This window comes from Prosthecomicrobium sp. N25 (genome assembly GCF_037203705.1).
GTDB lineage: Bacteria > Pseudomonadota > Alphaproteobacteria > Rhizobiales > Ancalomicrobiaceae > Prosthecodimorpha.
In genome coordinates, this window is sequence record NZ_JBBCAT010000001.1 from 1013469 (window position 1) to 1243279 (window position 229811).

General features: G+C 70.5%; 188 protein-coding genes, 1 tRNA gene and 1 pseudogene (2 of these 190 cut by a window edge). 86 read left to right on the forward strand and 104 right to left on the reverse strand.

What is annotated here, in order from left to right:
* The 3 genes from WBG79_RS04650 to WBG79_RS04660 all read right to left on the reverse strand — a co-directional run.
* Nucleotides 1–1384: the 5' portion of a sugar ABC transporter ATP-binding protein gene (locus WBG79_RS04650; RefSeq protein WP_337355938.1), read on the reverse strand. Its footprint begins 137 nt before the window's first position; 1384 of the gene's 1521 nt are visible here — the first part of the coding sequence; it begins with the start codon at nt 1382–1384; its stop codon lies beyond the left edge, outside the window.
* Between the two features lie 113 nt (nt 1385–1497).
* Nucleotides 1498–2520: a rhamnose ABC transporter substrate-binding protein gene (gene rhaS / locus WBG79_RS04655; RefSeq protein ID WP_443147405.1), complete on the reverse strand. Its 1023-nt coding sequence runs from the start codon at nt 2518–2520 to the stop codon at nt 1498–1500.
* A gap of 73 nt (nt 2521–2593) precedes the next feature.
* Nucleotides 2594–3400 carry a DeoR/GlpR family DNA-binding transcription regulator gene (locus tag WBG79_RS04660; RefSeq protein WP_337355939.1) on the reverse strand — a complete coding sequence of 269 codons (807 nt, stop codon included), beginning with the start codon at nt 3398–3400 and terminating at the stop codon, nt 2594–2596.
* A gap of 205 nt (nt 3401–3605) precedes the next feature.
* Here WBG79_RS04660 and WBG79_RS04665 point away from each other — a divergent pair, with 205 nt between their 5' ends.
* Complete coding sequence (locus WBG79_RS04665; protein WP_337355940.1) at nt 3606–5684, forward strand: bifunctional rhamnulose-1-phosphate aldolase/short-chain dehydrogenase; 2079 nt, start codon at nt 3606–3608, stop codon at nt 5682–5684.
* A gap of 34 nt (nt 5685–5718) precedes the next feature.
* Nucleotides 5719–7014: an L-rhamnose catabolism isomerase gene (rhaI, locus tag WBG79_RS04670; protein WP_337355941.1), complete on the forward strand. Its 1296-nt coding sequence runs from the start codon at nt 5719–5721 to the stop codon at nt 7012–7014.
* A gap of 40 nt (nt 7015–7054) precedes the next feature.
* Here the strand turns inward: rhaI and WBG79_RS04675 are convergent, their stop codons facing one another.
* The gene (locus tag WBG79_RS04675; RefSeq protein ID WP_337355942.1) at nt 7055–8365 is read right to left on the reverse strand and encodes a carbohydrate binding domain-containing protein; all 1311 of its coding nucleotides are present in this window, start codon (nt 8363–8365) and stop codon (nt 7055–7057) included.
* Between the two features lie 520 nt (nt 8366–8885).
* Between WBG79_RS04675 and WBG79_RS04680 the strand changes: the two genes are divergently transcribed.
* Entirely contained in the window at nt 8886–10082 is a 1197-nt protein-coding gene (locus WBG79_RS04680; protein WP_337355943.1) for an acyltransferase family protein, read from the forward strand.
* Between the two features lie 176 nt (nt 10083–10258).
* On the opposite strand, the gene WBG79_RS04685 is transcribed toward WBG79_RS04680, so the two are convergent.
* From WBG79_RS04685 to WBG79_RS04710, 6 genes are all read right to left on the reverse strand, one after another.
* Nucleotides 10259–11071 (reverse strand): FkbM family methyltransferase, encoded by an 813-nt coding sequence (locus tag WBG79_RS04685; RefSeq protein ID WP_337355944.1) that lies wholly within the window; start codon nt 11069–11071, stop codon nt 10259–10261.
* Nucleotides 11072–11432: 361 nt separating this feature from the next.
* Complete coding sequence (locus WBG79_RS04690; RefSeq protein WP_337355945.1) at nt 11433–12674, reverse strand: Gfo/Idh/MocA family protein; 1242 nt, start codon at nt 12672–12674, stop codon at nt 11433–11435.
* Nucleotides 12675–12688: 14 nt separating this feature from the next.
* The gene (locus WBG79_RS04695) at nt 12689–13519 is read right to left on the reverse strand and encodes a sugar phosphate isomerase/epimerase family protein (RefSeq protein WP_337355946.1); all 831 of its coding nucleotides are present in this window, start codon (nt 13517–13519) and stop codon (nt 12689–12691) included.
* A 3-nt stretch (nt 13520–13522) separates the two neighbouring features.
* Entirely contained in the window at nt 13523–14692 is a 1170-nt protein-coding gene (locus tag WBG79_RS04700; RefSeq protein ID WP_337355947.1) for a dihydrodipicolinate synthase family protein, read from the reverse strand.
* 2 nt (nt 14693–14694) lie between these two features.
* Nucleotides 14695–15846, reverse strand: coding sequence for a Gfo/Idh/MocA family protein (locus tag WBG79_RS04705; RefSeq protein WP_337355948.1), 1152 nt, complete (start codon nt 15844–15846; stop codon nt 14695–14697).
* A gap of 173 nt (nt 15847–16019) precedes the next feature.
* Nucleotides 16020–16688, reverse strand: coding sequence for a TetR/AcrR family transcriptional regulator (locus tag WBG79_RS04710; protein ID WP_337355949.1), 669 nt, complete (start codon nt 16686–16688; stop codon nt 16020–16022).
* 149 nt (nt 16689–16837) lie between these two features.
* On the opposite strand from WBG79_RS04710, the gene WBG79_RS04715 reads away from it, so the two are divergent.
* Genes WBG79_RS04715 through WBG79_RS04740 form a run of 6 tightly spaced genes read left to right on the forward strand, consistent with a single transcriptional unit; the run spans nt 16838 to nt 23167 of the window.
* The gene (locus tag WBG79_RS04715) at nt 16838–18127 is read left to right on the forward strand and encodes an ABC transporter substrate-binding protein (protein WP_337355950.1); all 1290 of its coding nucleotides are present in this window, start codon (nt 16838–16840) and stop codon (nt 18125–18127) included.
* Nucleotides 18128–18132: 5 nt separating this feature from the next.
* Nucleotides 18133–19068 carry a carbohydrate ABC transporter permease gene (locus WBG79_RS04720; RefSeq protein WP_337355951.1) on the forward strand — a complete coding sequence of 312 codons (936 nt, stop codon included), beginning with the start codon at nt 18133–18135 and terminating at the stop codon, nt 19066–19068.
* Nucleotides 19061–19957 (forward strand): carbohydrate ABC transporter permease, encoded by an 897-nt coding sequence (locus WBG79_RS04725; RefSeq protein ID WP_337355952.1) that lies wholly within the window; start codon nt 19061–19063, stop codon nt 19955–19957. Before WBG79_RS04720 ends, WBG79_RS04725 begins: the two co-directional genes overlap by 8 nt.
* Before the next feature lie 20 nt (nt 19958–19977).
* On the forward strand, nt 19978–20988 hold the full coding sequence (locus tag WBG79_RS04730) for a Gfo/Idh/MocA family protein (protein ID WP_337355953.1): 1011 nt from the start codon (nt 19978–19980) through the stop codon (nt 20986–20988).
* A 1-nt stretch (nt 20989) separates the two neighbouring features.
* The gene (locus WBG79_RS04735) at nt 20990–22060 is read left to right on the forward strand and encodes a Gfo/Idh/MocA family protein (RefSeq protein WP_337355954.1); all 1071 of its coding nucleotides are present in this window, start codon (nt 20990–20992) and stop codon (nt 22058–22060) included.
* Nucleotides 22061–22087: 27 nt separating this feature from the next.
* Complete coding sequence (locus WBG79_RS04740) at nt 22088–23167, forward strand: ABC transporter ATP-binding protein (RefSeq protein WP_337355955.1); 1080 nt, start codon at nt 22088–22090, stop codon at nt 23165–23167.
* A 33-nt stretch (nt 23168–23200) separates the two neighbouring features.
* Here WBG79_RS04740 and WBG79_RS04745 read toward each other — a convergent pair whose 3' ends face one another.
* On the reverse strand, nt 23201–23389 hold the full coding sequence (locus tag WBG79_RS04745) for a DUF2256 domain-containing protein (protein ID WP_443147406.1): 189 nt from the start codon (nt 23387–23389) through the stop codon (nt 23201–23203).
* Nucleotides 23390–23540: 151 nt separating this feature from the next.
* On the opposite strand from WBG79_RS04745, the gene WBG79_RS04750 reads away from it, so the two are divergent.
* A complete protein-coding gene (locus WBG79_RS04750) occupies nt 23541–25115 on the forward strand; it encodes a cryptochrome/photolyase family protein (protein ID WP_337355957.1) in 1575 nt (524 codons plus the stop codon).
* Nucleotides 25116–25178: 63 nt separating this feature from the next.
* On the opposite strand, the gene WBG79_RS04755 is transcribed toward WBG79_RS04750, so the two are convergent.
* Complete coding sequence (locus WBG79_RS04755; RefSeq protein WP_337355958.1) at nt 25179–25409, reverse strand: hypothetical protein; 231 nt, start codon at nt 25407–25409, stop codon at nt 25179–25181.
* Between the two features lie 381 nt (nt 25410–25790).
* Between WBG79_RS04755 and WBG79_RS04760 the strand changes: the two genes are divergently transcribed.
* The 3 genes from WBG79_RS04760 (at nt 25791) to WBG79_RS04770 (ending at nt 34394) form a co-directional block, all read left to right on the forward strand.
* The gene (locus WBG79_RS04760) at nt 25791–30113 is read left to right on the forward strand and encodes a beta strand repeat-containing protein (RefSeq protein WP_337355959.1); all 4323 of its coding nucleotides are present in this window, start codon (nt 25791–25793) and stop codon (nt 30111–30113) included.
* Nucleotides 30114–30337: 224 nt separating this feature from the next.
* Nucleotides 30338–33682 carry a caspase family protein gene (locus WBG79_RS04765; RefSeq protein WP_337355960.1) on the forward strand — a complete coding sequence of 1115 codons (3345 nt, stop codon included), beginning with the start codon at nt 30338–30340 and terminating at the stop codon, nt 33680–33682.
* 88 nt (nt 33683–33770) lie between these two features.
* A complete protein-coding gene (locus WBG79_RS04770) occupies nt 33771–34394 on the forward strand; it encodes an invasion associated locus B family protein (RefSeq protein ID WP_337355961.1) in 624 nt (207 codons plus the stop codon).
* A 31-nt stretch (nt 34395–34425) separates the two neighbouring features.
* Here the strand turns inward: WBG79_RS04770 and tssH are convergent, their stop codons facing one another.
* The 10 genes from tssH to WBG79_RS04820 form a co-directional block, all read right to left on the reverse strand.
* Complete coding sequence (gene tssH / locus WBG79_RS04775) at nt 34426–37068, reverse strand: type VI secretion system ATPase TssH (protein ID WP_337355962.1); 2643 nt, start codon at nt 37066–37068, stop codon at nt 34426–34428.
* Between the two features lie 100 nt (nt 37069–37168).
* Nucleotides 37169–38203 carry a type VI secretion system baseplate subunit TssG gene (gene tssG, locus WBG79_RS04780; RefSeq protein WP_337355963.1) on the reverse strand — a complete coding sequence of 345 codons (1035 nt, stop codon included), beginning with the start codon at nt 38201–38203 and terminating at the stop codon, nt 37169–37171.
* A 70-nt stretch (nt 38204–38273) separates the two neighbouring features.
* Nucleotides 38274–40235, reverse strand: coding sequence for a type VI secretion system baseplate subunit TssF (gene tssF / locus WBG79_RS04785; RefSeq protein WP_337355964.1), 1962 nt, complete (start codon nt 40233–40235; stop codon nt 38274–38276).
* 6 nt (nt 40236–40241) lie between these two features.
* The gene (tssE, locus tag WBG79_RS04790; protein WP_337355965.1) at nt 40242–40748 is read right to left on the reverse strand and encodes a type VI secretion system baseplate subunit TssE; all 507 of its coding nucleotides are present in this window, start codon (nt 40746–40748) and stop codon (nt 40242–40244) included.
* Between the two features lie 284 nt (nt 40749–41032).
* Nucleotides 41033–41530, reverse strand: a complete 498-nt coding sequence (locus tag WBG79_RS04795) for an Hcp family type VI secretion system effector (RefSeq protein WP_337355966.1) — start codon at nt 41528–41530, stop codon at nt 41033–41035.
* A gap of 125 nt (nt 41531–41655) precedes the next feature.
* Nucleotides 41656–43149 carry a type VI secretion system contractile sheath large subunit gene (gene tssC / locus WBG79_RS04800; RefSeq protein ID WP_337355967.1) on the reverse strand — a complete coding sequence of 498 codons (1494 nt, stop codon included), beginning with the start codon at nt 43147–43149 and terminating at the stop codon, nt 41656–41658.
* Nucleotides 43146–43691, reverse strand: a complete 546-nt coding sequence (tssB, locus tag WBG79_RS04805) for a type VI secretion system contractile sheath small subunit (RefSeq protein WP_337355968.1) — start codon at nt 43689–43691, stop codon at nt 43146–43148. Before tssB ends, tssC begins: the two co-directional genes overlap by 4 nt.
* Nucleotides 43692–43934: 243 nt before the next feature.
* A complete protein-coding gene (locus tag WBG79_RS04810) occupies nt 43935–46430 on the reverse strand; it encodes a trypsin-like serine protease (RefSeq protein WP_337355969.1) in 2496 nt (831 codons plus the stop codon).
* Between the two features lie 12 nt (nt 46431–46442).
* Entirely contained in the window at nt 46443–47261 is an 819-nt protein-coding gene (locus WBG79_RS04815; RefSeq protein ID WP_337355970.1) for a hypothetical protein, read from the reverse strand.
* A gap of 169 nt (nt 47262–47430) precedes the next feature.
* The gene (locus tag WBG79_RS04820) at nt 47431–48789 is read right to left on the reverse strand and encodes a type VI secretion system protein TssA (RefSeq protein WP_337355971.1); all 1359 of its coding nucleotides are present in this window, start codon (nt 48787–48789) and stop codon (nt 47431–47433) included.
* A gap of 243 nt (nt 48790–49032) precedes the next feature.
* Here WBG79_RS04820 and WBG79_RS04825 point away from each other — a divergent pair, with 243 nt between their 5' ends.
* The 11 genes from WBG79_RS04825 (at nt 49033) to WBG79_RS04875 (ending at nt 66310) form a co-directional block, all read left to right on the forward strand.
* Nucleotides 49033–50952: a type VI secretion system Vgr family protein gene (locus WBG79_RS04825; RefSeq protein WP_337355972.1), complete on the forward strand. Its 1920-nt coding sequence runs from the start codon at nt 49033–49035 to the stop codon at nt 50950–50952.
* 7 nt (nt 50953–50959) lie between these two features.
* Nucleotides 50960–51544 carry a DUF6931 family protein gene (locus WBG79_RS04830; protein ID WP_337355973.1) on the forward strand — a complete coding sequence of 195 codons (585 nt, stop codon included), beginning with the start codon at nt 50960–50962 and terminating at the stop codon, nt 51542–51544.
* 63 nt (nt 51545–51607) lie between these two features.
* Nucleotides 51608–53107 carry a type VI secretion system-associated FHA domain protein TagH gene (gene tagH, locus WBG79_RS04835; protein ID WP_337355974.1) on the forward strand — a complete coding sequence of 500 codons (1500 nt, stop codon included), beginning with the start codon at nt 51608–51610 and terminating at the stop codon, nt 53105–53107.
* Between the two features lie 61 nt (nt 53108–53168).
* Nucleotides 53169–54506, forward strand: a complete 1338-nt coding sequence (gene tssK / locus WBG79_RS04840; RefSeq protein ID WP_337355975.1) for a type VI secretion system baseplate subunit TssK — start codon at nt 53169–53171, stop codon at nt 54504–54506.
* The gene (tssL, locus tag WBG79_RS04845) at nt 54503–55927 is read left to right on the forward strand and encodes a type VI secretion system protein TssL, long form (RefSeq protein WP_337355976.1); all 1425 of its coding nucleotides are present in this window, start codon (nt 54503–54505) and stop codon (nt 55925–55927) included. The genes tssK and tssL overlap by 4 nt, the downstream gene beginning before the upstream one ends.
* A gap of 48 nt (nt 55928–55975) precedes the next feature.
* Complete coding sequence (tssM, locus tag WBG79_RS04850) at nt 55976–59599, forward strand: type VI secretion system membrane subunit TssM (RefSeq protein WP_337355977.1); 3624 nt, start codon at nt 55976–55978, stop codon at nt 59597–59599.
* A 9-nt stretch (nt 59600–59608) separates the two neighbouring features.
* On the forward strand, nt 59609–60295 hold the full coding sequence (gene tagF, locus WBG79_RS04855; protein ID WP_337355978.1) for a type VI secretion system-associated protein TagF: 687 nt from the start codon (nt 59609–59611) through the stop codon (nt 60293–60295).
* A gap of 128 nt (nt 60296–60423) precedes the next feature.
* Nucleotides 60424–61209, forward strand: a complete 786-nt coding sequence (locus WBG79_RS04860) for a PP2C family protein-serine/threonine phosphatase (protein WP_337355979.1) — start codon at nt 60424–60426, stop codon at nt 61207–61209.
* On the forward strand, nt 61206–63524 hold the full coding sequence (locus WBG79_RS04865; protein ID WP_337355980.1) for a serine/threonine-protein kinase: 2319 nt from the start codon (nt 61206–61208) through the stop codon (nt 63522–63524). The genes WBG79_RS04860 and WBG79_RS04865 overlap by 4 nt, the downstream gene beginning before the upstream one ends.
* Before the next feature lie 141 nt (nt 63525–63665).
* Entirely contained in the window at nt 63666–64682 is a 1017-nt protein-coding gene (locus tag WBG79_RS04870; RefSeq protein ID WP_337355981.1) for a DUF4424 family protein, read from the forward strand.
* Nucleotides 64683–64696: 14 nt separating this feature from the next.
* Entirely contained in the window at nt 64697–66310 is a 1614-nt protein-coding gene (locus WBG79_RS04875; protein WP_337355982.1) for a hypothetical protein, read from the forward strand.
* Between the two features lie 7 nt (nt 66311–66317).
* Here WBG79_RS04875 and WBG79_RS04880 read toward each other — a convergent pair whose 3' ends face one another.
* Nucleotides 66318–67052 (reverse strand): SapC family protein, encoded by a 735-nt coding sequence (locus WBG79_RS04880; protein ID WP_337355983.1) that lies wholly within the window; start codon nt 67050–67052, stop codon nt 66318–66320.
* Between the two features lie 252 nt (nt 67053–67304).
* On the opposite strand from WBG79_RS04880, the gene pobA reads away from it, so the two are divergent.
* Both pobA and WBG79_RS04890 read left to right on the forward strand, forming a co-directional pair.
* Nucleotides 67305–68477 (forward strand): 4-hydroxybenzoate 3-monooxygenase, encoded by a 1173-nt coding sequence (gene pobA / locus WBG79_RS04885; protein ID WP_337355984.1) that lies wholly within the window; start codon nt 67305–67307, stop codon nt 68475–68477.
* A gap of 86 nt (nt 68478–68563) precedes the next feature.
* A complete protein-coding gene (locus tag WBG79_RS04890) occupies nt 68564–69016 on the forward strand; it encodes an RbsD/FucU family protein (protein WP_337355985.1) in 453 nt (150 codons plus the stop codon).
* A 27-nt stretch (nt 69017–69043) separates the two neighbouring features.
* Here the strand turns inward: WBG79_RS04890 and WBG79_RS04895 are convergent, their stop codons facing one another.
* Both WBG79_RS04895 and WBG79_RS04900 read right to left on the reverse strand, forming a co-directional pair.
* A complete protein-coding gene (locus WBG79_RS04895; protein ID WP_337355986.1) occupies nt 69044–69727 on the reverse strand; it encodes a Crp/Fnr family transcriptional regulator in 684 nt (227 codons plus the stop codon).
* Between the two features lie 330 nt (nt 69728–70057).
* Nucleotides 70058–71686: a sensor histidine kinase gene (locus WBG79_RS04900; protein WP_337355987.1), complete on the reverse strand. Its 1629-nt coding sequence runs from the start codon at nt 71684–71686 to the stop codon at nt 70058–70060.
* A gap of 266 nt (nt 71687–71952) precedes the next feature.
* Between WBG79_RS04900 and WBG79_RS04905 the strand changes: the two genes are divergently transcribed.
* Nucleotides 71953–72252, forward strand: coding sequence for a hypothetical protein (locus WBG79_RS04905; protein ID WP_337355988.1), 300 nt, complete (start codon nt 71953–71955; stop codon nt 72250–72252).
* A gap of 60 nt (nt 72253–72312) precedes the next feature.
* Here the strand turns inward: WBG79_RS04905 and WBG79_RS04910 are convergent, their stop codons facing one another.
* The 7 genes from WBG79_RS04910 to WBG79_RS04940 form a co-directional block, all read right to left on the reverse strand.
* Nucleotides 72313–73317, reverse strand: coding sequence for an inorganic phosphate transporter (locus WBG79_RS04910; RefSeq protein ID WP_337355989.1), 1005 nt, complete (start codon nt 73315–73317; stop codon nt 72313–72315).
* Nucleotides 73318–73321: 4 nt separating this feature from the next.
* Complete coding sequence (locus tag WBG79_RS04915) at nt 73322–73966, reverse strand: DUF47 domain-containing protein (protein WP_337355990.1); 645 nt, start codon at nt 73964–73966, stop codon at nt 73322–73324.
* 156 nt (nt 73967–74122) lie between these two features.
* On the reverse strand, nt 74123–74419 hold the full coding sequence (locus tag WBG79_RS04920; RefSeq protein WP_337355991.1) for a hypothetical protein: 297 nt from the start codon (nt 74417–74419) through the stop codon (nt 74123–74125).
* A gap of 78 nt (nt 74420–74497) precedes the next feature.
* A complete protein-coding gene (locus WBG79_RS04925; RefSeq protein WP_337355992.1) occupies nt 74498–76123 on the reverse strand; it encodes an NAD(P)-binding protein in 1626 nt (541 codons plus the stop codon).
* Between the two features lie 11 nt (nt 76124–76134).
* Complete coding sequence (locus WBG79_RS04930; RefSeq protein ID WP_337355993.1) at nt 76135–77175, reverse strand: thiamine pyrophosphate-dependent enzyme; 1041 nt, start codon at nt 77173–77175, stop codon at nt 76135–76137.
* 11 nt (nt 77176–77186) lie between these two features.
* Nucleotides 77187–78449, reverse strand: a complete 1263-nt coding sequence (locus WBG79_RS04935; RefSeq protein ID WP_337355994.1) for a transketolase C-terminal domain-containing protein — start codon at nt 78447–78449, stop codon at nt 77187–77189.
* A gap of 10 nt (nt 78450–78459) precedes the next feature.
* Nucleotides 78460–79041: a 2-oxoacid:acceptor oxidoreductase family protein gene (locus WBG79_RS04940; protein ID WP_337355995.1), complete on the reverse strand. Its 582-nt coding sequence runs from the start codon at nt 79039–79041 to the stop codon at nt 78460–78462.
* 335 nt (nt 79042–79376) lie between these two features.
* On the opposite strand from WBG79_RS04940, the gene osmF reads away from it, so the two are divergent.
* The 4 genes from osmF to WBG79_RS04960 all read left to right on the forward strand — a co-directional run bounded on the left by osmF (nt 79377) and on the right by WBG79_RS04960 (nt 83213).
* Nucleotides 79377–80285: a glycine betaine ABC transporter substrate-binding protein OsmF gene (gene osmF, locus WBG79_RS04945; protein WP_337355996.1), complete on the forward strand. Its 909-nt coding sequence runs from the start codon at nt 79377–79379 to the stop codon at nt 80283–80285.
* A gap of 92 nt (nt 80286–80377) precedes the next feature.
* On the forward strand, nt 80378–81526 hold the full coding sequence (locus WBG79_RS04950) for an ABC transporter permease (protein WP_337355997.1): 1149 nt from the start codon (nt 80378–80380) through the stop codon (nt 81524–81526).
* Nucleotides 81523–82461 (forward strand): ABC transporter ATP-binding protein, encoded by a 939-nt coding sequence (locus WBG79_RS04955; RefSeq protein WP_337355998.1) that lies wholly within the window; start codon nt 81523–81525, stop codon nt 82459–82461. The genes WBG79_RS04950 and WBG79_RS04955 overlap by 4 nt, the downstream gene beginning before the upstream one ends.
* Entirely contained in the window at nt 82458–83213 is a 756-nt protein-coding gene (locus tag WBG79_RS04960) for an ABC transporter permease (protein ID WP_337355999.1), read from the forward strand. Before WBG79_RS04955 ends, WBG79_RS04960 begins: the two co-directional genes overlap by 4 nt.
* Before the next feature lie 12 nt (nt 83214–83225).
* Here the strand turns inward: WBG79_RS04960 and WBG79_RS04965 are convergent, their stop codons facing one another.
* Nucleotides 83226–84344 (reverse strand): glycosyltransferase family 4 protein, encoded by a 1119-nt coding sequence (locus tag WBG79_RS04965; protein ID WP_337356000.1) that lies wholly within the window; start codon nt 84342–84344, stop codon nt 83226–83228.
* Nucleotides 84345–84420: 76 nt separating this feature from the next.
* On the opposite strand from WBG79_RS04965, the gene WBG79_RS04970 reads away from it, so the two are divergent.
* The 9 genes from WBG79_RS04970 to WBG79_RS05010 all read left to right on the forward strand — a co-directional run bounded on the left by WBG79_RS04970 (nt 84421) and on the right by WBG79_RS05010 (nt 96753).
* Complete coding sequence (locus WBG79_RS04970) at nt 84421–85566, forward strand: DUF3095 domain-containing protein (protein WP_337356001.1); 1146 nt, start codon at nt 84421–84423, stop codon at nt 85564–85566.
* Between the two features lie 122 nt (nt 85567–85688).
* Entirely contained in the window at nt 85689–87008 is a 1320-nt protein-coding gene (locus WBG79_RS04975) for an adenylate/guanylate cyclase domain-containing protein (RefSeq protein ID WP_337356002.1), read from the forward strand.
* Nucleotides 87009–87123: 115 nt separating this feature from the next.
* Nucleotides 87124–89010: an ABC transporter ATP-binding protein gene (locus WBG79_RS04980; RefSeq protein ID WP_337356003.1), complete on the forward strand. Its 1887-nt coding sequence runs from the start codon at nt 87124–87126 to the stop codon at nt 89008–89010.
* Nucleotides 89004–90905, forward strand: a complete 1902-nt coding sequence (locus WBG79_RS04985) for an ABC transporter substrate-binding protein (protein ID WP_337356004.1) — start codon at nt 89004–89006, stop codon at nt 90903–90905. The genes WBG79_RS04980 and WBG79_RS04985 overlap by 7 nt, the downstream gene beginning before the upstream one ends.
* A 2-nt stretch (nt 90906–90907) precedes the next feature.
* Complete coding sequence (locus WBG79_RS04990) at nt 90908–91906, forward strand: ABC transporter permease (RefSeq protein WP_337356005.1); 999 nt, start codon at nt 90908–90910, stop codon at nt 91904–91906.
* Nucleotides 91903–93078, forward strand: coding sequence for an ABC transporter permease (locus WBG79_RS04995; RefSeq protein ID WP_337356006.1), 1176 nt, complete (start codon nt 91903–91905; stop codon nt 93076–93078). The genes WBG79_RS04990 and WBG79_RS04995 overlap by 4 nt, the downstream gene beginning before the upstream one ends.
* Nucleotides 93079–93143: 65 nt before the next feature.
* A complete protein-coding gene (locus WBG79_RS05000) occupies nt 93144–94346 on the forward strand; it encodes a glycosyltransferase family protein (RefSeq protein WP_337356007.1) in 1203 nt (400 codons plus the stop codon).
* Entirely contained in the window at nt 94343–95596 is a 1254-nt protein-coding gene (locus tag WBG79_RS05005) for a glycosyltransferase (protein WP_337356008.1), read from the forward strand. The genes WBG79_RS05000 and WBG79_RS05005 overlap by 4 nt, the downstream gene beginning before the upstream one ends.
* Nucleotides 95593–96753: a glycosyltransferase family protein gene (locus WBG79_RS05010; RefSeq protein ID WP_337356009.1), complete on the forward strand. Its 1161-nt coding sequence runs from the start codon at nt 95593–95595 to the stop codon at nt 96751–96753. Before WBG79_RS05005 ends, WBG79_RS05010 begins: the two co-directional genes overlap by 4 nt.
* Here WBG79_RS05010 and WBG79_RS05015 read toward each other — a convergent pair.
* On the reverse strand, nt 96731–97378 hold the full coding sequence (locus WBG79_RS05015) for a class I SAM-dependent methyltransferase (RefSeq protein ID WP_337356010.1): 648 nt from the start codon (nt 97376–97378) through the stop codon (nt 96731–96733). The genes WBG79_RS05010 and WBG79_RS05015 overlap by 23 nt on opposite strands.
* Before the next feature lie 215 nt (nt 97379–97593).
* Here WBG79_RS05015 and WBG79_RS05020 point away from each other — a divergent pair, with 215 nt between their 5' ends.
* Together WBG79_RS05020 and WBG79_RS05025 are read left to right on the forward strand one after the other, a co-directional pair.
* Nucleotides 97594–100305: an ABC transporter transmembrane domain-containing protein gene (locus WBG79_RS05020; protein ID WP_337356011.1), complete on the forward strand. Its 2712-nt coding sequence runs from the start codon at nt 97594–97596 to the stop codon at nt 100303–100305.
* A gap of 31 nt (nt 100306–100336) precedes the next feature.
* Nucleotides 100337–100792, forward strand: a complete 456-nt coding sequence (locus WBG79_RS05025; protein ID WP_337357888.1) for a cyclic nucleotide-binding domain-containing protein — start codon at nt 100337–100339, stop codon at nt 100790–100792.
* Nucleotides 100793–100817: 25 nt separating this feature from the next.
* Here WBG79_RS05025 and WBG79_RS05030 read toward each other — a convergent pair whose 3' ends face one another.
* The 6 genes from WBG79_RS05030 to WBG79_RS05055 all read right to left on the reverse strand — a co-directional run bounded on the left by WBG79_RS05030 (nt 100818) and on the right by WBG79_RS05055 (nt 107374).
* Nucleotides 100818–101729 carry an adenylate/guanylate cyclase domain-containing protein gene (locus WBG79_RS05030; RefSeq protein WP_337356012.1) on the reverse strand — a complete coding sequence of 304 codons (912 nt, stop codon included), beginning with the start codon at nt 101727–101729 and terminating at the stop codon, nt 100818–100820.
* A gap of 355 nt (nt 101730–102084) precedes the next feature.
* Nucleotides 102085–103623: an amidohydrolase family protein gene (locus WBG79_RS05035; protein ID WP_337356013.1), complete on the reverse strand. Its 1539-nt coding sequence runs from the start codon at nt 103621–103623 to the stop codon at nt 102085–102087.
* Nucleotides 103611–104495: a carbon-nitrogen hydrolase family protein gene (locus WBG79_RS05040; protein ID WP_337356014.1), complete on the reverse strand. Its 885-nt coding sequence runs from the start codon at nt 104493–104495 to the stop codon at nt 103611–103613. Before WBG79_RS05040 ends, WBG79_RS05035 begins: the two co-directional genes overlap by 13 nt.
* 16 nt (nt 104496–104511) lie before the next feature.
* On the reverse strand, nt 104512–105315 hold the full coding sequence (locus WBG79_RS05045; RefSeq protein ID WP_337356015.1) for an ABC transporter ATP-binding protein: 804 nt from the start codon (nt 105313–105315) through the stop codon (nt 104512–104514).
* Entirely contained in the window at nt 105312–106232 is a 921-nt protein-coding gene (locus WBG79_RS05050; protein WP_337356016.1) for an ABC transporter permease, read from the reverse strand. Before WBG79_RS05050 ends, WBG79_RS05045 begins: the two co-directional genes overlap by 4 nt.
* 89 nt (nt 106233–106321) lie before the next feature.
* The gene (locus tag WBG79_RS05055) at nt 106322–107374 is read right to left on the reverse strand and encodes an ABC transporter substrate-binding protein (RefSeq protein ID WP_337356017.1); all 1053 of its coding nucleotides are present in this window, start codon (nt 107372–107374) and stop codon (nt 106322–106324) included.
* A gap of 469 nt (nt 107375–107843) precedes the next feature.
* Between WBG79_RS05055 and WBG79_RS05060 the strand changes: the two genes are divergently transcribed.
* Complete coding sequence (locus WBG79_RS05060; protein ID WP_337356018.1) at nt 107844–109352, forward strand: amidohydrolase family protein; 1509 nt, start codon at nt 107844–107846, stop codon at nt 109350–109352.
* Between the two features lie 137 nt (nt 109353–109489).
* The gene (locus WBG79_RS05065) at nt 109490–109714 is read left to right on the forward strand and encodes a DUF1858 domain-containing protein (RefSeq protein WP_337356019.1); all 225 of its coding nucleotides are present in this window, start codon (nt 109490–109492) and stop codon (nt 109712–109714) included.
* 103 nt (nt 109715–109817) lie between these two features.
* On the opposite strand, the gene WBG79_RS05070 is transcribed toward WBG79_RS05065, so the two are convergent.
* A complete protein-coding gene (locus WBG79_RS05070; RefSeq protein WP_337356020.1) occupies nt 109818–110522 on the reverse strand; it encodes a Crp/Fnr family transcriptional regulator in 705 nt (234 codons plus the stop codon).
* Between the two features lie 190 nt (nt 110523–110712).
* On the opposite strand from WBG79_RS05070, the gene WBG79_RS05075 reads away from it, so the two are divergent.
* Both WBG79_RS05075 and mog read left to right on the forward strand, forming a co-directional pair.
* Complete coding sequence (locus WBG79_RS05075; RefSeq protein WP_337356021.1) at nt 110713–111027, forward strand: DUF2249 domain-containing protein; 315 nt, start codon at nt 110713–110715, stop codon at nt 111025–111027.
* 30 nt (nt 111028–111057) lie between these two features.
* Nucleotides 111058–111585 (forward strand): molybdopterin adenylyltransferase, encoded by a 528-nt coding sequence (gene mog / locus WBG79_RS05080; protein ID WP_337356022.1) that lies wholly within the window; start codon nt 111058–111060, stop codon nt 111583–111585.
* 18 nt (nt 111586–111603) lie between these two features.
* On the opposite strand, the gene WBG79_RS05085 is transcribed toward mog, so the two are convergent.
* The 10 genes from WBG79_RS05085 to WBG79_RS05130 all read right to left on the reverse strand — a co-directional run bounded on the left by WBG79_RS05085 (nt 111604) and on the right by WBG79_RS05130 (nt 121034).
* Nucleotides 111604–112008, reverse strand: a complete 405-nt coding sequence (locus WBG79_RS05085; RefSeq protein WP_337356023.1) for a hypothetical protein — start codon at nt 112006–112008, stop codon at nt 111604–111606.
* A gap of 65 nt (nt 112009–112073) precedes the next feature.
* A complete protein-coding gene (locus WBG79_RS05090) occupies nt 112074–113648 on the reverse strand; it encodes a cytochrome D1 domain-containing protein (protein ID WP_337356024.1) in 1575 nt (524 codons plus the stop codon).
* On the reverse strand, nt 113626–114834 hold the full coding sequence (gene nirJ / locus WBG79_RS05095) for a heme d1 biosynthesis radical SAM protein NirJ (RefSeq protein WP_337356025.1): 1209 nt from the start codon (nt 114832–114834) through the stop codon (nt 113626–113628). The genes WBG79_RS05090 and nirJ overlap by 23 nt, the downstream gene beginning before the upstream one ends.
* Before the next feature lie 66 nt (nt 114835–114900).
* Nucleotides 114901–115416, reverse strand: coding sequence for a siroheme decarboxylase subunit beta (gene ahbB / locus WBG79_RS05100; protein WP_337356026.1), 516 nt, complete (start codon nt 115414–115416; stop codon nt 114901–114903).
* Nucleotides 115413–115859, reverse strand: coding sequence for an Lrp/AsnC family transcriptional regulator (locus WBG79_RS05105; RefSeq protein ID WP_337356027.1), 447 nt, complete (start codon nt 115857–115859; stop codon nt 115413–115415). Before WBG79_RS05105 ends, ahbB (WBG79_RS05100) begins: the two co-directional genes overlap by 4 nt.
* 11 nt (nt 115860–115870) lie before the next feature.
* Nucleotides 115871–116851, reverse strand: a complete 981-nt coding sequence (ahbB, locus tag WBG79_RS05110; protein ID WP_337356028.1) for a siroheme decarboxylase subunit beta — start codon at nt 116849–116851, stop codon at nt 115871–115873.
* A gap of 1 nt (nt 116852) precedes the next feature.
* Entirely contained in the window at nt 116853–118067 is a 1215-nt protein-coding gene (locus tag WBG79_RS05115; RefSeq protein ID WP_337356029.1) for a cytochrome D1 domain-containing protein, read from the reverse strand.
* Nucleotides 118064–118435: a c-type cytochrome gene (locus tag WBG79_RS05120; protein ID WP_337356030.1), complete on the reverse strand. Its 372-nt coding sequence runs from the start codon at nt 118433–118435 to the stop codon at nt 118064–118066. The genes WBG79_RS05115 and WBG79_RS05120 overlap by 4 nt, the downstream gene beginning before the upstream one ends.
* Complete coding sequence (gene cobA, locus WBG79_RS05125) at nt 118401–119180, reverse strand: uroporphyrinogen-III C-methyltransferase (RefSeq protein ID WP_337356031.1); 780 nt, start codon at nt 119178–119180, stop codon at nt 118401–118403. The genes WBG79_RS05120 and cobA overlap by 35 nt, the downstream gene beginning before the upstream one ends.
* Nucleotides 119181–119264: 84 nt before the next feature.
* On the reverse strand, nt 119265–121034 hold the full coding sequence (locus WBG79_RS05130; protein WP_337356032.1) for a cytochrome D1 domain-containing protein: 1770 nt from the start codon (nt 121032–121034) through the stop codon (nt 119265–119267).
* Between the two features lie 174 nt (nt 121035–121208).
* On the opposite strand from WBG79_RS05130, the gene WBG79_RS05135 reads away from it, so the two are divergent.
* The 3 genes from WBG79_RS05135 (at nt 121209) to WBG79_RS05145 (ending at nt 126908) form a co-directional block, all read left to right on the forward strand.
* Entirely contained in the window at nt 121209–123260 is a 2052-nt protein-coding gene (locus WBG79_RS05135; protein WP_337356033.1) for a 4Fe-4S binding protein, read from the forward strand.
* The gene (locus WBG79_RS05140; protein WP_337356034.1) at nt 123253–124206 is read left to right on the forward strand and encodes an FAD:protein FMN transferase; all 954 of its coding nucleotides are present in this window, start codon (nt 123253–123255) and stop codon (nt 124204–124206) included. Before WBG79_RS05135 ends, WBG79_RS05140 begins: the two co-directional genes overlap by 8 nt.
* A 296-nt stretch (nt 124207–124502) precedes the next feature.
* Nucleotides 124503–126908, forward strand: coding sequence for a tetratricopeptide repeat protein (locus WBG79_RS05145; RefSeq protein WP_337356035.1), 2406 nt, complete (start codon nt 124503–124505; stop codon nt 126906–126908).
* Between the two features lie 55 nt (nt 126909–126963).
* On the opposite strand, the gene WBG79_RS05150 is transcribed toward WBG79_RS05145, so the two are convergent.
* Together WBG79_RS05150 and WBG79_RS05155 are read right to left on the reverse strand one after the other, a co-directional pair.
* The gene (locus WBG79_RS05150) at nt 126964–127968 is read right to left on the reverse strand and encodes an HAD family hydrolase (RefSeq protein WP_443147407.1); all 1005 of its coding nucleotides are present in this window, start codon (nt 127966–127968) and stop codon (nt 126964–126966) included.
* Nucleotides 127969–128035: 67 nt separating this feature from the next.
* On the reverse strand, nt 128036–129676 hold the full coding sequence (locus tag WBG79_RS05155) for an arylsulfatase (RefSeq protein WP_337356036.1): 1641 nt from the start codon (nt 129674–129676) through the stop codon (nt 128036–128038).
* Nucleotides 129677–130141: 465 nt separating this feature from the next.
* Between WBG79_RS05155 and WBG79_RS05160 the strand changes: the two genes are divergently transcribed.
* Nucleotides 130142–133420: a PAS domain S-box protein gene (locus WBG79_RS05160; protein WP_337357890.1), complete on the forward strand. Its 3279-nt coding sequence runs from the start codon at nt 130142–130144 to the stop codon at nt 133418–133420.
* Between the two features lie 94 nt (nt 133421–133514).
* Here the strand turns inward: WBG79_RS05160 and WBG79_RS05165 are convergent.
* From WBG79_RS05165 to WBG79_RS05180, 4 genes are all read right to left on the reverse strand, one after another.
* A tRNA-Arg gene (locus tag WBG79_RS05165) sits at nt 133515–133591 on the reverse strand.
* 102 nt (nt 133592–133693) lie between these two features.
* Nucleotides 133694–135373, reverse strand: a complete 1680-nt coding sequence (locus WBG79_RS05170; RefSeq protein WP_337356037.1) for a thiamine pyrophosphate-binding protein — start codon at nt 135371–135373, stop codon at nt 133694–133696.
* A 125-nt stretch (nt 135374–135498) separates the two neighbouring features.
* Nucleotides 135499–135966: an Hsp20/alpha crystallin family protein gene (locus WBG79_RS05175; protein ID WP_337356038.1), complete on the reverse strand. Its 468-nt coding sequence runs from the start codon at nt 135964–135966 to the stop codon at nt 135499–135501.
* A 123-nt stretch (nt 135967–136089) separates the two neighbouring features.
* Nucleotides 136090–136467 (reverse strand): hypothetical protein, encoded by a 378-nt coding sequence (locus tag WBG79_RS05180; protein WP_337356039.1) that lies wholly within the window; start codon nt 136465–136467, stop codon nt 136090–136092.
* 129 nt (nt 136468–136596) lie between these two features.
* On the opposite strand from WBG79_RS05180, the gene WBG79_RS05185 reads away from it, so the two are divergent.
* Nucleotides 136597–138219, forward strand: a complete 1623-nt coding sequence (locus tag WBG79_RS05185) for a bifunctional aminoglycoside phosphotransferase/ATP-binding protein (RefSeq protein WP_337356040.1) — start codon at nt 136597–136599, stop codon at nt 138217–138219.
* Here WBG79_RS05185 and WBG79_RS05190 read toward each other — a convergent pair.
* From WBG79_RS05190 to WBG79_RS05205, 4 genes are all read right to left on the reverse strand, one after another.
* Nucleotides 138205–138510, reverse strand: a complete 306-nt coding sequence (locus WBG79_RS05190; RefSeq protein ID WP_337356041.1) for an AzlD family protein — start codon at nt 138508–138510, stop codon at nt 138205–138207. The two genes, WBG79_RS05185 and WBG79_RS05190, sit on opposite strands and share 15 nt — an antisense overlap.
* Entirely contained in the window at nt 138503–139222 is a 720-nt protein-coding gene (locus tag WBG79_RS05195; RefSeq protein WP_337356042.1) for an AzlC family ABC transporter permease, read from the reverse strand. Before WBG79_RS05195 ends, WBG79_RS05190 begins: the two co-directional genes overlap by 8 nt.
* A gap of 100 nt (nt 139223–139322) precedes the next feature.
* On the reverse strand, nt 139323–140630 hold the full coding sequence (locus WBG79_RS05200; protein ID WP_443147408.1) for a glycerate kinase type-2 family protein: 1308 nt from the start codon (nt 140628–140630) through the stop codon (nt 139323–139325).
* A 207-nt stretch (nt 140631–140837) separates the two neighbouring features.
* On the reverse strand, nt 140838–142577 hold the full coding sequence (locus tag WBG79_RS05205) for a glucan ABC transporter ATP-binding protein/ permease (RefSeq protein WP_337356044.1): 1740 nt from the start codon (nt 142575–142577) through the stop codon (nt 140838–140840).
* A gap of 203 nt (nt 142578–142780) precedes the next feature.
* Here WBG79_RS05205 and WBG79_RS05210 point away from each other — a divergent pair, with 203 nt between their 5' ends.
* The 3 genes from WBG79_RS05210 (at nt 142781) to WBG79_RS05220 (ending at nt 147063) form a co-directional block, all read left to right on the forward strand.
* Complete coding sequence (locus tag WBG79_RS05210) at nt 142781–143224, forward strand: host attachment protein (protein ID WP_337356045.1); 444 nt, start codon at nt 142781–142783, stop codon at nt 143222–143224.
* A 122-nt stretch (nt 143225–143346) separates the two neighbouring features.
* Nucleotides 143347–144180 carry a universal stress protein gene (locus WBG79_RS05215; protein ID WP_337356046.1) on the forward strand — a complete coding sequence of 278 codons (834 nt, stop codon included), beginning with the start codon at nt 143347–143349 and terminating at the stop codon, nt 144178–144180.
* A gap of 162 nt (nt 144181–144342) precedes the next feature.
* Nucleotides 144343–147063, forward strand: a complete 2721-nt coding sequence (locus tag WBG79_RS05220) for a bifunctional acetate--CoA ligase family protein/GNAT family N-acetyltransferase (RefSeq protein WP_337356047.1) — start codon at nt 144343–144345, stop codon at nt 147061–147063.
* Nucleotides 147064–147081: 18 nt separating this feature from the next.
* Here WBG79_RS05220 and WBG79_RS05225 read toward each other — a convergent pair whose 3' ends face one another.
* Nucleotides 147082–148425 carry an Nramp family divalent metal transporter gene (locus WBG79_RS05225; RefSeq protein ID WP_337356048.1) on the reverse strand — a complete coding sequence of 448 codons (1344 nt, stop codon included), beginning with the start codon at nt 148423–148425 and terminating at the stop codon, nt 147082–147084.
* A gap of 195 nt (nt 148426–148620) precedes the next feature.
* On the reverse strand, nt 148621–148923 hold the full coding sequence (locus tag WBG79_RS05230; protein ID WP_337356049.1) for a hypothetical protein: 303 nt from the start codon (nt 148921–148923) through the stop codon (nt 148621–148623).
* Nucleotides 148924–149177: 254 nt separating this feature from the next.
* Between WBG79_RS05230 and WBG79_RS05235 the strand changes: the two genes are divergently transcribed.
* On the forward strand, nt 149178–149795 hold the full coding sequence (locus tag WBG79_RS05235) for a LysE family translocator (protein ID WP_337356050.1): 618 nt from the start codon (nt 149178–149180) through the stop codon (nt 149793–149795).
* Nucleotides 149796–149798: 3 nt separating this feature from the next.
* Here WBG79_RS05235 and WBG79_RS05240 read toward each other — a convergent pair whose 3' ends face one another.
* From WBG79_RS05240 to WBG79_RS05250, 3 genes are all read right to left on the reverse strand, one after another.
* Nucleotides 149799–150578, reverse strand: coding sequence for an SDR family oxidoreductase (locus tag WBG79_RS05240; protein ID WP_337356051.1), 780 nt, complete (start codon nt 150576–150578; stop codon nt 149799–149801).
* An 86-nt stretch (nt 150579–150664) separates the two neighbouring features.
* Nucleotides 150665–151822 carry an acyl-CoA dehydrogenase family protein gene (locus WBG79_RS05245; RefSeq protein WP_337356052.1) on the reverse strand — a complete coding sequence of 386 codons (1158 nt, stop codon included), beginning with the start codon at nt 151820–151822 and terminating at the stop codon, nt 150665–150667.
* 87 nt (nt 151823–151909) lie between these two features.
* Complete coding sequence (locus tag WBG79_RS05250; RefSeq protein ID WP_337356053.1) at nt 151910–153721, reverse strand: ABC-F family ATP-binding cassette domain-containing protein; 1812 nt, start codon at nt 153719–153721, stop codon at nt 151910–151912.
* Between the two features lie 190 nt (nt 153722–153911).
* On the opposite strand from WBG79_RS05250, the gene WBG79_RS05255 reads away from it, so the two are divergent.
* Complete coding sequence (locus tag WBG79_RS05255) at nt 153912–154805, forward strand: EamA family transporter (protein ID WP_337356054.1); 894 nt, start codon at nt 153912–153914, stop codon at nt 154803–154805.
* Between the two features lie 124 nt (nt 154806–154929).
* Here WBG79_RS05255 and WBG79_RS05260 read toward each other — a convergent pair whose 3' ends face one another.
* The 9 genes from WBG79_RS05260 to WBG79_RS05300 all read right to left on the reverse strand — a co-directional run bounded on the left by WBG79_RS05260 (nt 154930) and on the right by WBG79_RS05300 (nt 166164).
* Nucleotides 154930–156366 (reverse strand): hypothetical protein, encoded by a 1437-nt coding sequence (locus tag WBG79_RS05260; RefSeq protein WP_337356055.1) that lies wholly within the window; start codon nt 156364–156366, stop codon nt 154930–154932.
* A 4-nt stretch (nt 156367–156370) separates the two neighbouring features.
* A complete protein-coding gene (locus WBG79_RS05265) occupies nt 156371–157333 on the reverse strand; it encodes a DUF6384 family protein (protein WP_337356056.1) in 963 nt (320 codons plus the stop codon).
* A complete protein-coding gene (locus tag WBG79_RS05270; RefSeq protein WP_337357891.1) occupies nt 157326–158471 on the reverse strand; it encodes a cell surface protein in 1146 nt (381 codons plus the stop codon). The genes WBG79_RS05265 and WBG79_RS05270 overlap by 8 nt, the downstream gene beginning before the upstream one ends.
* Before the next feature lie 164 nt (nt 158472–158635).
* Nucleotides 158636–159178, reverse strand: a complete 543-nt coding sequence (locus tag WBG79_RS05275) for a GNAT family N-acetyltransferase (RefSeq protein ID WP_337356057.1) — start codon at nt 159176–159178, stop codon at nt 158636–158638.
* Complete coding sequence (locus tag WBG79_RS05280) at nt 159175–159975, reverse strand: DUF2189 domain-containing protein (RefSeq protein WP_337356058.1); 801 nt, start codon at nt 159973–159975, stop codon at nt 159175–159177. Before WBG79_RS05280 ends, WBG79_RS05275 begins: the two co-directional genes overlap by 4 nt.
* A gap of 200 nt (nt 159976–160175) precedes the next feature.
* Nucleotides 160176–161786: a malate synthase A gene (gene aceB, locus WBG79_RS05285; RefSeq protein ID WP_337356059.1), complete on the reverse strand. Its 1611-nt coding sequence runs from the start codon at nt 161784–161786 to the stop codon at nt 160176–160178.
* Between the two features lie 292 nt (nt 161787–162078).
* Nucleotides 162079–163419 carry a glycolate oxidase subunit GlcF gene (glcF, locus tag WBG79_RS05290; protein WP_337356060.1) on the reverse strand — a complete coding sequence of 447 codons (1341 nt, stop codon included), beginning with the start codon at nt 163417–163419 and terminating at the stop codon, nt 162079–162081.
* A gap of 13 nt (nt 163420–163432) precedes the next feature.
* Nucleotides 163433–164659, reverse strand: coding sequence for an FAD-binding protein (locus WBG79_RS05295; RefSeq protein WP_337356061.1), 1227 nt, complete (start codon nt 164657–164659; stop codon nt 163433–163435).
* 8 nt (nt 164660–164667) lie between these two features.
* A complete protein-coding gene (locus tag WBG79_RS05300; RefSeq protein ID WP_337356062.1) occupies nt 164668–166164 on the reverse strand; it encodes an FAD-linked oxidase C-terminal domain-containing protein in 1497 nt (498 codons plus the stop codon).
* Between the two features lie 235 nt (nt 166165–166399).
* Between WBG79_RS05300 and WBG79_RS05305 the strand changes: the two genes are divergently transcribed.
* Together WBG79_RS05305 and WBG79_RS05310 are read left to right on the forward strand one after the other, a co-directional pair.
* Entirely contained in the window at nt 166400–167359 is a 960-nt protein-coding gene (locus WBG79_RS05305; RefSeq protein WP_337356063.1) for a LysR family transcriptional regulator, read from the forward strand.
* A gap of 147 nt (nt 167360–167506) precedes the next feature.
* The gene (locus WBG79_RS05310) at nt 167507–167902 is read left to right on the forward strand and encodes a c-type cytochrome (protein ID WP_337356064.1); all 396 of its coding nucleotides are present in this window, start codon (nt 167507–167509) and stop codon (nt 167900–167902) included.
* A 69-nt stretch (nt 167903–167971) separates the two neighbouring features.
* Here WBG79_RS05310 and WBG79_RS05315 read toward each other — a convergent pair whose 3' ends face one another.
* Nucleotides 167972–169297, reverse strand: coding sequence for a DUF3422 family protein (locus tag WBG79_RS05315; RefSeq protein WP_337356065.1), 1326 nt, complete (start codon nt 169295–169297; stop codon nt 167972–167974).
* 173 nt (nt 169298–169470) lie between these two features.
* On the opposite strand from WBG79_RS05315, the gene WBG79_RS05320 reads away from it, so the two are divergent.
* The 8 genes from WBG79_RS05320 (at nt 169471) to WBG79_RS05355 (ending at nt 176213) form a co-directional block, all read left to right on the forward strand.
* Entirely contained in the window at nt 169471–170283 is an 813-nt protein-coding gene (locus tag WBG79_RS05320) for a FadR/GntR family transcriptional regulator (RefSeq protein WP_337356066.1), read from the forward strand.
* Nucleotides 170284–170314: 31 nt separating this feature from the next.
* Nucleotides 170315–171091, forward strand: coding sequence for a (Fe-S)-binding protein (locus tag WBG79_RS05325; RefSeq protein WP_337356067.1), 777 nt, complete (start codon nt 170315–170317; stop codon nt 171089–171091).
* A gap of 65 nt (nt 171092–171156) precedes the next feature.
* Nucleotides 171157–172212 (forward strand): ParA family protein, encoded by a 1056-nt coding sequence (locus tag WBG79_RS05330; protein ID WP_337356068.1) that lies wholly within the window; start codon nt 171157–171159, stop codon nt 172210–172212.
* An 11-nt stretch (nt 172213–172223) separates the two neighbouring features.
* Nucleotides 172224–173642 carry a LutB/LldF family L-lactate oxidation iron-sulfur protein gene (locus WBG79_RS05335; protein WP_337356069.1) on the forward strand — a complete coding sequence of 473 codons (1419 nt, stop codon included), beginning with the start codon at nt 172224–172226 and terminating at the stop codon, nt 173640–173642.
* A gap of 46 nt (nt 173643–173688) precedes the next feature.
* On the forward strand, nt 173689–174366 hold the full coding sequence (locus WBG79_RS05340) for a LutC/YkgG family protein (RefSeq protein ID WP_337356070.1): 678 nt from the start codon (nt 173689–173691) through the stop codon (nt 174364–174366).
* Between the two features lie 322 nt (nt 174367–174688).
* Entirely contained in the window at nt 174689–174946 is a 258-nt protein-coding gene (locus tag WBG79_RS05345; RefSeq protein WP_337356071.1) for a hypothetical protein, read from the forward strand.
* A gap of 52 nt (nt 174947–174998) precedes the next feature.
* Nucleotides 174999–175667: a hypothetical protein gene (locus WBG79_RS05350; RefSeq protein ID WP_337356072.1), complete on the forward strand. Its 669-nt coding sequence runs from the start codon at nt 174999–175001 to the stop codon at nt 175665–175667.
* 111 nt (nt 175668–175778) lie between these two features.
* On the forward strand, nt 175779–176213 hold the full coding sequence (locus WBG79_RS05355; protein WP_337356073.1) for a PaaI family thioesterase: 435 nt from the start codon (nt 175779–175781) through the stop codon (nt 176211–176213).
* Here the strand turns inward: WBG79_RS05355 and WBG79_RS05360 are convergent.
* Complete coding sequence (locus tag WBG79_RS05360; protein WP_337356074.1) at nt 176182–176925, reverse strand: ArsR/SmtB family transcription factor; 744 nt, start codon at nt 176923–176925, stop codon at nt 176182–176184. The two genes, WBG79_RS05355 and WBG79_RS05360, sit on opposite strands and share 32 nt — an antisense overlap.
* 179 nt (nt 176926–177104) lie before the next feature.
* Nucleotides 177105–177989, reverse strand: coding sequence for a LysR substrate-binding domain-containing protein (locus tag WBG79_RS05365; protein ID WP_337356075.1), 885 nt, complete (start codon nt 177987–177989; stop codon nt 177105–177107).
* 186 nt (nt 177990–178175) lie between these two features.
* Here WBG79_RS05365 and WBG79_RS05370 point away from each other — a divergent pair, with 186 nt between their 5' ends.
* Both WBG79_RS05370 and WBG79_RS05375 read left to right on the forward strand, forming a co-directional pair.
* Nucleotides 178176–178520: a DUF1127 domain-containing protein gene (locus tag WBG79_RS05370; RefSeq protein WP_337356076.1), complete on the forward strand. Its 345-nt coding sequence runs from the start codon at nt 178176–178178 to the stop codon at nt 178518–178520.
* 184 nt (nt 178521–178704) lie between these two features.
* Nucleotides 178705–179871, forward strand: a complete 1167-nt coding sequence (locus WBG79_RS05375) for an acetyl-CoA acetyltransferase (RefSeq protein ID WP_337356077.1) — start codon at nt 178705–178707, stop codon at nt 179869–179871.
* Nucleotides 179872–179908: 37 nt separating this feature from the next.
* Here WBG79_RS05375 and WBG79_RS05380 read toward each other — a convergent pair whose 3' ends face one another.
* Nucleotides 179909–181297: a glutamate--cysteine ligase gene (locus WBG79_RS05380; protein WP_337356078.1), complete on the reverse strand. Its 1389-nt coding sequence runs from the start codon at nt 181295–181297 to the stop codon at nt 179909–179911.
* 295 nt (nt 181298–181592) lie between these two features.
* On the opposite strand from WBG79_RS05380, the gene WBG79_RS05385 reads away from it, so the two are divergent.
* Together WBG79_RS05385 and WBG79_RS05390 are read left to right on the forward strand one after the other, a co-directional pair.
* Nucleotides 181593–183293 carry an Hsp70 family protein gene (locus WBG79_RS05385; RefSeq protein WP_337356079.1) on the forward strand — a complete coding sequence of 567 codons (1701 nt, stop codon included), beginning with the start codon at nt 181593–181595 and terminating at the stop codon, nt 183291–183293.
* A gap of 11 nt (nt 183294–183304) precedes the next feature.
* Entirely contained in the window at nt 183305–185116 is a 1812-nt protein-coding gene (locus WBG79_RS05390; RefSeq protein WP_337356080.1) for a hypothetical protein, read from the forward strand.
* A gap of 18 nt (nt 185117–185134) precedes the next feature.
* On the opposite strand, the gene WBG79_RS05395 is transcribed toward WBG79_RS05390, so the two are convergent.
* Nucleotides 185135–185830, reverse strand: a complete 696-nt coding sequence (locus WBG79_RS05395) for an aspartate/glutamate racemase family protein (RefSeq protein WP_337356081.1) — start codon at nt 185828–185830, stop codon at nt 185135–185137.
* 1 nt (nt 185831) lies between these two features.
* A complete protein-coding gene (locus WBG79_RS05400; protein WP_337356082.1) occupies nt 185832–186578 on the reverse strand; it encodes a 16S rRNA (uracil(1498)-N(3))-methyltransferase in 747 nt (248 codons plus the stop codon).
* Between the two features lie 119 nt (nt 186579–186697).
* Here WBG79_RS05400 and xseA point away from each other — a divergent pair, with 119 nt between their 5' ends.
* Nucleotides 186698–188269: an exodeoxyribonuclease VII large subunit gene (gene xseA, locus WBG79_RS05405; protein ID WP_337356083.1), complete on the forward strand. Its 1572-nt coding sequence runs from the start codon at nt 186698–186700 to the stop codon at nt 188267–188269.
* A 79-nt stretch (nt 188270–188348) separates the two neighbouring features.
* Nucleotides 188349–189212, forward strand: a complete 864-nt coding sequence (locus WBG79_RS05410) for a DUF937 domain-containing protein (protein ID WP_337356084.1) — start codon at nt 188349–188351, stop codon at nt 189210–189212.
* Between the two features lie 4 nt (nt 189213–189216).
* Here WBG79_RS05410 and WBG79_RS05415 read toward each other — a convergent pair whose 3' ends face one another.
* The 3 genes from WBG79_RS05415 to WBG79_RS05425 all read right to left on the reverse strand — a co-directional run bounded on the left by WBG79_RS05415 (nt 189217) and on the right by WBG79_RS05425 (nt 192158).
* The gene (locus WBG79_RS05415; RefSeq protein WP_337356085.1) at nt 189217–190407 is read right to left on the reverse strand and encodes an MFS transporter; all 1191 of its coding nucleotides are present in this window, start codon (nt 190405–190407) and stop codon (nt 189217–189219) included.
* 124 nt (nt 190408–190531) lie between these two features.
* Nucleotides 190532–191848, reverse strand: coding sequence for a cation:proton antiporter (locus tag WBG79_RS05420; protein WP_337356086.1), 1317 nt, complete (start codon nt 191846–191848; stop codon nt 190532–190534).
* A 130-nt stretch (nt 191849–191978) separates the two neighbouring features.
* Nucleotides 191979–192158 (reverse strand): hypothetical protein, encoded by a 180-nt coding sequence (locus tag WBG79_RS05425; RefSeq protein ID WP_337356087.1) that lies wholly within the window; start codon nt 192156–192158, stop codon nt 191979–191981.
* Nucleotides 192159–192300: 142 nt separating this feature from the next.
* On the opposite strand from WBG79_RS05425, the gene WBG79_RS05430 reads away from it, so the two are divergent.
* Entirely contained in the window at nt 192301–192924 is a 624-nt protein-coding gene (locus WBG79_RS05430) for a LysE family translocator (protein WP_337356088.1), read from the forward strand.
* A 24-nt stretch (nt 192925–192948) separates the two neighbouring features.
* Here WBG79_RS05430 and WBG79_RS05435 read toward each other — a convergent pair whose 3' ends face one another.
* The 3 genes from WBG79_RS05435 to WBG79_RS05445 form a co-directional block, all read right to left on the reverse strand.
* Nucleotides 192949–193875, reverse strand: coding sequence for a T6SS effector amidase Tae4 family protein (locus tag WBG79_RS05435; RefSeq protein WP_337356089.1), 927 nt, complete (start codon nt 193873–193875; stop codon nt 192949–192951).
* Between the two features lie 132 nt (nt 193876–194007).
* Nucleotides 194008–194766, reverse strand: a complete 759-nt coding sequence (locus WBG79_RS05440; protein WP_337356090.1) for a L,D-transpeptidase — start codon at nt 194764–194766, stop codon at nt 194008–194010.
* A 245-nt stretch (nt 194767–195011) separates the two neighbouring features.
* A complete protein-coding gene (locus WBG79_RS05445; RefSeq protein ID WP_337356091.1) occupies nt 195012–195806 on the reverse strand; it encodes a DUF2927 domain-containing protein in 795 nt (264 codons plus the stop codon).
* 169 nt (nt 195807–195975) lie between these two features.
* Between WBG79_RS05445 and WBG79_RS05450 the strand changes: the two genes are divergently transcribed.
* Nucleotides 195976–196671, forward strand: coding sequence for a protein phosphatase CheZ (locus tag WBG79_RS05450; protein WP_337356092.1), 696 nt, complete (start codon nt 195976–195978; stop codon nt 196669–196671).
* A gap of 91 nt (nt 196672–196762) precedes the next feature.
* Nucleotides 196763–197413 carry a DNA-3-methyladenine glycosylase I gene (locus tag WBG79_RS05455; RefSeq protein WP_337356093.1) on the forward strand — a complete coding sequence of 217 codons (651 nt, stop codon included), beginning with the start codon at nt 196763–196765 and terminating at the stop codon, nt 197411–197413.
* Between the two features lie 695 nt (nt 197414–198108).
* Here the strand turns inward: WBG79_RS05455 and hisG are convergent.
* The 4 genes from hisG to WBG79_RS05475 all read right to left on the reverse strand — a co-directional run bounded on the left by hisG (nt 198109) and on the right by WBG79_RS05475 (nt 202371).
* Entirely contained in the window at nt 198109–199098 is a 990-nt protein-coding gene (gene hisG / locus WBG79_RS05460) for an ATP phosphoribosyltransferase (RefSeq protein ID WP_337356094.1), read from the reverse strand.
* A complete protein-coding gene (locus tag WBG79_RS05465) occupies nt 199095–200327 on the reverse strand; it encodes an ATP phosphoribosyltransferase regulatory subunit (protein ID WP_337356095.1) in 1233 nt (410 codons plus the stop codon). Before WBG79_RS05465 ends, hisG begins: the two co-directional genes overlap by 4 nt.
* A gap of 11 nt (nt 200328–200338) precedes the next feature.
* Nucleotides 200339–201835 carry a histidine--tRNA ligase gene (hisS, locus tag WBG79_RS05470; protein ID WP_337356096.1) on the reverse strand — a complete coding sequence of 499 codons (1497 nt, stop codon included), beginning with the start codon at nt 201833–201835 and terminating at the stop codon, nt 200339–200341.
* Nucleotides 201836–201987: 152 nt separating this feature from the next.
* Nucleotides 201988–202371: a DUF427 domain-containing protein gene (locus WBG79_RS05475; RefSeq protein ID WP_337356097.1), complete on the reverse strand. Its 384-nt coding sequence runs from the start codon at nt 202369–202371 to the stop codon at nt 201988–201990.
* Between the two features lie 484 nt (nt 202372–202855).
* Between WBG79_RS05475 and WBG79_RS05480 the strand changes: the two genes are divergently transcribed.
* The gene (locus tag WBG79_RS05480) at nt 202856–203977 is read left to right on the forward strand and encodes a glycosyltransferase family 2 protein (RefSeq protein WP_337356098.1); all 1122 of its coding nucleotides are present in this window, start codon (nt 202856–202858) and stop codon (nt 203975–203977) included.
* Between the two features lie 26 nt (nt 203978–204003).
* Here WBG79_RS05480 and WBG79_RS05485 read toward each other — a convergent pair whose 3' ends face one another.
* The 3 genes from WBG79_RS05485 to groES all read right to left on the reverse strand — a co-directional run bounded on the left by WBG79_RS05485 (nt 204004) and on the right by groES (nt 208474).
* Nucleotides 204004–206019, reverse strand: coding sequence for a methyl-accepting chemotaxis protein (locus WBG79_RS05485; protein WP_337356099.1), 2016 nt, complete (start codon nt 206017–206019; stop codon nt 204004–204006).
* 423 nt (nt 206020–206442) lie between these two features.
* Entirely contained in the window at nt 206443–208077 is a 1635-nt protein-coding gene (gene groL / locus WBG79_RS05490) for a chaperonin GroEL (RefSeq protein WP_337356100.1), read from the reverse strand.
* Nucleotides 208078–208177: 100 nt separating this feature from the next.
* On the reverse strand, nt 208178–208474 hold the full coding sequence (gene groES, locus WBG79_RS05495) for a co-chaperone GroES (RefSeq protein WP_337356101.1): 297 nt from the start codon (nt 208472–208474) through the stop codon (nt 208178–208180).
* A gap of 338 nt (nt 208475–208812) precedes the next feature.
* On the opposite strand from groES, the gene WBG79_RS05500 reads away from it, so the two are divergent.
* Nucleotides 208813–209166, forward strand: coding sequence for a hypothetical protein (locus WBG79_RS05500; RefSeq protein ID WP_337356102.1), 354 nt, complete (start codon nt 208813–208815; stop codon nt 209164–209166).
* A 20-nt stretch (nt 209167–209186) separates the two neighbouring features.
* On the opposite strand, the gene WBG79_RS05505 is transcribed toward WBG79_RS05500, so the two are convergent.
* On the reverse strand, nt 209187–209507 hold the full coding sequence (locus WBG79_RS05505) for a PAS domain-containing protein (protein WP_337356103.1): 321 nt from the start codon (nt 209505–209507) through the stop codon (nt 209187–209189).
* A 146-nt stretch (nt 209508–209653) separates the two neighbouring features.
* Nucleotides 209654–210523: a TIGR01459 family HAD-type hydrolase gene (locus WBG79_RS05510; protein ID WP_337356104.1), complete on the reverse strand. Its 870-nt coding sequence runs from the start codon at nt 210521–210523 to the stop codon at nt 209654–209656.
* 124 nt (nt 210524–210647) lie between these two features.
* On the opposite strand from WBG79_RS05510, the gene mutL reads away from it, so the two are divergent.
* The 4 genes and pseudogenes from mutL to aqpZ all read left to right on the forward strand — a co-directional run bounded on the left by mutL (nt 210648) and on the right by aqpZ (nt 216210).
* Nucleotides 210648–212600: a DNA mismatch repair endonuclease MutL gene (mutL, locus tag WBG79_RS05515; protein WP_337356105.1), complete on the forward strand. Its 1953-nt coding sequence runs from the start codon at nt 210648–210650 to the stop codon at nt 212598–212600.
* Nucleotides 212601–212878: 278 nt separating this feature from the next.
* On the forward strand, nt 212879–214567 hold the full coding sequence (locus WBG79_RS05520) for a methyl-accepting chemotaxis protein (protein WP_337356106.1): 1689 nt from the start codon (nt 212879–212881) through the stop codon (nt 214565–214567).
* A gap of 249 nt (nt 214568–214816) precedes the next feature.
* Nucleotides 214817–215383: pseudogene (locus tag WBG79_RS05525) on the forward strand (DNA mismatch repair endonuclease MutL); the annotation flags it as partial.
* Nucleotides 215384–215475: 92 nt separating this feature from the next.
* Nucleotides 215476–216210 carry an aquaporin Z gene (aqpZ, locus tag WBG79_RS05530; RefSeq protein ID WP_337356107.1) on the forward strand — a complete coding sequence of 245 codons (735 nt, stop codon included), beginning with the start codon at nt 215476–215478 and terminating at the stop codon, nt 216208–216210.
* A gap of 66 nt (nt 216211–216276) precedes the next feature.
* Here aqpZ and rsmD read toward each other — a convergent pair whose 3' ends face one another.
* Nucleotides 216277–216831 carry a 16S rRNA (guanine(966)-N(2))-methyltransferase RsmD gene (gene rsmD, locus WBG79_RS05535; protein ID WP_337356108.1) on the reverse strand — a complete coding sequence of 185 codons (555 nt, stop codon included), beginning with the start codon at nt 216829–216831 and terminating at the stop codon, nt 216277–216279.
* Nucleotides 216832–216837: 6 nt separating this feature from the next.
* Nucleotides 216838–218841: a pseudouridine synthase gene (locus tag WBG79_RS05540; RefSeq protein WP_337356109.1), complete on the reverse strand. Its 2004-nt coding sequence runs from the start codon at nt 218839–218841 to the stop codon at nt 216838–216840.
* A gap of 49 nt (nt 218842–218890) precedes the next feature.
* On the opposite strand from WBG79_RS05540, the gene WBG79_RS05545 reads away from it, so the two are divergent.
* Nucleotides 218891–219367, forward strand: a complete 477-nt coding sequence (locus WBG79_RS05545) for a nucleoside deaminase (RefSeq protein ID WP_337356110.1) — start codon at nt 218891–218893, stop codon at nt 219365–219367.
* 19 nt (nt 219368–219386) lie between these two features.
* On the opposite strand, the gene WBG79_RS05550 is transcribed toward WBG79_RS05545, so the two are convergent.
* From WBG79_RS05550 to WBG79_RS05560, 3 genes are all read right to left on the reverse strand, one after another.
* Complete coding sequence (locus WBG79_RS05550; RefSeq protein ID WP_337356111.1) at nt 219387–220310, reverse strand: patatin-like phospholipase family protein; 924 nt, start codon at nt 220308–220310, stop codon at nt 219387–219389.
* Between the two features lie 88 nt (nt 220311–220398).
* Nucleotides 220399–221325, reverse strand: coding sequence for an alpha/beta fold hydrolase (locus tag WBG79_RS05555; protein ID WP_337356112.1), 927 nt, complete (start codon nt 221323–221325; stop codon nt 220399–220401).
* A gap of 115 nt (nt 221326–221440) precedes the next feature.
* Entirely contained in the window at nt 221441–222361 is a 921-nt protein-coding gene (locus tag WBG79_RS05560; protein WP_337356113.1) for an alpha/beta fold hydrolase, read from the reverse strand.
* A gap of 275 nt (nt 222362–222636) precedes the next feature.
* Here WBG79_RS05560 and WBG79_RS05565 point away from each other — a divergent pair, with 275 nt between their 5' ends.
* Nucleotides 222637–223407 carry a LysR family transcriptional regulator gene (locus WBG79_RS05565; protein ID WP_337356114.1) on the forward strand — a complete coding sequence of 257 codons (771 nt, stop codon included), beginning with the start codon at nt 222637–222639 and terminating at the stop codon, nt 223405–223407.
* Nucleotides 223408–223646: 239 nt separating this feature from the next.
* Here the strand turns inward: WBG79_RS05565 and purD are convergent, their stop codons facing one another.
* Entirely contained in the window at nt 223647–224915 is a 1269-nt protein-coding gene (gene purD, locus WBG79_RS05570) for a phosphoribosylamine--glycine ligase (protein ID WP_337357892.1), read from the reverse strand.
* A 99-nt stretch (nt 224916–225014) separates the two neighbouring features.
* Entirely contained in the window at nt 225015–226142 is a 1128-nt protein-coding gene (locus WBG79_RS05575) for a helix-turn-helix transcriptional regulator (RefSeq protein WP_337356115.1), read from the reverse strand.
* Between the two features lie 193 nt (nt 226143–226335).
* Here WBG79_RS05575 and ubiA point away from each other — a divergent pair, with 193 nt between their 5' ends.
* Nucleotides 226336–227277 (forward strand): 4-hydroxybenzoate octaprenyltransferase, encoded by a 942-nt coding sequence (gene ubiA / locus WBG79_RS05580; RefSeq protein WP_337356116.1) that lies wholly within the window; start codon nt 226336–226338, stop codon nt 227275–227277.
* A 225-nt stretch (nt 227278–227502) separates the two neighbouring features.
* Here ubiA and WBG79_RS05585 read toward each other — a convergent pair whose 3' ends face one another.
* Nucleotides 227503–228108, reverse strand: a complete 606-nt coding sequence (locus WBG79_RS05585; RefSeq protein ID WP_337356117.1) for a DUF6101 family protein — start codon at nt 228106–228108, stop codon at nt 227503–227505.
* Between the two features lie 253 nt (nt 228109–228361).
* Between WBG79_RS05585 and WBG79_RS05590 the strand changes: the two genes are divergently transcribed.
* Nucleotides 228362–229705: a TldD/PmbA family protein gene (locus WBG79_RS05590; RefSeq protein WP_337356118.1), complete on the forward strand. Its 1344-nt coding sequence runs from the start codon at nt 228362–228364 to the stop codon at nt 229703–229705.
* On the forward strand, nt 229692–229811 hold the start of the coding sequence (locus WBG79_RS05595; RefSeq protein ID WP_337356119.1) for a 3'(2'),5'-bisphosphate nucleotidase CysQ. The gene runs 708 nt beyond the window's last position; only the first 120 of its 828 coding nucleotides appear in the window; the start codon lies at nt 229692–229694; its stop codon lies off the right edge, out of view. The genes WBG79_RS05590 and WBG79_RS05595 overlap by 14 nt, the downstream gene beginning before the upstream one ends.

The window sequence follows — 229811 nt, forward strand, 5'->3', positions numbered from 1 at the left end:
CCTCCGGCAGCTCCGACGAGATCAGGATGATGGCGAGCCCCTCCGCGGCGAGCTCGACCATGAAGTCGTGCACGGCCGCCTTCGAGCCGATGTCGATGCCCTTGGTCGGCTCGTCGAGAATCAGGATGGACGGCTCGGCCGCCAGCCACTTGGCGATCACCACCTTCTGCTGGTTGCCGCCCGACAGCTCCAGGAGCCGCTGGTCCCAGTGCGCCGCCTTGACGGACAGCCGGCCGCCGAGCCGGCGGGTTATGGCCAGCTCCTGCGCCCCGTCCATCAGCCCGCCCCGCGAGAGGCGCCCGAGCGAGGCGAGGACGATGTTCTCCCGCACGCCCAGTGCCGTGACCGCCCCCTGGCCCTGCCGGTCCTCCGGCACATAGGCGAGCCCCGCCGCGATCGCCTCGGCCGGGTCGCGGATCGTCACGGGCCGGCCCCCGATTGCCACCGTGCCGCGCGTCGGCCGCGAGATGCCGAAGAGCGCCTGCATGGCCTCCGACCGCCCGGCGCCGACGAGGCCGTAGAAGCCCAGGATCTCGCCGCGCCTCAGCGAGAAGGAGAGGTCGGCGAACTCGGTCGCGTTCGAGAGCCCCTCGACGGCCAGCACGGTCTCGCCGATCGGCACGGCGCGCTTCGGGAACACCTGGTCGATCGACCGGCCCACCATCAGCCGGACGAGCTCCGCCTCGGTCACGTCGGCGATGCGCCCCGCCCCGACCTCCTCGCCGTCGCGCAGGCAGGCCCAGCGGTCCGCGACGCGGAAGACCTCGTCGAACTTGTGGGAGATGAACAGGATCGCGCGGCCCTCGGCCTTGAGCTGCGCCACGATCCGGAACAGGTCGTCGATCTCGCGCGCCGACAGGGCCGCGGTCGGCTCGTCCATGATGACGATGCGCGCATCGTGGCTGAGCGCCCGGGCGATCTCGACGAGATGCTTCTGCGCGATGCCGAGCCGCTTCAGCGGCACGTCGACCGCGAAGTCGGCCTCGACCCTGTCGAGCAGGGCCCGCGCCCGCGCCCGCATGGCGCGCCAGTCGACGAGGCCCCGGGCCGTCGCCGGCATGTGGCCCATGAAGATGTTCTCGGCGACCGTCAGCTCGTCGAACATGACGGTCTCCTGATGGATCGCCGCGATGCCCGCGCCCCAGGCCTCGCGCGGATCCGCGAAGGCGACCGGGCGGCCGGCGATCTCGATCGTCCCGGCATCCGGCCGGTAGATCCCGGTCAGGATCTTGACGAGGGTCGACTTCCCCGCCCCGTTCTCGCCCAGAAGGGCCGTCACCGACCCGCCCTCGAGCGTCAGCCCGACCTCGTGCAGCGCCCGCACGCCGACGAAGCGCTTGGAGACGCCGGCGAGCCGGAGGAGGGGAGGGGCGGCTTCGGTCATGCGCGCTGGTCCGGGGACAGGGGGACGGCCTCGCCCCGGCCGAAGTCCCGGGCGGGGCGAAGCGGAAACCGGGAACGGGCCGGGGCCGCCGGGCGGCCTCGACCCGGCCGCGCTCAGAAGATCTTGGCGAACTGCTCGATGTTCGACTTGTCGAACGTGAACGGGTCCGCCATCGCGGCGTCGCCGCCCGCGCCGATCTTGATGTCTCCCATGCGTCCGGCCTTGACCGAGGTCTCGGGCTTGCCGTCCGCCTTGCCGGCGACCAGCGCCGCGGCGATCATTGTCGCCGAATAGCCGAGGTCGATCGGGTTCCAGATCGCGAAGGTGTCCGTGGCGCCGGCCAGCACCGCGCCCTTCATCTCGGACGGCAGGCCGAGGCCCGAGACGTAGACCTTGCCGACGAGCCCGGCGTCGACCACCGCCTTGGCGGCCGCCACGATGCCGACCGAGGTCGGCGCGATGATGCCCTTGAGGTTCGGATAGGCCTTCAGCAACCCTTGAGTCTCGCGATAGCTCTTGTCCGCCAGGTCGTCGCCGTAGACCGTGGTGACGAGCTTCATCTTGGCGTAGTCGGGCTTCGCCCACTCCTTCTTCATCTCCTCGATCCAGATGTTCTGGTTGGTCGCCTGCGCGGTGGCCGAAAGGATCGCGACCTCGCCCTCGTTCTTGAGGGTCTTGGCCATCATCTGCACGCACTTGGCGCCGATCAGCTGGTTGTTCGAGGGGTTGAGGTGCATGATCCGGCCCTCCGGCGCGACGCCGGAATCGAACGAGATCACCTTGATGCCGCGCTGCAGGGCCTTCTTGCAGACCGGCACCAGCGCGTTCGGGTCGTTGGCCGAGATCGCGATGGCGTCCACCCGCTGGGCGATCAGGCCGTCGATGACCTGGATCTGCGCCTCGGCGGTGGTGGTCGTCGGGCCCGTATAGATGAGCTCGACGTTGCCGAGCTCCTTGGCGGCCTCGAGCCCGCCGTCCCGGCAGGCGTCGAAGAAGCCGATGCCGAGCGCCTTCACCACCATGGCGATGCGCTTCTTGTCCTGCGCGAGGGCGGGCGCGGCGAGGCCGGCCGGCAGCGCGCCGGCCGCGGCCCCGGCGCCGAGGACTTTCAGGATCTCGCGACGTGTCATTCCCATGAGCTATTCCTCCCGTTGAAGACGAAACCTGCAGTCGCCGGATTGCCTCCGGTTCTGGTGCTTGCGCGCGGCGTCAGGCCGCCGAATGCTCCCGGGCGGCCCCGGCCTTGACGGGCACGACCTGGACCTCGATCCCGGCGTTGCGCAGCATGGCGATGGACGCCTTCGGGGCGCCGTCGTCGGTGACGACCGTCGAGACGCGGGACAAGGGTGCGACCGCGAGCGCGCCGCGCGCCTCGAATTTCGAGGAGTCGGCGAGCACGATCAGCCGGTCCGCCCGCCTGAGCAGCTTCGCCTCGGCGCGCGCGATCAGGGGATCGGCCTCGATCACCCCCATCGGACCGATCGCGTAGCAACTCATGAACATCTTCGAGGCCGTGTAGTGCTGGATGGCGTCGTCGTCGAAGGGCGAGATGACGATCCCCTGCTTGCGGTAGACCTCGCCCCCCGGCAGCACGATCCGGTTCTCGGTGGTGGCGAGCAGCGTCTGCGCCATCGGGAAGGAATTGGTCAGGATGTGCAGACGCCGCCCGATCAGCGCCTCCGCCATGGCATAGGTGGTCGAGCCGGCGTTGATGATGATGGATTCGCCGTCCTCCGCCATCGCCACGGCCGCCGCCGCGATGGCGCGCTTGCGCTCCGCGTTGAGCCGCCGGGCGACCTCGAAGTCGCTGCCGGCGAGCGCCTTCGGGGTGATCTTGTCGACCGACTCCACCCCGCCGTGCACGCGCCGCACCAGCCCCGCCTCGGTCAGCGCCTGCAGGTCGCGGCGGACCGTCGCCGCCGAGGCGCCCGTGAGCGCCTGCAGGTCGCGCACGGTCACGACGGCGCGCTCGCGCAGCAGTGTGAGGATGAACTGGCTTCTCTCGCGTTCGTGCATGGGCGGATCCCGTTCGCTCAAAAGCAAGCACAAACGATCGCCGCGCGAAAGCGCTAAATCGATTGTGCGTCACAGCATAACGTTCTGCGACGCAATATGAGCGATCTTGATTGACCGTGATCGATTGTCGGCCTAGGTTGGCGACCGACCGGGCCTGCCGCGCCTGCGCGCCGCCCTCCCACGCCCCGAGCCAGACGGAGCCGCCATGACCCTCGCCAACCTCTGGGACGACGCCCACGCCGCGACCCTCGACGAGCCCGGCCGCCTGCTCTACCGCTCGAACCTGCTCGGCTCGGACCTGAGGATCACCAACTTCGGGGGCGGCAACACCTCCGCCAAGGTCGACGCCATCGACCCGCTCACCCGGGAGAGCGTGAAGGTCCTGTGGGTGAAGGGCTCCGGCGGCGACCTCGGCTCCATGAAGCGCGACGGCTTCGCGACACTCTACATGGCGAAGCTGAAGGCCCTGAAGGGGCTCTACCGCGGCCTCGCCCACGAGGACGAGATGGTCGACTACCTGCCGCACTGCACCTTCGACCTCAATCCGCGGGCCGCTTCCATCGACACGCCCCTGCACGCCTTCGTGCCCCACGCCCATGTCGACCACGTCCACCCCGACGCCGTCATCGCCATCGCGGCCTCGAAGAATGCCGAGCGCCTGACCCGCGAGGTCTTCGGCGACGAGATGGGCTTCCTGCCCTGGCAGCGCCCCGGCTTCGACCTCGGCCTGAAGCTCGGCGCCATGGCGGAGGCGAACCCGCACCTCGTCGGCGTCGTGCTCGGCGGCCACGGCGTCTTCACCTGGGGCGACACCGCCAAGGCCTGCTACGAGACCACGCTGCGCATCCTGCAGAAGGCCGCCGACTGGCTGGAGCGCCGCGAGACCCGCCCGAGCTTCGGCGGCCCGCGCGTCGCCGCGCTCGACCCCGCGGCCCGGACCGCGATCGCCACCCGCCTCATGCCCGAGATCCGCGGCCGCATCTCGAGGGACGAGCGCAAGCTCGGCCATTTCGACGACAGCCCGGCCGTGCTCGCGTTCGTCAATTCGGCCCGCCTCGCCGAACTCGCCCCTCTGGGCACCTCCTGCCCCGACCACTTCCTGCGCACCAAGATCCGCCCGCTGGTCCTGCCCTTCGATCCGGCGAACCCGGACGTCGACGGGCTGGTGGCGACGCTCGACGCGGAGCTGGAGGCCTACCGGGCCGGCTACGCCGCCTACTACGAGCGCTGCCGTCGCCCGAACTCCCCGGCCATGCGCGACCCGAACGCCGTCGTCTACCTCGTGCCCGGCGTCGGCATGCTGACCTTCGCCAAGGACAAGGCCACGGCCCGCATCGCCGGCGAGTTCTACGTCAACGCCATCAACGTCATGCGCGGCGCCTCCGGGGTCGACGCCTATGTCGGGCTCGACGAGCAGGAGGCCTTCGACATCGAGTACTGGCTCCTGGAGGAGGCCAAGCTCCAGCGCATGCCGAAGCCGAAGAGCCTCGCCGGCCGCATCGCCCTCGTCACGGGCGGCGCCGGCGGGATCGGCAGCGCCATCGCGGCGAAATTCCTCGCGGAGGGTGCCTGCGTGGTCCTCGCCGACATCGACGAGGGCGCCGGCGCGGAGACGCAGGCCGCCCTGGCGAAGCGGTTCGGCAAGGATGTCGTCCGTGCGGTCCGCATGGACGTCACCAGCGAGGAGTCCGTGGCCGCCTCCTACCGCGCCGCCACGCTCGCCTTCGGCGGCATCGACATCGTGGTCTCCAATGCCGGCATCGCCTCCGCGGCGCCCGTCGAGGACACCAGCCTCGCCCTCTGGAACCGCAACATGGATATCCTGGCGACCGGCTACTTCCTGGTCGCCCGCGAGGGCTTCCGCATCATGAAGACCCAGGGCATCGGCGGCGCGATGGTCTTCATCGCCTCGAAGAACGGCCTCGCCGCCTCGCCCGGCGCCGCCGCCTACTGCACCGCCAAGGCCGCCGAGATCCACCTCGCCCGCTGCCTCGCCCTCGAGGGCGCGCCCTTCGGCATCCGCGTCAACACCGTCAACCCGGACGCCGTCCTGCGCGGCTCGAAGATCTGGCAGGGCGAGTGGCGCGAACAGCGCGCCGCCTCCAACAAGGTCTCGGTCGACGACCTGGAGGAGGTCTACCGCCAGCGCTCCCTCCTGAAGCGCTCGGTCTTCCCGGAGGACATCGCCGCGGCCGCCTACTTCCTGGTCTCCGAGGAGAGCGCCAAGTCGACGGGCAACATCCTCAACGTCGACGCCGGCAACATCCAGTCCTTCCCGCGCTGATCGGGGCCTCGGGATGCCGAACGGGAGCAGTGACATGAGCTACAGGATCCCCGCGGGCCTGATCGAGGACGAGAACGCCCGGCTGGCGCCCGCCCTCGCCGAGGACTACGGCGCGCTGGCGCGCAAGCTCGCCCGCTCGGGCCTCGACATCGAGGCGATCACCACGGCCGTCATGGCCTTGCGTGTCGCGATCCCGTCCTGGGGCGTCGGCACCGGCGGCACCCGCTTCGCCCGCTTTCCCGGGCCGGGCGAGCCGAACGGCATCTTCGACAAGCTCGAGGACTGTGCCGCCATCCACCAGCTGACGCGCCTGACCCCGACCGTCTCGACCCATTTCCCCTGGGACGAGGCCGACCCGGCCGAGCTGCGCGCCCGGGCCGACGAACTCGGGCTCGGCTTCGATGCGGTCAATTCCAACACCTTCCAGGACCAGCCCGGCCAGCCGCTCTCCTACAAGTTCGGCTCGCTCAGTCACACCGACCGCGCCGTCCGCGACCTCGCGGTCGCCCACAACCTCGACTGCATCGCGAGGGGCGAGACCCTGGGCGCCAAGGCGCTGACGGTCTGGATCGCGGACGGCTCCAACTTCGCCGGCCAGTCGAACCTGACCCGGGCCTTCGACCGCTACCTGGAGTCCATGGCCCGCATCGTCGAGGCCGCCCCGGCGGATTGGCTGGTCTTCATCGAGCACAAGCTTTACGAGCCGGCCTTCTATTCGACCGTCCTCTCCGACTGGGGCTCGTCATTCGCCGCCGCCCTCGAGCTCGGGCCCAAGGTGAAGTGCCTGGTCGACCTCGGACACCACGCCCCGAACGTCAACATCGAGCAGATCGTCGCCCGCCTCGTCCGCTTCGGCAAGCTCGCCGGCTTCCACTTCAACGACTCGAAATACGGCGACGACGACCTCGATTCCGGCTCGGTCGACCCCTTCCGCCTGTTCCTCGTCTTCAACGAACTGGTCGACGCCGCCGTCCGCAACGCGCCCGGCTTCGCCCCCGCCTACATGATCGACCAGTCCCACAACGTGACCGACCCGATCGAGAGCCTGATGGCCTCCGCGGTCGAGATCGCGCGGGCCTACGCGTCGGCCCTGATCGTCGACCGCGCCGCCCTCGAGGCCGCCCAGGAGGCGAACGACGCGCTCGCCGCGCACCGCATCCTGAAGGCCGGCTTCATCACCGACGTCTCCCCCATCCTCGCCGAGGCCCGCCGCCGTGCCGGCGGCGCCATCGACCCCATCGCCGCCTACCGGGCGAGCGGCTACCGCGCCGCGAAGACGCGGGAACGCCCGGTCCGGGCGGGCAGCGGCAGCGGCAGCGGCATCGTGTGAGGCGGCGGGGCCGGCGGCAGGCCCCGCACGCGCTTTCCGGCTACGGCAGGATCTGGTTGACGAGCGTGAAGTCGTCGCCGCGGATCCAAGACGTCCCGATCCCCTGCTTCAGCACCACGTAGGCCTCGGTCATCCCGGCCGGCACCGTGAAGGTGATCTCGTAGGGCTTATAGTCGGTCGAGGTGACCCGCACGCGGTTGAGGGCGGCCCAGACCCCGTTGACCTTGATGTCGACCCCGAACAGGCCGGGGTCCGTCGCCGACCCGGACTTGAGCACGCCCGTGAGCTTGTAGGTGACGCCCGGCTGCAGCCGGGCCGTGACGTTCTGGTTGATACCGCCGTTGGCGTTGACCTGAGCCACCTTGCTGGAGCCGCGCGGGGTGGTGTCCGTGACCGAGATCGCGTTCGCGTTGATGCCCCAGTAGGACAGGGCGCCGACCTCGAAGGTGCCGTTCGCCAGGATCGTCAGGTTGGCGACCGGCGTGCCCGGCGGCTTCATCCAGGCCCGGACGTAGTCGACCTGGAAGTCCATGACGTCCGGCGCGCCCGCGGTGTCGGTCAGGGACATGGACACGAGCATGTAGACCGGCAGCTTGAAGATCGGCAGCGCCGGATAGCGGGTCAACTCCTTCCGGTCGTAGTACAGGATCACCCAGTCGTCCGTGATCTCCACCCCGTAGGTGTGGAAGCCCAGCTGGGCATCGGACCGCCCCGAGTAATTCGACGTCCAGCTATGGGTGGTCGGCTCGCCCGGGCGCGGATATTTCGCCGGCCAGATGTGCAGCGACTGATGCAGACCCTTCGGGTCCGCGCCGTACCACTCGATGACGTCGATCTCGTTCATCGTGATGGTGCGGTCGAAGTCGCCCCCCATCGAGTGCAGCCAGAAGCCCGGCCAGGCGCCGGCACCGACCGGCAGCCGCGCCCGGATCTCGAAATAGCCCTTGGCCTGGATGAAGCCGCGGTCGAGCGAATCGATGCTCTCCATCATGCCGGACGTGTAGGTCCCGTCGGCCTGCTTGCGCGCCCTGAGCGTCAGGATGCCGTTGGCGATCGAATAGGCGTCGTTGCCGGTGCCCGGCGCGACGAACTTCACCTTGCCGAAATTCGCGTGGACCGGCGCGTACCAGGGGCCCTTCCCGAGGTTCCCGGTCACCGACATCGTGTCGAATTCGTCAACGAACGTAGGCACGTAGCCGGTCAGGTCCAGGGGCCGCCCGGCCTGGCTCTCGTTCCATTGATAGTCGGTGGTGAGGGTGCCCACCCCGCCGGCTCCCGCCGGGGTCGGCGTCCACGCGATCGTCGTCAGCAGGGCCAGGGCAGCCGCCCGGCCTCTCGTGAAGGCATTCATGTGCTTGTCCCGCTTTCTGAGCCGAGGTCTGCGCTGCCGGTGTTGTTGTTCTGCGAGTCTCGAGCAGCGCCTTGGAGAGTACAACCAGGGGCTTCGGGTCCTGTTAATGGGAAAGCATGCATTCAAGTCAATCTAGTGTAGAGCCTTACCCGATGAGCTTCAGCTGCGCAATAACGGCGGCTCGAAGATGTCTCGAAGTTGCCTGGTAAGAACTGCGGGACTGGATCGCTTCGACCATTTCTGCTCGTGAAATGCTGGTCTGGCTGTGCGCTCTCGGCGCAGCCGAACCCGAATTCCGAACGAGGCCGGCCATTCTTTTGGCCAAGCCGGCCGCTACGGGCTGCCGCGACCGATCGCCGGAAGCGAACCGTACGGGGCCTTTCGACGCCTATCGACGGCCCGAGGAACCGGTTACCCTGGGGGACGGGTCCGATCCTGCGAAGGGCCGATAAGCCCGGTCGCGCGCCCGGCGTACTGCCGGCCCCGGGGCCGTCCGGCTCTCGCGAAGGAGGGAGATCCCTTGAAGGCACAGACGATCGCCGGCGTCGGACACGGCGCCCCGAACCGGGCCGCCGCTGCCCAGGGGAAGTTCGAAGCGCTCGATTCGCTGAGAGGCGTGGCCGCCGTCCTCGTGGCGCTCTTCCATTTCCTGTTCGCGGGCTACCACCACGACCTCGCGATCGTCCGGAACGGCAGCATCGGCGTGCCGATGTTCTTCGTGCTGAGCGGCTTCGTGGTCTGCCACGCCTACGCGCGCCGGCTCGCCCGCCCCGACGATCTCGGCACCTTCATGCTGCGCCGCTTCGGGCGGCTCTACCCGCTCCACCTCTTCACGCTCGGGCTGGTGTTCGCCTTCGAGGTGGTCAAGCTCGTCCTCGTCTCCGCCGGCGTGAAGAGCGGCCAGCCGCCCTTTTCCGGCGCCAACGACCTGCCGTCCCTGGCGGCCAACCTCGCGCTGCTGCAGGCGATCATTCCCTTCGATACATTCACCTGGAACGGAGTCAGCTGGTCGATCAGCACCGAGTTCTACACGTACATGGTCTTCGGCCTGGTATTGCTGGCCGCCGGCCCGGCAGGCGGGATTGCGCAGGCGGTTCTGGCGGCGGCGAGCGGCCTGCTGCTCCTCGCGGTCGAGACCTGGATGCCGCAGCTTCCCGTAACGGCCGGGCGCGGATTCCTGCTTTGCCTCTTCGGCTTCTTCACCGGCTGCTGCGTTTATCGCGCCTGGGTCTCCGCCCAGGCCCGCGGCTTGCGGACCGGCACCCTCGCCGAACTGGCCGCCACCGCCCTGGTCGCCGGCACCTATGCGTTCCACCCTTTCGGCGACGTCGGCGCCGTCATGGTCTTCGCCCTCGCGATCTTCGTCTTCGCTTTCGACGGCGGCGCGGTCTCGGCCCTCCTGCGGACGAGGCTCCCACGCTTCCTCGGGCGGATCTCCTACTCGATCTACATGATGCACGCCGTCATCCTGACCTTCATCTACGGCATCGCCCGGGCCGCCGGCTCCGTCCTAAAGATCGATCTCTACGCCCCCGGCACCGAGCTCTTCAGCTTCGGCCCGCCCTGGGTCATGGATCTGGTCGCACTCGCGGTGCTGGGCGTGATCGTCGCCGCCAGCGCCTGGACCTACGCCCACATCGAGGCCCCCTGGCGCGACCGCTTCAACGCCTGGGCAGGCAACCGAAAGTTGAGAACCCCTGTGTATGAGCGGGCCTGACGGAGCACGCCCCTGTTCGTACGGCACCTGATCCCGAAGCTGCTACCCCATCTCGGCGATCCGGCGCCGCTTGTGGCGGGCAGCGGGGCCGACCCGACGGCCGACCCGGGGCGATGACGCGGGCCCCTGGGGGGCGGCTCCGTCGGCACCGCACCGCCGGACAAGGGATCCCGCCTCTAGGCTGCCGCGTGCTTGTGGCGCGCGTGCGTGTCGTACCAGCCGGCCCTGAAGCCGAGACGCTTCAGTCCGGCCCGCACCCACCGGTTTCCGATCAGGGGGTCGCTTCCCGTCAGGTAGTGGTTCAGGAGAGGTCGGCGGTAGGCCGCGAGCGCGCCGTCCGCCGAGAGCCATGTGTGGCCGGGCAGATCTCGGCCGAACAGACCGCTCGTGTCCGCCCGGGGATTGCCGGCCTGCCGTCCCTCCCGGGCCGGCGTTGGCTCCGTCTGGCGGTGGACGCGATGTTGTGCAACGACCTGGAAGCGCTCGTATCCGAGCGTCTGCAGGAGCGCCAGCTCCTCGCGCACGGACTGCAGGTCGCGACGCTCGGATTCGATGGAGACGAAGGCGGGCTTCCGGTCGACGGCGTGGAGGCTCGCCAGCGCGGCCTTGTCCATCCCCTCTATGTCGATCTTGGCGTAGTAGGGCACGCCGTGTTCCCGCATGACGTCGGCCAGCGTGGTGCACGCCACCTCGACCGGCTCGCTTTCGACCTTCCGGCTCATGCCGTAGAACGCGCTCCGCGCGCTGCACGCCGTGCTCCACAGGGGGACCTTGGAACGGAAGAACGTGATCGATCCGGATCGCTCGGCGATCGCCTTGGCGACGATCTTGAGACGACCGTCCTGGATCTCGCCTCGGAATCGCGCCTCGGCCTTCTCGACGAGGTGCTGGTCCGCCTCGATGGCCACGACCCTGAAGCCCTTGCGGAGGTAGTAGTCGGTGTCCGAGCCGTCATACATGCCGACGTCGAAGATGAGGTCGCGAACCATTCCCGTGTACCCCGAGGTCCCGAAGACCGCCGTTCTTTCTTGAGCGGGTCATGTGCGCGCCGCACCTTTCCGGCGCTTTCGGCCTCCGCCGGGGAGTCCCGCAGCGGTCCGGTCGAAACGCCCGGGACGAGCGGCCCCGCTCCCGAAGGCCGGTGCCGCATCGAGTACATGACGTTAGGTCATGATGGCAATATACTGATGTGAAAAAAACTATGAGTTCAAATGCTGTGATGCATGCAAGACGCCGCCAAGGTCGGCCCCTGCCGGAGGCCGACCCGGCCCCCACCGGACGCGACGGCGAAACGCAGTCGCCGGGCGCGAGGCCCGGCGAAGCTTCGGTGACCGTCGCGGGACGGGTCCCTCAGGGCAGGCCGCCCAGTTCCTCGACCCGCACCGGCCGGCCCTCCTTGCTGCTCTTCAGCGCCGCGACGCCGGTGAGGAGCGCGAGGGCCCCCGCCCTGGCCCCGGCGCGCTGGCCGAGCGGATCCTCGGTCCCCGGCACGAACAGCATGGTGCGCAGCCGGTCGTCGCCGCCGAAATGGCCGCCCGCCGCATGCGGCACGACGATCTTCTCGCCGGGTTGGAAATTCCGCAGGAGCAGGATCTCGTCGTCCTTCGGAACCTCGTAGCGCTGGCGCTCGTACTGGCGGATCTCGAGCCGGCCCTTGGTGCCGTTGAAGGCGAGGTGATGCCCCTCGATCGGCATGCAGGCATTGAGCGAGTAGGAGACGCGCACGCCCGACTTCGTCGTCAGCGTCACCGCCATCGTGTCCGGGATGTCGATCTCCTCGCGGAACACGCAGCCGTCGCGCACGTAGCCGTCGAACTCGGAGGGGGCCTCGTAGAGGGCCGTCAGCCAGGGGTCCGCCGAGACGTCCAGGAAGAAGTCGCACTCCGCGGCATGCGGGCAGATCTTGCAGCGCGGCCCACGGAACGGCCCGTTGCGGCCGTAGTGGCGCAGAGCCGCGGTGGCGTAGACGGTGTCGGCCTCCGAGCCGAGATACCAGTTGAGCAGGTCGAAGTGGTGGGTCGCCTTGTGGACGAAGAGGCTGCCCGAATACTGCTCGAAGGCATGCCAGCGGCGGAAGTAGTCGGCGCCGTGCTGGGTGTCCAGGTACCAGTGGAAGTCGACCGAGGTGACCTCCCCGATGGCGCCTTCCAGCAGCAGTTCCTTCATGCGCCGCGCGGTCGGCGCGAAGCGGTAGTTGAAGGTGACGTCGACGCGGTTTCCGGTCCGCGCCTCCGCCTCCAGGATGCGCCGGCACTTCTCGGCCGTCGTCGTCATCGGCTTCTCGGTGATCACGTGGCAGCCGGCTTCGAGCGCGCGCACGATGATCTCGTCGTGGGTGTCGTCCCGCGAGGTGACGATCACCGTCTCGGGCCGTACCTCGGCGAGCATCTGAGAGAGGTCGGTATAGATCGGCGCGTTCGTTCCGATCTCGCGCCGCGCCGCCTCGGCACGCACCGGGTTGATGTCCATCAGCGCCGTCATCTCGACCCGGTTGCGCCAGCCGGCGAGGAGCTCCTTGCCCCACATGCCGGTGCCCCGGTGCCCGGTGCCGACGAGCGCCACCCGCCGGCGCTGCAGCGTCGATCCGTCCATGCTGTTCCCTTCCCTCATGTCCTGCAATGCGCGTGGAAGCGGTCGATCACGGTCGCCAGGACCTCGTCCCCCGGCCGCTTCCACCAAGTCTCCGCCGAGAAGATCTCGCATTCCTGGAGGCCCAGGAATCCCGCCGCCTCGATCATGCCCCGGATGCCCCGGAGGTCGATGACCCCGTCCCCCATCATGCCGCGGTCGAGGAGCAGGTCGCGCGTCGGCACCAGCCAGTCGCAGATGTGGTGGGCGAGGATCGCCCCCATCCGCCCCGCCCGCGCGATCGCCGACGCGAGGTTCGGGTCCCACCAGACGTGGTAGACGTCGACCGCGACGCCGACGCCCTCGCCGAGCCGCTCGCACAGATCGAGGGCCTGGTCGAGGGTATTCACGCAAGCCCTGTCGGCCGCGTACATGGGATGCAGCGGCTCGATGGCGAGCGGCATGCGGTTCGCCCGGGCGTACGGCAGGATCGCGGCGATGCCGTCCGCCACCATGTCGCGCGCCGCGCCGAGGTCGCGCGAGCCTTGCGGCAGCCCGCCGACGACGAGCACGAGGCAGTCGGCGCCGAGCGCCACCGCCTCGTCGATGGCGCGCCGGTTGTCGTCGATCGCCTCCTGCCGGCCTTCCGACGTCGCGGACGGGAACATGCCCCCCCGGCATACCCCCGTCACGGTCATGCCGTTGCCGCGGATCACCCGCACGGCCTCGTCGAGGCCCACCTTGTGGATCTGGTCCCGCCAGGGCGCGACCGCCGTGATGCCGTGCCGGAGGCAGGCCTCGCAGGCCTCCGTCAGGGTCCACTGCTGGCGCACCGTGGCGAGATTGATCGAAAGCCCCTCGACAGCCATCGTCTAGCCGATCCCGTGCACGGCGAGGAGCTTCGCCATCCGCTCCGCCGCGAGGTCCGGGTCGAGCAGCACCTGCGCGCTGTCCGCCAGCCGGAAGAGTTCGGCGAAATGCAGCATGGAGCGCGCGCTCTGCTGCCCGCCGAGCATGGTGAAGTGGTCCTGCAGGCCGTTGAGCCAGGCGAGAAAAACCACGCCCGTCTTGTAGAAGCGGGTCGGCGCCTTGAAGATGTGCCGCGACAGCGGGACGGTCGGGGCGAGGATCCGGTCGTATTCGGCCCGGTCCCCGGCCGCGAGCCGGCCGAGCGCCACGGAGGCCGCCGGCGCGATCGCATCGAAGATGCCGAGCAGCGCGTGCGAATAGCCCTGGTCGTCCCCGGCGATCAGCTCCGCGTAGTCGAAGTCGTCACCGGTGTACATCTTCACGCCGGCCGGCAGCCGCCGGCGCATCAGGATCTCCTTCTCCTTGGAGAGGAGCGAGATCTTGATGCCGTCGACCTTGGCGGCGTTGTCGCGGATGACCATCAGGGCCGTCTCCATGGCCTCCATGTGGTCCGCCGCGCCCCAGTAGCCCGCGAGGGCCGGGTCGAACATCTCGCCGAGCCAGTGCAGGATGACCGGCTCCTTCACGCCCTGCAGGATGCGCCCGTAGACCCGGGCATAGTCGCCCGGCCCCTTGGCGGCGCGTACCAGCGCCCGGCTCGCCATCAGGATGATGCGCCCGCCGTGCTTCTCCACGAAGGCGGCCTGCTCCTCGTAGGCGCGGATGACGTCGTCGACCGTGACCGCCTCGGCGGGGTTGAGGTGCTCGGTGCCCACCCCGCAGGCGATCATGGCCCCCGGCCGGGTCCGGGCATCGGCCAGCGCCCGCGCGATCAGCTCCTGCGCGCCGGCCCAGTCGAGGCCCATGCCGCGCTGCGCGGTGTCCATCGCCTCCGCGACCCCGAGCCCGAGGTCCCAGAGATGGTGGCGGAACGCGAGCGTCCGCTCCCAGTCGAACCTGACGTCCAGCCAGGGATCCTGCTCGGCCCAGGGGTCGACCACCACATGGGCGGCCGCATAGGCGATCCGGTCGAAGGCCGGTGCGGAGCCGGCGGCGGGGAGCTTCAGCGGCGGGTTCTTGACCCGGTAGGTCTCCAGCTGCCGGTCGGCGGTGGGAAGCGCGATGGTGGTCATGGTCAGGCCTCCAGGGTGGGGACGTCGAGCCAGCGGCGCTCGGCCCAGCTCTTCAGACCGAGCTCGGCGAGCTGCACGCCCTTGGCCGCCTCGAGCAGGTCGAATTTCCAGGGCTTGCCCTCGACCACGTGGCGCAGGAAGTCCTCCCACTGCACCTTGAAGCCGTTGTCGTAGACCTGGGTGTCCGGTACCTCGTCCCACTGGTCCATGAACCGCATCGTCTGCGGCTGGTCCGGGTTCCAGACCGGCCGGGGCGTGTTGACCCGGTGCTGCGTCCAGCACTTGGTGAGCCCGGCGACCGCCGACCCGTGCGTCCCGTCCACGTGGAAGGTGACGAGGTCGTCCCGGCGCACGCGTGTCGTCCAGGACGAGTTGATCTGGGCGACCACCCCGCCCTCGAGCTCGAAGGTCGCGTAGGCGGCGTCGTCCGCGTCGGCGTCGTAGGGCTTGCCCCTCTCATCCCAGCGCGTCGGGATGTGGGTCGCGCCGAGGCAGGACACGGCCTTCACGGTCCCGAACAGGTTGTCGAGCACGTAGCGCCAGTGGCACAGCATGTCGAGGATGATGCCGCCGCCCTCGCCCTTCCGGTAGTTCCAGCTCGGCCGCTGGATCGGCTGCAGGTCGCCCTCGAACACCCAGTATCCGAACTCGCCGCGCACCGAGAGCATGCGGCCGAAGAAGCCCGAATCCCGCAGCATCGCCATCTTCCGCAAGCCGGGCAGGAACAGCTTGTCCTGCACGACGCCGCTCTTGATGCCCTTGCGCCGCGCCTTGCGGGCGACGTCGAGCGCGATGTCGAGCCGCTCGGCGATCGGCTTCTCGCAATAGACGTGCTTGCCCGCCTCGATGGCGCGCTCCAGGAGCCCGGCGCGCATCTGGGTGGAGCCGGCGTCGAAGAAGATGGTGTCCGCCGGATCGGCGAGCGCCGCGTCGACATCCGTGGTGGTGCGGGCGATCCCGTGCCGGCCGGCGATCTCGGCGAGCTTATCGGCGTTGCGGCCGACCAGGATCGGGTCCGGCATCAGCCGGTCGCCGTTGGCGAGCTCGACGCCGCCCTGGTCCCGGATCGCCAGGATGGAGCGGACGAGGTGCTGGTTGTAGCCCATGCGCCCCGTGATGCCGTGCATGATGATGCCGATGCGCTGCGCAGCCATGAGCCTCCTCCCGTGATTTGTAACTGTTCAGTTACACGTACACGGCTGTGTGGGAGAGGTCAACGGGGGCCGGCAGATTTGTACGCCGGACAGGGGATCGCGACGCGTCGCCGACCCGCTGCGCCGGCCGGCCGGCCCGCGCGACGAGGCGGCCGCAGGGCCGGGGAGGGGCTTCAGCGGCGAACGAAGCTGAGGACGACCTCGACCAGGTGGTCGCCCCAGTGCGCCAGCCTGTCCGGCTCCATCAGGTCCCGGTTGAACACGGTGGACAGGGTGTGGCGGTTGAGGAGGTAGAAGGCCCCCATCGAGGCGATCGTCAGGTAGACGTCGATCGGGTCGAGCCCCGGCTTGAATCGCCCCTGCTCGGCCCCCTTGTCGAGCACCGACTTCAGGAGCCCCATGAAGGACGAGTGGATGCGCGGGATCCGGGCCGAGCGCTTCAGGTTCTCGGCCTTGTAGAGGTTCTCGGTCGCCAGCAGGCTCAAGAACTCCGGATTGTCCAGGAAGTAGCGCCAGGTGAAGCGCGCGAGGGTCCGGATGCCCTCCTCGGGGTCGGCGCGGTCGAGCGCGAGCGCCAGCTCGGCCGAGCGGATCGACGCGTAGGCCTCCTCCAGCACGGCCATGTAGAGGCCGAGCTTGTCGCCGAAATAGTGGTAGAGCATGCGCTTGTTAATGCCGGCGCGCTCCGCGATCGCGTCGACCCGTGCCCCCCCGATGCCCTTCTCGGCGAACTCCGCCTTGGCGGCCGCCAGGATCGCCTGCGTGGTCCGGTCCGGATCGCGCGGCTGCCCGGTGTAGCCGCGCCGCTTGACCGGCGCATCCGCCGCCGTATCGCTCCCCATCGCTGTCCCGCCTCGGCCGTAACGTCAGGTCTTGTGACCGCGTCGGGGCCCGTTGACAAGGGCCCGCGACCGCGCCTACAAATGTAACTGAACGGTGAAAAGAAGCAATCGCTGCCGTCAGAGGAAACCAGCCTCCAGGGAGGATCTCCATGTCCGAAATCCGCATCACGCGTCGCGCCGCTCTTGCCGGCGCCGGTTCCGCTGCCATGCTGGCGCTGAGCTCGCGTCTCGCGCTCGCCCAGGAGAAGCGCCTGCGGATGTTCTGGTGGGGCTCCAAGGAGCGTGCCGACCGGACCTACAAGGCCAACGAGCTCTACACGGCCCGCAACGCCAGCACCAAGATCGACGGCGAGACCCTCGGCTGGACGGACTACTGGCCCCGCGTCGCCACCCAGGCGGCCGGCCGCAACCTCGCCGACGTCCTGCAGATGGACTATCGCTACATCTTCGAATACGCCCGCCGCGGCGCCCTGATGCCGCTCGACCAGTTCATGGGCAAGGCCCTCGACATCGCCGACTTCGGCGCGCCCTCCATCGATTGCGGCAAGGTCGACGGCAAGCTCTACGGCATCAACCTCGGCAACAACTCGGTCGCCATGCTGACCAACGTCTCCGCCTTCGAGGCCGCCGGGCTGAAGGCGCCGAAGACCGGCATCGACTGGAAGGAGTTCTCCGCCCTCTGCGGCGAACTGACGAAAGCCGCCAAGAAGGACGGCTTCTACGGCTCGATGGACGCCGGCGGCCTCGAGCCGAACCTGGAGACCTGGCTGCGCCAGCGCGGCAAGGGCCTCTACTCGGACGAGGGCCAGGTGGCCTTCTCGGCCGACGACATGGGCGAGTGGTTCGCCATGTGGGACGCCATGCGCAAGGCCAAGGCCTGCGTGCCGGCCGACGTCCAGGCCCTCGACAAGCAGAACATCGAGACCAACCCGCTGACCCTCGGCAAGGCCGCGGTCGCCTTCGCGCATTCGAACCAGCTGGTCGGCTACCAGGCCGTCAACCCCAACAAGCTGGCGATCGACATGTATCCGACGATCGGCGCCGGCGGTAAGCCCGGCCAGTACCTGAAGCCCTCGATGCTCTTCTCCATCGCGGCGAACTCCAAGAATGCCGAGGAAGCCGCCAAGATCATCAATTTCTACGTGAAGGATCCCGAGGGCGTGAAGGCCGTCGGCGTCGAGCGCGGCGTGCCCGCCTCGCCGGCCGCCCGCAACGTGGTCGCTGCCGACCTCGACGAGCTCGGCAAGGCGATGGTCAACTATATCGGCATGATCTCCGACAAGATCGGCCCGCTCCCGGCGCCGCCGCCCAAGGGCGCCGGCGAGATCGCCTTCCTGCTCAAGAAGACCAACGAGGAGGTCGGCTTCGGCAAGGCGACCGCCGCGGAGGCGGGCAAGAAGTTCCACGCCGACGCGCTCGCGATCATCGCGAGAGGCTGATCGTCATGGCTACCGCCGTCGGTACGGCCGTGCCCCTCGAAAGGGGGGTGCGCCGGCGCCTCGCACTCGGCCGAAACCTCCCCGGCTACATGTTCCTGGCGCCCTGGCTGGCAGGCTTCCTCCTGCTCACGCTGGGGCCGACGGTGGTCTCTCTCTGGCTGTCCTTCACGAACTTCGACCTGATCGGCGACCCTCGCTGGGTCGGCGCCGCGAACTACGTCCGCATCGCCACAGCGGACGAGAAGTTCTGGACCTCCATGAAGGTCACCTTCCTCTATGTGGTGCTCGCCGTCCCCTTCAAGCTGACCTTCGCGCTCCTCGTCGCGATGGCGCTCAACAAGGGCATCTCCGGCCTGACCGTCTACCGCGCGATCTTCTACCTGCCCTCGCTGCTCGGCGCGAGCGTCGCCATCGCGGTGCTGTGGCGGAACCTCTTCGCCGGCGACGGGCTCGTCAACCAGCTGCTCTTCTGGGCCTTCGGCCTCAAGGGACCGAGCTGGGTCTCCGATCCCGACTACGCGCTCTACACCCTGGTCATCCTGTCGATCTGGCAGTTCGGGTCGCCCATGATCATCTTCCTGGCCGGGCTCCGGCAGATCCCCCAGGACATGTACGAGGCCGCGAGCCTGGACGGCGCCGGGCCCACGCGGCAGTTCTTCAAGATCACCCTGCCGCTCCTGACCCCCGTCGTCTTCTTCAACGCGGTCGTGCAGACCATCGAGGCCTTCAAGGCCTTCACGCCCGCCTTCATCGTCTCGGAAGGCACCGGCGGCCCCGTCGACTCGACCCTCTTCTACACCCTCTACCTGTACCAGGAGGCCTTCGCGTTCCTGCGCATGGGCTACGCCTCCGCGCTCGCCTGGATCCTCGTCGTGATCATCGCCTTCTTCACGGCCTTCTCGTTCCTGACCGCGAAATACTGGGTGCACTACGATGACTGACGCGGCCCACCACGCCCCGGTCTCCGTCACCGCGCCCCCCGACAACCCGGGCCTGCCGACGCCGCTCTGGCAGCGCGTCCTGATCCACGGGGTGCTGATCGCGGCATCCTTCGTGATGCTCTATCCGCTGCTCTGGATGTTCGCGAGTTCGCTGAAGCCCGAGCACGAGATCTTCTCCAACCCGTCGATCTGGCCCAAGTCGGCCGACTTCGGCGCCTACGTCCGCGGCTGGTTCGGCCTGCGCTACTCCTTCGGCACCTTCTTCTGGAACTCCGCCGTCATCGCCGTCCTGGCGGTGATCGGCAACGTGCTGTCCTGCTCGCTCGCCGCCTATGCCTTCACGCGGCTGAAGTTCGCCGGCCGGGACTTCTGGTTCGCGATGATGCTCGGCACGCTGATGATGCCCCACCACGTGGTGCTCATCCCGCAATACGTCCTGTTCCTCAACATCGGCTGGGTCGACACGATCCTGCCGCTCGTCGTGCCGAAGTTCCTGGCCGTGGACGCCTTCTTCATCTTCCTGATGGTGCAGTTCTTCCGCGGCATCCCGCGCGAGCTCGACGAGGCAGCGGCCATGGACGGCTGCGGCCCTTGGCGGATCTACTGGCGCATCATGCTGCCCCTGTCGCTGCCCGTGCTGGCGACCGCCGCCATCTTCACCTTCATCTGGACCTGGGACGACTTCTTCGCCCCGCTCATCTACCTGAACGACATGGGCTCCTACACGGCCCAGCTGGGTCTGCGCGCCTTCGTGGACTCGAGCGGCAAGTCGGATTGGGGCGCGCTTTTCGCCATGTCGGTGTTGACGCTGCTCCCGGTCTTCGTCGTCTTCCTCTTCTTCCAGCGCCTTCTCATCGACGGCATCGCCACCACCGGCATGAAGCGCTGACGCCAAACGGGAACCGAGCCATGTCCGCCATTCGCTTTGCCGTCATCGGCATCGACCACGACCACATCTTCGGCCAGTGCCAGTGCATTCTCGATGCCGGCGCCGAGCTGGTCGCCTACCACGCCGCCAACGAGCACGACCTCCTGAAGCAGTTCATGGAACGGTTTCCGGATGCCCGGCGGGTCGACGATCCGCGCCGTATCCTGGAGGATCCGTCGATCCACTTGGTCGTCTCTGCCGCCGTCAATGCCGACCGCGCTGACATCGCCATCGCGGCCATGCGGCACGGCAAGGACGCCATGGTGGACAAGCCGGGCATCACCAGCCTCGAGAAGCTCGCCGAGGTCCGCAAGGTGCAGGCCGAGACCGGCCGCATCTTCTCGATCCTCTATTCCGAGCACTTCGAGCAGAGGTCGACCGTCAAGGCCGGCGAACTCGTCCAGGCCGGCGCGATCGGCAAGGTGATCCACACCACCGGCCTCGGGCCCCATCGCATCCGCAAGCCCCAGCGCCCCGCCTGGTTCTTCGAGCGTGCCCGCTACGGCGGCATCCTGGCCGACATCGGCTCCCACCAGTGCGAGCAGTTCCTGTTCTTCACGAACGCGACGTCGGCCCGCGTCCTCTCCGCCACGGTCGCCAATCGCGGCAATCCGGACAAGCCGGAACTGCAGGACTTCGGCGACATGCACCTCGCCACCGACGACGCCACCGGCTACGTGCGCGTCGACTGGTTCACCCCCCACGGCCTGCCGGTCTGGGGCGACGGCCGCCTGATCGTCATCGGCACCGAGGGCATGATCGAGCTCCGGAAATATATCGACGTCGCCGGTCGCCCCGGCCCGAACCACCTGTTTCTGACCGACGCCAAGGGCGTCACCCACATCGACTGCAACGACATGGAGCTGCCCTACGGCCGCCAGCTCCTCGCCGACATCCGCGACCGCACCGAGACCGCCATGACGCAGGCCCACTGCTTCGCCGCCATGGAACTCGCGCTGACCGCGCAGGCCAAGGCCGAAGGGAAGCTCTGACATGTCCGCCATCAAGACGGTCGCCGTGGTCGGCTGCGGCATCGGCCGCTCGCACATCTTCGAGGGCTACGCCAACCACCCGGACCGCTTCCGCGTTCTGGCGATCTGCGATCTCGACGACGAGCGCCTGAAGAAGGTCGGCGACGAGTTCGCGGTGCCGATCCGCACGAAGAGCTTCGACGAGCTCCTCGCCATGCCGGATCTCGACATCGTCGACATCTGCACGCCCCCCGGCCTGCACGTGCCGCAGACGCTCGCCGCGCTCGCCGCCGGCAAGGAGGTGGTCTGCGAGAAGCCCATCGCCGGCTCCCTCGCCGACGTCGACCGCCTGATCGAGGCCGAGAAGGCCGCCCGCGGCCGGGTCATGCCGATCTTCCAGTACCGCTGGGGCAACGGCTACCAGAAGGCCCGCCAGGTCGTCGGCGCCGGCCTCGCCGGCAGGCCCTATGCGGCGACCGTCGAGACGCACTGGAAGCGCACGGCCGAGTATTACGCCGTCCCCTGGCGCGGCAAGTTCGCCACCGAGCTCGGCGGCGTGCTCGTCACCCACGCCATCCACATCCACGACATGCTGGTCGGCCTCATGGGCCCGATCCGCTCGGTCTTCGCCCGCGTCGCCACCCTGGTGAACGACATCGAGGTCGAGGACACGGTCGCGGCGAGCCTGGAGATGGAGAGCGGCGCGCTCGTGACGCTGAGCTGCAACCTCGGCTCCGCGGTCGAGATCAGCCGCATGCGCGCCATCTATGAGAACGTCACCTTCGAGAGCGGGACCGCCTGCTACTCCCCCGGCGACGAGCCCTGGACGATCACGCCGGTCTCGACCGCCGCCCCGGCGATCGAGGCCGAGCTCGGGCGGTTCCAACCCGTCCACCGCCGCTTCCAGGGCCAGGTCGAGGCCTACCACGACGCCCTGCTCTCGGGCGGCGAACTGCCCGTCACGCTCGCCGATGCGCGCCGTTCGCTCGAGCTCGTGACCGCCATCTATCACTCGGCCGAGACCGGCCGGCCGGTCGAATTGCCCATCGGCACCGACCATCCGAAGTACCACGGCTGGGCGCCGAAGCGCTGAAGCCCCGCACCCCCAGGGAGAAGCCCCATGTCCCGCGTCGCCCTCGACAAGGTGGTCAAGCGCTACGGATCCCACCAGGTGATCCACGGCGTCGACCTGGAGATCGGAGACGGCGAGTTCTGCGTCTTCGTCGGCCCCTCCGGCTGCGGCAAGTCTACGCTCCTGCGCATGATCGCGGGCCTGGAGGAGATCACGGGCGGCGAGCTCCGGATCGACGGCGCGCGTATGAACGACGTGGCCGCGGCCAAGCGCGGCATCGCCATGGTGTTCCAGTCCTATGCGCTCTACCCGCATATGAGCGTGCGCAAGAACCTCGCCTTCGGCCTGGAGACCGCGCGCATGCCCAAGGCGGAGGTTGCCGCCAAGGTGCAGAAGGCGGCGCGCATCCTGCAGATCGAGCAGCTGCTCGACCGCAAGCCGAAGCAACTCTCCGGCGGCCAGCGCCAGCGCGTCGCCATCGGCCGGGCCATCGTGCGCGAGCCGCGCCTCTTCCTCTTCGATGAGCCGCTCTCCAACCTCGATGCCGAACTGCGCGTCCAGATGCGCGTGGAGATCGCCAAGCTCCACCAGGACCTCGGCTCCACGATGATCTACGTGACCCACGACCAGGTCGAGGCGATGACCCTCGCCGACAAGATCGTGGTGCTGCGGCTCGGCGTGATCGAGCAGGTCGGCGCCCCGCTCGACCTCTACAACCGGCCCGCCAACAAGTTCGTCGCCGGCTTCATCGGCTCTCCCAAGATGAACTTCCTCGATGCCGCGGCGGCCGAGCCGGCCGGCGCCGGCCTCGCCCTGACGGTCGCCGGCCGCAAGCTGCCCCTGCCGCTCGCCGCGCCCCGGTCCGGCTCGGGCCTCGCGCTCGGCATCCGCCCGGAGCATATCCGCGTCGGCACCGACGGCCTGTCCCTCGGCGAGGCGAAGGCCGAAATCGTCGAGAGCCTCGGCGGCCAGACCATCGTGTATGCCCGCCTGTCCGACGGCCAGCCGCTCACCGTCGTGCTCGACGGCCAGCGCAACCTCCACTCCGGCGAGATTTTGCCGATCACCGCCGACCCGGCGCTCTGCCACGCCTTCGACCAGGAGGGCAGGGCGCTCGCCCGCGCCTGATCCGGTCACCTCCGGCAACGGACCCGGCCGCCCTCAGGCGCCCCGGAGCCGATCCGTCCCGGGGGAGGCCGTCGCGGGCCCGGCCTTCCGGGACCGGCGGCACCGGTCCGAGCAGTATTTCACCTCGTCCCAGACCTTCGCCCAGGCCTTGCGCCAGACGAAGGGCCGCCCGCAGGCCGCGCAGGTCTTCCGCGGCAGGTCCGCCTTCTTCCGCATCCGCATCGCCGTTCGCCCGTCGCCCTGAACCGTCCGCGCCCGTCCGCCGTATGGCACCCCGGAGGACCCTGGGGACCCGAGGAGGCGCCATGACGGACCCGGTCTACGACGCTGCCGTAGCGGCCGGATCGCCCGCGCCCGCAACGGGACGCCGGCCGTGACGGTTCTCCGCTTCATCCTCGGCGACCAGCTCGGCCGCGGGCTCTCCGCGCTTCGCGACCTCGCGCCCGGCGACGTCGTCCTGATGGCCGAGGTCGCCGACGAGACCGTCTACGTCCCGCACCACAAGCAGAAGATCGCCCTCGTGCTTTCGGCCATGCGCCATTTCGCGGCCGACCTCGCCGCCGAGGGCATCGAGGTCGACTACGTGCGCCTGGACGACCCGGCCAACAGCGGCTCCTTCACGGGCGAACTCGCCCGCGCGGTCGCCTGCCGCCGTCCCGTGCGGGTCGTCGTCACCGAGCCCGGCGAGTGGCGGGTGCAGCGCATGATCGAGGGCTGGGAGACCGCGGTTGGCCTGCCGGTCGAGATCCGCCCCGACGACCGCTTCCTCTGCTCGCGCGACCGATTCGCCCGCTGGGCGGAGGGCCGCAAGAGCCTGCGCATGGAGTTCTTCTATCGGGAGATGCGCCGGGAGACCGGCTTCCTGATGGAGGGCGGCGAGCCCGCGGGGGGACGCTGGAACTTCGACGCCGAGAACCGCAAGAGCCTGCCCGCGGGCCAGCGGCCGCCGCCGCGGCGCCGCTTCGAGCCCGATGCGATCACCCGCGAGGTCCTCGCCCTGGTGGCCGCCCGCTTCCCCGGCCATTTCGGCGACCTGGAGCCTTTCGGCTGGGCGGTGACCCGGGCCGATGCCCTGGAGGCGCTGGAGCATTTCGTCGAGGCCTGCCTGCCGCTCTACGGCGACTACCAGGACGCCATGAAGGCGGGCGAGCCCTTCCTCTACCACGCCGTCCTGTCGCCCTACCTGAACCTCGGGCTGCTCGACCCCGGCGAGGTCTGCCTCGCCGCCGAGACGGCCTGGCGCCGGGGCGCCGCGCCCCTCAATGCCGCCGAGGGCTTCGTCCGCCAGATCCTCGGCTGGCGCGAATACGTGCGCGGCATCTACTGGCTGCGCATGCCGGGCTACGCGGCGACCAACCACCTCGGCGCCGGCCGTCCCCTGCCGTGGTTCTACTGGTCGGGCGAGACCGCGATGGCCTGTATCGCCGAGGTCGTCGCCGAGACCCGTCGGAACGCCTACGCCCACCACATCCAGCGTCTGATGGTCACCGGCAACTTCGCCCTGCTCGCCGGCCTGGCGCCCGCCGAGGTCGAGGCCTGGTACCTAGCCGTCTACGCCGACGCCTACGACTGGGTCGAGCTGCCGAATACCCACGGCATGGTGCTCCACGCCGACGGCGGCCTGATGGCCTCCAAGCCCTACGCGGCCTCCGGCGCCTACATCGACCGCATGTCCGACTATTGCGCCGGCTGCGCCTACGACCCGGCCGTGAAGACCGGCCCGCGGGCCTGCCCCTTCAACCTGCTCTACTGGAATTTCCTGATGGAGAACCGGCCGAAGCTCTCGGCCAACCCGCGCCTCGCCATGCCGTACCGGACGCTGGACCGCATGACGGACTCGCGCCGGGCGACGATTCGCCGGGAGGCGGGTGCCTTCCTGGCGGCCCTGGACGCCGGTCCGGCGGCCCCGCCCGCAGGCGACCAGCTCGCCATGGACTTCGGCGCCTGACCTCCGACGCGAAAACGGCGGCCAAGGGCCGCCGTGCAGAGGAGGACGAAGCGGGCGAGCGGCTCAGTAGCCGTTGATCACGATGAAGGACCCGCACATCATCGTCGTGCAGGCACGCGGGGCGGGCGTCTGCGCCGCCACCCGGACCGGGAGCACGGGGGCGGACGCGCGGGCGACCGACGCCGGCAGGGGCGGTCCGGGAAGCGGACTGATGATCGACTCCGCCTGGGCCGTACCCGAGAGCCCGACGCCGAGCAACAGAACACCTCCGACGCGCGACACCAGAGAACGCATGGAACCCTCCTGGAGGCTGTCTCAATTCGGGTCAGGATATCCCGACCGGTCACGATCTGCAAACTCCACGTGATTCACCGTAAATTCTTCGTTAGCCCCGCGACTTGCGGCGAATCGCCTGGGCAGCACCCGGGATTTCGCCTTCCTTGTGTGGCGCCTCGACAACACACCGGCGCAAGATGCCCCGTCGGGACCGTACCCTACGCCCCGGCTACGGATTGACCGCTCCCTGCAATGGTCTGATTCAATACGAAAATCCGCATGCGGGGCGGCTTCGTGTCGGCGGTGTGGCAGCCCGGTGGCGGCTTGCGTGCTCCGCACCCCTCCACTAGCGTTTCGTGTGGTGGACTAGGGCAGGTGGGCCCGTGCGGGGGTGATGGTATGGTTGAGCCGCTCAGGCTTCATGGAGACGCGAACCGGAAGGTCCGGGCTGCGCTCCTGCTCACGACGGTGCTGGTCGCCGCACCCCTGGCGGTCGAGCGTGCTTCGGCCCAGGTCATCAATTTCGGCGCGAGCACGACCGACACGACGGACCGGGTCTCGACCGCCCCGACGGTGCTGCAGTTCAACGCCACGGCGGCCGGCATCACGGTCAACCTCAACGGCAGCGTCTCGGGCAACGGCCCGGTGACCTACACCGCCGCCACGGGCACGACCCTCGTCAACGTCAACAGCACCACCAACAGCAATTCCGGCGCGACGACCGTGACGGGCCTGGGCACCGTGACCTTTGCGGGCGCCGGCAGCATCTCGTCCACCTCGGACTTCGTCATCAACGGCGGGAACACGCTGACCGTCAATCTCAACGGCGCCACCCACACGGTCGCGAGCTTCACCCAGCAGGCCGGCGGCCAGGCGTCCAACTTCACGGGCCTCAGCAACGGCACGCTGATCACCAACGGCGCGATCTCGTTCCAGGCCGGCAACATCGCCCCGAACCTGACCCTCCAGGGATCGGGCGCGGTGACGAAGTCGACGGCCGGAACCGTCACCATGCGCGGCGTGCTCGCCACCACCGGCGGCCTGACCGTCAACGCCGGGACCCTGCGGCTCTTCAACACGAACACCTACACGGGTGGGACGATCATCAACGGCGGCACCCTCGGCGTGCTGGCCGCCGGCGCCCTCGGCAACGCGTCCAACCTGCTGACCATCAACGGCGGCATCCTCGACGTCTTCGGGACGACCCAGACGATCGGCGGGCTGCTCATGACGGGCGGCACGATCCAGACGTCCGTCGCTGGTGCGGGGGCGCTGGTCTCGGCCACCGACTACGACCTGCAGGCGGGCACCATCAACATCGCCCTGAACGGCAATGTCGGCCTCAACAAGTCGACCGCCGGCACGGTGACGCTGGGCTCCGCCAACGGCTATACCGGCAACACCAACGTCTCGGGCGGCACCCTGAACCTCCAGGCTGCCGGCGCCCTCGGCTCCGGCGCCGGCGTGCTCACCGTGAGCGGCGGCTCGACGGTCGCGCTGAACGGCTTCAACCAGTCCGTCGGCGGCGTCTCGCTGGTCAACGGCACCATCAGCGGCACCGGCGGCATTCTCACCTCGAGCGGTACGATCGATCTGCAGAGCGGCACCGTCTCGGCCGGCCTCGCCGGCGCGGGCGCGATTACAAAGACGACCGCCGGCGTCGTGACGGTCTCGGGCGTGATCGGCACCTCGGGAGGCCTCACCGTCCAGGCCGGCACCCTCAACCTGACCGCCGCCAATACCTATACGGGCAACACCGCGGTCACCGGCGGCACGCTGGCCCTCTCGGGCGCCGGCACGATGGGCGCCGTCTCTAACACGCTCTCGATCTCCGGCGGCGGCGTGGTCGACCTCGGCACGACCAACCAGACGGTCGCGGGCGTCACCCTGACCAACGGTACGATCAGCGGCACCGGCACGCTCACCTCCACGGGCGCGATCGGTCTCCAGCAGGGCAGCATTTCCACGGCTTTGGCCGGGGCCGGCGCGATCACCAAGTCGACCGCCGGCGCCGTGACGCTGTCTGGCGCGATCGGCACCACGGGCGGCCTCACCGTCCAGGCCGGCACCCTCACTCTGAGCGCCGCCAACAGCTACACCGGCGGCACCACGATCACCGGTGGCACGCTCCTTCTGTCCGGCGCGGGCACGCTCGGGTCGACGGCCAACACCTTGTCCATGTCGGGCGCCAGCATCCTCAACATGGGAGGCACCAGCCAGACGGTCGCCGGCCTGAGCATGAACGGCGGCACCATCTTCAACGGCGGCACCCTGACGTCGAACGGCGCCATCGATCTCCAGGCAGGCTCGATCCTGGTCAATCTCGCGGGCTCGGGGACGATCACCAAGTCGACCGCGGGCTCCGCCCTCATTTCGGGCGTGGTCAGCACCACGGGCGGCCTCGTCGTCCAGGGCGGCACCATCGACCTTTCGGGCGCCAACACCTACACGGGCAACACGGTCGTCACCGGCGGCCTGCTCACCTTGACCGGCGCGGGCACGCTCGGCGCCACCTCCAACACGCTCTCGATCTCCGGAACCGGCACCGTCGGGCTGAACAACACCAACCAGACGGTCTCCGCCTTCACGCTGGCCGGCACCGGCAGCCTGCTGGGGCCCGGGACTCTGACCTCGAACGGCGCCATTTCCCTGCAGGGCGGCACCCTCGCCGCCACCCTGGCGGGTTCCGGAGCCGTCACCAAGTCGACGGCCGGCACCGTGACCGCGACGGGAGCGATCAACACGACGGGCGGCCTGACCGTCCAGGCCGGCACCCTCAACCTGCAGGCCGCCAACGGCTACACGGGCTTCACGAACATCACGGGCGGCACGCTGGCCCTCTCCGGCGCCGGCACGCTCGGCGCGGTCACCAACACCCTGGCGATCTCGGGCGGCGGCATCCTCGACCTCGGGTCGACCAACCAGACGGTCTCGACCTTCACGCTCACCAACGGCCAGGTCAACGGCACGGGCACGCTGACCGCGACCGGCGCGGTCGACCTGCAGCAGGGCAGCATCGCCGCGAACCTGACCGCCAACAGCACGATCACCAAGACGACCGCCGGGACCGTGACCATCACGGGCGCGCTGAACGGCGCCAACGGGCTCGACGTGCAGGGCGGCATCCTCGACCTGCAGGGCGTCAGCACCTTCACGGGCGGCACGTTCAACATCGCCTCGGGCGCGGCGGCCCTGCTCGGCGCCAACTTCACGATCGCGGGCACGGCCACCAACAGCGGCACGCTCGCCTTCTCGGCCTCCGGCGTCACCCTCGACACCACCGGCCTGACCAACACCGGCACCATCCAGGCTTTCCGCACCTCGGGGAGCGGCGCCTTCCTGTCGACCATCAACGGGCCCTTCGCGAATTCCGGCCTCGTCACCCTGTCCAACAATTCCGCCAACGACAGTCTGGTCGTGAACGGCAATCTCACGGCGGGCGGCGGGTCCAGGTTCGCGCTCGACTTCAACCCGGGCGCCAACGCGGCGGACACCGTGGTGATCAACGGCACGGTGACCGGGAACTCGACCCTCCAGCTCAACCGGGTCGGGCCCAGCAACCTCCTCTCCGCGCCCCTGCTCGTCGTCACCACCGGCGGTGGCACGGGCAACTTCTCGGCCAGCGGGCTGAACTCCTCGAACGCCTTCATCAACTACGCGCTGCAGCGGTCCGGCAACAACTACCAGATCGTCTCCAACGTGAACCCGGCGGCCAACATCGCCGGCGCCAGCATCAATGCGGCCCTCTCGGCCATCTCGTCCGGCTTCTTCGAGCCAACCAGCGCCTTCATCACCTCCTCGCGCTCGCGCCAGGGCTCGACCCAGCAGGGGATCGGCGATTCGCTCACCGATCAGATGTCGCTCGGCTTCTGGGCGCGCACCAAGGTCGGCCAGTACACGGTGTCGAACACCACGACGCTCGACTCCGGCCCCGGCGGCGGCGGCGTGCAGAAGGCGGACGCCCGCTTCCGCGCCAACTTCACGGGTATCCAGGCGGGCCTCGACGCCGGCTTCAGCGACATCGGCGGCTCCGGCATCAGCGCCTTCACGGGCCTGACCGCCGGCCAGGTGAACGTCTCGGGCAGCGACCTCGCCTCCAAGACGTCCTCGCGCGTCTCCTTCGACGCCCCCTTCGTCGGCGTCTACGGCGCGGTCATCGGCTACGGCAGCTACGCCGACCTGCAGATCCTCCGCAATTACTACAACATGAAGCTCACCAACGCCGCGCTCAACCTGCGCGACAAGAAGGCGAACGCGGACGGCTGGTCGGCCTACGGCTCCGCGGCCACCACGGTCCAGATCTACGAGAACGTCATCCTGCAGCCGTCGCTCGGCCTCATCTATGCGAACACGGCCCTGACGCCCATCAAGGCCGCGGACGGCACGATCCGCTCCAAGGACGTGGACAGCTGGCTCGGCCGTGTCGGCGCCAAGCTCGCCACCAGCTTCGCGGCGTCCGAGACCCTCGTGCTCCGGCCGGAAGTCTCCTACAACCTCTGGCACGAGTTCGCCGGCCCGGTGAAGGGCAGCATCGCGCTGCCTGGCCAGAGCTTCAACCCGACCACCTCGACGACCCGAGTCGGCACCTTCAACCAGATCGGCGCGGCCCTCAACGCCCAGTTCACCGACACCGGGCTCTTCGCCTTCGTGCGCGGCGAGTATCGCTGGGGCGAGAACATCCACGGCGCCGCCCTCACCGCCGGCATGCGCTACAGCTTCTGACGGTGCCGCGCGGCCCGGGCCGCGCCCGTCCCACAGCCTTCGCGGCCCGGACTGTCCGGGCCGCGTCCGTCCGGAGCCCTGGGGCAGCCGTCGCGTTGCGCCACCGTGGGCTTCGGACTATCGTTCCGGACAGGGATGAACGGGAACAACCCGAGGTGCCGGCGGCATTCGGAGCAGTGCAGACGCGGAGGCTGGGCCGGTTCGCAGCCGCGACCCTGGGCCTCTTGGCGTTCCTGCTGTGTGCGGCTCTGGCCTGGGCGGACCAGGCCCTGGCCGAGCGCCGTGTCGCGCTGGTGATCGGCAACAGCGCCTACAAGTCCATCGTCGCCCTGAAGAACACGAGAGCCGATGCCGAGGACGTATCGAGTCTCCTGCGTGAGCTCGGCTTCGAGGTGATGACGCGCCTCGACGTCGAGCGCGCCTCGATCCCCGACGTCCTCAAGGACTTCTCCCGACTCGCGTCGGGCGCCGACGTCGCCCTCTTCTACTTCGCCGGCCACGCGCTGCAGCACCAGGGCGGCTACTTCCTGGTTCCCGTCGATGCCAAGATCGAGGACGAGATCGCGGTCCAATACGACCTGCTGCCCGCCCGCAATGTCGAAGACCTGATGGAGAAGATCCCGGGCGTCCGGATCATGATCTTCGACGCGTGCCGCAACGACCCCTTCCAGGGCGGCACCCCCTCGAGCGCGCGGCCCTCGCCGAAGCCCGGGTCTGCGACGCGCGGCCTCACCCGCGTCGTCAACGCTCGCGGCATGGTCTCCATCTACGCCACGGCGCCGCTCGACGTGGCCGAGGACGGACGCAGCCGCAACAGCCCCTTCACGGCGGCCCTCCTGGCCCGCGCCGCCGAACCCAACGTCGACATCGTCGAGACCTTCCGGCGCGTGAGCCGCGACGTGCAGAAGCGCACGGACGGGCGCCAGGTCCCCCAGATCACAACGACCTTGCAGGAGGAGTTCGTCCTCAGCCGCCGCGAGACGGACCTCTCCGCCTGGGCGAAGGTCCGATTCTCGAGCCGCGCCGACGACCTGCGCGACTTCGCCGCCCGCTTCCCGAACTCCGCCTTCCGCGACGAGGCCCGCTTCCGCCTCGACGTGCTCGAGCGCGAGTTGAAGGCCGGCCAGGACCGCACCTGCGCGCAGGAGGCCGAGCGCATCGACCGCCTGGTGCAGGGCGGCGACCGCCGCGGCCTCGTCGAGCTGCGCGGCGGCGTCCTCTGCCCCGCGAGCGCGGCGCGCATCGACGCGGCGGTCGCCGAGATCGACGACCGGGCCGAGCGCCAGCGGCAGGCCGAGGCGCTGGCCCGGCAGCGCCAGGAGCAGGAGGCCTGCAACGACGCGGTCCAGAAGGTCGGCGACGCGGCCGCGGCTCGCCGGCGCGACGACCTCCAGCGCCTGAAGGCCGGTCCGCTCTGCGCCCGCGCCGCAGCCGCCGCCGACGAGGCGCTCGCCAGGCTCGACCGCCTCGCCCAGGAGGAGAAGGCGGCTGCCGAGGCCTGCGAGCGCGAGCGCACCGACATCGAGTCCGCCGTGCGCCGCCGCCAGGTGGACGACCTGCGCAAGCGCACCGTCAAGTGCCCGGCCAACCTGCCCCTGCTCGCCGCCGGCCTCGACGCGGTGGTCCGCCAGCTCGACGACGAGGCGCGCCAGCGCCAGGCCGAGCAGACCCGCAAGGCCTGCGAGGATGCGCAGCGCCGGGTCGCCGACTTCCAGGCGAGCCGGGCCAAGGGCGCGCTGGCGGGCCTGCGCAACGGCCAGGTCTGCGAGGAGGCCCAGCAGGCCGCCGCCGCAGCGCTGGCCGCCATCGCGGGCCAGGAGGCCAAGGAGATCTGCGACGCCGCGCTCGCCCGGATCGAGAGCGCCCGCGCCGGCCGCCGCAAGGGGGAGCTGACGGCGCTCCGCGCAGCTGCGCCCTGCGATCCCGCCCAGCAGGCCGCCGCCGCCGCCGTCGCCTCGCTCGAGGAGGCCGAGAAGGCGGAGGCCGCCGCGCTCGAGGCCGCCTGCCTGGAGGACCTCCGCGCGCTCGCCGCCATCCCGTCCGGCCGCCCGGCCGACGTCGAGGCCTTCCTCAAGACCCCGCGCTGCCCGGAGGCGCGCCGCCGCGGCGAGTTCGCCCTGGCCGAGGCCGGCAAGGTGGTCGCCGAGGCCAAGGCTCGGCAGGAGAAATGCCGCGAGGAGGGTGTCCGCATCGACGCGGCGATCCGCGCCGCCCGCCTGGACGAACTGGCCGCCCTGCGCCCGCGGATGGACTGCCCGGAGAACATGGACCGGCTTGCCCGCGCCATCGACGACGGGCAGAAGCTCTGCGCCGCGCGTCTCGACGGGATCCGCCGGGCCGAGGCCGACAACCGCCGCGACGACCTCCAGGAGGCCCGCCGCGCGCCGGACGTCGCCCGCTGCCCGGACGCGGTGGCGGCCGTCGACCAGGCGCTGCGCAACCTCGATGCGCGGGCCGCCGAGGCGCAGGCCCGGGTCTGCCGCGAGGAGGCCGCGACGGTCGACCGGCTCGCGGGCCAGCCCGCCGCGCGCGACCTGGAGGCGCTCCGGTCCGGCGCCCGCTGCCCCGATACCGCGCGTCTCGTCGAGGCGGCCACCGCCAGGCTCGCCGAAGCGGCGAACGCCCGCCAGCGTTGCGCGGAGGAACGGGCCGACCTCGCCCGGGCCGCCGCCGAGGATCGCCGCGCCGACCTGTCTGCCAAGGCCGAGCGTGCCGCCTGTCCGGACGTCCGGACCGAGGCGCTGGCGGCGCTGCGCGCGCTCGACGACCGCACCGCCCGCCGCTGCGCCCAGGAGCTCGCCGAACTGACCGCCCTCGACCCGGGCCGGCCGGCGGAGATCCAGGCCGCCGTCAACCGCTTCCAGTGCCCGGACGTCCGCCAGCGCGGCACCATCCTGGTCGCGAGCGCCGCCCAGCAGGTCTGCACCCGCGAGAAGGCGTCCCTCGAGGAGCAGAAGCTGCAGGTCCGCAGCGAGGCCGATCTCGACCGGCTGCGCGCCTTCGTGCGCGGCGCCCAGTGCCCCGAAATCCGGGAGGTCAACGTCGCCGCCCTCACGGTGCCGGCGCCGGAAGCGCCGCGGGCGCCCGAGCCGCAGCCGGTCGCCCCCGCACCCCCGCCCGAGCCGAGCCGGAAGGAACTGGTCGCCCGCGCCCGCGACGGTCTCCTCGAGGCGGGCTGCCTGAAGCGCGGCGAGCGCTCCGACAAGGACGTCGAGGACGGTATCCGCGAGTTCTACGGGGCCACGCGCCGGGGCCGCTGGGACGGCGCGATCACCGTCAAGCTCGTCGAGGAGATCGAGGACGCCGACAAGGGCACCTGCAGCCTCGCGCCGCCCGCCGCCCCCAAGGTGGACGTCCGGCCGCCGAAGCGCGACGAGGCCGAGAAGGACCAGAAGGGCCGGCGGAGCGGCCCGCGTATCGCCCGTCCGGAGCCCGAGGAGCCGACGCGCCCGCGCCCCGAACCCCGCGCCGAGCCGCGCCAGACCCAGCCCCGTCCCGCGCCGGCCCAGCCGGTCCGTCCGGCCGCCCCCGCGCAGCGAGGCCCGGCGCCCGTCGTGATCATCAATTGACCGGGCAGGCTCCTGCCGGGGTGGCCGAATCCGCCGTGCTCGGCTAGCGTCGCCGCCGTGTCGGCCCGGAAGAGACGGAGACAAGACCTTGCAGAGACTCTCGTCGCATGGCGCGCTCGCCGCGCTGGTTTTCGCCGCCGCCGCATCCGGGGCGGAAGCCCAGCAGCCGCAGCGCCCCCCCGCGCCCGCCGCGCGGCCGGCCCAGGCGGCGCCCGCGCCCGCCGTGCCGCCCGTGGCCCCGCCCACCGCGGCCGCGCCCGTCGGCCCCGAGGACGTCGCGCGGGTTTCCACGGCCGTCTACGGCGACTGGACGCTTCGCTGCGAATCGAAGGGAAACGCCAAGGTCTGCGAGGTCACCCAGGCCCTGCAGGTCGAGGGCCAGCAGGGCCCGATCGCCCGCGTCGCCTTCGGCCGGGAAGCCGGAAAGAGCGCCTTCACGGTGGCGGTGCTCCTGCCCACGAACGTGACCATCCCCCCGGGCGTGAAGCTCGCCCCCGCCGCCGATGAAACCGGCCTGCAGATCCCCTTCCAGCAATGCGGCCCGGGCGGCTGCATCGCCTCGACGGCCGCCTCCGACGACCTCGTCCGCCGCTTCCGCGCCCAGACCGCGACCGCCCAGCTCGGCTTCACCACCGCCGCCGGCCAGCCGATCGCCGTCAACTTCCCCATGCGCGGCTTCGCCCAGGCCATGGACGCGCTCGCCAAGGAGTGATCCGGGCGGCAGGCTTCCCGCCCCGTCGCCCTCACCCCCAGGCGTAGCTGAAGGCGCCGTTCTCGATGCCGACCCGGGCCTCCCGGATCTCCGTCTTGTCGAGCGAGCGCTTCAGGAACTCGCGCGAGAGCGCCGGCAGGATCGTATTGGTGATGATGTTGTCGATCATGCGCCCGCCGGAATCCGGATCGTTGCACTGCTCCACGATGTGGTCGACCACCGCGTCGTCGTACACGAAGGCGGCGTCGTGGTTCTCGCGGATGCGCCTGCCGATGCGGTCGAGCTGGAGCCGCACGATGCCGGAGAGCATGTCGGGCGACAGCGGGTAGTAGGGGATCGGCACCAGCCGCCCGATCAGCGCCGGCGGGAACACCTCCAGGAGCTTCGGCCGCAGCGCGCCGAGGAGCGATTCCGGATCGGGACGATGATGCGGGTCGCGCGCCAGGTCCATGATCAGGTCCGTCCCGACGTTCGAGGTCAGGATGATCAGCGTGTTCTTGAAGTCGATCTTGCGCCCGTTGCCGTCCTCCATGATCCCCTTGTCGAAGACCTGGAAGAACAGCTCGTGCACGTCCGGATGGGCCTTCTCGACCTCGTCGAGCAGGACGACGCTGTAGGGCTTGCGCCGCACCGCCTCGGTCAGCCGCCCGCCCTCGCCGTAGCCGACGTAGCCCGGAGGTGCGCCCTTCAGCGACGAGACCGTATGGGCCTCCTGGAACTCGGACATGTTGATGGTGATCATGTTGCCCTCGCCGCCGTAGAGGGCTTCGGCGAGCGCAAGGGCCGTCTCGGTCTTGCCGACGCCGGAGGGACCGCAGAGCAGGAAGACACCGATCGGCTTGTTCGGATTGTCGAGCTTCGCCCGGTTGGTCTCGATCCGCTTGGCGATGATGGCGAGCCCGTGGCTCTGGCCGATGACGCGCCTGTTGAGGATCTCGGGCAGGCGCAGGACGTTCTCGATCTCGTCCTTGACCATCCGGCCGACCGGGATGCCGGTCCAGTCCGACACCACGGAGGCGACCGCCTGCTCGTCCACATGGGCGTAGATCATGCGTCGCTCGGGGTCGATGGTCTCGAGCCGGCCGGCCTTCTCGGCGAGCGCCGCCCTGGCGCTCTCCTGCGCCTCCGCCTCGGCCTCGGGCGCCGCCACGGACTCGCGCAGCGCGCGGATCTCCTCCACCAGCGCCTTCTCGGAGGCCCATTCGGCCTCGAGCGTCTCGAGCTCGCCCCTCAGGGTGGCGAGCGCCGCGTCGATCTCCCCGAGGCGCTCGGTCGAGACGATGCCGAGGTCCCGGTCGGCCTTGAGCGCCGCCGCTTCCGCCTCCAGCGCCGCGATCGACGCCCGCGTGTCCTCGATCGCCGCCGGTATGGCGCTCTGGCTGATGGCGACCCGCGCCGCCGCCGTGTCGAGCAGGCTCACCGCCTTGTCGGGCAGCTGTCGGGCCGGGATGTAGCGCTTGGAGAACTCCACGGCCGCCACCACGGCCGCATCCGAGATCTTGACCTTGTGGTGCTTCTCCATCGGCCCGATCAGCCCGCGCAGCATCCGGCAACAGCGCTCCGTGTCCGGCTCGTCCACATTGACGGGCTGGAAGCGGCGTGTCAGCGCCGGGTCCTTCTCGATGTACTGGCGGTACTCCGACCAGGTCGTCGCCGCGACGGTCCGGAGCGTGCCGCGCGCCAGCGGCGGCTTCAGGAGGTTGGCGGCATCGCCGGTGCCGGCCTGGCCGCCCGCACCGATGAGCGTGTGGGCCTCGTCGATGAAGAGGACGATCGGCGTCGGCGAGGCCTGGACCTCGTCGATGACCGAGCGCAGCCGCTGCTCGAACTCGCCCTTCATGGAGGCGCCGGCCTGCATCAGGCCGATGTCGAGCGCGCAGAGCCGAACGTTGCGCAACTGCGGCGGGACGTCGCCCGACGCGATCCGCTGCGCCAGTCCCTCCACCACGGCCGTCTTGCCGACCCCCGCCTCGCCGGTCAGGATCGGGTTGTTCTGCCGCCGGCGCATGAGCACGTCGATCACCTGCCGGATCTCGTCGTCGCGGCCGAGGATCGGGTCCATGCCGCCTTCCTTGGCCTTGGCGGTCAGGTCCTGCGAGAAGCGGTCGAGCGCCGTCTGCGCCTTGCCCTTGGCGGCTTCCGCGCCGGCCGTGCCCGCCGCGGCGAGGCCGGATCCGTCCATGGGGCGCAGCGTCTCCTCCTCGGAGCCCGCCCACAGCGAACGGTGCTCGGCCGCCAGCGTGTCCGGGTTGATCTTGCCGAACTCCGGCGAGAGCGACGTGAAGGCCCGCTTCAGCTCCATGGATTTCAGCGCGCCGGTCAGCATGTGGCCGGTGCGGATCTGCGTCTCGCCGAAGAAGAGCGTGGCGTAGTGCCAGCCGCGGTCGAGAATGTCCGAGATGGCGTTGGAGACCCCCGGCATCTCGGTTTCGTTCTTGCGGAAGCCCTCGACCACGCGGGCGACGTCGGACGTCAGCTTGGCCCGGTCGATCTTGAACTTGTCGAGGGTGAGGCCGAGGTCGGTCCGGTCCCGCTGCAGCAGGTGCAGGATCCAGTGCGCCAGCTCGACGTTGCGGTTGCCGGCGCCCTTGGCATGGCGGAGCGCCTGGAAGAAGGCGTCGTAGCCGACGCGGTTGAGCTTGCCCGTCACGGCTTCCAGGCTGATGTCCGGCATGGCCACTCCCCCAATCGGCGCCCCCGGCCGAGTGAAATCCGCTTTCCCCGGGGCCGCAAATGAAAACAAAGAGATCGCGCCCCGGCGGCAGGCCGGGGCGTCAGGCGAATTCCGTTTCGATCGGCTCGCCGGCGCGGGACTCGCGCACCCGCTGGGCGAGGTTGAACCGCGCCTCGGACCGCTCCCGGTCCGGGTCCTTCTCGATGTCCGGCGCCACCCAGGTGGTCCAGCCGAGGCGCCCGAAGGAGCCGAGCTTCACCGGCTTGGTATCGGCCTGCCGGATGACCAGCTCCACGTCCCAATCGACCGCCTCGCCGAGATAGAAGAGCACCAGGTCGGCCAGCGGTTCGGCGAGCCGCCCCTGCGGCAGGACCGTCTCGAACTCCTTGAGCGACTTCGCCGTGATCCGGACCCGGATCTTGTCGCTGACGCTGTAGAAGCTCGACCCCAGCATGACGTCGTCGCCGAGCGCCGAGTTGGCTCCCCCGAGCCGGGTCTGGTCTTCGCGCGCCACGGGCAGCCGCGAGCCCACGAATTCGTGCACGGTGGCGTCGAGGCCGATAACGCCGCGGATCAGTGCCTCGAGCCGCACCGCCGACTTGGCCGCGGGCGCCATCAGCCCGGCATGCGCGAGCTTCAGGGCGTCCGGCACCGTGTCGAGGTTCCGGTAGATGCGCGAGCCGAGGCCCACGGCCGAGCCGACATAGTCGCCGAAGCGGTCGTCCAGCGGGCGCTCGTGCTGGGCAATCGGCCGCGAGTCCGCCCAGGCACGGAAGAAGAGCTGCAGGAACCGGCTGTTGAACACGTCGAGGAAGCGCGGAAAGGCCTCGTCACGCTCCAGGAGCCAGGCATAGGCCTCCGCGTTGGTGGCGTCCGGCAGGGCGCCTTGCGGGCCGAGATAACCGAGGAACTTGATCAGGATCCGGAACCGGTCCTTGCCGTCGATGGTGGCGCGCTCGAGGTTCGACGCCGGGAATTCGAAGTAGGGGTTCTGCCCCAGGAGGACGTAGTCCTCCCGCAAGGTGGTGCTGTCGCCGATCCTCGGGCGCTCGGGGTTTCGCCCCTCCAGGATGCGCATGACGGTGAAGAAGTCGAATCGCCACGGCTCCTGCTGGATCTCCTCGTCGAAGCTCATGCCGGCCTCCCGGCGGGGAGGGGAGGCACCGGACCGCGTCCGGGCGGCGGCAGGACGGGCGGCGCCGCGGTCACAGCGGCCTCCTCAGCCCGAGCCGGACCGGCCAGCGCATGATCTCGCCGCGCTCCACCGACCGGATGACCGTCTGCGTGAAGTTGTTGATGGCCACATATTCGGCGAAAAACCGGTCCAGCACGGCGCCGAGCAGGAAGATCCCCGATCCCTCGAAGGAGCGCTCGTCGATCGTCACCGTGATCTCCAGGCCGCGCGCCGCGCCGACCCCCGTCGCCCGCCGCACACGCCGCACGATCGGCCGGCTGTCGACGCTGCGGATGCCGTCGATGCGCCGCTCCTGCACGGCGTCCTTGAGATCGGCGAAGAGGCCCAGCATCTCGCGCAGCGATTGGGCGTTGCGCCCCGCGCTCCGCCCGATCAGGCCCAGGTGGTTGAGGCTCAGCATGTTGATGAGCCGCCACGTGACCGTTCCCGTCGAGGCCACCTCGCGCCGGCTGCGCAGTTCGCCCGTCACCGGCTCGGCCGGCGGGGTCGGCCCGGCAAGGCACACGAAATCCATGTCGGTGTTGTCGAGGAGCCGGAAGTCCGCGCCCCCTTCCCCGACCGGCAGCGCCTCGGTGAGATGCCGGTTGGAACAGAGCGCCCTGAGGCTGATCTCCGCTACCTGCGGCACGTCGCGCCCGCGCGGCTCCAGGAGGCTCAGGTACATCTCCGTCCCGGTATAGTCCGACGCGCCCCCGGTCCGCCGCTCCAGCGCTGTCCGCCGGCGCGGCAGCCTCCGCACCGTGTAGAACAGCTTGCCGGCCTTGGAATCCGGGTCGCGCGGCGCCGAGTAGAGCGGCAGCACCGGCACCCGCTCCGTCGAGCCCGCGTAGTGGGCCGCCACGTCGAGGAGCCGGTGCGGCTCGAAGTCGATCGGCCGGCTCCGGTCCGGGACCACGTGGTGCTCGTGCAGATTGCTCTTCACTTGGATGCGGTCGAGCGTCATTTCGAAGAGGTTGACGGCCGGCGCCGCGTAGATGCCGAAGTCGCCGAGTGTCAGCGTCGCCTGCAGCCGCGGGTTCGACTCGTCGAAGCTGATCACGATCTCGAAGGACTTGGCCGGCACCCGCGGCAGGATCTTGTCCAGGTCGACGAGACGGAACGCCAGGAACCGGCGCGAGAAGACGAAGAAGTCCTTGACGAGCGCGAAGCCGTGGAAGATGCGCGTGTCGGGCGGCACCAGCCCTTCGCCCTCCTCGAAGCCGACCTGCACCAGCGCGCGCGGATCGATCGGCAGCACCACGGCATCGCCGAACTCGTCGTAGTAGCGCAGGTGGATGCCGACCCGCCGAGCGAACAGCTGCTCGTAGAGCGCGATGGCCTCGGTCTCGTCACCGACGAGGTGGACCACCAGGTCGGATATCCGGCACCGCGCGGCATGGAATTCCGGCTTGGCGATCGCGTCCTGGTCGGAGATCTCGGCCTCCTTGCGGCCGCTCATCCGGGTGGTGAAGCCGAGCCGCAGCCCGGCCCGCGCGCGTCCGGCGAGCGGCACGCCGATCGCCTGCAGGGCGGCCGGGGTCGCGAGGTAGTCGGCTGCCGTCATCTCGAACGGCCACAGCATGATCTCGGCGGTCAGCCGGTACCGGCACGCGACCCGCCGCTCCCGCTCCAGGTAGGTGGCGTCGAGATAGCTGCCCTTGGCGATCCTCGTTCCGTCGAGCAGCGCCGGATCTCCGAAGATCGGGCGCGCCTGCACGACCATGGCCGACGGCGTCGGCATCAGGAAGTTCGGGATCAGCTGGTCGAGCAGGTTGGTGGTGAATTCCGGGAACTCGTGCTTGATCTTCAGTTGCACGCGGGCGGCGAGGAACGCCGCGCCCTCCAGGAGCCCCTGGATCATCGGATCGGTGCGGTCCTCCATCAGGCCGCCGAGCCGGTCCGCGATGCCGGGGAACTCCTCGGCGAACTCGCGCGCCTGCTCCCTGAGGACCCTCAGTTCGCGTTCGTAGAGGTCGAGAAACTCGCGATCCATGGGCGCTCAGACATGCCCCACGACGATCTTGCCGCTGGCGACCTCGATGTCGGCGACGAACTCGACCGGCACGTTCTCGGGCCGCATGGAGATCTCAGCGGAGATCTGGAACCGGACCTTGAGTTCCACGGTGCTGACCGACATGTCGCGCCGGACCTGGATGGAGCGCGGCACGATCCGCGGCTCGAAGCGCTTGAGCGCCACCGCCAGTTCGAACGCGATGTCGTCCACCGCGAACTCGTCGATCGAGCGGTGGACGATGTCCGGGATCCCGAAGTTCAGGATCGAGCTCTGCACTTCCGGGTGCTCGCTGAGGTCGAGGCTGGAGGCGAGCTGGATGGTGTTCAGGAGCTTCTCGAGGTCGAGGCCGATCTCGCGGCGCATGATCGCCTCGGTGACCAGCGTTCGCGCCGAGGCCCGTCGGCCGGCGATGATCCGGTCGCCGCTCTCGTCGCGCAGGTCGAGCTTCTTGCGCGCATCCCGCGCCCCGTGAGCGGCCCGGAAGGCATGCATCACGGGGGCTCCGACGCGCTGCTTCTGATGGGATCCGACCGCCAAGACCTGACCACCCCCTCAAGACCTGACCACCCCCTCTTGACCGGCCACCCCACGCGGACCTCGAGGTCCATGCTCGCCGGGCTGCCGAACGCGGGGAGCGGGCGGACCGGCCGGAGCGCTTGCGTTGCGCCCCGCGGCCGGCGGCCGCCCGCCCCGAGCACGGCGACCGCGGTCGCCGGGCCATTCCTTGCGGGCCGGGGCTCGCCGCCCCGCGCCCGTCCGGGCGGAGCCGGGTCGGACTAGCCGGCCCACTCCTTCATGGACGCGACATCCCAGCCATACTTGCCGCCCGGCTTGGCGATGCCCTTGTTGTCCTGGATCTGGTACTCGACGTAGTACTTCTTGAAGGTGAAGCTCACCGACTCCGTGAAGGTACCGCCGCCGCCGGAACCGCCGAGCTGGAAGCTCGTGATGTAGACGTGCTCGAACTTCACTTTGTAGTAGAGCAGGCCCTTCTCCTGGCCGGTCGACTTGCGCAGGTGCATCTCGGCCGTATCGAAGTGCTTGCCCTGCAGCAGGTTCTTGGCGATGTCGGCGCTCGAGGTGTCGCAGGGCTTGGTGAAGTGGAAGTCCTGGACGACCGCCTTGCCGGCGCCGAGACCGGACCCCACCGAGGCGGTGCCGGCGTTCGACAGGCCCCAGGACCAGGAGAACACGTCGATCCAGTCCTTGTGGTCGGTGTCCTGGGACTCGCCCTTGACGCCCTTGAACGTGATGAATGCGTCTTCGGTAGCCATGTGTGCCTCCATGAATAGTGAGGTTGCCGCTCTCTTGCGGGACCCCTAAAGCCGCCCCCGGCTTGCGGGAGGACCGGACGAACCGGCCCGCCCGCGGTGGAAATTCCGCTGCGTGGGCCGCGCCTTCAGCCCTTTGCTCCGGGCAGGCGCGACACGAGACTGAGGCCGATGTCCATGCCTTCCAACTGGAAGTGCGGCCTGAGATAGAAGCGGGCGTTGTAGTAGCCCGGGTTTTCCTCGTTCGGGACGATCTTCACGGCCGCCGCCGAGAGAGGCATCTTCGCCTTCTGGATCTCGCTCGACATCGCCGGGTTGGGGTCGACGTAGAGGTTGATCCAGCCCTGCAGCCACTGCTCGAGCTGCTCCTGCTCCAGGGTCGAGCCGATCTTGTCGCGGACCATGCACTTCAGGTAGTGGGCGAAGCGCGAGACCGCGAACATGTAGGGCAGGCGCGAGGACAGGTTGTCGGACGCCGTGGCCTCGACCTTGTCGTACTTCTTCGGCCGGTAGAGCGACTGGGCGCCGATGAAGGCCGCCTTGTCGGTGTTCTTCCGGTGGATGAGCGGGATCAGGCCGGCCTTGGCGAGCTCCGCCTCACGGCGATCGCTGATGGCGATCTCGGTCGGGCACTTGAGGTCCACGCCGCCGTCGTCGGTCGGGAAGGTGTGGGTCGGCAGGTTGATCACCTCGCCGCCCGATTCCACGCCGCGGATGCGGGTGCACCAGCCGTATTCCTTGAAGGCCCGGTTGATGTTGACCGCCATCGCGTAGGCCGCGTTCATCCAGGCGTACTTGTCGCCGGAATGGCCGTCGGTGTCCTCCTCGAAGGCGAACTCCTCGACCGGCTCCGTCTTCGGCCCGTAGGGCACCCGCGACAGGACCCGCGGCATGCACAGGCCCATGTAGCGGGAGTCCTCGGCGTCCCGGAGGCTCTTCCACGCCGCGTATTCGGGCGTGTCGAACACCTTCGAGAGATCGCGCGGGTTCATCAGCTGGGTCCAGCGGTCCATGCCCATCAGGGTCGGGTCCGCCGCCGCCAGGAATGGGGCATGCGCCGAGGCCGCCACCTTGCTGATGTCGCGCAGGAGTTGCACGTCGGTCGGGATGTGGCTGAACTGGTAGTCGCCGATCAGGCAGCCGTAGGGCTCGCCGCCCAGCTGGCCGAACTCCTGCTCGTAGATCTGCTTGAAGACTGGGCTCTGGTCCCACTTGGCGCCCGGATAGCGGCGCAGCTCGCGGTAGAGCTCCATCTTCGAGACGTTCATGACGCGGATCTTCAGCGACGCGTCTGTCTCGGAATTGTAGCAGAGGTAGTGGAGACCCCGCCATGCGCTCTCGACCTGCTGGAACTCCGGCGCATGCAGGACTTCGTTGACCTGCGCCGTGAGCTTCTGGTCGAGCTTGGCGATCATCGCCTCGATGGTGTCGAGCACGTCCTCCTTGATGAGGCTCGTGTCCGAGAGGGCCTCGCGCACCAGGGTCGAGACGGCGTTCTCGACCTCGGTGGCCGCGCGCTCCGTGCGCGGCTTGAAGCTCTGCTTGAGAAAGGCGGAGAAATCATCCGCCGTCTCGACGGTGCCGGCGGCGCCGGCGGTGTCCCGTGCGACTTCCGTGCTCATGCCTTCACCTCGTCCGAACCGTCGTCCTTGGCCATGTCGACGGCCTGCTCCTGCTTGCGGGCGCTGAGGGCCGCCATCAGGTCAGGGTCGCTCAGGAGCTTGCGCAGCGCCTCCTCGGCGGAGACCTTGCCGTCCATGTAGCTGAGCAGGTTCGAGAGCTGCGTGCGCGCCTCGAGCAGCTTGTTGAGCGCGGGCACCTGGCGGGCCACGGCGCCGGGGGTGAAGTCCTCCATCTTCTTGAAGGTCAGCTTCACCGGCATGACGTCCGCGCCGTCGCCGAGCTTGTTCTTCACCCGGAAGGTCACGGCCGGCGCGATCGCCTCCATGCGCTTCTCGAAGTTGTCCATGTCGAACTCGAGGAACTTGCGGTCCGCGACCGAAGGCTTCTCGACCTCCGAGGCGTTGCCCGAGAGATCGGACATCACCCCCATCACGAAGGGAAGCTCGACGAGCTTGTTCGCGTCGTACGGGTCCTCGTAGGTGATGTGCACGCGGGGTGCACGGTTCCTCCGGATGAATTTCTGTCCACTGTCAGAAGCCATTGGGAATGCCCCCGGTTATGGTGTGGATCGTCTAATGCTGTAATTTCATTGGACCCATTTCAGCCGAAGTCTCGCCCGAATTCAAGTCCCTGAACCCTAGAAACGTCCGTCTTCGCGGTTATGTGAGCGGACGTTAACTTGAGATCAGCCGGAGAACTTCGACACAATCGTGACTGGCCCGAGGCTGATACCGCTAACATTGCCAGAAGTTCGATGAATAACGGCTGAACGGTGCGACTTCGACTAGCGACCTTTCGAGGACCTGACCTCGAACGACCATCTGACGTCGCTGAGCTCCCCGGTGTTGGGGTCGGAGATTTTGAGCGTCCTCACGAGTTCGTAGATCTGCAGGAAGCTCGTCTGCGCGTCAGCGCTCGGCCCCGCCTGCTCCGGCAGGTCGAGCGCCTGGACCGGCTTGTCGGAGAGAACCGCGAACACGAGCGCGTTGCCGGGCTTCAGCAGGGCCTCGGCGCCCGCCGCCATGGACGCCGTCGTCACCGTGAGCGGCTTTCCGGGCGCGACGGCGTTGAGCTCCAGGTTCGGCTTCTTGTCCTTCATCAGCGCCTCCACGTCCGGGAAGAGCTGCCGCGCCTGTCCGCGCGGGTCGATGCCCACGAGGATCACGTGCCCCGCCTGCCGCGCCGAGATGCGGACCCCGGTCGGCGCGCCGACCGAGCGGCCCGCGGTCTGCACCAGGTCGATCTTCAGGCCGGCCGGATTCTCGATCCGCTGCGTGATCCGCGCGGCCGCCCGCGGGTTCGCCTTGATCCAGCCGTCGAGCCCGGTTTGCGCCGCCTCGCCTGTCGCGAAAGCCTGCGGACGCAGCCCGTAGCGGCAGCTCTCCGGCACTTCGGCGCAATATTGGTCGGCGGCGCTCCGGATCGACCCGATCACCTGGTCGACACCGGCCCCGCTTCCGCCGCGCGCGATCAGCGGCCTCGCCCTGAGCCCGGCTGCGAAGAGCCGCGTGAAGAGCCCCTGCGGATCCCCTGTCGAACGGTCGACGACGGCCCACTGGTCGGGGCCTGCGCCGGTGAACAGGAGCCGGGCGGGGAGCGGCTGGGCCGGGGCCGTCAGGTCGGAGAGCCGGATCCCGTCGAGCTCGGGCGCGTAGTCGACCACCGCCTCGACGCTGCGGACGAAGCCTCGCTCCTCCGGCCGCGCCTGCGGCGCCTTTTGGATGCCGCGCGCCGAGAGGGTGGTCGCGTCGAAGACCGCGAGGGTCGAGCGGTCCTGCAGCCGTTCGAGGTAGCGGGTCAGCTCGGACGGCAGGATCGCATTCTCGACGTCGTAGACCGCGCCCTGGTCGTTCCGCATCAGTCGCAGGTCGACCGGCACGATCGTCGGTCCGGGCCGCGCGTTGCGCAGGGCCGGGAACATGCGGGTCTGGAACCCCTGGCCGCTGTAGTAGAGGAACACCCGGGCGCCGGGCTGCGAGCCCTGCACGAGCCAGGTGTCGAGGGCCGCCAGGATGTTGCCCCGCGTCGCCCGCTCGTTGGTCAGCACCATGACCTGCTCGCGCCGGAAACCGAGCGAGTCGGTCAGGAGCGACGTGATCGTGGCGGCGTCGTTGAGCGATCCCTTGAGCGACAGCGGCTCCGGGTAGCCGTCGATGGCGATCACCAGCGCCCGGTCGCCCCGCTCCACCACCGCCGCGTTGCGGGCGACGTCGGCGGGCGTAGGCAGCGAGAAGGGCGCGAGCGCCGCCGAGCCGTCCGTGTCCGCCTGCCGCGGCAGCGCCGCGACGGCGTCGAAGGCGGAGAGCTTCGCGTCCGCGGAGGGCGTCGACGGCTGGCCGATGGCGCCGCGGGTGACCTGCCGGATCCAGGCCTCGAAGGCGGCGACGCGGGTGTAGACGCCGTAGATGCCGGCCCGTCCGCAGCCCTCGCCCCAACTCACGATGCCGGCCTGCACCCAGCCGCCGCCGGCGACGCGCATCATCAGCGGGCCGCCGCTGTCGCCCCGGCAGGCGTCCCGCCCGCCGCTCGCGAACCCGGCGCAGAGATTGCGAGCGTCGATCGAATTGTCCTTCAGCGCCCCGCCCTCGTAGCCGCGTCGGCAGGTGCCGAGGTCGACGAGCGGGAGTTCGACCTCCTGCAGGTCCGTCGGCAGCTTCTCGGCCTCGGACCCTTGCGCCTCCTCGGTCAGGCCCCAGCCCACCACCGTCCCGGCGAGCCCCGCGAAGTCCCTGTCCCGGTCCGCCTCCCCGACGATCGGGCTCGCCGGCGTGTCGGACGGGCCGGTCAGTTCCAGGAGCGCCACGTCGTTGGCGAAGGTGCGCGGGTCGAAGTCGGGGTGATAGACGACCGACTTCACCCGGAGCGCGGCGCGGCCGAACGCGTCGTCGCCCGCGATGACGGTCGGAACCCGCTCCCGCCCGGCCACGATCCGCACGTCGGCCGCCGCGATCGACTGCCGGCGCGCGCCCGGCCCCGTCGCGCTGACGAAGCAGTGCGCCGCCGTCAGCACCCACGTCGAGGCGACCACCGTGCCGCCGCAATGCGAGCGAAACCGGCCGCGCCCGGCCGTGTCCGGGGCGAAGATCTTGACCTGCGTCGGCCAGGCGTCGGCGGCCGCCGTCCGTCCGCCGACGACGCGCGTCAGCACCTTCTCGGCCGGTGCGTCGGGCGTCTTACCCTTCGGCCCCTGCGCGAGTGCCGCGCCGCCGGATGCGGCGAGGACGAGCCCGAAGGCCGTGGCGGCGAGGCGGCGGAGGCAGGCGGGGCGGCGCGGCGGCATGATGCTTCCCCCTCAGGGCTGCGTCGCGATCGCCGCCGTGCCGACCTGCAGGTCGATGGCGGGGAGCGCGTCGAGTTGCGCCAGGATCTGTCCCGCGCCCTTCCGTCCATTGAGGCGGCGCAGGGTCGTGACGAAATCGGCGAGCGAGAGCCCGCGCGAGACGGCGAAGATCTGCTCGGCCCCGAAGGGCGGCCCGACCTCGACCGTGAAGACGGCGTCCTGGCCGGCGACCGCCGGCGGGTCGCGGCGGGTCGGATAGAGCAACGCCACCGTTCCGTTGCCCGACACGGAGAAGACCGCCAGGTTGCGGTTCGCCACGCCCGGCACGACGATCTGGATCCGCTCGCCCGCGCGCCGGACCCGCCCCTCGGGCTGCAGCCGGATCGCCTGCGGGGACCGGCCCGAGAGCTCAGTGACGAGGCGGACGAGGGCGGTCCGGTCGATGACATCGGGCAGGTCGGCGGCCGCCACGTCGGTGCCGACCACCTCCTCGCCCTGCCGCACGGTGCGGTCCTGCGGGTCCCAGAGCAGATCCGGCCGGGTCGACGCGCCGACCACTTCGAAGGGGGCCGTCCGGGCGGCGAGGCCCGCGAGCGCCTGCCGATCGTCGCCGCGCGTCGCCAGCCGCACCGGCGCGATCGGGCGGAGCGGCTTCTGGGCCGGGCCGGCATCCGGATCGAGCGGCAGCTCGACCTTCGGGTCCGTGCGGATACCCCGCGTCGACGGCCACTCCGCCGCCAGCGCGGACGCGCAGGCGATCAGCACGAGGACAGCCGAGGTCGCCGCCCCGTGCGCCAGCCGTTTCGAACGATGAGCGCGACGGTCGAGCAAGAACATCTCCCCGATCCCCTGGATACGAGAATACACGCATCCCGGCCGTTGACGAATGCGAATCCCATCGGGACCCGTCCGGCATCACGGAGCTTTCACGGCGGACCGTCGCCCCGCGAGCGTTCCCTTGTCTCACGGCCGACATGAACGCCGCATGATCGCAGGGTGATCAGTCCTCGCCGCGGATCGCCCGGAGCGTGCTCTCGGCGAAGAACTCGCCCATCAGGCTGGAGAAGTCGCGCTCCGAGAGATCCCGCGCGCGCTGGAGAAGCATGGCGAGCGGGCTCGCCGGTTCCTTGGCGCGGTAGTAGCCCGCGACCTGGTCGAACAGCGTCATGGCCTCGCGCCGGGTCACGGCGAGGAAGACCTTCTCGCTCTCCGGGCTCTCGTCCTCCTCGATCGGCGGCGCCTCGGCGGCGGCGATCTGCGCCATCTCGGCGAGGCGCTCAGCCGGCAGGCGCACCGCCTTCTGCCCGACCAGCAGGGCGGCGTAGGAGGCGTGGTCGGGAACGAGCGCCTGCATGACCTCGTAGAAGGACTTGCCCACGAGCCCCTCGGCGAACTGCGCGACCAGGAGAGCCGCGCTCGACGGCTCGTGCCGGCGGTAGTAGTCGATCGCCGCCCTCAGCGCCGCCCGCGCGTCGTGGTGGTTCTGGATCGCCGCCGTCGAGCCCGCCGGCCGTGGCGCCCCGTCCGGGCGCGCCGCGTCCCCCTCGCCCCCGCTGTCGTCGTCGAAGCTCTCCTCCGCCGGCGCGCCCTGGGTCAGGACGGCCGCCAGCGGGTCGCGGCGCGCGATGCCCTCGTCCAGGAAGACCGCGATCTCGTGCGCCAGCGTGCCCAGCTTCTCGATGCTGATCCGGTTGTCGTAGCCCGCCTTCTCGACCGACACCTTGTCCATCGACGTTGCCGCCGCCTCGACGGCGAGCATGCGGTCGCGCAGGTCGATCAGGGTCGGAAGTTCCACCTCTGACATCACCCGCTCGATCGTGCTGGCGTCGAGCACGGCCTCCTGCTCGCGAGGGGTCACTTTCTGTTGAGCGAGGAGCCAGGACCGGTAGGTGATCGGCCCGGACCGGCGGCTCGTCACCAGCCGGGCGAACTGCAGCGGGAAGAGGACATGCGGAGCGTCCTCGAGCGCCTGGACGGTCGCCACCCGGTCGATGAAGTCGCCGTCGATGTCCCGCGGATAGACCTCCGCCCACCGCTCCCGCATGAGCGCCGCCACGGCCTTGATGGTGTCCGTGAAGGACGGGATGTCGTTGCCGAGGATCGCGAACTTGGCGTAGAGGACGAGCAGCCTCAGGTCGCGCGTCCGCTGCGCCAAGACGCTGATTTCGTTCATCTCGGCGACGTAGTTGACCTTCGGCTTGTCGGGGTCCTCCAGGTCGAAGTACGACGCGGGCAGGAGCGATTCGGCCCGCGCGAGATAGGTCATGAATTCGATGTCGCCCTCAGCGTCCAGGTCCGGGCCGCAGGGGGCCTCATCGGACAGCGGCTCCAGGATGGTGGCGAAGTCGATGAGGGCCATCGGATCGGCTCGGTGGGAAGGGCGGGGAGGGACGGTGCCGACCGGAGCGGCGGTTCACGAAGCACGTGAACCGCCGCTCCGGAGCGCCGATCAACGGCTCGTGGGGTGGCTTGCCTCGGGGAGGGCGCGAATACAATAATGAATTTGGCCGCTCTTGCGCCGAGGGTCAAGATCATGAGCATGAGTTCGACAACAAGTTCTTCCTCCTTCGAATTGAAGCAGAAATACCGTGCCGCAGAATTGATGACCCCGAAGGGAGCCGACAAGGTCGTCTTCGGTCGGATGGAAGCCCGCGAGGCGATGAGCGAGAATTTCGAATTCGCCATCGAGGCGCTGAGCAAGGACGACGTGGATTTCGACGAACTGATCGGGAAGAACTGCTGCGTCAAGTACAACAGCTACGACGGCATCAAGCGCTACTACAACGGCGTCCTGGTCGAGGCGCAGTGGACGGGCTTCCAGCACGACCTCTTCACGTTCCGGCTGGTCCTGCGCCCCTGGTTCTGGCTCCTCACGCACACGCAGGACTGCCGATTCTTCCAGGAGATGACCGCGCCCGACATCATCCGGCAGGTCTTCTCCGAGGCCGGCTTCTCCGATTTCGAGATGAAGCTCTCGCGCAGCTATCCCGAGATGGAGTATTGCGTCCAGTATCGCGAGACTCACCACGCTTTCGTGTCGCGCCTCATGGAGGAGCACGGCATCTACTACTTCTATCGGCACAGCGAGGACAAGCACGTCATGGTCCTCGCCGATGGCCCGGGCGCGCACGAGCCGCTGCCGGGCGGGCTGGACCGCGAGTACATCCCGCTCACCAACGCCTATGTGCGCGAGGCCGAGCACATCCAGCACCTCACCGCCGAGCGGCGGTTCCGGACCGGCAAGTCGACCCTCAACGACTACGACTTCCAGAAGCCCGGCGCGAAGCTGGAGGCCGACGGCCAGGCCGCCGAGAAATACGCCCGCTCCAAGCTCGAGATCTACGACTATCCCGGCCGCTATACCGAGCGCGGCCAGGGGACCGATTTCGCCAAGGTCCGCCTGGACGCCATGCAGTCGGTGGACTACCGCCGCATCGCAGCAGGCGAGTGCGCCTCCGCCCATCCGGGCGCGCGGCTGAAGATCAAGGGCCATGCGCGCGACCGCGAGAACATCGAGTATCTCGTCATCGGCGCCACCCACACCGTCACGAACGGCACCTACCAGGCGCTCGCCCTTCCCGACGAGGGGCCGTCCTACTACGGCTCCTACGTGCTCGTGCCCTTCTCGCGGCCCTATCGCGCCCCGATCGTCACGCCGAAGCCGATCATCCACGGCATCCAGACCGCCAAGGTGGTCGGCGAGTCGGGCGAGGAGATCACGGTCGACAAGTACGGGCGCATCAAGGTGCAGTTCCACTGGGACCGCAAGAAGAAGCAGTCCTGCTGGATCCGCGTCGCCGAGGTCTGGTCCGGCAAGCAGTGGGGCGCCGTCTTCCACCCCCGCCACGGCATGGAGGTCGTCGTCGACTTCCTGGAGGGCGATCCCGACCGCCCGCTCTGCATCGGCACGGTCTACAACGCGGACAACATGGTCCCGTACCCGCTCCCCGACAACAAGACCATGAACGGCTGGAAGACCAACTCGTCGAAGGGCGGCGGCGGCTACAACGAATTCGTCTACGAGGACAAGAAGGGCTCCGAGAAGATCCGCATGCATGCGGAGAAGGACCACGAGGTGAAGGTCCGCCACGCCGAGACCTGGAATATCGGCGAGACCTTCGAGATCCCCAAGGGCAGCCCCTCGCGCGACACGACGATCGAGAAGGGCGACGACAACCTGGAGATCAAGCTCGGCGACCAGAACGTCAAGATCCCGATCGGAGACCAGAAGAACACCTTCGGGCTCAACCGGTCGACCACGATCGGACTGACCGACACCACCAAGGTCGGCATCTCCCTGTCGGAGACGGTGGGCGTCTCGCACAGCCTCAACGCCGGGGTGTCGGCCTCGGTCATAACCGGCGTATCGATCACCCTGCAGGCGGGCCCGTCCAGCATCATCATGAGCCCCGCCGGCATCCAGATCATCGCGCCCACGATCCTGCTGACCGGCGGCGTCACCACCATCCTCGGCAAGGCCCCCGCGATGACCTTCGTCGGCGGCCAGGTCATCGTGGCATGAGGAAACGATGAGCCGCGTGCGTTTCGTCTCCGTCGAGGACGTCTTCCTGGCCTTCGAGCCGGCCGCCGCGGACGTCGGCGAGTCCGGCTCGGCGGAGGATCCGGTGGCCTTCCTGGCCGGCCTCCTCGCGGCCGACAAGCCGCTCGCGGCGCTGCGGTTCGTGAGCTACGTCCTTCCGCGACGCGAGTGCGTCTGGTGGTGCGTCCAGTCGGTCCGCCGCATGGCCGCGCCGCCGCCCGGTAGCCGCGACGAGACAGCCCTGATCGTCGCCGAGGACTGGGTGCGCGACCCCAGCGAGGCGCCGCGCCGCCGCGCCCTCGAGATCGGGCTCGCCTCCGGTCCCGTGGGCGCCTGCCAGATGGCGGCCCTCGCCGCCGGCTGGTCCGGCGGCAACAAGGTCCTGGACGACGACAAGCCGGTTCCCGCGGAGCCCTTCGCGACCGCGCGGATCGCCCAGGGCGCCGTGCTGACCGCGATCGCCCGCCACCCCCCCGAGAAGCAGTTCGGCCTGATGGCCGTCTGCGCCGAGGCGGGGCGCCGCTTCGCGGCCGGCGAGCCGCTCACCTTCTCGTCGCCCGCCCCGTCCACCTGATTTCAACCTTGCTGAACCACCTTCGGCGATCCATAACCGTTTGGGGGACATGGTAGAGCCTCGATGGCACTGGTGCTGAGGATCGAGAACGAGACGCGGCTGCCGGACGGCGGCCCGCTCAGTATTCGGGTGGCGGGCCGGCGCGGCATCGACATCGGCCGCGACGCGCACCTCGACTGGACCCTGCCCGACCCGACCCGCTACATCTCCGGCAAGCACTGCGAGGTCCGCTGGCAGGACGGCGCCTACGTGCTCTACGACGTCTCCACCAACGGCACCTACCTGAACGGCAGCGACCGGCGCCTGAACGGCCCGCATCGCCTCGCCCACGGCGACCGGCTGATGATCGGCAACTACATCGTCGCCGTCGAGATCGAGGAGGAGGGCGCCTCCCCGCGCCGCGGACCGCCGCCTCCGCCGGAGCGTCCGCTCAACACCGACTTCTGGTCCGCCAAGGACGCCGCCCCACCGGTCAATGCGCGCGAGATCGCGCCGCCCGACGCCCACCGGCCGGTACGCCCCGACTTCCTCGACTGGGCCGTCGATGTGCCGCGGCCCGAACGGGCCGGCCGCCGCCCCGCCGATCCGCCCCCGCCGCCGCCCCCGCCCCCGCCGCCCGGCTGGGGCCCCGAGCCCCTGGCCGTCGACCCGGGACCCAAGCCGCTCGACCCGATGCCCCCGGACACCCCGCGGCCGGTCTGGGTCGATTCGACCTCGACGGGCCTTTGGGCCTCCGGCCTCTCCGGCTTCGTGCCGCCGCGCGCCGAGATCGCCAGGCGGGAAGCCGCCGCCGAGCCCTTCGTGGGCCTCGGGACGGGCCTTCCGGATCCGGACGTCGCCGCCCCGCCCGGGCCCGTCGCCGTCCCGCCGGGTTCTGTCGCCGAGCCGCCCCGTCCGGCCGCGCCCCCGCCCGCCAAGGCCGCACCGCCCGCCCCGCGGCCCGAACCGCGCCGCCCGGCCGCGCCGTCCCCGGCCGCGGCCGGCTCCGCCCAGGACCTGCTCGCCGCCCTCGCCCGCGGCGCCGGCGTGCCGACCGAGGTCTTCCTGCAGCGCCCGGCCGAGGAGGTGATGGAGGAGATCGGCGCCATCCTGGGCATCGCCGCCGCCGGCGTCATGTCGCTGCTCGCCGCCCGCCGCGACACCAAGAAGGCGATCCGCAGCGGCGAGCACACCTCGATCGTCGCCGAGCGCAACAACGCCATGAAGTTCGCGCCGACCGTCGAGGACGCCATGAACATCATGTTCGCCGCGCGCTCCCGCGGCTACCTCGGCGCCGAGGAATCCTTCTCGCAAGGCTTCGCCGATCTTTCCAACCACCAGCTGCGCACCTTCGTGGCCATGCAGCAGGCCCTCAAGCAGCTCCTCGCCGACCTCGATCCCATGGCGGTCGAAAAGGCCGAGGAGGGGGGCAATTTCATGTTCCGCAAGGCACGCCTCTGGGACCGCTACGTGGCGCTGTGGGAAGCCAAGTCACAGCACAACAAGGATGGTATCGTGGGGGCCTTCATGCTTTATTTCTCGGAAGCTTATGATCGACTCGGAGCCTCCGGCGAGCACGGCTGAGCCTGCGACCTCCGGCCTTCAGGTCCGACACGTCACGCAACGCCGTCGCACGGGCTGACTCATGTCTTGGTACAGCAAGGTCGTTTGGTCTGAAGGACTGTTCCTGAAGCCGCAGCATCTTCAGCAGAACGATCGCTATCTGGAGCGACTGCTCGAGCTGCGCGTCCAGCGCACGACCCCCTATCCCTGGGGCTTCACCGCCGTCGAGATCGACCGGGACCTCGCCAACCAGAGCCGCTTCGGTCTGCGCCGCGCCGCCGGGGTCATGCCCGACGGCACCCCCTTCGACCTGCCCGCCGACGGCCCGCTGCCACCCTCGGTGGCCGTCCCCGAGGCGGCGTCGAAGCAGATCCTCTGGCTGACGCTGCCCGAATCGGCCGTCAGCTCGCGCGAGGTCGACGCCCGCGAGCGGGAGACCTCCGCCCGCTTCTATCCGGTGCCGGAGACGATCATCGATTCCACCTCCGAGATCCGCACCGAGGACGAGATCGAGGTCGGCCACCTGCGCTTCACCTACGAGGTGCGCAAGACGCCGAAGCCCGGCTACGTCAACATGGGCATCGCCCGCATCCTGGAGGTGCGCGACCGCACGGTGGTGTTCGACGACAAGTACGTGCCCCCGATCCTGGTGACGGCCGTCTCGCCCGTGGTCGACGGCTGGATCGACCGGGTCATCGGCTGGATCGACACCAAGCTCGAGGAACTCGCCCGCTACGCCGCCGACCCGAGCGCCGGCGGCGGCCTGCAGAGCGTCGACTACCTCGTCCTGCAGCTCCTCAACCGCGTCGAGCCCGTCTACCGCCACCTGCGCCGCTCCGCCTACGTGCATCCCGAGCGCCTCTTCGAGGAACTCCTGAAGCTCGCCGGCGAACTCGCCACCTTCGCGTCCGTCGAGCGCCGCGCCCGCCTCTATCCGGCCTACGACCACGACGACATCGAGAACGTCTTCGCGCCGGTGATGCGCGACATCCAGGACTTCCTCTCCGCGCGCCTGGGCCGCCGCGCCATCCGCCTGGAGATCATCGAGCGCGCCGCCAACGCCTTCATCTCGGTCATCCGCGACCGCTCGCTCTTCCGCAACGCCACCTTCGTGCTGGAGGTCGGGGCCCAGCGCCCGCTGATCGAGATCCAGAGCCAGTTCCCGGCCCTCTTCAAGGTCGGTCCCAACACCAAGATGAACGAGATCGTGCACACCCACCTGCCGGGCGTGCCGCTCGTGCACCTGCCGACGCCGCCTCCTCAAATTCGCGCTATCACCGATCACGTCTATTTCTACTTCGACAAGTCTTCGCCACTATGGCCGGAGTTCAGCACGGCGACGTCCATCGGCATGCACTTTTCGGGCGACTGGCCCGGCCTGACAATGGACCTCTGGGCCATCATGGAAGACGCTCGATGAGCGATGACGCCTTCGACGCCTATCCGGACCGGACGGTCTTCCGACCGAACCCGGGTGGGCGTCGGCCGGCCGCGGCTCCCCAGCCCGGCCCGCCGGCCGGCCCGGGCCCGGCGCGCCCGCAGGATCCGGTGCCGCGCGACACCTGGGGCGTGGTGCCCGGCCCGGAGGAGTTCTCCCCGCCGCCGCCCCGCCGCGAGCGCGCCTTCATCACCCGCGAGGAGATGATCGTCCCGCACCAGAACCCGATGGTGCGGTCGGCCGGCCCGGTGCTCCTTCTGCTCGGACGCTTGCGCATCGCGCTCTCGCGGGCCTCCCCTGCCGAGCTGATGGAGACGGTCGCCGCCTCCATCACGGCCCTCGACGACGACCTGCGCCTCGCCGGCGTGCCCCAGGCCCCCGCGACCGTCGCCAAATACGTTATCTGCGCGACCGCCGACGACATCGTCCAGAACATCCCCGCCGAGGACCGGCACGTCTGGACCCGCTACTCCATGCTGAGCCGCTTCTTCGGCGAGCGCATCGGCGGCGTGCGCTTCTTCTCCGAGCTGGAGAAGGCCATCAAGGACCCGACCCAGAACCGCCAGCTCATCGAACTCGTCCACGTCTGCCTCGCCCTCGGCTTCCAGGGCCTGCACCGCCACAACCCGAACGGCGTCGCCACCCTCCAGGGCATCCAGCGCAACACCTACGAGGTCCTGAAGTCCGTCTCGCCGCGCCCGCCGGTCGACATTTCCCCGCGCTGGCGCGGCCTCGACCTGAAGGCGAAGCTCGGCCGCCTGCGGCTGCCCTTCTGGGTCGTCGCCGCCTTCGTGGCCGCCGCCCTGACCGGGCTCTACATCACCTACCGGACGCTCCTGACCGGCGAGGCGGAACTCGCCGCCGACGGCCTCCTGGCGCTGCACCCCGCCGCCGAGCTGACCCTCTACCGCAAGGCGCCCGCCCCGCCGCCGCCCCGCCCGGTGGTGAAGCCGCCGACCACGACCCAGCTGCAGCGCATCCGCGCCGCGCTCGCCCCCGAGATCGCCGCCGGCGAGGTCTCGGCCGACGCCGTCGGCACCCACATCGTCGTGCGGGTCGGCAACGCGCTCCTGTTCGACAGCGGCAAGGCCGACGTGAAGGACGAGTTCAAGCCGCTCGCCGGGCGCATCGCCGAGGTGCTGGAGAAGGAGGTCGGTCCGGTCATCGTCATCGGCCACACCGACAACACGCCCCTGCGCAGCTCGAACCGCTTCAAGACCAATTTCGAACTGTCGGTCGCCCGCGCCAACGCGGTCGGCCGCATCCTCGGGCCCCAGCTCAGCGACCCCGGGCGCATCACGCCCGAAGGCCGCGGCGAGCAGGAGCCCGTGCTCCCCAACACCAGCGACGAGAACAAGGCGAAGAATCGCCGCGTCGAGGTCTGGATCGACAAGGTCGACTGAGCGGATGGCGAATCGCACGGGCGGGCGGAACCGGAGGCGGGAAGCGGCATGAAGGCCATCTGGGCCAATCTCAGCGTCGTCGGGATCGGCGTCCTCGCGCTCGTCGGCGTCATCTGGTACGTCGGCCCGGTCCTGGCGGTCGCCGGCTATTACCCGCTCGAGAATCCGATCCTGCGCGGCGTCCTGATCGGCGTCGTCGCCCTGTCGTCGCTCATCTACGCGATCTATTACGCCTGGAGCGAGGTGAAGAACCGGCGCGCCCTCAACGAGGCCGTCGCCGCCCCGGCCGAGACCGACGACCGCGACGTCCTGAAGTCCAAGATGAAGGACGCGCTCGCCACCCTGAAGGGCGCGAGCGGCCGTCGCGGCGACTTCCTCTACGACCTCCCGTGGTACGTCATCATCGGCCCGCCGGGCTCCGGCAAGACGACCGCGCTCGTCAATTCCGGCCTGAAGTTCCCGCTCGCCCGCGGCCAGACCCCGGAGGCGATCGCCGGCGTCGGCGGCACCCGCTACTGCGACTGGTGGTTCACCGAGGAGGCGGTGCTGATCGACACCGCCGGCCGCTACACCACCCAGGATTCCAACCAGGCCTCCGACCAGAAGAGCTGGCTCTCCTTCCTCGACATCCTGAAGAAGAACCGCCCCCGCCAGCCCATCAACGGCGTCATCGTGGCGATCAGCATCGAGGACGTCGTCTCGCTCTCGCCCGGCGAGCTCGGCCAGCACGCCGACGCGATCCGCAACCGGCTCACCGAGTTGCACGACCGGCTGAAGATCGACTTCCCGGTCTATGTCGTCTTCACCAAGATGGACCTGATCGCCGGCTTCGTGGAGTTCTTCTCCGACCTGAGCGATTTGCGCCGCCAGATCGTCTGGGGCGCCACCTTCCAGACGGCGAAGAAGAACGAGAACCTCGTCGCCAAGGTGCCGGAGGAACTCGACGCCCTCATCGAGCGCCTGACCGAATACATGCCCGATCGCCTGCAGGGCGAGCCCGACCCCTCCGACAAGATCCGCATCTTCGGCTTCCCGGCCCAGATCGCGACCCTGAAGAAGCCGATCTACGACTTCCTGGCGCGCATCTTCGAGCCGACCCGCTACCAGTCCAACGCCACCCTGCGCGGCTTCTACTTCACCTCCGGCACCCAGCAGGGCACGCCCATCGACCGCATCATCGGCACCCTGTCGCGCACCTTCGGCGCGCAGGCACTGAGCCAGCACATGCTGTCCGGCACGGGCAAGAGCTACTTCCTCAAGGACCTCATCTCGACCGTCATCATCGGCGAATCCGCCTGGGTCTCGACCGACCGCGCCGCCGTGCGCCAGCGCCTGATCCTGAGGACGGCCGCCTATGTCTGCCTCTTCCTCCTCACCGCCGGCGCCGTGGCGGCCTGGACGACCAGCTACACCCGCAACGACGGCCTGATCGGCAGCCTCGTCGGCGCGGTCGGCGACTACAAGACCGACGTCGCGCCCTTCCTGGAGAAGACCGAGATCGACGACCGGCGCTTCGAGTGGGTCGTCCCGGCCCTCGACAAGATCCGCCGCCTGCCGACCGGATACGACAAGCGCAACGACGGCACGCCCGTCGAGGAGACCTTCGGCCTCGCCCAGCGCCCGCGCCTCTCCGCCGCCAGCCTCACCTCCTACCGCGCCTCGCTGGAGCGCCTGCTCCGCCCGCGCCTGCTCTACCGGCTGGAGGAGGTCATCTCCGCCGCCAAGGACAAGACCGGCGCGGAATCCGCCGACCTCTACGACGCCTTCAAGGTGTACCTGATGCTCGGCCGCCAGGGCCCGGTCGAGCGCGAACTGGTCCTCGACTGGATGCGCGCCGACTGGCGCGGCCTCTACCCGGGTCCCGAGCGCGACGGCCTGCGCAAGTCGCTGGAGACCCACCTCGCGGCGCTCCTCGACCTCGACAACGGCACCGGCATCGAGATCCCGCTGAACGGCCCGATGGTGAAGGACGTGCAGAACGCGATCGTGCGCATGAGCCTCGCCGAGCGCGCCTACCAGATCATCCGCTCCAAGGGCCGGGCCGGCAAGAACCGCGACGTCGTCTTCGCCTCCATCGGCCCCGACATGGCGACCGTCTTCCAGGCCAAGGACGGATCCTCGCTCGACACCGTCGTGGTCCCCGGCTTCTTCACCTACGACGGCTTCTACGAGCGGCTGCTGCCTGCGCTCCCCGACATCGCCGGCCAGCTCGAGCGCGACCGCTGGGTGCTCGGCGAGGCCGGCCAGCAGGAGCTCGTGCAGAGCCAGTTCGCCTCGCTGCCCGACGACGTCCTGAAGCTCTACGCCAAGGACTTCATCGGCGCCTGGACCGGCGCGCTGAACAAGCTGGACATCCGCTCGCTGACGGCGGACCGGCCGCGCTACCTCGTCCTCGCCGCGCTGTCCGCCCAGGCCTCGCCACTCAAGCAGGTCTTCGAGGAGATCCGCAAGCAGACCCAACTCTCGCGCGAGCGGAAGCCCGACCCCAACGCCAAGGACGCCGCCCCGCCGCCCGTCCTCGCCACCCAGGCTTCGGCGAGCGCCGAGGTCGAGGCCCAGTTCCGCCCCTTCTACGCCATCGTGGAGGGCGGCGGCGGCCCACGCCAGCTCGACCAGGTGGTCGCCACGCTCAACGACGTCTATCACGGCCTCATCGGCCAGGCGACCGAGGGCGGCCCCACCCCGCAGCTCAACCAGGCCACCCGCGAGAGCATCCGCAAGCTGCGCGCCAGCGCCGGCCTCTTCCCCGAGCCCTTCGCCCGCATGCTGCGGACGGCCACCGACGAATTCGATTCCAGCATCGCGACCGCGGTGGTCGGCGACCTGCAGAAGGCGCTCGCCGAGACCATCACGCCGGTCTGCCGCCAGGCGGTCCAGAACCGCTACCCCTTCGAGAAGGGTGCCGAGCGCGAGGTGCCGCAGATCGAGTTCGGCCGGATCTTCGGTCCGGGCGGGGTCTTCGACAAGTTCTACACCGAGAACCTCGCCCAGTATGTCGACACCTCGCGCGCCGAATGGTCCTGGCGGCGCGAGAGCCGGGTCGGCACGCTCCTCTCGCCGGCGGCCCTGAAGCAGTTCCAGCGCGCCGCCCAGATCAAGGACGTCTTCTTCCCTTCCGGCACGCAGCAGCCCGGCTTCACCCTCGCCATCACGGCACTGACGCCGACCGACAGCATCACCACGCTCGCCCTCGACGTGAACGGCGTGCAGGTCGTGTCGCCCAAGAATCCCGCTCCCGCCCCGCCGCCGACCACGGACGGCGCGACCGCACCGGCCGGGGCCGCCGGCAGCTCCGGCGTAACGCCGCTGCGTCCCGGCCAGCAGCCCGGCCAGCCGGGAGCCCAGCCCGCCGCGCCGAAGCCGCAGCCCGTCAAGCCCGGACCGCCCGTCGCGGTCCAGTGGCCCGGCCCGACCGGCCTCCAGTACGTCCGGATCGTTGCGAAATCCGACGCGGCCGGCACCGAGTTCACGCCCTACCTCGACCAGCGTGGCTTCTGGTCCCTGTTCCGCGTCCTCGACAAGAGCCGGGTGAACCGGTCCGGCGACCGCCTGATCGTCAACATCCCGGCGACCGGCCGCGAGTTCCAGTACCAGATCAACGTCAGCTCTCTGCAAAACCCGCTGACGCTGCCCGCGCTCCGCGACTTCGACTGCCCCACCTCCCTGCAATAGGCCTCGCCGATGCGCTGCGGTCTCTACGGCAAGCTCCCCTGCAAGCGAGACTTCATCGCCCAGTCGCTGCCGGCAGGATTCCTGCCGGTCTACGAGCCCTGGCTCCAGGCCGGTATGGCCGCGAGCAAGACGGCGCTCGGCAGCGCCTGGCAGGGGGTCTACATGAAGGCGCCGATCTGGCGCTTCTGGCTCGGCGCCTCCTATTGCGGCCGCACCGTGCTCGGCGCCCTGATGCCCTCCATCGACGGCATCGGGCGCTACTTCCCGCTGACCATCGCGGCCTCCCCGGAGGAGGACACCTTCCTGCCGCCGGTCGTGGCGCCGCAGACCGAGTGGTTCGTCAAGGCCGAGGACCTGCTCCTCGAGGCGCTCGACGAGACCACCGAGTTCGACCCCTACCTGGCGAAGCTGGAAGCCCTGCCGGGCCCTCCGGTCGCGCCCCGCCCCGAGACGCCCGACGCCGTGGTGGTCTCCCGCACCGGATTCCTGACCGGGACCGGGGACGAGACGAACCTGTCGAGCCTCTTCGACGCCGTGCGCCGGAGCGAGGAGGCCGCGCGCTTCGAGAACGGCACTTTCTGGTGGACGATCGGCGGGGAGGAGCAGCCCGCCCAGATCCTCTACGGCCGCCGCCTGCCGCCGCCGGAAGCCTTCGCGGGCCTGCTCGCCGCCCGCATCGACGTCAACCTGCTGTGAGCGGACCGCCCGCCCGGCTCGCATTGCAGCAGGGTCGGAACGGCGCTAGCTTGCGCGGCGGGGCAGGGTTTTCCGAGGCGCAGGCGGGGACCGGCTCCGGCGGCCGCTGAACGGGGAACCGGGAAGGCATGGCACGACCGCTCGTCTACGACACCGGCATGATCTGCCACGTCGGCCTCGTCCGCCAGGTGAACGAGGACTCGTTCCTGATCCGGCCCGGCAAGGGCCTCTGGGTGGTCGCCGACGGCATGGGCGGCCACGATTCCGGCCGGCTGGCGAGCACCACGGTGGTCGAGTGCCTGGACGGCGTCGAACCGGCCGATACGGCCTCCGACCTGCTGGCGGCCTGCGAGCTCGGCCTCATGCGCGCCAACTCCATCCTGCGCGAGACGGCACGGCGCCGCCACGTCCTGGCGATCGGCTCGACGGTCGTCCTCCTCCTCGTCCACGAGCGGGTCTTCGCGGCCGTCTGGTCGGGCGACAGCCGCCTCTACCGGGTCCGCGGCGAGGCCATCGCGCAGATCACGCGTGATCATTCCGAAGCCGCCGAACTCCTGGCCCGCGGCATCGTCAGCGAGGAGGAGGCGCGCCACTGGCCGCGGCGCAACGTGATCACCCGTGCCATCGGGGTGCGCGAGGCCCCGGAGCTCGAGATCGTCGACGGCGAGATCGCCCCGGACGATATTTTCGTCTTGTGCAGCGACGGCCTGACCACGCACATGGAGGACGACGAGATTCGCCGCGAGGTCTTGTCGGGCGATGCCCAGGCGGCCGCGGACAGGATGCTGGCGACCGTGCTCGACCGAGGCGCCAAGGACAACGTGACGGCGGTCGTCGTGAAAGCCCGGGAGCGCGAGCCCACGGTCGTCGATCCGAACGGCAACCTGCGCCGTGATTGGGCGCCGAGCGCATGAGAGCCTCAGAACGCAGTCGCGACTGGCTCCCCGCCGGCACGCGCCTCAACGACATCTACGAGATCGACGAGCCCATCGCCGCGGGCGGGATGGGGGAGGTCTACCGCGGGCACTCGATCCTGACCGGCGACTCCATCGCCATCAAGATGATCAAGGCGGAGCTCGCCGACACCGAGTCCGCCATGGCGCTCTTCCGCAAGGAGGCCTCGGCGCTTCACAACCTCCACCACGAAGCGATCATCCGCTACTATCTCTTCACGGTCGAGCCGAAGCTCGGGCGGCCCTACCTCGCCATGGAGTTCGTTTCCGGCCGGCCGCTCTCCGACCTCCTGAAGAACGGGCCGCTGACCTTCGACGAGGTGCGCTCCCTTGGGGTGCGCGTGGCGACCGGCCTGCAGGCCGCCCACGAGCGCGGCATCATCCACCGGGACATGTCACCCGACAACATCATCGTCCCGGGCCGCGATTTCTCGCAGTCGAAGATCATCGACTTCGGCATCGCCCGGCAGACGCAGAGCCATGAATCGACCGTCATCGGCAGCGGCTTCGCGGGCAAGTACAACTACGTGTCGCCCGAGCAGATGGGCCTGGCGGGCGGCATCGTCGGCCCCGCCGCGGACATCTACAGCCTGGGCCTGGTCCTCGCCGAGGCCAGCGCCGGCTGGGCCATCAACATGCGCGGCACCCCGGTCGAGGAGGTCGAGAAGCGGCGCGTCGTCCCCAATCTCAGCCACATCGACACCCGCCTCCGGCCGCTCCTGGAATGGATGCTGCAGCCCTACCCGGAGGACCGTCCGCCCACGATGAACGACGTCGCCCACTGGTTGCGCCAGTTCGGCACGGTCAGCCCCGCCCGCCCGGCCACGCACCCGCCCGCCGACACCGGCGACGCCACCGTCGCGGTCGCGCCCGGCCGCCGTCGTACGACGACCGGCACCGGCACGGGGACCGGCGCCGAGCGCCAGCAGAGCCGGGGTCCCCAGGATCCCTACGCGGACGATCCCTACGGGCCCGACGGCCCGACCCGCATCGCCAACCGCCCCGACCGGAATCCGCAATCGCGCGCGCCCTCGGGATCCTGGCCCGACCCGGCCCAGGGCTACCGCCAGCCGTCCGGCTATTCGGAGCCGCCCGCCTGGTCCCAGCCCCCGCAGCGCGGCTCCTATCCGCCGTCCTCCCAGCCGCCGCAGCCGCGCTCGCCCTATGCCGACCCGGGGCGCTATTCCCAGCCCCCGCAGTCCCGCGGCACCTCGCGTCCGCCCACCTCGGAGCCGCCGCGCTCGCGGCCCCCCGGGTCGCAGCCGCCGCCGAACCCCTACGGCCAGTCCGCCTACCCGGAAGCCCGGCCCTATTCCGAGCCCCCGCGCCCCGGCCAGGGCTCCCAGGCACCCGGCGCCTACCGGTCCGCCTATCCCGAGGCGCCCCCGGCCGCCCCGGCCCCGCCCGCCTCGAAGCCGGCCGGTTCCCGCCTCGGCATCGGCCTCGCGGTCGCGGCCCTGCTGCTCGTCGCGGGTGTCGGGGCGATCGCCTGGTACGTGCTCGTCCGGCCCGGCGGGTCCGAGATCGCCGCCACGACCCCCCAGCCGCCCGCACCCGTGCCGGGCGTGCCCGGGGCCGGCGCCGCGCCGCCCCCCACGCCCACGGGTCCGGCCGTCCCCGCAGCCGCACCCGGCACGACCGTCGCCGTCGGGCCGCCCGTGGTCGCCGCCGACGTCGCCCGCTTCATCGAGGACTACGCCCCGGCCGGCGAAGCCTGCTTCTACCTCGCCCCCGTGGTCGTCGCCGACAACCAAGCGGTGACGGAAGGCTACGGCCGTTCGATCGTCCCCTTCGAGGGCTTCGACAGCGCCTTCTTCAGCCGCCACGGCTTCGAGGCCGAGGTGCTGATGCGCCAGGTGACCGAAGCCCAGTGCCCGGTGGTGCGGCTGCTCCAGCAGACCCGGTTCCGCGGCGGCCCCGGCCCACGCATCGAACTCGCCACCAACCGCCTGCGCCCCGGCGAGACCGTCGGCGGCGAGGCCGCCTGGTCGGGCGGCTACACGCTGACGGTCCTGCACGTCACCGACGACGGCTTGGTCCAGGTGGTCGCCAGGCCCGCCAAGACCGGCAACGCCCGTTTCCAGATCACCGCGCCGCGCGCCCCCGAGGCCGCCGGCCGCCCGAATCTCGCCGTCGTGGTCGTGACCGGCTCGGCCTTCCCGACGCTCCTTTCCGACGAGCGCGTGCCGGCCGCCGTCTTCGTCGACCGGCTGCGCGCCGAGGCGAAGAACGACCGCATCATCACGGCAGCGCAATACCTCGTGATCGAGAAGTAGAAGTCCCCACACGGCGCGTGTTCGCCGGATTTCGTGAGGATCCGCGGTCTCCTCAAGCCATCCGGCCGCTGGTATCGTGGCGCTGTGTCAGGTTCCGTTCCGGCCCCGCCGCGGGAAGGCCGGCGGACAAGGGAGACGAGAGTGCGCGTCATCGCCCAGGCCCTCGCATCCGCCGCCCTTGCGGCCTTCTTGGCCCTCTCCGGCCCGCCGCCCGCCACCGCCAACGACTCGACCGCCGAACTCGGGGTCGGCGGCCTGGTGCTGACGGCCAACTCCGGCATCGCCATGAAGTCGGAGGATCTCAGGATCTCGGCCAACCTGATCGAGGTGCGCTACGAGTTCCTGAATGAGACCGACAAGGACATCACCACCCTGGTCGCCTTCCCGATGCCGCTGATCTCGGCCAACGACGCCGATTTCCAGTACGCGCTGCCGAAGGAGCGGGACCCGGTCAACTTCATCGGCTTCACCGTCACGGTCGACGGCCAGAAGATCGCGCCCGAGGTGGAGCAGAGGGCCCGCGTGCATGGCGTCGACATCACCGACCGCCTGAAGGCGGACGGCATCCCGCTGAACCCGTTCCCGCTCCAGCGCGGCCGCGAGGCGCTAGCCAGGCTCTCGCCCGACAAGCGCAAGTTCTATGTCGAGCGCGGCCTCGCCATCTGGTCCGAGGGGCAGCCCACATCGGTCGCCTGGGACGTGGCGACGACCTTCTTCTGGATGCAGACCTTCCCGGCCCAGAAGGTCGTCTCCGTCCAGCACAGCTACACGCCCGTCGTCGGCACCGGCTTCCTGACCGAGACGGTGCTGGCCGGCCCGCCCGAGTCGCCGCAGCTGATGGACTACTGCATCGACAAGGGCACCAATGCCGGCATCCGCAAGATCATCCAGGCCCGCAAGGTGCAGAACGGCGCCGACGAGCCGGGCCTCTTCCAGACCCGCCTTCAATACGTGCTCCTCACCGGCGCCAACTGGGCCGGCCCGATCCGCGATTTCAGGATGTCCATCAACAAGCCGACGCCCGATACGATCATGTCCTTCTGCTTCGACGGCAAGCTCCAGAAGATCTCGCCGACGACTTTCACCTTCGCGGCGAAGAACTACACCCCGAGCCGCAACCTCTCGATCTTGTTCGTGAACCCGAACCGCTCCAATTGACGGGAGTCCCTCACATGCCGGCTCGACCGCGGACCTTCCTCCTCGCGTCCCTCGCCGGACTGGCCCTCCTGGCCGCCCCCGCGGCCGCCCAGAACCGCGTCCTGCAGTCCTTCAAGGTCGGCGACGGCAGCGACCGGATCGGCGTCTTCAACGACGGCACCGAGGTCGAGACCGCCGGCCCCGCCGCCATCCAGACCGGTCCCAACGGCCAGGTCTACGTCCTCGACCAGGTCAACGGCCGCATCCTGACGGTCGACGGGGACAAGCCCGCCGCGACCCCGAAGGCGGTCGACCTGCCCGCCGGTCTCGCCCCGAAGGACCTCGTGGCGGTGGACGGCAAGCTCTACGTCTGGGACGGCGGCGTCCATGCGCTGCAGCCGGGCGGCGGCGCGGACGGCCGCAAGTACGAGGCCCGCTCGGTCGGCGACGTCGACGATGTGGTGAAGTCCGCCTTCGCCCAGATGGGCTCCCAGACCCCGACCGACGCCGAGGAGATCCTCGCCGATCCGGGCCGCAGCCTTGGAAAGCAGCCCGAGTTCACCCCGATCCGGCAATTCGTCCAGTCCCGCGGCTTCGGCGCCGTGAAGGTCGACGTCATCCCGGGCCGGGACCAGAAGTCCGCCCAGGTGGAGGTCCGACAGGACGCCGACCCGCTCAACGCCATCGCGTTCCCGATCCGCGTCACGAGCCGGCTCGGCAGTGTCGAGATCCTGGACGTCACCCAGAAGCGCGAGGTCTATGTCTTCGTCGAGGACGTGCCGCTCTCCACCAAGCAGAAGCCGGCCCTCTACGTCGCCCGTTACACCGGCCGCGGCGCGCTCGACCGCATCTACGACGTGCCGATCACCGCCGACCAGGCGGCCGTCCGCCGCTTCGTGACCGTCGGCCCGAAGGGCAACGTGCTGTTCCTGCGCTCCGACACCGCCGAGGTCGCCATCCTGGACCTCGCCGCGCGCCAGCCGCGCGCGCAGGTGCTGGAACCGCCGCCCGCCAAGTCGGAGGCTTTCGACGAGTCGACGCCGGGCCTCCTGACCGCCGTCAAGCCCGGCACCCGCTCCGGCGTGATCCAGACGGCCCTGGGATTCGAGGCCCTGAAGTGGACCGTGACCCAAAGCGCCTACGGACGCGACCCGGACGAAGCCTGCGTCGGCTTCGACCGCATCCGCCGGCCCTGGTACCTGCAGGGCAAACTCGGCGAGGAGGTGAGGGGGGTGCCCTACTGCTGGGGCTGCTTCGGCTCCCTCGCCCAGTTCCGTGCCAAGATCGAGCGGGGCGCCCGCGCCGGCAACGTGTGCACCCGCGAGGACCCCAAGCGCGACCTGGCGGGCGTCGACTGCTCCGCCTTCGTGAGCGCCGCCTGGGGCCTGTCGCGCCAGTACACGACGCGCGACATTCCGAGCATCACCAAGCCCCTCGACGATCCCTGGTCGCTGAAGCCGGGCGACGCCCTCAACAAGCCGGGCTCCCACGTCATGCTCTTCGTCAAGTTCACGCCCGACCGCAAGGTCGAGGTCCTGGAGGCGGCCACGAGCAGCTGCAACGGCAAGGTCTGCCGCAACGTCTACCCGCTCTCGGTCCTGCTGGCGCGCGGCTACACGCCCGTCCGCTACACGGCCCTGACCGACTGACGCCGCCTCACGCCGCCCCGGCCCGGCGCCGAGCGCGCCGGATCGCCAGCGCATCAAACTGTCGGAGACTGGTGGCCTGCGCGTAGAGCGCCGCGAGCGCGCCGGAGCGGAAGAGTTCGATCACGGCCGCGTCGGCGAGTGCGGCGAGCTTCGTCTCGTCGAGGCTGAGGAACGGGTCGAGCCGGGTCGTCCCGCCGTCCGGGCCGCGGACGTCGATCTGCACCGGGCGCAGCAGCCCCAGCGCCAGCACACGGTCCATGAAGGTGTCCGTTCGGCGGGCGGCGGCCAGATAGTCCTCGGCGAACTTGAGGGCGTGCAGCGTTGTCGCGGTCGGCCGGGCGTCCGGCTCGAACAGGCGCTCGCCCTCCGTTGCGTCGAGCGCCCTGGAGGTCGGCTCGATGCAGAGGACCGGCGCGCCTTCGGCGCGTTCCCCGAGCACGAAGGGATAGCGGCGCAGATAGGCGGGTATGTAGCGGCCGTCCCAGACGCCTCCCGGCCCGACCATCAGGTTCTCGCCCGCCGACAGTCCGACCACGAAGACCGGCACGGGCCGCGGCTCGGCGGGCAGGAACACGATCGGCAGTTCGGCCGCCGCGATCGCGAATTCCTCGGCAAGGGCAGGCAGCACATGCGTGACTGCTGCATACCCGAAGCCGTCCGCCGGCACGCGCAGCCTGAGGTCGCGGTGGATGCTGCTGTCGAGCGGCACCGGAGAGGGATAAAGGAGCAGCTGAGCGGCCATGCGACGTCCTCCCCGAATCGGTCCGGTCCAACGCAGGACCGGCGAGCCGTACCCTATCACCCTCCGTCGCCGCTGCGACTCGGCCGGAACCCGGATGGCTTCAGGAGCGTCACGCCGGAGCCCGGCGGGTCGCGGGGCCGGCGCTTGCGGCGCCCCGGCGGTTCCGACACAGTAAGTCCTGTGGCGAAAGGGCTGCCGAGCGAAGTCCTGTGGCGAAAGGGCTGCCGAGCGGTGGACACCGGAGGAGCGGGAATGCGCACGCAGGTCGCGATCGTCGGCGCCGGCCCCGCCGGCCTCCTCCTCGGCCATCTCCTCACCCGCTCAGGCATCGGCAACGTCGTCCTGGAGCGGCGGAGCCCCGACTACGTCCTCTCCCGCATCCGCGCCGGCGTCATCGAGCAGGGCCTGGCCGATCTCCTGCGCGAGGCCGGGGTGGGCGACCGGCTCGACCGCGAGGGCCTCCTCCACACCGGCTTCTCGCTCGCCTTCGCGGGCCGCCGCCACCGCATCGACCTCGACGGCCTGACCGCCGGCAAGTGCGTCACCGTCTACGGGCAGACCGAACTGACCCGCGATCTGATGGAGGCCCGCGCCAAGGCCTCCGCGCCGAGCTTCTACGAGGTCGAGCACGTCGAGCTCGCCGGCCTGGATGGGGACCGGCCCTCGATCCGTTTCCGTCAGAAGGGCATAGATGACGAGCTCAACTGCGACTTCGTCGCCGGCTGCGACGGGTTCCACGGCGTCTCGCGCGCCTCGATCCCGAGCGGGGTCCTGAACACCTTCGAGAGGGTCTATCCGTTCGGCTGGCTCGGCCTTCTCGCCGACGTGCCGCCCGCCGACGAGGAACTGGTCTATGCCAGCCACGACCGCGGCTTCGCGCTCTGCTCCATGCGCTCGCTGACCCGCAGCCGCTTCTACGTCCAGGTGCCCCTGGACGAGAATCCGGAGGACTGGACCGAGATCCGCTTCTTCGACGAGTTGAAGCGCCGGCTTCCCGAGGAGATCGCCCGGCGGGTGCGCCCCGGCCCGGCCATAGAGAAGAGCATCGCGCCGCTGCGCAGCTTCGTCGCCGAACCGATGCGCTGGGGCCGCCTCTTCCTGGCGGGCGACGCCGCCCACATCGTTCCCCCGACCGGCGCCAAGGGCCTGAACCTGGCGGGGAGCGATGTCCGCTATCTCTTCGAGGCCTTGCGCGAGCACTACCACGAGAAGTCCGGCGCCGGGCTCGACGCCTATTCGGCGCGCGCACTCCGCCGCGTCTGGAAGGCGGAGCGCTTCTCCTGGTGGATGACCTCCGTCCTTCACCGCTTCCCCGGCATGTCGCCCTTCGAGGAGCGCATGCAGCAGGCCGAGTTGGACTACATCGCGTCCTCGCGGGCGGCCTCCGCCGCGCTGGCCGAGAACTACGTGGGCCTGCCCTACTGACGGGCTGGACCCGGCCCGCGCCCCCGCTTAGCCTTCTCGCGGAGACGGCCGGCGCTTCAGACCGGCCGCGCGAGAGGGGAACGCACATGCTGAAGGGTCTCGATCCGCTCCTGACCGGAGAGGTTCTGCACGTCCTGCGCTCGATGGGCCACGGCGACGACCTCGTGGTCTGCGACGCCAACTTCCCGTCCGAGACCGTGGCGCGCCAGACCGTCTGGGGAACCCCGATCCGCATGGACGGCGCCGATTCGGCCCGGGTGGTCCGGGCCGTCCTGTCGGTGATGCCGCTCGACAGCTTTGTGCCCGTCGCCGCGGAGCGCATGGAGGTGGTCGGCGATCCGGTGACGGTCCCTGAGGTCCAGCGAGAGGTGCAGGCCGAGATCGACGCCGCGGAGGGCCGGCCGACGCCGATGGGCGGCATCGAGCGCTTCGCCTTCTACGAGCGGGCCAAGACGGCCTATGCGGTGCTGGTGACCGGCGAACGGCGCTTCTACGGCTGCTTCGTCCTGAAGAAGGGTGTCATCCCGCCCGAGGCCTGAGGCCCGCGCGGACGATCATTTGCCGGCTCAGCTACGGCAGAAGCCGCGCAGGCGTTCCACCGAGGCGATGCGGATGTCGCGCCCGTCGACGGTCGCGCCGACCTCGCGCAGCTTCGCGAGCGCGCGCGAGAAGGACTCCGGGTTCATGCCGAGGAGCTGGGCGATCAGCGCCTTCTCGTAGGGCAGCGACACCGTGGCGGCGCCGCGCAGGCCCTTGGCGAGCCGGAGAATGAAGACCGCGACGCGCTGGGCCGCGGTCAGCAGCTTCATCTGCTCCAGCTGGTCCATCATGGTCTCCAGGTGCCGCTGCTGCAGCCGCAAAAGGACGCTCGCGAATCCGGCGTCCTCGGCGACGCAGGACGACACCGTCTCGGTCGCGATGGCGAGGACGCGCACCCGCCCGACGGCCTCGGCCGAGAAGCTGTAGGTCCCCCCGGCGCAATAGGCGCATTCGCCGATCGTGTCCCCGGCCCCCAGGATGTTGAGCAGCGTCTCGGAGCCGTCCGCGCGGTTGCGCAGGATCTTCACCGTGCCCTCGAGCAGGATGAAGAAGCTCTTCGCGTCGTCGCCCTCCTGGAACAGGATCTCGCCGTCGTCGTAGGTCCTCGGCAGGCGGTGCGCCAGCAGCCGGCCGACGACCGGATCCGGCAGGCCACGGAAGAGCGGAATGCTGCCCGCAAGGGTGGCGTCATGGTCGAGGCGGATGGTCATGGGCGCGGTTCCGTCCGGTCGTTTCGTTGGAGCGCCGTCGGGCGGTCGCCGCCCGGTCATGCGCCTGTGCTTGTCGAAACGATCCCCGCCGCGTCCTTGCGACCACGGCCTCGGTGCCGTGGATTCGAGCGATCTGACTACTTTTTGACCGACCCTCCCCCGGTCATCTTTGATCCAGATCACACTTCCGTTAAGTCGGCCCGGTGCCGGCGCGCGGCGACGCCGGGCCGCGGCTCGCTGACATACGGAAAATCCTGTGAAGCCAGGGGCTTCCATGGCGAACCGAGGCGTCGCCGTAGCAATACCTAGGGTTCGCTGCGGGCCAAATACCTAGGGTTCGCTGCGGGCCACCGGAAGATGCATGGTCACCCGCGTGCCCCGGCCCGGTTCACTGGCGATGTCCGCGAGCCCGCCGGCCGAGCGGGCGAAGCCGTAGACCTGGCTCAGGCCCAGCCCGGTTCCCTGGTTCTCGTCCTTGGTGGTGAAGAACGGCTCGAAGACATGGGCCAGGATCTCCGCAGGGATTCCACTTCCCGTGTCCGCCACCGTCACGCCGATCGCCGGCGTGGAGGGCTGGCCCGGCAGCTTGCCCGGCGCCGTCGAGATCGTCAGCGTTCCGCCCGACGGCATGGCGTCGCGGGCGTTGGCGGCCAGGTTGAGGAGCGCGAGGTCGAACTGGGTCGCATCGGCCACCACCGGGAGGCCGTCGGCCTCCAGGGCGAGCGCTAGTCCGATCGCCGGGCCGAGGGTCTGGCGCACCATTTCGGCGCCGGCGCGGATCCGTTCGTCCGGCACGAAGCGAACGGGTTCCGCCGAGCCGCCGCGCGAGAACACCAGGAGCGAGCGGGTCATCTTCGTCCCGCGGTCAACCCCTTCCTTGATGGCCTCCAGGTAGCGCGACACGGCCTCGCCCGGTTGCGTCCGTTCGATCAGCCGGATGCCGGCGGTCACGACGGTGAGGATGTTGTTGAAGTCGTGCGCCACCCCGCCGGTCATCCGGCCCACGGCTTCCAGCCGCCGGGTCCGCTCCAGCGCCGCCAGTTGGCGCCGCGCCTCGATCGCCTCGCGCCGCAAGAGGAGCACGAAGGCCGCCGTCAGGCCGGCGACCACCAGGCCGGCCGCGCCGAGAACCAGGCGGGCCCGGTTCAGCGGCGCGTTGTAGATGTCGGCCGGCAGCGAGTAGTGCGCCGACCAGCCGGTCCGTTCGGACTTGCGGAACGCGGTCACGACCGGGGTCCCGAGGGCCGATGTCCCCGGATAGACGCCCAGGTCCCCCTGGCGGCGGGCGGCGATCGCCGCCGCCCCCGCCTGCCTGCCGATCATTTCGGGTGCGCGGGGCGCCGAGACGATGCGGTCCTGCGAGTCCACCAGGAACGGTCGCCATTGGGGATCGAGCCCGTTGCCGGTCAGGATCGCCGACATGCCGGCGACCGCGACCACCGCCGTCAGGTCGTAGCGGACGTCGTCGCCGCGCACGACCGGCACGCGGATCCGCACGGAGGGGTAGCTGTCCTGCGCCAGGGGCCCGGGCGCCGCAAGGTCCCCGATGACCGGCGCCCGCGTGGCGAGCACCCGGCGGACCTCGTCCGGATACACGGTGCGCGGCAGGGCGGTCCCGAAGGGCAACGCGGTGTTGACCAGCTGCCGGCCGTCCAGGGCATTGAGGATGATCCGGTCCCAGAACGGAACCCGGTCGCCGTAGCGCTTGGCCAGCAGGTGGAAGCGCGCGAAGTCGGGCTCCGGCGCGTCGAGGGTCGGCGTCAGCGCCAGGAGTTGCAAGTGCTGGATGGAGGCGTCGAGCTCGCGGTCGACCGCCGCGATGGCCGCGGTGGCGCGCTCGATGGCCTCCGCGCGGATCCGGCTGCGCTCGGTCTCGAGAAGATGGAAGGAGAGGCCCGCGACGAGGACGATGACCGGTAACACTGCGGCGAGCGCCAGGAGGACGAAACGCTGCCGCATGCTCCTGCTCCGGTCTCCGAGAGACTGGCCGGGCGCTGCTGGCTCGACGAGAGCTCCGAGGCCACCCTTATAGTGGAAAGTAACGAGGGTCCAGCACCGGTCGAGGCGGGGCGCTCCTGGTCCGCCAGCGCACCGTTCCAGCCTGTCCGTCTTCGCCCGCGGCGTTCCGCGGCGGCCGCAGCGGGGAACGTGCGGCGGTCCTGGCCGTTCATGGGGCAGGGTGCGACGGCCGAAGGCCCGAGCGCCGCAAGCAAGGGAGACCCTCCATGAAGACAGTCATCGGCGCCGGCGCCATCGCGGCGCTCCTGGCCCTCGGCCTCGGCCCGGCCCTCGCCCAGTCCGACACCGGTCCGAAGCGGCCGCCCGCCGCCGACATGAAGCCGACCACCCCCGGCGCGACCGGCGCGGGCCGTTCCGACACGGCGCCCGGCCAGAACCGCCCGGCGGCGAACGACGCCACCATGCCCGGCAAGTCCGAATCGGCCCCCGGCCGCAACCGCCCGCCGGCCGACGATCCCCTCCGCCCCGGCAAATCCGAATCGGCGCCCGGCCAGAACCGCCTGTGACAGCGCGCGGCGCCCGGCCCCGGCTCCCGAGCCGCGGCCGCCGGGTGCCGCGTCCGCCGTTCAGGCGAAGAGCCGCGTCGCCGCGTAGGTGAGCGCCGCGACCCCCGCCGCGCTCGGCATGGTGACGATCCAGGCGACCACGATGTTGCCCGCCAGGCCCCAGCGCACCGCCGACGTGCGCCGCGCCGCCCCGACCCCCACGATGGCCCCCGTGATGGTGTGCGTGGTCGAGACCGGGATGCCGAGCCATGTCGCCAGGAAGAGGGTGATCGCCCCGCCGGTCTCGGCGCAGAAGCCCTGCATCGGGTTGAGCCGTGTGATCTTCGATCCCATCGTCTGCACGATCCGCCAGCCGCCGAACAACGTGCCGAGTCCCATCGCGGCCTGGCAGGAGATGACGACCCAGAAGGGCACGTAGAACGTCGCCCCCAGGTGACCCTGCGAGTAGAGCAGCACCGCGATGATCCCCATCGTCTTCTGGGCGTCGTTGCCGCCGTGGCCGAGCGAGTAGAGCGAGGCCGAGATGAACTGCAGCACGCGGAAGACCCGATCGACCGCGAAGGGCGTCTGCCGGACGAAGATCCACGTCACCGCGAGCACCAGGACCAGCGCCAGCAGGAACCCGACGGCGGGCGACAGGACGATCGCCGCGGCCGTCTTGGCGACCCCTTCGATCACCACGGCCCCGGTCCCCGCCTTGGCGAGGCCGGCCCCCACCATGCCGCCGACCAGCGCATGGGAACTGCTCGACGGAATGCCGAAGTACCAGGTCAGCAGGTTCCAGGCGATCGCGCCCGTCAGCGCCGAGAAGATCACCGCCGGCGTCACCACCGAGGCGTCGATGATGCCCTTGCCGAGGGTCTCGGCCACATGGAGGCCGAAGAACAGGAAGGCAATGAAGTTGAAGAAGGCGGCCCACAGCACGGCATACTGGGGCCGCAGCACGCGCGTCGACACGATCGTGGCGATCGAATTGGCCGCGTCGTGCAGCCCGTTGAGAAAATCGAACAGCAGCGCCACGACGATCAGCGCGACCAGCAGCGGAAGGGCGAGCGATCCGTCCATCGCGTCAGATGTTCTCGATCAGGATGCCGCTGATCTCGTTGGCGACGTCCTCGAACCGGTCGACGACGCGCTCGAGTTCACCGTAGATCTCGCTGCCGATCAGGAACGCCATGGCGTTCGACTGGCCGTGCCGCCGGTAGAGGTCGCGCAGGCCGTCGTCGTGAAGCTCGTCGGCGCGACCCTCCACCCTGACCACCTCCTCGATGATCTCCCCGATGCGTCCGGCATTCTGGCCGGGCTTCTCCAGGAGCGAGATCGCTTCCTCGAGCAGTCGCGCCGCCTCGACGATCACCGCCCCCATGTCGCGCATCAGCGGGTCGAACTGGCGCTGCTCGTAAAGCGTCACCGTCTTGACGGTCTTGTGCATGGTGTCGATGGCGTCGTCCATCGACTGGATCAGGTCCTTGATGTCGCCCCGGTCGAAGGGCGTGATGAAGCTCTTGCGCACCGCCAGCATCACGTCCCGCGTGATCGCGTCCGCCTCGGTCTCGAGCTCGACGATGGCGCGGCAGTAGCGCTCGATGGAGTCTCCGCCCTCGAGCAGCTGTTGCAGGGCCTCCGCGCCGCCGACCACCGTGCGGGCATGCCGCCGGAACAGGTCGAAGAACCGGTCTTCCCGGGGCAGCAGGGCACGAAACCAGCTCAGCATCGATCCACCTCGGCACGGGGCGCCCTTCGGGCGCGCCGACCCGCGAGAGCCCCGTGCGTACATGCAACGAATCGAAGACCGCCGCCATCGGTCGAAACACGAGGCGAGCGCCTTTTTACGCCGGACAAGCTGCCGCAGCGCCCGCGGCCCGCCCGGTCAGGGCTGGGTCTTGCCGGCGCAGCGCGGCCGGGTATCGCCCGCAAGGCAGTTGGTCGGGCTGCCGGCCGGGTCCTCGCCGCCCGAGGTCGAGCCGCTGTTCGGCAGTTCCCCGGTCCCGCCGACGGCCGAATTCGCGTTGGTGCGGTCGGCCTCGGGGGCGAGCGCCGGGCCGCCGCTGCGGGTCGGCCCAGCGACCGGCGCTTCGGGCGGCTTCGGGCCGGTCTCGGCGGCGGCGGAGCCCGCCCAGAAGGCGGCGAGCGCGACGGCGGCCAGAAAGGTTTGGCTTTGCGTCATGGACGGACCTCGGGTTAGCGGCTCCGGTCGAGCCGCCGGGTCAACCCGCGCGGTCCCGCCCGGTTCCGCTCCGAAGCCTCAGATCGCCTCCGCCACCATCCGGATCGCCCCGCAGGGGCACTCCGCCTCGCAGATGCCGCAGCCCTTGCAGAAGTCGTAGTCGAAGCGGAAGCCCTGGCCCGGCCCGAGCTTGATCACCGCGTTGTCGGGGCATACGCCGTAGCAGTTGTCGCATTCGAAGCAGTTGCCGCAGGACAGGCACCGCCGCGCCTCGTAGAGCGCGTTGGAGGCGTCGAGACCCTTCACGACCTCCTCGAAGGTGGAGGTCCGGCGGGCGAGCGCGAGCTGCGGTCGGACGGTCTTCGGCGCCTCGCCATAGTACCAGGTGTTGAGCCGGTCGAAGCTCGCCGGCTCGTGCTTCGGCGGCGGCGCGTAGGTCTCGCCCCTCAGCCAGGCGTCCACGTGCCGGGCCGCCTTCTTGCCGTGGCCGACCGCCACCGTCACGGTCCGCTCCGACGGCACCATGTCGCCGCCCGCGAAGACACCCGGCGCGCCGGTCATCATGTTGGGACCGACCTTGACGACCCCGTCGACGATCTCGAGGCCCGGAACGCCGTCGAGCAGCGACAGGTCCACGTCCTGCCCGAGCGCCAGAACGACCGAGTCCGCCTCGAGCGTCTCCAGTTCCCCAGTCGGCTGCGGGAAGCCCTTCTCGTCCAGGGCCATGCGCTCGACCGTGATGGATCCCGCCTCGACCTGCCGGATGGTCGACAGCCACTTCATCATCACGCCTTCCTCGAGCGCCTCCTCGACCTCGAAGTCGTGCGCGGGCATGCGGTCGCGCGTCCGCCGGTAGACGATCACGGCCTCCTCGGCGCCGAGCCGCCGGGCCGTTCGCGCCACGTCGATCGCCGTGTTGCCGCCGCCGTAGACCACCACCCGCCGCCCGAGCAGCGGCTTCTCCTCGCCCTCCATCGAGCGCAGCACCTGCACGGCGTCGAGCACCCGCGCGGCCTCGCCGGCCGGGATGTAGGCCCGCTTGGCGATATGGGCCCCGACCGCCAGGAAGGCGGCGTCGAAGCCGCCATCCGACATGGCGGCCCGGATGTCGTCGACCTTGGCGCCGTACTCGATCGCGACCCCCATCGCGACGATTCGCGCCACCTCGGCGTCGAGCACGTCCCGGGGGAGCCGGTACTTCGGGATCCCGAACCGCATCATGCCGCCCGGCAGCGGCCCGGCCTCGCGGATCGTGACCGCGTGGCCGAAGCGCCGCAAATGGTAGGCGGCCGAGAGCCCCGAGGGCCCGGCGCCGACCACGAGCACGCGCTTGCCCGTCTCCGCCGCCGGCGGATCGAACGCCCACCCGCGCTCCAGCGCCAGGTCGCCGAGGAACCGCTCGACCGAATTGATCCCGACGGCGGAGTCGATCTCCTGCCGGTTGCAGGCCCCTTCGCAGGGGTGGTAGCAGACCCGCCCCATGACGGCCGGCAGCGGATTGTTCTCGACGAGCGAGCGCCAGGCCGCCTCGTAGGCGCCGGCCTCCGCGTAGGCGAGCCAGCCCTGGATGTCCTCGCCGGCCGGACAGGCGGCGTTGCAGGGCGGCAGCCGGTGGACGTATTCCGGCCTCACCGTGCGCCAGGAGCCGGTGTGGTTGACCAGCGAGGTGCCGACCTCGAGCGTGATGGCGAAGGGGTGGTCCATGCTCCTCTCCCTCACGCGTCGTCGCCGGCCGGGTCGACCAGACCGTACTCGGCGATGTTGGCGTCGCAGATCGCCTGCAGCCGTGCGACCCGGGGGTCGACGGTGTCGCCCTTGAAGAGATGGGCGAAACGGCGCTGAAGCTTGAGATAGTCGGCGACCGGCACCGGCCGGCGGATCTTGCGGACCGCCGTGACCCGCCCGTGCTCGGCCTCGAAGATCGGATAGAGCCCGGTCTCGACCGCGAGCCGCGCGAGCTTGATGGTGTCGCACGAGGCCGCGCCCCAGCCGAGCGGGCAGGGGACGTTGATCTGGATGTAGCGGGCGCCCCGGATCCCCATGGCCCGGGTGACCTTGCGCTCCAGGTCGTGCAGGTCGGCGACCGTGGCGGTCGCCACGTAGGGGATGCGGTGCGCGACCGCGATGCGCGGCACCGACTTGCCCTGGCCGAAGACGTTGCCGGGCTCCGGCCCGACCGCGGGCGTCGTCGCGGTCCGGGCGGCCGGCGGCGTCGCGGAGGAACGCTGCACGCCGGTGTTCATGTAACCTTCGTTATCGTAGCAGATGTAGAGCACGTCGTCGTTGCGCTCGAACATGCCCGACAGGCACTGGAAGCCGATGTCGGTGGTCCCGCCGTCGCCGCCCTGCGCGATGACCCGCACTTCCGGCCGCTTCTTGACCCGCATCGCCGCCGCCACGCCGGTCGCCACCGCGGCCGCGTTGCCGAACAGCGAGTGCAGCCACGGCAGCTGCCAGGAGGTCTCGGGGTAGGGCGTGGTGAAGACCTCCAGGCAACCGGTCGCGTTCACGGCGATCAGGTTGTTGCCCGTCGCCCGCATCGCCGCGTCGATGGCGTAGCGCGCGCCGAGCGCCTCGCCGCAGCCCTGGCAGGCGCGGTGGCCCGAGGTCAGGGCGTTCGACCGGTCGCGCGAGGCCTGGACGGCGCGCTCGTCCTCGGAGACGAGCCGGTTGCCGACCGTGAACGTGCCCTTCTGGTAGTAGCGGAGCTTCTGGACCGCCTCCTCGGGCGGCAGCGTGAGCGGGGCGTCGGTCATGGCGGGGTCCCTCACTCGGCGGCCGGGCGGCCGGTGTCGGCCAGATGGCGCAGGATCGCCTCGGCGGTCGGGCCGGAGCGGCGGTGCTTGCGCGTGCGGTGGATCTCCCGGCCGACCACGCGTTCGTTGAGGTCGAGGAAATGCGTCCCCTCCCAGGGCTCGGCCGCGGCGCGGGCGAAGAGGCGGGCGAGCGAGGCGCGGGTAATCGCCCGGCCGCCGAGGCCGGCCACGCAGGAGTGCAGCCGCGGCGCCTGCGCGAGGTTGCGCAAGGCCCCCGCCACGTTGTCGGCGAGCTGGCCGCCCATGCCGACCGCGATGCTCTTCTCCACCACCACCACGTCCCTGGCCCTTGCCAAGGCCGAGCGCAGAGCCTCGATCGGGAAGGGCCGGTACGACACGATGGTGACGAGCCCGATCCGGTGCCCCGCCTCGCGCATCTCGTCGATCGTGTCCTTGATGGTGCCCGAGACGGAGCCCATGGCGACCACCATCAGGTCGGCGTCCTCGGCCCGGTAGCTGCGCACCAGCCCGCCGGAGCCGCGGCCGAACATCAGCCGGAACTGGTCGGCGATCTCCGGGATGAGCCGCAGCGCCTGGGTCTGCCGGTAGTGCGCCAGGAAGCGCACCTCCGTGAACGCGTCCGGCCCCACCATGGCGCCGATCGAGACCGGGTCGGCCGGGTCGAGCACCTGGACCGGATCGTAGGGCGGCAGGAAGGCGTCGACCGTCTCCTGGTCGGGAACGTCGATCCGCTCCACCGCGTGGGTGAGGATGAACCCGTCGACGCACACCATCACGGGCATCGACAGCTCCTCGCCGAGCTTGAAGGCCTGGATGTGCAGGTCGACCGCCTCCTGGTTCGTCTCCGCGAAGAGCTGCAGCCAGCCCGCGTCCCGCATCGACATGGCGTCGGAATGGTCGTTCCAGATGTTGATCGGCGCCCCGATCGCCCGGTTTCCGAGCGTCATCACGATGGGCAGCCCGAGCCCGGAGGCGTTGTAGACCGCCTCCGCCATGAAGAGCAGGCCCTGCGAGGCGGTCGCCGTGTAGGCGCGCGCGCCCGCCGCCGACGCCCCGATCGCGACCGACAGGGCCGCGAACTCGCTCTCCACATTGATGTACTCGCAATTCGTCAGGTGCCCGTCGCGCACCAGTTCGCCGAGGCCCTCCACGATGTGGGTCTGCGGCGTGATCGGATAGGCGCAGACGACCTCGGGTCGGCACAGCGCGATCGCCTCCGCCATCGCCCGCGATCCTTCGATCTGCTTCAGCATGGACGCCTCCTCAGGCCGCGCTGGCGGCGCGTTCCTGCGCCATGACGAACTCGAAGGCCTCCGAGGCGGCCGCCACGTTGGCGGCGCCGACCCGGCCCGGGAAGGCCTCGGCGATCGCCTGCTTGACGCTGTCGAAGTGGACGAGGCCCGACAGCGCCGCGAAGGCGCCGAGCAGGGCCGCGTTGGGCACCGGCCGCCCCACATGCTTGAGGGCGAGCTCCGTGGCCGGCACCACGACCGCGTGGCCCGGCGGCAGCCGCTCCGCCTGAGCCTGCACGTGCAGGTCCGCGAAAGTCCGGTTGGTGTTGACGAGCAGGTAGCCGTCCGCCTTCAGTCCCGCGAAGACGTCCACCACCTTGAAGAGCGTCGGGTCCTGCACGATCAGGCAGTCCGGCTCCAGGACCGGTTCGCGCAGGCGGATCTCGCGGTCGGCGATGCGGCAGAAGGCGACCACTGGAGCCCCGGTGCGCTCCGACCCGAAGCTCGGGAAGGCCTGCGCGTGCCGCCCCTCCAGGAAGGCCGCGACCGACAGCATCTCGGCGCCGGTCACCACCCCCTGGCCGCCGCGGCCGTGGATGCGGACTTGGAACATGGGGAACGTCCTCCGCCCCGCCGGCGCGAGGTCGGGGACCAAACGCCGGCTTCAGGACGCCGCCACCCTGCCGCGAACGCGCCGGCTTGCCGTTGCGCTCGGTCAAACCGCGCCGCTCCAGAGGGTTTTTGCGTAGGGCCGCCCGCCCGCGCCAGCGGAAAAAACGAATGAATGCGGATCCCAACCGGTGCTAGGACTATTACGTAGCTCGGCAACCCGGCGAGCCTTCGACGGTTTAGCTCCAGCTCGGGTCCTGACGCACCCTGTCCGCACGCCGTGCGACGGGGGGCGACCACACCGGAGCCAACGTCAGTCCAGGCCAGGGAGAACAGGCCATGCGTCTACCGGTCCTCATCGCCGCCGCCGTGATCACGGGGCTCCTGTCCACCGCGGCCTCCGCCAAGGTGGTCGTCTCCTCCAAGATCGATACCGAGGGCGGGGTCCTCGGCAACATTATCCTGCTCGCCCTCAAGGCCAACGGCATCGACACGGAGGACAGGATCCAGCTCGGCGCCACGCCGGTCGTCCGCAAGGCCATCACGGCGGGCGAGATCGACATCTATCCCGAGTACACCGGCAACGCCGCCTTCTTCTTCAACAAGGCCGACGACCCGGTCTGGAAGGATGCGGCGAAGGGCTACGAAACGGCCCGCACCCTCGACTACGACGCCAACAAGATCGTCTGGCTCGCCCCGTCGCCGGCCAACAACACCTGGGCGATCGCGCTCCGCAAGGAGGTCGTCGCCGCCAACAAGCTGAAGAGCCTCTCCGACTTCGGCCGCTGGGTGGCCGGCGGCGGCAAGGTGAAGCTCGCCGGTTCGGCCGAATTCGTGAACTCCGCGGCGGCGCTGCCGGCCTTCCAGACGGCCTACGGCTTCAAGCTGACCCCCGACCAGCTGATCGTGCTCTCCGGCGGCGACACGGCGGCCACCATCAAGGCCGCCGCCGACCAGACCAATGGCACCAACGCCGCCATGGTGTACGGCACCGACGGCGCGATCCAGGCCTCGGGCCTCGTCGTACTGGACGACGACAAGGGCGTTCAGCCCGTCTACAGGCCCGCGCCGATCGTCCGCGAGGCGGCGCTGAAGGAGAACCCCAGGATCGCCGACGTGCTGAAGCCGATCTTCGCCAAGCTCGACCTGGAGACGCTGCAGGACCTGAACGGCCGAGTCCAGGTCGGCGGCGAGCACGCACGCGCGGTTGCCGAGGACTTCCTGAAGAAGGCCGGTTTCCTGAAGTGACGACCGTCAGGGGCAGCGGGAGCGCGGCGTCTGCTTCGCAGCCCGCGGCGTCCCGTCCCTGCCGCCCTGTCCGTCCGGTCCGGAGGGTGAGCATGCCGGCTGGAGTGGACAAGCTCGGCGTCGTCGCGGCGGCGCTCCTCGGGCTCGGCGCGGCGGCGCCCTTCGCGCTCTATCGCGCCAACCGCATCGCCACCGGCGAGGCGAGGGGCGTGCTCGACGCCGTCCCGACGGGGCCGGCTCTCGGCTTCCTGGCCCTCTTGGCCGCGGTCGCCGTTCTGGCGGCCCTGCGCACCCGCCCCTGGATCCGGCTCGCGGCCGCGTCGCTGCTGCTCGTCGCCGCCGCGCTCCTCGTGGGGGCGACCGCCGACCACCTCACGCCTCCCGGCGACCGCTACGCACGCGTCTCGCCCGGATCGGGCTTCTGGATCCTGCTCTTCGCCGGCGGCCTGCTCCTCGCCGACGCGATTGTGCGCCTGCGGCTGCGGCCGCTCCTGCGCGTCGCCGCGCTCGCGCTGACCGCCGCCGTCCTGGGGCTCGCCCTGCACGCCGGACTCTGGAGCGGGCTCTCCATACTCAAGGAATACGCCAACCGCGCCGACGTCTTCTGGCGCGAGGCGACCACCCACCTGCTGCTCGCTCTCGGCTCCCTGGCCGCCGCCGCCGCGGTCGGCCTGCCGCTCGGCATCCTGCTGGCGCGCGCCGCTCCGCTCCGGGCGCCGGTCCTGAACGTCCTCAACATGGTGCAGACCATCCCGTCCATCGCGCTCTTCGGCATGCTGATCGCGCCGCTCGGCTGGGTGGCGGCCCACGTCCCGGGCGCGGCCGCGCTCGGCATCCGCGGCATCGGCACCGCCCCGGCCTTCGTGGCGCTCTTCCTCTATTCCCTGCTGCCCGTGGTGGCGAACACCGTCGTCGGGCTCCGGGGCGTGCCCGCCGCGGCCGTCGAGGCGGCGCGCGGCATGGGCATGACGGTGGGCCAGCGGCTCGTCGCCGTCGACCTGCCCCTGGCGCTCCCCGTCATCCTCACCGGCATCCGGATCGTGCTCGTCCAGAACATCGGCCTCGCCACCGTCGCGGCGCTGATCGGCGGCGGCGGATTCGGCGTCTTCGTCTTCCTCGGCATCGGCCAGACCGCGCCGGACCTGATCCTGCTCGGGGCCGTCCCGACCGTGCTCCTCGCCTTCGCGGCCGCCGTGGTGCTCGACGCCGCCGTCGAGGGTGCCAGCGGAGGCCGACCATGATCGAGATCGAACACCTCACCAAGGTCTTCGGCACCGAGACGGCGGTCGACGACGTCTCACTGACCGTCCCGGAGGGCACCATCACGGTGATCGTCGGCACGTCGGGGTCCGGCAAGTCGACCCTGATCCGCATGGTCAACCGCCTGATCGAGCCGACCTCCGGCCGGGTCCTGATCGACGGCGAGGACACCGCCGGCCTGAAGCCGCACCTGCTCCGGCGGCGGATCGGCTACGCCATCCAGGACCACGGCCTCTTCCCCCACCGCACCGTCGCGGAGAACATCGGGACCGTTCCGAAGCTGCTCGGCCGCGACCGCGCCGCCGTCGCGCGCCGGGTCGACGAGCTCCTGACCCTCTTCCAGCTCGATCCGGCGCAGTTCGCCGGGCGCTATCCGCACGAGCTCTCCGGCGGCCAGCAGCAGCGCGTCGGGGTCGCCCGCGCCCTCGCCGCCGAGCCGCGGCTTCTGCTCATGGACGAGCCCTTCGGCTCGCTCGATCCGATCATCCGCGCCAAGGCCCGGCAGGACCTCAAGGCGATCCAGCGCAAGCTCGGCACGACGGTCCTGCTGGTCACCCACGACATGGAGGAGGCGATCGATCTCGGCGACCGTCTCGCCGTCATGGATGCCGGGCGCCTGCTCCAGTACGCCGCGCCCACCGAGGTCCTGCTCCGGCCCGCGACGCCCTTCGTGGCCGACCTCGTGGGGATCGGCGACCGGCCCTTCCGCGTGCTCTCCCTCCGGACCGCAGGGGAAGCCGCCGAGCCCGGCCCCGCGGAGGGTCCCCCGATACCTGCGGCGACCGACCTGCGCGAGGCGCTCGCCCAGTTCGTATGGACGCGCCGGCGGGCCGCGCCGGTGGTCGACGCGGACGGGCGCGTCATCGGCCGGCTGACGCTGGAGCGCCTGCTCGAACAGGCCGCGAGGCCCGCATGAGGGCCGCCCCGATCCTGATGCGCCTCGTCCTGGGGGCAGCGCTCGCGCTCCTCCTGCTGCACCCGGAGGCCTTCCGGCCGCTCCTCGCCCCGCTCGCCGACCCCGGCCAGCCGGTGATCTACGATCGCGCGAGCCTGCTCGACCTCGCCCTATCGCACCTCGCCACCGTCGCGACGGCGGTCGGCGCCGCTTCGGTCGTCGGCATCGGGCTGGCGATCTTCGTCACCCGGCCCGTCGGTGTCGAGTTCCTGCCGCTCTCCCGCTCCATCGCCAACATCGGCCAGACCTTCCCGCCCGTGGCCGTTCTGGCGCTGGCGGTCCCGGCGGTCGGCTTCGGCGAGGCGCCGACCCTGATCGCGCTCTTCCTCTACGGCCTGCTTCCCGTCTTCGAGAACGCGCTCGCGGGGCTGACCCGGCTGCCGCCCGCCGTCGTCGAGGCGGGACGCGGGATGGGCATGACCGAGACCGAGCGCCTGCGCCTGGTCGAACTTCCGCTCGCCCTGCCGGTCATCCTCGAGGGCGTAAGGCTCTCGGCCGTGATCGCGGTCTCCACGGCGACGATCGGCTCGACGGTCGCCGCCCGCGGGCTCGGCGAGGTGATCATCGCCGGCCTCTCCTCGGCCAACCTCGCCTTCGTGGTGCAGGGCGGCGTGGCGGTCGCAGGCCTGGCGGTTGCCGTCTACGAGGGCATCGGCGCGATCGAGTCCCGGCTCGCGCGCCGCGCCGGCCGGCACGGGGGGGACGGGTCCTGAGCCGCCGGCCGCTTACCCCTGCCCTCGGCGATCCGCCTCCGGCTTGAACGGCCGCAGCAGGGCCCCGAGCCGGGCCGAAGCGGCCTCGATCGAATGCACCGCCAGGACATGCCGCCGGGCCGCCTGCCCGAGGCTGCGCCGCAGGCCCGCGTCGGCGATCAGCCGGCCAACCGCCGCCGCGTAGGCCGCCACGTCCCCCTCGGGCGTCAGGACACCGGTCCCGCCGTCCCGCACCACCGCCGGGATGCCGCCCGTCGCCTGCGCGACGACCGGCAGCCCCGCCGCCTGCGCCTCCAGATACGCGATCCCGAACGCCTCCCCGCAACCCGGCCAGACCAGGAGGTCGGCCCCTGCCAGAAGGCCCGGCACCCGCGCCGGATCCGCCTCGCCGAGGAAGCGCACCCGCGACTCCGGGAAGCGCTCGAATCGGGCACGGACCCGGGCTCCCGCGGGCCCGTCGCCCACCACGTCGAGCCGCCAGCCGGTCTCGGGGAGCCTCGCCAGCGCCTCGGCCAGCATGGCGTAGCTGCGCAGCTTGTCGCCCTCGCGCATCATCGCGACCGTCACGAGCCGGACCGGTCCCCCGTGCTCCGCCGCACCCGCGAGCCCGCGATAGGGGGCGACGTCGATGAAGGGCGCCAATAGGCCGAGCCGGTCCGCCTGGATCACGAGCGCGAGCCCCGCCCGGTCCCGCTCCGTGAAGGCGATGTTGAGGCGGGCCCGCCGCAGGAGCGCCAGCGTCTCCCGGTGCAGCGCCGCATGGGGACCCTCGGCGCGCTTGGGCGCGAAGGAGGCCTCGAGCGTCACCACCGGCAGGCCGAACCGGTCCGCGAGCCGCGGTCCGATGAGGTCCGGGGACTTGTAGTAGGGGTGATAGGAGAACCAGACGTCCGGCACGCCCCCGGCGGCCCAGGCCGAGGCGAGCCGGAGCGCCTCCGCCTCGGCCGCCCGGTCGAGCGCGGCGACCGCTTCCGGCGTCGGGTCCGGGCAGTAGGCGCGCAGCTCCGAGGCGAGTTCGACGGCGTGGCCCGCCTGCCGGAGCGCCGCCAGGAGATTGCGCCCGATCTGCCGGTCCCCGGACGGGACCGGGTGCAGCGGAGACTTGAGCGGCGCATACAGGGCGACTTTCATTCCAACAAGCCTAAGTGTCACACTTCCTGGCCGTCAAACGCTCCGGCCGACGGCGCCGATTCGTGGCGAGGCTCGCATGCGACGCTCTGGTTTCTACGGCGGCATCGCCGCCTTCGACCGCTTCGAATCCCTCGGCGAGCCCCGGAACTACACGCCGCTTCCGGCCGGCTGGGTGCTCGGCCTCTCGGACATCGTGAACTCCACCGAGGCGGCGACGCAGGGGCGCTACAAGGCGGTCAACATGGCCGGCGCGGCGCTCATCGCGGCGCTCCAGAACGTCAGCGACGAAGACCTGCCTTTCGTGTTCGGCGGCGACGGCGCCGTCGTGGCGCTGCCCGGCCATCTCCGGCCGCGCGCCGAGGGCGCCATCGCGGCCGTCGAGGTCTGGGTCGCCGAGGAACTCGGCCTCCAGCTGCGCGGGGCGGTCGTCCCGCTCGAGGACATCCGCCAGGCCGGCCACGACGTGCTGGTCGGGCGCTACCGGGCGAGCACCCACGTGAGCTACGCCATGTTCGCCGGCGGCGGCGCGAGCTGGGCGGAGGCCCAGATGAAGCTCGGCCGCTTCGCCGTCCCGCCCGCCCCGCCGGGAACGCGGCCGGACCTGACAGGCCTGTCCTGCCGATGGAGTCCTCTGAAGTCCCGGTCCGGCGTGATTCTCTCGATCATCGCGGTCCCCGCCGCCGGGGCCGACTTCCCTCGTTATCTCGACCTGGTCCGCGACATCGCCGACCTCTGCCACGGCGCCATCGCGGACGGCAACCCGGTCAGCGTCGAGGGGCTGGCGCTCGGCTATCCCGCCTGGGCGATCGGCGCGGAGGTGCGCACGCGCGCCAAGGGGCGCCTCGCCGCCTGGCTGAAGGCGAATTTCGAGGTCGCGGTCGTGAACCTGCTCAAGGTCCTGCCCGGCTCGGTCGGGGGCTTCGAACTCCTGCCCTACAAGGCCGACACGGCCGCCAACTCGGATTTCCGCAAGTTCGACGACGGCCTCAAGATGACGGTCGACGTCAGCCCCGCCCTTGCGGACCGGATCGAGGCGCGCCTCGCCGAGGGCGCCCGGCTGGGACTGTGCAAGTACGGCGTGCAGCGCCAGGACGAGGCCCTGATCACCTGCCTGGTTCCCACCGCGCGCCAGCGTGACCATATGCACTTCATCGACGGCGCCGCCGGCGGCTATGCGCTCGCCGCCGCGCGGCTCAAGGGCCGGCTCTCGCACCGGTCCTGACGGGGACCGACATGCGCTCTCTGCAATGTGTTTAGCGGGGTCCGGACGGGGCTGCTAACCCCTGGGCCCGAGTCGCCGCAGCCGCCGAGCCGGCGCGGCCCAACGACAGGACGTGACGATCCATGGTGATTTCGAAGAGGGGCGAGTCCCCGGTCCTCGTGGCGAAGCTGAGCGAATGGCTGATGCGCTCCTCGCTGCAGGGCCTGGACCTGGAAAGCCTCGTGCGCGGCTTTTGCGACCGCATCTATGCGGCCGGCCTGCCGGTCGACCGCATCAACCTGACCTTCTCGATGCTGCATCCCCTCTACCGCGCCATGGGCTTCACCTGGCGGCGCGGCCAGGGGCTGGAGGTGGAGAACTACGCCCACAGCCCGGCCCCCGAGCGCTTCCTGAAGAGCCCCTACTACTTCATCCTGCAGAACAACCTCGAGTCCCTGCGCCGTCGGCTGGATACCGGCGCGAAGTTCGAGTTTCCGCTCCTCGACGAACTGCGCCGCAAGGGCGCGACCGACTACCTCGCCTTCGTGTACTCCTTCGGCGGCGGGCACGACGCCGGCATCGGCCGCGGCGTCATGGGAAGCTGGACGACGGACAGCAGGGGCGGCTTCTCGGAGCCCGACCTGGAGGCGCTCTTCAGCCTGCAGGCGAGCCTGGCGGTCGCCACCAAGATGGCCATGCAGGAGAAGCTGGCCGAGAACGTGCTGACCACCTATCTCGGCCAGGAGGCTGGGCGCAACGTCCTGAGCGGGCTCGTCAAGCGCGGCGACGGCGAGACCATCCGGGCTGCCCTCGTCATCGGCGACCTGCGCGAATCGACCGCCCTCGCCGAGCGCGACGGCCGCCAGCTCTTCACCGAGACGCTGAACCGTTTCTTCGACGCGCTCGCGCTCCCTTTCAGCAAGAACGGCGGTCAGATCCTGTCCTTCCCCGGCGACGGCTTCCTGGCCATCTTCCCGACCACCCGCTCCAGCGCGGGTTCGCGCGACGCCTGCCATCGCGCCTACGAGGCCATGATCGCCGGCACCGCACGGATGAACACGCTGAACCGCGAACGCCTGCAGGCCGGCATGGAGCCGCTCGGCTTCGGCATCGGCATGCATGTGGGCAACGTCATGTTCGGCAACGTCGGCCTGGCCGAGCGGCTGACCTATTCGGCCTTCGGGGCGGCCGTGAACGAGGTCCAGCGGCTCCAGGCCCTCACCCGCAAGCACGGCCGCAGCGTCATCGCGAGCCGCGAATTCGTCGAGGCCAGCGGCGGCGACTGGGTGCACCTCGGGGAGGAGCAGCTCCACGGAATCAGCGAGGCGCGGGAGGTCTACACCATCGACGCCTGCGCCCCCGATCTCCTCGCCGAGATGGAGGCGAACGGCCATCCCTGCCACTCGGAGGGCGAACTGGTCGTTCTCTCCCTGAGGAGAAGCAAGGCCGGCGCCGAAAGCTGAGGAGACCGCCCGCCTCCGCATTGGTCCCGACCAAATTCATACATGCGCATCCTTGCGTTTGATTGCCCGCACGTTACCGTAGGCGAACCGGGGCGGTCGCTGGAAGTGGGGGCGTATGGCGTTGGCGGGCGACATCCTTCGCATCGAGAATCTCGGGCTCGCCTTCTCGTTCTTCGGCGTCGACCATGTCGCTGTCCGTGACGCGAGCCTGCGCGTGCTGCCCGGCAAGGTAACCGCGCTGGTCGGTGAATCCGGCTCCGGCAAGTCCGTCATCGCCCAGACCGTCATGGGCATCCTGCCCAATGTGGGACGGATCACGAAGGGTCGGATCCTCTTCTCCGACCCTGAGCGGCCGGGCGATCCACCCGTCGACATCGCCGCCCTGGACCGCGACAGCGAGGCCTTCCGGCGCCTGCGCGGCACCCGCATCTCGATCATTTTCCAGGAGCCGATGACGTCGCTGTCGCCGCTCCACACGATCGGCGACCAGATCGGCGAGGTGCTGACCGCCCACGACAAGGCGACCGCCGAGGAGGCCCGGGCCGAGACGGTGCGGATGCTGGGGCTGGTCGGCTTCCCGGATCCCGAGCGGGCCTACGGCATGTACCCCTTCGAGCTCTCCGGGGGCCTGCGCCAGCGCGCCATGATCGCCATGGCGCTGATCTGCCGCCCCGCGATCCTGATCGCCGACGAGCCGACCACCGCCCTCGACGTCACCATTCAGGCGCAGATCCTGCAGCTCCTGAAGAGCCTGCAGGCCCAGCTCGGCCTGTCGATCCTGCTGATCACCCACGATCTCGGCGTCGTCGCCAACATCGCCGACGAGGTCTTCGTGATCTACAAGGGCGAGATCATGGAGGCCGGCACCGTCCGGGACCTCTTCGGCCGCCCCTCGCACCCCTACTTCAAGGCGCTGCTCTCCTCGGTGCCGCACTTCGACATGCCGCCCGGCGTCCGGCTCACCTCGCTGCGCAACGTCAAGGCGGACCTCAGCATGCTCCGCCGGCCGCGCCAGGGGGAGCGCGGCAGCCCGCACCTGACCGTCGAGAACCTCGTCAAGACCTACCGGCTTCGCGGCTCGGGATGGACCCGCGGCGAGGAACGGGCGGTGCGCGCCGTCGACGGCGTCTCCTTCGAGATCCGCCGCGGCGAATGCCTCGGTCTCGTCGGCGAGAGCGGTTGCGGCAAGAGCACGGTCAGCAAGCTGATCATGCGGGCCGTCACGCCCGACGAGGGCTCGATCCTCTTCCACGAGCCCGAGGGGGGCATCGTCGACATCGCCCGGATCGGCCACGGCGGCCTGCAGGCCCTGAGGCCGCGCATCCAGATGGTCTTCCAGGATCCATATTCGTCGCTGTCGCCGCGCATGACCGTCGAGCGGATCCTGACCGAACCCCTCGAGATCCACGGCCACGGCACCGGCGAATCCCGTCGCGAGACGGCCCGCGCCCTGATGCGCGCCGTCGGCCTCGACCCGCGCATGCTGAGCCGCTACCCGCACAGCTTCTCGGGCGGCCAGCGCCAGCGCATCGGCATCGCCCGCGCCCTCGCGCTCGGCCCCGAACTCATCATCTGCGACGAGCCGGTCTCCGCCCTCGACGTGTCCGTCCAGGCGCAGATCCTGAACCTCCTCCAGGACCTCCGCTCCGAGCTCGGGCTGACCTACCTCTTCATCTCCCACAACCTCGCCGTGGTCGACTACATGGCCGACCGAGTGGCCGTCATGTGCCGGGGCCGCATCGTCGAGATCGCGACGAGCGAGAGCATTCTGCGCAACCCCGTCCACCCCTATACGCGCGCGCTCCTGGCCGCGGTCCCCTACCCGGACCTGGACCGCCCGCTCGACTTCGACACCCTCCTCAGGACCGGCGCCTCGGACAGCCGTCACTGGCCGCCGGCGTTCCAGGAGGGACCGGAACGGCTCGAGCTCCGCTCGGTCGGGGAAGACCACCAGGTGCTGGTCCGGCCGAATGCGGCCGTCGAGGAGATCGTCACATGCTGACCCGCCGGGACGCACTCGGGCTCATGGCCCTGCCGCTCCTCACCCGCGTGGCCGGCGCGGCGCCGGTCGAGCCTCCGATCCTCGCCGAGAAGGTTGCCTCAGGCGCTCTGCCGCCCATGGCGGAACGCCTGCCGAAGGTCCCCAAGGTGGTCGACCTGGTGGCCATGGGCCGGCGCATCGGCCGGCACGGCGGCACGATCCGCACGCTCGTGGGCGGCCAGAAGGACATCCGCCTGATGACCATCTACGGCTACGCCCGCCTCGTCGGCTTCGACGAGCGGCTGGAGCTGAAGCCGGACATCCTGGAGAGCTTCGAGGCCGAGGAGGACCGGGTCTTCACCTTCCGCCTGCGCCAGGGCCACCGCTGGTCCGACGGCCATCCCCTCACGGCGGAGGACTTCCGTTACGTCTTCGAGGACGTCTACTCGAACCGCGAGCTCTCCCCGAACGGGCCGGACCAGACCATGCTGGTCGACGGCGAGATGGCGAAGTTCGAGATCCTCGACGAGCTGACCGTGCGCTACAGCTGGTCGAAGCCCAACCCGGACTTCTTGCTCGACATTGCCGGCGCCCAGCCCCTCCAGCTCGCCCTGCCGGCCCACTACATGCGCCAGTTCCACAAGCGCTACCAGGAGCCGAAGAAGCTCGAGGCGGCGATGAAGCAGTATCGCGCGCGCAAGTGGACCGAGATGCACATCCGCCTGTCGCGCCAGTATCGGCCCGAGAACCCGGACCTGCCCGTCCTCGATCCTTGGCGGAACACGACGCCCCCGCCCTCCGATCGCTTCCTCTTCGAGCGCAACCCGTTCTTCCACGAGGTCGACACCGAGGGGCGGCAACTCCCCTACGTGGACCGGTTCGAACTGCTCGTCGGCCAGATGACGATCCTGGCCGCCAAGACCGGCGCCGGCGAGAGCGACCTCCAGTCGCTCGGACTCGACTTCAGCGACTACACCTTCCTCAAGGACGCCGAGAAGCGTTACCCCATGAAGGTCAAGCTCTGGAAACGCATCCAGGGCTCGCGCATCGCCCTGATGCCCAATCTCAACTACCGTGACCCCGCCTGGCGCGCCCTCCTGCAGGACGTCCGCTTCCGCCGCGCCCTGTCGGTCGCCATCGACCGGCGCGAAATCAACATGGCGGTCTTCTTCGGGCTCGGCACCCCGAGTTCCGACACGGTCCTGCCCGCGAGCTCGCTCTACAAGGAGGCCTACGCCAAGGCCTGGGCCCAGTTCGACCGCGGCCTCGCCAACAGGCTCCTCGACGAGATCGGCCTCAAGGAGCGGGACGACGAGGGCCGCCGCCTGCTGCCCGACGGGCGTTCCGTCACCATGGTGATCGAGACGGCCGGCGAGACCAACGTCGAGACCGACATCCTGGAGCTCATCGCCGACTACTGGTCGTCGATCGGCGTCGGGCTCTTCGTGCGCACGTCCCAGCGCGACATCTTCCGCAGCCGTGCGATCGGCGGCGACATCATGATGGCGGTGTGGTCGGGCGTCGACAACGGCATCCCGACCCCGGACATGAACCCCTCGGCCTTCGTGCCGACGGCCGAGGACCAGCTCCAGTGGCCGCAATGGGGGATGCACTACCAGTCCTCCGGCCAGCACGGTACCGCGGCCGACCTCCCGGTCGCGCTGGACCTGCTCGCGGAACTCGAACGCTGGCGAAAGGCGACCAGCACCGATGCGCGCCGCGCCGCCTGGGAGCGCATCCTGTCCATCTATGCCGACAACGTCTTCTCGATCGGCCTGGTCAACCAGACCCTGCAGCCGGTGGTCGTCAACCGCCACCTCGTCAACGTGCCCGAGGAAGGTTACTTCGGCTTCAAGCCGACCGCCTATTTCGGCGTCTACCGCTCCACGACCTTCTGGCTGGACGGGGAGGCCTGACCGTGCTGCGCTACATCGTCTGGCGGATCGCCGTGATGATCCCGACGCTGCTGCTCATCTCGATGCTGGTCTTCACCATCATCGAGCTGCCGCCGGGGGACTATTTCGAAAGCTACATCGCCGAGCTGCAGGCGCAGAACGAAACCGTCAACATGCAGCAGATCAACGAGCTGAAGGCTCAGTACGGTTTCGACCAGCCTCCCGTGATCCGCTACTTCTACTGGGTCGGCGGCCTGCTGACGGGTGACTTCGGCTACTCGTTCGAGTACCAGCTGCCGGTGTCCGAGGTCGTCGGCAGCCGGCTCTACTTCACGATGCTGGTCTCCTTCGTGACCATCATCTTCACCTGGCTGATCGCCTTCCCGATCGGCATCTACTCGGCCACCCACCAGTACAGCTGGGGCGACTACGGCCTGACGCTCCTCGGCCTGATCGGCGTGGCGACGCCGAACTTCCTGCTCGCCCTCGTCATGATGTATTTCGCCAACATCTGGTTCGGCACCTCGATCGGCCACCTGGTCGACCCGGCCTATCTCGACCAGCCGATGAGCTGGGCGAAGGTCAAGTCGATCCTCGAGCATCTCTGGATCCCGGTCATCATCGTCGGGACCGCCGGCACGGCCGGCATGATCCGGCGCCTGCGCGCCAACCTGCTCGACGAGCTGCACAAACCCTATGTGGTGACCGCGCGCGCCAAGGGGCTCCGGCCCCGCAAGGTCCTGGTCAAGTACCCGCTCCGCATGGCGCTGAACTTCTTCGTCTCCGACATCGGCTCGATCCTGCCGGCCATCATCTCGGGCGCCGAGATCACCGCCATCGTGCTCTCGCTGGAGACGACCGGCCCCATGCTCATCAAGGCCCTGCAGAGCCAGGACATGTACCTCGCCGGCTCGTTCCTGATGTTCCTCTCCTTCCTGACCGTGATCGGGGTCCTCATCTCCGATCTCGCGCTCGTGCTCCTCGATCCGCGCATCCGCGTCCAGGGAGGAGCCTCCAAATGAGCCTCGAGCTTCCCGTCTCCGGGGCTCCGCTCGGCCACTTCGTGCGTCAGGGTGTTTTCGATCCGGAGCGGATCGAGACGGCCTCGCCCGAGCAGGCGCGCCTGGAGCAGGCCTCCCAGCTCCGCCTCATGTGGTGGAAGTTCCGCCGCCACAAGCTCGCCGTGGTGTCGGGCGTCTTCCTCCTCGCCCTCTACCTCATGATCGTCGTGTCCGAGTTCCTGGCGCCCTACGCGCTGCGGACGCGCAACATGGACTACATCCACGCGCCGCCCCAGGCCGTGCACCTGTTCCACGAGGGCGCTTTCGTGGGCCCCTTCGTGTACGGCCGCAAGATGAGCCTCGACCTCGACCGGCTGAAGCGCGTCTACACCGAGGACACCTCGGACGTGCAGCGCCTGCGCTTCTTCTGCCGGGGCGACCCCTACCACTTCTGGGGCCTGTGGGCGGCCGACCTGCATCTCGTCTGCCCCGCCGAGGGCGGCCAGTTCTTCCTGCTCGGGACCGACCGGCTCGGCCGCGACGTGCTCTCGCGCATGATCTACGGCGCGCGCATCTCGCTGACGGTCGGCCTCATCGGCGTCAGCCTCAGCTTCATCCTCGGCATCGTCATCGGCGGGCTCGCCGGCTACTACGGCGGCACTTTCGACCTGATCGTCCAACGCATCATCGAGGTCCTGCAGTCGCTCCCCAGCCTGCCGCTCTGGATGGCCCTTTCGGCCATCACCCCGGCGACCTGGAGCCCCCTGCTCATCTACTTCGCCATTACACTCATTCTGAGCCTCCTGGACTGGACGGGCCTCGCCCGGGCGGTCCGCTCCAAGCTCCTGGCCCTGCGCGAGGAGGACTACGTCCTTGCCGCCCAGCTCATGGGAGCCTCCGCGCCGCGGATCATCGGCAACCACCTGATCCCCGGATTCATGTCCCACCTGATTGCCACCGCCACCCTCACCGTGCCGGGCATGATCCTGGGCGAGACGGCGCTGAGCTTCCTCGGCCTCGGCCTCCGGCCTCCGCTCACCAGCTGGGGGATCTTGCTGACCGAAGCCAAGAACGTCAGCGCCGTCGCGCTCTACCCCTGGCTTCTCTTCCCCGTGGTCCCGGTCGTCCTCGTCATCCTGGCCTTCAACTTCCTCGGTGACGGGCTGCGCGACGCTGCCGACCCCTACAAGTGAACCTGCCCGGCCCGTTCCGGCGGACCGGACTTCTCCAAGATCAGCGACCCTCCGGAGGTCGGACCATGACCCGCCGCCTCGACCACGCCCGCATCCTCATGTACAGCCACGATACCTTCGGCCTCGGGCACCTTCGCCGATGCCGGACGATCGCCCACTCGCTGGTCGAGGAATTCCGGGGCCTGAACGTCCTCATCATCTCCGGCGCGCCCATCGCGGGAGCCTTCGACTACCGCGCCCGCGTCGACTTCCTGAAGATCCCGAGCGTCATTAAGCGCCGCAACGGCGAGTACACCTCGCTCGCCCAGCATGTCGACCTCGCCGACACCATGGAGATGCGGCGGCGCATGATCTTCAATGCCGCCCAGACCTTCCAGCCCGACATGATGATCGTCGACAAGGAGCCCCTCGGCTTGGACGGCGAGGTCGAGGACACGCTCGCCTACCTGAAGACGATCGGCACGACCCTGGTCCTCGGCCTGCGCGAGGTGATGGACGCCCCCGACCTGCTCCGCCGCGAATGGACGCCGAAGGGCATGCTCTCCAAGGTCGCAGCCCTCTACGACGACATTTGGGTCTACGGCCCGCCGGACTTCTACAACCCCCTGGTCGGACTCGACGTGCCGGCCTCGGTCTCCGCCAAGCTCGACTTCGTCGGCTTCCTGCAGCGCGCCGTGCCCGAGGCCGACCTCGCCCGGCCCAAGCCCGATTCCGAGTACATCCTGGTCACCACCGGCGGCGGCGGCGACGGGGCCGACCTCGTCCAGGCGGTGATCGGCGCCTACGAGGCGGTTCCCGGCATGCCCCGGGCCGTCGTGGTCCTCGGCCCCTACATGCCGATGGAGCAGCGCAAGGCGCTGATGGCGCGCGCCGCCCCCATAGAGACGCTGTCGGTCGTCGAGTTCGAACCCCACATGGAGGCGCTGATCGCCGGCTCGGCGGCCGTCGTCGCCATGGGCGGCTACAACACCTATTGCGAGATCCTCTCCTTCGACAAGCCGGCCCTTATCGTGCCGCGCCTGCAGCCGCGCCAGGAGCAGCTCGTCCGCGCCCTGCGCGCCCGCGAACTGGGTCTGATCGGCATGATGCTCCCCGACGAGGCGGCCGACCCCGTCCGCATGGCCGCCGCCCTGAAGGCGCTTCCGGGCCGCACGCCGCCCTCCAAGGTCAGGCAGGACCTGCGCCTCGAGGGCCTCTCCCGCATCAACGAGATCGTCGGCGCCCGCCTGGCCCGGCCCGTGCTGAGCATCGTCCAGAGCGCCACATGACCGGCCCCGGCCCCCGCCGCATCGTCGTGGTCCTCAAGGGATACCCGCGCCTCTCCGAGACCTTCGTGGCCCAGGAGCTGCTCGGTCTGGAGCGGTCCGGCTTCGACCTCGCCATCGTGGCCCTGCGCCGGCCGACCGACAAGCTCGTCCATCCGGTGCACAAGGAGATCCGCGCGCCGGTCCTCTACCTGCCCGAATATCTGCACGACGAGCCGCTGCGGGTCCTCGGCGCCCTCATGCGGGCGCTGGCCCGGCCGGGCTTCCGGCGCGCCCTCGGCCGGTTCCTCACCGACCTGCGGCACGACTTCACACTGAACCGCATCCGGCGCTTCGGCCAGGCGCTCGTGCTCGCCGCCGAATGGCCGGCCGGCGGCGACTGGATCTACGCGCATTTCATCCACACGCCGGCCTCGGTCGCCGCCTACGCGAGCGATCTCGTCGGCGTGCCCTGGAGCTGCTCGGCCCACGCCCGCGACATCTGGACCTCCGGCAAGGCCGACCTCGCCGGCAAGCTCGGTCACGCCCGCTGGGTGGTGACCTGCACGCGCGCCGGGCTCGACCGCCTGCGCGAGCTCACCGGCCGCCCGCAGGCCGTGCACCTCAGCTATCACGGCTTCGACTTCGCCCGCTTCCCGCCCTTCGCCGGCCGGCGCCCGCCGCGCGACGGCACCGACCCGGCCGATCCGGTCCTGATCCTGAGCGTTGGGCGGGCGGTCGCCAAGAAGGGCTACGGCGTCCTCCTCGACGCGCTCACCCGCCTGCCCGCCGCGACGGCCTGGCGGATGATCCACGTCGGCTCCGGCGAGGAACTCGCCGACCTGAAGCGCCGCGCCGAGGCGCTCGGCATCGCGCCCCGCATCGAGTGGCGCGGCGCGCTCGCCCAGGAGGAGGTGCTGCGCCTCTACCGCCAGGCGGACCTCTTCACGCTCGCCTGCCGGGTCGCCGAGGACGGCGATCGCGACGGCCTGCCCAACGTCCTCATGGAGGCTTCCAGCCAGCGCCTCGTCTCGGTCACCACCAATGTCTCCGGCATCCCGGAACTCCTCGCCGACGGCGTCACCGGCCTGATCGTCCCCCCGGACGACCCGGCCGCGCTCGCCGCGGCGCTCGCCGCCGCCATCGCGGACCCGGCGCTCCGCGCGCGGCTCGGCGCCGCCGCCGAGGAGCGCGTCCGCCGCGCTTTCGACCACAGCCGCAGCATCGCCGACATCGCCGGACTGTTCCGCGAGACGGCGGGAGCCGGCGCATGAGCGGCCCGTCCCTCTTCTTCTATGTCCAGCACCTGCTCGGGGTCGGCCACCTGGCGCGGGCAAGCCGCATCGCGGAGGCCGCCGGGCGGAAGGGGATGGCCGTCACGCTCGCCCTCGGCGGCATGCCCGTCCCGGGCTTCCCGCCGGCCGGCGCCGCGACCGTCCGCCTGCCGCCGATCCGCTCGCGGGACGCCGCCTTCTCGGTGATGGTGGACGAGGACGACCGGCCCCTCGACGCCGCCTTCGAGGCCCGCCGCCGCGACATCCTGCTCGACGCCTTCGACCGCTCCGGCGCCGACGTGCTGATGATCGAGGCCTGGCCCTTCGGCCGGCGCAAGCTCGCCTTCGAACTGGTCCCGCTCCTCGAGCGTGCCGCCGCCCGCCGCCCGCGGCCGTTGGTCGTCTGCTCGGTCCGCGACATCGTCCAGGCGAACCGCCGCCCCGATCGCCTCGCCGAGACCGTCGACCTGATCCGCAGCCGCTTTGACCTGGTGCTCGTCCACGGCGACCCCGCCTTCGCGCGGCTCGAGGCGGGCTTCCCGCGGGCGCGCGATTTCGAGGACCGCATCCGCTACACCGGGCTCGTCGCCGCGACCCCCGAGCCGCCTGCCGCGGAGGCCTGGGACGTCGTCGTCTCCGCCGGCGGCGGCGCCTTCGGCAGGGGGCTCGTCGAGGCCGCCCTGGCGGCGGCGCGCAGGCTGCCCCCGGACCTGCGCATGCTCGTGCTGACCGGCCCCAATCTCCGCGAGGCCGATCGGTCCGCGCTCGCCGCCGGCGCGCCCGCCAACGTCCGCGTGGAGGCTTTCCGGCCGGATTTCCGCGCCCTTCTGGCCGCGGCGCGCGTCTCCGTCTCGCAAGCCGGCTACAACACGGTCTGCGACCTCCTCCAGACCCGCTGCGAGATCATCCTGGTCCCCTTCCGCGGCGATCACGAAACCGAGCAGGCCGACCGCGCCGAGCGCCTGCGCAAGCTCGGCGCCGCGCGGGTGGTCGAGGAGGCGCGGCTCGGCACGGAGAGCCTGGCGGGCGCCATCCGGGCGGCCCTCGCCGGCCCGCCGATCCCCCGTCCGCACATCGACCTCGGCGGCGCGGACCGCACCATCGACATTCTCGCGGAGGCGGCCGGCCGGGCGGCTAGGTCGTCCCGATCAGCATGAAGCGGGTGTAGTTGCGGGTCGGCAGCGCGCCCGCGAAGCGTACCTCGGAGAGGCCGGCAAGCGCCTGGAAATCGGCCAGGGACGGCACGGAGGCGATATGGGTGGGTTCGCGGAAGTAATCGTTCGACTGCAGGAGCACCCGGCTCCCGGACGGCAGCAGGTCGAGCCAGCCGCGCAGGTCAGCGATGTGCTCGCAGCTCGTGTTGACGACGAGGTCCGCCGGCGCGCTCTGGTAGTCGGCCGCGTACATGTCCCCCGTCCGCGCCGAGAAGCGATCGCCCGCCCGCCCGTTGAGCGTCGTCGCCACTGCGGCGACCTCCGGGTCGATGTCCAGGCTCTCGATGCGTTCGACCTCGAAGCGCGGATCGTCGAACAGCATCGCGGCGAGCACCCCGTACCAGCCGCCGACGATCAGGATCGTGCCGAAGCGCCCGCCGAGGGTCGCCAACAGCGAGTCGCGCGCCCAGAGCTTGCTGGCGACCTGCTTACGGTTGAACGCCGTCCCGATCCGGACCTGAGGGTGGCGCCCCACGGTGCGCGCGAGGTCGCGGACGAGCGCGTTGCCCGTATAGGCCGCGATGCCCCTGGTGAGATCGAAGCAGACGTCGCGCCAGTCCTCGGCCATGCCGGTCCTCCAGCCCACAATTCAGATATTCGTATCTGTATTGCCAGCCGTCGCGATAATCTATGTTCGACCGGCGCCGAGCCTGCCGCTCGGGCACACAGGACGTGACCGTGACCGACGAGACCCACCCGGACGGCATCCCGCATCTTGCCGCACCCGCCGCCACCGCCCGGCAGGGGATGGCCGCGCCGTGGCCCGCCGGGAGGGGCTGATCCGTGGAGCCGGTCCTCGCCCGCTACATCTGGCGTCACACCAGGCCACAGCAGCTCTGGATCCTGAGCGTCGTGGCGCTTTCGATGATCCCCTACTTCCTGTCCTTCGACCTGCCGAAGCAGATCATCAGCGGCCCGCTGCAGGGCAAGGGCTTCCCGGACCCGACCTCCACCGCCACGATGTTCCGGATCGCCTTCGACCTGCCGCTGGTCGGGCATGTCGTGCTGTTCGACGGCGTCGCCCTCGACCGCATGCAGGCGCTGCTCGGGCTCAGCATCGTCTTCCTGCTGCTGGTCGTCGTGAACGGCGCCTTCAAGTTCTACATCAACACCTACAAGGGCCGCCTCGGCGAGCGCATGCTCCGCCGCATCCGCTTCGAGCTCGTCGACCGGGTCCTGCGCCACGGCCCCAGCTACTTCAAGCGCGTCAAGCCGGCCGAGGTCGCCACGATGGTCAAGGACGAGGTGGAGCCGCTCGGCGGCTTCATCGGCGACGCCTTCGTGCTACCGCTGCTCCTCGCCGGGCAGGCGCTGACGGCCCTCATCTTCATCGTCGTCCAGAACCACTGGCTCGGCATCGTCGCGACCTCCGTGGTCACGCTTCAGGTCCTGATCATCCCGAAGATGCGCAAGCGGCTCCTGCGGCTCGGCCGGGAACGCCAGCTGACCGCCCGCGAACTCTCGGGCCGCGTCGCCGAGATCGTCGAGAGCATCAACGCGATCCAAACCAACGACACGTCAAACTGGGAACGGGCCGAGATCGGCGCTCGCCTGGCCCGCATCTTCCACATCCGCTACGACCTCTACCAGTGGAAGTTCCTGGTCAAGTTCCTGAACAACTTCCTGGCCCAGCTGACGCCTTTCCTCTTCTACCTGATCGGCGGCTACCTCGTCGTGAAGGGACGCCTCGACGTCGGCCAGCTCGTCGCCGTCATCGCCGCCTACAAGGACCTTCCGGGCCCGCTCAAGGACCTGATCGACTGGGACCAGAATCGCCAGGACGTACAGGTCAAGTACGCCCAGGTGGTCGAGCAGTTCGACGTCCGGGACATCCTGCCGCCCGAGAGCCAGGCGCTGACCACGGAGCCCCGCCCGCTCGGCCGGCCCCTGGCGGTCGAGAACCTGACCCTCATCGACGAAACCGGCGCCCGCCTGCTCGACAGCACCTCGCTCGCCTTCCGGCCCGGCCAGACCGTCGCGGTCGTCGGCACGCCCGGGAGCGGCGGGGAGGCGCTGGTCGATGCCCTGGCCCGGGTGATCTGGCCCACCACCGGCCGGGTTGTGGCCGGGTCCGAGGATTTGCAGAGGCTCCCGCAGTCGGTCACCGGCCGCCGCATCGCCTATGCGGGGCCGGAAGCCCATCTCTTCGCGGGCAGCATACTCGAGAACCTCGTCTACGGCCTGAAGCATGCGCCCGTCGCCGAGCCCATCTACGACGCCGCCGAGGCCAGGCGCCGGAAATGGGAGATGGCCGAGGCCATGAAAGCCGGGAACCCGGTGCTCGACGTGCGCGCCGACTGGATCGACTACCGGCTCGCCGGAGTCGAGGATGCAGGCCGCCTCTTCGACGCGCTCGAGCCGCTGCTCGAGACGGTCGGCATGGCCGGCGACGTCTTCGAGATCGGCCTCAGGACCTCCATCGACCCGGAGCACCACCTCGACATCCCGCCCCGGGTCGTCGCCGCCCGCGCCAAGCTGCGCCGTCGCATGGAGGAGCTCGGCATGGCCGAGCTGGTCATCCCGTTCCAGGAGGGCGCCTACAATCCGGAGGCGACGGTCGCCGAGAACCTGCTCTTCGGCACGGCCACCGGCCCGGAGCTGGAGACCTCGACCCTCGCCGCGAATCCCTACCTGCGCGGCATCCTGGAGACCTCCGGTCTCGACCGGCGCCTCTACGACCTCGGCTTCGAGGTCGCCGAGAACGCCGTCGAACTCTTCCGCGACGTTGCGATCGACCATTCCATGCTCCAGCAGCTCTCCATCGCCGGCGAGCAGGACCTGCAGGCGCTGCGCGCCATCGTGCAGCGCCGCGACGGCCGCGATATGGACCGCGCCGACGAAGCCGATCGCCGGCAGCTCCTGCAGCTCGCCTTCGCGTATATCGAGCCCCGGCTCCGCTTCGGCCTGCTCGACGACGACCTGATGGCGCGTATCGTCGAGGCTCGCGAGATCTTCCACGCCGACCTGCCCACCCCCCTCGCCAACGGGCTGGAGCGCTACGACTCGGAACGCTTCAACCGCTCGGCGACGCTCCTGGACAACGCGCTCTTCGGGCGCGTCGGCCACCACTACTCGGACGCGAGCCGGCGCGTGACCGCGCTGGTGTTGGAGATCTTCCGCGAACTCGGCCTCTACCGGATGGTCGTCGGCGTGGGGCTCCGCTTCGGCATCGGGCCGGGCGGGCGGCGCGTCACGCTGGGCCTCCGGCAGAAGATCAATCTCGCCCGAGCCTTGTTGAAACGGCCTGACTACCTGCTGCTCAACCGGCCGCTCGCGGCGCTGGACGGTCGCGTCCAGGAACAGATCCTGGCGAACGTGCTCGCCTACCGACGCTCGACCGGAGCCGATGGCGGTGTCGTCTGGGCCCTATCCATGCCGAGCCTCGCGAAACATTTCGACCGTGTTATCGTCTTCGACGGGGCGAGCCTGGCGGAGGACGGCGAATACGACGATCTGGTGCAGACAGAGGGCGTTCTGAAACGCCTGGTGAGCTGACCGGCAAGGAGAGGAACGGGCGGACGTGAGCATGACTCTGAAGGACGAAGTCGAACTCCTCAGGCGAGTCCCGCTCTTCGCGGGCATAGAGCCGGCGAAGCTCAAGCTTCTCGCCTTCTCGTCGCGCCGCCTGCGTTTCCAGCCTGGCGAGGTGGTGTTCCGGCAGGGCGACACCGGCGATGCGGCCTATGTGGTGCTGAGCGGATCGGCGGACGTGATCGTCGACACGCCGGCCGGCGAGATCCATGTGGCGACCATCGCGTCGAACGACATCGTCGGCGAGATCTCGATCCTGTGCGACGTCACCCGCACCGCGACCGTCCGCGCCCATGGCGCCCTCGAGGTGTTGCGCATCCAGAAGGACGACTTCCTGCGCCTGCTGGAGGGCTTCCCGTCGCTCGCCCTGAAGATCATCAAGGTGCTGGCCGACCGCCTCGCCGATACCACCGCGGAACTGATCGACGCCCGCTCCGTCCGCAGGTCCTGAGAGGATCGGGCCCCAAGCCGCCGCCTCAGGCGAGCTGGAAGGACAGGAGCTCGGCAGGGTCAGCGTCCGCCGCCGGATGCCCGAAGCTGATCCGGCCGGACCCGATCAGGATGAGGTCTTCGCGGCAAAGTTCGATCTCGTCGGCGTCCGCGAGCGTCACGTAGGTGCCGTTGGTGCTGTGGTCCGTCAGCACCCACTGCCCGCGCCGCCGCTCCAGGGTGGCGTGCCGGCGTGATGCGTTGGCGTCGGCGAGCGGCACCTCGCAGGCCCGGTCGCGCCCGAGCTCGATCCGGCCGTGGTTGTCGTCGAACACCCAGCGCCGGTCCCCGATGGTCAGGACGAGCTTGCGATTCGAGCCCGGGCCGATCGACCGCTCGCCCGCCATCCGGACCACGTGGGTGAGGTCGCGCTCCTTCTGCCACAGCATCTCCACGACGCTGAGCTCCTCGCTGCGCCCCTTCACGAACTGGTCGGCGAGCTGCCGCGTCGCCGCCCGGTGCGGCGGCGGCAGCAGCGCCACGGTGTCCAGCGTCGTCATGATCTGCCCAGGCCGGGCGATCCGCACCAGCCGCGAGGCGACGTTCACGGTATCGCCGAAATAGTCGCCCCGGTCCTCGATCACCGGGCCGAACACGAAGCCGATCCGCAGCCGCAGCTTGGCCGTGCTGTCCGGCGCCCTGAGCGGCGGCAGCCCCTCGACCCGCTCCTGCACGGCCCGCGCTGCCAGCGACCCGCCGAGGGCGTCCGGAAAAGCGGCCATCAACTCGTCGCCGATCGTCTTGACGACGGTGCCGTCGAACCGACGCACCACCTCGCCGATCGCGCCGAGGCAGCCGTCGATCGCGTCGAGCGCCGCCCTGTCGCCGAACGTCTCGTAGAGCTGCATGCTGTCGACGATGTCGCCGAACAGGATCCCGGCGTTGTGCCCGCCCGTCATCGAAACCCGTCCCGCCGCCACCGACGCTTGTCCCGTCGGCGACCGCTTCCTCTCCTGCGCAATGACCCCGTCCGGCCGCCTGCGCCGCCCGCCGGGGACCCGTGTCCCCGCGGCCGGATCGCAGTGTGCGGACCGGCTGCCACGAATGCAATGAACACGATCCTCGAAGCGCGCACTGTTAACCGACGCACCCCGTCGGGGGGAATGACATCGGCGTGTATGACGCAACGGGCGGCGGCGGCCTCGCGCTCTTGTGACGGTCCGTGAATCGGGCGCGACGGCGCGCGGGGGGCGGGGCAGGGGAGGCGCAAGGCGTAGCCGGACGCCCTTGGGGGGGCGCCCGGCCCGGACCGGGTCAGACCGACGAGGAGGCCTCGTAGAAGGGCTTGCGCGGCTCGTCCCGGATGTAGCCTTCGTAGAACTTCTTCACATGCGGGAATACGTCGAAGCCGAGCTGGCGGCGGGCGACCTCTTCGGGCGTGCGCGGCCTGGCGAGCAGGTCGTGGATCTCGGCCAGCACCGCGTCGCGGTCGACCTTGGTGAACTTGCCGTCCGCATAGACGACCTCGCCGTCCACGTAGACCGCGGAGACGTGCCGGCTGTGCGCACGCTGCACGAGCGCGTCGAGCATCGGGATGTCGGCGTCCTGGTAGGGGTAGAAGGCCTGGTCGACGTCGATCAGGACCGCGTCGAAGAAGCGGCCTGGGTCGAGCCGGCCGATCGACGACCCGAAGGCGGTCGTCTTGGCGCCGCCCTCGCTCGCCATGCGGAAGATCTGGGTCGGCGTCGGCACGTCGTCGTCGAAGCCCGGCGTACGGTGGACCCGAAGCGCCAGCTTCAGCTCCTGCAGCATGTCCCGGTCCTCGTTGATGCCGGCCTCGTCGAGCCCCATCCCGACGTTGATGCCCTTCGCCTCCCAGACGTTGAGCGGCGCGAGCCCGGAGCGCAGGCGGAAGTTGGAAGAGCAGTTGTGGCAGATGCAGGTGCCCGTGTCGGCCGCGATGTCGATGTCCTCGGCGGTCAGCCAGACGCCGTGGCCGAGCGTCATGTGTGGACCGAGGAGGCCGAGGTCGTGGAGGTGCCGGACGGCGGTCTTGCCGGTCCGCCGGTAGGCGTATTCCTTCTGGAGCGCGGTCTCCAGGAGGTGCATGTGCATGGGCGCGCCGGTCGCCTTGGACTTCTCCTGCATGGCGAGCAGGCCGTCGTCTGACACCCAGTGCAGGTTCGCGGGCGCCAGCTGGACCCGGGTGAGGCGCTGCCCGGCATTCTCGGCGGTGAGCTGGTCGAAGAGCCGCATGAAGTCCGCGAAGGGCATCACCTGCGTGGTCAGGTAGGCCTGGAGCCGTGCCCCGAGCTCCTTCGGCAGGCTCGCGCAGAATTCCTCGTCGGCCTGGTAGACGAGCCGGTTCTGCTCGCGCACCGCGTAGCAGTAGGAGGCCCGCATCCCGATCGTCCGGTAGCCGGTCAGGACCTTGGTGGCCGCTTCGTGGATCGCCCCGTAGCCGCCCGGCATCCAGCCGTGGATGTGCTGCACCGTGGTGATGCCCGAGGCGATCATCTCGAAGGCGGAGTAGAGCGTGTCCAGGTAGAGGTCGATCCGCCGCGCCGGGATGCGGCTCGCGAACCACAGCTCCAGCGGATGGTCTGGCGACCCGTGCTGCAGCGGCGTGATCCCCACGTGGTGGTGCGAGTTCACAAAGCCCGGCAGCATCGCGTGCTTCGGATATTTCTTCACCGGCGCCGTAGGCGCGAGCTTCACCATCTCGTCGAGCGAGCCGGTCGCCACCACCACGCCGTCGCGCGCCAGCACGGCGCCGTCGTCGACCACGATGGGCGTGTGGCGGTCCGCGGCGCCGGTCACGAGGTGGCGGGCCTGGACGATCAGTTCTGCCATGGCGTTTCTCCTTGGAAGGCAGGGTCTTGTGTGGGGGCGCCGCCGACGCGCAGGCGCCGGGCGGTGGGATTTCCGTCCCGCGCGGCGGCGAGCCGGCCCGCGTCGACGTCGAGGAGGACGAGCGGCTCGCCGGGCGGCGCCGCGGCCAGGACCACGTGCCCGTCCGGCCGGACCGCGACCGTCTCGCCGTCATGCGCGACGGGCCGGCCCGTCACGGTCTCGGTGCCGAAGCGCGCCGCCGCGATCGCGTAGACGGCGTTCGAGCGGGCATGGGTGGCGAGTTCGCCGCGGAAGAAGCCGGGCGGGTCGCCGGGCGCCGGACCCGCGACCAGGACCGCCACCACGTCCGCGCCGGCGGCCGCGGCCGCGCCCCAGCATTCGGGGAAGCGCCGGTCGTAGCAGACGAGCGGCGCGACCCTGACGGGGCCGAACGTGAAGGCGGTGACGCGCGGCGGACCTGCCGAGAAGTGGTCCGCCTCGCCGTACAGGTCTTCCCGCGACGCGGGCGGCAGGTGGATCTTGGCCGCGACCGTCTCGACCCGCCCGTCCGGCCGGGCGAGGCGGGCGGCGTTCACCGGCAGCCCGCCGGTCCGCTCGATGGCGGCGCCCCACAGGATGCCGACCTCGTGCTGGATCGCCAGTCGGGCCGCCCAGCGGCTGGTCGGGCCGTCGCCCGGCTCAGCCACCGGCCACGCCGCCGGATCCTCCGCCGCCGCATAGGGCCAGGCGAAAAGCTCCGGCAGGACGACGAGGCGCGCGCCGGCCCCGGCCGCACGGCGGATGCCGGCTTCCGCCTCGGCGCGCAGGGGCGCGGGGTCTCGTCCGGCGGGGCCGATGGCGACCGCGCCGATCCGGAAGGGTTCGCTCGTCATGGCCTCGAGGGTCGCGTCAGGCGGCTTCCTGCTCGGCGAAGGCGCGGTCCACCTCGGCCGCCAGCAGCTCGGTGAAGAGGTCGCGGTATTCGTGGTAGCGCGGGTCGCGGCTTGGCCGCGGCCTCGGCAGGTCGATCGGCACGATGGTCTTCACCCGCCCGGGCCGGGCCGTGAACACCACCACCCGGTCGGCGAGCGAGATCGCCTCGTCGATCGAGTGGGTGACGAGCAGGATCGAGGCGCCGCTGTCGCGCCAGATCTGCAGCAGGAAGTCCTGCATGCGCGAGCGAGTCTGCACGTCGAGCGCCGCGAAGGGCTCGTCCATCATCAGCACCTTGGGCTTCATCGCCAGGGCGCGCGCGCAGGCCGCCCGCTGCCGCATGCCGCCCGAGAGCTCGTCGGGCTTCTTGTCGAGCATGTCGCCGAGCCCCACGCGCTTCAGCATCTCCACGGCGATCTCGCGTCGGCGCGCCACCTGGATGCCCTGGATGGAAAGCCCGAAGGCCACGTTGTCGGCGATGGTCAGCCACGGGAACAGCGAGGCCTCCTGGAAGATCAGCCCCCGCTCCGCGGAGGGTTCCGTGACCGGCAGCCCGTCGCACACGATCGTGCCGGCGCTGACCGGCTCGAGCCCGGCGATCATGTAGAGGAGCGTGGACTTGCCGCAGCCCGAGGGTCCGAGCAGCACCACGAACTCGCCGGGCGCGACCTCGAAGTCGAGGCCGCGGATGGCCTCCACGGGGGAGCGCCCCTCCGGGGTCCAGATCTTGTCGACGTTCCGGACGGCGACCGCGGGGCGGGACGTGCGGGGCTGGTTCATCGGGAGGCTCCCTCGCCGGGGGCGACCCACCAGAGCGTCTTGTGCTGGAATTCGCGCAGGGCCCAGTCCGAAAGGAAACCGAGCGCTCCGATGACCGCCATGTTGAAGAACACGAGTTTGGCGTTGAAGGTGGCGCGCGCCATGTTGGTGATCTGCCCGAGCCCGGTGCCGACGCCCACGGTCTCGGCCACGAGCACCACCATCCAGGCGCCGAGCAGGTTGAGCCGGACGGTGAGGAACAGGCTCGGCAGGATGGCGGGCAGGATCACGCGCCAGAAGGTCTGCCGTTCGGTCGCGCCCATGATGCGCGCCACGTGCAGGTAGTTCTTCGGCACGCTGGCGATCTGCGCGCCGGTCGACAGCACGATCGCGAAGAACACCGTGATGAACACCAGGAAGATGGCCGGCACGTCTCCGATGCCGAACACGAAGATGGCGACCGGCAGCCACGCCACCGGCGAGATCGGCGCGAGCAGCAGCACCGTGCCGAGGAGCAGGTTGCGCGCCGCCTTGACGTAGTGGATGAGCGCCCCGACCGCCGTCCCGATCACGAGGCCGAGCATCAGCCCGGTGAACACCCGGAAGACCGTCCAGGCGGCCGTGATGGCGAGCGCGTCGATGCCACCGCCGGTCCCCACGTGCCCGACCTTGTTGGACCGGTCGAAGAACTTCAGCGTCCCCGGAATGTCCTGGAGGAAGAGATGTGGCGGCGGCAGCAGGAGCGGGTTGGCGAGTTCCACGTACCAGAGCAGCTCCCAGATCGCGCCGAACAGCCCGACCGAGACGAGGCCCCAGACGAGCGCCGAGATCCTGCGCTTCGCCGCCGGGGACAGGAAGCCGGTCGGTCCCGGCGGGGCCTTGGCGGGGGAAGGCCCTCCGGCCGCGCCGGCGCGCCCCAGCTCTGCACTCATGGTCATGGCGTCCTCGTCCTCGTCGCCGTTCCCGATGGGGGCCGGGCGGCCGGGGCGGATCGCCGCCCGGTCGCCCGGTCGTAGCCCTTGGCCGGTCAGGCCGACTTCAGCTTCAGCCCGTCGTAGAGCGCCTTGTTGTCGGCGATCACGGACTCCAGCAGGGACCAGTCGAAGGCGCCCTTGTCGGGCAGCTTCTTGACGTAGCCGAGCTCCTGCATGGAGACGCCGCGGTCGATGATGAACTGCGTCTGGTTGCGCTGGTCGACCACGATCGGCTGCTTGGTCGAGGCGTCGATCGCCGCGTCCATGGAGGTCTTGTAGTACTTGCCGACCGTGTCCTTCAGCGCCGCGGCCTTGTCCGCCTCGGCCTGGCTCTGCGCCACCATGAGCGCCTTGATGACGGCCTTCACGGCGGCCGGGTTCTTCTCGATGAGCGGTGTGCGGGCGGCGAGCACGCAGTCCGAATAGCCCTTGCCGTAGAGGTCGGTGCCGTCGGAGAGCACGGTCGCGCCCTTGCGGCCGAGGACGCACTGGGTGGCGTAGGGCTCGATGTGGCAGATGGCGTCCACGGCCCCGGCGATGAAGGCCTGCGCCAGCTCCGGCGAGGTGTCGAGATACTTGATCTGGACGTCCTTGAAGGTCAGGCCGGCCTTCTTCAGGTAGTCGTAGGGAAGCACCTCCAGCGTGTCGGCCTGGAACGTGCCGAAGGTCTTGCCCTTCAGGTCCGCGGCCGACTTGATGCCCTCCTTGGCGACGATGATGCAGCCCTGCACGCCGCCGCCGGCGACGATCTTCACCGGCGCGCCGGCATCGTAGAGCGTCATGAAGTTGGAGTAGGGGATCATCGAGATGTCGACGAGGCCGGCGCCGAACATCGTGGTGATCTCGGTGTTGGACGGCGTCACCACGAACTCGAGGTCGACCCCGTCCGCCTTGGTCAGCCCGCGCTCCTTGGCGAGGAAGATGCCCATGTTGCAGAAGCCGGAGCCGTGCGTCGCCTTGACGGTCGTGGCCGCGAAGGCCGGTTCGGGCATCAGCAGGCCGGCGAGCGAGGGCGGCAGGGCCAGTGTGGCGGCCGCAGTCGCGGACGACTTCAGGAAGTTGCGGCGGGAGAAATTGCGGTAGAAAGTCCCATCACGATCGCACATGGTCCCCTCCGGTCCTCATACTGGAACCGAACGGACCCCGTCCTGGCTCTAACCACCGTTGAGCCGGCGAGCCGACCGGACATGGGCGCACGCCCACGACCGGAAGCCCCTACGGGATCCCGACGATGGGCACGCCAACCCGAAAGAGCCTGACGCTCTGCGCTGGAATACATTCAGCAAACCCCGTGCCATGCAGGGCCTGCCGCCGGGACCCGCGCAATTCTGCCGAAGTGCCGGCGAGCATGGCGCAGTGCCCGTCGATCCGTTCCGGCGAATGCCTAGCGAACAGTCACCGCGCCTGCCGTAGCTGCCTGCAAGTTGGGCTTCTCGCTGACCAAGAGGCGTGCAAACCATAGGTCACGTCACCCGCCGCGGCCCGCCCGGCCGCCGATCTTCCGCCGCGCCCCCACCAGCGCCTTCGGCATCGACAGGGACGACGCCCCCCGCCTTTCCGAAGGAGCGCCCGCGCATGCCCGCGCCGAGACCCATCCTCATCCGTGGTGCGACCGTGCTCGCCGATACGCCGGACGGCCGCCGGCCGGTCCCCGCCGACCTCCTGGTCGAGAACGGCCTCGTCGCCGCGATCGGGCCCGGGCTCCGGGCCGGCCCCGAAGCCGAGGTCGTCGAGGCGGGCGGCCACCTGGTCGCTCCGGGCCTGATCAACGCCCACTTCCACTCGCCGGGCAACTTCATGAAGGGAATGCTCGACGGCCTGCCGCTCGAACTCTTCATGCTCTACGAGGTGCCGCCCCTCGCCGAAGGGGCGGCCTCCGGCCGGCTCGCCTACGTGCGCACCATGCTGGGCGCGCTGGAGATGCTGAAGCTCGGCGTCACCAGCGTGATGGACGACGCCTTCCACGTGCCGGTCGCCACGCCGGAGAGCGTCGACGGCATCATGGAGGCCTACCGCGACGCCGGCATCCGCGCCCGCGTGGCGATCGACCAGCCGAACGTCGTCGAATACGAGAAATTCCCCTTCCTGGCCGACCTGCTCCCCGCCTCTTTCCGGCGCGAGATGGACGCCGCCCCCCGCCAGTCCGCCGGGGAATTGCTCGACCTCTACGACCACCTGATCGGCCGCTGGCACGGCGCGGAGGACGGGCGTCTCGCGGCCGCCCTGTCCTGCTCGGCGCCCCAGCGCGTGACGGTCCCCTACCTCCATGCCCTCGCGCGCCTCTCGCGCGAACGCCACCTGCCCTTCAACGTCCATATCCTGGAGACCAAGGTCCAGCGCGTGCTCGGCGACGAGAAGTACGGCCGGTCCCTGGTGCGCTACGCCCGCGACGAGGGCGCGCTCTCGCCCGACACCGTCGTCATCCACGCCATCTGGGTCGACGACGCCGACATGGCGATCCTGGCGGACACCGGCGTCACCGTCGCCCACAACCCGGTCTGCAACCTGCGCCTGGGCAGCGGCATCGCGCCCTTCCGGGCCTGGCGGCGCGCCGGCATTCACGTGTGCCTCGGCACGGACGAGCTCATCGCCGACGACGGCGCCAACCTCTGGGCCGCCGCCAAGACCGCCGGCCTCGTCCATACCCTCGCCGATCCGGACCCCGCCACCTGGCCGACCGCCGGCGAGGTCCTCGACACGCTCTGGGACGGCGGCGCCCGTGCGCTCGGCCTTCAGGGCCGCATCGGCCGCCTCGCGCCCGGGGCCCTGGCGGACCTGATGCTGATCGACCTCGACACGCTCGCCTTCACCCCGCTGAACGACCTGGAGCGCCAGCTCGTCTATTGCGAGACGGGCTCCTCGGTGCGCCACGTCATGGTCGGCGGACGCTGGGTCGTCCGCGACGGCCGGGTCCTGACGGTCGACGAGGCCGCGCTTCGGCGGGAGGCGCGCGAGATCATGCGCATCGCCGAACCCGACATGGCCGCCGCGCGGGCCGCCGCCAGGCGCCTCGAGCCCTACTATGCCGAGATGGTCCGCCGCGCCCACGCCCGCGACGTGGGCCTGCGCCGCCGGCTCGACTGAGGCCGCCACGGACCGTTCGTCCGGGGAGCATCGTCCGGAGCCGGACCGGTGCCCGGCGTCCGGTCTTTGTCCGCCCGCAAAGACGCGCGCCACCGGGGCGCTAGGGTCTCCATGGGACAGCCCCGGGGAGAACGATCGTGACGATCGAAGCCACCACCCTCGTCGACACCGTCATGCGGTCGGCCCCGGAGACGATCCGCGTCTTCCTGGACCACCGGTTCCACTGCGTCGGTTGTCCGATCGCCTGCTTCCACACGGTCGAGGACGCGTGCCGGGAGCACCGCGCCGACCTCGCCCCGTTCCTGTCGGCGCTCCGGTCCGCCTCGGCCGAGCCGCGCCCCGCGCCTGCCGACCCCTGGTGAGCCGAGGCAAGATCCCCCGACCTCGAGGCACCCCCTCTCCCCCGCATCCCCGGCCGGAGCGAAGCGGAGGGCAGGGGCCCGCCACCCCATCGGCGCGCCGCGGTCAGTCTCCGTCCGCCTCGCCCTCCGCCAGCAGCATGAGGCGGTGCGGGTCGCGGAGCGTGATCCGCTGCCGGCCGCCCTCGACCAGCCCCTTCTCCTCCCAGGCGCTCAGGATGCGGCTGACCGTGTGGAGCGTGGTGCCGGTCATCTCCGCCACGTCCTGCCGGCTGATCGGGAAGTCGATGCGCACGCCGGCCTCCACCTTGCGCCCGGCCTGGCCGGCGAGCCGCAGGAGCGCGTGCGCCACCCGCCGTTCGACCTGTTCGGTCGACATCTCCACCACCCGCGTGTTCGCCTCCTGCAGACGCGACCCGACGGTCTGGAGCGTGTTGGCGGCAAGCGCGGGATGCCTGGACACGAGCCTCGGCCACGCCGCGGACGGCCAGGCCAGCGCGATGCTGTCGACCACCGCGTTGGCGGTCGCCGGATAGGTGGTCCGGCCGATCGCCATGGCGACCCCGAAGACCTCGCCCTGCGAGACGTAGCGGACCACGACCTGCTGCCCGTCGGGGGTCAGGCGGTAGACCCGCAGATGTCCGTGGAGGAGGACGAAGAAGGAATGGGCCGCCTCGTCTTGCTGGAAGACGTTCGCCCCCTTCGGATAGCGCAGCACCTGCGCCTCCCGCAGCACCTCGTCGATCTGCTCCGCCGACAGTCCCGCGAAGGAGGGCAATCCCGCTACCAACGATCGATCTATGTTCGCCATGCGCCCGGTCCTGTGCAACCCCGCACGCATAGCGCAGCGGGCCGGCATCGGCCAGTGTCCGCCGCGAGACCGCGCGCCCCGGCGATGTCCGGTCGCCCGATCCTTGCGCCGGCGCAACGAGCCGGCCGGGCCCCCCGGGTAGGGATGGTCCGGCGGCGAACCGGCCGCCCACGAACCCGGAACGGCACCCATGAGCGACACCTGCGACGACTGCGTCATCGACGTCCGTACCCTGCCGCGGCCCCAGCGCCACGTCCTCGTCTTCCGCCGCTTCGAGGCGCTCGCGCCCGGCGAGGCCATCGAGATCGTCAACGACCACGACCCGGTCGGTCTCCTCTACGGCTTCGGGGAGGTCTATCCCGGCGCCTTCCGCTGGGAGTATCTGAAGCGCGGTCCCGCGGACTGGCACGTGCGCATCGGCCGCGAGGCGGCGCCTGTCGACGAGGCCGCCGCGACGCACGTGCACGGCTGCGCCTGCGGGTCCCGCACGGGAAGCTGCGGCTGACCGGCGGGCCGCCGGAACGTGGAGGAACCCATGGACGCACCGGTCCGCATCGGAATCCTGGTCAGCTCCGACCGCGCCGCGGCCGGCCTCTACGAAGATCGGGGCGGCCCCGCCGTCGAGGCCTATCTGGGGCGGGTGCTGGTCACCCCCTGGACGGCGGAACTGCGCGTTATCCCCGACGACCGGGCGCTCCTCGCCGCCACCCTGGTCGAGCTGGCGGCCCTCTGCCCGCTCGTGCTGACCACCGGCGGCACCGGGCCGGCGCCCCGGGATGTCACCCCGGAGGCGACCGCGGACGTCTGCCAGCGGATCCTGCCGGGCTTCGGCGAGGCCATGCGCCTCGCCAGCCTGCGCGAGGTGCCGACCGCCATCCTGTCGCGCCAGGTCGCCGGCACGCGCGGATCCACGCTCATCGTGAACCTGCCCGGCAAGCCGACCTCCATCGCCACCTGCCTCGACGCCGTCTTTCCCGCGATCCCCTACTGCATCGATCTCATCGGCGGTCCGCGCCTGGAGACCGACCCCGCCGTCTGCCGGGCTTTCCGGCCCCCCGGCTGAGGCGCCCCTCGAGAACCTCTAGAGGGCGGCGCCGGCGCGGACCCGCCTGCCCAGATAGGCGGCGACGAACAGCCAGAAGCCGGACCGCAGCGCCATGGCGCCCACGGTCCGCATCTCGTAGGCGCCGCCCTGGAGCACGTGGAGGCCGAAGAGCGCGAAGACGAGGATCGTCGCGCCCGCGATCGCGACCGCGGCCTTCAGGCTCCACGGCCGCCCCGCGACGATGCCGGCGCCGGTCGCCACATACGCGAAGCCGGCCAGGAAGTTGAACCACAGCACGAACGGTACCGCGTTGCCCACCGCCGCCCGGCTCTCGGCCGAGCCGAACAGGGCCATGCCGCCCGACGCGATGGTCAGGAGCCCGAACAGCACCGCGATCGCCCCGACCCCGGTCCGGGCGGGATGGCTCGTAAGGGCGGTCATGGGCTCCTCCTGTGTGCTTCGGCCCTGTCGGGGCCCTGCCGGCCTCCATCGACCGCGAACCGGCCTCAGTGGCTGGTGCCTTCCGAGAAGGTGATCTTGTTGTAGACGTTGTACTTGCCGACCGGCTTGCGCATCGGGATCCGCTTCACCGGCTCCAGTGTCTCGGCGTCGTAGACGACGAGCGCCCCGGGGTCCTCCCAGACGGAGACGAGCGCGAAGCGTCCCGTCCGGTCGAACTCGGTATGCGCAGCCGTCTTGCCGGGCTCCGGCACGATCGTCTTCACGATCTCCAGGGTCCGCTTGTCGATGATCTGCATGCCGTCGCGCGCCTTGCCCAGCATGGCGTCGGCCCAGATGTAGGGCGTGCGCTCGTGCGAGCGCAGGAAGAAGCCAGGCCCTGCCGTCTCGATGGTCTTGATCACGGTCCAGTCGGTCGCGTCGATGAAGGAGAGCTTCGCCTGGTTGAGGTGAGGCGCCGCGATGACCCGGCGGCCCTGCCAGTCGAACGAGATCCCGGAGCCGAGATGCGGCATGCCGGGCAGCGGGATGGTGGCGATCGTCCGGCCGACGTTGAGGTTGACCACCACGCCCTTGTCGCCGTCGCGCGACGCGCCGAGCAGATGCCGGTAGCCGGTATCGAAGAAGAAGTCGTCGATCGGCTGCTCGACCGCGATGCGGCGGAGCGCGAAGAGGCCCTTCGAGGTCGCGAGCGCCTCGACCATGCCCTTCTCGTGGCTGTGCACGAGCCCGCTGAAGACCGGCGGTGCGTTCGGGTCCGTGGCGATCTCCCAGACCTCCGGCACGTCCTTCAGCGCCGCGATGAAGCTCGACCGGTTGGGCGCCTGGTAGATCGCCGAGACGCGCGAGGGCGTGCCCCGCAGGTCCGCCACCGGGAAGAGCCTGGCCGGCTCGAGCGTCTCAGCCGACAGGATCGCGATGGTGGAGGGCAGGTAGTTCGCCGCCGCGATCCAGCGCCCGTCCGCCGACAGCGCGATGTTGCGCATGTTGAGCCCGGCGCGCGCCTCCGCGACGATCCGGAAGGTCTTCAGGTCGAACTTGGTGATCCAGCCGTCGCGCGAGCCGAAGAACACGAAGCGTCCGTCCGGGGTGAACTTCGGGCCGCCGTGCAGCGCGTAGCGGGACGGGAACCGGGCGACCGGCTCCATGCGGTCGCCGTCGAGGATCGTCACATGGTGGTCGCCCGCCTCGACGACCACGAAGAGATTGAGCGGGTCGGCCACCGGCGGCGGCGTCGCCACGGGCTCGGCCGGGCCCTCCACCCGGCTCGCCCGGATGTCGGCCTCGGTCCAGTCCGGCCGCACCTCGGGCTCCCGGAGCACGAAGGCGGCGAGCGCCGAGACCGCATCCGCGCCGAGCGCCTCGCCGAAGGCCGGCATCTGGGTCGCGGGCCGCCCCTCGGCGATCACCTTGGCGATGTCGGCCGGCTTCACGCGCCCGAGCGAGACCGGCAGCAGTGCCGGCCCCTGGCCGCCGAGCCGGGCCTCGCCGTGGCAGGTCGCGCAGGTGTCGCGGTAGATCGCGGCCGCGTCCGGCCCGGCGAGGGCCGGTCCGGCCGACATCGTGGCCGCGACGGCGAGGAGCGCCGAGACGAGGGCGTCAGAGGAGCGAGGGCGCTTCATGGCGTTGTCCCCGGAAGGGCGTGACGGCGAGGCGCTCGGCGCCGGGCGAGGCGCCGATCTCGGCGTCGTCGAGATAGCAGGCGGGATCCTCCGCGAAGGCGTCGCCGGTCAGCCGCCAGGCGCGCACCCGCGTGTTACCCCCGCACATGTCGAAGAACCGGCAGGTCGCGCAGCGCCCGCCGATCTTGCGCGGCCGCGCCTTGAGGCCCGCCATCAGCGGATCGGATCGGTCTGCCCAGATCTCCCCGAAGGGCCTGTCCTTCACGTTGCCGAGGCTCCGGTCCCACCAGAAGGTGTCGGGATGCACCGCGCCGAGGTTGTCGATGTTGGCGACGTTGACCCCCGAGGCGTTGCCGCCCCATTCGGCGAGCTTGGCCCGCAGGTGCTCGGCCCGGTCCGGGGCCACCTCGCGCGCCCAGAGATACAGGTAGGCGCCGTCGGCGTCGTTGTTGCCGGTCACGTATTCGCGCTCCGAGCCGGCGAGCACGTCCGCCCAGGCGACCGCGAAGAGCCGCCGCATGGCGTCGCGCGTGACGTCGAGCCGCGCGTCGTCGCCCCGGTTCTTGTTGCCGCGCCCCGAATAGTTGAGATGCGACAGGTAGAACTTGGTGCAGCCCTCGGCCTTCATGAGGTCGAGAAGCGCCGGGAACTGGTCGCGGTTGTCCATCGTCATGGTGAAGCGGAGGCCCACCTTCACGCCGCGCCCGACCAGGAGCCGCACGCCGCGCAGCGACGCCCGGAAGGCCCCGTCCTCGCCGCGGAAGCGGTCGTGGGTGTCGCCGATGCCGTCGAGGCTGACCCCGACATAGTCGAACCCCGCCGCCGCGATCCGGTCGGCCATGGCCTCGTCGATCAGCGCGCCGTTCGAGGAGAGCGAGGTCGAGAAGCCGAGGCTCCGCGACCGCTCCGCGATCGCGAAGATGTCGGGCCTCATCAGCGGCTCGCCGCCGGAGAGGATCAAGGCCGGCACGCGCGCGGCCTTCAGGTCGTCCATCGTCCGGAACACCTCCGCGGTCGTCAGTTCGCCGGGGAAGTCGACGTCGGCGGAGATCGAATAGCAGTGCTTGCACTTCAGGTTGCAGCGGCGGACGAGGTTCCAGATCACCACGGGCCCCGGCAGGTCGCGCCGCGGGCGGACGGGGGTCGGCTCGGTGAGTTCTTTCAGGAAGCGCGTCAGACGGAACATGGGCGTCCTCGAAGGTCCGGCAGCCCAACGGTTACCCCGTCCGTGCCCGCCGGCGCTTGACGATTGTCAGCCGGCGATCCTCAGGCCGGTCTTCTTCAGGATGCGGGTGGAGTAGAGAACCTCCCCGCGCCGCGCCGCGGCGCCCAGCACCGCTGCGACCTCCGCCCGCTTGGCCTCCACCTCGTCGCGCGTCGTCCCGTGCACCATGGCGAAGAGGTTGTAGGGCCAGGCCGGCAGGGCGCGCGGCCGCCGGTAGCAGTGCGTGACGAAGGGCAGCGCGCCGACCGCCGCGCCGAGCCGGTCCACCACTGCGTCGTCCACGTCCCAGACCGTCATGCCGTTCGCCACCAGCCCGAGCCGGTAGTGGTTGGGCACGGCCCCGATGCGCCGGATGATCCCCGCGTCGAGCATCCGCCCGAGCCGCGCGATGACCTCGCGCTCCTCCAGGCCGAGCCGGTCGGCGACCGCCCGGTACGGCTCCGGCACCAGCGGCAGCCCGTCCTGGGTGGCCGCGACGATCCGCCGATCGGTGGCGTCGAGCCCCGCGGCGGGGCGGGGGGGCGCGAGCGTCGCCTGCGTCATGCCTCGACCCTCATGCCGATGAAGAACTCCCGCTCCTTCGGGAACCGGTACACCGGGAGCCCCGTCGCGGCCTCGATCCGCGCCGCCGCCGCCGCGATGCCGTCCGCCGTCTCCGTGGCGAGCACGAACCACATGTTGAGCGCGTGCCGCCGCTCGTAATTGTGCGCGACCTCCGGAAAGGCCCCGACCACGGCGGCGACGGCCTCGAACCGGTCCTCCGGCACCGCCGTCGCGCAGAGGCAGACGGCGCCGCCCATCCGCTCGGCGTCGAACATCGGGCCGAAGCGCGACAGGACCCCCGTCTCGGTGAGAGCCTGGACTCGGCCGATCACGTCCGCCTCGGCGAGGCCGAGCGCGGCCGCCACGGCCGCGAAGGGACGCGGCACGAGCGGGAAGCCGCCCTGGAGGGCGTTGACGAGAAGACGGTCGGTGGCGTCGAGCATCGTGGTCCTCCTCAGGCCGAGAGCCTTGCGCCGGTCTGCTTGAAGCAGGTCGTCGAGAAGAGAACCTCGTAGTGCAGCGGCGGGCCGGCGAGCGCGACCAGGCGGTCCACCTCGGCGAGCACCTCCCCGCGCTCCCGCCCGTGGATCATGGCGTAGAGCCGGTACGGCCAGACCGGCGGTGCCGGCCGGCGGGCGTAGAGAAGCGTGACGGACGGCACCGGCAGGAAGCGCTGCGCCAAGGTGTCGACCGGTCGGTCTCCCGGATCGAACACCACCATGGCGTTGGATCCGAACCCCAGCGTGCGGTGCCGGACGACGAGGCCGAGGCGCTTCACCACGCCGCCGAGCAGGAGCCGCGCCAGCCGGCCGCGCACCGCCTCCGGACGGAGTCCGAGGGTTTCCGCCAGCGCCCCGTAGGGCTCCGCGACGAGCGGCAGCCCGTTCTCGATCGCCGCCAGGATGCGCCGGTCGATCGGCAGGACCGCGAAGGCGGAGCGGGCCGGATCGCAGCGCAGCTCGCGCCGCCCCGGATCGGTGCCGAAGCCGAGGTCGATCCGGTATTCCCGCTCCAGCGGGAAGGAGAAGACCCGCTGGCGCGTGCGCACCCGGATACGGCGCAAGGTCGCCTCCACGGCGGTCCGGTTGGCCCCCGTCACCACGAACCAGAGCGGCAGGGTCGCGTGTTCGCGCGCGTAGTTGTGGGTCACGCCGGCCTCCGCGGAGACGAGGCGGCCGACGCGCTCGACCTCGTCCGGCGTGCAGGCCAGCGCCGCCAGCGTGCTGGCGCCGGCGGTGTTCGGACGAACCACGGCCCCGAGACGGGTCGCCACCCCCTGGCCGATCAGGTCGCGCACTGACTCGATCACGGCTTCCGGGGTCACGCCCTCGGCCGCCGCGATGGCCTCGAAGGGCCGGGCCACGAGCGGAAACCCGCGCTGGAGGCCGTCGACGAGCCTCGCCTGCAACGGTGACAGGATGCGGTCGGCCGTCATGTCACACCCCGATCCGGTGGGCGCGCGGGGTGAAGAAGATCCCGGACGGCTTGGCCGCCGCGATCTCGGCCACCTTGGTGAAGCCGCGCGTCTCGTGCACGTCGATCCGGTCGGCGTCGCGCACCGAGATCCAGACCTCGTGCCCACGCGGCGTGAACTCCATGTGGAGCACCGCCGGCCCCGGCGTCAGGCGGTGGACGATCGCGAGGCTCGGCACGTCGATCACCTCGACCGTGTCGTTGTCCGGGTGCGCATAGTTGACCCAGGCCTGCCGCCCGTCCGGCCGGGCCACGACGAACACCGGCTGGCCGTGGACGGGAAGCGCCGCCACCGGCCGGAACGTCTCGCGGTCCACCACCAGCACCTCGTGGCGCCCGACTGCCGGGATGAGAAGCCGGTCCCCGACCGCGGCCCAGCCCTCCATGTGCGGCATCTTGTAGACCGGCAGCGGCGCGTCGCCCTTGCCGTAGCCGGCGAGGACCCGTTCCGGCCGGAGCGAGTCGGCCCAGAGGTCGAGCCGCACCAGCGCGTCCTCGCCGAAGAGGCCCGCCACGTACCAGCGCCCGTCGGCGGTCACGACCCCGTCGTAGGGCTGCCGGCCGATGTCGAAGATGCGGGTGACGAGCGGCTTGGTGCCGCGGCCGTAGAAGTCGGCGAGCCAGATCTCGCCGCCGTCGTAGAGCGACCAGGCGAAGCGCCCGAACGGAAGGTCGACGAGACCGACCGTCTTCGACTTCGCCCCGTTCCGGTCCACCGCGGGGACTTCGGCCACCGGTTCGAGGCTCGCCGAGTCGAAGAAGCGCACTCCTCCAGGTTCGTAGTTGGACACCGCCACGAGCCGCCCGTCGTCCGAGATCGCGCCCCCGATGGCATTGCCGGCCTGGACGATGCGCTTCTCGACGGCCATTCCCAGGAGGTCGACCTTGGTCAGGCCGCCGTCCCGTCCGAACACGAAGGCGTAGCGTTCGTCGCGGGAGAAGACCACCGAGGCGTGCGAGAGGTCGCCGAGCCCTTCGATCCGGCCGAGCGCGCTGCGCCCGCTGGTCTCCACGACCAGCAGCGAGCCCGACGCCCGCTCGACGATGACGCCGAGATCGCCGGTCCCGCGCGGCGCGAGCGTGGCGGCGGCGGCCCGTCCGGGCAGGCCGGCCCCGAGCGACAGGCCCGCGGCGGCGGCGATGAGGCCGCGGCGGGAGGGAAGGGGGGAGGTCGTCATCGGATGTGGCCTCGCTTGATGATGTCGGCGATGGTGAGCGCCTCCTCGGGCGTGAGGAGGCCGCGCCAGGGCGGCATGGGCGTGCCCGGCACGCCGTCCAGGATGATCGCCGCGAGCGCCTCGGCGCTGCGGTCGGCGACCGCATCGGGCGTCAGCGGCCGCCCGAGGCCGCCCTTCAGGGTCAGTCCGTGGCAGGACCCGCAGTCCTGCACGAGAAGGTTGCGCAAGGCCTCCCGGCGCGCTGGCCCCGGCTCGGCCGCCTGCACGGCCGGCGCGGCCAGCATCAGCGCCAGGATCGCGGCCCGTCCGGCCGCCCGCCGGTGCCGCGGCCCGTCACTGGGCCGCGACGGCGAAGACGGTCGCGTCATCGCGGATCCTCCCCAGGCGCCCGGCGAGCCCGGCCACCGCCCCGATGACGAAAAGGCAGGGCCCCTCGAGGGCACTCGCCGCCACGTCCTCGGCGATCTCCGCCAGGGTCGACAACAGATGGCGCTCGCGGTCGGTGGTCGCACGGTTGACGACCAGCACCGGCGTGGCGGACGGCAGCCCGTGGGCGAGCAGTTGGCCCGCGATCTCCGCGATGGTGGCGAGGCCCATGTAGACGACGAGCGTGCCGTCCGAGTCCGCGAGCTTGGAGAAGTCCACGTCGAGTGGCTGGTCGGCGCGGCAATGGCCGGTCAGGTAGGTGACGTGCTCGGCGACGCCCCGGTGGGTGAGTGGGATGCCGACGCTCGCCGCGGCCCCTTGGGCGGCCGTGATGCCCGGAACGATCTCGCAGGCGATGCCCGCCTCGGCGAGCGCCAGGGCCTCCTCGCCGCCGCGGCCGAAGATGAACGGATCGCCACCCTTCAGGCGGACGACGTCGTGGCCGGCCTTCGCCTGGGCGATCAGGATCTCGTTGATGGCCTCCTGCGGCACGGGGTGCCGCTTCGGGCTCTTGCCCACGTCGATCAGGACCGCGTCCGGCCGGGCCATCGCCAGGATGGCGTCCGAGACGAGGCGGTCGTGCACCAGCACCCGCGCGCTGGCGATCAGTCGCGCCGCCTTGAGGGTGAGGAGTTCGGGGTCTCCCGGACCCGCGCCGACGAGGTGAACCTTGCCCTTGGGCATCATCCCGGACCTCTCTCGAAGGATCGGAGAAAAAGCTCCCGCCGCGGGGGAGGAAGGGGGATCCCGCGGCGGGAGAAGCGCGCAGCCTCAGTAGATGTCGTCGCGTGTATTGAGGACGTTGAACTTGCCGGTCGGGGTCACCAGGCTCTTGTCCTTGATGACGTTCTTCAGCTTCAGCGTCTGGTCGTCGACGACCACTATCGCCGATTCCTGCGACTTGCCGTTCCACACCGAGAACCAGATCTCGGTCCCGTCCTTGTTGAACTCGCCCTGCACCACGCGGCGCTGGCCTTCCTTGATGCCTGACCACTCGCCGATCGGCAGGACCTTGTACTTGGGCTTGTCCTGGCCGAGGTCCTTGATGTCGAACACCGCCACCGAGGAGGCGATCTCGGGCTCGGGATTGAGCGTCGTGTCGACGTAGAGGTAGTGCGACTTCGGGTGCGTCTTCAGGAACAGCGAGCCGCCGCCCTGTCCGGACAGTGTCTGGACGACCGTCCAGGCCTCCTTCGGATGCTTCTCCGGGTCGGTACCGATGAGCGTGATCGTCTCGTCGCCGAGATGCCCGGTCGCCCAGACCGGTCCGTATTTCGGATGCACGAAGTTGGCGCCGCGCCCGGGATGCGGCGTCTGGCCCTTGGTGTCGATGACTTTGACGAGCCGGCTCTCCTTCATGTCGACGACCGCCACCTTGCTGCGGGCGTTGGCGGCGACCATGAAGTACCGCTTCGAGGAGTCGAATCCGCCGTCGTGCAGGAAGCGCTCGGCCTCGATCTCGGTCTCCTTCAGGTTCTTGATGTCCGAGTAGTCGACCAGGCGGATCTTGCCCGTCTCCTTCACGTTGACCAGGAACTCGGGCTTGAAATGCGAGGCCACGATCGAGGCGACGCGCGGCTCGGGATGGTAGGTCTGCTCGTCGTAGATCATGCCGCGCGTGGACACGATCTTGAGCGGCTCGAGCGTGGCGCCGTCCATCAGCACGTACTGAGGCGGCCAGTAGGCCCCCGCGATCGCGTACTTGTCCTCGTAGCCCTTGTACTTCGAGGTCTCGACCGAGCGGGCCTCATTGCCGACCTTGAGCTCGGCGACCGTCGCCGGCGTCTCCATCCACAGGTCGATCAGGTTGATCTTGGCGTCGCGGCCGATCACGTAGAGGTAGCGTCCCGAGGCGGAGATGCGCGAGATGTGGACCGCGTAGCCGGTCTTCAGCCGGGTCACGATCTGCTTCGTCGCGCCGTCGATCAGCGCCACCTCGCCGGTGTCGCGGAGCGTCACCGAGAAGAGGTTGTCGATGTCGAGCTTGTTCATCTGCTTGGTCGGCCGCTGTTCGACCGGCACCACGACCTTCCAGCTCGCCCGCATCTCGGCCATGCCGAACTCCGGCGGCTGCGCCGGGTCGTTCAGCAGGTAGCGGGCCATCAGGTCCACTTCGTCCTTGGTCAGCTCGTTCGACGTGCCCCAGTTCGGCATGCCGGCCGGAGACCCGTAGGTGATGAAGTCACGCAGGTACTCGTAGCCGTTCTTCTTGGTGACGTCGGTCGTCAGCGGCTTGCCGGTCGCGCCCTTGCGGAGCACGCCGTGGCAGCCGGCGCAGCGCTCGAAGTAGATCTGGTTCGCGCGCTTGAATTCGGCCTCGCTGAGCTGCGGCGAGCCGGGCTTGGTGCCGGGCTGCTCGACGGCCTTCTCGCCGAGCACGTCGAGGCTCGGCTGATACTGGCCGCCGGGCGTCGTCTCGTGCTTCTTCACGTCCGCCGGGTTCGGTTGCGTCTGCGCGGCGGCGCCGCCGGTCAGCGAGAGCGCCACGACAAGCGCGACGCTGCCGAGGAGTCCGGCCTCCGATTGAATGCGTAGGGGCATGGTTTACCCTCCGAAGGGTTGCTGCGCGGGGGACGGTTGACCAAGGGGCGGTGCGGTTCCTTGACGATTGACAAGACCGGAGCTTAGGCGTGCCCGCCGGCCGCGGGTTGACGATCGTCAAGAGCTCCCACGCGCCTGCCGCTAGGGTTTCCGGGCTCCAACCGGGACGTCCGAATGCGCTGCCTGGCCCGCGTTCTCCTCCTGCTGGCCCTCTTGGTCGCCGGCCTCTCGCCGACACCCGCCCGCACCGCCGAGCTCGCGGCGCTGTTCTTCGGCGCCGGCGCGGCCGCCGGCCCCGTGGAGGGCGACCCGCCCGCCCGCCCCGTGACGCGCGACGGCGTCCTCCTCGGCTACCTCCTGTCCACCCACGAGGTCTCCGGCTCGCTCGGCTACTCCGGCAAGCCGATCGACGTTCAGGTCGGACTGGACACCGCGGGCCGGATCGCCGGGGCGCGCCTCGTCCGCCACGAGGAACCCATCCTGGTCGTGGGCATCTCCCAGGAGCGGCTGGCCGCCTTCGTGGAGGCGCTGGCCGGAGCCGATCCGAGCCGGCCGCTCACGTTCCGGGGCGAATCCTCGCGCTCTGCGGAGGGCATCGACCGGATCGCCGGCGCCACCGTGTCCTCCACCGTCATCGCCGAGGCCGTCCTGCGCTCCGCGCGCGCCGTCGCCCTGTCGCGCGGCCTGCTCGGGACGGGCCCCGGACGGCCCCGCCTCGACCGCGAACGATACGCGGTCCGGACCTGGCCCGAGCTCCAGGCCGAGGGGGCCGTCACCCGTCTGACCCTCCGGCCAGCCGACGTCGCCGCCCGCCTCGGCCTGCCCGCGGACGACCAGGACGGCACCTTCCTGGATCTCGCCGTCGCGCTCGCGACGCCGCCGACCATCGGCCAGAACCTCGTCGGACGACGCCTCTTCGAGAGCGCCCTGGCGGGCGCCGGGCCGGAGGACAGCCACCTCTTCGTGGCCGGCGACGGCCTCTATTCCTTCAAGGGCACCGCCTGGCGCCAGTCCGGCACCTTCGACCGCATCGAGCTGCGCCAGGGCGCGCTGACCCTGAAGCTCGCCGCCGACCATCACCAGGGCCTGACAGGACTGCCCGCCGCGCTCGGCGCGCCCGCCTTCCGCGAATACGCCCTGTTCCGGATCGACGCCGCGTCCGGATTCGACCCCACGGCGCCCTTCTCGCTCGCCGTCCTCGTCACGCGCGAGCGGCCGGACGGCACGGTGGCGACGGGCGAATGGCTCCTGCCCTACCGTGTCCCCGACGCCTATGTGGTCCGCCCCCCGCCCGCCGTCGCGCCGTCCGCCGATGCCCCCGCCTGGCATGGCATCTGGTGGTCCCGCCGCGGCGAGCTGGCCGGCCTCGGTGTCATGCTGACCGTCCTCACGGGCATCCTGCTCTTCCAGGATGCGGTCGTCCGGAATCCGACCCGCTATAAGGTCGTCCGCCTCGGCTTCCTAGCGGCGACGGTCGGCTTCCTGGGCCTCTACGCGGGCGCGCAGCTCTCCGTCGTCAATGTCGTCACCTTCGCGCAGGCCTTGCTGGCCGGCTTCCGCTGGGACCTCTTCCTCGTCGACCCGCTGGTCTTCGTCCTCTGGTCCTTCGTGGCGGTCGCCCTGGTGTTCTGGGGGCGCGGCGTGTTCTGCGGCTGGCTCTGCCCCTTCGGCGCCCTGCAGGAACTCGCCAACGCCGCCGCCCGCCGGCTCGGCATCCGCCAGGTTCGCATGCCCTGGGCCCTGCACGAGCGGCTCTGGATGCTCAAGTACATCGGCTTCCTGGCCATCATGGCGCTGTCGCTGCAATCGGTGGCGGACGCCTTCCGGCTCGCCGAGATCGAGCCGTTCAAGACGGTCGTGATCCTGAAGTTCGCCCGCGACTGGCCCTTCGTCCTCTACGCCCTCGCGCTCCTCGCCGCCGGCCTCTTCGTCGAGCGCTTCTACTGCCGCTATCTCTGCCCGCTCGGCGCCGGGCTCGCCCTGCCGGCCAAGCTGAAGCTCTTCGACTGGCTGCACCGGCGCCCGCAATGCGGCCGGGAATGCCACGTCTGCGAGACCACCTGCACCGTCGAGGCGATCGACCCGATCGGCCGCATCAGCGCCAACGAATGCATCTACTGCCTGCGCTGCCAGGCGAACTACCACGACGCCGACACCTGCCTGGTGCTGAAGCAGCGGGCCCGTCGACGCGCGCCCGAGGCCGGCGAAGGAGCGTCCCATGGCTGAGCCCGACCGGCCTCCGACCCGCCGCCGCGTCCTGGCCCTCCTCGCCGCCGCGCCGGTGCTCGCCTCCGCCCCGGCCCCCGCCGGTGCCCTCCGCCGGACCTGGCGCGGCACGGCCCTCGGCGCCGACGCCGAGATCGTCCTGGAGGGCGGGGAGGCGGAGACCGCCCGCGCCGCTGTCGAGGCCGTCCGCCTGGAGGTGGAGCGCCTCGAGGCGGTCTTCAGCCTGTTCCGCGCCGACAGCGCCCTCTCCAGGCTCAACCGCACCGGCCGGCTCGACGCCCCGCCCCACGACCTCGTCGCCTGCCTCGCGATGGCCCGCGACGTCCACCGGCGCACGGGCGGGCGCTTCGACCCGACCGTCCAGCCCCTCTTCGAGGCGACCGCCGCCTGGTTCGCCGACCACGACGGCCCGCCCCCGCCGGCGGCGCTGGCCGAGGCCCGCGCGGCGATCGGCTTCGGCCGCGTCGCGGCGGACGGCGCGGCGGTCGTCCTGCCGCCCGGCGTCCGGCTGACCCTCAACGGCGTCGCCCAGGGGTGGATCGCCGACCGCGCCGCCGGGATTCTGGCGGCCCACGGTTTCGCCGCCGTCCTCGCCGACCTCGGCGAGATCCGCGCCGGAGGCCCCCCGGCCCGAGGCCTCTGGCGCGTCGGGCTACGCGGCGGCGGCGAGCGGACCCTGGCCGCCGGCGCCCTCGCGGTCTCTGCCCCCGACGGGCTGCGCTTCCGCGGCGGCCCCTACCACCACCTCTTCGACCCCCTGACCGGCCGCCCCGCCGACCTCTGGCAGCGCATCGTCGTCACCGCCCCCACCGCCGCCGAAGCCGACGCCCTGGCCACCGGCCTGGCATCGGCCCCCCCGGAGGTCATCGCCGAGATCGTGAAGGACAGGAACGACCTCACGGTCGCCGTCCGCGACCAGGCCGGCCGCGAGTTCGTGTTCGGGTGAGGGGAGGGGCAGGGCGGACCGGATCGCCGGCGCGACGGCCGACGGCATGACCTTGCGCAGGCCGCAGTCCCTTACCCGCACCCTCTCGACCGCACGCGCACGCGCCGCCAGGGTCCGCAAGGGCGTCTTCCCCTGCGGACCGACGAGGTTGCGCAGACCCACAAACGGGGAAAACATGCCCGACATCGCATGTGGGACCCCCACAAGCCCTTGACGGCCCGTGAAGACCGTGTCGCCTACGGTTGACGATGCGAATGGGCGTCGTGGATGAGCCTTGCAAGGGAGCCGGATCGCCCATGACCAGACCCGACGGCGAACCCGGTGCGCGCCGCGGTCCGGGAGCCGGGCCCGATGGCGTCCGTCCGGGGCGAAGCGCCGGCCGCGGCCTGCGGCTCTGGTCCGCGGCCGCCCTGCTCGTCGCGTTCGCGCTTCTCGCGCCCGTCGCCTTCGAGGCGTCCTCCGCCCAGGGGCCGGAACCCGCGGCGACCTACGTCGGCAGCGAGACCTGCGCCGGCTGCCACAAGACCGAAGCCGACCTCTGGCGACGCTCGCAGCACCGGCACGCGATGGAGCCCGCGACGGAGGCCTCCGTGAAGGGCGACTTCGCCGGGGCCCGCTTAGAGCACCACGGCGTCGCGACCCGCTTCTTTCGGGACGGCCCGCGGTTCATGGTCGAGACGGACGGTCCCGACGGCAAGCCGACCGTCTACGAGATCGCCTACACGTTCGGCGTCGAGCCGCTGCAGCAATACCTGATCGCCTTCCCGGACGGGCGCATCCAGGCCCTCTCCGTCGCCTGGGACACGAGGCCGGCGGACCGGGGCGGGCAGCGCTGGTTCCACCTCTACCCGAACGAACCGATCCCGCACACGGACGAGCTCCACTGGACCAAGCCCAGCCAGAACTGGAACTTCATGTGCGCCGAATGCCACTCGACTGGCCTCCGGCGGAACTACGACGCCGCGGCGGACCGTTTCGCGAGCACCTGGGCGGAAATCAGCGTCGGCTGCGAGAGCTGCCACGGTCAGGGGTCGCGACACGTCGCCTGGGCCGAGGCCCGGCAGAGCGGGCGGCCCTCGGCCCTGGCCGACGACCCCGCTCTCGGCCTTCTCGTGGCCTATGCCGAGCGCAACGGTATCACCTGGTCGCTCGACCCCGGGACCGGCAACGCCCGGCGCAGCGGTGCGCCCGCCACCCTGCGCAAGGAGGTCGAGACTTGCGGGCTCTGCCACGCCCGCCGCCTGCAGCAATCGGAGGATTGGGTGCCGGGCCGGTGGCTCTCCGAGACCCACCGCGTGACCCCGCTCTCCCGCGGCCTCTACCATGCCGACGGGCAGATGCAGGACGAGGTCTATACCTATGGCTCCTTCAAGCAGAGCCGGATGTACGCGGCCGGAGTGACCTGCAGCGACTGCCACGATCCGCATGGCGGCAAGCTGCGCCTCGCCGGCGACGCGACCTGCCTGCAATGCCATGCGGGGGACAAGTATGCCGTTGCCACTCACCACCGCCACGAGAGCGCTGCCACGCCGCCCTCCTGTGCCTCGTGCCATATGCCGGTCGTCACCTACATGGTCGTGGACCCGCGCCACGATCACGGCTTCCGCGTCCCCCGGCCGGACTTGACCGTCGCGATCGGCACGCCCAACGCCTGCAATGCGTGCCACAAGGACAAGCCGGCCCAATGGGCGGCTGATGCCGTCCAGGCCTGGCACGGACCGGATCGGAAGGGATTCCAGGCCTACGGGCCCGCCTTCAATGCCGCCTGGACCGATCGGCCCGACGCCGCACGGCTCCTCGCCGCCGTGGCGGGCGACGGGGCGGTCCCCGCCTTCGCGCGCGCCGGCGCCCTCGCGGCCCTGAACGGCCTGCCCACCCCGCAGACCCTCGGCCTGGCGCGTGCGGGCGCCGGCAGCCCCGATCCGATGCTGCGGATCGGCGCGCTCGACCTCATCGAGGGCGCCCCGCTGCGCGACGTCTGGCCGATCGCGGCACCGCTCCTGGCCGATCCGGTCCGGGGCGTTCGCATCCGGGCCGTCTCGCTCCTCGCCGAGGTTCCCACGGCGCAACTGTCGCCCGGGGATCGGGAGCGTTTCGAACGCGCCGCCGCCGACTTGGTCGCCGCGCAGCGGCTCATCGCCGAGCGTCCGGAAGCGCGCATGGAACTCGGGAACTTCCTGGCCCGCCGCGGGTCTGCGACCGAGGCCGAGGCCGAGTTCAAGGCCGCGCTCCGCCTCGACCCGCAGTTCGCCCCCGCGGCCGTCAACCTCGCCGATCTCTACCGGGCCCTCCGGCGGGACGGCGAGGGCGAGGCGGTGCTGCGATCCGCGCTCGCCGTGAACCCCGGAGCGGCAGCCCTGCATCACGCCCTCGGGCTCGCCCTGGTCCGCGCGAAACGCATCGGCGAGGCCGTCGAGGCCCTGGCCCGGGCCGCCGAGACGGACCCGGCCAACCCGCGCTACGGCTACACCTACGCGGTCGCGCTCCATTCGACGGGGCAGCGCGTCGAGGCCATGGCGGCCCTCAGGCGCAATCTCGAGCGGCATCCGCGCCACCGCGAGACGCTGATGGCGCTGGTCGGCTTCAGCCGGGACGCCGGCGACCTGGCCGGCGCGCTGCGCTACGCGGAGGAACTCGCCGGATTAGGCCCGGTCGATCCCGCGCTCGCCCGCCTCATCCAGGAGCTTCGGGCACGCCGGTGACGCCTGGTCCCGGGCGGGAGGTGCGGGACAGGATCCGTCTCCCGCCCCGTCGTCCTCAGGGCTTGACCGGCGCGAAGATCGTCTTCCAGTCCCGCTTCATGTCGACGACCGTCCATCTGTTCGCCGCCGCTGCATCGAGGGCCTTGTCCAGGTGGCCGAACGGCGAGGCGCGGTCATAGGCGAACTCCCGCTCGCCATCCGTGTGATGCACGATCACGCCGAGACGCCGTCCGCCCGACATGGTCGTCCACTGCAGCATCTGCAGGTCGCCGTCCGAGTTCCCGAAGGCCGCGATCGGGCGGGCGCCCATCTGCCTGTCGATCCCGACCGGCTTGCCGGGGCCGTCGTCCACGAAGTCCACCTCCGGCAGGCGGAAGAGCTCCGGCCGGCCGTCGCGCATCTCGAAGCGCGTCTTGATGGTCGACCCGATGACGCGTTCCTTCGCCACGCCGTAGACCCGCTCGGTCCAGGGCCGCATGAACTCCAGGCCGCCCCCCGATACGATCGCGGTGGTGAAGCCATTGGCTCCGAGATAGGCGAGCACCTCGCGCATGGGCTGATAGGCGAGGTCCGTGTAGGGAGTGCCGAAGCGCGGATGGCGGGCGCTGGCCAGCCAGGCGGTCACGATCGCGGTGAACTGGGACGAGGTCATGCCCGCATGGCTCGCCGTCACGAGGTCGGCGATCGCCCGGTTGCCGCCCGACGCCAGCGTCCTGAGGTCGCCCTCGAGGGCCGCCTTGAACGGCTGGCGGTCCTTCCAGTCGGGATTCATCGGCGCGAGCGCCTTGATCCGGTCGAGCGCGAAGGCGAGCTGCACATACATCGGCTGCTCGGGCCAGAGCGTGCCGTCGTTGTCGAAGACGGCGAGGCGATCGGCCGGTGCGACGAAGTCCGGCGATCCCTCGCGCGTCACCGTGGTCACGAACTCGATGATCGAGCGCTTGGCGGGACCGTCGTTCCAGGACGGGAGCGGGTCGGATTGCTGGGCGGCCGCACCGCCGAGCCAGAGGGGGCCGGCCACCACGAGGGCTAGGCCGATCTTCAGCATGGTCTTCAGCATGATGGACGCCCGGGAGGTTCGGATGGAAGGTCACGGCCCGGCGAGTGCCGGGCCGCTTCATCATCGATCAGTTGCCGCTCGGAAGGGCGATGCTCACGCCTTCCTTGGCGAGCTGCTCGCGCACCCACTGGAACCGCTGGTAGCTGGTCAGGGTCACCGGACCCGTATAGCCCTCGCTCTGCAACTTGCGCGGCGGATACTGGACGTAGGTCTTCATCAGATCCTTGATGGCTTCGCTGATGGTGACCAACGTCCACGTGTGCTCGGTGTAATTGTTCATGAAGACGTCGTAGCGCTCCTGCGGATCCTGCCACAGGTCGAAGACCTGGGGCACGATGGCGACGTACTTCTCCGGGCCCTTCCAGCCGAGGTTGGTATCGACCGCCAGGCCGCCGGTGGGCTGACCGTTGTCGCCGCGCAGGTTGAACACCGCCTTGTAGTGTCCGACGCGGGCGGCGCCGGGGGTCAACTCGTTCTCCGTGAAGTAGAACCAGGCCTTGCGGGGCGTCTTGCCGGAGCCGGTCAGCACCGGGGTCAGGTCGTAGCTGTCGAAGATGATCGGCTGACCCTCGCGGTCTTTCTCCGGCAGCTTGACGCCGGCCGCGCTCGCGAACGTGGCCATCAGGTCGAGGCCGCCGACGATTTCGTGGTTCTTCGTGGCGGGTTTGGTCTTGCCCGGCCAGACCGCGATCGCCGGGACACGGTTGCCGCCCTCGCGCAGCGTGCCCTTGGTGCCCCGGAAGGGCGTATAGCCGGCATCCGGATAGACGTCCTGCCAGGCGCCGTTGTCGGTCGTGTAGAAGACGAGCGTGTTCTTGTCCAAGCCGCTCGCCCGCAGCTTGTCCATGATGCGCCCGATGCGCGAGTCGAGCTCGACCACGCTGTCGGCGTATTTGGTCTTCGACATGGACTTCAGCTGATACTCCGGAGCCGGCATGTTCGGCTGGTGCACCTTCATGAAGTTCACGTTGATGAAGAAGGGCTTCGACGGATCAGCCGCCGCCTTGTCGAGGAATTCGAGCGCCGCCTTCTCCACATAGCCGTCGAAATACGGGATGCCGACCACGCCCTTTTCCGGTGTGTCGACATATTGCCCGTTGATCTTGAAGTCCTCCTTGGCCTTCTCGCCGGCCTTCCCGGACAGCGCGCCGACCGTGACCTTCTGGAACATGGCCCGAAGCTCCGGATCCATGTCCGGGAACCAGGTCGGATCGGCATACGTGTAGGCGTTCAGATGGTAGAGCCCGACATACTTCATCTCGTCGTAGCCCTGCGCGGTGGGGAGCGCGTAGTCCGCCTCGCCGAGATGCCACTTGCCGGTGAAGTAGGTCTGGTACCCCACCTGCTTGAGCACGGAGGCGAGCGTCCATTCCGCCGCCGGCAGCCCGCCGCCCTGGCCTTGGAAGGCCACTGTCGTCATGCCGCTGCGGTTCGGGATGCGTCCCGTCTGCATGGCGGCGCGACCCGGCGTGCAGCTCGGCTGCGCGTAGAAAGAGAAGAACGTCATGCCGTCGCTGGCGAGCCGATCGATGTTCGGCGTCGGCATGCCCCGGCCCTCGCCGCCGCCATAGGGTCCGAGATCGCCATATCCTGTATCGTCTGAGACGATGAACAGGATATTGGGCTTCGCGTTCTGCGCCGAGGCGGGCGTATACGCCGAAGCAAGTAGACCCGCTGCGAACGAAACTAGAATTCTTGTCGAATACATTGATCCCCCCGTAAATGCTCGAAGGCATGTCGCCGAGCTGGTTGCTGTAATACATGAAGCAGCAGCGGCAGAGAATCGGGAAATTTGCGAAGCCAGGCGACATAGACATCAAGTAGAGGGAGATAATTTAAGTAGTGATACTTACCATAAGCCCTGCTGCATAAAGGGGCAGAAGAGCCGTTTGGTCGCCCGCGGCACCGTAAGCTCGGTTTGACGCTATCGCGGGCCCGTGTAAATTTGTCAGCGGATTGTTCCGAGGATTTCGCGACCGCTCATTTGCGGTGCACCACACCCCTATCGCCGGCCCCGATTTGCGCCGCTCGGAACCTGACACCGACTGAGTACGTCGTGTGTGCCAGTTGCGGCGGCACCGGCGAATGCAGGCGTCGGCTCTCCCGCGACCTCGCAGATCTGTGCCCGTCGGAGGAGCGGGGCCCGCTTCGCCATCACACCCGAGTTGATCCCATGTCCCCCACGACCGAACCGGCCGAGACCCCGAACTTTCTCGCCGCAGGCGGCGGCGTCGGGGCGCTGATGCGTGCCCACGATTGGTCCGGTTCGCCGCTCGGCCCGCCTGACGGCTGGCCGCAGTCGCTGCGCTCGGTCGTCGGGCTGCTGCTCCATTCGAAGTTCCCGATGTTCGTGGCGTGGGGTGCCGAGCTCGGCTTTCTCTACAACGATCCCTATGCGGAAATCCTCGGCGCCAAGCACCCCCGGGCTCTCGGCCGGCGCTTCGTCGAGATCTGGCCGGAGATCTGGCCCGACATCCTGCCGCTGATCGACGCCGCCATGGCGGGCGAGGCGATCTACCGGGAGAACCTGCCCCTCAGGATGAACCGGCGGGGCCGCGACGAGGACACCTGGTTCACCTTCTCGTATTCTCCGGTGCGCGACGAGACCGGCAAGGTCGCCGGCATGTTCTGCGCCGTGGCCGAAACCACCGCGCAGGTCTTGGCCGCTCGCCGCCGCGACGCCCTCCTGCGGCTGGACGAGCGGCTGCGCGACGTCGTCAACACGGCGGATCTGTCCTTTGTCGCGTCGGAACTGCTCGGCGAGGCGCTCGGAGCCTCGCGCGTCGGCTACGGGGCGATCGACCACGACGCGGGAACCACCCGGGTCGAAAGAAGCTGGTTCGCGCCCGGATACGACGACCTGGCCGGCCTGCACCGCTTCTCCGACTACGGATCCTACCTCGATGATCTGCGGGTGGGCAGGATCGTCGCGAACGCGAATGTCGAGACGGACCCGCGGACCGCTGCGAACGCCGGTTCGTTTCAGAAGCTTCGGATCAAGGCCCACCTCGACGTGCCCGTGGTCGAGAATGGGCGCACGGTCGGGCAGTTGTTCGTTCACTCGCCCGTCCCTCGCGTTTGGGCGGACGAGGAGATCGCCTTCGTGCGCGACTTCGCTGAACGCACCCACGCGGCGATCGCCCGCCGCACCGCCGAGCAGGAGCTGCGGGAGAGCGAGGAGTTCAACCGCCGCATTCTCGGCGCCTCCGCCGACTGCATCAAGGTGCTCGGCCTGGACGCCCGGCTCGAGTTCATGTCGGAAGGCGGGCTCTGCGCGATGGAGGTCGACGACGTCGCGTCCATCAGGGGTGCCCTCTGGCCCCGGTTCTGGGACAGGGAGGGTCGAGCCAGGGCGCAGGCCGCCGTGGACGACGCGAAGCGCGGCGGCACCGGAAGGTTTCAGGGCCTCGCCCCGACCATGAAGGGAAACCCGCGTTGGTGGGACGTGATCGTCACGCCGATCGCTGGTCCGGACGGTCGCCCGGAGAAGCTCCTGTCCGTCTCGCGCGACATGACCGCGACGAAGCAGGCCGAGCAGGCTCTGCGGGTGAGCGAGGAGCGGCTCCGCACCGCCCTGACGATCGAGACGGCGGGTGCGATCTACTTCGACATGACCGGCACGCTGACCGACGCCAACGACGCCTTTCTGAAGATGAGCGGGTACACGCGTGCTGATCTCGCGACAGGTCAGGTGACGTGGCAGCGGCTGACCCCGCCCGAGCATAGGCACACGTCAGAGCGGGCCTTTGCGGAACTGAAGGCGCGTGGCGTCACCACGCCCTACGAGAAGGAATACGTCCGCAAGGACGGGTCGCGCTGGTGGGCGCTCTTCGCGGCCAAGCTCCTGCCCGACGGGACCGGCTTCGAGTTCGTTCTCGACATCACCGATCGAAAGAGCGCCGAGGCCCGCCTGAGGGAGTTGAACGAGACCCTCGAGGCTCAGGTCGCGGCACGCTCGGCGGAACGCGACCGTCTCTGGAATCTTTCCCAGGACATGCTCGCCCGTGCCGACTACAGCGGCATGATGTCGGCCGTCAGCCCCGCATGGACTCATGTTCTGGGCTGGAGCGAAGCCGAACTGCTGAGCCGCGGCTACGGGACCTTCATGCATCCGGACGACATGCCCCCCACTTTGGCGGCCATCGCCACGATGGCGGAAACGATGAAGCCGAGCCGGTTCGAGAACCGCATCGCCACGAAGGAGGGAGGCTTCAAGCACATCGAGTGGACGGTCGCTCCCGAATCCGACGGGATCAATTTCATCGCCGTCGGGCGCGACCTCAGCCACTCCAAGGCGCGCGAAGCCGAGCTGGAGGCGGCCCGGGAAGCCCTGCGCCAGAGCCAGAAGATGGAGGCGATGGGCCAGCTTACCGGCGGCGTCGCCCACGACTTCAACAACCTGCTGACGCCGATCGTGGGCGCGCTCGACATGCTCCAGCGCAACGGACTGGGCGATGACCGCCAGCAGAGGCTGATCGCCGGCGCCGCCCAATCCGCCGACCGGGCGAAGCTCCTCGTCCAACGCCTTCTCGCATTCGCGCGGCGCCAGCCCCTTCAGCCGGTTGCGGTGGACATCACCAGGCTGGTGAGGAACATGGCGGAGTTGGTGGCGAGCACGACCGGTCCGCAGATCAGGGTCGTGGTGGATGCCGAGCCCGATTTGCCGCCCGCCACGGCGGACCCGAACCAACTCGAGATGGCGCTCCTGAACCTCGCCGTGAATGCCCGGGACGCCATGCCGGACGGCGGGACGCTTCGGATCAGCGCGGCGGCGGACAGGATCGAGCGGGACGGAGGTCTCGAGCTCAGGCCCGGACGGTACATCCGACTTTCTGTCGCCGATACGGGCGCGGGGATGGACGAGGCGACGCTGTCCCGTGCCGTGGAGCCGTTCTTCTCGACGAAAGGGGTCGGAAAGGGCACGGGGCTCGGCCTCAGCATGGTCCACGGGCTGGCCTCCCAGCTCGGCGGCGCCCTGACCATCGCGAGCAAGCTAGGGCTGGGCACCGACATCGAGCTCTGGTTGCCGCAGGCCGAGGCGATGCCGGCCGAGCCGCCCGCTCCTTCCGATTCGGCGTCGGTCCGCGGACGCGGCAAGGCGTTGATCGTCGACGACGAGGATCTGGTTCGCCTGAGCACGGCGGACATGCTGAGCGAACTCGGCTACGGGGTCGTCGAGGCGGCCTCGGCGGAGGAAGCGCTCCGCCTGATGGGGAGCGGCGCGCGCGTGGACCTGGTGGTGACCGATCACCTGATGCCGGGCCTGAGCGGCGCCGAACTCACGCGCATCATCCGCGATCGCAGCCCCGGCCTGCCGGTCTTGATCGTGTCGGGCTATGCCGAGGCGGACGGCATCGCGCCCGACCTGCCCCGCCTCACCAAGCCCTTCCGAAAGGACGAACTCGCCCTGGCACTGGCAGCCGTCGCGAAGCCTCACACCGCACATGAATGACTTGGCTGGGTTTGTTGGGTAGCTCTTCGCGTCGGCCACCTGAGGACGACACCAGCGCGCCAGTCAGAATGCTGTAGCCATTCGGCTCGTGAGATGGCGCACCCGACAGGATTCGAACCTGTGACCTCTGCCTTCGGAGGGCAACGCTCTATCCAGCTGAGCTACGGGTGCGTCGGTGTTTCCGCCGGGCCCTGCTGGATGGCGCCGGCGAGGTCTGAATAGCCGATCCGGGGGGCGTCGGCAACCGGGAAGGCGGGCGCCTCGGCGATCGTCTCACCCCCGCGCCCGGTTGCGCAAGGCCGAGATCGTCGTCGTCGGGGTGATGCCCTCCGGGTCGACCTTGAGGTGGACGAGGGCCGGCCGCCCGGCCGCGAGCGCCTCGTCGAGGGCGGCGGGGATCTGCTCGGTGCGGTCCACGGTGAGGCCGAGGCCGCCATAGGCGCGCGCCAGGGCCGCGAAGTCGGGGTTGAGCAGGTCCGTGCCGTGGACGCGCGCCGGATATTCCCGCTCCTGGTGCATGCGGATCGTGCCGTAGATGCCGTTGTCGACCAGCACCACCACCACCGCGGCGCCGTATTGGACCGCGGTGCCGAACTCTTGCATGGTCATCTGGTAGCAGCCGTCGCCCGCGAAGCAGACGACCGGGCGGTCCGGAAACTGAAGCTTCGCCCCGATCGCAGCCGGCAGGCCGTAGCCCATGGAGCCGGAGGTCGGCGAGGCCTGCGTCCCATAGCGCCGGAAGCGCCAGAAGCGGTGCACCCAGGTGGCGTAGTTGCCGGCCCCGGTGGTCAGGATGGCGTCGTCGGGCAGCACCCGGCGCAGATGCTCGATAACCGCGCCGGTCTGCACCGGCCCGGGAATCGTCGGCAGGGCCTCCGACCAGGCCCTGTAGTCGGCATGCGCCTCCCGCGTCCAGCCGCGCCAGCGGATCTCCCCGTGCGGCGGCTGCAGGCTCTCGGCCGCGGCCGCGAAGGCCGCCGGGCTGGCGTTGACGGCGACCGCCGGCCGGTAGACCCGGCCGAGTTCCTCCGCACCCGGATGCACATGCACGAGCGTCTGCCGTGGGTTCGGGATGCCGAGGAGCGTGTAGCTCTGGCTCGGCATCTCGGAGAGTCGGCCGCCGACCATCAGCAGCAGATCGGCCGCGTCGATGCGCGCCTTGAGTTTCGGGTTGAGGCCGATGCCGACGTCGCCGGCATAGCGCGGGTCGAGGTGGTCGAACAGCATCTGGCGCCGGAACGAGCAGGCGACCGGCAGGTCGAAGGCCTCGGCGAAGCGGGCGAAGCGGCGGACCGCCGTCTCGCTCCAGCGGGAGCCGCCGAGAATGGCGAGCGGCCGTTCCGCCGCCCACAGCCGCTTCTGCAGGTCCCACATCTGGTTCAGGCCCGGATGCGTCTCCACCGGTTCGCACGGCTCCGCCGCCACCGCCGCGGCGGTCTCCACCAGCATGTCCTCGGGAAGCGCCAGGACGACCGGGCCAGGCCGCCCCGCGGTCGCCGTGTGGAAGGCGTGCGAGATCATCTCGGGCACCCGGTCGGCGCTGTCGATCTCCGCCACCCACTTGGCGACGGACCCGAACACCGCCCCGTAATCCATCTCCTGGAAGGCTTCGCGATGGCGGAAGCCGCGCTCGATCTGGCCGATGAAGAGGATCATCGGCGTCGAATCCTGGCGCGCCACGTGCAGACCGGCGGCCGCGTTGGTGGCGCCGGGGCCGCGCGTCACGAAGGCGATCCCCGGCCGCCCCGTCAGCTTGCCCGTCGCCTCGGCCATCATGGCGGCCCCCGACTCGTGCCGGCAGACGACGGTCGCCACCGGGCTGTCGTGCAGCGCGTCGAGAACCGCGAGATAGCTCTCGCCCGGCACGCAGAAGACCCGCTCGACGCCGTTCCGCTCAAGCGCTTCCACGAGCAGCCGCGCGCCCGTCGTCCTGTTCGTCGCCTCGTCGGTCACGTCCGGCCCTCTCCCGCGCCGGTCCGCGGCGCCCGTCTCCCATATCCGGTTCGGCCGGCGGAAAAAAGCGCCGCGGCGCGGACGAGGCCCGCCCACGCCGAGCAAGCGCCTCGGAAACGGAGCCGCTACGCCGTCTTGATGGCGATCTTCTCCACCGGCTTCTTCGCCTCCGCCGGCTTCGGCACGTGGATCTTCAGGACGCCGTTCCGGAAGGTCGCCTCGACGGCCTTCGGATCGGCCGCGAAGGGGAGGGGAACGGTCCGCGAGAAGGAGCCGTAGCTGCGCTCGACGAGGTGGACGTTCTTGTCCGTCTCCTCGTGCTCGGACTTCTTCTCGCCCCGGATCGTCAGCGCATCCGAGGTGACCGTGAGGTCGACGTCCTTCTCGTCGACCCCCGGCAGTTCCGCCGTCACCTCCAGCGCCTCCGCGGTCTCCGCCACGTCGACGGCCGGGAACTTCGGTCCGGCGAAGGCCTTGAGGCTGGCCGGCAGGCCCTTGCCGAAGCTGTCGAAGACCTGGTCGATCTCCTCGCGCAGGCTCTTGAACGGGTCGCGCGGGTCGTTGCCCCAGAGCGTCGGGAAAAGCGATTTCATGGTCGTCCTCTCCTTGGACCGTGGTGGATCGGCGCGGTCCGGCCGACCCGGGGAGGGCTCGGCCAGCAACACATTTGTAGTATGCGATATAAAATCGGCGCGGCTTTGACCTGCCGCAAGCCGTCAGACGGTCGTGACGGTGACGACCTGGAACGTGTTCAACTCCCCGTCCTCGTCCCGGATCGAGACGTATTCGCCGGGGTTGAAGGCATGGCTGCCGAACCGGTAGCCCGCCTCGTCGTCCTCGTCTCCCGCCACGTCGTAGTGGAAGGCCCAGCTTCCGCCCGGCCGGTGCACCAGATGGCCGATGTCCTCGTCCTCGTCGCCCCAGAAACGGCGGACGCGACAATGCTCGCGCGCCTTGCGCCACGCTTCGGCATCGATGTGGCCGGACCCGTCGAGCGGCGCCAGGAACTCGTAGCCGTGGCGCGCCGACCCGTTCGGATGCTCCCGCGTGCGGGCGAGGTTCAGGCGAATCTTCTTCAAAGCGATCGGGCCCATCCGTATCCTCCGGGTCGTTCGGGCGATCATGGCCGGTGCCGGGCGGCCGGCATTGACCTCCGTCAACGCGGATCCCCGCGGCCTGGCATTCGAGATGGGGATCGCCGCCGCCAACGTCACGAGGGGCCGATGTCCGCACACGAATCGTCCGTTCCCGGCGGCCAGGACGCCGTCCGGCGCTGGCTGGCGGATCCCGCGACCCATGGGCTCGAGGGACCCGTGCAGGTCGTCGAGACCCACGCCAACCTCGTGTTCCTCGCCGGCCCCACCGCCTGGAAGCTGAAGAAGGCCGTCCGCTTCCCCTTCCTGGACTATTCCACGCTCGAGCGCCGGGAGGCTGCCTGCCGCCGCGAGGTCGAGCGCAACGCGCCCGCCGCCCCGGAGATCTACCGGCGCGCCGTCCCGGTCACCGCGCCGGCCGGCGGCGGCTTCGCCCTCGGCGGCGACGGCCCGGCCGTCGAATGGCTCGTCGAGATGGCCCGTTTCGACGAGACCCGCACGCTCGACCGCGTCCTCGCGGAGGGGCCCCTGCCGGAGCCCCTCGTGGCCGATCTCGCCCGCTCCGTCGCCGCCGCCCAGGCGCTCGCGCCGCCCCGCGACGCCGGGCCCTGGATCGACGACCTCGCCCGCTACGTCGAGCAGAACGACGCCGCCTTCCGGGCCGAGCCGGACCTCTTTCCGCCCGCCGCCGTCGCCGGCCTCGCCGCCGCCGCGCGCGCCTGGCACGGTCGCATCGCCGACCTCCTCGCCGAACGCGGCCGCCTCGGCACCGTCCGCCTCCTGCACGGCGACCTGCACGCCGGCAACGTCGTGCTGGTCGACGGCCGGCCCGTCGTCTTCGACGGCATCGAGTTCGACGACGCGATCGCCACCGCCGACCTCCTGTACGACGCCGGCTTCCTGGTCATGGACCTCGACGAGCGCGGCCACCGGGCCGAAGCCGCGCTGCTCCTGAACCGCTTCCTGGTCGAGACCGTCCGCCACGAGGCACGCCGCGGCGGCGACGTGGCGGACCTGCTCCGGCGCGAGACCGAAGCCCTCGCGGCCCTGCCGTTCTTCCTGATGATGCGCGCCGCCATCCGCGCCAAGGTGACGGCCGCCCGCGCCGCCGCTGTCGGCGGGCCGGACGCCGCGGCCCTGCGCCGGAGCGCGCTGGGCTACTTCGACGCCGCCCGGCGCTACCTGGACCCGGCCGAGCCCGTGCTGGTCGCCGTCGGTGGGCTCTCCGGCACCGGCAAGTCGACCCTCGCCCGCCGGCTCGCGCCCCTCCTCGGCCGCGCCCCCGGCGCCCTGCATCTCAGGACCGACGTCATCCGCAAGCTCCTGCAACGCGCCCCCGAGCATGAGCCGCTGCCGCCGGAGGCCTACGCGCCCGAGCGCCGGGCCGAGGTCTTCGACCTCATCGCCCGCCTCGCCCGCACCGGGCTGGCGGCCGGCCGGGCCGTGGTGGTGGACGCGGTCGCGGCGCGCCCGGAGGAGCGGCAGGCCTTCGCGCGGGCGGCCGGCGCCGCGCAGGCGCGCTTCGCCGGCCTCTGGCTGGAGGCCCCCCTGGACACCCGCCTAGGCCGGGTCGAGCGGCGGACCGCCGACGCGTCCGATGCCGACGGTTCGGTGGTGCGCGTGCAGGACGGCTACGACCTCGGTCCGCTCGACTGGATCCGCGTCGGCTCGGGCGGCAGCCCCGGGGAGACCTTCGCGACCGCCCGCGCCGCCCTGGCCAGGGTCGGCGTCCCGCTGTCAGAGCCCGAATGACCGCGCCAGCGCCGCCACGCCGACCGCGGCCGCGACCGCCAGGGTGTCCTTGCGGCTGAGCGCCATGACGGCCGCCGTCACCGCCAGAGCGGCGAGCGCGACGCCGCCGCCCCGCAGCGCGACCGGCGCCACCGTGGCGATCAGGATGGCGCCCGGCAGGGCCTCCAGGGCGCGGCGCACGGGCGGGGTCAGGGTGACTCGGCCCATCACCAGGTAGCCGCCGGCGCGCAGCCCGTAGGTCACGGCCGCCATGGCGAGGATGACGAGCCAGGCCGGGACGCTGTCAGGCATCGCCGCCGTCCCTCGGTCCCAGGATCGCGCCCGCGAGCGATCCGGTGACGGCGCCGGTCACGATGAACCAGTAGCCCGCCACGAGCTCCGCGGTGGCGAGCGAGACCACGCCCGAGACGATCCAGGGCAGCGACCGGCGCGGCCCCCGCCAGAGCGGCACCAGCATGGCGACGAAGAAGGCCGGCATCATCAGGTCGAGCCCCCAGCGGCGCGGGTCCGCGACCAGGGCCCCGAACAGGTAGCCGGGGATCGCCGCCCCCGCCCAGACCATCCAGATCACCAGGCCCGACCCGACCAGGACCGCCCAGTCGTTGCCGCCCTCCGCCCGGTAGCGCAGTGCGATCACCCAGTTGGCGTCGGTGAGGATGCCGAGCGCCGGGTAGACCTGCCGGGCCGGGACGCCGCCGAGCCAGGGCCTGAGCGCCGCGCCCATCAGGATGAGCCGCAGGTTGATGGCCGCCACGACGCCGACGACCGCCACCGCTGCCGCCGGCGTCAGCGGGGTCGTCCAGATCTCAAGCCCGACGAGTTGGGACGCGCCTGCGTAGACGAGCGCGCTCATCACCGCCGCCTCGGCGAGCGTCAGCCCCTTCTGGACCGCGACCGTGCCGTAGGCCAGCGCGAAGGCCGCGATGCCGGGCAGGATCGGCAGGGAGAGGCGCACCCCGAGCAGGAACCCGGCGCGTGTGAACTGCGGCATGGCATCCGACATGGCGGCTCCGGCGGCGACGCCGACCGACGTAGCATGCCTTGGCGCCCGCGAGAGCGCCCCCGGCCCGCATGGCGCGCATGCCGGCTCGGCGGCGTGCGCCTCAGAGGACGAGCACGGCCCGGAAATCGTTGACGTTGGTGAGGGTCGGCCCGGTCACGAGGCGGTCGCCGAGGGCCTCGAAGAAGCCGTGGCCGTCGTTGTCGGCGAGGCTCGCCGCCGCATCGATGCCGAGCGCACGGGCCCGCTCCAGCGTCTCGGGCGACAGGAAGGCGCCAGCCACCTCCTCGGCGCCGTCGACCCCGTCCGTGTCGCCCGCCACCGCATGCACGCCGGGAAGCCCCCGCAAGGCGACCGCCAGGCCGAGCAGGTATTCGACGTTGCGCCCGCCACGGCCCTTGCCGCGCACCGTTACGGTCGTCTCGCCGCCCGAGATGAGGACGGCCGGCGCGCCGATCGGCTGCCCGTAGGCGCGCACCTGCCGGGCAACGCCGGCCATGACGCGCGCCACCTCACGCGCCTCGCCCTCGATGCAGTCCGAGAGGATCAGGGGGGCGACGCCGGCCTCCCGGGCGACGGCCGCCGCCGCCTCGAGTGACATCTGCGGCGTGGCGATCATCGCCACCGTATTGCGGGCGAAGACCGGGTCGCCCGGCTTCGGCGTCTCCGCCTCGGCCCTTTCGAGATGCCGGATGACCGCGTCGGGCCCGTCGATGCCGTAGCGGGCGAGGATCGCCCGGGCGTCCGCGAAGCTGGTCGGGTCCGGCACCGTCGGGCCGGACGCGATCACCCCCGGGTCGTCCCCGGGCACGTCGGAGATCAGGAGCGTGTGGATGCGCGCCGGCGCGGCTGCGGCGGCGAGCCGTCCGCCCTTCACGGCGGAGAGGTGCTTGCGGACGCAGTTCATCTCGGTGATGTCCGCCCCCGACTTGAGGAGCCGCCGGTTGATGTCCTGCTTGTCCTCGAGCGTGAGGCCCGCCGCGGGTGCGGCAAGCAGGGCCGAGCCGCCGCCCGAGATCAGCGCGACGACGAGATCGTCGGCCGTCAGCCCGCGCAGGAGGTCGAGCATGCGCCCCGCCGCCGCGCGCCCGGCGGCATCCGGAACGGGGTGCGACGCCTCCACGATCTCGATCCGCTCGCACGGGACCGCATGGCCGTAGCGGGTGACCACCAGCCCCTCGATGGGCCCGTCCCAGGCGGTCTCGAAGGCCCGCGCCATCGCGGCCGAGGCCTTGCCGGCGCCGACCACGATCGTCCGCCCCTTCGGCCGCTCCGGCAGGTGCCGCGGCACCAGGAGGGCGGGGTCGGCGGCCGCCACGGCGGCGGCGAACATGCGGGCGAGCAGGTCGCGGGGATCGGCGGTCACGGTCGGGGATCCTCGTCGAGGGCGGTCAGGCGGGCGGACAGGCATCGCCCGAAGGAGCCGGCCCGTCAAGGCGCCACCATACCGGCCGCAGCGCGCCGGCCGGGATGCGGCATAGCGCGGGCCGGTCGCCATGCCGCACCCCCGGGCCGGGGTGCGGGGAGCGGCCGAAGCGCGGTCCGCCGGACCGCGGGCCGCCTCGATCTTGGCCTTGCGGCGGGGCCGTTCCGCCGTCCCGTCCGGCGCCGCCCGGTCCTAGGCCCCTGGCGCGTCGTCCTCCAGGCTGCCGGCCGCGATCAGGTCGGCGAACCGCCCGCCGGCCGCCGACAGGCTGTCGAAGGTACCGCGCTCGACGATGTGGCCGTTCTCCATGAACAGGATCTGGTCCGCCGACCGCACCGTCGAGAGGCGATGCGCGATGATGAAGGTCGTGCGCCCGCGCGACAGTCGGTCGAGGGCGAGCTTGATCTTAGACTCGGTCTCCGTGTCGAGCGCGCTCGTCGCCTCGTCGAGGATCAGGATCGGGGCGTTCTTGAGGATGGCCCGCGCGATGGCGAGCCGCTGGCGCTCGCCGCCCGAGAGCGACCGTCCGCGCTCGCCGGCCCGGAAATCGTAGCCGCCGGGCTTGGACGTCACGAAGACCTCGCATTCGGCGAGCCGTGCCGCCTCCCGGATCTCCTGCTCGGTCGCGTCGGGCCTGCCGATCCTGAGATTCTCCGCGATCGAGCGGTCGAACAGCCCGGGATCCTGGAACACCACCCCGATCGCGCGCCGCACGGAATCGAGTTGCACCTCCGCGATGTCCTGGCCGTCGATGACGATGCGGCCCCGGTCCGGGTCGCGCACCCGCTGCAGGAGCGCGAGCGTCGTCGACTTGCCCGATCCGGTCGGGCCGACGATCGCCACCGTCTGGCCGGGCAGGGCCTCGAAGTCGATGTCGGTCACGCCCGAGGCGGCGCCCGGATACCGGAAGCTCACATTTTCGAAGCGAACGTGGCCGCGGCTGACCACCAGGTCCGGCGCGTTCGGCTTCACCCGGATCGTCGAGCTCTGGTCGAGCACCTCGAAGAATTGCCGCATCGCCGCTGCTTCGAAAACGAGGCGCGACAGGAAGAAGGTGAGCTGGTCGAGCCGCCCGATCAGCGCCGTCGCGAAGCCGATGAAGCTGACGATCTCGCCGACCGAGATGCGCCCCAGCCCATGCAGGGTGGTGCCGAGCGCGAAGATGCAGACGATGGTGAGCGTCGAGGCGCCGCGCGTCAGCACCGTGGTGAGCGCCCACCAGGTGAGGACCGGCAACTGCGCGGCCAGGAGGTTGTTCATCACGACCTGCAGGGCGCGCGTCTCCTCCGCGAGGCGCACGAAGCTCTGGATGACCGTGACGTTGCCGATCACGTCGCCGACCCGGCCCGACAGTTCCGCGTGCCGCCGCGAGGCCTCCGCCTGGCCGAAATGGGTCTTGCGCACCACCACCATGGAAATGCCGACGTAGATCGCCATCAGGACGATCAGGAGCGATCCCATGATCCAGTTGAGGTAGAGCGCCGTCGGCAGGAGCACGACGAGCATCACGATCGAGGTCAGGTGCTCGCGGAACATGGCGAGCCAGAAGGCGAAGAGGTTGTCGGACCCGGCCAGCATGATGCCGATCAGCCGCCCCGACTGCGCCTCCGAGTGGAACGACGCCGGCAGCGCGACCACGTGCTCGAAGAACTGCTTCATCACCCCGACCCGGCGCGTATGGGCGATCCGGTCGGCGTGGAGCGCGATGAAGACGTTGGCCGCCACGCCCGTGAAGCCGATCAGGGCCCAGGCCCCGACGAAGGGCATGGCGGGCCGGTCGTTCGCCAGCGCGTCGATCACCTTGCCGAAGAGGAGCGGCTCGGCCAGCCCCAGGAACGCCAGCGCCACGCCCGTCAGGCTGAGCCCGAGCGCGAACCTCTTTTCCGGGCCGAGCAGGCCGACGGCGCGGGCGTAGATGGTGAGGAACGGCATGGGAGTACGAGACCCTCGCATCGGGGAAAAAGTTATGGAAGGCGACCGGCCGAAAGGCAACGGCCAGGAACCCTTCCCGGCATGCCCGCGTGGCCCGCGGGGACAAATTCAGTTTTAGTCATGTATTCTTTGCGCGGGATCAAGGCGGCCGCTCCGGGCCGGGGCGCAGGGTGCACCCCGCATCACGCAGAGGAGACCCTGAGATGAAGGCCAAGAAGACGTGGATCGTGGCGGCCGACGGAGCGCGGGCGCGCCTGTTCGCACGCGAGGGTAACACCTTCGTGCAGGTGCACGACGGTGTGTTCGAAGGCGGACGCGACCTCGCCCACGATGTCGGCAGTGATCGCCCAGGCCGGACCCACGAGAGTTCCGGCCCCATGCGACACAGCGTCGAGCCGAAGATCGATTACCGCGACAAGGTCGAGGCGGCGTTCCTGGACGGCGTTATAGCCCGCCTGGAGGCGGAGCGCCGTGCCGGCAACCTCGACCGGCTCGTCCTGGTCGCGGCCCCGGAGGCGCTCGGCCATCTCCGCCGCGCCATGCCGGAGCCTCTTGCCGAGACCGTTGTCGGCACCATTCCCAAGGATCTGACCCACGCGCCCCTCGAGCAGGTCGTCGACACCGTGACGGCCGCCGTGCCGCTCTGATCGGCAACAACTTTTGACGCGCATCAACGACGGCACCGGGCCGAGGGCTACGGTGCCGTCGGCTTGGCAATCACCCCGAGTCGGCCGCGGCCGGCTCTCAATCGTCGAGGAGGGAAACGACGATGGCCATCAAGGACATTCTGCTGCTGCTCGATCTCGCCAAGGACAAGAGTCCCGCCGCCGAACTCGCCCTCGACCTGGCGGGCCGGATGAACGCGCATATCACCGGGGTGGGTCTCGCGATCGACCCCATCGTGCCGGGATTCGTCGTGGCGCCGATCCCCATCGAACTGATCGAGGCGGCCCGCGAGGAGGCTCTGAAGACCGCCCGCGACGCCGCCGCCCGCTTCGAGCACGCCGCCGGACTGGCCGGCGTCTCCCGCGAGACCCGCATCGTCGAGGTGCTGATGGGTGGCGCGCCGGAGAATTTCCTGGCCAACTGCCGGACGACGGATCTGGTCGTGGTCGGCCAGGAGGATCCGGACAAGCCGGAGGGCATGCGCGAGGCGCTCATCGAGGCCGCGCTCTTCGAGGGCGCCGCCCCGCTCCTGGTCGTCCCCTACATCACCCGCACCGCGCTCTCGACCTCGAAGGTGATGATCGCCTGGGACGGCAGCCGGACCGCCGCCCACGCCGTCCAGGCCGCCCTGCCGATCCTGGCGCAGGCCGGCCAGATCGCGGTCGTGATGGTCGGTGCCGCCATGGACGGCCCCGGCGAGCCCGGCGCCGACATCGCCACCTGGCTCGCCCGCCACGGCCTCAGCGTCGACATCGAGACAATCCCGGCGCCGGCCACCGGCATCGGCGACGCCCTCCTCAATCATGCCTCCGACCGGGGTTTCGACCTCCTGGTCATGGGCGGCTACGGTCACAGCCGGGTGCGCGAGTTCCTGTTCGGCGGCGCCACCCGGGACATCCTGAGGAGCATGACCGTGCCCATCCTCATGGCGCACTGAGACACGGCCAACGAGACGAGGCGGCGGGGTCGGCCCCGCCGCGCCCGAGAGCCCGGAAAGGGCCGAAGGGAACCAAAGGAGTGGACGACCGATCGGAGGGCGATAGTTGAGCTCCAGCGCACCCCGGGCCCCGTCCCGGGGGCGGACGACCGGATCCCGATCATGACCATCCGCAATCTCGACGGCGCCTTCGCTCCCAAGTCCGTGGCCGTCGTCGGCCCGGCCCGCATCGGGCCGGAGGCACTCGCCGTCCTTCTCGCCAACCTCGCCCGCGGCGGCTTCAAGGGTCCCGTCACCCTCGTCCGCGTGGACGATCCGGTCGACCTGCCGGAGGGCTTCTCCCGCGCGGCGTCGATCGCCGATGTCGCCGGCCGCGCCGACCTCGCCGTCGTCCTGACGGGCCCGGAGGGCGCCCCCGAGACCGTCTCGGCGCTCGGGGGGGCGGGCACGCGCGTCGCCGTCTTCCTGTCGAGGGGCTATGATGAGTGGCCGGCCGACGTCCTCAAGCGGACGCTCGAGGCGGCCCGCCCCCATGTGATGCGCATCGTCGGGCCGGGCAGCCTCGGTCTCGTCGCCCCCCATGTCGGCCTCGACGCGAGCCTCACCGCCCAGCGTGTCGGCCGCGGCGACCTCGCCGTCATCTCCCGCTCCGCCGCCATGATCAACGCCACGCTCGCCTGGGGCGCGGCCCACAAGGTCGGCTTCTCGGCCGTCGTCTCCCTCGGGCAGAAGGCCGACGTCGACAGCGGCGACCTCCTCGACTGGCTGACCCAGGACCACCGCACGCGCGCCGTGCTGGTCCACCTGGAGACGGTCGGCAGCCCGCGCAAGTTCCTGTCCGCCGCCCGCGCCTGCGCCCGGACGAAGCCCGTGGTGGTGATCCGCACCGGCGCGAGCCGCCGCAGAACCGGCCCGGGTCTCACCCATTCGAGCCGCCTCGCCGCGACCGACGCGGTCTACGACGCGGTTTTCAAGCGCGCCGGCCTGCTCCGCGTCTACTCCATCGACGAGCTCTTCGACGCGGTCGAGACGCTCTCCAAGACCCGCGCCACCATGCTGCGCCAAGTCGCCGTCGTGGCCAACGGCCGCAGTCTCGCCACCCTCGCGGCCGACCATCTCGAGCGCCTGGAAGGCCGTCTGTCGACGCTCGGCGAGGCGACCGTCCTCGACCTCGCTCCCCTGGTCCGTGCCGGCGCCCGCCCTGCCAACCCGGTGGTCCTCTGCGACGATGCCAGCCCGGCGGACTTCGCCCGTGCCGCCGGGATCCTGCTTGCGGACCCTGACACCGACGCGGTGGTGGCGATCCACGCCCCGAACGCCTTCGTGCCCGCGACGGACGTCGCCGAGGCGCTCGCCGCCCTGGCGCAGGCGGCCGCCCGCAAGCTTGGCCGCAAGAAGCCGATCATCACCTCGTTTCTGGACGAGAGCCCGGAGACCTGCGCCGCCATCGCGGCCGCCGGCCTGCCCTTCCACCCCACGCCCGAGGAGGCCGTAGCGAGCGTCGTCTACCTGATGCGCCACGCCGCCGCCCAGGAACGCCTGATGGCGACCCCGCCGAGCCTGCCGGCGGACTTCACGCCGGACCCGGACACGGCGCGCCGCATCGTCGGCAAGGCCCTGATCGAGGCGCGCGGCTGGCTGTCGCCCGTCGAGGTTCGCGCGCTTCTGGAGGCCTACGACATCCCGGTCGCCCCGACCGTGGTGGCGCCGACCCCCGAGGCCGCCGTCAACGCCGCCCGGCCGCACCTCGCCCGCGGCGACAAGGTCGCGGTCAAGATCGCGTCGCCCGACATCGCCTTCAAGTCCGACGTGGACGGGGTGCGCCTCGGGCTCGCGGACGAGGAGGCGGTGCGCCGCGCCGCCTTCCAGATGACGACGCGAATCCGCGAGGCCTACCCGGACAAGCGCATCGACGGCGTCGTCGTGATGCCCATGGTGGAGCGCAAGGCCGGCACCGAGCTCATCATGGGGATCGCGGACGACCCGGTCTTCGGCCCCATCGTCGTCTTCGGTCGGGGCGGCACCGCCGTGGAGGTGCTCGCCGACCGCGCCCTCGACCTGGTGCCGCTCGACATCAATCTCGCCCGCGCGCTCGTGGAGGAGACCCGCGTCGTCCGGCTTCTCGCCGGCTACCGCAACCGCCCCGCCGCCGACATGGACGCCATCGCGCTGACGCTGGTGAAGCTGAGCCAGCTCGCCACGGACCTGCCGGAGGTGCGCGAGCTCGACCTCAACCCGATCCTCGCCGACGCAAGCGGCGTGATCGTGCTCGACGCCCGCGTCCGCATCGCTCCCGTGGCGGCCCGCGCCGGCAGGCTCGGCCATCCGCGCCTGTCGATCAGGCCCTATCCGCAGGAATGGGAGCGTCGCATGGCCCTGAAGGACGGGCGTGGCGTCATCGTCCGCCCCGTGCGACCCGAGGACGAGGCGCTCTATCCCGACTTCTTCTCGGCCGTCACGGCGCATGACCTGCGCCTTAGGTTCTTCGCGCCGATCAAGGAGTTCAGTCACGCCTTCCTGGCCAAGCTCACCCAGCTCGACTACGGCCGCGCCATCGCCTTCGCGGCCATCGAGGAGGAGACCGGCAAGCTCCTAGGCGTCGTCCGGCTGCACGCCGACCCCGACCACAAGACCGGCGAATACGCCATCCTGCTGCGCTCCGACCTGAAGGGACAGGGCCTCGGCTGGAAGCTGATGCAGCTGATGATCGAGTGGGCCCGCGCCGACGGTATCGAGACCGTCAAGGGCGAGGTCCTGCGCGAGAACACGACCATGCTGGCCATGTGCACCGCGCTCGGCTTCTCGGTGAAGGGCTCGCCGGACGACGAGAGCATCGCGGTCGTGACCCTGCCGGTGAAGGACATGGCCGCCGCCGCCGAGTGAGGCGGGGCGGCCGCGCCCTCAGCCCAGCACGAAGTCGACGATCAGCTTTATGTTGAGGCCCACGATGATCGCCGCGATCACGCCGGCGGTGGCGGTCAGCCAGGCCGGGGCCGCGAAGGTGCCCATCCGCCGCCGCGACGCGGTGATCAGGATGAGCGGGATGATCGCGAAGGGGAGCTGCAGGCTCAGGATCACCTGGCTGAGGATCAGCAGCTTGGCGGTCCCGCCCTCGCCGTACCAGATCGTCACGACCGCGGCCGGCACGATCGCCACCAGGCGCGTGACGAGGCGGCGGAGCCACGGCGGCAGGCGGATGTCGAGGAAGCCCTCCATCACCACCTGGCCCGCCATAGTGGCCGTCACGGTGGAGTTGAGCCCGCAGCAGAGGAGCGCGATGGCGAAGAGCGCGGGCGCGACCGCGGAGCCGAGCAGCGGCGACAGCAGCGTGTGGGCGCGGTCGAGCTCCTGCACGTCCGTCATGCCGGCGCGGTGGAAGGCCGAGGCCGCCAGGATCAGGATGGAGGCGTTGATGGCGAGGGCCATCATCAGCGCGAGGGTGGAATCGATGGTGGCGAAGCGGACCGCCTCGCGCTTCTCCGCCTCGGTCTCCCCGTAGGCGCGTGTCTGCACGATCGCGGAATGGAGGTAGAGGTTGTGCGGCATCACCGTGGCGCCGATGATGCCGAGCGACAGGTAGAGCATGTCGGCGTCGGTCAGGATGCGGGTCGACGGCGCGAAGCCGGTCAGCACTTGGCCCCAGTCCGGATCGGCCAGGATGATCTGGACCAGGAACGACACTGCGATCACGCCGAGGAGCGCGATCACGAAGGCCTCGATCCAGCGGAAGCCCTTGTTCTGCAGCCACAGGATCAGGAACACGTCGAGCGCCGTGATGACGACGCCGATCTCGAGCGGGATGCCGAAGAGGAGCTTGAGGCCGATCGCGGTGCCGATCACCTCGGCGAGGTCCGTGGCGCAGATGGCGATCTCGGCCAGGAACCAGAGCGGCCAGGCGAGCCAGCGCGGATAGGCGTCCCGGCAGGCCTGCGCCAGGTCCCGTCCCGAGGCGACCGCGAGCCGCGCGCAGAGATGCTGCAGCACGATCGCCATGATGTTGGAGAGGAGCGCGACGAAGAGCAGCGCCGTGCCGAACTTCGCGCCACCGGCGAGCGACGTGGCCCAGTTGCCCGGGTCCATGTAGCCGACCGCCACCAGGTAGCCGGGCCCCAGGAAGGAGACCATCCGGCGCCACGGCGACCGGGCCGTCGAGACGGCCACGGAGCGGTGGACCTCGCCGAGCGAGGCGTCCCCCCGCTCGCGCCGCCAGGACGTCAGGCTCGCACCGGCATCGAAGACCGCCATGGGGACCTTTCCTGCAAATCGTTTGCATGAGCAGAGTGACGCTTCTGCGAACGAATTGCAAGAGGCCGGGTTTTGTTCCCCCCCGGCCGGCGAGAGCCGGACGGTCGCCGGTCTTCCGGCTGTGGGGAGGATGGTCGGGGGAAACCGCCCCGCCCGGGGGCCGCGTCCGGGCGGGGACGGTCCCTCCCTGGCCGGTCAGCGCAGCACGATGGGGCTGCGGCCGCGTGTCGACTCGGTCGTTGACCGGTGCCTCTCGACTCCCGGCAGGGACTGCGAGACGTCCAATCCGCGCAGCGGACCGGTCTCGGCGCTCCGCTTCTGTCGGACCCCGGACGTGCGACCCTGGTGCCAACGCACCAGGATGAGGGCGGCCTGCACGAAGGCTGCGGCCGCGAGGGCGGCGATCGCCCCGGCGGTCAGCGAGTCGACGATGCTCATGGAGGAGCAGGCCGGGTAACTGAACAGACGGCACCAGGCTTCCATAGGGTCCAGGCTCATGGATGTCTCCTTGATTGAAACAAGGATGCGGTAAGCCTCGTCGTTGGCTTATCCGAAACCAAGGATGCCCGGTGTTAAGACTTTTGTAGAGAGTGTTTCTCCGCATTAGGCAAGCGAGTCATGAATGAGGAAGTTTGCGTTAAGGGCGAATTCGCTTAGAGAGTTCCTTGATCCGTCGTGAAGATTTGTTTCGAATGGTCATAGCCGTGTTAGCATTGCCGAATTCTGTTCCGGAACCGGGAGCGACCCACCCGATGACCTTGGAAACCGCCGCCCTGTTCGTCGCCGCATCGGCTCTCCTGATCCTCGTTCCGGGGCCGAACGTCGCCCTTATCGTGGCCAATTCGCTCGCTCACGGCGCCCGCTACGGCCTCCTGACCGTCGCCGGCACGAGCGCCGCCATGCTTCCGCAACTCGCCATGACGGTCGCCGGCATGTCCGCCTTCGTGGCCGCGCTCGCCGATTGGTTCGAGGTGCTGCGCTGGCTCGGTGTCGCCTACCTGGTCTTCCTCGGCGTCCGCGCCTGGCGCGCGCCGGCCGTGGACCTGACCGGCGTCCCGGCCGAGCCACGCTCGGCCGCGGCCATCTGGGCCCGGGGCTTCGCGGTCTCCCTGACGAACCCCAAGACCCTCCTCTTCTACGGCGCCTTCCTGCCGCAGTTCGTCGACGCCGCCGCGCCGGACGTGACGGCACAGCTCGCGATCCTGGCCGCCCTGTTCCTCGCTACCGCCGTCCTTCTCGACAGCTGCTGGGCCCTCGCCGCCGCCCGCGCGCGCCCCTTCCTCGCCGGCCGGGGCCGGCTCCGCAACCGGATCACCGGCGCCCTCCTGGTTGGCGCCGGCGCCGGGCTCGCGCTCGCCCGCAAGGGCTGAGGGTCAGAACGTACCCGGGTAGCGCGCGCCGTCGATGAGCACGTTCTGCCCGGCGATGTAGCCGGCATGGGCGGAGCACAGGAACGCGCAGGTCGCCCCGAACTCCTGCGCCGAGCCGAAGCGGCGCGCCGGGTTGGCGGCCAGCATCGCCTGCCGGGTCTCCTCCTCGGAGCGGCCGGAGCGCTTGGCGTTGGTGGCGATGTTGCTGGTCAGCCGGTCCGTCTCGAACTGACCGGGCAGCAGGTTGTTGATCGTCACGTTGTGCTTGACGACCTGCCGCGCGATGCCCGCCACGAAGCCGGTCAGCCCCGCCCGCGCGCCGTTCGAGAGGCCGAGCTCGGGGATCGGCGCCTTCACGGCCGAGGACGTGATGTTGACGATGCGGCCGAACTGCCGCTCCACCATGCCGTCCACGACCGCGCGGATCAGCATGATGGGGGTGATCATGTTGGCCTCCACCGCCTTGCGCCAGTCCTCCTCGACCCAGTCGTGGTAGTCCCCGGCCGGCGGGCCGCCCGCGTTGTTGACCAGGATGTCCGGATCCGGCATGGCGGCCAGGATCGCGGCGCGCCCCGCCTCGGTGGTGACGTCCCCCGCGACCGTGCGGACCGTCGCCCCCGTCCTGGAGCGGATCTCAACCGCCGTCGCCTCCAGCGCCTCCGCGCCGCGCGCCGTGATCAGGACCTCGACGCCCTCCGCCGCCAGCGCCATCGCGCAGCCCTTGCCGAGCCCCTTCGAGGCCGCGCACACGATCGCCTTCCGTCCCCTGATGCCGAAATCCATGCCGGTCCACTCCTCTGCCGTCGACCCCACCGGACCGCAATGCCAGAGCCGGGGCGCCTTGGCCAGCCCGCCCGTCGCATGATGGCTCAGCCGACCGCCTTCAGGACCTCGCGGGCGATGATGAGCCGCTGGATTTCGCTCGTCCCCTCGTAGATCGTCGTGATGCGGGCGTCGCGCGCATAGCGCTCGAGCGGCAGGTCGCGGATGTAGCCCGCACCCCCGTGCAATTGCAGCGCCGTGTAGGTCGCCCGCTGCGCCGCCTCGGTGGCGTAGAGCTTGGCCATCGACGCCTCCCGCGCGAAGGGCCGGCCCTGCTCCTTCAGCGTCGCGGCCTGCAGGATCAGCAGCCGTGCCGCCTCCAACTCCGTCTCCCGGTCGGCGATCAGCCACTGCACGCCCTGCATGTCGGCGATCGGCCGGTCGAACTGGCGCCGTTCCTTGACGTGGCGCTCCGCCGCGTCCATGGCCGCCCGCGCGATGCCGAGCGCCAGCGAGGCGACACCGATGCGGCCGCCCGCCAGTTCCCCGACCGCCACCCGGAACCCGTCGTGGAGCCGGCCCATCAGCGCCGAGGCCGGGACCCGGCAGCTCTCGAACAGGACCTCGCTGGTCGCCGAGCCGGTCTGCCCCATCTTGGTCTCGGTCTTGCCGATGACGAGCCCCGGCGTCCCCGCCTCGACCAGGAAGCAGGAGATGCCCTTGCCCTTCGGCGCCTCCGGGTCGGTCACAGCCCACACGACGAAGATCCCCGCGTAGGCGGCCGACGAAATGTAGAGCTTGGCGCCGTCGAGCACCCACGCGTTGCCGTCCATCCGCGCCCGGGTGGTCATGCCCGAGGGATCCGACCCCGCGCCCGTCTCGGTCAGGCAGAAGGCGGCGGCCGGATAGGTGCCGTCGCAGATCCTCGGCAGGTAGTCGCGCCGCTGCTCCTCCGAGCCGACCGCCTGGATCACCTCGGCGGCCATGTTGGTGACCGAGGTCGTCACCGCCGTCGACGCGCAGGCCTTGGCGAGTTCCTGGATGGCGAGCGCGAACGCGACCGTGCCGGCCTCCGTGCCCCCGTACTCGGCCCGGACGTTCAGCCCCATGAAGCCGGTTTCGGCGAGCACCTTCAGGTTGGCGAGGAAGTCCGCGCGCCCCTCGCCGCGGTCGAGTGCGGCCGCCAGCGGCGCGACCCGGTCCTCCGCGATCCGCCGCGCCGTCTCGGCGATCAGCGCCTGTTCCTCGGTAGGGTCGAAATCCATGGGCGATCCTCGGGCTGCAAGGTGCACCCGTTCTAGCGCGCCCCCCGCGGCCCTCCTAGTGGCCGCTCGGCCAGGAGGCCCGGGCCGTCAGCCGCCGAGTTCCTCGCGCAGCATCTCCAGCCTCAACCACTCGTCCTCGGCGCGCGCGAGCTCGGCCTGCGCGGTCTCCAGCTTGGCCGCGGTCGCGGCGAAGCGCTTCGGGTCCTTGGCGTAGAGGTTTGGATCGGCCATCACGGCCTGGAGCTCGGCGATCGTCCGGCCGAGCCTCTCGATCGTCGCCGGCAGTGTCTTCAACGCATGCGTCTCGTTGTAGGAGAGCTTGCGCTTCTTCTCCTCCGCGGCCGCGGCCGGCTTGGCGGCCGTCGACGGAGTGCCGGCCGGCGGCGGCGTGACGACGCGCGGCTTCACCCCGTAACCGCGCTGCGCCACCATGTCGGTGTAGCCGCCCGCATACTCGATCCAGGTCCCGTCGCCGTCGGAGACGATCACCGAGGTGGCGATCCGGTCGAGGAAGTCGCGGTCGTGGCTGACCAGGATCACCGTCCCGGGGTAGTCCGCGATCGTCTCCTCCAGGAGGTCGAGCGTCTCCAGGTCGAGGTCGTTGGTCGGCTCGTCGAGCACGATCAGGTTCGACGGCTTGGCGAGCGCCCGGGCGAGCATCAGCCGCCCGCGTTCCCCGCCCGACAGCACCGAGACCGGCGTGCCGGCCTGCTCGGGCCCGAACAGGAAGTCCTTCATGTAGCTCATGACGTGCTTCGCCTGCCCGCCGATCGTCAGCGTGTCGCCGCGGCCCTCGGTGAGGGCCTCGCGCAGGGACTGGTCCGGGTCGAGCGCCTCGCGCTTCTGGTCGAGCGTCACCATCTCGATGCCGGTCCCGAACCGGATCGTGCCCGCGTCGGGGGCGAGTTCGCCGGTCAGCATCCTGACGAGCGTCGTCTTGCCCGCCCCGTTCGGCCCCACGACGCCGACCCGGTCGCCGCGCGCGATGCGGATGGAAAAGGGCTTCACGATCGTCCGCTCGCCGAAGCTCTTGGCGATGCCGCCGGCCTCGACGACGAGCTTGCCGGACGCGTCCGCCTCGCTGACCGTCATCTTCACGTCGCCGACCGGTCGCTTCGCCTCGCGCCGCCGGCGCCGCAGCTCGGCGAGCTCGGCCATGCGCCGTACGTTGCGCTTGCGCCGGGCGGTCACCCCGTAGCGCACCCAGTGTTCCTCGGCGGCGATCTTGCGGTCGAGCTTCTGCGCGTCGCGCTCCTCCTCCGCCAGGATCTCGTCGCGCCACGCTTCGAAATGCGCGAAGCCCCGGTCCGTCCGCCGCGCCACGCCCCGGTCGATCCAGATCGTCGAGCGCGACAGGTTGGCGAGGAAGCGCCGGTCGTGGCTGATCAGGACGAGCGCGGAGCGGATCGATTTCAGCTCGGCCTCGAGCCACTCGATCGCCGGCAGGTCCAGGTGGTTGGTCGGCTCGTCGAGGAGCAGCACGTCGGGCTGGGGCGCCATGGCGCGCGCCAGTGCCGCCCGCCGCGCCTCGCCGCCCGAGAGCCGCCGCGGGTCCTCCTCGCCGGTCAGCCCCAGTTCCTCCAGGAGGTAGCGCGCCCGGTAGGGATCGTCCGTCGGCCCGAGCCCCTCCTCCACGTAGGCGAGCGTCGACGCGTAGGCGGAGAGGTCGGGCTCCTGCGGAAGGTAGCGCACGGTGGTCGCCTGGTTGACGACCCGCTCGCCCCGGTCCGGCTCGACCAGCCCGGCGGCGATCTTCAGGAGCGTCGACTTGCCCGACCCGTTCCGCCCGACCAGGCAGATCCTGTCACCCTCGAAGACGGAGAGTTCCGCGCCGGCGAGCAGCGTCGGCCCGCCGAAGGAGAGGTGGATGTCGCGAAGCGTCAGGAGGGGTGCGGCCATGGCGGCGGGTTTAGCCGAAAGCCCCGGGCCTTGCCAGCGGGGAGGGCGGGGGAGGCGTTCCGGTGCGGCGAGGGCCGTCCGCCCCTGCGGCACTGCAGCATGGCTCCAAGGCGCCGGGCGCCATGGCGTGACGGGCCGGGCCTGATAGTCTGACCGCCTCGCCTCTCCCGCGCCTGCCCGGAACCGCCCGTTGTCGACCCATCTCTGGATCCTCTTCACGATCGTCGCGGCCGGCGGTCAGACCCTTCGCAACGCGTTGCAGCGCGACCTGATCGCCGTGGTCGGCACCGTCGGGGCGACCCATGTGCGCTTCCTCTACGGGCTGCCCTTCGGCATCATCTTCCTGATCCTGATGTCGGCCGCGACCGGGGTGGCGGTCCCGTCCGCCTCCTGGACCTTCCTCGGCTGGACGGCGCTCGGCGGCTTCGGCCAGATCCTGGCGACCGGCCTGATGCTCCAGGCCATGCGCTCCAAGTCCTTCCTGGTCACCATCGCCTACACCAAGACCGAGCCCGTCCAGGTCGCCCTCTTCGGCATGGTGTTCCTGACCGAGGTCCCGACCCCGCTGCTCGTCGCCGCCATCCTGGTCGCGACCCTCGGGGTGATGATCATGAGCTGGCCGAAGCCGGCGGAGGGCGAGCCGCGCTCCTGGACACCGGCGTTGCTCGGCGTCGCCTCCGGCGGCCTCTTCGGCTTCTCGGCGGTCTGCTTCAAGGGCGGCATCCAGGCCCTGGCGACCCCGAGCTTCCTGATGGCCGCCTCCACCACCCTGGCGACCGGCCTCGCCGTCCAGGCGATCGGCCTGACGATCTACCTCCTGGCGACGGATCGCCCGGCTCTCGCCAAGCTCTTCGCTGCCTGGCGCCCCTCGGTGTTCGCCGGCTTCCTAGGCGCCTTCGCGTCGCAGTGCTGGTTCCTGGCCTTCGCCATCGAGCCGGTCGCCCACGTCCGCACGCTGGGCCTCGTCGAGATCCTGTTCTCGCTCGCCGTGTCGCGCAAGCTCATGGCCCAGATGACGAGCCCCCGCGAGGGCCTGGGCATCGCGCTCCTGGTGGTCGGGGTCCTGGTCGTCCTGAACGCCTGATACCGGAGCCACCACTCTCCGGCCTTTCGGTCTGTCATGGCCGGGCTTGTCCGGGACAAGCCCGGCCATGACAGAAGACAAGGACCGTGCAGGGGGTTGGACTTCGTTAACCGGGTATGAGCCCTCAGAACCCGCCGCCGGTCCGGAAGCCGCCGCCTCCGCCCCCGCCACCCCCGCCGGACGATCCACCGCCGCCGAATCCGCCCCCGAACCCGCCGTCGAACGGGCCGGGCAGGGGGAAGCGCGGACCGCCGCCGTAGCCGGGATCGGCGCGGCGCGGACGACGGCCGTAGCCGTCGCGCAGCACGCGCCAGAGATCCGGGCTGCGCAGCACGCCGCCGATGATGCCCCCGATCATCTCGCCGATGATCCGCTCGTTGCCGAAGGTCACCTGGGGATGGTCGTAGCCCTGCCGGCGGAAGTCGTCGCGCACGCCCTCGAGCTCCACCCGGCGGTTCGCCAGATCGCGCGCCTGCGCGCGGATCTGCTGGATCTCCCGGTCGGCCTTGGCGATCGCCTCCTCGAGGCCCTGCAATTGGCGGACGATGCGCTCGTCCCGCGGATCCGGCGTCTTCACGGCGGCGCGGTAGAGGTCCTGCAGGTCCTCGCGCGCGAGCTCGGCGGCGAGCATGTCGAGCGCCTCCGCGTAGCCGCCCTTGCCGTTGCCCTCGAGCGCCAGCTGGTGCTCCTGCTCGACGGCCGCCAGATGGTCGCGCGCAAGCTTCAGGGACGCCTGGGCCTTGTCGATGTCGGCCTGAGCCGCCGCGCGCCGCGCCTCCAGGGGGGCGATGCCGGAGGTCTCCAGGAGCCGCCGCTCGACGGCCGCGAGATCCTGCTGCGCGGCCTCCACTTCGTGCCGCCGGCGCTCCGCATGCTCCCTGAGCCGGACCGGGATCTCGTTCAGCATGACGTAGTTCGGCCGCGCCTCCGCATAGCCGACGAGAGCCGCGACCTTGCGGTCGAAGAAGCGCGCGAACGTGCCGGCCTGGTAGGCGGCGGTGCCGAAGCCGCGCTTCCAGAGATACATGAAGAGCGGGTCCGCCTCGTAAGGGGCCCCCTTCACGCGGCGGTCCTCCTCGGCGGTCGTGGCCTTCTTCTCCGACTCCGCGGCGATCCGCTCGGCCTCTTCAATGCGGGCCCGCCCGGCCGACCACTCCGCGTCCTGACGGCCCGCCTCGGCGGTCCTGGCCGTCAGTGCGTCGATCTCGTCGTCGATCGCGTCGGCCGCCTCGGTCGCGGCCCGCAACGCCGCCTCCTGCTCGGAGACGCGGGCCGCCGCCTCGGCGCGCCTGGCGGAGAGGTCCGCCAGCGCCGCCCGGGCGGTCTCGAGGAGCTGCAGCGCCCGCCGCTCGGTCGCGTCCAGCCGGCCCGCCACCTCGGTGCCGGCGAGGTCGTCGAGGCGCAGCCGGGCGAGCGCCCGCCAGGCCTCGGTCTGCTCGTGGCGGAGCCGCTGCGCCTCCTCGGTCGCCGAGGCCAGCACGGCGTCGAGCCGCCCCTCGTTCGAGCGCTGCTCGGCGATCGCCTGCTCCATGCTCGCCAGCGCCTGACGTCCCGTGATCATGCCGCTACCAGTTCGTGATGGCGCCCGAGACGGGCACGCTGTAGGTCGGTTCCAGGGTCCCGCGCGTCTTCTGGCCGACGACGGCGCGCTGGATGATGCCGTCGTCCTCCTTGTCGCGCCGGATCTGGTCGAAGGTCTGCTGGGGCACGCGCACGCCGAACTTGGAGACCGTCGTCGTCTTCTGGTCCTCCTCGCTGGTGATCGGCAGCTGTAGCACGGAGCCGTTCGGCCCGATGGCCTCGACGATGAGGTAGTAGTTGCGCTGGCCGGCCCGGTTCGGCGGGATGCGCCAGACGCCCGATTGCTCGCCCTGGCGGGAGATGACCCGAAGCGTGTATTCCTGCCGGAGCTTGTCGAGGAGCGCGTTCATGGCCCCGATCGCCGAGCGGGCGCCGGCCGGATCCTTGCGTTCGAGCGCGAGCCGCCCATCGTTGAGGATCGCCGCCGCACGGTCCCGGGCCTCGGGAACCCGCGCCTCGGCCAGCACCGCCTTGTGGGCGCGGTCGAGCTCCGCCGGCAGGGCTTCGCCGATCTCGATCCGCGCGCGCGCGGCCTCGCGCTCTGCCGCCCCGACCACGAAATACTGGTAGCCGCCCCACACGACCCCGAGCCCGATGATCGCGACCGCCACCTGCTTCAGCCACGTCTCGCGCTTCACCCAGAGAAGCGCCAGCGTCCGTGCCATACCGGCCGGCGGCGGCGTGTAGACGAACCGGCTCTCTTTCAGCGCCCGCACGCCCTCCGCGAGGATCTGGTCGGTGACCTCGATCCCCTGGCTGCGGTAGATCTCCCGCAGCCGATCGACGAGTTGCCGCTCGCGCTCCGTCTCCCCGAGCTCCTGCGCCACCAGGACCTCCTGATGGCGCAAGGTGTCGACGACATCCATGGCGAGCATGATGTCGTCGAGCTTCGCCTCGCCCCGCGGGACGGCCGGGGGAGCCGCAGCGGCGATCGCCGTGTCAGACATTGAAGGCCTGGTTCCCCTCGGCGATCAGCCGCGCGATGCGCCGCTTGCCGTCCTCCACCGCGTCGCGGATCTCGGCCGAGTTCTGCGTCGAGAGCTTGCGCATCTCGTCGATGATCTCGGTCGACTTCTCCTGGAAGTTGATGACGGATTCGACGAGCTTCTTGACCGCGTCGGCCCGGACCGTCGGTCCGTATCCCGCCTTCACGGCCTCCTCCTGGATCTTGCCGCCGATCTCGGCGAGCACCTCGATCGAGCGCGACACGCCCTCCTTCATGGCGTTGAGGCTCTCGGTCGACTCGTGCAGTCCGAACAGGCCCGTGAAGGAGGCCTTCAGGGCGGTCAGCACGCTGTCGTTCGTCGAGAAGAAGCTGACCGCCTGCTGGTACACCCGCTCCTTGGCGTTGGTCGTCTGCATCAGGCGCGCCATGATGACCTCGGACGTGTTGTACCCGATGGTCAGGTTGTCCGAGAGGTCCTTGGCGATCTGGTAGCGCTTGTCCTCGTCCTGCGTCCGGCGCAGTTCCTCGTCGCGCGCGAGTTCCAGCCGCGCCTTCTCGGCGATCTCGCCCTGGAACTCGGCGACCGCCTTGGACGCCGCCTCCAGCCGAACCTTGGCCTCGTTCAGCTTGTCCTCGGCCTTCTTGAGCACCTCGAGCGCCAGCACCTCCGACTGCTTCAGCGCGCCGCGGAAGTCCCGGTAGGCCTCCAGGATGACGTGCTCGCGGTCGATCTGGTTGCGGGTCTCCTTGGTGACATCGAGGTAGGTCGCCCGGATCTTGTCGAAGCGGTCGGCGATGTCGCCGCGCGAGAGCTTCATCCAGACGTTTGTGGCACGCTCGAAGATGTCGATCTTCCCGTCGGAGATCTGGTCGACCATCTTCTTCGAGTCGTCGCGGATCGAGTTGAAGGACTCGGTGATCAGCTTGTAGCGCTCGCCGACCGTCATGGCCGACACCTGTTCTCGCACCACCTCGTTGAAGACCGAGGTCTGGCTGAGCGTACGCGCGATGACGACGATCCTGTCCTTGTCCAGGTCCGAGATCTTCTCCAGCAGGCCGATGACGGGCGCGTCCTCGGCCTTGCCGGGAACGATACCCATCTGCTTCAGGGCACCCATCGCCTTGTCGAGATACTGCATGGGCGTCTTCACGATGGTCTGCGCGGCGACGTCGCTCACGGACTGTCCTCCCTTGGTTCTGGTCCGATCCGGACATATGGGTGCGCCGCCAGAGTTACTCCAGCCCGAAGGCGGAAGGAAAGCGGCGATTGCGAAGCTTTGAAGTCGAGCCGGTCCGGCCGGCCTCAGCCGCGCGGCAGAGTCCGGTCCCCGTCGCCGAGCGCCCGTTGCATCAGGACGCTGTCCACCCAGCGTCCGTGCTTGAACCCGATCGACGGCAGGGTGCCGATCGTCGCGAAGCCGGCCGCCGCATGGAGCCTGATCGACGCGTCATTGCCGCTGTCGCCGATCACCGCGATCATCTGCCGGAAGCCCCGTTCGGTGCAGGCCGCGATCAGATGCGCCAGGAGCCGCCGGCCGATTCCGTGACGCTGGGCGCCTTGGTCCACGTAGATCGAGTTCTCCACCGAGAAGCGGTAGGCCGGCCGCGGCCGATACGGCCCCGCATAGGCATAGCCCGCGACCCGCCCGTCCAGCTCGGCCACGAAGTAGGGAAAGCCGCCCGCCAGCACGGCGGCGCGTCGGCGCAGCATCTCGGCTTCGTCGGGGGGCTCGACCTCGAAGGAGGCGAGCCCGGTGAGGACCGCCTCCGCGTAGATGCCCCGGATCGCCGGGACGTCCGCCTCGCGGCAGTCCCGGATCAGGACCTCGGACGTCCGTTCGGTCACGCCGCGACTGCCCTCCGGTAGAGGTGCCAGGTCGCATGTCCGAGCATCGGCAGGACTACGAAGAGGCCGACGAACATCGGCAGGATCGCGATCCCGAGCAGCGTGCCGATGAAGATGCCCCAGCCGATCATGGGCCCCGGGCTCGCCACCACCGCCCGGATCGAGGTGATCATGGCGGTGACGAAGTCGATGTCGCGGTCGAGGAGCAGGGGATAAGAGACGACACTGATGGAGAAGAGCGCCAGCGCGATGAGCGCCCCGAGCACGTTGCCGAGCACGAAGAAAGCGATTCCGCGCGGGGTCGTGACCACGGCCGACACCAGGTCGCCGAACGAGAAGCCCTGCAGGCCGAAGAAGACGGCGTAAAGGAAGCCCGCCGTGTAGACCCAGGCGATCAGGCCGAACACGGCGACGAGCGCCATGTAGCCGAGTTCGCGGGTGCCGTGGTGCGGGATGGCGGCGAGCACGACCGGCCAGGTCGGCGTGCCGCCCTTCTCGAGGATCCGCGACACCTCGTAGAGGCCGACGGCCACGAGCGGCGCGATGATGGCGAAGCCCGCCGCCATCGGGTAGGCGAGGAAGACCAGGTCGAACTGGGTGAGGACGAACAGGAGCGCCAGCCCGCCGACCGCATAGAGGCCGCCGAAGACGAGGCCGAAGCTCGGCGCCGCGCGGAAGTCCCGCAAGCCGGCCGCGAGCGCCGCGGAGATGTCGTCGACCGTGATCTCGCGCACCGTCGGGTCGGCGGGCCCGCCCTCCGTGACGGTCGGGGTCGATCCCATCGTCATGTCCGTCATGCCTGTTCCCTCTCCCGGTCCCGTGGGACCCTGCGCGCGCGGCCCTTTCGGGCTTCTTCCGACGCGCGGCAGGATGCCACGCCCTGCCGTGATTGCAAATGCGCTCGATCAATCGCGGGGCAGGGAACGGCGAGACGGGACGGTCCCCGGCCGCCGCCCCGCTCGCGCGGGGTCCGTCCGGGAGGCCGGGCTCCGGGCTGTCAGGCGATCATCCGATAGGCCGGCAGGGTGAGGAACGGCTCGAGCTCGTCCGCCAGGATCAGGGCCTCGAAGATCGCGATGGCGTCCGGGAAGCGGCCCTTGTCGTAGGCCTCCGCACCGACCTCACCGCGCACGCGCTCCATCTCCTCCGCCAGGCAGCGCCGGAACAGGGCCTCGTCGACTTGGCGCCCGTCGTCGAGCGTCGCCCCGAAATGCAGCCACTGCCAGATCTGCGTGCGGCTGATCTCCGCCGTCGCCGCATCCTCCATAAGGTTGTAGATCGGCACCGCACCCCGGCCGCGCAGCCAGGCCTCGACGTACTGGACGCCGACCCGGATGTTCTCCCTGAGCCCCGCCTCGGTCCGCGTGCCCTCGTGCACGGCGAGGAGCTCGGCCTGCCCGATCGGCCGCTCGGGCGGCAGGAAGCCGAGTTGGTTCGCCGCCGGCATGACCCGGTCGAACACCGCCTTTGCGACGGGCACCAGGTCGGGATGGGCGACCCAGGTCCCGTCGTGGCCCTCGCGCGCCTCGCGTTCCTTGTCGGCCTCCACCTTGGCGAGCGCCGCGGCGTTGCGGGTCGGATCGTTCTTGATCGGGATCTGCGCCGCCATGCCGCCCATCGCGAAGGCGCCGCGGCGATGGCAGGTACGCACCAGGAGCTCGGCGTAGTTGCCCAGGAAGGCCTTCCCCATCACCACCTTGGCGCGGTCGGGCAGGACCATGTCCCTGTGCGCCCTGAGCGTCTTGATGAAGGAGAAGATGTAGTCCCAGCGCCCGCAGTTCAGGCCCGTGATGCGGTCCTTCAGCGCGAACAGGATCTCGTCCATCTCGAAGGCGGCTGGCAGCGTCTCGATCAGCACGGTGCAGCGGATCGAGGCGGCGGGCAACCCGAGCTCGGTCTCGGCGGAAGCGAAGACGTCGTTCCAGAGCCCGGCCTCCCGGTGGCTCTCCAGCTTGGGCAGATAGAAGTAGGGACCGGAGCCCCCCGCCAGCGACGCCTTGGCGCAGTGGAAGACGTAGAGGCCGAAGTCGACCAGCGCGCCCGCCATGGGCGCGCCGTCGACCAGCACATGCGCCTCCGGCAGGTGCCATCCCCGGGGTCGCACGATGAGCACGGCCGGATCGCTCTTCAGCGCGTAGGTCTTGCCGTTCGCCGGGTCGACGAAGTCGATCGCGCTGGCCCAGCGGTCCTTCAGGTTCACCTGCCCGTCCAGCAGGTTGGCCCAGAAGGGCGCGGTCGCGTCCTCGAAGTCGGCCATGAACACGTTCGCGCCGGAGTTCAGCGCGTTGACGATCATCTTGCGGTCGACCGGCCCGGTGATCTCCACGCGGCGGTCGAGGAGGTCGGCCGGGGCCGGCGCCACGCGCCAGTCGCCCGACCGGATCGAGGCCGTCTCGGCCAGGAAGTCCGGCTTCTCGCCCGCGTCGAAGCGGGCCTGTCGCGCCTTGCGGGCGTCGAGGAGAGAGCGCCGCGTCGCGTCGAAGCGGCGGTGCAGCCCGGCCAGGAAGGCGAGCGCCTCCGCGGTCAGGATCTCGGCATGGCGGGGGCCCAGGCGGCCCGTGACGGCAATGCCCGGCACGGCGGGTGCGACGGCTTCTGCGGCGGTCATCATCTCTCTCCTGCGTCCCGTCCCGCGTCGAGCGCGCGGGTTTCGGTCGAGCACGCCGGAGGCCCCGGCGCTTGCGAGCCATGAGATTAGTGTATCGCCCCCTGTCGTAAACCTCATTGCTCGTGCGAACAGCTTTTCGTTCACGGAAATAATCCATGTGTGAACGAGGTTCAGAACGACAGTTCGGGAAAGAATGCCCCGTGTGGAATTTTTTCCGCGTGCAGTCGCAGACAACCGCCGGGATCGCGTCGAGCGTCCGGGCCGCGCGGAGAGACCCGGACTGTCCGGGGCGCTATTCCGCCGCCAGCAGCGCGCCGGCGGGCCGGCCCTCCAGGGCCGGGGGCAGGGGGCCGCCATAGGCCCAGTCGATCAGTTCGACCGTGTGGACGATCGGGATGCCGGTGCCCGTCGCGATCTGCGTCATGCAGCCGATGTTGCCGGTTGCAATGAGATCCGGTGCGGTCTTCTCGATATTGGCCACCTTGCGGTCCCGCAGGCGAGCCGCGATCTCCGGCTGCATGATGTTGTAGACCCCCGCCGATCCGCAGCAGAGGTGGCCCTCCGGCACGTCCCGCACCGTGAAGCCGGCGCCCTCCAGGAGCCGCTTCGGCTCCAGCCGGATCTTCTGCCCGTGCTGCATCGAGCAGGCCGAGTGATAGGCGACCGCGACGCCCTTGGGCGCGAGCGCCGGCAGTCCGATCCCGGCCAGGAACTCGGTGACGTCCTTGGCGAGGCCCGACACCGCTGCCGCCTTGTCCTTCAGGGCCGCGTCGGTGCGGAACAGGAAGCCGTAGTCCTTGATCGTCGTCCCGCATCCCGAGGCGGTGACGATGATCGCGTCGAGCCCGGCGCCGCCCCCGGCCGACGTCTCCCGCCACCAGGCCTCGACCGTCTCGCCCGCCTGGGTGTGGCTCTCGGCGGTCTTGCCCATGTGGTGCACGAGGGCTCCGCAGCAGCGCTCCCCGGCGACCACCACCTCGAAGCCGAGCCGCGTCAGGAGCCGGATCGTCGCCTCGTTGATGGAGGGCTGCAGGACCGGCTGCGCGCAGCCGTTGAGGAGCGCGACCCGCCCGCGCCGCGGGCCGATCGCCGGGTGCGTCCCGGGTCGCTCGGCGGCCGACCGGCCCGGCAGACGCGCCGGCGCGAGCGCCAGCATGGCGGCGAGCCGCGGCCCGATCTTGGGGATCCGCCGCAGCAGCGGCGCGAACGGCTTGCCATAGAAGGCACCCGCCAGCGCCAGCCGGAAGCGGCCACGGAACGGCAGCACCGCGGCGAGGACGCCCCGCAGCAGGCGTTCGGGGATCGGCCGGCTGTAGGTCTTCTCAACATGCGCCCGCGCGTGATCGACGAGGTGCATGTAGTTCACGCCCGACGGGCAGGTCGTCATGCAGGAGAGGCACGAGAGGCACCGGTCCAGGTGCTTCACCGTCTCGGCGTCCGCCGGCCGGTCGTTCTCCAGCATCTCCTTCATCAGGTAGATGCGCCCGCGCGGCGAGTCGAGTTCGTCGCCGAGCAGCACGAAGGTCGGGCAGGTCGCTGTGCAGAACCCGCAATGGACGCACTTGCGCAGGATCGCCTCGGATTCGGCGACGTCCGGGTCGGCGAGCTGGGCGGGCGTGAAGGCGGTCTTCATGGGTCTTTGTGCCTCAGGCCATCCGGCCGGGATCGAGAATGCCCTTGGGGTCGAACTGCTCCTTGAGCCGCCGCGACAGCGCCGCCAGGGCCGGCGGCTGCGGCTCGAAGACCGGCACGGAGGCCCGGACCGGCGCGCCGGCTCGGATCAGCGTGGCGTGCCCCCCGCCCTCCGCCCGCACGGCGCCCCTGACGAGGCCGGCGCCCGCCTCCGGGACCGCCGCCGGAACGGCGATCCAGACGAGGCCGCCCTGCCAGTCGAGGAAGCCGCCCGCGCCCGGCGCGCCCGCCCGCACCCGTGCCAGCACGGCCGCCCCGGCCGTCGGCGCGACCGACACCCGCCAGACCGCCGTCTCCGGCGCGGCCTCCGGCCAGAGCGGCCGGACGTCACGGATCGCCTGCCAGAGGGACACGGACTCCGCCGCGGGGAGCCGCTCCAGCCGGCCGAACCCCTGGAGTGCCCGCCCGAGGATCTCGGCCCGGTAGGCGATCGAGACCGGGATGCCCTCGAGACGGAAGACCGTCGCGGGCCGTCCTGCGGCGGCGAGCGCGCCCCCGACCGCCGCGACCGTGTCGGCCGGCAGATGCGCGGCTCCCGAGACCTCGCCCGAGGAACCCATGGCGGCCGCCATGGCGGCGACCGCGCGGGTCTCGTCGAGGCCGGCGATCAGGACCGTCTCGCTCGTCTCCGCCCGCGGCAGCACCTTGAAGGTGACGGCGGTCAGCACCGCGAGCGTACCCCACGATCCGGCCAGCCCGCGCGAGAGGTCGTAGCCGGTCACGTTCTTGACCACCCGCCCGCCGGACTTGAAGGCCTCGGCGCGCCCCGAGACCGCCTCGATCCCGAGCACGTGGTCGCGGGCCGCGCCCTTGGCGATGCGCCGCGGGCCGGACAGGTTGGTGGCGAGGAGGCCGCCGATCGTCCCGCGCCCGGCAGGCGCCCCGAGCAGCGGACCGTAGTCGATCGGCTCGAAGGCGAGCTCCTGGCCACGCGCGGCGACGAGCGCCTCGATCTCCGCGACCGGCGTCCCGGCCCGGGCGGAGAGCACCAGCTCCTCGGGCTCGTAGAGCGTGACGCCGGCGACGCCCGACATGTCGAGCGTCGCCTCGGTCTGGATCGGCCGCCCGATGGCGCGCTTCGAGCCGTGCCCGACGACCTCGATCGGCGTCTCCCCGGCGAGCGCCCAGCGCAGCACGTCCAGCGTCTCCTCCGCGTTCCGCGGCTTGTAGGTTCCGGACATGGTCGGCCTCAGAAGCGGGGAATGTCCGGGTGCGGAATCGCGCCCCGGTGGACGTGCAGCCGGCCCATCTCGGCGCAGCGGTGCAACTGCGGGAAGACCTTGCCGGGGTTGAGCAGGTGCTCCGGATCGAAGGCGCACTTGACCCGGATCTGGTGGGCGAGGTCCGTCTCGTTGAACATGGTCGGCATCAGGTCGCGCTTCTCCACCCCGACCCCGTGCTCGCCGGTCAGGCAGCCGCCGACCTCCACGCAGAGCCGCAGGATGTCGGCCCCGAAGGCCTCGGCCCGGTCGAGCTCGCCAGGCGCGTTGGCGTCGAACAGGATGAGCGGGTGCAGGTTGCCGTCACCCGCGTGGAACACGTTGGCGACCCTCAGGCCGTAGTGCTCGCTCATCTCGCGCATGCGGGCGAGCACGTGCGGCAGTTCCTTGCGGGGGATCGTGCCGTCCATGCACAGGTAGTCCGGCGAGATCCGGCCGACCGCCGGGAACGCCGCCTTGCGGCCGGCCCAGAAGGCCATGCGCTCCGCGTCCGAGGTCGACACCCGGATGTGGAAGGCCCCGTTGCCGCCCGCGATCTCGGCGACCCGCTCGATCAGGTGCCCGACCTCCGCCTCCGGGCCGTCGAGCTCGACGATCAGGAGCGCCTCGGCGTCGCGCGGATAGCCGGCGTTGACGAAATCCTCGGCCGCATGGATCGCCGGCCGGTCCATCATCTCCATCCCGCCCGGGATGATCCCGGCCGCGATGATGTCGGCGACCGTCTGCCCGCCGGCTTCGCTCGAATGGAAGCCGACCAGCACGGCGCGCGCCGTCTCCGGCGCCTTCAGGATCCTGACCGAGACCTCGGTCACCACCCCGAGCAGGCCCTCCGAGCCGACGATGAGGCCGAGGAGGTCGTAGGCCTCGCTGTCGAGATGCTTGCCGCCGACCCGAAGGACCGTGCCGTCCATCAGCACCATTTCGACGCCGAGCACGTTGTTGGTGGTCAGCCCGTACTTGAGGCAGTGCACGCCGCCCGAATTCTCCGCCACGTTGCCGCCGATCGAGCAGGCGATCTGGGACGACGGGTCGGGGGCGTAATAGAAGCCGCGATGCTCGACCGCCCGCGTGATGCCGAGGTTCGTGACCCCCGGCTGCACCACGGCGCAACGGTTGTCGAAGTCGATCTCCAGCACCCGGTTGAACTTCATCATCGACAGGAGCACGCCGTCGGCAAGCGGCAGGGCCCCGCCGGACAGCGAGGTGCCGGCTCCGCGCGGCACCACCTTGATGTTCTCCGACAGGCAGTAGGCGAGCACCCTCGACACCTGCTCGACCGTCTCCGGCAGCACCACGACCAGCGGATGCTGCGCATACACGGTGACGCCGTCGGACTCGTAGGGTGCAAGCCCGCGCGGGTCGGCGATCACCCCCTCCCCGGGGACGATCTCCGAAAGCCTGCGCACGATCTCGGCCCGCCGGTCCAGCACGGACCGGTCCGGCTCCGGCATCCTGAGCGCGGTCATCCCCCACTCCGTTGGTTCGGTTTGTTGACCAGTGCCGGTTCCGACTCATAGCCGAGCCGCCGCGGATTGCCAGCGGAAAAGGAGCCGGCGGGGTGCCTCGGCCGACGAGATACTCGGTCGCCGGGCCGCATGATCCGATTCGCGGGAAACTGCGTAGAGGGGAAGTCGCGTCGACTCTGCGCTGTCGATGCGGGGCTGATCCGCTCTGCGACGCTGTGAAGGGCCGGTACTCCGCATGAGCAATTTCATGGACATGGAAATCTTCGCCCGTGTGGTGACAGCGGGCAGCATGTCCGCGGCCGGGCGGGAGATGGGACTGTCTCCCGCCGTGGTCTCCAAGCGGCTCCGGCGGCTTGAGGACCGGCTCGGGACGCGGCTGATGCAGCGCACCACCCGCCAGATTTCTCTGACCGAGGCCGGCCAGGGCTTCTACGAGCGGGTCGTCGCCATCCTGGCCTCCATCGAGGAGGCCGAGGCCTTCGTGTCCCGGCGCTCGGCTCTGGCGCGCGGAACCCTCAAGGTGTCGGCGCCGACTTCCTTCGGCCGGCTGCACATCGCGCCCCACCTCGGGCCTTTCCTGCAGCAGAACCCGGACCTGACCGTCCACCTCGAGCTGTCCGACGAGTTCGTCGACATCGTCGGCGAAGGCTTCGACCTCGCCGTGCGCATCGCCGAACTCTCCGACTCGAGCCTGGTGGCGCGCCGGCTGGCACCGATCCACCGCGTCCTCTGCGCCGCCCCGTCCTATCTCGAAAAGAACGGCATCCCGCGCTCCATCGCCGACCTGGCGAGCCACGCCTGCCTGACCGCGACCCCGCAGGACCATTGGCGCCTGGAAGGCCCGGAGGGGCTCGTGTCCGTCAAGCCGGCCGGGCCGATCCTCACCAACTCGAGCGAGGTTGTGCGCGAATCCGTGCTGGCCGGCCTGGGCATCGCCCTCCGCTCGACATGGGACGTCGGGCCCGAGCTGTCCGCCGGACGCCTGCGGCTCGTGCTGCCGCAGTACCGCGCCTCGCGCCATGTCGGCGTCTACGCCGTCTATGCCAGCCGCCGCTTCCTGCCCGCCAAGGTCCGCGTCTTCATCGACTACCTCGCCCAGCTGTACGGACCCGCGCCCTATTGGGACAAGGGTCTCGGCCAACTCCTGCCGGTGGGAACCGCCAGCGGTGACGGCGTGTTTTCTGCCGCGGAGTGAGAACAAGTCCTTTCGTGGCGCGTGCTGCGAAATGTCGCCCCGACGGTCTGCGTCGAAATTCGTTCTATCGGGGAGCGCGGCTCTCCGCTAAAGGGTTCGCCGTCGGGAATGCCTTAGCCTCAGTTGTGATCCATCGGGAGTGACGCAATGAAGAAGATCCTGGCCCTCTCCGCCGTCGCGTTCCTTGCCACCGTCGGTGCGGCCGCCGCGGACGACCCCGCCAATGGCGAGAAGGTTTTCAACAAGTGCAAGGCCTGCCACGCGATCGGTGAAGGCGCCACCAACAAGGTCGGCCCGGTGCTGAACGGCGTGATCGGCCGCAAGGCCGGCACCTTCGAGGGCTACAGCTATTCCCCCGCCCTGAAGAAGGCCGGCGAGGAAGGCCTGGTTCTCACCGAGGAGAACATCGCCAAGTGGGTGTCGAACCCCAAGGCCTTCGTGCCGGGCAACAAGATGTCCTTCGTCGGCCTCCAGAAGGAGGACGAGGTGAAGGACGTCATCGCCTATCTCGCGAGCTTCGACGCCACCGGCAAGAAGAAGTGATCGTCGCCTGACGGCGCACGTCGAGGCCGGGTCCCTGCGACCCGGCCTTTTTCGTTGTCCGAGGCGAAGTCAGCGCGGCCGCGGCTCGTCGTCCGCGTGCCCGGTTCGGATCCGGCGGACCAGCAGGTAGACCGCCAGGATCACCACCGGCACCGACAGGCCCGTGGCGAGCCCGGGATCGACCGGCAGCAGGCCCGCGTCCTTCGCCGCCTTGGCCAGGTAGCCGATCAGCCCGACCACGTAATAGCTGACCGCCGCGACCGACAGGCCCTCCACGGTCTGCTGCAGCCGGAGTTGCTGGCGCGCCCGCCGATCCATGGAATCGAGCAGGTCGCGGTTCTGCTGCTCCAGCTCGATGTCGACCCGCGTGCGCAGGAGCTGGGCGGCGCGCGAAAGCTTCTCGGAGAGGTCCTCCTGCCGCTCCACCGTCGCCCGCACGGTGCGCATCGCCGGCCCCGTGCGCCGCGCCAGGAAGCTCGTCCAGGTGCCGTAGCCCGGCACGTGATGCTCATGGATGGCCGCCAGCCGGTCCTTGACGATGTCGTCGTAGGCCTTGCTGGCCCCGAACCGGTAAGAGCTCTCCGCCGCTCCCGCCTCCAGGTCGGCGGTCAGTCGCGACAGGTCCTCCAGGAGCTTGCGGTTGGCCTGCAGGCCCTCCGACGTGCGGATCCGGCTCGCGATCTCGGCGAGCTCCCGCTCGATCCGGCGGATGTCGGGGCCGATCCGCTGCGCCTCGGGCAGGCCGAGCAGCGACAGGGTCCGGTAGGTCTCGATCTCCAGCAGCCGCTGCACGAGCCCGCCCGCCTGCTGCGGGTTGAGCCCGCGGTCGAGGACCAGGATGCGGGTGCGCCCGTCGCCGTCCTGCCGGAAGTCCGTCAGCGCCACGCCGGCGCCCCCGTAGGCATCCGAGACGCACAGGCTCGCCGGGTCGAAGAGGGCCGCCAGGGCCGCGAAGTCGCCCGGATCGCGCACCAGGTCGAGCCGGACCGCGACCAGCATCGGCCCGGGCGGCGTGAAGCCGGTTCCGAACGGATGCGCCCCCGGGTGGTCCAGGAAGGGCGGGGCCCCGTCGGGCAGCGGCCCGTCCCAGGTGTAGGTCGTAAACTCGGCGTGACGCTCCCACTTGAGCGATCCCGACCCGAAGGCGATCACGTGGTGGCGCGCCTCGGGCCCGGGCCCCGGCTGCCCCTGCGACCGGCACAGGGTCTCGAAGAAGACCCGGTCGGGCTTCGACGCGCCGCGGACGACCTCGAAGGCGTAGTGGAGGAAATAGCGGGGCGACTGCACGAGCCGGAACGGGCGGGCATGGATCTCGCCCAGGATCTCGGCCCGGAGCGGGTGCGGCGCGAAGCCCCGTGCCTCCGCGCCGGCCGCTTCGCCTGTCTCCCCCGTCATGCCGGCCTCCCCGAACCCTTGGCTCCTCCTCTTTACGGTGCGGGACGACGCCGGACCAGCCCGTCCGGTGGCCTTCGTTGTCGCGGTCGTGGCTGGATAAGAAAATTGACCACCCGTGGGGCCGTGCTATGGTGCCGCCGCCGGCCGCCTCGCGGCCGCAGGATCGGGCGAGCATGGTCTTCGGCAGGATCAGTCACAACCGCACCGCCGACGCGGTGGTCGAGCAGATCGAGCTCCTGATCCTGCAGGGAATCCTGCGCCCCGGCGACCGGCTGCCCGGCGAGCGCGACCTCGCCGCCCAGGTCGACGTCTCCCGCCCCATCCTGCGCGAGGCCCTGAAGACACTCGAGGAGCGCGGCCTGACGGCCTCCCGGCAGGGGGAGGGCACCTTCGTGGCGGACGTGATCGGCACCGTCTTCTCCGCCCCCGTGGTCGGCCTCATCCGCCGCTACCCCAAGGCCGTCGAGGACTATTTCGAGTTTCGCCGCGGCGTCGAGGCCTGGTCTTCCGAACTCGCCGCCGAGCGGGCGACCGACGCCGACCGTGAGATCCTGTCCCGCATCGTCGCCGCCATGGAGGAGGCCCATCGCGGCCCGGACACGGAGGCGGAAGCCGCGCTCGACCTCGAGTTCCACACCGCGATCGGCGAGGCAGCGCACAATCTGGTGCTGCTGCACACGCTCCGCTCCTGCTATCGCCTGCTCGCCGACGGCGTCTTCTACAGCCGGTCCCGCCTCTACGGCCGCCCCGAGGCGCGCGACGCCATCATGGCCCAGCACCGGGCGATCCACGCGGCGATCATGGCGGGCGACCCCCGACGGGCGCGCGCCGCTGCGGAGGCCCACATCGACTACGTGGCCGCCGCCACCCGCGCCGCCGACACCCGCGAGGACCGCGCCCACGCCGCCTCCCTGCGCCTCGAACTCCTCACCAGCCGTCGCCAGCGACGCCCCGCCCTGACCCGCCTCGCCGCCTCCGGCGAATGACGTTCCTTACCAGAAGCCTGGATCCCCTCCGATGACCGCCAGCCCACGCCGACCCCGGGTCGCCCTCTTCGTCACCTGTCTGGTCGACCTCTTCCGTCCCTCCGTCGGCTTCGCGGCCGTCAAGCTCCTGGAGGACGCCGGCTGCACCGTCGAGGTCCCGGCCGCGCAGACCTGCTGCGGCCAGCCCGCCTTCAACTCCGGCGACCGCGCCGACGCCCGTGCGATCGCCGAGAGCGTCATCCGGGTCTTCGAGCCCTACGACTACGTGGTCGCGCCCTCCGGCTCCTGCGGCGGCATGATCAAGCTGCACTATCCGGAGATCTTCGCCGACGTGCCGGCCTGGAAGCCGCGCGCCGACGCTCTTGCCGCCAAGACCTTCGAGCTCGTCTCCTTCCTGGCGGACGTGCTCGGGGTCACCGCGACCGGCGCCCGCTTCAACGGCACCGTGACCTACCACGACAGCTGCTCGGGCCTGCGCGAGCTCGGCATCAAGGACCAGCCCCGCCGGCTCCTCGGCGCCGTCGACGGCCTGGAACTGCGCGAGATGCAGGACCCGGACGTCTGCTGCGGCTTCGGCGGCACCTTCTGCGTCAAGTATCCGGACATCTCCAACCACATCGTCGAGAAGAAGATCGCCAACGTCGCCGCCACGGGCGCCGGGATCCTGGCCGCCGGCGACCTCGGCTGCCTGATGAACATGGCCGGCAAGCTGAAGCGCCAGGGCAGCGGCATCGAGGTCCGCCACGTCGCCGAGATCCTCGTCGGCGCGACCGGGCCGGCGATCGGGGAAAAATCAGAACGGGCTTGATGCACGCATTTCAACCATAAATAATGAATTGTCATGGCCACGAACGCTGATTCTGGGGGCGCCATATGGAAGCTTATGCTATCTGGAACAATAAGGGCGGCACAGGAAAGAGTACGATTACATTTCACGTTGCTTCACGATTTGCAGAGAAAAATCCTGGCTCGAAAGTACTTGTAATCGATCTCTGCCCACAAGCAAATTCTTCAATGCTTCTCCTGGGCGGTGGCGCTGAGGGGGAGATGAAATTATTGGAACTATGTTCGTCTGCAAATCCTCGAAGCGTAGTAGGATACATAAGCGATGCACTGCTTAATCGCGTGACACCAGATTTGACAAAGTATATCGTACAGATATCAACTCACAATGATCAAATGCCAGATAACTTGTACCTAATGGCAGGTGATGGCAATCTCGAACTGATGGCTCCAGCGATAATTGACGAGGCTGCCAGGACGCCTCTCCCTGGATTAGATGACCCATGGAAGGCAGTGCATAAAATATTTACGAATCTCATGTCGAGTTTAGAGAGTGGTCCGGACTCTTGGACAGTGTTCTTGGACACTAATCCCTCATTCTCAATTTATACAGAGCTTGCGATCTGCGGAGCTTCTCGGCTTTTAGTTCCTATGAATGCGGATGACTCGTCCAGAGTTGCTGTCAAGGCACTATTTGCTCTGTTGCATGGAACAAATCCCCCGCACCCTTTCTTTGGCAACTATACCTTCGCAGCAAAAGCGAAACTGCGGGGATTGAATGTTCCGAAGGTGCATCTCGCAATTGGAAATCGATTCACTCAATATAAAGGAGCTGCTGCGGCCTATAAGGCGTTCTCCGATGCTACGGCTGATCAGTTGTATAACGAGTTTCAGCTTAATCCCGACAGATTTACTGGAGATCTTCATGAAGACGCAGGAAAGCAGGAGTTCCTTGCCTCATACGTGGCAGAACTTCGCGACTTCAATACAGCCGGAGTGGTGGCAGCACACCACGGAACCCCGCTTTCCCGTATGAAGCAAGATTACTATTCAGTGCATGATGACCCTGATGTTAAAGTTAATGCTGCCCAAATCAGAGAGGGTTTGAAGGCCATAGACAAGATCGTCGCAAAAATTGATCCATGAAAGTTGATCCCATGAAACTCACCTCGCCCGCCTTCAAGGCCAACGCCGCCCACGCCCTCCACGACCCGAACCTGCAGAAGGCGCTCGGGCACGTGGAGAAGGGCTTCATCGACAAGCGCCGCATGGCCGCCGACGCCCTGCCGGAGTTCGAGGCCCTGCGCGACGGCGCGCGCGACATCAAGAACCACACCCTCGCCCATCTCGACCTCTACCTGGAAGCCTACGAGCGCAAAGTCGTGGCCCAGGGCGGCCACGTGCACTGGGCCGAGACGGCCGAGGAGGCGCGCGCCATCGTGCTCGACATCTGCCGGCGCCTCGGCGCCCGCACGGTGACCAAGGGCAAGACCATGATCTCCGAGGAGATCGGCCTGAACGAGTTCCTCGAGGGCGAGGGCATCCAGCCGGTCGAGACCGACCTCGGCGAATACATCATCCAGCTCCGCAACGAAGGCCCGAGCCACATCATCGCCCCCGCGGTCCACGTCACTAAGGACCAGGTCGAGGCCGACTTCCGGCGCGTCCACACCCACCTCGATCCCGCCCGCAACCTCGAGGAGGCCGTCACCCTCCTCGGCGAGGCCCGCACGGTGCTGCGCGAGAAGTTCCTCGCCGCCGACGTCGGCGTGACCGGGGCGAACTTCCTTGTCGCCGAGACCGGCACCTCGGTGATCGTCACCAACGAGGGCAACGGCGACCTGACCCAGACCCTGCCCAAGGCCCACATCGTGCTGGCCTCCATCGAGAAGATCACCCCGACCCTCGACGACGTCGCCCAGATCCTGCGCGTCCTCGCCCGTTCGGCGACCGGCCAGGACATGTCCTGCTACACCACCTTCTCGACCGGCCCCCGCCGCGCCGCGGACGTGGACGGCCCCGGCGAGTACCACGTCGTGATCCTGGACAACGGCCGCTCCGCCATGCTCGGCACCGACTTCCAGGACATGCTCCGCTGCATCCGCTGCGGCGCCTGCATGAACCATTGCCCGGTCTATCATTCGGTCGGCGGCCACGCCTACGGCTGGGTCTACCCGGGCCCGATGGGCTCCGTGCTGACCCCGAGCCTCGTCGGCGTCGACAAGGCCGGCCACCTGCCCAACGCTTCCACATTCTGCGGCCGCTGCGAGAGCGTCTGCCCGATGCGCATCCCGCTGCCGAAGATGATGCGGCATTGGCGCGAGCGCGAGTTCGAGCGCCACCTCAATCCCGCGGCGGCCCGCTGGGGGCTCGGCGTCTGGGCCTTCCTGGCCCGCCGCCCGGCGCTCTACCGTGTCGCGACCGGCATCGCCGCCAAGGTCCTGAAGGCCTTCGGCCGCGGGGAGGGCCGCATCGCGAGCCTGCCGCTCGCCGGCGGCTGGACCCGCCACCGCGACTTCCCCGCCCCCGAGGGCAAGACCTTCCATGAACTCTGGAAGGAGCGGCAGGCCGCCTGACCGCCCGCCCGTCTTCGCCCCCCTGAAGCCTAAGAGCCCGAGGCCCATGAGCCGAGACGTCATCCTCTCAAAGATCCGCCGCTCGCTCGGGGCCGGCCCCGCCGACGTGGAGCGCCGCGCCGCCGTCTCCGACCGGCTGACCCGGTCGCCACGCGGCATCATCCCGAAGCGCGGCCAGCTGCCCCCGGCCGAGCAGGTCCGCCTCTTCGCCGCTATGGCCGAGAAGGTGAGCACCACCGTCGCCCACGTGGCGAGCCCGGACGAGATCCCGGCTGCGGTGGCCGACTACCTGCGCAGCCGCAACCTGCCCGCCGCGATCCGGCGCGGCGACGACCCGCGCCTGGCCGGCCTGCCCTGGGAGAGCCAGCCGCAGCTCGCCGTCGCCACGGGCCCCTCGGACGGGCGCGACCTGGCGGGTCTCAGCCACGCCTTCGCGGCCGTGGCCGAGACCGGCACCCTGGTGCTGACCTCCGGCCCCGAGAACCCCACGACCCTGAACTTCCTGCCGGAGTATCACCTGGTGGTCCTTCGCGCCGAGGACGTCGAGGGCGACGTCGAGACGGTCTGGGAGCGCATCCGCGCCCGCTACGGCAAGGGCGCCCTGCCGCGCACCGTCAACATGATCACCGGCCCGTCCCGCTCCGGCGACATCGAGCAGACGATCCTGCTCGGCGCCCACGGCCCGCGCAGCCTGCACGTGATCGTGGTCGGCGCCGCGCACTGACCCTCGGGGCTGCGCCTCGCTCGGATTTGAGCGAACCGCCACGTCTGCGCCATAGGATTCGGTTAACGGATCGTGTCGCGTACGCGTTATTCGTCTTGCCAGGACGGCGGGAGATCGGCGAGGCTGTTCGGGCATGTGGGCGTGGTTGCGGCGGTTGGTCGGGGGTGAAGCCGGGGTGGTCGATCCACCCGTGGCCGTGCGTCCGCCCTTGCCGCCGACGACGACGCCCTATCTTGGCGAAGGGACGTCCGCGTCGCGGTCCGCTCAACCGTCCGGTCCGGACGCGGCGGGAGGCATGGCGGCGGCCGCGGGAGGGGCCTTCGTGATCGGCGTCGACCTCGCCTCGCGGGCGGGCCACGACGGCGCCGGGGCGGCCCTGGATGTGCGCGTATCGAGTGGAGAGCGTATCGAGCCCGGACCCGCGGCGGACCGGGAGGACACGGGGGACGTGACGAAGGCGCCCGAACCGGCGGAGACCGGTCGGGCCGCAGGCGACGAAACGGGAGGCACCGCTCATGACACGATCCACGAAGGACCGACGAGCGCCGATGACGGCGGCAGCCACGGAGATGCGGACTGAGGGCTCCGAAGCGGAGGCATTCCGAGGGCCCCGCGAACCGCTGCAGAACCGGGTGGATCCGTTCGGCACGATCTTTAGCGGCGCCGCCCGCGGGCTCTTCATGGGCAACCGCGGCGGCCGCATGCACGACCCGGACACGCGCACCCTGAAGGAGCGCCGCCGCTGGGTCTCCAAGGCCTGGATTTGTTGCGAAACCAGGTTCCGCGACCGCGCGCGCGAGGTCTGGGGAGAGAGCTACACGGAGCTATTCTTCCTCGACGAGGTGACCGCGCTGGCCGCCGGACATCGGCCCTGCTTCGAATGCCGGCGCCGCGCCGCCGCCGACTTCGCCCATTGCTTCGCAATCGGCAACGGCCACGCCGAGACGCCGCCCCTCGCCCATATCGACAAGGTCCTGCACGCTGAGCGGATCGACCCGGAGTCCCCCGCACGGCGGGAGAAGAAGCTCTACGTCGCCTTCATCGACACCCTGCCGGACGGCGCGGTGATCGCCTATGACGGGGCGGTCCGCCAGGCCTACGCCATTCGGGGCGGCTACGTTCTGCCCTGGTCGGCCGAAGGCTGGGGCCGGCCAATTCCCCGCCCTCGCCGGCAGCTCGTCACCCTCGTGACGCCGCCCTCGACCGTCATGGCGCTCAAGGCGGGCTACCGCCCGGTCTGGCATCCGAGCGCCTGCACGGAAAGCTTCGAGCGCGGCTACGGCGGCTCCGCGGCCGCATGACGCCCGTTCGGGTCATGGCGGCCGGACCCGGTCCGGGATAGGAGAGGGGCGTCCCCCGGTGCGCCGTGCCGGAGGCGCCAGCCCCGACCTCCCGCCCGAGCGCATTCCACGATGGCCCACGATGCCCGCAATCCGGACTGGATCCGGACGACCCTCGACACGTTCAATGCAGCCCCCTTCATTCGCGACCTCGGCTGCCGGCTGGTCGACATCGAGCCCGGGCGCATCGTCACCGAACTCGAGCTCGCCGAGCGCCACCTGCAGCAGGACGGCTACGTCCATGCGGGCGTGCAGGCGACCCTCGCGGACCACACCGCCGGCACCGCCGCCGCCACCCTGATGGCGCCCGGCCAGATCGTCCTGACGATCGAGTTCAAGCTGAGCCTGCTCGCCCCGGCTCGCGGCGAGCGGCTCGTCTGCCGCGCCGACGTGCTGAAGCCCGGCCGCCAGGTGAGCTTCACGGAGGCCAGGGTCTTCGCCGTCGCCGACGGCGCCGAGCGCCTGGTCAGCCATTTCACCGGCTCGATGGCGCTCGTCTCGCGCTGAGCGGGGCGGGTAGGGCGGCCGGGACTGCGGGGCTGCCCGCCAGGAACGCCTCGAAGCGCTCGAGGCCTTGCGGGGTGAAGCGGATCGCGCGGCTCGCTGGATCGCGGGATGCCCAGCCCCGGGACAGGATGGCCTGCAGCAGGTCGGCCCCCAGGACGCCCGCGAGGTGCGGGCGACGCATGCTCCAGTCCAGGCAGCTTCGGCAGAGCGGGCGCCCTTTCGGGGATGCCGCCGCCACGTCCAGGCCCTCGGCCCGAAAAGCCCGCCTGCCGTCCTCCGTCAAGTGCAACCCCTCCGGGCCGGCGCCGAGCAGGCCGCGCTCGACGAATGCGTCATGCATGCGCACGCCGAGTTCGCCGGCGAGGTGATCGTAGCAGACACGCGCCATTCGCATCGCCGCGTCGCGCGGTCCCGGCCGGGTCCGCAGGCGGCCGAGTCGCGCGGACAGGCCCATCAGGCCCTCGATGGCTCCTGCCACGTCCTGGCCGGCCAGCCGGTAGTATCGATGGCGGCCCTGCACCGCCATGACGATCAGGCCGGCGTCCCGGAGCTTCGACAGATGCGCAGTCGCGGTCTGGGGCGACACGCCCGCTTCCCGCGCCAGCTCGCCCGCGGTCAGGGCAAGGCCCGACATGAGCGCTTCGAGAATGGTGGCGCGGGCGGGATCGCCGATCAGGGCGGCAAGTCCGGCGATGTCGGGTCCGTTTCTCATGCCGCCATCGTAGCAGGCCCTCCGCCGCGATGGTTCGTCCGCGGTCGAAACAAGAGGCGGCGCGCCGCGCCTACCTTGGCCTCAGACCCGGCTCGGCCACCTGTGCGGTGCGCCACCGTTCCAGGGAGACCACGATGCCCGACCTTTCCACTTTTGAGATCACCCCCGGCTGCGTCCCCTCACTCCGCCGCCAGCACCGCCCCGTTCGTGAGGTTGTCCAGGGACTGGACGATGTGGCCCGCGAGCGCGTCGATGACCGGGGAGGCCTGGTGCCAGGAGCGCAGGAGGCCGATCTCGCAGACCGGCAGGCGCGGGAAGCCGTCCGCCTCGGTGAGCACCCGCATGCCGGGCCGGATGGCCGATTCCGGCAGGACCGAGACGGCGAGCCCGGCCAGCACCGCGGCCCCGACGGCCGTGGAGTTCCAGCTCGCGTAGAGCGTCCGATGCGGCCGCCGGACCTCGTCGAGCGCCTCGACGGCGGCCCGCCGCCAGTTGCAGGTCGGCCGGCCGAGGGCGAGGGGCAGCACGGGCTCCTCGTGGGCGGCGTGCCGCGCCGAGGTGACCCACAGCAGCGGCTCGCGGCGGATCACCTCCGCGGGCGCCTTCTCGCGCACGTAGGTGATGATGGCGACGTCGAGCTCGTTCTGCCGGACCAGTTCGACGAGCTGCGGGCTCGGCTCGCACACGACGGTGACCTCGACGCGCGGGTTGGAGCGGGCGAAGCGCGCGAGGATCTCGGGCAGGAACCGGTCGGCGTAGTCGTCCGGCGTGCCGAGCCGGATGCGGCCGGAGAGCTCGGCCTCGTCGAAGGCGGCGATCGTCTCGTCGTTGAGCTTGACCATGCGCCGCGCATAGGCGAGCAGCCGCTCGCCCTCCGGCGTGAGCTTCGAGGAGCGACCGTCCCGGGCGAACAGCGGCTTGCCGATGCGCTCCTCCAGGCGGCGGATCTGCATGGAGACGGCGGATTGGGTCTTGTGCACCACGTCGGCGGCCCGCGTGAAGCTGCCCGTCTCGCAGATCACCACGAAGGTCTTCAGCTGGTCGAGGTCGAGGAGTCCCGCCATGGCCGTCCCTCCGCGGAGGATCGATCAATCCCTGTGAAGTTCGAGATTAGAAACATTCGTTGGACTAATCAATCCCATCCGGGCATCAAAGACACGTTGCAATCAGAGCCACCTCCAACAGGCACCCCGTGCGGACAGAACCGCCCGGGGCTCTCGGTGTCTCACGCCTTTTCGATGGAGTGCATCATGCATACGACAGACCGGACGACCACCCCGCCCCACCTGCTCGGCGCCGCTGCCGTCGCGGCGGTCAAGGGCTTCGTCACGCTCGTCGGCAGCCTGTGGCGCGTTCGTCGAAACCGGCGCGAGGTGGCCGACCTCCTCGAGTTCGACGACCGGATGCTCGCCGACATCGGCCTGATGCGGGGCGACGTGACCTCCGCGCTCGCCTCGCCTCTCGACGTCGATCCGTCGACGCGGCTGCGCATCTTCGCCGTCGAGCGGCGCGCCGGCATGCGCGCCCAGGCCATGGAGCGCTACGACCTCCTGGCCGGCGCCGAGCGCGCCGTCCGCGGCCTGCCCCCGGCCTGACGCGCAGTCCCCGACCCGGGCGCCGCCTTCCTCCCCGGCGCCCGGCCCCCCGCGCGAGGCCCGTCCGCCCGGACGGGCCTCGCTGCGTCTTCCCGGCCCGGCTCGTCCCTCCGGCCCGGTTCCGCCTTCGCCCGCGCTGGAGTAGGCTCCAAGCCCGGAGCCCGACTATTTCGGAGAACACGCCATGACCGCCGCCATCGTGGGCTGGGCCCACACGCCCTTCGGCAAGCAGGACGCCGAGACCGTCGAGAGCCTGATCGGCCGCGTCGCCACCGAGGCCCTGGCGGACGCCGGCCTGGAGGCCGGCGAGGTCGACGAGATCGTCCTCGGCCACTTCAACGGCGGCTTCTCGGCGCAGGACTTCACCGCCTCGCTCGTCCTCCAGGCCGACCCGCATTTCCGCTTCAAGCCGGCGACCCGCGTCGAGAACGCCTGTGCGACCGGCTCGGCCGCCGTCCATCAGGGCATCAAGTCGATCCGCGCCGGCACCGCCCGCATCGTGCTGGTCGTCGGCGTCGAGCAGATGACGCGCACCCCCGGCCCCGAGATCGGCAACATCCTGCTCAAGGCCTCCTACCTGCCCGAGGACGGCGACACCAAGGGCGGCTTCGCCGGCGTCTTCGGCGGCATCGCGGCCGGCTATTTCCAGCGCCACGGCGACCAGTCCGACGCCCTCGCGATGATCGCCGCCAAGAACCACCGCAACGGCGTCGCCAACCCTTACGCCCAGATGCGCAAGGACCTGGGCTACGAATTCTGCCGCGCCGAGAGCGACAAGAACCCCTTCGTGGCCGGCCCGCTCAAGCGCACGGACTGCTCGCTCGTCTCCGACGGCGCCGCCGCCCTGGTGCTGACCGACATCCGGACCGCGCTGGGCATGCGCAAGGCGGTCGCGTTCCGGGGCGTCGCCCACGCGCAGGATTTCCTGCCCATGTCCAAGCGCGACATCCTGAAGTTCGAGGGCTGCTCCACGGCCTGGCATCGCGCCCTGCAGGACGCCGGCGTGAACCTGCTCGACCTCGACTTCGTCGAGACCCACGACTGCTTCACCATCGCCGAGCTGATCGAATACGAGGCCATGGGCCTCGCCCCGGAAGGGCAGGGCGCCCGCGCCATCCTGGAGGGCTGGACCAACAAGGAGGGCAAGCTGCCGGTCAATCCGTCCGGCGGCCTGAAGGCCAAGGGCCATCCGATCGGCGCGACCGGCGTCTCCATGCACGTGATGACCGCCATGCAGCTGACCGGCCAGGCTGGCGGCATGCAGATCCCCGGCGCCGAACTCGCCGGCATCTTCAACATGGGCGGTGCGGCGGTCGCGAACTACGTGTCGGTGCTGCAGAGCCTGAGGTGACGGCGTTGCGCCCGGCCCGGGCCGGGCGCCTCCCGCGTCAGTACGCGTACTCCGCGAAAACCCGCCGGATGTCGCCGCCCCACTCGGTCTCGTACTGGCGGAGCATCTTCTCGGCGAGCGTCTCGCCGGTCGCCACGATCTCTTCCAGGGGCGCGAGATAGACGGCCTCCGTCTCGGAGATTTCCGCCGGCGCGCAGGGGCCGAGGCGATTGCGGCGCACCAAGCCCTTGCGGGCCAGCGCGACGGCCTCGCGGGCGAGCGCGTGGACCGTCGTGCCCCGGAACGGCGTCTTCAGCGCCAGCCGCGGGACCGTGTCGCGCAGCGCCTGCCGTTCCTCGGCCGTCCAGTCCCTGACCATGGCCCAGGCCTCGTCGAGCACCCCCTCGTCGTAGAGAAGCCCGACCCAGAAGGCCGGCAGCGCCAGGAGCCGCCGCCACGGCCCGGAATCCGCCCCGCGCTGCTCCAGGTAGCGCTTCAGCCGCACCTCCGGGAAGATCGAGCCGAGGTGGTTGACCCAGTCGCCCATCTCCGGCTCGACGCCCGGCAGCTCGTGCCGCAGGGCGCCCGCCATGTATTGCCGGAAGGTGACCCGCGTCGCGTCGTGGTAGGTGTCCCCGCGCTTGATCAGATACATGGGGACGTCGAGTGCCCACTCCGCATAGGCCTCGAAGCCGAATCCCTCGTCGAACGCGATGGGCAGCATGCCGGTCCGGTGCGGATCGGTGTCGCGCCAGATTTCCGATCGGTAGGAGAGGAAGCCGTTGGGGCGGCCCTCCAGGAAGGGCGAGGCGGCGAAGAGTGCGGTCGCGATCGGCTGCAGCGCCAGGCTCACGCGCAGCTTCTTCGCCATGTCGGCTTCAGAGCCGTAGTCCAGGTTCACCTGCACGGTGGAGGTGCGGAACATCATGTCGAGGCCCTTGCCGCCGACCTTCGGCATGTAGGCCCGCATGATGGCGTAGCGCGACTTCGGCATCACCGGCGTCTCGGCCCGCGTCCAGACCGGGCTCGCCCCGACGCCCAGGAAACCGATCCCAAGCGGGTCGCCGATCTCGCGCACCTGCGCGAGATGCGAGAAGGTCTCCCGGCAGGTGTGGTGCAGCGTCTCCAGGGGCGCGCCGGACAGCTCGAACTGGCCGCCCGGCTCCAGGCTGATCGCCCCGCCGCCGACCGGGTCGACGAGCCCGATGATGGCGTCCCGGTCCATGATCGGTTCCCAGCCGAGGAGCCCCTCCATGCCTTCCAGCAGCTTGCGCACGCCCCGCGGCCCCTCGTAGGGCACGGGCGAGAGGTCGTCGGTGTGGAAGCCGAATTTTTCGTGCTCGGTCCCGATGCGCCACCGCTCTTTCGGCTTCGATCCCGCCTCGAACCAGGCGACCAGCTGGTCGCGGCTCTCGATCGGGACGGCATCGACGGTATCACGCGCCATGGGGTCGGCTCCGGCGGAACGGCATGGAAATGCGGGCCGGATCCGAAGGATCGGCCTTGGAAGCGCTGCACCATAGCGGCGCCCCCGTGGCGCGACAAACGCGAATTCGTGACGGCTCCGTTTCACGGCGCTTCACGATCGCATGACGGATCGGCCCATTGCCGCGGCGGCTGGCCGCCCGACGGGAAAACGCCCTTTTCCCAGGTCATGTCCTCGGGTACCTCTTGGCCCATGCGGTCGGGACCGGCGCTTCGCGGCAGGCGGGCGGCGCCCGGCGCGAGGAGCGGTAGCCGGAATGGCGATTGTCGGAATCGATCTCGGAACGACCAACTCCCTCGTCGCCGTGTGGAGCGCTGACGGGCCGCGCCTCATCCCCAACGCCCATGGCGACGTCCTCACCCCCTCGGTCGTCAGCATCGCGGACGGCGAGGTCCTGGTCGGCCGTCCCGCCGCCGAGCGCCTGATCGCGCGCCCGACCTCGACCGTCGCGGCCTTCAAGCGCTGGATGGGCACCGACAAGCTCACCCGCCTCGACGGCCGCCCCTACCGCGCCGAGGAGCTCTCCGCGCTTGTCCTCGGGGCGCTGAGGCGCGACGCGGAGGCCGACCTCGGCGAGCCGATCACCGAGGCCATCATCTCCGTGCCGGCCTATTTCAACGACCTGCAGCGCAAGGCGACCCTGACGGCCGCCCGCCTGGCCGGCCTCCACGTCGAGCGCCTCGTCAACGAGCCGACCGCCGCCGCGCTCGCCTACGGGCTCGGCGAGGTCGAGGAGGCGCAGTTCCTGGTCTTCGATCTGGGCGGCGGCACCTTCGACGTCTCGATCCTCGACAAGTACGACGAGGTCATGGAGGTCCGCGCCACCGCCGGTGACAACTTCCTCGGCGGCGACGACTTCCGCGAGCACCTGATGATGGACCTCGCCGACCGGCACGAGATCGACCGCGGCAAGCTCGCCCCTGGGGAACTCTCCCGCTTCGTACGCTTCGCCGAGCAGTTGAAAGTGGAGCTGAGCGCCAAGACCTCGGTCTCCTACACGTTCGAACTCCCCGACCGCGTCGTCGAGGGCCGGCTCGAGCGCGCCGAGTACGAGGAGATCGTCAAGCCGCTGCTGCGCCGCCTGCGCAAGCCGCTCGAGCGCGCCATCTCGGACGCCCGCATCGCGCCGGGCGAGATCGCCCAGGTGGTCATGGTCGGCGGCGCGACCCGCACCCCGGCGATCCGCGCCATGGTCGGCCGCCTCTTCGGCCGCCTGCCGCTGACCCATCTCAACCCCGACCACCTGGTCGCCCTCGGCGCCGCCGTGCAGGCCGGCCTGAAGGCCCGCCACGCCGCCCTCGAGGACGTGGTGATGACCGACGTCTGCCCCTACACGCTGGGCATCTCGGCCGTCTCCGCCCATCACGACGGGCCCGGCGGGGAGCCCATCACGGTGCCCATCATCGAGCGCAACTCCGTGGTGCCGATCAGCCGCTCGTCGAGCTTCACCACGCTCCAGGACAACCAGGCCCAGATCAAGCTCGAGGTCTACCAGGGCGAGAACCTGAAGCCCGAGAACAACGTCAACCTGGGCGGTCTGACGGTCGACGTGCCGCGCGCCCGCTCCGGCGAGGAGAGCGTCGACGTCCGCTTCACCTACGACGTCAACGGCGCCCTCGAGGTCGAGGCGACCGTGCGCTCGACCGGCAAGGTCTGGCGGCGCGTCTTCCAGAACCGCACCGGCCTCTCCGACGAGGAGATCGACCGCCGCTTCGCCGAGCTCGCCGCCCTGAAGGTGCCGCCCCGGGACCAGGCGGAGAACCGCCTGCTGATCGAGCGTGCCGAGCGGATCTACGCCGAATCGATCGGCGAGCGACGCGAGCGGCTCGTGGCGGCGCTGCGCGACTTCGAGGTGGCCATCCAGGACCCGCTGAACGCGCATCCCGAGCGCGACCGCGAGACCTTCGCGGCCCTGCTCGACCGGTTCGAGACCGACGTCTTCCGCGACATCGACTGACGGACCGGCGGATGTGGTCGCACGACCTGCTCGGCATCCCCGAAAGCGCCGACGAGCGCACGGTGAAGCGCGCCTACGCGGCGAAGCTGAAGACGACCCGCCCCGAGGACGACCCGGACGCCTTCCAGCGCCTCGTCCAGGCCCGCGACCAGGCGATCTGGTGGGCGCGCAACCGATGGGTCCCGCCCGAGCACGACGACGACGAGGACGACGAGGACACCCTCGCGGCCGGCGAGGCGCGGGAGCCCGGGACGGCGCCGTTGCCCCGGTCCGATCCCCCGTCGTCGGAGGCGGGCGACGCGAACCCCGAGCCCGACTCGAGCGGCTCGGTGGTGGTCCGCCTCGATCCGGTCGAGCCGTCGCCGCTCCGCTCCGCCGAGCCCGTCCCGCCGAGCCCCGAGCCTGGCGCGGACGAGCAGCATCCCGACGGCGTGCCCTACGTGCCCCCGCCAACCCTCGACGCGCTGTTCCAGCAGATCGTGTCCCGCCGGGGCGGGGATCCGGAAGCCCCGGAGCCGCCCGCGTCCGACCTGGACAGGCCCGGCCGGGGAGGGGGCGCCGCGACCGGCGGTAATGAGGACGAGGCGGAGCCGTTCCTCTCCGATCCGACCGGTCCCCGCCCCGAGGACCTCTTCGCCGACCTGCGCGACCGCGTCGCCGGTCTGTGCCGGCCGGCTGGCCTTGCCGACATCGCCGGATGGGAGACGCTCCTGGAAGAGGCCGAGGCGCTCGACATCGGCCATCGCCTCGCCCTGGAGACGCGGATCGCGCTCGGCCTCGACCAGGCGCTCGCGGACGCCGAGCGGCTCGGACGGACGCTCGAGCCCGGAGGGCCGACCGCCTCGGTGCTCGCCGCGGTCGACGCCATCTTCGGCTGGTCGGAGGACGTCCGGCGCCTCGCGCGCATCCTCGGCCGCACGCCGGAGGCCCACCCGCTGGTCCTCGCCATGGAGGCCCGGGGCGGTCCGGCGATCGCCCCTCGCCAGACCGAGTCGGGCTTCCCGCTGATCGAGCCGTTCGATCTCGAGGCCTATTTCGGAACGACCGGCGCGAGCGTGGTGACGGCCTACGACCGCTGGCGCCTCAGCGAGCGATACCCTCTGGCCTGGAGCTGGAGCGCGCTCCTCTTCCCCTGCTGGTGGCTCGCCCGCCACGGCTACGGCTGGGCGGCCGCGGTGGCGGCGGCCGGCTTCGTGACCACCGTCGCCGTCGTCTTCGAGCCGATCGCCACGGCCTCGCAGGCCCGCGACTACGTGCTGTTCCTGCTCGGCCTCGTCGCCTTGCGCATCGGGCTCGCGACGCAGACGAACCGGCTGGAGATCCTGAGGCTGGCGCGCCTCGTCGCCAGGGCGGACCAGGAGGCCCCGGGCCGCAACGATCGGCGCCGCACCGTCCTGGCCGGCCGGAGGTTCGGCGGCCGCTTCCCGGCCTTCGTGGTGTCGGCGATCTTCTTCGTGATGGTCGATCTCTACGCCCTCACGGTGGTCGGCGGCGCGCTCGGCCTCGACGACGCGGTGGTCGCCGCGCAGGTCCCGCCCGCCCGCGCCGGCAGCCTCTTCGAACGCATTCGCGTCCAGGCCTTCCTGGAGCACCGCACCCGCACCCTGACCCGCATCGACACGATCCTCGATCGGACCCGTGGCCACCCCGTTCCGGCGACGGCGGTCCGGGCCGGGCTCATCCGGGACGAGGCCCGCCGGGCCCTCGGTGCCGCCACGGTCCAGACCTACTGGTCGCTGTGGCGCCCCTATGTCGACAAGGCCGAGAGCCTCGCCAAGGAGGCCACCGGCGAGACGGCCCCGCCGAAGCCCCGCGATTCGTGAGGGAGCCCGGTCGGCTCGTCACCCCGCCAGCGCGACGTCCAGCGCCGCCGCGGCGTGGATCGCCGTCGTGTCGAAGGCCGGGACGTCCAGGTCGGCCTGCTGGAGGATCATGCCGACCTCCGTGCAGCCGAAGATGACGCCGTCCGCGCCCGCACGCCGCAGCCGTCCGACCACCTCGAGATAGGCGGCCTTGGACTCCGGCTTCACGATCCCGCGGCAGAGCTCCTCGTAGATGACCCGGTGCACCAGGGCGCGGTCCGCCTCGTCCGGAACCACGCAGGCGATGCCGTGCCGGTCCGCCAGCCGTCCGCGGTAGAAGTCCTGCTCCATCGTGTAGCGGGTGGCGAGCAGCGCCGGCCGCCGGCACGGGGTCGCGAGGATCGCCGCCGCGGTGGCGTCCGCGATATGGACGAGCGGGATGCCGACGCCCGCCTCAACTTCAGGGGCGAGCTTGTGCATGGTGTTGGTGCAGATGACGAGCGCCGCCGCCCCGCCCGCCTCCAGCCGCCGGCCGGCCTCGACCATCATCCGTCCGAGCCCCGCCCAGTCGCCTGCCGCCTGGCGTTCGGCGATGCCGCGGAAGTCGAAGGACCACAGCAGGATCTCGGCCGACGCGAGCCCGCCGAGCCGGTCCCGCGCGCCTTCGTTGAGGAGCCGGTAGTAGATCGCCGTGCTCTCCCAGCTCATCCCGCCGATCAGTCCGAGCGTCTTCATCTCACCAGTCTCCGACCGTCGCCTGCACGACCGCGAGAGCGGCGACTGCCGCCGTGTCGGCCCGCAGCACCCGCGGCCCGAGCGGGATCGCGGTGACGAAGGGCTTCGACTTGAGGATCAGCCGCTCCTCCTCGGCGAACCCGCCCTCCGGCCCGACCAGCACGGCCGCCGGCCCCTTGGGCAGCGTGCCGAGCACCGCGAGCGGGTTGGTGGTCGTCTCGTTCTCGTCGCAGAAGAAGATCCGCCGGTTCGGCTCCGCCCCCGGCCACACGTCGAGAAGCGCCTTCAGCTCCACCGGCTCGAGGATCTTCGGGATCGCCAGGATGCCGCACTGCTCGGCGGCCTCCACGGCGTTCGATTCCATCCGCTCCAGGTTGACCCGCCCGACCTGGGTATGGCGGGTGATCACCGGCCGCAGCAGGCCGACGCCGAGCTCGACCGCCTTCTGCACCATGTAGTCGAGCCGGGCCATCTTGAGCGGCGCGAAGAGGTAGTGCAGGTCCGCCGAGGGTTCCTGCGCCCGCACCCTCTCGACGAACTCCAGCACGCAGGCCCGCCGTCCGGCATCGGCGATTCGCGCGAGCCATTCCCCGTCCTGCCCGTTGAAGACCAGGATCTCCGACCCGGTTTCCATCCGCAGCACGTTGAGGAGATAGTTCGCCTGCTCGCGCGTGACCTCGATCCGCCCCCCGGCGCGGAGCGGCAGGCGCAGGAACAGACGCTGCAGTCGCGAATCGAAGCGAGGCATCGGAGCACCAGGCCGTTTCGGGACGCCCGTTATAGCGGCAGGCGAGGGGCGAGGGGAACCGCCGCCGGGGTTGACCCCGTCCGCCCGGCGCGCCACGGTTCGGCCCCGGAGGTCCGCCCTTGTCCGAATCCGCGCTGCCCAACACGCCCGAATTCACCGTCTCGGAACTCAGCTACTCGATCCGCCGCACGATCGAGGACGGCTTCGGCTTCGTGCGCGTGCGCGGCGAGATCACCGGCTACCGCGGCCCGCATTCCTCCGGCCACGCCTATTTCCGCCTGAAGGACGAGGGTGCCGCCATCGAGGCGGTGATCTGGCGGCAGACCATGCAGAAGCTCCGCTTCAAGCCCGAGGAGGGGCTGGAGGTGGTGGCGACCGGCCGCGTCACGACCTTCCCGGGCGGCTCCAAGTACCAGATCGTCATCGACGCGCTCGAGCCCGCCGGCGTGGGCGCCCTGATGGCGCTCCTGGAGGAGCGCAAGAAGAAGCTCGGCGCCGAGGGCCTGTTCGACCCGGCCCGCAAGAAGAAGCTGCCCTACCTGCCGCGCGTCATCGGCGTCGTCACCTCGCCGACGGGCGCCGTCATCCGCGACATCCTGCACCGCCTCGCCGACCGCTTCCCGACCCGCGTCGTGGTCTGGCCCGTCCGCGTCCAGGGCGACACCTCGGCCCGCGAGGTCGCGGCTGCCATCCAGGGCTTCAACGCCATCCCGCCCGGCGGCCACAAGGGCATCCCGCGGCCCGACGTGCTGATCGTCGCGCGCGGCGGCGGCAGCCTGGAGGACCTCTGGAGCTTCAACGAGGAGATCGTCGTCCGCGCCGCCGCGGCGAGCCGCATCCCGCTCGTCGCCGCGGTCGGCCACGAGACCGACTGGACCCTGATCGACCTCGCCGCCGACCTGCGCGCGCCCACCCCGACCGGCGCCGCCGAGATGGTCGTGCCGGTCCGCTCCGAGCTTCTGGGCGCCGTCGACAAGCTCGCTCAGCGCCTGACCGGCACGGTGTTCCGCTGCATGGAGGCGCGCCGGACCGAGCTGCGCTCCGCCGCCCGCGCCCTCGGCACCCCCGAGAGCCTGCTCGCCCAGCGCCGCCAGCGCCTCGACATCGCCGCCGGCCGCCTGTCCCAGGCGCTCGTCCAGGCGACCCGCGCGCAGGCGACCCGCTTCGCCCGCGCCGCCGGCCGCCTGTCGCCCCAGGCCCTGACGCACGCGCTCCGGATCGGCCGCGAGCGGGTGAAGGGATCGGCCGAGCGGGGCGAGCGCGCCTTCGCGGTCGGCCTGGAGCGCCGGCGCGAGCGCGTCGAGCGGCTGGCGGGACGGCTCTCCCCGCAGTCGCTCCTCGGCCGCGTCGAACGCTGCGGCGAGCGGACCGGCGTCCTCGGCCGCCGCCTCGATGGGGCCTTCGCGCTGATCGTCGAACGCAAGCGCGCCCGCCTCGACGCCCTCGGGCGCCTGACCGAGACGCTATCCTACCGCAGCGTCCTCGAGCGCGGCTTCGCCCTCGTCCGCGATGCCCACGGCAAGCCCGTCCGCTCGGCTGAATTGGTTGAGGCGGGGGCGGCGCTCGCCATCGAGTTCTCCGACGGCATCGTCGAGGCTGTGGCCGGGCCGGGCCACGCACCGTCCCGTCCGGCTCTGGCGAGGCCCCGGAAGCGCGACGCGGAACCGGCCGGGCAGGGTAAGCTGTTCTGACGATAGGGCGCCGGGCGCGCGTTTGACGTTGCGCGACATCCGCACGACAATCGCGCCCGCGAGCTGGAGAGGCTGTTTCATGTTCGATTTCACCGAGATCCTGAGACAGGCCCAGGGCGGCGAGGCCTTCGCGAACCTGGGACGCCAGTACGGCCTCTCGCCGGACCAGACCCGCGCCGCCGTCGAGGCTATGATGCCGGCCTTCGCGGCCGCCATGCAGCGCCAGCTCACCGACCCCGCCGCCTTCCAGGCCTTCCTGGCCGCGATGGCCGGCCAGGCCGGCACGCCCCGCAACCCCTATCTGGACGCCATGGCGGCCTTCTCGCCCGAGTCCCAGAAGGCCGGCGCCGACGCGCTGACGGCGATCTTCGGCTCCAACGAGGTGACCCGGGCCGTCGCCGCGCAGGTCGCGGCCATGAGCGGCATCGGCCCAAACGTGCTCCAGTCGATGATGCCGGTCGTCGCCTCCATGCTGATGGGAGGCATGGGCAGCGCGCTGGAGACGAACCCGATCGCCAAGATGGTGTCCGGCTTCTTCGCCGCCGCCCGGCCCGCGAGCCCCCAGGAGGCCTTCGCGGGCATGATGGCCGAGGCCTGGCGCGAGGGCGCCGCCAAGGGCCCGGCCGCCTTCGCCGACCTCATGGGCCAGTTCGCGCGCCAGGTGCCGCGCCCCGCCGAGGGCACCGAGAGCGTCGAGGAGATGCTGAAGCGCACCCCGAACCCCGCCGCCGAGGGCTCGCCGATCGAGGAGGCCTTCGGTGCCTTCGTGCGCGGCTTCAACCGCGGCCGCCCCGAACCCGCCCCGGAGCCGGAGGCCGCCCCGGACGACTTCTCGGCCTTCGTCGGACAGCTCTTCAAGGCCGGCGAGGCCGTGCAGGCCACCCAGGCCCAGGCCTTCGAGCAGATCTTCGACCAGTTCTGGGGCAAGCCCGGCAAGCGCTGACGGGTCAGGCGCCCGGCCGCGCGTCCTTGGCGAAGAGATAGATGCCGAGCGAGGCCGCGAGCAGGAGCCCGAAGCCGCCGAACAGCGCCGCGTAGATCTCCGCCGGCGCCATGCCCTCCGCCGCCAGCGCCCCCACATAGGCGCCCGAGATCGGCTGCAGCACGCCCGCCCCGCCGATCATGCAGGTGTTCATGACGCTGAGCCCGCGCCCCAGCGCGTGTTCCGGCAGGAAGGCGCGCGCATGCGCCATCACCACGCCGTAGGTCATCCCGAAGCCGCCCATCACGCCGAACAGCAGCGCCGCCGCCACCACCCCGAGGCCCGGCCTGAGCGCGAGCGCGGCGAGCGCCGCTACCGTCGCGACGGTGCCGCCGACGATGACCCACTTGCGCGTCCCCAGCACCCGGTCGAGCGGCCCGTACACGACCGCCCCGGCGATCATGGCGATCACCATGGCCATCACCGCGTTGCCGCGGTCGACCGGCCCGAGGCCGTGCACCTCGGAGAAATAGGGGCCGATCCACAGCCCGCGGGTCGCCGCCAGGATCGGATAGGCCGTCAGGGCGATCGGCAGGATCGGCCAGAGCTGCCGGATCCCCAGGACTTCGCCCATCGCGAAGGGATTGCCCCGGGGGCCCGACGTCGTGAGGGGCGGCGGATCCCGCACGACGATCAGGACCGAGAGCGCGGACGCGACCGTCAGCGCCCCGACCGTCGCCATGCCGGCGCGCCAGCCATAGGCGGCGACCAGGCTCGCGAACGGGGTGGCGGCGAAGAGATTGCCGAGCGACCCGACGGCGACGATCAGCGACGACCAGGTCGCGAAGCCCGCCGCCGACTTGGTCCGGCCGATGATGTAGAGCGACGCCATGTAGACCGGCGCGCAACCGATGCCGATGAGGCCCATTCCGGCGATCGGCTGCCAGGGTCGCTCGGCGACGGCGAAGAGCAAGCTGCCCGCGACCGCCGAGAGCATGAGCACCGCCACCGTGATCCGCGGCCCGATCCGGTCGAGCGCGATCCCGATCGGGATCTGCGCGAGCGCGAAGGTGACGAAGAAGGCCCCCGACACGAGCCCGAGGTCGCCGGGGTCGAGCCCCACGTCGCGCGCCAACTCCGGCGCGATGACGGCCAGGAAGGCGCGGAAGAACTGGCTGAGGAGATAGGCGAGGATCAGGATGGCGAAGGTGGCCAAGGGCGGGCTCCGGTCGGGGGCTGCCCACCATAGAGGCAAAGCGCCCGATCGCTAGGCGCCCGAGTGGATATCCGCGTTGCAGCGACGCCGAAACCGGCCGCGCCGCACAGGCCGGCCCAAGTCCTCAGGCCGGCGCCGGCGACGCCCCCGCGGGCGCGCCCGCCTTGCCGCCCTCGAGCACCTTGTCGCCCACCCGAGCCATGATGAACCGGACGAGCGGCATGGTCAGCGCCGTGCTGCACAGGGCCATGAAGACCGCCGCCGAGAAGGTCGTCTGGCTGACTACCTGCTCCTTGGCGAAGATGGTCATGACCACGATCGCCATCAGACCCTTGGTCTGCAGGAGCGACCCGACCGTCAGCCCGAAGGCCCAGTTCTCGCCGACCAGCTTCGCCATCGCCATCGTGCCGAGGATGCGGCCCGAGACGCAGACCAGGATGCCCACCAGGAAGAGCGTCCACACCACCGGATCCGCGAAATTGAACGAGGTGTTGAGCCCGGTGTTCAGGAAGAAGAAGGGCATCAGCACGAGCTGCGTCGGCTGGTCGAGCTTGTGGGCCGCGAACTCGCGGATGCGATCGGGCAGGAATACGCCGGCCATGAAGGCGCCGATGACCGGATGCAGGCCGGCCACCGCCGTGATCGTGCCGGAGATGAACACCGTGATGCCGATCACGCTGAGGATCACGCGCTCGGGCGCCTCGACGGCCAGCAGGTGCTCGAAATACTTGCTCGCCCCGTAGCGCAGGAACGCATAGTTCAGCGCGGCGCCGCCGAGCGCGATCGCCACCGCCTCCTCGACCCCGGCGCCCTTGGCGAAGGGCAGGATGATGGCGATCGACGCCCAGGAGATGACGTCGCCGATGCCGGCGCTCGCCAGGCCCACCTGGCCCACCCGGTGGCGCATGAGGCCGAGTTCGCGGGTCAGGATGACGAGAATCGGCAAGGCCGGGATCGCCACCGCCAGCGCGTAGGCGGCGGCGAAGAGCAGGAGGCTCGGGTTCTTGCCCGTCGCGCAGGAAGTCTGCTCCGGCGACAGGCAGGGGTAGGCTCCGGCAATGAAATAGCCCGCGAGCGCGCCGAACGCCGCCGTAACCACCATCCCGCCGATCGAGATGGCCGCCACGCTCTTGCCCGCATGGGCGATCTGCTCCTTGTCGGCGTCGGTGCCGGCGATGAAGCCGAACAGCGTCACCGCGACCAGGGCCATGCCGGCGACACCGCCGAGCAGCTCCTTGCCGAAGATGATCTTGTAGGTGTCGGGCGCGAGCGCGCCGAAGAGGGAGGGGCCGAGCAGGACGCCGGCGAGGATCTGGATCACCGCGAGCGGCAGCACCTTGCCGACCCGGAACAGGTGCCAGAGCACGAAGGGGATCAGGACGACGAGCGCCCCCTGGGGGACGATGACGTATTTCTTGAAGTTGATCGCAAGCTCTTCCATGAAAATCCCCCGTCCCTCAACTGCCGGAAGGTCACATGCCCGCCCGGGACCGTCAACGGCCCGGCAGGCCTGCGCCCCGCAAAAACCCTCGTCCCCTCCAGCGGCCGCGGGCCGCTCCCCGGGGCGCCGCTCACCGCCTCGAGCCTGCAGGACCCGTGGCCGCGACCGTGGCCGTGGCCGGGCCCCAGGTCGTGGCGCCCTGGCCCGTCCTGCCCGCTTCCGCCGCCGCGCGCGCCTGCAGCGGCGCGGTCGTGGCCGCGTGGACCTGCGCGAGGGCGAGAAGGGCCGTGGCGGCGGCGAGACGGATCATGGCACGGGGGTCCTCGATGGCGCGCGGATCGCGGGGTCGACGCCCTGTCCGCCTTCCCTTCCGTTGATAGAGGGCCGCCGCTTGACCCCGCCTGAGGGTCGGGTTCACTCTGCGTTCATCGCGCCCATGCCGGAGCCCTGCGATGACCTTCGAGACGTGGCTGGCCTTCACGGCCGCCTCCGCAGTGCTGCTCGTCATCCCCGGCCCGACGATCCTCCTGGTCGTCTCCTACGCGCTCGGCCAGGGCCTGCGCACGGCCGCTCCCATGGCGGTCGGCGTCGCGCTCGGCGACCTCACCTCCATGACGCTCTCGATGCTCGGCCTCGGCGCCCTGCTGGCCGCCTCCGCGACGGTGTTTACGGTCGTGAAATGGGCCGGCGCCGCCTATCTGGTCTGGCTCGGGGTGAAGCTCTGGCGCGCCGGCGGACACCTCGAGGCGGCGCCCCGGACCGGCGCCGCCCCGGCCCTGCGGATGGTGGCGCACGCCTGGCTGGTCACCGCCCTCAACCCGAAGAGCATCACCTTCTTCGTCGCCTTCCTGCCCCAGTTCCTCGACCCGGCCGCCAACTTCGCGACCCAGATGCTGGTCTTCGAGGCGACCTTCGTCCTCCTGGCCTTCGCCAACGCCCTCGGCTACGCGGCCGTGGCCGGCCGGGCGCGGAACCTCGTGCGCCGCGAAGGCGTGCTCCGGACCCTGAACCGCGCCGGCGGCACCCTCCTGATCGGCGCCGGCATCGCGGCCGTGACGGTGCGCACCGGGCACTGACGTCCCGGGCCCGGCCCGGTCGGGTCAGACGAGCTTGCGGGCGAACAGCGGAGAGTACTTGTTGGAGGTTCCGTTCATTTCGGTCGTGCTGGTCCAGCCGACCCGCGTGAAGTCCTCCTCGGTCGCCGGCTCCCCGGGCTCGAGCTTGTTCCAGACGATGTGCAGGGTGATGTCCTTCATCGTGAAGGCGTAGCGGCCGCGATTGCCGGTTTCGGGCTTGGGCACCCACTTCTTGTTCGGGACATGCTTGATGTAGTTCACCTGGCCGTTCGGATGGAAGTAGTAATAGTAGTATTCCCCGTCGTAGACGGTCCACCAGCCGACCAGCCAGGCCGTCCCGACCTTGTCGTTCTCGCCGGCCTCCTCCACGGCGTCGACCACCGAATCGCCCACCTGCCAGAACCAGATCGGCCTCTGTTTCCACATCCAGAAGTGGTTCATGGCGGCCTTGCTCTTGGTGTGCTGCAGGACATGCGTCCTGTCCCAGAGCTCGATGTGCTCGTTCCCGAACAGGATCACCCCCTGCCGCCCGCGGATCGAGGCGGGAACCCGCTCGCCTCTCTCGTCGACCTTCGCCTCGGCCACGTCTTCCAGCGTGTCGGTCGGGCCGTATTTCCAGACGAGGTAGTTCCTGAATTCCTTGACGGTCAGGATGTAGTAGAGCCCTGGCGTCCTGAGGGCCGTGTTGTCTCGATCGACGGTCCCTTGCGACGGGATGCGGTGATTGGTGCTGTTGAAGGAGGCACTCACCTGCATGCAGCAGGTCGTACTGTGGCCGCCTCCCGGGAGAGGAGGCAGGTTCTGCGCCTTGCGCTCCTTGTTTTCTTCGTTGATCTTGTCCTCGCGCTTGTTCTGTTCCGTGACCCAGTCTTTGATCTGTCCTTCGTCCGTGTGGTAGACGTAGCCCTTGACCATCGCGGAGAAGTCGAGCGGGATCCGTGCGAATGCCATGGCGGCCTCCGGGCGGCGGGCCACGCAGGCCGCCGCGGGCGCGCCGGGCGGGGACGCGGCTGCGCCCGAGCACGATAGGCCCGGGCGGCCGGGGCCGTCCAGGCTGGACGTGGGGAGTGAAGCGGCCCGGCGTCACATGACGATGACCCGGGTTCCCACCTTCACGCGCTCGTAGAGGTCGACCACGTCCTCGTTGCGCATCCGGATGCAGCCCGACGACACGGCCTGCCCGATCGTCCAGGGCTCGTTGGAGCCGTGGATCCGGTAGAGGCTCGAGCCGAGATACATGGCGCGGGCGCCGAGCGGATTGCGCGGGCCGCCCTCCATGAAGCGCGGCAGCTGCGGCTGTCGGGCCAGCATCTCCGCCGGCGGCCGCCAGGCCGGCCATTCCGCCTTGCGGGTGATGCGATGCTCGCCCGCCCACTCGAAGCCGGGACGCCCGACGCCGACGCCGTAGCGCCGCGCCTTGCCGCCCTCCTCGACCAGGTACAGGTGGCGGGTGTTGGTGTCGATCACGACCGTGCCAGCCCTGTAGGGGCCGCGGTAGTCCACCACGGTCGGCAGGAACTCGGACTTGATGCCGCGCGCCGGCACCTGGGCGGTGCGCTCGCGCGAGCCGTCGCTGTCCGGGTTGAGCGCCACCGGCCCGAGGCGTGCCGGCGCGACCGCCACCGGAACCATCGCCGGCCGTTCCGGCATGGCAACCGCGGCCGGCATCGGCCCGGCGACGTCCCGGTAGCTCGGCCGGAGCTGGACCACCCAGGGTTCCGTCAGGTTGGGCGAGAGGACGATGGGCGGCCGCGGTGTGTAGCGCGACTGGGCAAGGGCGTCGGGGGTCGACGTCGCGAGCGCGACGACCCCGGCGAGAAGCGGGAGAAGGACACGTGTCATGACGTACTCGGCACCAGGTTCGTCATTGGCAGACCCGGACAGGCGGCGACTGGACCGCGGGACCGGCGCATCGCGAGGCTGGCGGAGGGCCGGATCGGCCGCGCGAACCGCCATGCGTTGCTCCCGGGGAGTCTGCGGCCGATCTCCAACCGAATGGTGAACGCCCGTATGGTGAATCGACCCTGCCGCGCGCTAACGCTTCGGTATGGTTAAGGAAGTGTTCCCCACGGGAGCCCCGTGACGCCTCAGCGCGGCCCCGCCGCGCCCGCGCGGGACAGGACGGCCGGCAGCCGCCGCCGCACGTCGCGGATCACCTCGGGCAGGACCGCCTCCGCCTGGCGCCGCGTCATTCCGGGTCGGATGCGCGGGTCGTACAGCATGTTGACGATGTACCAGTCGAAGACCGTGAAGCGGTCCACCGGGCTGTAGTCGTTGAAGATCGAATCGGCCAGCGTCCGGTCGTCGTTGACCGGCCCGAGGCTCTGGACCGTCTCCTCGACCAGGCAGTGCCGGAAGCGCGACTCGCCCTCGTCCGCGACGACATAGATGAAGGCGCGCGAGAGCCGGTAGGCCTTGGGCCCGCCGGTCACCGCCGAACAGTCGTTCGATTCCAGGAAGCGCGTGTCCTGGCCTTTCGGCAGGGTCTGGCGGATCGTCGCCCGGTAGTCGCGGCGGTCCACCAGGAAGATGACCGCGTTCGCCTTGGTGGCGTCGTTCGTGACCGCGATCCGCAGGTTCTCGACGCTCCGCCCGAGCGTCGCCACGAAGTCTTCCACCTGCCGGGAGCGGTCGAGCTTCGACAGGTTGACGATCGCGACCGTCATGCCGGCGCGGTCCCACTTCTTGACCCGATATGCCTCCTGCTTCGGTCCGCGCCCGAAGGCCTCGACCCCGAAGACGGTTCGCACGAACCCGTCGATCAACACAGCGTCGCTGTAGTCCGGTGCGGACTCGGCACCCGCCGCCGCGAGGGAGAGCGCCGTGGCCCCGAGAGCCGCCGCGACGAACCGGACCGCTGGTCTCAACAACCCGAATGCCACGCGACCTCCCCGGCCCCCGCCCGGACACGCTCCGCCGCCGATACCGTCGTCCAAGCCTTCGACAATCCCCGTCGATCGGCGAAACTGCGGAGCTGCGGAAGGAAATCCTTAAGCGTAACGAGCCTACTCTGTTTGCTGACCCGGCGCGAGTATCGAGGGCATTGAATACATGGCGAGGAAGCTGTTCCGTATCGAGGCTCTCCAGAACGGAGAGGGCGCCTCCGACGCCCCGATGGATCGCTCTCGCGAGATCCTGGCCGAGTTGAAGGCGATCCGCGCCCTCGTCCAGCCCCATCAGGAGCTGAGCGAGAAGGGTTTCGAGGCCATGCGCCGCGACTACCAGGAGGCGCTCAAGATCAAGACCGAGCTCGACGGCATGTACGAGGCGATTCACCGCACCAAGCGGGAGATCGCGACGCTGCATGTCTCCGGCTGCAACGGCCATGAGCTGAGCCGCGTGACGGACGAGCTCGACGCCGTGGTGTTCGGCACCGAGAACGCGACCGAGCAGATCCTGTCGGCCGCGGAATCGATCGACAACCAGGCCGCCCGCCTGGCTTCGACCCTGACGGGTTCGGCCGCCGACTCGGTGTCCGACATCCAGGAGCAGGTGGTCCAGATCTTCGAAGCCTGCAACTTCCAGGACCTGACCGGCCAGCGCATCACCAAGGTGGTCAACACGCTCCGCTTCGTCGAGGAGCGCATCATCAAGATGATGGAGATCTGGGGCGGCATCGAGTCCTTCAAGGATATCGAGGTGGAGCTGGAGCATCGCATGGGCGACCAGGCTCTCCTGAACGGCCCGGCGCTGCATGCCGATGTGAACATCGCCTCCCAGGACGACATCGACGCGCTCTTCGCCTGAGCCCTTGCGCTCCTGACGGATCCTGACAGCATCCCGTGCCATTCGCGTCGGACGGCGCGGGGCGCCGCATCGCTGTCGGGGAGTGGGCCGCATGATCGCCGAGGAACTGCCGGACGGTGTGCTGCGCGGCGACGATGGCCGCTGCCGCTGCTGGTGGCAGGCGGGCGCGGACCCGCTCTACCGCGACTACCACGACCGCGAATGGGGCCGCCCGGTCATGGACGACCGCCGCCTGTTCGAGAAGATTGTGCTGGAAGGCTTCCAGTCCGGGCTCGCGTGGATCACCATCCTGCGCAAGCGGGAGAATTTTCGGCGCGCTTTCGCGGAATTCGACCCGGCCGCTGTCGCCCGCTTCGGTCCGGCCGACGTCGAACGCCTGCTCGCGGACCCGGGCATCGTCCGCCATCGCGGAAAAATCGAATCGGCGGTCAACAACGCCCGCCGCGCCCTCGAGCTCCAGGCCGAGTGCGGGTCCCTCGCCGCCTTTTTTTGGCGCTGGCGACCCTCTCCCGAGGATCGGCCCGCGGTGATCGACAAGGCGACCCTCGTCGCCAACCCGACCACGCCCGCATCCGTGGCCCTTTCGCGAGATTTGAAGAAGCGCGGCTGGTCCTTTGTCGGACCGACCACCGTCTATGCCTTCATGCAGGCCATGGGCCTCGTCAACGATCACCTGGAGGGCTGCGATTTTCGCCAAGTCACCGAGATAGAACGATCCCTTATTACCGGTGATCTATTATAATCATCGATAGAACTATTCCGTGTGATCCGGCGTGCATGCCCTAGCGTAAACAACCACGGAGCAGGCAAGGGGGCAGAACCCGATCTCTGCCGCCTTGTTCCTGCTCCGGTCGGTGTTCAGCGTTCTCGCTCGCTGCGTGTTTGCCCGGGTCTCCCCCGACGCTGGCCAAACACGCTGCGGTACCCCCCGTACGTCATCGATCTTTCTTGGGAGGCCATCTGCCCGGTGGCCTCCCATTTTTTTCTTCCCCAACGACGATCTGTTCTGCTTCTGCGCGAATAGATCGTGTCTTCTGCGTTGATCACGCATTCGCCGGCCCGACCTCAGAGGAGGCGAGGCATCGCGTGTGTCGAAGCCCGGACCTTTCGGCTCGAACTTCGGCACTTCGCGGACGACGGAAGCGATCCGCCACGCTGTTCCGTGTGTCGTGGGACCCGACAACCGTCAGGTCGAAGGATCGAACACCCCTGATCCTGAAAAGACCCTACCAGAAACCTCGGAACCTTACTTTAGGGAAACTAGACGATACCGGACGACGATTACCCCTATTTTTGACGCTAAGGGAAACCGCTTAGGTGCCCGCCCGCCGGGCCCGCCGAGGGGCCGCAAGGCGCTGTTCAGGGTGCTGAGGGATCGGCCGGATCGGCGCCAGAAAGGGGGCAGGGCGACGCGGGCCGGACCGCCGTGCCGGCGCTTCAGGGGTGGCCGGCCGAGGCCGTGCCGAGCCTTGCCACGAGGCCGTCCGCCAGTGGGTTGGCGGCATCGAACACGTAGTCGAGCGCCGCTACCGTCACCCGGTCCGCCCCGGACGCGCGCAGGAAGGCGGCGACCGCCGCCACCCTGCCGGGCGCGACATGGAGGGTGAGGACCTCGCCGCCGGTCCCGAACGGTGCCGTGGCGGCGAAGCGCCGGGCCGCCTCGGCCGCCGCGGCCGCCGGTTCGGGAACCCGGGCTCGGACCTCGCGCAGGCTGCGGGCCGCCGCTTCGGCGGCGATCCGGTCCAGGATCGCCGCCGCCTGTTCCCGGGCACGCTCCGACCACCCGGCGGTCAGGGAGGCGACCAGGTGGGCCTGGCTGCGCAGGATGACACCGTCGGTGACGACCTTGAGATTGTTGGCCGAGAGCGTCGAACCGGTCGTGGTGATGTCGACGATCGCCTCGGCGGCGCCGGACGCGGGCGCGCCCTCGGTCGCCCCCAAGCTCTCCACGATCCTGTAGGCCGCGATGCCCTGCTGGCCGAAGAAGCGCCGGGTCAGATTGACATACTTGGTGGCGACCCGCAGGTGATGCCCGTGGCGCTGCCGGAAATCCGCCGCCACGTCGGCGAGGTCGGCCATCTGCTGCACGTCGATCCAGGCCATCGGAACGGCCACGACCACGTCCGCGAAGCCGAAGCCGAGCTCGGTGACGAGGTGGACCTTGTCGGCCCAGGACGGGATCGTCTCCTGCACCAGGTCGAGCCCGGTCACCCCGAAATGCACGTTGCCGGCCGCCAGTTCCCGGGTGATCTCCGAGGCCGACAGGAATGCGACTTCGACCCCCTCGACCCCGCCGAGCCGTCCACGGTAGTTGCGGGCCCCGCCCGGCTGCAGCAGCGCCATGCCGGATCGCCGGAAGAACTCGACCGCGTTCTCCTGTAGCCGGCCCTTGGACGGCACGCCGATGACGAGGTCGGACTCGCTCACGCCCGGTCCTCCAGGAGATCCTCGAGCGCGAGCCGATCGAGCCACATGGAGAAGCCGACCGCCGGCACGGGCCCCTTCGCGCCCAGCCGCTCCAGGAGCCCGTCGTACCGCCCCCCGCCCGCGACCGGCTTGCCGTCCGTGCGGTCAGGGTCGCGGATCTCGAAGACGAACCCCGTGTAGTAGTCGAGGTTGCGCCCGAAGGCGGCCGAGAAGGTCAGGCCGCCCGTCGGCACCCCGAGTGCGTCCATGATCTCGAGCCGGCTCCGGAAGCCGGCGATCGCCTCCCCGATATCGACCCGCATCTCGCGCTGGAATCGCTCGGCCGCCGCCATGGCGTCGGCGGGCGTGCCCTCGATGGCGAGGAACCGGCGGATCGTATCGGCCTTCTCGCGCGTCAGCCCGCCCTCGGCCTTGAGGGCCGCCTGCTGGAGGAAGCGCTCCGCGATCTCGTGCGCGGTCCGCCCCCCGACCGCGGTGATGCCCGCGATGGCCAGGAGATCCTCCACGACCGCCCGCGCCGCCTCCGGATTGGTGCCCGCGATGGCGCCCAGGAAGCCGGCATGTCCGACGAGGTCTGCGCCGGCGCCGGAGACGAGCGTCTCCATGCCGGCCTCCAGCCGCGCCCGGTCGCCGTAGAGCGCACGCAGTCGACGCCGCACGGCCGGCGGCAGCTCCAGCGCGTCGAGGAGCGCGCTGAAGAGCCCCTCGTCGCCGATCAGCACGTCCGGGTCGACGACACCGAACAGCTCGACGGAGTCGAGCGCCAGTCGAAGCGTCTCAGCGTCGGCGGTCGCCCGGTCCTGTTCGCCGAGACGCTCGATGCCCGCCTGCTGGAACTCGCCGAGTTCGCCCGTCCGCTGCCGGAAGACCGGGCCCACATAGGCGAAGATCTCCTTGCGGCCGGCCGGCCCGAGCGCCAGGTAGTCGCGGCAGACCGGGATGGTGAACTCGGGCCGCAGGCAGAGCTCCTCGCCGTCCCCGCCCGTGGTCACGAACAGGCGCCGGCGGATGTCCTCTCCGGCCGTGTCGAGGAAGAGGTCGGCCGGCTGCAGGATGGCCGGCTGGGCGATGGTCGCGCCGGTCTCGACGAAGAGATCGATCAGGTCCGAGACCGGATCGATGTCCGGTATCGCGTCCGGGTCTTCCCATTCGTCCATGGGTGCACCCACCAGCTCCTCGAACATGCGCTCGATGTCGCCGGGTTGGGGCTTCTTGGGGAGCTTCGCCATCGCGTCTGCCCTCAAGCCCTGTGCCTGGCCAGGATGTCGGCGACCGCCGCCACGAGGCCGTCCTCCGCCACGGTGACCTGCGCCGGCCGGCTCTCCCGCCATTCCTTATTGTCGGCGATCGCCCCGGACAGGCGCTTGCCCTCGATCAGGTCCTTGATCTGCACGACCCTCTGGTCGCGCTCGTTCGACCCCTGGATCACCACGCAGGGCGCGTCCCGCCGGTCGGCGTACTTCATCTGCGCCTTCATGCCCGAGCCGCCGAGATAGAGCTCCGCCCGGATCCCGGCCTGACGGAGCCGCGCCACCATGGCCTGGTAGCGGGCGGTCTCGGCCTTGTCCATGACCAGCACGACGACCGGCCCGAGCCCCTCGGCGCCGCCCGCCAGCCCGCGCGTCTTCAGGGCGGCCATGAGGCGGGAAACGCCGATCGAGAAGCCGGTCGCCGGCACCGCCTCGCCGAGGAAGCGCGACACGAGCCCGTCGTAGCGCCCGCCGCCGGCGACGGACCCGAAGCGGACGCGGTCGCCGTCCTCGTTGACCACCTCGAAGGTGAGCTCGGTCTCGTATACCGGCCCGGTGTAGTATTCGAGGCCGCGAACCACCGACGGATCGATCCGAACCCGGCCGTCGCCATAGCCGGCGGCCGCCGCGAGGCGACCGATCTCGGCCAGCTCGGCGACGCCTTCGCTGCCGCGCGCGCTCGACGTCACGAGCCGCTCCAGGTTGGCGAGGGTCTCCTCCGCGGTCGCCGCTCCCGCCCCCACGAAGGCGAGCACCGTCCCGATCGCCTCCGGCGCCAGCCTGGCGCCCGGCGTGAAATCGCCCGACTCGTCCCGGCGGCCGTCCCCGAGCAGGAGCCGGACGCCCTCGGCGCCGAGCCGGTCCAGCTTGTCGATCGCGCGCAGCACGGTCAGACGCCGGTGCGCATCCGCCTCGCCGGCGAGCCCGATCACCTCCAGGACGCCGTCGAGGACCTTGCGGTTGTTGACCTTCACAACATAGTCGCCGCGCGCGATCCCGAGCCGCTCCATGGTGTCGGCGGCCATCATGCAGATCTCCGCGTCGGCCGCGACCGAAGCCGCCCCGACCGTATCCGCGTCGAACTGCATGAACTGGCGGAAACGTCCCGGTCCCGGCTTCTCGTTCCGGAACACCCACCCGGCGCGGTAGCTGCGGTACGGCTTCGGCAGGGTCGCGTAGGTCTCCGCCACGTAGCGGGCGAGCGGCGCGGTCAGGTCGTAGCGCAGGCTCAGCCACTGCTCGTCGTCGTCCTGGAACGAGAAGACGCCCTCGTTCGGCCGGTCCTGGTCCGGCAGGAACTTACCGAGCGCGTCGGTATATTCGACGAGCGGCGTCTCGACGGGCTCGAAGCCGTAGAGTTCATAGGTTTCGCGGATCTTGGCCAGCATGGCCTCGGCGAGGCGGATGTCCTCCGCCGTGCGGTCCGCGAAGCCGCGGGGAAGGCGGGCCTTCAGCCGGTCGCCGGTCGGCTTGTCGCCGGATGCCATGATCGATCAGTCCCGTCGCAGCTCTGGGGCGGTCCGTCCCTCCGATGATCGGCGGATCCGCCGGCCCCGGGGTGCCGGGGGCCGACGCGTTGGTAGACCAAGCGGACGCGCGCGGCAAGGCGGACGGCCGCGCGCGACGGGCCGGCAACCGATCAGGCGGCTCGGCTCAGGACCGTGATGTCGACCTGCGCGGGATCGAAGGCGACGTGGCCCAGGATTTCCGCCACCTCCGGGCCGGGGCAGGGGACCGTCCAGGCCACGTCCGGATACTGCTCTTCACCGACCCGCACGTCCAGTGTGAACCCGACCCCGATCCCTTCCATCAGCAGCGCTCGGCGCCCGGGCGCCACTCCGGCGATGTGCAGGTCGTCGGCCGGGATGAAGATGTCGGCCCCGCCCAGCCCGTCCGTCATCACCAAGGCCTGGTCGCTGGTGGCAATGATCCTGTCGCCCAGTCGCGCCAGCACCCGTCCGCCCGCCGCCTTCAATCCACAGCCCGGCCCGGGCTCGGGCCCGGCGCTCGCAAGGTTTTTCATCAGTTCTGCCCCGATCTCGAGTGCCGAAGTCGTTTCGGCCTCGCTGTTTGTATATTCATCATCGAACCATCGCGTGAAATAGGCGTTAAATCCAAGAACGGCTTTGAATACGATGATACGAAGAGACTAGAAAGTCAACATTGCGAAGATAGACCACTCTGTGGTCTGTAATCACGCAATTCGTGAGCGAAAAACTCTACGTAAACACCCCAAGAGTGGTTGCCCTGGGCCCGAAGGCGGATCGTCGAAGCGTCGCTGCCCGGACCGGCGCCGTGGCGCGGAACCGCCCGGCGCCCCGGCTCGCTGAAACCGATCCGGCGAGGCGCCCTTGACGAACCGCCTCGAACGGGAGTTATCAATGCGCCCGCGTCCGCTGCGGACCTTCGGTTCGCGGCGGTCGTGCCTCAACTCGGCCATGGTGCACCTTTCAAGTCGGCTCCCGACCGAGCGGACAGGACCGGCCCGGTCGTACCGGTAGGATTGCATGGAGCCTCGAATTCAGGTCGTCCCGGCCGTCCCTCTCGCCCCCGAACTGACCATCGTGGTCCCGACCTACAACGAGCGGGACAACGTTCCGGTCCTGATCGAGCGCATCGCGTCCGTCCTCGACGGCGTCGCCTGGGAGGTGATGGTCGTCGACGACGACAGCCCCGACGGCACCGCCTCGGTCGTGAAGGCGATCGCGGCGCAGAATCCGCGCGTGCGCTGCATCCGCCGCGTCGGCCGCCGCGGACTGTCCGGCGCCTGCATCGAGGGGATGCTGGCGAGCGCCGCGCCCGTCGTGGCCGTCATGGATGCCGACCTGCAGCACGACGAGGCGCTGCTCCCCCGCATGGTCGAGGAGATCCGCAAGGGCGCGGACCTGGTGGTCGGCAGCCGCTACGTCGGCGGCGGCTCGACCGGCGAGGGCTTCTCCTCAATTCGCCAGTGGGGCAGCGAGACCGCCACGGCCCTGGCCAAGAAGATGCTCGGCGTGGACCTGACCGATCCCATGAGCGGCTTCTTCATGATCCGCCGCGAGAAGGTCGAGGCGGTCGCCGGCGAGCTCTCGCGCGAGGGCTTCAAGATCCTGCTCGACATCGTCTCGGCCGTCGAGGAGCCCCTCGCCACCGTCGAACTGCCCTTCACGTTCCGCGGCCGCAATGCCGGCGAGAGCAAGCTCGACAGCCTCGTCACCGCCGAATACCTGGGCCTGCTCTTCTCCAAGCTGTCCGGCGGCGTCCTGCCGGTCCGCTTCCTGATGTTCGCGACGGTCGGCGCGAGCGGCGTGGTCGCCCACCTGCTCGCCCTCTACTTCGCCCTCGACGTGCTCGGCTATAGTTTCGAGTGGAGCCAGTTCTTCGCCGTCATGGCCGCCATGACGTGGAACTTCGTGCTCAACAACCAGCTCACCTACCGGGACCGCCGGTTGACCGGCCTCGCCTTCTTCTCGGGCCTGATCACCTTCTATCTCGTCTGCAGCTTCGGCACGATCGCCAATGTCGGCGTGGCGAGTTGGATCCACGGCTTCCATCCGGTGCCGTGGATCGCGGGCCTGACCGGCGCCGTCATGGGCGCCGTCTTCAACTATGCGGCGAGCTCGGTGCTCACCTGGCGGAGCAAGTAGCGCCGGCCGTCCGGGATCTCCCCCGATCAGGCGTTACGGTCGGACATCCGTCGCTCGATGCTCTGCCGGGCCTGCTCGACGATGGTCGGGATCGACGACCGGATGCGGGTCGTCGCCTCGGTCATGTGGTCGGCGAGCCCGCCCACCTCGACCGCCATCCCGGTCGACCGTGCCGCCAGCCCGGAGATCGCGCCGACCCGCGTGTCCAGTTCCCCGGTAGCGCGCTGGGCTTCCCCGATGATCCGCTGGAACTCGCCGGTCATCGCCCTTTGCCGGCCCATCGCGTCCCCGATGGTCGTCGTGGTCGACGCGAGCGAGCCGATGGTCGCCCCGAAGGCCCCGATCACCTCGACCGCCTTTCCGGTCCTCGCCTGGATCTCCTGCACCTTCGCGGAGATGTCGGTCGTCGTCTTGCCGGTCTCCCCGGCGAGCGCCTTGACCTCGGAGGCCACGATGGCGAAGCCGCGTCCGGCCTCGCCGGCGCGTGCCGCCTCGATGGTGGCGTTGAGGGCGAGCAGGTTGGTCTGCGCCGCGATGCCCGCGATGGCGTCCACGAAGCCGCCGATCTCCTCCGCCGCCCGCGCGAGGGCGCCCACCCCCGCCGCGGCCGCCTCGGCCTGGGCCACGGCCGACCGCATCACCTCGGCCGAGCCCGAGACGAGCCGGTCCACCTCCCCGATCGCCTGCACCATGCCGCTCGAGACCGAGCCGGCCTGCTCCGCCATGGCGCGCGCCACCTGCGCGTGGCCTCCCGCCTCCCGGGTGGCCGCCTCGACGGCGCTCAAGGCCGCCCGCATCTCGTCCGACTTCGACCGCGCGAGGTCCGCCGAGGCCACGATGCTGTCGAGCCCGGTCGATGTCTCCGCCTCCACCTTGCCGGCCATCTGCTTCAGGGTGTGCCGGTTCGCATCCTCGGTGCGTCGCGTGGTCTCGATCAGGTCGCGCTCGCGCATCGCCGCGACGCCGTCCCGCAGGTAGATGACCGAGCGCGCGATGGCGCCGATCTCGTTGGGCAGGTCGGTATGAGGCACCGGGATCGTCAGTTCCCCGCGCCGCATGCGGTCGAGCGCCGTCACGAGCCCGGCGATCGGATGCGTGATCGATCGCGTGACCGCCGCCACCAGCATCGCCGCCAGCGCGAGGAAGACCCCGATCAGGGCGAGGCTCCGGACCAGCCGGCTCTCGAAGCCGTCGATGCGCGCGAGGAGCAGCCGGTCGAGTTCCCCCGCCGCCCCGGTCCAGAAAGCATCGAGCGCCGACTGCATGGCGTGCAGCGGCTCGACCACGCGGCCGAGGCCCGACGCGTCGCTCTCGACGACGGCCGCGCGGACGACCGGCCGCATCGCGTCGAGCAGCCGGCGGCTCGCCGCCTCGAGAGCTTCCCCCGGCGCCTGCAGGGCACGCCGCACCGAACCGTCCCGGCTTTCCCGCATGGCGGCGTCGAGCGACGATTCCAGCCCCGCCTGCGCCGCCTCGTATTCGCCGAGCTTGCCGACGAGTTGCAGGACGTCGTCAAACCCGACCCGCGACTTCCCGTTCACGGCGACCAGCGCCTCGTGAAGATCGCTTCCCGCGACCGCCAGCTGTGCCGCCTTCACGACGACGAGGTCCATCACGTAGAAGGAGTCGAGATCGGGATCGAGGATCAGGTTGGACTCGTCCCCCACCTTGCCGATGAACGCCTTGCCGGCGGCGAGGGCCGCGGTCCGCCGGTCGGCCCGGAACCCGTCGAGTTCCGCAGCGTAGGCCCGGGAGAGCTCCGACGACTTGAACAGAACGTCGTTGGCCGGTGCCTGCGCCTTCCAGGCCGCGGTCGCGGCCGCGAGGGCCGTCCTGTCGATGGCACCGTTGCGCGCAAGCTGCGTCACCCCGGCCCAGATCGGCCTGAGATAGGCCGTACCCTGCACCTCCTTGCTGGCGAAGGCGATGTCCTTCCAGGATTGCACGACGAAGAGAGCCGTCGGCAGGGCAATGGGAATTGCGAGCGCCAGGCATATGGCCAGTAGTCGCGGCAGAATGCCGATCTTTGAAATCCATGACATCGAAGTCGTCCCCTCATGACATCGATGAGGAAGTTTTGATCTGTAGGATGTGAATGAAATGATAAGGTTAGAATTATATCAGATGCTTATCTGAATTACGAAATTACCGCGACATACACTATCGTAGAACTGACAAGAGTCGGCAGCGGACAGGCGCCATGGCGCGCGACACGGCCCTTCGGTTTCACCACGCCGTGCCGAACGAAAAAAGGGGAGCGGTCGCCCGCTCCCCGTGTTCTCCGTTCGATGGCCATGCCGCCGCCTGTCGCGACAGCGCAAGCGTTGTCGCGACGACGTGTGAGCGGAGGCGGCGGCCCCGAACCCTAGATCAGAAGTCCATGCCGCCCATGCCGCCGCCTGTCGCGACAGCGCAAGCGTTGTCGCGACGACGTGTGAGCGGAGGCGGCGGCCCCGGACCCTAAATCAGAAGTCCATGCCGCCCATGCCGCCGCCGCCGGCCGGCATCGCCGGCTTGTCCTTCGGCAGCTCGGCGACCATCGCCTCGGTGGTGATCAGCAGGCCGGCGACCGACGAAGCGTCCTGCAGGGCCGTGCGCACGACCTTGGTCGGGTCGATGATGCCGGCCTCGACCATGTTCACGTAGGTCTCGGTCTGGGCGTCGAAGCCGGAGTTGTCGTCCTTCGACTCCAAGAGCTTGCCGACCACGATCGAGCCTTCAACGCCGGCGTTTTCGGCGATCTGGCGGATCGGCGACTCGAGCGCCTTCATCACGATGTTGATGCCGGCCTGGACGTCGGCGACTTCGGACTTCAGCTTCGAGACGGCCTTCTTGGCGCGCAGCAGGGCGACGCCGCCGCCCGGAACGATGCCTTCCTCGACCGCGGCGCGTGTGGCGTTCAGGGCGTCGTCGACGCGATCCTTGCGCTCCTTGACCTCGATCTCGGTCGCGCCGCCGACGCGGATGACCGCGACGCCGCCGGCGAGCTTGGCCAGACGCTCCTGCAGCTTCTCACGGTCGTAGTCCGAGGTGGTCTCCTCGATCTGCGCCTTGATCTGCGAAACGCGGGCTTCGATTTCCTTCTTCTTGCCCGAGCCGTCGACGATCGTGGTGTTCTCCTTGGCGATCGTGACCTTCTTGGCCCGGCCGAGGAAATCCACGGTGACGTTCTCGAGCTTGATGCCGAGGTCTTCGGAGATGACCTGGCCTGCGGTCAGGATCGCGATGTCCTCGAGCATCGCCTTGCGGCGATCGCCGAAGCCCGGCGCCTTGACGGCCGCGACCTTGAGGCCGCCGCGCAGTTTGTTGACGACGAGGGTGGCGAGCGCCTCGCCCTCGATGTCCTCGGCGATGATCAGCAGCGGCTTGCCCGACTGCACGACCGACTCCAGGATCGGCAGCATCGCCTGCAGCGACGACAGCTTCTTCTCGTGGATGAGGATGTAGGGATCCTCGAGCTCGGCGATCATCTTGTCGGCGTTGGTGATGAAGTAGGGCGAGAGGTAGCCGCGGTCGAACTGCATGCCTTCGACGACGTCGAGCTCGGTCTCGAGGCTCTTGGCCTCCTCGACCGTGATCACGCCCTCGTTGCCGACCTTCTGCATCGCCTCGGCGATCATGGCGCCGATCGACTTCTCGCCGTTCGCCGAGATCGTACCGACCTGGGACACTTCGGCCGAGGTCTTGATCTTCTTGGAGCGCTTCTGCAGGTCCTTGATGGCCTCGGCCACGGCGAGATCGACGCCGCGCTTCAGGTCCATCGGGTTCATGCCGGCGGCGACCGCCTTGGCGCCTTCCTTGACGATGGCCTGGGCGAGCACGGTCGCGGTCGTGGTGCCGTCGCCGGCGAGGTCGTTCGTCTTCGAGGCCACTTCGCGCACCATCTGGGCGCCCATGTTCTCGAACTTGTCCTCGAGCTCGATCTCCTTGGCGACGGTGACGCCGTCCTTGGTGATGCGCGGGGCGCCGAACGACTTCTCGATCACGACGTTGCGGCCCTTCGGGCCGAGCGTCACCTTGACGGCGTTGGCGAGGATGTCGACGCCGCGCAGCATCCGGTCGCGGGCGTCGCCGCCGAATTTAACGTCCTTGGCAGCCATGTTCTTGTCTCCAGTCTGTTCGGGAAACCGGCCGGGCGCTCGACAGCGAGTCCGAGGCGGCCGGAGAAGGGGGGAGGGGGAACGTCCGGATCCGGTTGGATCAGCCGACGATGCCCATGATGTCGCTCTCCTTCATGATGAGGAGATCCTGGCCGTCGAGCTTGACCTCGGTGCCCGACCACTTGCCGAACAGCACCTTGTCGCCGACCTTGACGTCGAGCGGGACGAGCTTGCCGCTCTCGTCGCGCGCGCCAGGTCCGACGGCGATGATCTCGCCCTCCTGCGGCTTCTCCTTGGCGGTGTCCGGGATGATGATCCCGCCCGCGGTCTTCTGCTCGGCTTCGAGGCGCTTCACGACCACGCGGTCGTGCAGGGGGCGGAAGGAGGTCTTGGCCATGGGAAGAGAACCCTCGAGGTTGAAACTCAGACTGGCGCGGGATCGGCGGACCGCCCCGGCGCCCGGCGCTTGGCACTCGTCGGACGGGAGTGCTAGCAGCCGATGCGGAGATAGGCGCGCGCTTCCGCGCTGTCAAGGATTTCCCTTCGACAGGCCTGCAAGACTGCGAGGGTCGGGCGACAAATATTTCACATCGGATACTACGTAATCGCTGTGAAAACGATGCTTTCTGGAGTCGTCGCGCTTGAAATCCTCCAGAAAAAAACCTAATGTCTCAATACGTAGCCTCAAGTAGTGTCTTGTCCTGCGGCCCTGCCCTGATCGGAAAGGCACTCGCCTTGTCAAGCTTTTACAGTGTCGACGATGTGGCCGGAGTCATCGTCGTCGACCCGCGACGGGGACACAGGGTCAAGTTCACGAACAGCGCCGTCGAGCGTTGCGTCGGATACTCTGCGGAGGATCGCGGCCTGACCTGCTTCGCGCTGGTCGACTGCTCTCTCGACCTCCTGACGGTGCCGGGCGACGCGATGGTCGATACCTCGGCCTATCTGCACTGTCGGGACGGTGTCAGCTACGAAGTGGAAACGCAGATCGTCCGTCACTTCGACAGGGACGGCCGGCTCGACTTCTATTTCCTGGTCTTGGCCGTCGGCGAAGTCCTCGAGGTCCTGGATCAGGGCCTGACCGTCTGAGGGTCGCCGCGGCCCGCCGTTCAACCCGTATAGGGCTCCGGATTCTGGAACCCGACGAAGCAGGCGAGCCGGTCCCGGGGGTCGAGCATCGGGCGGATGTCGAGGGCGTTCCAGAACGGGGTGCCGTCGGCCTTGTAGTTGAGGATGCGGACGATCACCCGGGCTTGCGCCGCGAGCCCAGCCCCGAGCTGGAGGCGCGCGATCGGGTCCGTGCCCTTCCCCTGCAGAAACCTGCAATTGCGGCCGATGACATCGCCGCGGTCATAGAGCGTGAAGTCGTAGAAGGCTGGACTCGCGAACAGGACCGGCATGTCGAAAGCAAAGGGGTCGCAAATGACCATGGACTGATCGGGATTCGACCCGATCATGCGAGCAGCCAGAGTCCCTATGTCATTCGAAGACATGAAAATATCCATCCGTGGCGAACTCGCATGCTAGCACGCGGATCTGCGAAGTCGATTGAAATCGTCGGGCGTGGCCGGAAGAGTCACCAGCCGAGGCGGGCCATCATCGCCGTCGCCCCGAGCCCTTCCGACTTGAGCCGCGCCGAGACGAGCGCCGGGTCGGGATGGGACGGATCGCCGAAATCCAGGGCGTGGATCCCTCCCGTGACGAACAGGACGTCGAGGTCCTGCGCGTCGGCGCCGCGGATGTCGGTCGGCAGCCCGTCGCCGATCGCCAGGATCTCGCGCGTGGCGAGGCTCTCCCCGGCGATGCGGGCGATCCGCGTCCGCGCCGCGTCGTAGATGGGCCGGAACGGCTTGCCGAGCATGACGACCTCGCCGCCGATCTCCTCGTAGAGCCGCGCCAGCGCCCCGGCGCACCAGACGAGCGTCTCGCCCCGCTCCACCACGATGTCCGGGTTGGCGCAGACGAGCGGCACCCCGCGCGCCGCGAAGGCGGTGAGCCGCGGCCGGTAGTCCTCCGGCGTCTCGCGTTCATCGTCGAACAGCCCGGTCACCGACAGGATCTCGCCGGCCCCGTCGTCGACCAGCCGGCCCGGCAGCCCGTCGTAGAGCGTCAGGTCGCGCTCCGGCCCGATATGGACGATCCCGCGCTCCGCCCGCGAGGCCAGGCAGTCGCGCGTGACGTCCCCGGAGGTGACGATGTCGTCGTAGGCCTCCGTCCGCACCCCGAGGGCCCGGATCTGAGCCCGGATCGGCTCGGCCGGCCGCGGCGCGTTGGTGATCAGCACCACGATCCCGCCCGTCGCCCGATAGGCCTCCAGCGCCTCGCAGGCGGGTCGGAACGCCGCCACGCCGTTGTGCACCACGCCCCAGACGTCCGACAGCACCGCCCGGTAGCGCGGGGCCAGGACGGAGAGGCCGGCGACGAGATCGGGAGAGACGCTGCGCATTGGGAATGTCCGGTCTGACTGCGAAGCCGCGATCAGTAGCCGGAGGGGCCGGGGGATTCAACGTCCGCCCGGTGACGCCGACGCGCGAATCCGCGAGAATGGCGCCCCGAGCCACCGAGGCGCCATGACCGTCATCCGCCAGCTGAACGACGACACGATCAACCGCATCGCCGCCGGCGAGGTGATCGAGCGCCCGGCGAGCGTCGTCAAGGAACTGGTCGAGAACGCGCTGGACGCCGGCGCGACGCGCATCGAGGTCGCCACCGCCGGTGGCGGCAAGACCCTGATCCGGGTCACCGACGACGGCTGCGGCATGACGAGGGCCGACCTCGTCCTGGCGGTCGAGCGTCACTGCACATCCAAGCTGCGCGACGACGACCTCCTCGACATACGCACCCTCGGCTTCCGCGGCGAGGCGCTGCCCTCCGTCGGCGCCGTCGCCCGCCTCGCCATCGCGACCCGCCACGAGGCCGAGCCGCATGGCTGGGAACTGGCCGTCGAGGGCGGGATCAAGGGCGAGCCGCGTCCCGCCCCGCTCGCGCGCGGCACCCGCGTCGAAGTGCGCGACCTCTTCTTCTCGACCCCCGCCCGCCTGAAGTTCCTGAAGTCCGACAAGGCGGAGGCCGCCGCCGTCACCGAGGTCGTGCGCCGGCTGGCGCTGTCCCGGCCCGACGTCCGCTTCGCACTCGGCGGCGCCGACCGCAATCCCGTCGACTATCAGGCTGCCCGCGGCGAGGATCCCTGGCTCGCCCGCATCGCCCAGGTGGTCGGCGACGATTTCCCCGAGAACGCGGTCCGCATCGACGCCCTGCGGGAAGGCATCCGCCTCGCCGGCCACGCCGGGCTGCCGACCTATCACCGCGCCGCCTCCACCCAGCAGTACCTGATGGTCAACGGCCGCCCCGTGCGCGACCGGCTCCTCCTCGGCGCCCTGCGCGGCGCCTATCAGGACCTGATGCGCGGCGACCGGCATCCGGTCGTGGTCCTCGACATCCGCCTCGACCCCCACGAGGTCGACGTCAACGTCCACCCGACCAAGGCCGACGTGCGCTTCCGCGAGCAGGGGCTGGTGCGCGGCCTCGTGGTCGGCGCCATTCGCGAGGCGCTCGCCCGCGCCGGCCACCGCGCCTCCTCCACCGGGGGCGAGCGCACCGTCGCGGCCTTCCGGATCGGCGCCCTGCCGGAGGCGCCGGGGGCCGGCTTCCGCATCCACACGGGCCGCGCCGAGGAGGGGCTCTCCGACCGCCCGCCCGGCCCGCCGCCCCGCGCCGCCTGGGACTGGCGCGCCTCGCCGTTCCGGCCGCCGGAGGTGGACGAGGCCGCCTTGGCGGACGCGGCCGGCGAGACGTCCCAAGGCCGCGGCTTTGCCGAGGCCGTCCAGGCCGCCTTCGAGCCGGACGCGGGTGCCGTGCTGCGCCAGCCGCCCCTCGCTCCCGGCTTCGGCCTCTCCGCCGATGCCCGCCCGGGGGACCGGGACGTCGACGCCGAGCGTGCCGCCCGGCCCCTCGGCGCCGCGCGGGCGCAGCTCCACGAGAACTATATCCTGGCCCAGACCCGCGACGGCCTTGTCCTCGTCGACGCTCACGCCGCCCACGAGCGCCTGACCTACGAGAAGCTGAAGCGCCAGCTCGCCGAGGCCGGCATTCCGCGCCAGATGCTGCTCGTCCCGGAGATCGTGGAGCTGCCCGAGGAGGACGTCGCCCGGCTCATCGCCGCGGCCGGGGACATCGCCCGCGCCGGCCTGGTGCTCGAGGCCTTCGGCCCCGTCGCCGTCGCGGTGCGGGAGATCCCGGCTCTCCTGAAGAGCTTCGACATCCGCGGCACGATCCGCGACATCGCCGACGACCTGGCAGACCGCGAGGCGACGACCCGCCTGGAGGAGCGGATCAACCGGATCCTCTCCACCATGGCCTGCCACGGCTCCGTCCGCACCGGCCGCCGCCTTCGGCCGGAGGAGATGGACGCGCTGCTGCGCGAGATGGAGGCGACCCCCAACTCCGGCCAGTGCAATCACGGCCGCCCGACCTTCGTGGAGCTGAAGCTCGCCGACATCGAGCGGCTGTTCGGGCGGCGCTGAGCGGGCGACTCGGCGGTTCGGCGATGACTGGCGCTTCCCGTCGCTGCGGGCCGGAACGCAGATGCGGATCCGTGGCCGCCGGGCAGGATCCATGGTTGAATCGGAGCATCAACAATACGAATGTAAGAACAAAAATACGAAAATTGCCAGTCCTGTTAAAAATTACATTGCAAAATCACGAAATCCACCAACCGTTAACCCAAGGTCACTTACTATTATTCTAGATGGGCGGGCCTCCAGAGGACTTCGGCCGGCCGTCCGCTTTCAAGGAGGTAGGGATGCGCCTGGACCGGCTGCCGTTGCTGTGGAAGATCATGATCCTGTTCGCCCTGCTCGCCGTCTCCTGGATCGGCTCGGCGCTCTACACCGGATCGGCCGCGAGGCAGGCCACCGAGCGGTTCGCGCGCCTGCTCGACGGCGAGGTGAAGGCCGCGGTGGCCCTGGCCCGCGTCAACCGCCAGGTGGCCTGGTATGCCCGCTCGGTGAACAGGCTGGTGCTGGCCGATGCCGGCGACGAGGATCGGTCCTCCCTCACCGACATCGACTCCGCGCGCGCGGGCCTCTCGTCCGAACTCGGCAAGGCCCAGGCGGCGCTTCCCGGTCGGGCCACCGAATACGCCGAAGTCTCGGCCCGTTTCCAGTCCGTCGAACAGGCCTGCCGCGAAACGATTGCGCTCGGTCAATCGAATGCCGACGCCGAGCGGGCGAAGGCCGCCCTCTTCGCGACCTGCGCACCTGTCATCCGTCAGACGATCCCGGTGATCGCCGGCATCGTCGACAGGCTCGTGAAGGACATGGACGCGTCGGCCGACGCGGCCGAGGCGCAATCCAACGGCGCCCAGACGACCGGCTACGCCACCACCGGCATCCTGCTCGTCGTCGTCCTCACGCTCGCGATCTTGCTGGTGCGCTTCGGCATCACCGGCCCGATCCGGGGAATTGCCGGCACGCTCGCGGAACTCGGCCAGGGCCGGCTCGACGTGGAGGTCCGAGGCGCCGAGCGCGGCGACGAGATCGGCGCCATGGCCCGCGCCGTCACGGACCTGCGCGCCAGCCTCCGGGAGGCGGAGCACGCCCGGACCGAGCAGAAGGCGACGGATGCCGCCTCCCTCGCCCGGCAGCAGCGGCGGGCCGAGACGGCCGAGCGTTTCGCGGGCCGCATGCGCGACCTCTCGGACCGCTTCGTCGTGGCCTCGACCGAGATGTCCGAGGCCGCCCGGAGCCTTGCCGCCACAGCGGAGGAGACCTCCCGCCAGGCCCAGGCGGTCTCCGGCGCCGCCGAGGAAGCCTCCACCAACGTCGAGACCGTCGCGGCGTCGACGGAGGAGATGACGGCCTCGATCCGCGAGATCGCGAGCCGGGTCGCCCAGTCCGCCGGCGTCGCCAACACGGCTGCCGACGAGGCCGCCCGCACCGAGGTCGAGGTTCGGGCCCTCGCGGACGCGGCGCAGAAGATCGGCGAGGTGATCGACCTCATCAACAGCATCGCGGGCCAGACCAACCTGCTCGCCCTCAACGCCACCATCGAGGCGGCGCGGGCCGGCGAGATGGGCAGGGGCTTCGCGGTGGTCGCCCAGGAGGTCAAGCAGCTCGCCGCCCAGACGGCGCGCGCCACCGAGGAGATCGGCTCGAAGGTGTCGGAGATCCAGCAGGCGACCGGGCGCACCGTCGGCTCCATCGAACGGATCGTCGGCACCGTGCAGGAGATCAAGACCATCTCCGCCGCGATCGCCTCCGCGGTCGAGCAGCAGGGCACGGCGACCGGCGAGATCGCCGCCAACACCCAGCTCGCCGCGCGCGGCACCGAGGGCGTGACCGGCAACATCGCGGGCGTGGGCCGCGCCGCCGAGCTGACCGGCGCGGCGTCGACCAAGCTCATGGACCTCTCGTCGGGCCTCTCCGGACAGGCCGCCGACCTCCGCCGGGAGGTCGCCGACTTCGTCCAGAAGCTGGAGGCGGCCGCCTGAGCACCGGTCAGCCGGCGCGGAGGAACAGGAGCCGCGCCTCCCCGGAGGCGCGGTCGTCCTCCACCCGGTACCCGGCGGGAACCTCGATCTCGGCCCCGGCCGCCTCCTCGAGCACCGCGAGCGCCCCGGGTTTCAGCCAGCCGCCCCTCGCTCCCGGCTTCGGCCTCCGCCGATGCCCGCCCGGGGGACCGCGACGTCGACGCCGAGCGTGCCGCCCGGCCCCTCGGCGCCGCGCGGGCGCAGCTCCACGAGAACTACATCCTGGCCCAGACCCGCGACGGCCTCGTCCTCGTCGACGCCCATGCCGCGCACGAGCGGCTGACCTACGAGAAGCTGAAGCGCCAGCTCGCCGAGGCCGGCATTCCGCGCCAGATGCTGCTCGTCCCGGAGATCGTGGAGCTGCCCGAGGAGGACGTCGCCCGGCTCATCGCCGCGGCCGGGGACATCGCCCGCGCCGGTCTCGTGCTGGAGGCCTTCGGCCCCGTCGCGGTCGCGGTCCGGGAGATCCCGGCTCTCCTGAAGAGCTTCGACATCCGCGGCACGGTCCGCGACATCGCCGACGACCTGGCGGACGGCGAGACCTCCACCCGCCTCGAGGAGCGGGTCAATCGCATCCTCTCCACCATGGCCTGCCACGGTTCCGTCCGCACCGGCCGGCGCCTTCGGCCGGAGGAGATGGACGCGCTGTTGCGCGAGATGGAGGCGACCCCCAACGCCGGCCAGTGCAACTACGGCCGGCCGACCTGGGTGGAGCTCAAGCTCGCCGACGTCGAGCGCCTCTTTGGCCGACGCTCATTCCGGCGGCAATCTTACTAAAAGACATCGTCAAAAATCGCAATTCAAACCCGCATGCCCGGCAGCTACCTTGCGGCACGGCCGAGGTCGAATTCGGTTCGTGGGAGGGGATCATGGACAACATGCGCAAGTACGTGGCCGAAGGCATAGGCACATTCTGGCTCACCTTCGCGGGCTGCGGTTCCGCGGTGATCGCCGCGGCCTTTCCGGAGGTCGGCATCGGGCTCCTCGGCGTCTCGCTCGCCTTCGGCCTGACCGTCGTCACCATGGCGTACAGCATCGGCCACATCTCCGGCTGCCACCTCAATCCGGCCGTGACCGTCGGCCTTGCCGCGGGCGGGCGGTTCCCGACCGACCAGATCGTGCCCTACATCGTCGCGCAGGTGATCGGTGCCGTCGTGGCCGCCGTCCTGCTCTACGTGATCGCCAAGGGAGCGCCGGGCTTCGACGTGTCGAAGGGATTCGCGGCCAACGGCTACGGTGAGTTCTCGCCCGGCAAGTACAGTCTCGTGTCCGGTTTCCTCGTCGAGTTCGTCCTGACCGGCATGTTCCTCTTCATCATCATGGGCTCGACCCACGGCAAGGCGCCGGCCGGCTTTGCGCCGCTCGCGATCGGCCTTGGCCTCGTCCTGATCCACCTCGTCTCGATCCCGGTCACCAACACCTCGGTCAACCCGGCGCGCAGCACCGGCCCGGCGCTGATCGCCGGCGGCTCCGCACTTCTGCAGCTCTGGATGTTTTGGCTCGCCCCGATGCTGGGCGGCGCGGCCGGCGGCATCCTGTATCGCTGGCTGAGCGAGGAACCCTCCGCCCTCGTCACCGGCACGCCCGGCAAGAAAGCCGCCTGATCCGGGTCCGACCGGCCCGGCCACCGGCCGGGCCGACACGGGCGGGACCCGAAGGTCCCGGGCGCGTCAGGCGCCCTCGAGAAAGATGAGGCGGGCCTCGCCGTAGTCCCGGTCGTCGATCACCGTGAAGCCGGCCGGAACCGCGATCTCGGCCTCGGCCGCCTCCTCGAGCACCGCGAGCGCCCGGGGCTTCAGCCACCCGCCCGCCGCCATGGCGGCGAGCGCTGCGGCGCCGAGGCCCTTGCCGTAGGGCGGGTCCAGGAAGGCGAGGTCGAAGGGCTCGACCCCCGTGCAGGGGCCGAGCCGCGTGGCGTCGCGGCGCCAGAGCTTGGTCGCGCCGGTCAGGCCGAGCTTCTCGACATTGGCCCGGATCAGGCCGCGCGCTTCGGCGCTTTCCTCCACGAACTGGACGAAGCGGGCACCGCGCGACAGGGCCTCGAGGCCGAGCGCCCCCGTCCCGGAGAAGAGGTCCAGGATGCGCGCGCCCTCGACCGGATCCCCGTGCCCGTGCGCGAGGATATTGAAGAGGGTCTCGCGCAGCCGGTCGCTGGTCGGGCGGATCGCCATCGACTTCGGCCCGGCGAGCGCCGTCCCGCGGAACCGCCCGCCGACGATCCGCATGGTCCGTCAGCCCTCCGCCCGTCCGCCGCGCGGACCCCGGGGCTTGCCCGGCCCTGACGGCTTGCCAGGCCCGCGCCCGCCGCGCGGTCCGCCGCCTCCCGGCGCCCCGCGTTTCGGCCCCCCGCCCTTGAAGCCGCCCGGCTTCGGCCCGCCCGATCGAGGCCCCCGTCCGGCCCCCGCACCCTCGCCCGAACCGCCCCGGGGCGGTCCGCCCGGCCGCGCGCCGCGGCCCGGCGCCCGCGCCCCGGCCCCCTTGCGCTGCCACCCGGCGTCGCGGCCCTCACCGCCGGCCTCGAAATCCGGCCTCGGCGCCCGCGGCGCCCGTGCAGGCCGCTCCGGCGAGCCTTCCTGGCGCGGACCGCGTTCGCCGCGCTCGCCCGCCGGGCGATCCCGGCGTGGCGGCTTGGCGCCGAATCCCTCCTCGCGTCGGCCCCGCGCCGGCCCGCGCCCGGGCTCGCCGGCACCCTCGTGGCTGCGGCTGCCCTCCGAGCGCCAACGCCGGTCACCCTCGCCGGCAGCCGATGGACCGCGGTCGCGGAAGCCCTCGGAGCGCCACTTGCGCTCGCCGCCCTCCGCGCCGCCGCGGTCGCGGAACCCCTCCGAGCGCGGCGGCCGCCCGCGGCTGCCCTCCGATCGGTAGCGGCCGCCTTCGCCCGCCGGCGGCCGGTCCTCGACCCCACGCCGGCCTCCGTCCGGACGCTCCCGCCGCTCCGGCCTGTCCTCGCCGTAGGGGCGCGGGGGTCGCCCGCCGAACTCCGCCGGCCGCGGCCGGTCGCCGTCCGGGCGCCGCGGCCTGCGCAGCGGTTCGTCGCCGCCGGAGCCCGGCCTGCCGCGGCCCGTGCCGACCGGCTGCGGCTTCGGCGCTGCGCGGCGCTTCTTCGGCCCGAAGCCGTCCGCGGAGGCCGGCTTGCTCTCGTCTTCGCGCGGCAGTCGCACGATCTCCACGTCCCGCCGCGGCTTGCGCCCCTTCGGCGCGCCGTCCTCGCCCCGCTCCGCCTTGCGCTCGCCGGTGCCCAGATAGGCCATCTCGGTGCGACCCGCGCGTGCCGGCTTGTCCGACCCGGCGACCCGGGCCTGCTTCGCCGGCTCGGCCGCCTCGCCCGGCACGTGATGCAGCACGGGCGCCTCGAAGTCCGCCCCCGCCTCCTCGGCGAGCCGCTTGCCGAGCTGGTCCTTCAGCGTCTTGCCGCGGATCTCGCGCACCTCGCCCTCGCCGAGGTCGGCGAGCTGGAACGGCCCGAAGGAGACCCGGATCAGCCGGTTGACCGACAGGCCGAGATGGCCGAGCACGCGCTTGACCTCCCGGTTCTTGCCCTCGCGCAGGCCGATGGTCAGCCATACGTTCGAGCCCTGCACCCGGTCGATCGCCGCCTCGATCGGCCCGTACTGCACACCCTCCAGGGTGATCCCGTCCTTGAGGCCGTCGAGGTCGGCCTGCGTGACCTCGCCGAAGGCCCGGACGCGGTAGCGCCGGAGCCATCCGGTCGCCGGCAGCTCGAGCACCCGCGCGAGCCCGCCGTCGTTGGTGAGGAGCAGCAGCCCCTCGGTGTTGATGTCGAGCCGTCCGATGCTGACGACCCTCGGCATCTCGTCCGGCAGCCGGTCGAACACGGTCGGCCGGCCCTCCGGATCCTTCGTGGTCGTCACCAGCCCGGCCGGCTTGTGGTAAAGCCAGAGCCGCGTCCGCTCCTTCTGCGGCAGCGGCGCGCCGTCGACGAGGATGCGGTCCTCCGGGCCGACGGTCACCGCCGGGGTCGCCAGCACCTGGCCGTTGACGCTGACGCGGCCCTCCGCGATCCAGGCCTCCGCGTCCCGGCGCGAGCAGAGCCCGGAGCGGGCGATCCGCTTGGCGACCCGTTCCCGATCGGCCTCGCCGGCGGCCTCCGCGACCGCGGCGGCCTCCGCGGCCGCGGGGGCGGCGCCGAAGAGGTCGGTGCGCGGGCCGCGCTTCGTGTTTTTCGCCCTGGCGCCCGAGGGGGCGCGGCGCTTCTTGTCTTTCGCTTCGGTCATGGCGCCTTACTATCAGGACTGACCCGCGCCCGCGAGGGATCTCGACCGCATGCCTGCCGACAAATCCGCCGCGGGGACGACCCCGGCCCCGCGCTTCATGGACCTCGCCCTCGCCGAGGCCCGCGCCGCCGCCCTGCGCGGCGAAGTGCCCGTCGGGGCCGTGGTGGTGCGCGACGGCGCGATCCTCGCCGCCGCCGGCAACCGGACCCTCGCCGACCGCGACCCGACCGCCCATGCCGAGATGCTCGCCCTGCGCGCCGCCGCCGCCGCGCTCGGCTCCGAGCGGCTCGTCGGCGCCGACCTCTATGTCACCCTCGAGCCCTGTCCCATGTGCGCCGCCGCGATCTCCTTCGCGCGCATCCGCCGGCTCTACTACGGCGCCCCCGACCCCAAGGGCGGCGCGGTCGACCACGGCGTCCGGCTCTACGCCTCGCCCACCTGCCACCACGCCCCGGAGGTCTACGGCGGCCTCGCCGAGACCGAGGCGGCCGACCTCCTGAAGTCCTTCTTCCGCACCCGGCGCTGACCGGACCGGGACGCCGGCTTCACGCCTCCGGCGGGCGACGCATCAGGCGCCGGCGCGGGCGCTCCAGGGCGGGCCGCGACGGCGCCTCCAGTGCGGGCACTTCGCCGGGCTGGGACTCGATCATGCGCTCGAGCCGGCGCTTCACCTCGTCCTTGGCGGACGCGGAGGCGTCCAGGATCTCCCGCACGCGCAGGAAGTCGAGCACCCGGAACCCGCCGACCGCCGGCCGGACCAGGAGGTCGGGCGGGCGCTTCTCGAACTTCGCCTTGGCGACCGCCTGCATGAGGATCTGGCTCGCCCCGAAAATCGTCTCCGTCGCGCTCGGCAGGGTCCGGCTCTGGGTCGGCTCCGGCTGCCCGATGACGTCGACCGCGACCACGAAATCGAGCCCCGGCGGCAGTTCGTCGACCGGCACCGGATTGTGGACGCCGCCGTCGATGAGGACGCGCCCGTCGACGAGCACAGGCCGGAACAGGACCGGCAGCGCGATCGAGGCCGCCACCGCCTTGCGCAGGTCGCCCGAACGGATCGCCACCTCGCGCGCGCCGTAGAAGTCGGTCGCCATCACGGTCAGCGGCAGGACGAGGTCCGAGAAGGAGGGCGGGATGGCGTCGCCCACGAAGATCGAGACGACCCGCTCCGCGTCGAACTGCCCGAGCGCGAGCCCGCCGGGTGCCAAGAGGTCGGCGAAGCGTTTCGGCCGGAGTTCCCAAAGCTTCGCGACCGCGGTCGTGCGGTTGCCGAAGACCTCGAGCGTCCGCTCGCGGATCTCCCGACCGGAAAGCCCGGACGCCCGCGCCGCCCCCATGATGGCGCCGATCGAGCACCCCGCGATGGCGGCCGGCACGATCCCCAGTTCGTCCAGCGCCTCCATGACCGGGATGTGCCCGAGCCCGCGCGCGCCGCCCCCGCCGAGCACGAGGCCGATCCTGGGCATGGACATGGGGCTGGTCCCCTTCCTTGTGAATGAACGTTGTTCACCACAGATGGCGTCGCATCCGGCCGCCGTCAAGCCGAACCGCTTCGTCGCCCTAGCCGGCCCGGCGCTCCAGGTAGGGAAGGAGCAGCCGGAGCGTCGCCTCCGGGTTCTCCTCGGCGAGGAAGTGCCCCGCCTCCACCGGCCCGCCGTCGACCTCCACGCACCAGTCGCGCCACACGGCCAGGGGGCCGCTCTCCTTGGCCTTGGCGTCGGCGGGCAGGCCGGCCGAGCCCCACACGATGAGAGTCGGCACCACGATCTTGCGGCCGGCCGCCCGGTCCGCCTCGTCGTGCTCGACGTCGATGGTCGCGCCCGCCCTGTAGTCCTCGCAAGCCGCCGCGATCCGGGCCGGATCCCGGAAGGCGGCGCGGTAGTGGGCCAGTGCGCCGGGATCGAAGGCGGAGAGGTCCTTCTCGACCGTCCAGCTCGCGAGCGTCTGGAACAGGTGTTCGATCGGGGCCTTGGCGATCATCGTCTCGGGGACGGGCGCCGGCTGCGCCAGGAAGGACCAGTGGTAGACCTTGCGCGAGAAGGTCGCGTCCATCCGCTCCCACATGACGGGAGTCGGCACGATGTCGAGCAGCGCCAGGCCGCTGACCGCACCCGGATGGTCGAAGGCGAGCCGGTAGGCGACCCGCGCGCCCCGGTCGTGCCCGACCACGGCGAATCGCTCCGACCCGAGCCGGCGCATCAGCCCGAGCACGTCCCCGGCCATCCGCCGCTTCGACATCTGCGCATGGTCGGCCTCCACGGCCGGGATCGACGAGCGCCCGTAGCCGCGCAGGTCCGGCACCACGACCCGGAAGCGCGCGGACAGGGCCGGCGCGATCCGGTGCCACATGGCGTGGTCCTGCGGGTAGCCATGCAGGAGGACGATCGCGGGCGCGCCCGCGCGGCCGCCGACCCGCGCGAAGATCGACTGGCCGTCGATCTCGACCGTGATGCTGTCGAAGCCGGGGAAAAGGTCCGGAAGGGTCATGGGCGTCCTCGGGGGCGGCGGCGTCTTCCGCGCCGCGCGGGGGCGACCATGGCGGCAGCCCGGCCGCGAGGCAAGAGCCCGGGACGCCGCAGCGCCGGACCGCCCGCCGCTCCCCTCACCGCGACAGGAAGGGAAGCAGCGCCGCCAGCGTCGCCGCCGGGTTCTCCTCCGGCAGGAAATGGCCGGCGTCGATCGGTTGCCCCTCGACCTGCCGGCACCAGCGTCTCCAGGTGGCGAGCGGGGAGCCGGTCTCCACGTCCGGATCCCCGGCCGGAATACCGGCCGCACCCCAGAGGACCAGCGTCGGCACCCCGATCAGCCGTCCGGCGGCCCGGTCCGCCTCGTCATGCGTCCGGTCCGGCCCCGCCCCGGCGCGGTAGTCCTCGCAGGTGGCGTGCCGGCGGCGCGGATCGGCGTAGGACGCCCGGTAGTGGTCGAGCGCCGCGGGATCGAAGGCAGAGAGGTTCTTCGCCTTGGTCCAGCTCGCGAGCGTATGCTCCAGATACGGGATCGGCGCCCCGCCGATCAGCTGCTCCGGCATCGGAGCGGGCTGCGCCAGGAACAGCCAGTGGTAGACCTTGAGGGCGAGCCGGGCGTCCATGCCGCTCCACATCTCCGCCGTGGGGACGATGTCGAGCAGCGCCAGCCGGTCGAGCCGCCCGGGATGGTCGAGGGCGAGCCGGTAGCCCACCCGCGCCCCGCGGTCGTGCCCGACCAGCGAGAAGCGGTCGTGCCCCAGGTCCGCCATGAGGCGGACGATGTCCTCCGCCATCGCGCGCTTGGTGTAGGCGGCATGCCCGGGCCGGTCCTCGGGCACCGACGAGCCCCCGTAGCCGCGCAGGTCCGGCACCACGACGCGGAACCGCTCGGCGAGCGGTCCGGCCAGCCGGTGCCACATGGCGTGGGTCTGCGGGTAGCCGTGCAGGAGCACGAGCGGCGCGGCCCCGGCGAGCCCGCCCACCCGGCAGTGGATCGCGACATCGCCCACCGGCATGGACCGGGTCTCGAAGCCGGAAAACAGATCAGGCAGGCTCATGGAACACTCCGCCCTCAGGTTGTCTGGTCTGCCGATGATGACGGCGCGGCCGGGGAGCATCAACCCCATGGATTGCCCCGCGGTCGCCCGAGATCGACCAGAAATTGAATTCAAGAATTAGCATTCGTAAAGCGGCTGCAACCTGTCGTTCAGGTGACATCGGGACCGATATTTTTTGTCGGATATGAAACTAAGACTTTCCCGTATCCCTGCGGCAGTTTACATGCTTGCCGCAGTTGTCCGACTAATTTTGCCCCGTTTGGAGTTCCCGTTCCATGCGCATGCGGGATATGGAAGCGGCGATCGCGGTCTACGAGTGCGGGTCCTTCTCGAAGGCGGCCGAGGTGATCGGGACGTCCCAGCCGGCGGTCTCCATGGCCGTGCAGCGGCTGGAGAAGGATCTCAAGATCTCGCTGTTCGACCGCACCGGCGCCGGCGTGCGCGCGACCCAGGAGGGTTCGGCCGCCATCAAGGCCTTCCTGAAGATCACCAACATCATCGACGAGCTGCGCGACTCCGCGGAGACCAACACGCTCCTGAAGATCGGCGTCACCCCGCTCCTCAGCGGCCGCGACGTCACGCGCATGCTGCAGGAGGCCTTCCCGGACCACACCGGGGGACTGGACGTGGAGTTCTGCGAGTCGTCCCAGATCCTCGGGCGCCAGGATCTCGACGTCCGCGTCACGATCCCCTCGCTGCGCAAGAAGTCGGCCTTCTGCATCGAGCTGCGCACCGCCTGGATCGGCGTCGACAACGGCATCTTCATCTTCTGCCGCCAGGAGGCCGAGGTCTGGCAGCGCGCCCGCAGCGCGCTCCTGAACTCCGGATACCCGGTCCGCAAGACGATCACGGTCAACGACTGCGGCTACGCCTACCATATGGCGGCAGCCGGGGCAGGCTTCACGCCCTGCGTGATGACCCGTGGCATCAGCTTTCAGAATGACGTCCTGACCACGCTTCCCGAACTTCCGCCCGCTCGGATCGATATCTTCGCCCAGTACGACATGGCGAACCAGCTCCGCGCGGTGCTTTCCACCCTGGACTGAGCCCGGGCGTCGTAGTGACCTATAAGCGTTTCCGATAGTAACCACCGCCTATCGAGTGGCACCGCGGCGGCCGCGGCGCTATAAGGACCCGCAATCAGCGGCCTCGCGCCGCCCAGAAAAACGCCCGGGCGAAAGACCATTCGGCGGTCCCGGCGCGGTCTCCTCAGAGGGGAGCTCTCGACCCGACGCCTCGCCACCGGCGTCGGGTTTTTATTTGTGCCGGCCCCCAAGCTCCGGGATCAGCGCTTCAGGGCCCGGTGCCCGATGTCGCGCCGGCAGAACCCCTCGGGCCAGTCGATCGCGTCTACGGCCGCATAGGCGCGGTCCCGCGCCTCCTCGACGGTCGCCCCGACCGCACTGACGGCGAGCACCCGGCCGCCGTCGGCGAGAAGCCGGCCGTCTCCCCGGCGCGTGCCCGCATGGAAGACCGTCACCCCGGGCAGCGCCGCCGCGCGGTCCAGGCCGCGGATCTCCGACCCCTTGCCGTAGTGGCCCGGATAGCCCCGCGTCGCCATCACCACCGTCAGCGCGGCCGCCTCGCTCCAGCGGCAGGCCATGCCGCCGAGCGTCCCGTCCCGCGACGCCCGGAAGAGCCGCAGCGGATCGTCTTCCAGCCGCAGCATCAGGACCTCGGTCTCCGGGTCGCCGAAGCGGACGTTGTACTCGATGAGCTTCGGGCCCTCGGCGGTGATCATCAGCCCGGCGAACAGCACACCCTTGAACGGGCAGCCCGCCTCCGCCATGGCGGCGACGGTCGGCCGGACGATCTCGGCCATCACCCGTTCGGTCATCGCGGCCGTCATCACGGGCGCGGGCGAGTAGGCCCCCATCCCGCCCGTGTTGGGGCCCTGGTCCCCATCGAAGGCGCGCTTGTGGTCCTGCGCGGAGGCGAGCGGCAGGACGGTCTCGCCGTCGGACAGCGCGAAGAAGCTCGCCTCCTCGCCCTCAAGGAACGCCTCGACGACGACCTCCGCGCCGGCCGCCCCGAAGGCGCCCGCGAAGCAATCGGCGACCGCCGCGAGCGCCGCCTCGACCGTCATGGCGACCGTCACGCCCTTGCCGGCCGCGAGCCCGTCCGCCTTGACGACGATCGGCGCGCCCTGCCGGCGCACGTAGGCCTCCGCCGCGGCCCGGTCGGAGAAGCGGCCGTAGGCGGCGGTCGGGATGCCGTGTCGCGCGCAGAGGTCCTTGGTGAAGCCCTTCGAACCCTCGAGCCGGGCCGCCGCCCGGGTCGGCCCAAAGGCCGCGATGCCGGCCGCCTCCAGGTCGTCCACGAGCCCCGCCACCAGGGGGGCCTCCGGTCCGACGACCACGAAGTCCACGCCGCGCGCCCGGCAGGCCGCGATCACCGCCGCGTGGTCGGCCGGATCGACCGGCAGGCATTCGGCCAGCTCCGCGATCCCCGGGTTGCCCGGGGCGGCATAGAGCCGGCCGAGGAGGGGCGAGCGGGAAAGCCCGAGCGCCAGCGCGTGCTCCCGCCCGCCGGACCCGATCAGAAGGACGTTCATGCCCGCCATCGCGACATCTCCGCATCGATCGGCGGCGGGTTTAGCAGCCGCCGGGGAGGGGGTCGAGGGGGCGCGATCCCGGATCCGGGCAGGACCGGCTCAGGTCATCAGGAGCACGAGGGCGACCAGTTCGGCCTGACGCCGGCAGCCGGTCTTCTCGAAGACGTGCTTCAGGTGTCGGCGGGTCGTCTCGTGCGCGATGCCGAGGGCCGCCGAGACTTCCAGCGCCGAGGCGCCGGCGGCCAGCCGCAACGTGACTTCGCACTCCGCGCGCGTGAGACCGAAATCCTCCGAGAGGCGGCGTCGCACGGTTTCGTCGAGCCGGAGGAAGCCCCGCATCATCACCAGAACCCGGCGGGCCGGTCCGAACAGCCAGGCCGCGCCGTCGGGGGGCCGCGATCCGAGTGGAACCGCCGTCACCGTGCCCCGCAGCCGGCCGTCCTCGTCGCGCACGGGCAGTGCGGCGCCCGCCTGTCCGGTCCGCTGCGCCGCGTCGCGGATGGCGGCGGCGAGCATCCGGTCCGTCGCCCAGGCGCCGCGCACGGCGAGCCGGCCCCGGGCCTCCGTCAGCGGCCCGTCCCGGGCGAGGAGCGCGGCCCCGGCCGCGTTCGCCAGGAGCACGGTGCCGGCCTGGTCGACCACGACGCCGGGCACCGGACAGGCGTCCAGGATGTCGCCGAGGGCGCCCCCGACCACCCCCGAGGGTCCCGCCACATGGCGATTCATCGCGATGGCGGCGCGGAGCGCGGGCCGCAGGGCGTTAATGATGCGCGTCAGGGCCGGATCGTAGACGGGGGCGAGGTCGCCGGGATAGTTGACGTAGAGCCGCGCGATGGCGTCGGGCGATTGCAGCAGCTTGATGCCGGCGCCGCTCGTCCGCCCGGTCGGCAGCAGCCAGTCGTTGTAGAACTCCGTGGCGGCGAAGAGCCTCGCCGGATAGGTCGCGTCGGCCGTGAGCGCCTCGAAACAGGGCGCCTCCTCCCAGAACCGGATCCAGGGATTGATGGCGGCGTAGTAGGCCGTGAAGGACTCGAGGAAGCTCTCGTCGAGACCCGCGGCATGAAGCCCGATCGGTGCGGCGGCCCTGCTGTCGTCGCCGATCACGCCGGTGAAGGCCCCCGGGAAGGCGGCGGTGATCAGGTCCGGGATGCGCCCCCAGGCGTCGGGTTCGAGGCCCGCGAGGACGATCGCGTCGGAGAGCTCTTCCACCACGTCGAGTTCAAGCATGGACGGCGGCCCCTTCAGCCCCGTGGCACCGGAGCGCCCACCTCCGGCTGCAGGCGAGATTACAGCGCCATAACGCGATCTCGCAACGTCAGGTTTGCAGACCTACGCTCGTTCGATACCGCAAGGCCGGGCCGTCCGGGTCTTCGCCGGACGGCCCCTTGACCTCGGTGCCGCGCCGCGCCACCACATCCCCATGACGACCCCGATCCCGACTGGAACCGTCGCCGACGCCGTCAGGGGCCATTGGGCGGACCGGTTCATCCCGGCCGGCTTCCGGCCCTATGCGCGGCTGGCCCGCCTGGAGCGGCCGATCGGCTGGTGGCTCCTGCTCTGGCCGTGCTGGTGGTCCGCCGCGCTCGCCGCCGTGGCGGCGCACCAGCCCTACCCGAACCCGTGGCATCTCTTGCTCTTCCTGATCGGCGCCGTGGTGATGCGCGGGGCGGGCTGCACCTACAACGACATCGTCGACCGCGACATCGACGAGAAGGTCGCCCGCACCCGCTCGCGGCCGATTCCCTCCGGCCAGGTGTCGGTCGCCCGCGCCAGGCTCTTCATGGTCGGCCTGGCGCTCGTCGGCTTCCTGGTGCTGATCCAGTTCAACGGCTTCGCCATCCTGCTCGGCATCGCCTCGCTCGGGGTGGTGGCCGTGTACCCCTTCATGAAGCGCGTCACCCACTGGCCGCAGTTCACCCTTGGCCTCGCCTTCTCGTGGGGTGCCCTGATGGGCTGGGCCGGCGCCTTCGGCCGCCTCGACCCGCCGGCGCTGTTGCTCTACGCCGGGGCGATTCTCTGGACCATCGGCTACGACACGATCTACGCCCACCAGGACAAGGAGGACGACGCCGTCGTGGGCGTCCGCTCCACCGCGCTCCTCTTCGGCCCGAGGACGCGGCCGATGCTGGCGCTCTTCTACGGTGCCGCGGTCGCCGCCCTGGCGGCGGCGGTGCTCTCGGCGGGCGGCGGGGTGCTGTCCATGGCGGGGCTCGGCCTGATGGCCGCCCACCTCGCCTGGCAGGTCCGGCGCATCGACGTCGACGATCCCGACGTTTGCCTGATGCTGTTCCGGTCGAACCGCGACGCCGGATGGCTGTTCTTCCTCGGCCTGTGCGCCGACGCGGCCCTGCATCATCTTTGAGCGGAAAGCAGAAACGGCCGGTGCGGGGGCACCGGCCATTCGCCGCGGACCGGAATGGGCCCGGAGATCTCAAATCGCAGGTGGCAACGACTTGGGTGTGAAGGGACGCGACGCTCGAAACCCGTTGTGTTCGCTTCAGTGGGATCACACTAGCCGGCCCGCCTTGAACCCCTCGTGACGGCACCGTTCATCCGCCGTTCGGGGAGACGGTCGCCGCCCGGCGATTCAGTCCCAGGCCGAGATCTCCTCGCCGGCCACGATCTGCGGCACCGCCGTGGGGTCGCCCGGCTGGCGGCGGACCAGGAACCGTGGCCGCCGCTGGGCGAGCACGGAGCGCCGCCGCCGGGGCTTCGCGGGCTGCACCGAAAGGCCGCCGAGCCGTTCCTCGACGACCGTCAGGCTCGCGTCCGCCTCGGCCACCAGCAGCGGCAGGCCGAGGACCCGGCCCCAGCTCCGCCAGTCGGCGACCACGTCGCGCGCGTCCTCCGCGATGGCGAGCGGCACCGACAGCGCCGGGTCGCGGTGGCGCAGTTCCAGCACGGCCCTGAGCCCGTCGGCCGAATAGCCCGGGCTCGGCTCGAATCGCACCGCCACGCCCTCGAAGGCCCGCATCGGCAGGCTCAGCACCATGGGAATGCCGGACGGCAGCCGCCGCCGCACCCGGACCTGGCCCCGGTCGAGGGTCGCGGTCGCGAGCGCCGCCTCGCCCTCGAGACCGGTGTGGAAGCAGAAGCGTTGCGGCAGCGCCGCCGGATCGACCCGCAGGCCCGAGTCCGCCGGGGTCCGGTCCCAGGTCGGACCAGCCGCGAAGGGAGTCGCTGGACGGCTCATCATGGCTCCTGTGCATCGACTTGGAAACACTGCACCGATGCGCCGGAGAATACAGAGACCTGCTCGAAGTCTGCTTAACGAGCCTGGTAAATGAAATGCTGATCTCCACAGGGTTATTTGAACGTTACCCGTTCATCTTGTGTTGACCATTCCGGCGACGGAACTCCGGCCCGGCCTCGCCCGGGCCGCGGGCCTTGTGCGCCCGGCCCGCGCCCCATAAATCGGGGGGGACCCCTCCGCCCGCGAGTGCCCCATGACCGAGATCCTCGACCAGACCGCCCTGAAGGACCATGCCGCCCGCCTCGTCGAGGCCGCGCGGCGCGCCGGCGCGGACGCGGCCGACGCCGTCGCGGTGCGCGGCATCGCGCTCGGCGTCAACGTCCGCCTCGGCAAGGTCGAGGAAAGCGAGCGCTCCGAGAGCGACGACTTCGGCCTGCGCGTCTTCGTCGGCCGCCGCAACGCCCTGGTCTCCGCCAACAGCCTGTCCGACCCCGCCGCCCTCGCCGCGCGCGCCGTCGCGATGGCGAGGGCCGCCCCGGAGGACCCCTTCGCGGGTCTCGCCGATCCCGCCAGCCTGGGCACCCGCTTCCCCGACCTCGACATGCTCGACGCCCACGTGCCGACGGCGGCCGAACTGACCGGCATGGCGCTCGCGGCCGAGGACGCCGCCCGGGCCGTCGCGGGCGTCACCAACTCGGGCGGGGCGGGCGCCTCCTGGTCGCTCGGCGGCCTCGTCCTCGTCACCTCGCACGGCTTCGCCGGGACCTGGCTCGCCTCCCGCTTCTCGCTCTCCGTGACCGCCATCGCGGGGGAGGGGACCGGCATGGAGCGGGACTGGGACGCCACCGCCAAGGGCCACCGGGAGGACCTCGACGCCCCCGACAAGGTCGGCCGCACCGCCGGCGAGCGCGCCGTCCGCCGCCTGAACCCGCGCAAGGCGGAGACCGGGCAGGTCCCGGTGATCTACGACCGGCGCGCGGCGACGAGCCTCGTCGGCCATCTCGCGGGTGCCGTGAACGGCGCGGCGATCGCCCGCAAGACCTCCTTCCTAAAGGACCGCATGGGCGAGCGCGTCTTCGCCCCCGGCGTCACCATCGTGGACGACCCCTCCCTGAAGCGCGGCCTCGGTTCGCGCCCCTTCGACGGCGAGGGGGTCGTCGGCGATCCCCTGGCGGTGATCGAGGACGGCGTGCTGCGCCACTGGTTCCTGGATTCCGCCTCCGCCCGGGAACTGGGCCTCGCGACCAACGGGCGGGCCAGCCGCGGCACCGGCAATCCGTCGCCGGGCTCGACCAACCTCACCCTCATGGCCGGCGCCACGTCGCGGGAGGACATGATCCGTTCGGTCGCCCGCGGCCTCTACATCACCGACCTCATCGGTCACGGCGCCAACGGCGTCACCGGCGACTACAGCCGCGGCGCGTCCGGCTTCTGGATCGAGAACGGCGAACTCGCCTATCCGGTCAGCGAAATCACGGTCGCGGGCAATCTGAAGGACATGTACCCTCGCCTGACCCCCGCGAGCGACCTGGAATATCGCTTCGGGATCAACGCGCCATCCGTGATGATCGAGGGCCTGACGATTGCCGGACGCTGACCCGGGACCGCTCCTGCGCAAGACGGCCCCGGATCTCGGGCCGGACGTCGCGCTCCTCGCCGAGGCGGTCGTCGAGGCGGGCGCCACGGCCTTGAAGCATTTCCGC

Coding starts and splice junctions, on each gene's coding strand:
- rhaS (WP_443147405.1), bottom strand. CDS start 2,520: ATGGGAATGACACGTCGCGAGATCCTGAAAGTCCTCGGCGCCGGGGCC.
- WBG79_RS04660 (WP_337355939.1), bottom strand. CDS start 3,400: ATGCACGAACGCGAGAGAAGCCAGTTCATCCTCACACTGCTGCGCGAG.
- WBG79_RS04665 (WP_337355940.1), top strand. CDS start 3,606: ATGACCCTCGCCAACCTCTGGGACGACGCCCACGCCGCGACCCTCGAC.
- rhaI (WP_337355941.1), top strand. CDS start 5,719: ATGAGCTACAGGATCCCCGCGGGCCTGATCGAGGACGAGAACGCCCGG.
- WBG79_RS04675 (WP_337355942.1), bottom strand. CDS start 8,365: ATGAATGCCTTCACGAGAGGCCGGGCGGCTGCCCTGGCCCTGCTGACG.
- WBG79_RS04685 (WP_337355944.1), bottom strand. CDS start 11,071: ATGGTTCGCGACCTCATCTTCGACGTCGGCATGTATGACGGCTCGGAC.
- WBG79_RS04690 (WP_337355945.1), bottom strand. CDS start 12,674: ATGGACGGATCGACGCTGCAGCGCCGGCGGGTGGCGCTCGTCGGCACC.
- WBG79_RS04695 (WP_337355946.1), bottom strand. CDS start 13,519: ATGGCTGTCGAGGGGCTTTCGATCAATCTCGCCACGGTGCGCCAGCAG.
- WBG79_RS04700 (WP_337355947.1), bottom strand. CDS start 14,692: ATGACCACCATCGCGCTTCCCACCGCCGACCGGCAGCTGGAGACCTAC.
- WBG79_RS04705 (WP_337355948.1), bottom strand. CDS start 15,846: ATGGCTGCGCAGCGCATCGGCATCATCATGCACGGCATCACGGGGCGC.
- WBG79_RS04710 (WP_337355949.1), bottom strand. CDS start 16,688: ATGGGGAGCGATACGGCGGCGGATGCGCCGGTCAAGCGGCGCGGCTAC.
- WBG79_RS04715 (WP_337355950.1), top strand. CDS start 16,838: ATGTCCGAAATCCGCATCACGCGTCGCGCCGCTCTTGCCGGCGCCGGT.
- WBG79_RS04720 (WP_337355951.1), top strand. CDS start 18,133: ATGGCTACCGCCGTCGGTACGGCCGTGCCCCTCGAAAGGGGGGTGCGC.
- WBG79_RS04725 (WP_337355952.1), top strand. CDS start 19,061: ATGACTGACGCGGCCCACCACGCCCCGGTCTCCGTCACCGCGCCCCCC.
- WBG79_RS04730 (WP_337355953.1), top strand. CDS start 19,978: ATGTCCGCCATTCGCTTTGCCGTCATCGGCATCGACCACGACCACATC.
- WBG79_RS04735 (WP_337355954.1), top strand. CDS start 20,990: ATGTCCGCCATCAAGACGGTCGCCGTGGTCGGCTGCGGCATCGGCCGC.
- WBG79_RS04740 (WP_337355955.1), top strand. CDS start 22,088: ATGTCCCGCGTCGCCCTCGACAAGGTGGTCAAGCGCTACGGATCCCAC.
- WBG79_RS04745 (WP_443147406.1), bottom strand. CDS start 23,389: ATGCGGATGCGGAAGAAGGCGGACCTGCCGCGGAAGACCTGCGCGGCC.
- WBG79_RS04755 (WP_337355958.1), bottom strand. CDS start 25,409: ATGCGTTCTCTGGTGTCGCGCGTCGGAGGTGTTCTGTTGCTCGGCGTC.
- WBG79_RS04760 (WP_337355959.1), top strand. CDS start 25,791: ATGGTTGAGCCGCTCAGGCTTCATGGAGACGCGAACCGGAAGGTCCGG.
- tssH (WP_337355962.1), bottom strand. CDS start 37,068: ATGCCGGACATCAGCCTGGAAGCCGTGACGGGCAAGCTCAACCGCGTC.
- tssG (WP_337355963.1), bottom strand. CDS start 38,203: ATGAGCTTCGACGAGGAGATCCAGCAGGAGCCGTGGCGATTCGACTTC.
- tssF (WP_337355964.1), bottom strand. CDS start 40,235: ATGGATCGCGAGTTTCTCGACCTCTACGAACGCGAACTGAGGGTCCTC.
- tssE (WP_337355965.1), bottom strand. CDS start 40,748: ATGCATGCCTTCCGGGCCGCTCACGGGGCGCGGGATGCGCGCAAGAAG.
- WBG79_RS04795 (WP_337355966.1), bottom strand. CDS start 41,530: ATGGCTACCGAAGACGCATTCATCACGTTCAAGGGCGTCAAGGGCGAG.
- tssC (WP_337355967.1), bottom strand. CDS start 43,149: ATGAGCACGGAAGTCGCACGGGACACCGCCGGCGCCGCCGGCACCGTC.
- tssB (WP_337355968.1), bottom strand. CDS start 43,691: ATGGCTTCTGACAGTGGACAGAAATTCATCCGGAGGAACCGTGCACCC.
- WBG79_RS04810 (WP_337355969.1), bottom strand. CDS start 46,430: ATGCCGCCGCGCCGCCCCGCCTGCCTCCGCCGCCTCGCCGCCACGGCC.
- WBG79_RS04820 (WP_337355971.1), bottom strand. CDS start 48,789: ATGGCCCTCATCGACTTCGCCACCATCCTGGAGCCGCTGTCCGATGAG.
- WBG79_RS04825 (WP_337355972.1), top strand. CDS start 49,033: ATGACCCCGAAGGGAGCCGACAAGGTCGTCTTCGGTCGGATGGAAGCC.
- WBG79_RS04830 (WP_337355973.1), top strand. CDS start 50,960: ATGAGCCGCGTGCGTTTCGTCTCCGTCGAGGACGTCTTCCTGGCCTTC.
- tagH (WP_337355974.1), top strand. CDS start 51,608: ATGGCACTGGTGCTGAGGATCGAGAACGAGACGCGGCTGCCGGACGGC.
- tssK (WP_337355975.1), top strand. CDS start 53,169: ATGTCTTGGTACAGCAAGGTCGTTTGGTCTGAAGGACTGTTCCTGAAG.
- tssL (WP_337355976.1), top strand. CDS start 54,503: ATGAGCGATGACGCCTTCGACGCCTATCCGGACCGGACGGTCTTCCGA.
- tssM (WP_337355977.1), top strand. CDS start 55,976: ATGAAGGCCATCTGGGCCAATCTCAGCGTCGTCGGGATCGGCGTCCTC.
- tagF (WP_337355978.1), top strand. CDS start 59,609: ATGCGCTGCGGTCTCTACGGCAAGCTCCCCTGCAAGCGAGACTTCATC.
- WBG79_RS04860 (WP_337355979.1), top strand. CDS start 60,424: ATGGCACGACCGCTCGTCTACGACACCGGCATGATCTGCCACGTCGGC.
- WBG79_RS04865 (WP_337355980.1), top strand. CDS start 61,206: ATGAGAGCCTCAGAACGCAGTCGCGACTGGCTCCCCGCCGGCACGCGC.
- WBG79_RS04875 (WP_337355982.1), top strand. CDS start 64,697: ATGCCGGCTCGACCGCGGACCTTCCTCCTCGCGTCCCTCGCCGGACTG.
- WBG79_RS04880 (WP_337355983.1), bottom strand. CDS start 67,052: ATGGCCGCTCAGCTGCTCCTTTATCCCTCTCCGGTGCCGCTCGACAGC.
- pobA (WP_337355984.1), top strand. CDS start 67,305: ATGCGCACGCAGGTCGCGATCGTCGGCGCCGGCCCCGCCGGCCTCCTC.
- WBG79_RS04890 (WP_337355985.1), top strand. CDS start 68,564: ATGCTGAAGGGTCTCGATCCGCTCCTGACCGGAGAGGTTCTGCACGTC.
- WBG79_RS04895 (WP_337355986.1), bottom strand. CDS start 69,727: ATGACCATCCGCCTCGACCATGACGCCACCCTTGCGGGCAGCATTCCG.
- WBG79_RS04900 (WP_337355987.1), bottom strand. CDS start 71,686: ATGCGGCAGCGTTTCGTCCTCCTGGCGCTCGCCGCAGTGTTACCGGTC.
- WBG79_RS04905 (WP_337355988.1), top strand. CDS start 71,953: ATGAAGACAGTCATCGGCGCCGGCGCCATCGCGGCGCTCCTGGCCCTC.
- WBG79_RS04910 (WP_337355989.1), bottom strand. CDS start 73,317: ATGGACGGATCGCTCGCCCTTCCGCTGCTGGTCGCGCTGATCGTCGTG.
- WBG79_RS04915 (WP_337355990.1), bottom strand. CDS start 73,966: ATGCTGAGCTGGTTTCGTGCCCTGCTGCCCCGGGAAGACCGGTTCTTC.
- WBG79_RS04920 (WP_337355991.1), bottom strand. CDS start 74,419: ATGACGCAAAGCCAAACCTTTCTGGCCGCCGTCGCGCTCGCCGCCTTC.
- WBG79_RS04925 (WP_337355992.1), bottom strand. CDS start 76,123: ATGGACCACCCCTTCGCCATCACGCTCGAGGTCGGCACCTCGCTGGTC.
- WBG79_RS04930 (WP_337355993.1), bottom strand. CDS start 77,175: ATGACCGACGCCCCGCTCACGCTGCCGCCCGAGGAGGCGGTCCAGAAG.
- WBG79_RS04935 (WP_337355994.1), bottom strand. CDS start 78,449: ATGCTGAAGCAGATCGAAGGATCGCGGGCGATGGCGGAGGCGATCGCG.
- WBG79_RS04940 (WP_337355995.1), bottom strand. CDS start 79,041: ATGTTCCAAGTCCGCATCCACGGCCGCGGCGGCCAGGGGGTGGTGACC.
- osmF (WP_337355996.1), top strand. CDS start 79,377: ATGCGTCTACCGGTCCTCATCGCCGCCGCCGTGATCACGGGGCTCCTG.
- WBG79_RS04950 (WP_337355997.1), top strand. CDS start 80,378: ATGCCGGCTGGAGTGGACAAGCTCGGCGTCGTCGCGGCGGCGCTCCTC.
- WBG79_RS04955 (WP_337355998.1), top strand. CDS start 81,523: ATGATCGAGATCGAACACCTCACCAAGGTCTTCGGCACCGAGACGGCG.
- WBG79_RS04960 (WP_337355999.1), top strand. CDS start 82,458: ATGAGGGCCGCCCCGATCCTGATGCGCCTCGTCCTGGGGGCAGCGCTC.
- WBG79_RS04965 (WP_337356000.1), bottom strand. CDS start 84,344: ATGAAAGTCGCCCTGTATGCGCCGCTCAAGTCTCCGCTGCACCCGGTC.
- WBG79_RS04970 (WP_337356001.1), top strand. CDS start 84,421: ATGCGACGCTCTGGTTTCTACGGCGGCATCGCCGCCTTCGACCGCTTC.
- WBG79_RS04975 (WP_337356002.1), top strand. CDS start 85,689: ATGGTGATTTCGAAGAGGGGCGAGTCCCCGGTCCTCGTGGCGAAGCTG.
- WBG79_RS04980 (WP_337356003.1), top strand. CDS start 87,124: ATGGCGTTGGCGGGCGACATCCTTCGCATCGAGAATCTCGGGCTCGCC.
- WBG79_RS04985 (WP_337356004.1), top strand. CDS start 89,004: ATGCTGACCCGCCGGGACGCACTCGGGCTCATGGCCCTGCCGCTCCTC.
- WBG79_RS04995 (WP_337356006.1), top strand. CDS start 91,903: ATGAGCCTCGAGCTTCCCGTCTCCGGGGCTCCGCTCGGCCACTTCGTG.
- WBG79_RS05000 (WP_337356007.1), top strand. CDS start 93,144: ATGACCCGCCGCCTCGACCACGCCCGCATCCTCATGTACAGCCACGAT.
- WBG79_RS05005 (WP_337356008.1), top strand. CDS start 94,343: ATGACCGGCCCCGGCCCCCGCCGCATCGTCGTGGTCCTCAAGGGATAC.
- WBG79_RS05010 (WP_337356009.1), top strand. CDS start 95,593: ATGAGCGGCCCGTCCCTCTTCTTCTATGTCCAGCACCTGCTCGGGGTC.
- WBG79_RS05015 (WP_337356010.1), bottom strand. CDS start 97,378: ATGGCCGAGGACTGGCGCGACGTCTGCTTCGATCTCACCAGGGGCATC.
- WBG79_RS05025 (WP_337357888.1), top strand. CDS start 100,337: ATGACTCTGAAGGACGAAGTCGAACTCCTCAGGCGAGTCCCGCTCTTC.
- WBG79_RS05030 (WP_337356012.1), bottom strand. CDS start 101,729: ATGACGGGCGGGCACAACGCCGGGATCCTGTTCGGCGACATCGTCGAC.
- WBG79_RS05035 (WP_337356013.1), bottom strand. CDS start 103,623: ATGGCAGAACTGATCGTCCAGGCCCGCCACCTCGTGACCGGCGCCGCG.
- WBG79_RS05040 (WP_337356014.1), bottom strand. CDS start 104,495: ATGACGAGCGAACCCTTCCGGATCGGCGCGGTCGCCATCGGCCCCGCC.
- WBG79_RS05045 (WP_337356015.1), bottom strand. CDS start 105,315: ATGAACCAGCCCCGCACGTCCCGCCCCGCGGTCGCCGTCCGGAACGTC.
- WBG79_RS05050 (WP_337356016.1), bottom strand. CDS start 106,232: ATGACCATGAGTGCAGAGCTGGGGCGCGCCGGCGCGGCCGGAGGGCCT.
- WBG79_RS05055 (WP_337356017.1), bottom strand. CDS start 107,374: ATGTGCGATCGTGATGGGACTTTCTACCGCAATTTCTCCCGCCGCAAC.
- WBG79_RS05060 (WP_337356018.1), top strand. CDS start 107,844: ATGCCCGCGCCGAGACCCATCCTCATCCGTGGTGCGACCGTGCTCGCC.
- WBG79_RS05070 (WP_337356020.1), bottom strand. CDS start 110,522: ATGGCGAACATAGATCGATCGTTGGTAGCGGGATTGCCCTCCTTCGCG.
- WBG79_RS05075 (WP_337356021.1), top strand. CDS start 110,713: ATGAGCGACACCTGCGACGACTGCGTCATCGACGTCCGTACCCTGCCG.
- mog (WP_337356022.1), top strand. CDS start 111,058: ATGGACGCACCGGTCCGCATCGGAATCCTGGTCAGCTCCGACCGCGCC.
- WBG79_RS05085 (WP_337356023.1), bottom strand. CDS start 112,008: ATGACCGCCCTTACGAGCCATCCCGCCCGGACCGGGGTCGGGGCGATC.
- WBG79_RS05090 (WP_337356024.1), bottom strand. CDS start 113,648: ATGAAGCGCCCTCGCTCCTCTGACGCCCTCGTCTCGGCGCTCCTCGCC.
- nirJ (WP_337356025.1), bottom strand. CDS start 114,834: ATGTTCCGTCTGACGCGCTTCCTGAAAGAACTCACCGAGCCGACCCCC.
- ahbB (WP_337356026.1), bottom strand. CDS start 115,416: ATGACGCAGGCGACGCTCGCGCCCCCCCGCCCCGCCGCGGGGCTCGAC.
- WBG79_RS05105 (WP_337356027.1), bottom strand. CDS start 115,859: ATGCTCGACGCCACCGACCGTCTTCTCGTCAACGCCCTCCAGGGCGGC.
- ahbB (WP_337356028.1), bottom strand. CDS start 116,851: ATGACGGCCGACCGCATCCTGTCACCGTTGCAGGCGAGGCTCGTCGAC.
- WBG79_RS05115 (WP_337356029.1), bottom strand. CDS start 118,067: ATGACGACCTCCCCCCTTCCCTCCCGCCGCGGCCTCATCGCCGCCGCC.
- WBG79_RS05120 (WP_337356030.1), bottom strand. CDS start 118,435: ATGACGCGACCGTCTTCGCCGTCGCGGCCCAGTGACGGGCCGCGGCAC.
- cobA (WP_337356031.1), bottom strand. CDS start 119,180: ATGATGCCCAAGGGCAAGGTTCACCTCGTCGGCGCGGGTCCGGGAGAC.
- WBG79_RS05130 (WP_337356032.1), bottom strand. CDS start 121,034: ATGCCCCTACGCATTCAATCGGAGGCCGGACTCCTCGGCAGCGTCGCG.
- WBG79_RS05135 (WP_337356033.1), top strand. CDS start 121,209: ATGCGCTGCCTGGCCCGCGTTCTCCTCCTGCTGGCCCTCTTGGTCGCC.
- WBG79_RS05140 (WP_337356034.1), top strand. CDS start 123,253: ATGGCTGAGCCCGACCGGCCTCCGACCCGCCGCCGCGTCCTGGCCCTC.
- WBG79_RS05145 (WP_337356035.1), top strand. CDS start 124,503: ATGACCAGACCCGACGGCGAACCCGGTGCGCGCCGCGGTCCGGGAGCC.
- WBG79_RS05150 (WP_443147407.1), bottom strand. CDS start 127,968: ATGCTGAAGACCATGCTGAAGATCGGCCTAGCCCTCGTGGTGGCCGGC.
- WBG79_RS05155 (WP_337356036.1), bottom strand. CDS start 129,676: ATGTATTCGACAAGAATTCTAGTTTCGTTCGCAGCGGGTCTACTTGCT.
- WBG79_RS05160 (WP_337357890.1), top strand. CDS start 130,142: ATGTCCCCCACGACCGAACCGGCCGAGACCCCGAACTTTCTCGCCGCA.
- WBG79_RS05175 (WP_337356038.1), bottom strand. CDS start 135,966: ATGAAATCGCTTTTCCCGACGCTCTGGGGCAACGACCCGCGCGACCCG.
- WBG79_RS05180 (WP_337356039.1), bottom strand. CDS start 136,467: ATGGGCCCGATCGCTTTGAAGAAGATTCGCCTGAACCTCGCCCGCACG.
- WBG79_RS05185 (WP_337356040.1), top strand. CDS start 136,597: ATGTCCGCACACGAATCGTCCGTTCCCGGCGGCCAGGACGCCGTCCGG.
- WBG79_RS05190 (WP_337356041.1), bottom strand. CDS start 138,510: ATGCCTGACAGCGTCCCGGCCTGGCTCGTCATCCTCGCCATGGCGGCC.
- WBG79_RS05195 (WP_337356042.1), bottom strand. CDS start 139,222: ATGTCGGATGCCATGCCGCAGTTCACACGCGCCGGGTTCCTGCTCGGG.
- WBG79_RS05200 (WP_443147408.1), bottom strand. CDS start 140,630: ATGCCTGTCCGCCCGCCTGACCGCCCTCGACGAGGATCCCCGACCGTG.
- WBG79_RS05205 (WP_337356044.1), bottom strand. CDS start 142,577: ATGCCGTTCCTCACCATCTACGCCCGCGCCGTCGGCCTGCTCGGCCCG.
- WBG79_RS05210 (WP_337356045.1), top strand. CDS start 142,781: ATGAAGGCCAAGAAGACGTGGATCGTGGCGGCCGACGGAGCGCGGGCG.
- WBG79_RS05215 (WP_337356046.1), top strand. CDS start 143,347: ATGGCCATCAAGGACATTCTGCTGCTGCTCGATCTCGCCAAGGACAAG.
- WBG79_RS05220 (WP_337356047.1), top strand. CDS start 144,343: ATGACCATCCGCAATCTCGACGGCGCCTTCGCTCCCAAGTCCGTGGCC.
- WBG79_RS05225 (WP_337356048.1), bottom strand. CDS start 148,425: ATGGCGGTCTTCGATGCCGGTGCGAGCCTGACGTCCTGGCGGCGCGAG.
- WBG79_RS05230 (WP_337356049.1), bottom strand. CDS start 148,923: ATGAGCCTGGACCCTATGGAAGCCTGGTGCCGTCTGTTCAGTTACCCG.
- WBG79_RS05235 (WP_337356050.1), top strand. CDS start 149,178: ATGACCTTGGAAACCGCCGCCCTGTTCGTCGCCGCATCGGCTCTCCTG.
- WBG79_RS05240 (WP_337356051.1), bottom strand. CDS start 150,578: ATGGATTTCGGCATCAGGGGACGGAAGGCGATCGTGTGCGCGGCCTCG.
- WBG79_RS05245 (WP_337356052.1), bottom strand. CDS start 151,822: ATGGATTTCGACCCTACCGAGGAACAGGCGCTGATCGCCGAGACGGCG.
- WBG79_RS05250 (WP_337356053.1), bottom strand. CDS start 153,721: ATGGCCGCACCCCTCCTGACGCTTCGCGACATCCACCTCTCCTTCGGC.
- WBG79_RS05260 (WP_337356055.1), bottom strand. CDS start 156,366: ATGATCACGGGACGTCAGGCGCTGGCGAGCATGGAGCAGGCGATCGCC.
- WBG79_RS05265 (WP_337356056.1), bottom strand. CDS start 157,333: ATGTCTGACACGGCGATCGCCGCTGCGGCTCCCCCGGCCGTCCCGCGG.
- WBG79_RS05270 (WP_337357891.1), bottom strand. CDS start 158,471: ATGCAGTATCTCGACAAGGCGATGGGTGCCCTGAAGCAGATGGGTATC.
- WBG79_RS05280 (WP_337356058.1), bottom strand. CDS start 159,975: ATGACGGACATGACGATGGGATCGACCCCGACCGTCACGGAGGGCGGG.
- aceB (WP_337356059.1), bottom strand. CDS start 161,786: ATGACCGCCGCAGAAGCCGTCGCACCCGCCGTGCCGGGCATTGCCGTC.
- glcF (WP_337356060.1), bottom strand. CDS start 163,419: ATGAAGACCGCCTTCACGCCCGCCCAGCTCGCCGACCCGGACGTCGCC.
- WBG79_RS05295 (WP_337356061.1), bottom strand. CDS start 164,659: ATGTCCGGAACCTACAAGCCGCGGAACGCGGAGGAGACGCTGGACGTG.
- WBG79_RS05300 (WP_337356062.1), bottom strand. CDS start 166,164: ATGACCGCGCTCAGGATGCCGGAGCCGGACCGGTCCGTGCTGGACCGG.
- WBG79_RS05305 (WP_337356063.1), top strand. CDS start 166,400: ATGAGCAATTTCATGGACATGGAAATCTTCGCCCGTGTGGTGACAGCG.
- WBG79_RS05310 (WP_337356064.1), top strand. CDS start 167,507: ATGAAGAAGATCCTGGCCCTCTCCGCCGTCGCGTTCCTTGCCACCGTC.
- WBG79_RS05315 (WP_337356065.1), bottom strand. CDS start 169,297: ATGACGGGGGAGACAGGCGAAGCGGCCGGCGCGGAGGCACGGGGCTTC.
- WBG79_RS05320 (WP_337356066.1), top strand. CDS start 169,471: ATGGTCTTCGGCAGGATCAGTCACAACCGCACCGCCGACGCGGTGGTC.
- WBG79_RS05325 (WP_337356067.1), top strand. CDS start 170,315: ATGACCGCCAGCCCACGCCGACCCCGGGTCGCCCTCTTCGTCACCTGT.
- WBG79_RS05330 (WP_337356068.1), top strand. CDS start 171,157: ATGGAAGCTTATGCTATCTGGAACAATAAGGGCGGCACAGGAAAGAGT.
- WBG79_RS05335 (WP_337356069.1), top strand. CDS start 172,224: ATGAAACTCACCTCGCCCGCCTTCAAGGCCAACGCCGCCCACGCCCTC.
- WBG79_RS05340 (WP_337356070.1), top strand. CDS start 173,689: ATGAGCCGAGACGTCATCCTCTCAAAGATCCGCCGCTCGCTCGGGGCC.
- WBG79_RS05355 (WP_337356073.1), top strand. CDS start 175,779: ATGGCCCACGATGCCCGCAATCCGGACTGGATCCGGACGACCCTCGAC.
- WBG79_RS05360 (WP_337356074.1), bottom strand. CDS start 176,925: ATGAGAAACGGACCCGACATCGCCGGACTTGCCGCCCTGATCGGCGAT.
- WBG79_RS05365 (WP_337356075.1), bottom strand. CDS start 177,989: ATGGCGGGACTCCTCGACCTCGACCAGCTGAAGACCTTCGTGGTGATC.
- WBG79_RS05370 (WP_337356076.1), top strand. CDS start 178,176: ATGCATACGACAGACCGGACGACCACCCCGCCCCACCTGCTCGGCGCC.
- WBG79_RS05375 (WP_337356077.1), top strand. CDS start 178,705: ATGACCGCCGCCATCGTGGGCTGGGCCCACACGCCCTTCGGCAAGCAG.
- WBG79_RS05380 (WP_337356078.1), bottom strand. CDS start 181,297: ATGGCGCGTGATACCGTCGATGCCGTCCCGATCGAGAGCCGCGACCAG.
- WBG79_RS05385 (WP_337356079.1), top strand. CDS start 181,593: ATGGCGATTGTCGGAATCGATCTCGGAACGACCAACTCCCTCGTCGCC.
- WBG79_RS05390 (WP_337356080.1), top strand. CDS start 183,305: ATGTGGTCGCACGACCTGCTCGGCATCCCCGAAAGCGCCGACGAGCGC.
- WBG79_RS05395 (WP_337356081.1), bottom strand. CDS start 185,830: ATGAAGACGCTCGGACTGATCGGCGGGATGAGCTGGGAGAGCACGGCG.
- WBG79_RS05400 (WP_337356082.1), bottom strand. CDS start 186,578: ATGCCTCGCTTCGATTCGCGACTGCAGCGTCTGTTCCTGCGCCTGCCG.
- WBG79_RS05410 (WP_337356084.1), top strand. CDS start 188,349: ATGTTCGATTTCACCGAGATCCTGAGACAGGCCCAGGGCGGCGAGGCC.
- WBG79_RS05420 (WP_337356086.1), bottom strand. CDS start 191,848: ATGGAAGAGCTTGCGATCAACTTCAAGAAATACGTCATCGTCCCCCAG.
- WBG79_RS05425 (WP_337356087.1), bottom strand. CDS start 192,158: ATGATCCGTCTCGCCGCCGCCACGGCCCTTCTCGCCCTCGCGCAGGTC.
- WBG79_RS05430 (WP_337356088.1), top strand. CDS start 192,301: ATGACCTTCGAGACGTGGCTGGCCTTCACGGCCGCCTCCGCAGTGCTG.
- WBG79_RS05435 (WP_337356089.1), bottom strand. CDS start 193,875: ATGGCATTCGCACGGATCCCGCTCGACTTCTCCGCGATGGTCAAGGGC.
- WBG79_RS05440 (WP_337356090.1), bottom strand. CDS start 194,766: ATGACACGTGTCCTTCTCCCGCTTCTCGCCGGGGTCGTCGCGCTCGCG.
- WBG79_RS05450 (WP_337356092.1), top strand. CDS start 195,976: ATGGCGAGGAAGCTGTTCCGTATCGAGGCTCTCCAGAACGGAGAGGGC.
- WBG79_RS05455 (WP_337356093.1), top strand. CDS start 196,763: ATGATCGCCGAGGAACTGCCGGACGGTGTGCTGCGCGGCGACGATGGC.
- WBG79_RS05465 (WP_337356095.1), bottom strand. CDS start 200,327: ATGGCGAAGCTCCCCAAGAAGCCCCAACCCGGCGACATCGAGCGCATG.
- hisS (WP_337356096.1), bottom strand. CDS start 201,835: ATGGCATCCGGCGACAAGCCGACCGGCGACCGGCTGAAGGCCCGCCTT.
- WBG79_RS05475 (WP_337356097.1), bottom strand. CDS start 202,371: ATGAAAAACCTTGCGAGCGCCGGGCCCGAGCCCGGGCCGGGCTGTGGA.
- WBG79_RS05480 (WP_337356098.1), top strand. CDS start 202,856: ATGGAGCCTCGAATTCAGGTCGTCCCGGCCGTCCCTCTCGCCCCCGAA.
- WBG79_RS05485 (WP_337356099.1), bottom strand. CDS start 206,019: ATGTCATGGATTTCAAAGATCGGCATTCTGCCGCGACTACTGGCCATA.
- groL (WP_337356100.1), bottom strand. CDS start 208,077: ATGGCTGCCAAGGACGTTAAATTCGGCGGCGACGCCCGCGACCGGATG.
- groES (WP_337356101.1), bottom strand. CDS start 208,474: ATGGCCAAGACCTCCTTCCGCCCCCTGCACGACCGCGTGGTCGTGAAG.
- WBG79_RS05505 (WP_337356103.1), bottom strand. CDS start 209,507: ATGGTCATTTGCGACCCCTTTGCTTTCGACATGCCGGTCCTGTTCGCG.
- WBG79_RS05510 (WP_337356104.1), bottom strand. CDS start 210,523: ATGCGCAGCGTCTCTCCCGATCTCGTCGCCGGCCTCTCCGTCCTGGCC.
- mutL (WP_337356105.1), top strand. CDS start 210,648: ATGACCGTCATCCGCCAGCTGAACGACGACACGATCAACCGCATCGCC.
- WBG79_RS05520 (WP_337356106.1), top strand. CDS start 212,879: ATGCGCCTGGACCGGCTGCCGTTGCTGTGGAAGATCATGATCCTGTTC.
- aqpZ (WP_337356107.1), top strand. CDS start 215,476: ATGGACAACATGCGCAAGTACGTGGCCGAAGGCATAGGCACATTCTGG.
- rsmD (WP_337356108.1), bottom strand. CDS start 216,831: ATGCGGATCGTCGGCGGGCGGTTCCGCGGGACGGCGCTCGCCGGGCCG.
- WBG79_RS05540 (WP_337356109.1), bottom strand. CDS start 218,841: ATGACCGAAGCGAAAGACAAGAAGCGCCGCGCCCCCTCGGGCGCCAGG.
- WBG79_RS05545 (WP_337356110.1), top strand. CDS start 218,891: ATGCCTGCCGACAAATCCGCCGCGGGGACGACCCCGGCCCCGCGCTTC.
- WBG79_RS05550 (WP_337356111.1), bottom strand. CDS start 220,310: ATGTCCATGCCCAGGATCGGCCTCGTGCTCGGCGGGGGCGGCGCGCGC.
- WBG79_RS05555 (WP_337356112.1), bottom strand. CDS start 221,325: ATGACCCTTCCGGACCTTTTCCCCGGCTTCGACAGCATCACGGTCGAG.
- WBG79_RS05560 (WP_337356113.1), bottom strand. CDS start 222,361: ATGAGCCTGCCTGATCTGTTTTCCGGCTTCGAGACCCGGTCCATGCCG.
- WBG79_RS05565 (WP_337356114.1), top strand. CDS start 222,637: ATGCGCATGCGGGATATGGAAGCGGCGATCGCGGTCTACGAGTGCGGG.
- purD (WP_337357892.1), bottom strand. CDS start 224,915: ATGAACGTCCTTCTGATCGGGTCCGGCGGGCGGGAGCACGCGCTGGCG.
- WBG79_RS05575 (WP_337356115.1), bottom strand. CDS start 226,142: ATGCTTGAACTCGACGTGGTGGAAGAGCTCTCCGACGCGATCGTCCTC.
- ubiA (WP_337356116.1), top strand. CDS start 226,336: ATGACGACCCCGATCCCGACTGGAACCGTCGCCGACGCCGTCAGGGGC.
- WBG79_RS05585 (WP_337356117.1), bottom strand. CDS start 228,108: ATGAGCCGTCCAGCGACTCCCTTCGCGGCTGGTCCGACCTGGGACCGG.
- WBG79_RS05590 (WP_337356118.1), top strand. CDS start 228,362: ATGACCGAGATCCTCGACCAGACCGCCCTGAAGGACCATGCCGCCCGC.